General features: G+C 65.8%; 195 protein-coding genes and 2 tRNA genes (1 of these 197 cut by a window edge). 114 read left to right on the top strand and 83 right to left on the bottom strand.

The window, feature by feature from the left end; translation table 11 throughout:
* The 4 genes from IHE46_RS14080 to acnD form a co-directional block, all read right to left on the bottom strand.
* On the bottom strand, positions 1 to 782 hold a 782-nt coding region (locus IHE46_RS14080; protein ID WP_192165261.1), incomplete at its 3' end, for an OmpA family protein.
* A 215-nt stretch (positions 783 to 997) separates the two neighbouring features.
* The gene (locus IHE46_RS14075) at positions 998 to 2449 is read right to left on the bottom strand and encodes a bifunctional 2-methylcitrate dehydratase/aconitate hydratase (RefSeq protein ID WP_192165260.1); all 1452 of its coding nucleotides are present in this window, start codon (positions 2447 to 2449) and stop codon (positions 998 to 1000) included.
* Positions 2450 to 2556: 107 nt separating this feature from the next.
* The gene (gene prpF / locus IHE46_RS14070; protein ID WP_192165259.1) at positions 2557 to 3741 is read right to left on the bottom strand and encodes a 2-methylaconitate cis-trans isomerase PrpF; all 1185 of its coding nucleotides are present in this window, start codon (positions 3739 to 3741) and stop codon (positions 2557 to 2559) included.
* Positions 3742 to 3845: 104 nt separating this feature from the next.
* Entirely contained in the window at positions 3846 to 6440 is a 2595-nt protein-coding gene (acnD, locus tag IHE46_RS14065; RefSeq protein WP_192165258.1) for a Fe/S-dependent 2-methylisocitrate dehydratase AcnD, read from the bottom strand.
* Positions 6441 to 6747: 307 nt separating this feature from the next.
* On the opposite strand from acnD, the gene IHE46_RS14060 reads away from it, so the two are divergent.
* The gene (locus IHE46_RS14060) at positions 6748 to 7416 is read left to right on the top strand and encodes a TerC family protein (RefSeq protein ID WP_192165257.1); all 669 of its coding nucleotides are present in this window, start codon (positions 6748 to 6750) and stop codon (positions 7414 to 7416) included.
* 58 nt (positions 7417 to 7474) lie between these two features.
* Here IHE46_RS14060 and prpC read toward each other — a convergent pair whose 3' ends face one another.
* Both prpC and prpB read right to left on the bottom strand, forming a co-directional pair.
* Positions 7475 to 8620: a 2-methylcitrate synthase gene (prpC, locus tag IHE46_RS14055; RefSeq protein WP_192165256.1), complete on the bottom strand. Its 1146-nt coding sequence runs from the start codon at positions 8618 to 8620 to the stop codon at positions 7475 to 7477.
* A 57-nt stretch (positions 8621 to 8677) separates the two neighbouring features.
* Complete coding sequence (prpB, locus tag IHE46_RS14050; protein ID WP_192165255.1) at positions 8678 to 9562, bottom strand: methylisocitrate lyase; 885 nt, start codon at positions 9560 to 9562, stop codon at positions 8678 to 8680.
* A 190-nt stretch (positions 9563 to 9752) separates the two neighbouring features.
* Between prpB and ahpC the strand changes: the two genes are divergently transcribed.
* Complete coding sequence (gene ahpC / locus IHE46_RS14045; RefSeq protein ID WP_192165254.1) at positions 9753 to 10316, top strand: alkyl hydroperoxide reductase subunit C; 564 nt, start codon at positions 9753 to 9755, stop codon at positions 10314 to 10316.
* 190 nt (positions 10317 to 10506) lie between these two features.
* Positions 10507 to 12087 (top strand): alkyl hydroperoxide reductase subunit F, encoded by a 1581-nt coding sequence (ahpF, locus tag IHE46_RS14040; RefSeq protein ID WP_192165253.1) that lies wholly within the window; start codon positions 10507 to 10509, stop codon positions 12085 to 12087.
* A gap of 77 nt (positions 12088 to 12164) precedes the next feature.
* Here ahpF and IHE46_RS14035 read toward each other — a convergent pair whose 3' ends face one another.
* Positions 12165 to 13148 (bottom strand): malate dehydrogenase, encoded by a 984-nt coding sequence (locus IHE46_RS14035; protein WP_192165252.1) that lies wholly within the window; start codon positions 13146 to 13148, stop codon positions 12165 to 12167.
* Between the two features lie 105 nt (positions 13149 to 13253).
* Positions 13254 to 14453: a pyridoxal phosphate-dependent aminotransferase gene (locus tag IHE46_RS14030; protein ID WP_192165251.1), complete on the bottom strand. Its 1200-nt coding sequence runs from the start codon at positions 14451 to 14453 to the stop codon at positions 13254 to 13256.
* 213 nt (positions 14454 to 14666) lie between these two features.
* Here IHE46_RS14030 and IHE46_RS14025 point away from each other — a divergent pair, with 213 nt between their 5' ends.
* Positions 14667 to 14921 carry a GlsB/YeaQ/YmgE family stress response membrane protein gene (locus tag IHE46_RS14025; protein WP_192165250.1) on the top strand — a complete coding sequence of 85 codons (255 nt, stop codon included), beginning with the start codon at positions 14667 to 14669 and terminating at the stop codon, positions 14919 to 14921.
* Between the two features lie 124 nt (positions 14922 to 15045).
* Here the strand turns inward: IHE46_RS14025 and IHE46_RS14020 are convergent, their stop codons facing one another.
* Positions 15046 to 15486, bottom strand: coding sequence for a YidB family protein (locus IHE46_RS14020; protein WP_192165249.1), 441 nt, complete (start codon positions 15484 to 15486; stop codon positions 15046 to 15048).
* Positions 15487 to 15566: 80 nt separating this feature from the next.
* Positions 15567 to 16076, bottom strand: coding sequence for a peptidylprolyl isomerase (locus IHE46_RS14015; protein ID WP_192165248.1), 510 nt, complete (start codon positions 16074 to 16076; stop codon positions 15567 to 15569).
* 181 nt (positions 16077 to 16257) lie between these two features.
* On the opposite strand from IHE46_RS14015, the gene typA reads away from it, so the two are divergent.
* From typA to IHE46_RS13990, 5 genes are all read left to right on the top strand, one after another.
* A complete protein-coding gene (gene typA / locus IHE46_RS14010; protein ID WP_192165247.1) occupies positions 16258 to 18105 on the top strand; it encodes a translational GTPase TypA in 1848 nt (615 codons plus the stop codon).
* Between the two features lie 168 nt (positions 18106 to 18273).
* The gene (locus IHE46_RS14005) at positions 18274 to 19041 is read left to right on the top strand and encodes a TIGR00266 family protein (protein WP_192165246.1); all 768 of its coding nucleotides are present in this window, start codon (positions 18274 to 18276) and stop codon (positions 19039 to 19041) included.
* Positions 19042 to 19795: 754 nt separating this feature from the next.
* Positions 19796 to 20926 carry an efflux RND transporter periplasmic adaptor subunit gene (locus IHE46_RS14000; protein ID WP_192165245.1) on the top strand — a complete coding sequence of 377 codons (1131 nt, stop codon included), beginning with the start codon at positions 19796 to 19798 and terminating at the stop codon, positions 20924 to 20926.
* A complete protein-coding gene (locus IHE46_RS13995) occupies positions 20919 to 24032 on the top strand; it encodes a CusA/CzcA family heavy metal efflux RND transporter (protein ID WP_192165244.1) in 3114 nt (1037 codons plus the stop codon). The genes IHE46_RS14000 and IHE46_RS13995 overlap by 8 nt, the downstream gene beginning before the upstream one ends.
* A gap of 46 nt (positions 24033 to 24078) precedes the next feature.
* Entirely contained in the window at positions 24079 to 25560 is a 1482-nt protein-coding gene (locus IHE46_RS13990; RefSeq protein WP_192165243.1) for an efflux transporter outer membrane subunit, read from the top strand.
* Between the two features lie 52 nt (positions 25561 to 25612).
* Here IHE46_RS13990 and IHE46_RS13985 read toward each other — a convergent pair whose 3' ends face one another.
* Together IHE46_RS13985 and IHE46_RS13980 are read right to left on the bottom strand one after the other, a co-directional pair.
* A complete protein-coding gene (locus IHE46_RS13985; RefSeq protein ID WP_225563050.1) occupies positions 25613 to 27373 on the bottom strand; it encodes an aspartyl protease family protein in 1761 nt (586 codons plus the stop codon).
* Between the two features lie 53 nt (positions 27374 to 27426).
* A complete protein-coding gene (locus IHE46_RS13980; RefSeq protein WP_192165242.1) occupies positions 27427 to 28035 on the bottom strand; it encodes a class I SAM-dependent methyltransferase in 609 nt (202 codons plus the stop codon).
* Between the two features lie 167 nt (positions 28036 to 28202).
* Here IHE46_RS13980 and IHE46_RS13975 point away from each other — a divergent pair, with 167 nt between their 5' ends.
* Both IHE46_RS13975 and IHE46_RS13970 read left to right on the top strand, forming a co-directional pair.
* Entirely contained in the window at positions 28203 to 29789 is a 1587-nt protein-coding gene (locus IHE46_RS13975; RefSeq protein WP_225563049.1) for a DUF1800 domain-containing protein, read from the top strand.
* A 9-nt stretch (positions 29790 to 29798) separates the two neighbouring features.
* Positions 29799 to 31001 carry a DUF1501 domain-containing protein gene (locus IHE46_RS13970; protein ID WP_192165241.1) on the top strand — a complete coding sequence of 401 codons (1203 nt, stop codon included), beginning with the start codon at positions 29799 to 29801 and terminating at the stop codon, positions 30999 to 31001.
* Between the two features lie 3 nt (positions 31002 to 31004).
* Here IHE46_RS13970 and IHE46_RS13965 read toward each other — a convergent pair whose 3' ends face one another.
* Positions 31005 to 31421: a hypothetical protein gene (locus IHE46_RS13965; RefSeq protein WP_192165240.1), complete on the bottom strand. Its 417-nt coding sequence runs from the start codon at positions 31419 to 31421 to the stop codon at positions 31005 to 31007.
* A gap of 80 nt (positions 31422 to 31501) precedes the next feature.
* Here IHE46_RS13965 and IHE46_RS13960 point away from each other — a divergent pair, with 80 nt between their 5' ends.
* The gene (locus IHE46_RS13960) at positions 31502 to 33070 is read left to right on the top strand and encodes a DUF1800 domain-containing protein (protein ID WP_192165239.1); all 1569 of its coding nucleotides are present in this window, start codon (positions 31502 to 31504) and stop codon (positions 33068 to 33070) included.
* A 786-nt stretch (positions 33071 to 33856) separates the two neighbouring features.
* On the opposite strand, the gene IHE46_RS13955 is transcribed toward IHE46_RS13960, so the two are convergent.
* On the bottom strand, positions 33857 to 34786 hold the full coding sequence (locus tag IHE46_RS13955; protein ID WP_192165238.1) for a sensor domain-containing protein: 930 nt from the start codon (positions 34784 to 34786) through the stop codon (positions 33857 to 33859).
* Entirely contained in the window at positions 34786 to 35148 is a 363-nt protein-coding gene (locus IHE46_RS13950) for a PadR family transcriptional regulator (RefSeq protein WP_192165298.1), read from the bottom strand. Before IHE46_RS13950 ends, IHE46_RS13955 begins: the two co-directional genes overlap by 1 nt.
* Positions 35149 to 35323: 175 nt before the next feature.
* Between IHE46_RS13950 and cycA the strand changes: the two genes are divergently transcribed.
* The 7 genes from cycA (at position 35324) to IHE46_RS13915 (ending at position 43452) form a co-directional block, all read left to right on the top strand.
* Positions 35324 to 36718 carry a D-serine/D-alanine/glycine transporter gene (cycA, locus tag IHE46_RS13945; RefSeq protein ID WP_192165237.1) on the top strand — a complete coding sequence of 465 codons (1395 nt, stop codon included), beginning with the start codon at positions 35324 to 35326 and terminating at the stop codon, positions 36716 to 36718.
* A 123-nt stretch (positions 36719 to 36841) separates the two neighbouring features.
* Complete coding sequence (locus IHE46_RS13940) at positions 36842 to 37783, top strand: peptidylprolyl isomerase (RefSeq protein ID WP_192165236.1); 942 nt, start codon at positions 36842 to 36844, stop codon at positions 37781 to 37783.
* 87 nt (positions 37784 to 37870) lie between these two features.
* Entirely contained in the window at positions 37871 to 38428 is a 558-nt protein-coding gene (locus tag IHE46_RS13935; protein ID WP_225563047.1) for an rRNA adenine N-6-methyltransferase family protein, read from the top strand.
* A 233-nt stretch (positions 38429 to 38661) separates the two neighbouring features.
* Complete coding sequence (locus IHE46_RS13930) at positions 38662 to 39312, top strand: PadR family transcriptional regulator (RefSeq protein WP_192165234.1); 651 nt, start codon at positions 38662 to 38664, stop codon at positions 39310 to 39312.
* Between the two features lie 14 nt (positions 39313 to 39326).
* Entirely contained in the window at positions 39327 to 40103 is a 777-nt protein-coding gene (locus IHE46_RS13925) for a siderophore-interacting protein (RefSeq protein WP_192165297.1), read from the top strand.
* A gap of 189 nt (positions 40104 to 40292) precedes the next feature.
* On the top strand, positions 40293 to 42401 hold the full coding sequence (locus IHE46_RS13920; protein ID WP_192165233.1) for an AsmA family protein: 2109 nt from the start codon (positions 40293 to 40295) through the stop codon (positions 42399 to 42401).
* A 121-nt stretch (positions 42402 to 42522) separates the two neighbouring features.
* Positions 42523 to 43452 carry a DMT family transporter gene (locus IHE46_RS13915; RefSeq protein ID WP_192165232.1) on the top strand — a complete coding sequence of 310 codons (930 nt, stop codon included), beginning with the start codon at positions 42523 to 42525 and terminating at the stop codon, positions 43450 to 43452.
* A 42-nt stretch (positions 43453 to 43494) separates the two neighbouring features.
* Here the strand turns inward: IHE46_RS13915 and IHE46_RS13910 are convergent, their stop codons facing one another.
* Positions 43495 to 44394: a LysR family transcriptional regulator gene (locus tag IHE46_RS13910; protein ID WP_192165231.1), complete on the bottom strand. Its 900-nt coding sequence runs from the start codon at positions 44392 to 44394 to the stop codon at positions 43495 to 43497.
* Positions 44395 to 44507: 113 nt separating this feature from the next.
* Between IHE46_RS13910 and IHE46_RS13905 the strand changes: the two genes are divergently transcribed.
* Positions 44508 to 45149 (top strand): NAD(P)-dependent oxidoreductase, encoded by a 642-nt coding sequence (locus IHE46_RS13905; protein ID WP_192165230.1) that lies wholly within the window; start codon positions 44508 to 44510, stop codon positions 45147 to 45149.
* Here IHE46_RS13905 and IHE46_RS13900 read toward each other — a convergent pair.
* The 4 genes from IHE46_RS13900 to IHE46_RS13885 all read right to left on the bottom strand — a co-directional run bounded on the left by IHE46_RS13900 (position 45143) and on the right by IHE46_RS13885 (position 48926).
* The gene (locus IHE46_RS13900) at positions 45143 to 45751 is read right to left on the bottom strand and encodes a cytochrome c (RefSeq protein WP_192165229.1); all 609 of its coding nucleotides are present in this window, start codon (positions 45749 to 45751) and stop codon (positions 45143 to 45145) included. The genes IHE46_RS13905 and IHE46_RS13900 overlap by 7 nt on opposite strands.
* A gap of 10 nt (positions 45752 to 45761) precedes the next feature.
* Positions 45762 to 46829 carry a copper resistance protein B gene (locus IHE46_RS13895; protein ID WP_192165228.1) on the bottom strand — a complete coding sequence of 356 codons (1068 nt, stop codon included), beginning with the start codon at positions 46827 to 46829 and terminating at the stop codon, positions 45762 to 45764.
* Positions 46826 to 48499 carry a copper resistance system multicopper oxidase gene (locus IHE46_RS13890; protein ID WP_192165227.1) on the bottom strand — a complete coding sequence of 558 codons (1674 nt, stop codon included), beginning with the start codon at positions 48497 to 48499 and terminating at the stop codon, positions 46826 to 46828. The genes IHE46_RS13895 and IHE46_RS13890 overlap by 4 nt, the downstream gene beginning before the upstream one ends.
* Positions 48500 to 48587: 88 nt before the next feature.
* Positions 48588 to 48926, bottom strand: a complete 339-nt coding sequence (locus IHE46_RS13885) for a hypothetical protein (RefSeq protein ID WP_192165226.1) — start codon at positions 48924 to 48926, stop codon at positions 48588 to 48590.
* Positions 48927 to 49025: 99 nt separating this feature from the next.
* Here IHE46_RS13885 and rlmJ point away from each other — a divergent pair, with 99 nt between their 5' ends.
* Together rlmJ and IHE46_RS13875 are read left to right on the top strand one after the other, a co-directional pair.
* Positions 49026 to 49946, top strand: a complete 921-nt coding sequence (rlmJ, locus tag IHE46_RS13880; protein WP_192165225.1) for a 23S rRNA (adenine(2030)-N(6))-methyltransferase RlmJ — start codon at positions 49026 to 49028, stop codon at positions 49944 to 49946.
* A 48-nt stretch (positions 49947 to 49994) separates the two neighbouring features.
* Positions 49995 to 50504 carry a Slp family lipoprotein gene (locus tag IHE46_RS13875; RefSeq protein ID WP_192165224.1) on the top strand — a complete coding sequence of 170 codons (510 nt, stop codon included), beginning with the start codon at positions 49995 to 49997 and terminating at the stop codon, positions 50502 to 50504.
* Positions 50505 to 50518: 14 nt separating this feature from the next.
* Here the strand turns inward: IHE46_RS13875 and IHE46_RS13870 are convergent, their stop codons facing one another.
* A complete protein-coding gene (locus IHE46_RS13870) occupies positions 50519 to 51079 on the bottom strand; it encodes a hypothetical protein (protein ID WP_192165296.1) in 561 nt (186 codons plus the stop codon).
* Between the two features lie 210 nt (positions 51080 to 51289).
* Here IHE46_RS13870 and IHE46_RS13865 point away from each other — a divergent pair, with 210 nt between their 5' ends.
* The 5 genes from IHE46_RS13865 (at position 51290) to IHE46_RS13845 (ending at position 57522) form a co-directional block, all read left to right on the top strand.
* Entirely contained in the window at positions 51290 to 51688 is a 399-nt protein-coding gene (locus tag IHE46_RS13865) for a helix-turn-helix domain-containing protein (protein WP_192165223.1), read from the top strand.
* A 77-nt stretch (positions 51689 to 51765) separates the two neighbouring features.
* Positions 51766 to 52314: a tRNA (N6-threonylcarbamoyladenosine(37)-N6)-methyltransferase TrmO gene (tsaA, locus tag IHE46_RS13860; RefSeq protein ID WP_192165222.1), complete on the top strand. Its 549-nt coding sequence runs from the start codon at positions 51766 to 51768 to the stop codon at positions 52312 to 52314.
* Between the two features lie 100 nt (positions 52315 to 52414).
* Positions 52415 to 53017, top strand: coding sequence for a GNAT family N-acetyltransferase (locus tag IHE46_RS13855; protein ID WP_192165221.1), 603 nt, complete (start codon positions 52415 to 52417; stop codon positions 53015 to 53017).
* A 226-nt stretch (positions 53018 to 53243) separates the two neighbouring features.
* Complete coding sequence (gene mfd, locus IHE46_RS13850; RefSeq protein WP_192165220.1) at positions 53244 to 56708, top strand: transcription-repair coupling factor; 3465 nt, start codon at positions 53244 to 53246, stop codon at positions 56706 to 56708.
* Between the two features lie 100 nt (positions 56709 to 56808).
* The gene (locus tag IHE46_RS13845) at positions 56809 to 57522 is read left to right on the top strand and encodes a class I SAM-dependent methyltransferase (protein WP_192165219.1); all 714 of its coding nucleotides are present in this window, start codon (positions 56809 to 56811) and stop codon (positions 57520 to 57522) included.
* A 17-nt stretch (positions 57523 to 57539) separates the two neighbouring features.
* On the opposite strand, the gene IHE46_RS13840 is transcribed toward IHE46_RS13845, so the two are convergent.
* The 4 genes from IHE46_RS13840 to IHE46_RS13825 form a co-directional block, all read right to left on the bottom strand.
* Positions 57540 to 58313 (bottom strand): class I SAM-dependent methyltransferase, encoded by a 774-nt coding sequence (locus IHE46_RS13840; protein WP_192165218.1) that lies wholly within the window; start codon positions 58311 to 58313, stop codon positions 57540 to 57542.
* Positions 58314 to 58756: 443 nt separating this feature from the next.
* Entirely contained in the window at positions 58757 to 59596 is an 840-nt protein-coding gene (locus IHE46_RS13835; protein WP_192165217.1) for a DUF3014 domain-containing protein, read from the bottom strand.
* 64 nt (positions 59597 to 59660) lie between these two features.
* Positions 59661 to 60422, bottom strand: coding sequence for an ABC transporter permease (locus IHE46_RS13830; RefSeq protein WP_192165216.1), 762 nt, complete (start codon positions 60420 to 60422; stop codon positions 59661 to 59663).
* Positions 60419 to 61369: an ABC transporter ATP-binding protein gene (locus IHE46_RS13825; RefSeq protein ID WP_192165215.1), complete on the bottom strand. Its 951-nt coding sequence runs from the start codon at positions 61367 to 61369 to the stop codon at positions 60419 to 60421. The genes IHE46_RS13830 and IHE46_RS13825 overlap by 4 nt, the downstream gene beginning before the upstream one ends.
* Before the next feature lie 166 nt (positions 61370 to 61535).
* Here IHE46_RS13825 and IHE46_RS13820 point away from each other — a divergent pair, with 166 nt between their 5' ends.
* The 6 genes from IHE46_RS13820 to IHE46_RS13795 all read left to right on the top strand — a co-directional run bounded on the left by IHE46_RS13820 (position 61536) and on the right by IHE46_RS13795 (position 65064).
* Positions 61536 to 61988 (top strand): MarR family transcriptional regulator, encoded by a 453-nt coding sequence (locus IHE46_RS13820; RefSeq protein WP_192165214.1) that lies wholly within the window; start codon positions 61536 to 61538, stop codon positions 61986 to 61988.
* Between the two features lie 38 nt (positions 61989 to 62026).
* Positions 62027 to 62590, top strand: a complete 564-nt coding sequence (locus IHE46_RS13815) for an isochorismatase family protein (RefSeq protein ID WP_192165213.1) — start codon at positions 62027 to 62029, stop codon at positions 62588 to 62590.
* A 14-nt stretch (positions 62591 to 62604) separates the two neighbouring features.
* Positions 62605 to 62934 carry a hypothetical protein gene (locus IHE46_RS13810; protein WP_192165212.1) on the top strand — a complete coding sequence of 110 codons (330 nt, stop codon included), beginning with the start codon at positions 62605 to 62607 and terminating at the stop codon, positions 62932 to 62934.
* Complete coding sequence (locus IHE46_RS13805) at positions 62931 to 64166, top strand: MFS transporter (protein WP_343230036.1); 1236 nt, start codon at positions 62931 to 62933, stop codon at positions 64164 to 64166. Before IHE46_RS13810 ends, IHE46_RS13805 begins: the two co-directional genes overlap by 4 nt.
* A gap of 101 nt (positions 64167 to 64267) precedes the next feature.
* Positions 64268 to 64729, top strand: coding sequence for an SRPBCC family protein (locus tag IHE46_RS13800; RefSeq protein WP_192165211.1), 462 nt, complete (start codon positions 64268 to 64270; stop codon positions 64727 to 64729).
* A gap of 5 nt (positions 64730 to 64734) precedes the next feature.
* Positions 64735 to 65064 carry a metalloregulator ArsR/SmtB family transcription factor gene (locus IHE46_RS13795; protein ID WP_192165210.1) on the top strand — a complete coding sequence of 110 codons (330 nt, stop codon included), beginning with the start codon at positions 64735 to 64737 and terminating at the stop codon, positions 65062 to 65064.
* A 10-nt stretch (positions 65065 to 65074) separates the two neighbouring features.
* Here the strand turns inward: IHE46_RS13795 and IHE46_RS13790 are convergent, their stop codons facing one another.
* Positions 65075 to 65437: a YciI family protein gene (locus IHE46_RS13790; RefSeq protein ID WP_192165209.1), complete on the bottom strand. Its 363-nt coding sequence runs from the start codon at positions 65435 to 65437 to the stop codon at positions 65075 to 65077.
* Between the two features lie 170 nt (positions 65438 to 65607).
* Between IHE46_RS13790 and IHE46_RS13785 the strand changes: the two genes are divergently transcribed.
* The 4 genes from IHE46_RS13785 (at position 65608) to IHE46_RS13770 (ending at position 67484) form a co-directional block, all read left to right on the top strand.
* Complete coding sequence (locus IHE46_RS13785) at positions 65608 to 66249, top strand: dihydrofolate reductase family protein (RefSeq protein ID WP_192165208.1); 642 nt, start codon at positions 65608 to 65610, stop codon at positions 66247 to 66249.
* A gap of 157 nt (positions 66250 to 66406) precedes the next feature.
* Positions 66407 to 66835 (top strand): DUF2178 domain-containing protein, encoded by a 429-nt coding sequence (locus tag IHE46_RS13780; RefSeq protein ID WP_192165207.1) that lies wholly within the window; start codon positions 66407 to 66409, stop codon positions 66833 to 66835.
* Positions 66825 to 67067: a helix-turn-helix transcriptional regulator gene (locus IHE46_RS13775; RefSeq protein ID WP_225563046.1), complete on the top strand. Its 243-nt coding sequence runs from the start codon at positions 66825 to 66827 to the stop codon at positions 67065 to 67067. Before IHE46_RS13780 ends, IHE46_RS13775 begins: the two co-directional genes overlap by 11 nt.
* A 60-nt stretch (positions 67068 to 67127) precedes the next feature.
* Positions 67128 to 67484 (top strand): EF-hand domain-containing protein, encoded by a 357-nt coding sequence (locus IHE46_RS13770; protein WP_192165206.1) that lies wholly within the window; start codon positions 67128 to 67130, stop codon positions 67482 to 67484.
* A 156-nt stretch (positions 67485 to 67640) separates the two neighbouring features.
* Here the strand turns inward: IHE46_RS13770 and IHE46_RS13765 are convergent, their stop codons facing one another.
* Positions 67641 to 69581 (bottom strand): M61 family metallopeptidase, encoded by a 1941-nt coding sequence (locus tag IHE46_RS13765; protein WP_192165205.1) that lies wholly within the window; start codon positions 69579 to 69581, stop codon positions 67641 to 67643.
* A gap of 149 nt (positions 69582 to 69730) precedes the next feature.
* On the opposite strand from IHE46_RS13765, the gene IHE46_RS13760 reads away from it, so the two are divergent.
* Entirely contained in the window at positions 69731 to 70273 is a 543-nt protein-coding gene (locus tag IHE46_RS13760; protein ID WP_192165204.1) for a DUF924 family protein, read from the top strand.
* An 89-nt stretch (positions 70274 to 70362) separates the two neighbouring features.
* On the opposite strand, the gene IHE46_RS13755 is transcribed toward IHE46_RS13760, so the two are convergent.
* From IHE46_RS13755 to IHE46_RS13740, 4 genes are all read right to left on the bottom strand, one after another.
* A complete protein-coding gene (locus IHE46_RS13755) occupies positions 70363 to 72630 on the bottom strand; it encodes a thiamine pyrophosphate-dependent enzyme (protein ID WP_192165203.1) in 2268 nt (755 codons plus the stop codon).
* Between the two features lie 35 nt (positions 72631 to 72665).
* The gene (locus tag IHE46_RS13750) at positions 72666 to 73169 is read right to left on the bottom strand and encodes a hypothetical protein (protein ID WP_192165202.1); all 504 of its coding nucleotides are present in this window, start codon (positions 73167 to 73169) and stop codon (positions 72666 to 72668) included.
* Positions 73166 to 73708 (bottom strand): GNAT family N-acetyltransferase, encoded by a 543-nt coding sequence (locus IHE46_RS13745; protein ID WP_192165201.1) that lies wholly within the window; start codon positions 73706 to 73708, stop codon positions 73166 to 73168. The genes IHE46_RS13750 and IHE46_RS13745 overlap by 4 nt, the downstream gene beginning before the upstream one ends.
* Before the next feature lie 131 nt (positions 73709 to 73839).
* Positions 73840 to 75012 (bottom strand): acyl-CoA dehydrogenase family protein, encoded by a 1173-nt coding sequence (locus IHE46_RS13740; RefSeq protein WP_192165200.1) that lies wholly within the window; start codon positions 75010 to 75012, stop codon positions 73840 to 73842.
* A 132-nt stretch (positions 75013 to 75144) separates the two neighbouring features.
* Between IHE46_RS13740 and IHE46_RS13735 the strand changes: the two genes are divergently transcribed.
* The 5 genes from IHE46_RS13735 (at position 75145) to IHE46_RS13715 (ending at position 85358) form a co-directional block, all read left to right on the top strand.
* Positions 75145 to 76020: a DMT family transporter gene (locus tag IHE46_RS13735; protein ID WP_192165199.1), complete on the top strand. Its 876-nt coding sequence runs from the start codon at positions 75145 to 75147 to the stop codon at positions 76018 to 76020.
* Between the two features lie 214 nt (positions 76021 to 76234).
* Positions 76235 to 77494, top strand: coding sequence for an efflux RND transporter periplasmic adaptor subunit (locus tag IHE46_RS13730; protein WP_192165198.1), 1260 nt, complete (start codon positions 76235 to 76237; stop codon positions 77492 to 77494).
* An 18-nt stretch (positions 77495 to 77512) separates the two neighbouring features.
* Positions 77513 to 80623 carry an efflux RND transporter permease subunit gene (locus tag IHE46_RS13725; protein WP_192165197.1) on the top strand — a complete coding sequence of 1037 codons (3111 nt, stop codon included), beginning with the start codon at positions 77513 to 77515 and terminating at the stop codon, positions 80621 to 80623.
* A complete protein-coding gene (locus IHE46_RS13720) occupies positions 80620 to 83904 on the top strand; it encodes an efflux RND transporter permease subunit (protein WP_192165196.1) in 3285 nt (1094 codons plus the stop codon). The genes IHE46_RS13725 and IHE46_RS13720 overlap by 4 nt, the downstream gene beginning before the upstream one ends.
* The gene (locus IHE46_RS13715) at positions 83901 to 85358 is read left to right on the top strand and encodes an efflux transporter outer membrane subunit (RefSeq protein WP_192165195.1); all 1458 of its coding nucleotides are present in this window, start codon (positions 83901 to 83903) and stop codon (positions 85356 to 85358) included. Before IHE46_RS13720 ends, IHE46_RS13715 begins: the two co-directional genes overlap by 4 nt.
* Positions 85359 to 85432: 74 nt before the next feature.
* On the opposite strand, the gene IHE46_RS13710 is transcribed toward IHE46_RS13715, so the two are convergent.
* Complete coding sequence (locus tag IHE46_RS13710) at positions 85433 to 85819, bottom strand: hypothetical protein (RefSeq protein ID WP_192165194.1); 387 nt, start codon at positions 85817 to 85819, stop codon at positions 85433 to 85435.
* A gap of 126 nt (positions 85820 to 85945) precedes the next feature.
* Between IHE46_RS13710 and IHE46_RS13705 the strand changes: the two genes are divergently transcribed.
* Positions 85946 to 86836 carry an aldo/keto reductase gene (locus IHE46_RS13705; protein ID WP_192165193.1) on the top strand — a complete coding sequence of 297 codons (891 nt, stop codon included), beginning with the start codon at positions 85946 to 85948 and terminating at the stop codon, positions 86834 to 86836.
* 43 nt (positions 86837 to 86879) lie between these two features.
* On the opposite strand, the gene IHE46_RS13700 is transcribed toward IHE46_RS13705, so the two are convergent.
* Together IHE46_RS13700 and IHE46_RS13695 are read right to left on the bottom strand one after the other, a co-directional pair.
* Complete coding sequence (locus IHE46_RS13700; protein ID WP_192165192.1) at positions 86880 to 87422, bottom strand: hypothetical protein; 543 nt, start codon at positions 87420 to 87422, stop codon at positions 86880 to 86882.
* Positions 87423 to 87441: 19 nt separating this feature from the next.
* Positions 87442 to 88368 carry a 5'-nucleotidase gene (locus tag IHE46_RS13695; RefSeq protein WP_192165191.1) on the bottom strand — a complete coding sequence of 309 codons (927 nt, stop codon included), beginning with the start codon at positions 88366 to 88368 and terminating at the stop codon, positions 87442 to 87444.
* A 111-nt stretch (positions 88369 to 88479) separates the two neighbouring features.
* On the opposite strand from IHE46_RS13695, the gene IHE46_RS13690 reads away from it, so the two are divergent.
* The gene (locus IHE46_RS13690) at positions 88480 to 89184 is read left to right on the top strand and encodes a hypothetical protein (RefSeq protein WP_192165190.1); all 705 of its coding nucleotides are present in this window, start codon (positions 88480 to 88482) and stop codon (positions 89182 to 89184) included.
* Between the two features lie 50 nt (positions 89185 to 89234).
* Here the strand turns inward: IHE46_RS13690 and IHE46_RS13685 are convergent, their stop codons facing one another.
* On the bottom strand, positions 89235 to 89996 hold the full coding sequence (locus IHE46_RS13685) for an NAD kinase (RefSeq protein WP_192165189.1): 762 nt from the start codon (positions 89994 to 89996) through the stop codon (positions 89235 to 89237).
* Positions 89997 to 90161: 165 nt separating this feature from the next.
* Entirely contained in the window at positions 90162 to 95093 is a 4932-nt protein-coding gene (locus tag IHE46_RS13680) for an NAD-glutamate dehydrogenase domain-containing protein (RefSeq protein ID WP_192165188.1), read from the bottom strand.
* A 412-nt stretch (positions 95094 to 95505) separates the two neighbouring features.
* Here IHE46_RS13680 and IHE46_RS13675 point away from each other — a divergent pair, with 412 nt between their 5' ends.
* On the top strand, positions 95506 to 96720 hold the full coding sequence (locus tag IHE46_RS13675) for an efflux RND transporter periplasmic adaptor subunit (protein WP_192165187.1): 1215 nt from the start codon (positions 95506 to 95508) through the stop codon (positions 96718 to 96720).
* A gap of 10 nt (positions 96721 to 96730) precedes the next feature.
* The gene (locus tag IHE46_RS13670; protein WP_192165186.1) at positions 96731 to 99940 is read left to right on the top strand and encodes a multidrug efflux RND transporter permease subunit; all 3210 of its coding nucleotides are present in this window, start codon (positions 96731 to 96733) and stop codon (positions 99938 to 99940) included.
* Positions 99941 to 100029: 89 nt separating this feature from the next.
* Here IHE46_RS13670 and IHE46_RS13665 read toward each other — a convergent pair whose 3' ends face one another.
* Positions 100030 to 101190: an acyl-CoA dehydrogenase family protein gene (locus IHE46_RS13665; RefSeq protein WP_192165185.1), complete on the bottom strand. Its 1161-nt coding sequence runs from the start codon at positions 101188 to 101190 to the stop codon at positions 100030 to 100032.
* A 169-nt stretch (positions 101191 to 101359) separates the two neighbouring features.
* Here IHE46_RS13665 and IHE46_RS13660 point away from each other — a divergent pair, with 169 nt between their 5' ends.
* The 3 genes from IHE46_RS13660 to metH are packed head-to-tail and all read left to right on the top strand — an operon-like array spanning position 101360 to position 106057.
* Positions 101360 to 102286 (top strand): metalloregulator ArsR/SmtB family transcription factor, encoded by a 927-nt coding sequence (locus IHE46_RS13660; protein ID WP_192165184.1) that lies wholly within the window; start codon positions 101360 to 101362, stop codon positions 102284 to 102286.
* Positions 102287 to 102296: 10 nt separating this feature from the next.
* Positions 102297 to 103379 (top strand): homocysteine S-methyltransferase family protein, encoded by a 1083-nt coding sequence (locus IHE46_RS13655; protein WP_192165183.1) that lies wholly within the window; start codon positions 102297 to 102299, stop codon positions 103377 to 103379.
* On the top strand, positions 103334 to 106057 hold the full coding sequence (gene metH / locus IHE46_RS13650) for a methionine synthase (protein ID WP_343230038.1): 2724 nt from the start codon (positions 103334 to 103336) through the stop codon (positions 106055 to 106057). Before IHE46_RS13655 ends, metH begins: the two co-directional genes overlap by 46 nt.
* A gap of 6 nt (positions 106058 to 106063) precedes the next feature.
* Here the strand turns inward: metH and IHE46_RS13645 are convergent, their stop codons facing one another.
* Positions 106064 to 106396, bottom strand: coding sequence for a lipid-A-disaccharide synthase N-terminal domain-containing protein (locus tag IHE46_RS13645; protein ID WP_192165181.1), 333 nt, complete (start codon positions 106394 to 106396; stop codon positions 106064 to 106066).
* 99 nt (positions 106397 to 106495) lie between these two features.
* Between IHE46_RS13645 and IHE46_RS13640 the strand changes: the two genes are divergently transcribed.
* The 4 genes from IHE46_RS13640 (at position 106496) to IHE46_RS13625 (ending at position 108016) form a co-directional block, all read left to right on the top strand.
* Positions 106496 to 106570, top strand: a tRNA-Val gene (locus IHE46_RS13640).
* A gap of 111 nt (positions 106571 to 106681) precedes the next feature.
* Positions 106682 to 107113 carry a hypothetical protein gene (locus IHE46_RS13635; protein ID WP_192165180.1) on the top strand — a complete coding sequence of 144 codons (432 nt, stop codon included), beginning with the start codon at positions 106682 to 106684 and terminating at the stop codon, positions 107111 to 107113.
* Between the two features lie 124 nt (positions 107114 to 107237).
* Positions 107238 to 107651, top strand: a complete 414-nt coding sequence (locus IHE46_RS13630; protein ID WP_192165179.1) for a hypothetical protein — start codon at positions 107238 to 107240, stop codon at positions 107649 to 107651.
* Positions 107648 to 108016: a hypothetical protein gene (locus tag IHE46_RS13625; RefSeq protein WP_192165178.1), complete on the top strand. Its 369-nt coding sequence runs from the start codon at positions 107648 to 107650 to the stop codon at positions 108014 to 108016. Before IHE46_RS13630 ends, IHE46_RS13625 begins: the two co-directional genes overlap by 4 nt.
* A gap of 4 nt (positions 108017 to 108020) precedes the next feature.
* Here the strand turns inward: IHE46_RS13625 and IHE46_RS13620 are convergent, their stop codons facing one another.
* Positions 108021 to 108221 (bottom strand): hypothetical protein, encoded by a 201-nt coding sequence (locus IHE46_RS13620; protein ID WP_192165177.1) that lies wholly within the window; start codon positions 108219 to 108221, stop codon positions 108021 to 108023.
* 56 nt (positions 108222 to 108277) lie between these two features.
* On the opposite strand from IHE46_RS13620, the gene IHE46_RS13615 reads away from it, so the two are divergent.
* From IHE46_RS13615 to IHE46_RS13515, 21 genes are all read left to right on the top strand, one after another.
* Positions 108278 to 108553 (top strand): hypothetical protein, encoded by a 276-nt coding sequence (locus tag IHE46_RS13615; protein WP_192165176.1) that lies wholly within the window; start codon positions 108278 to 108280, stop codon positions 108551 to 108553.
* Between the two features lie 719 nt (positions 108554 to 109272).
* Positions 109273 to 109710 carry a hypothetical protein gene (locus IHE46_RS13610; protein ID WP_225563069.1) on the top strand — a complete coding sequence of 146 codons (438 nt, stop codon included), beginning with the start codon at positions 109273 to 109275 and terminating at the stop codon, positions 109708 to 109710.
* A 43-nt stretch (positions 109711 to 109753) separates the two neighbouring features.
* Positions 109754 to 110698, top strand: a complete 945-nt coding sequence (locus IHE46_RS13605; protein ID WP_192165175.1) for a type IV secretion system protein — start codon at positions 109754 to 109756, stop codon at positions 110696 to 110698.
* A 32-nt stretch (positions 110699 to 110730) separates the two neighbouring features.
* Complete coding sequence (locus IHE46_RS13600) at positions 110731 to 111462, top strand: TrbG/VirB9 family P-type conjugative transfer protein (protein ID WP_225563068.1); 732 nt, start codon at positions 110731 to 110733, stop codon at positions 111460 to 111462.
* Positions 111459 to 112643 (top strand): TrbI/VirB10 family protein, encoded by a 1185-nt coding sequence (locus tag IHE46_RS13595; protein WP_343230035.1) that lies wholly within the window; start codon positions 111459 to 111461, stop codon positions 112641 to 112643. Before IHE46_RS13600 ends, IHE46_RS13595 begins: the two co-directional genes overlap by 4 nt.
* Before the next feature lie 21 nt (positions 112644 to 112664).
* Positions 112665 to 113696, top strand: a complete 1032-nt coding sequence (virB11, locus tag IHE46_RS13590; RefSeq protein WP_192165173.1) for a P-type DNA transfer ATPase VirB11 — start codon at positions 112665 to 112667, stop codon at positions 113694 to 113696.
* A gap of 31 nt (positions 113697 to 113727) precedes the next feature.
* On the top strand, positions 113728 to 114705 hold the full coding sequence (locus IHE46_RS17225) for a lytic transglycosylase domain-containing protein (RefSeq protein ID WP_343230034.1): 978 nt from the start codon (positions 113728 to 113730) through the stop codon (positions 114703 to 114705).
* A 203-nt stretch (positions 114706 to 114908) separates the two neighbouring features.
* Positions 114909 to 115343: a TrbC/VirB2 family protein gene (locus tag IHE46_RS13580; protein WP_192165172.1), complete on the top strand. Its 435-nt coding sequence runs from the start codon at positions 114909 to 114911 to the stop codon at positions 115341 to 115343.
* On the top strand, positions 115336 to 115644 hold the full coding sequence (locus IHE46_RS13575; protein WP_192165171.1) for a VirB3 family type IV secretion system protein: 309 nt from the start codon (positions 115336 to 115338) through the stop codon (positions 115642 to 115644). Before IHE46_RS13580 ends, IHE46_RS13575 begins: the two co-directional genes overlap by 8 nt.
* A 48-nt stretch (positions 115645 to 115692) precedes the next feature.
* Complete coding sequence (locus IHE46_RS13570; protein ID WP_192165170.1) at positions 115693 to 118182, top strand: VirB4 family type IV secretion/conjugal transfer ATPase; 2490 nt, start codon at positions 115693 to 115695, stop codon at positions 118180 to 118182.
* A gap of 25 nt (positions 118183 to 118207) precedes the next feature.
* Positions 118208 to 118981, top strand: coding sequence for a hypothetical protein (locus IHE46_RS13565; RefSeq protein WP_192165169.1), 774 nt, complete (start codon positions 118208 to 118210; stop codon positions 118979 to 118981).
* Positions 118982 to 119072: 91 nt separating this feature from the next.
* Positions 119073 to 120185 (top strand): type IV secretion system protein, encoded by a 1113-nt coding sequence (locus tag IHE46_RS13560; RefSeq protein WP_192165168.1) that lies wholly within the window; start codon positions 119073 to 119075, stop codon positions 120183 to 120185.
* Positions 120186 to 120194: 9 nt separating this feature from the next.
* Positions 120195 to 120713 (top strand): DUF4189 domain-containing protein, encoded by a 519-nt coding sequence (locus IHE46_RS13555; RefSeq protein WP_192165167.1) that lies wholly within the window; start codon positions 120195 to 120197, stop codon positions 120711 to 120713.
* 2 nt (positions 120714 to 120715) lie between these two features.
* A complete protein-coding gene (locus IHE46_RS13550; RefSeq protein ID WP_192165166.1) occupies positions 120716 to 121222 on the top strand; it encodes a hypothetical protein in 507 nt (168 codons plus the stop codon).
* 70 nt (positions 121223 to 121292) lie between these two features.
* Entirely contained in the window at positions 121293 to 122537 is a 1245-nt protein-coding gene (locus IHE46_RS13545) for a peptidoglycan-binding protein (RefSeq protein ID WP_192165165.1), read from the top strand.
* Between the two features lie 117 nt (positions 122538 to 122654).
* Positions 122655 to 122975, top strand: coding sequence for a hypothetical protein (locus IHE46_RS13540; protein WP_192165164.1), 321 nt, complete (start codon positions 122655 to 122657; stop codon positions 122973 to 122975).
* 261 nt (positions 122976 to 123236) lie between these two features.
* Entirely contained in the window at positions 123237 to 125060 is a 1824-nt protein-coding gene (locus IHE46_RS13535) for a type IV secretory system conjugative DNA transfer family protein (protein ID WP_192165163.1), read from the top strand.
* A gap of 200 nt (positions 125061 to 125260) precedes the next feature.
* A complete protein-coding gene (locus IHE46_RS17020; RefSeq protein WP_225563045.1) occupies positions 125261 to 125410 on the top strand; it encodes a hypothetical protein in 150 nt (49 codons plus the stop codon).
* Positions 125411 to 125434: 24 nt separating this feature from the next.
* Positions 125435 to 125782, top strand: a complete 348-nt coding sequence (locus tag IHE46_RS13525) for a hypothetical protein (protein WP_192165161.1) — start codon at positions 125435 to 125437, stop codon at positions 125780 to 125782.
* A gap of 144 nt (positions 125783 to 125926) precedes the next feature.
* Positions 125927 to 126460 (top strand): hypothetical protein, encoded by a 534-nt coding sequence (locus IHE46_RS13520; protein ID WP_192165291.1) that lies wholly within the window; start codon positions 125927 to 125929, stop codon positions 126458 to 126460.
* The gene (locus IHE46_RS13515; protein WP_192165160.1) at positions 126457 to 128541 is read left to right on the top strand and encodes a hypothetical protein; all 2085 of its coding nucleotides are present in this window, start codon (positions 126457 to 126459) and stop codon (positions 128539 to 128541) included. Before IHE46_RS13520 ends, IHE46_RS13515 begins: the two co-directional genes overlap by 4 nt.
* Positions 128542 to 129002: 461 nt before the next feature.
* Here the strand turns inward: IHE46_RS13515 and IHE46_RS13510 are convergent, their stop codons facing one another.
* The gene (locus IHE46_RS13510) at positions 129003 to 129944 is read right to left on the bottom strand and encodes a Dyp-type peroxidase (RefSeq protein ID WP_192165159.1); all 942 of its coding nucleotides are present in this window, start codon (positions 129942 to 129944) and stop codon (positions 129003 to 129005) included.
* 338 nt (positions 129945 to 130282) lie between these two features.
* On the opposite strand from IHE46_RS13510, the gene IHE46_RS13505 reads away from it, so the two are divergent.
* Positions 130283 to 131440, top strand: a complete 1158-nt coding sequence (locus IHE46_RS13505) for an isovaleryl-CoA dehydrogenase (RefSeq protein WP_192165158.1) — start codon at positions 130283 to 130285, stop codon at positions 131438 to 131440.
* 53 nt (positions 131441 to 131493) lie between these two features.
* Here IHE46_RS13505 and IHE46_RS13500 read toward each other — a convergent pair whose 3' ends face one another.
* A complete protein-coding gene (locus IHE46_RS13500; RefSeq protein WP_192165157.1) occupies positions 131494 to 133356 on the bottom strand; it encodes a beta-galactosidase in 1863 nt (620 codons plus the stop codon).
* 22 nt (positions 133357 to 133378) lie between these two features.
* On the bottom strand, positions 133379 to 134587 hold the full coding sequence (locus IHE46_RS13495; RefSeq protein WP_192165156.1) for a DUF4861 family protein: 1209 nt from the start codon (positions 134585 to 134587) through the stop codon (positions 133379 to 133381).
* Between the two features lie 114 nt (positions 134588 to 134701).
* On the opposite strand from IHE46_RS13495, the gene IHE46_RS13490 reads away from it, so the two are divergent.
* From IHE46_RS13490 to IHE46_RS13475, 4 genes are read left to right on the top strand one after another with little or no spacing between them, the layout of a single operon-like run.
* Complete coding sequence (locus IHE46_RS13490) at positions 134702 to 135877, top strand: glycoside hydrolase family 88 protein (RefSeq protein WP_192165155.1); 1176 nt, start codon at positions 134702 to 134704, stop codon at positions 135875 to 135877.
* On the top strand, positions 135874 to 136935 hold the full coding sequence (locus tag IHE46_RS13485) for an alginate lyase family protein (protein ID WP_192165154.1): 1062 nt from the start codon (positions 135874 to 135876) through the stop codon (positions 136933 to 136935). Before IHE46_RS13490 ends, IHE46_RS13485 begins: the two co-directional genes overlap by 4 nt.
* 46 nt (positions 136936 to 136981) lie before the next feature.
* A complete protein-coding gene (locus IHE46_RS13480; protein WP_192165153.1) occupies positions 136982 to 138232 on the top strand; it encodes an FtsX-like permease family protein in 1251 nt (416 codons plus the stop codon).
* Positions 138233 to 138246: 14 nt separating this feature from the next.
* The gene (locus IHE46_RS13475; RefSeq protein ID WP_192165152.1) at positions 138247 to 140583 is read left to right on the top strand and encodes a glycoside hydrolase; all 2337 of its coding nucleotides are present in this window, start codon (positions 138247 to 138249) and stop codon (positions 140581 to 140583) included.
* A gap of 15 nt (positions 140584 to 140598) precedes the next feature.
* Here IHE46_RS13475 and IHE46_RS13470 read toward each other — a convergent pair whose 3' ends face one another.
* The 11 genes from IHE46_RS13470 to IHE46_RS13425 all read right to left on the bottom strand — a co-directional run bounded on the left by IHE46_RS13470 (position 140599) and on the right by IHE46_RS13425 (position 159541).
* A complete protein-coding gene (locus IHE46_RS13470; protein ID WP_192165151.1) occupies positions 140599 to 142467 on the bottom strand; it encodes a beta-galactosidase in 1869 nt (622 codons plus the stop codon).
* Positions 142468 to 142477: 10 nt separating this feature from the next.
* The gene (locus tag IHE46_RS13465) at positions 142478 to 144334 is read right to left on the bottom strand and encodes a right-handed parallel beta-helix repeat-containing protein (protein ID WP_192165150.1); all 1857 of its coding nucleotides are present in this window, start codon (positions 144332 to 144334) and stop codon (positions 142478 to 142480) included.
* Between the two features lie 25 nt (positions 144335 to 144359).
* Positions 144360 to 146582 (bottom strand): alpha-N-acetylglucosaminidase, encoded by a 2223-nt coding sequence (locus IHE46_RS13460; protein ID WP_225563044.1) that lies wholly within the window; start codon positions 146580 to 146582, stop codon positions 144360 to 144362.
* 17 nt (positions 146583 to 146599) lie between these two features.
* Positions 146600 to 148063 (bottom strand): GH1 family beta-glucosidase, encoded by a 1464-nt coding sequence (locus IHE46_RS13455; RefSeq protein ID WP_192165149.1) that lies wholly within the window; start codon positions 148061 to 148063, stop codon positions 146600 to 146602.
* A gap of 27 nt (positions 148064 to 148090) precedes the next feature.
* Positions 148091 to 149311, bottom strand: coding sequence for an FN3 domain-containing metallophosphoesterase family protein (locus IHE46_RS13450; protein ID WP_192165148.1), 1221 nt, complete (start codon positions 149309 to 149311; stop codon positions 148091 to 148093).
* Positions 149312 to 149317: 6 nt separating this feature from the next.
* Complete coding sequence (locus IHE46_RS13445; RefSeq protein ID WP_192165147.1) at positions 149318 to 151069, bottom strand: alpha-L-fucosidase; 1752 nt, start codon at positions 151067 to 151069, stop codon at positions 149318 to 149320.
* Positions 151070 to 151095: 26 nt separating this feature from the next.
* Entirely contained in the window at positions 151096 to 152547 is a 1452-nt protein-coding gene (locus tag IHE46_RS13440) for a hypothetical protein (protein WP_192165146.1), read from the bottom strand.
* Between the two features lie 24 nt (positions 152548 to 152571).
* Positions 152572 to 152703: a hypothetical protein gene (locus IHE46_RS17150; RefSeq protein ID WP_255430895.1), complete on the bottom strand. Its 132-nt coding sequence runs from the start codon at positions 152701 to 152703 to the stop codon at positions 152572 to 152574.
* A 253-nt stretch (positions 152704 to 152956) separates the two neighbouring features.
* Positions 152957 to 153829: a hypothetical protein gene (locus IHE46_RS13435; protein ID WP_192165145.1), complete on the bottom strand. Its 873-nt coding sequence runs from the start codon at positions 153827 to 153829 to the stop codon at positions 152957 to 152959.
* A gap of 440 nt (positions 153830 to 154269) precedes the next feature.
* Positions 154270 to 156333, bottom strand: a complete 2064-nt coding sequence (locus IHE46_RS13430) for an enterotoxin (protein ID WP_192165144.1) — start codon at positions 156331 to 156333, stop codon at positions 154270 to 154272.
* A gap of 118 nt (positions 156334 to 156451) precedes the next feature.
* Positions 156452 to 159541 carry a TonB-dependent receptor gene (locus IHE46_RS13425; protein ID WP_192165143.1) on the bottom strand — a complete coding sequence of 1030 codons (3090 nt, stop codon included), beginning with the start codon at positions 159539 to 159541 and terminating at the stop codon, positions 156452 to 156454.
* On the opposite strand from IHE46_RS13425, the gene IHE46_RS13420 reads away from it, so the two are divergent.
* Positions 159528 to 159830 (top strand): hypothetical protein, encoded by a 303-nt coding sequence (locus tag IHE46_RS13420; RefSeq protein WP_192165142.1) that lies wholly within the window; start codon positions 159528 to 159530, stop codon positions 159828 to 159830. The genes IHE46_RS13425 and IHE46_RS13420 overlap by 14 nt on opposite strands.
* Here IHE46_RS13420 and IHE46_RS13415 read toward each other — a convergent pair.
* The 4 genes from IHE46_RS13415 to IHE46_RS13400 all read right to left on the bottom strand — a co-directional run bounded on the left by IHE46_RS13415 (position 159824) and on the right by IHE46_RS13400 (position 166036).
* A complete protein-coding gene (locus tag IHE46_RS13415) occupies positions 159824 to 162856 on the bottom strand; it encodes a TonB-dependent receptor (RefSeq protein ID WP_192165141.1) in 3033 nt (1010 codons plus the stop codon). The two genes, IHE46_RS13420 and IHE46_RS13415, sit on opposite strands and share 7 nt — an antisense overlap.
* 125 nt (positions 162857 to 162981) lie before the next feature.
* Entirely contained in the window at positions 162982 to 163914 is a 933-nt protein-coding gene (locus IHE46_RS13410; RefSeq protein ID WP_192165140.1) for a 1-phosphofructokinase family hexose kinase, read from the bottom strand.
* Positions 163911 to 164837 carry a carbohydrate kinase family protein gene (locus tag IHE46_RS13405; RefSeq protein ID WP_192165139.1) on the bottom strand — a complete coding sequence of 309 codons (927 nt, stop codon included), beginning with the start codon at positions 164835 to 164837 and terminating at the stop codon, positions 163911 to 163913. The genes IHE46_RS13410 and IHE46_RS13405 overlap by 4 nt, the downstream gene beginning before the upstream one ends.
* The gene (locus IHE46_RS13400) at positions 164834 to 166036 is read right to left on the bottom strand and encodes an SIS domain-containing protein (protein WP_225563043.1); all 1203 of its coding nucleotides are present in this window, start codon (positions 166034 to 166036) and stop codon (positions 164834 to 164836) included. The genes IHE46_RS13405 and IHE46_RS13400 overlap by 4 nt, the downstream gene beginning before the upstream one ends.
* A gap of 56 nt (positions 166037 to 166092) precedes the next feature.
* On the opposite strand from IHE46_RS13400, the gene IHE46_RS13395 reads away from it, so the two are divergent.
* From IHE46_RS13395 to IHE46_RS13380, 4 genes are all read left to right on the top strand, one after another.
* Entirely contained in the window at positions 166093 to 167010 is a 918-nt protein-coding gene (locus IHE46_RS13395) for a fructose-bisphosphate aldolase (RefSeq protein WP_192165138.1), read from the top strand.
* Between the two features lie 182 nt (positions 167011 to 167192).
* Positions 167193 to 168410, top strand: a complete 1218-nt coding sequence (locus IHE46_RS13390) for an amidohydrolase family protein (RefSeq protein ID WP_192165137.1) — start codon at positions 167193 to 167195, stop codon at positions 168408 to 168410.
* Complete coding sequence (locus IHE46_RS13385) at positions 168407 to 169222, top strand: DeoR/GlpR family DNA-binding transcription regulator (protein ID WP_192165136.1); 816 nt, start codon at positions 168407 to 168409, stop codon at positions 169220 to 169222. The genes IHE46_RS13390 and IHE46_RS13385 overlap by 4 nt, the downstream gene beginning before the upstream one ends.
* Before the next feature lie 138 nt (positions 169223 to 169360).
* Complete coding sequence (locus IHE46_RS13380) at positions 169361 to 170224, top strand: DoxX family protein (protein WP_192165135.1); 864 nt, start codon at positions 169361 to 169363, stop codon at positions 170222 to 170224.
* 67 nt (positions 170225 to 170291) lie between these two features.
* Here the strand turns inward: IHE46_RS13380 and IHE46_RS13375 are convergent, their stop codons facing one another.
* Positions 170292 to 173123 (bottom strand): autotransporter serine protease, encoded by a 2832-nt coding sequence (locus IHE46_RS13375; protein ID WP_192165134.1) that lies wholly within the window; start codon positions 173121 to 173123, stop codon positions 170292 to 170294.
* A gap of 238 nt (positions 173124 to 173361) precedes the next feature.
* Here IHE46_RS13375 and IHE46_RS13370 point away from each other — a divergent pair, with 238 nt between their 5' ends.
* From IHE46_RS13370 to IHE46_RS13355, 4 genes are all read left to right on the top strand, one after another.
* Positions 173362 to 174546, top strand: coding sequence for an acetyl-CoA C-acyltransferase (locus tag IHE46_RS13370; RefSeq protein WP_192165133.1), 1185 nt, complete (start codon positions 173362 to 173364; stop codon positions 174544 to 174546).
* 132 nt (positions 174547 to 174678) lie between these two features.
* Positions 174679 to 175047 carry a hypothetical protein gene (locus IHE46_RS13365; RefSeq protein ID WP_192165132.1) on the top strand — a complete coding sequence of 123 codons (369 nt, stop codon included), beginning with the start codon at positions 174679 to 174681 and terminating at the stop codon, positions 175045 to 175047.
* A 199-nt stretch (positions 175048 to 175246) separates the two neighbouring features.
* Entirely contained in the window at positions 175247 to 176854 is a 1608-nt protein-coding gene (locus IHE46_RS13360; RefSeq protein ID WP_192165131.1) for a carboxyl transferase domain-containing protein, read from the top strand.
* Positions 176855 to 177311: 457 nt separating this feature from the next.
* Positions 177312 to 178337: a phospholipase D-like domain-containing protein gene (locus IHE46_RS13355; RefSeq protein ID WP_192165130.1), complete on the top strand. Its 1026-nt coding sequence runs from the start codon at positions 177312 to 177314 to the stop codon at positions 178335 to 178337.
* 87 nt (positions 178338 to 178424) lie between these two features.
* On the opposite strand, the gene IHE46_RS13350 is transcribed toward IHE46_RS13355, so the two are convergent.
* From IHE46_RS13350 to IHE46_RS13340, 3 genes are read right to left on the bottom strand one after another with little or no spacing between them, the layout of a single operon-like run.
* Positions 178425 to 178724, bottom strand: coding sequence for a DUF6587 family protein (locus tag IHE46_RS13350; protein WP_192165129.1), 300 nt, complete (start codon positions 178722 to 178724; stop codon positions 178425 to 178427).
* On the bottom strand, positions 178721 to 180556 hold the full coding sequence (locus tag IHE46_RS13345; protein WP_192165128.1) for a ferrous iron transporter B: 1836 nt from the start codon (positions 180554 to 180556) through the stop codon (positions 178721 to 178723). The genes IHE46_RS13350 and IHE46_RS13345 overlap by 4 nt, the downstream gene beginning before the upstream one ends.
* Positions 180553 to 180795, bottom strand: a complete 243-nt coding sequence (locus tag IHE46_RS13340; RefSeq protein WP_192165127.1) for a FeoA family protein — start codon at positions 180793 to 180795, stop codon at positions 180553 to 180555. The genes IHE46_RS13345 and IHE46_RS13340 overlap by 4 nt, the downstream gene beginning before the upstream one ends.
* A gap of 124 nt (positions 180796 to 180919) precedes the next feature.
* On the opposite strand from IHE46_RS13340, the gene IHE46_RS13335 reads away from it, so the two are divergent.
* From IHE46_RS13335 to IHE46_RS13280, 12 genes are all read left to right on the top strand, one after another.
* Entirely contained in the window at positions 180920 to 181711 is a 792-nt protein-coding gene (locus IHE46_RS13335) for an enoyl-CoA hydratase-related protein (RefSeq protein ID WP_192165126.1), read from the top strand.
* 22 nt (positions 181712 to 181733) lie between these two features.
* Positions 181734 to 182117: a VOC family protein gene (locus IHE46_RS13330; protein WP_192165125.1), complete on the top strand. Its 384-nt coding sequence runs from the start codon at positions 181734 to 181736 to the stop codon at positions 182115 to 182117.
* Positions 182118 to 182255: 138 nt separating this feature from the next.
* On the top strand, positions 182256 to 184244 hold the full coding sequence (locus tag IHE46_RS13325; RefSeq protein WP_192165124.1) for an acetyl/propionyl/methylcrotonyl-CoA carboxylase subunit alpha: 1989 nt from the start codon (positions 182256 to 182258) through the stop codon (positions 184242 to 184244).
* 34 nt (positions 184245 to 184278) lie between these two features.
* Positions 184279 to 184581 (top strand): antibiotic biosynthesis monooxygenase, encoded by a 303-nt coding sequence (locus IHE46_RS13320; protein WP_192165123.1) that lies wholly within the window; start codon positions 184279 to 184281, stop codon positions 184579 to 184581.
* Between the two features lie 16 nt (positions 184582 to 184597).
* Complete coding sequence (locus tag IHE46_RS13315) at positions 184598 to 185518, top strand: hydroxymethylglutaryl-CoA lyase (RefSeq protein WP_192165122.1); 921 nt, start codon at positions 184598 to 184600, stop codon at positions 185516 to 185518.
* 180 nt (positions 185519 to 185698) lie between these two features.
* Positions 185699 to 186307 carry a ribonuclease HII gene (rnhB, locus tag IHE46_RS13310; RefSeq protein WP_192165121.1) on the top strand — a complete coding sequence of 203 codons (609 nt, stop codon included), beginning with the start codon at positions 185699 to 185701 and terminating at the stop codon, positions 186305 to 186307.
* A gap of 199 nt (positions 186308 to 186506) precedes the next feature.
* Complete coding sequence (locus tag IHE46_RS13305; RefSeq protein WP_192165120.1) at positions 186507 to 186704, top strand: hypothetical protein; 198 nt, start codon at positions 186507 to 186509, stop codon at positions 186702 to 186704.
* A gap of 105 nt (positions 186705 to 186809) precedes the next feature.
* Positions 186810 to 190355 carry a DNA polymerase III subunit alpha gene (gene dnaE, locus IHE46_RS13300; protein WP_192165119.1) on the top strand — a complete coding sequence of 1182 codons (3546 nt, stop codon included), beginning with the start codon at positions 186810 to 186812 and terminating at the stop codon, positions 190353 to 190355.
* Between the two features lie 504 nt (positions 190356 to 190859).
* On the top strand, positions 190860 to 191696 hold the full coding sequence (locus tag IHE46_RS13295) for an alpha/beta fold hydrolase (protein WP_192165118.1): 837 nt from the start codon (positions 190860 to 190862) through the stop codon (positions 191694 to 191696).
* Between the two features lies 1 nt (position 191697).
* The gene (locus IHE46_RS13290; RefSeq protein WP_192165117.1) at positions 191698 to 192072 is read left to right on the top strand and encodes an EamA family transporter; all 375 of its coding nucleotides are present in this window, start codon (positions 191698 to 191700) and stop codon (positions 192070 to 192072) included.
* The gene (locus tag IHE46_RS13285) at positions 192069 to 192470 is read left to right on the top strand and encodes an EamA family transporter (RefSeq protein WP_192165116.1); all 402 of its coding nucleotides are present in this window, start codon (positions 192069 to 192071) and stop codon (positions 192468 to 192470) included. Before IHE46_RS13290 ends, IHE46_RS13285 begins: the two co-directional genes overlap by 4 nt.
* Positions 192471 to 192483: 13 nt before the next feature.
* On the top strand, positions 192484 to 193692 hold the full coding sequence (locus IHE46_RS13280) for a DegT/DnrJ/EryC1/StrS family aminotransferase (RefSeq protein ID WP_192165115.1): 1209 nt from the start codon (positions 192484 to 192486) through the stop codon (positions 193690 to 193692).
* A 1-nt stretch (position 193693) separates the two neighbouring features.
* On the opposite strand, the gene IHE46_RS13275 is transcribed toward IHE46_RS13280, so the two are convergent.
* Entirely contained in the window at positions 193694 to 194575 is an 882-nt protein-coding gene (locus IHE46_RS13275) for a hypothetical protein (RefSeq protein ID WP_192165114.1), read from the bottom strand.
* Positions 194568 to 195638 (bottom strand): GNAT family N-acetyltransferase, encoded by a 1071-nt coding sequence (locus IHE46_RS13270; protein WP_192165113.1) that lies wholly within the window; start codon positions 195636 to 195638, stop codon positions 194568 to 194570. Before IHE46_RS13270 ends, IHE46_RS13275 begins: the two co-directional genes overlap by 8 nt.
* A gap of 94 nt (positions 195639 to 195732) precedes the next feature.
* On the opposite strand from IHE46_RS13270, the gene IHE46_RS13265 reads away from it, so the two are divergent.
* Together IHE46_RS13265 and IHE46_RS13260 are read left to right on the top strand one after the other, a co-directional pair.
* On the top strand, positions 195733 to 196005 hold the full coding sequence (locus IHE46_RS13265; RefSeq protein ID WP_192165112.1) for a phosphopantetheine-binding protein: 273 nt from the start codon (positions 195733 to 195735) through the stop codon (positions 196003 to 196005).
* The gene (locus IHE46_RS13260) at positions 196005 to 197237 is read left to right on the top strand and encodes a beta-ketoacyl-[acyl-carrier-protein] synthase family protein (protein WP_192165111.1); all 1233 of its coding nucleotides are present in this window, start codon (positions 196005 to 196007) and stop codon (positions 197235 to 197237) included. The genes IHE46_RS13265 and IHE46_RS13260 overlap by 1 nt, the downstream gene beginning before the upstream one ends.
* 84 nt (positions 197238 to 197321) lie before the next feature.
* Here IHE46_RS13260 and IHE46_RS13255 read toward each other — a convergent pair whose 3' ends face one another.
* The 3 genes from IHE46_RS13255 to IHE46_RS13245 all read right to left on the bottom strand — a co-directional run bounded on the left by IHE46_RS13255 (position 197322) and on the right by IHE46_RS13245 (position 201703).
* Positions 197322 to 199373, bottom strand: coding sequence for a hypothetical protein (locus IHE46_RS13255; RefSeq protein ID WP_192165110.1), 2052 nt, complete (start codon positions 199371 to 199373; stop codon positions 197322 to 197324).
* 176 nt (positions 199374 to 199549) lie between these two features.
* Positions 199550 to 200950, bottom strand: a complete 1401-nt coding sequence (locus tag IHE46_RS13250; RefSeq protein WP_192165109.1) for an aminotransferase class III-fold pyridoxal phosphate-dependent enzyme — start codon at positions 200948 to 200950, stop codon at positions 199550 to 199552.
* A gap of 54 nt (positions 200951 to 201004) precedes the next feature.
* Entirely contained in the window at positions 201005 to 201703 is a 699-nt protein-coding gene (locus tag IHE46_RS13245) for an MtnX-like HAD-IB family phosphatase (protein ID WP_192165108.1), read from the bottom strand.
* 134 nt (positions 201704 to 201837) lie between these two features.
* Between IHE46_RS13245 and IHE46_RS13240 the strand changes: the two genes are divergently transcribed.
* Positions 201838 to 202638: a MipA/OmpV family protein gene (locus IHE46_RS13240; protein ID WP_192165107.1), complete on the top strand. Its 801-nt coding sequence runs from the start codon at positions 201838 to 201840 to the stop codon at positions 202636 to 202638.
* A 62-nt stretch (positions 202639 to 202700) separates the two neighbouring features.
* Here IHE46_RS13240 and IHE46_RS13235 read toward each other — a convergent pair whose 3' ends face one another.
* The 8 genes from IHE46_RS13235 to IHE46_RS13200 form a co-directional block, all read right to left on the bottom strand.
* A complete protein-coding gene (locus tag IHE46_RS13235; RefSeq protein WP_192165106.1) occupies positions 202701 to 203027 on the bottom strand; it encodes a non-heme iron oxygenase ferredoxin subunit in 327 nt (108 codons plus the stop codon).
* A complete protein-coding gene (locus tag IHE46_RS13230) occupies positions 203024 to 203560 on the bottom strand; it encodes a GNAT family N-acetyltransferase (RefSeq protein WP_192165105.1) in 537 nt (178 codons plus the stop codon). Before IHE46_RS13230 ends, IHE46_RS13235 begins: the two co-directional genes overlap by 4 nt.
* A 140-nt stretch (positions 203561 to 203700) precedes the next feature.
* Positions 203701 to 203793: transfer RNA gene (locus IHE46_RS13225), tRNA-Ser, on the bottom strand.
* Positions 203794 to 203863: 70 nt separating this feature from the next.
* Positions 203864 to 204067 (bottom strand): carbon storage regulator CsrA, encoded by a 204-nt coding sequence (gene csrA, locus IHE46_RS13220; RefSeq protein WP_192165104.1) that lies wholly within the window; start codon positions 204065 to 204067, stop codon positions 203864 to 203866.
* A gap of 251 nt (positions 204068 to 204318) precedes the next feature.
* Positions 204319 to 206958, bottom strand: coding sequence for an alanine--tRNA ligase (alaS, locus tag IHE46_RS13215; RefSeq protein ID WP_192165103.1), 2640 nt, complete (start codon positions 206956 to 206958; stop codon positions 204319 to 204321).
* 47 nt (positions 206959 to 207005) lie between these two features.
* Entirely contained in the window at positions 207006 to 207500 is a 495-nt protein-coding gene (locus IHE46_RS13210) for a regulatory protein RecX (protein WP_192165102.1), read from the bottom strand.
* A 255-nt stretch (positions 207501 to 207755) separates the two neighbouring features.
* Positions 207756 to 208790 carry a recombinase RecA gene (recA, locus tag IHE46_RS13205; protein ID WP_192165101.1) on the bottom strand — a complete coding sequence of 345 codons (1035 nt, stop codon included), beginning with the start codon at positions 208788 to 208790 and terminating at the stop codon, positions 207756 to 207758.
* Positions 208791 to 208914: 124 nt separating this feature from the next.
* Complete coding sequence (locus tag IHE46_RS13200; protein ID WP_192165100.1) at positions 208915 to 209424, bottom strand: CinA family protein; 510 nt, start codon at positions 209422 to 209424, stop codon at positions 208915 to 208917.
* A 74-nt stretch (positions 209425 to 209498) separates the two neighbouring features.
* On the opposite strand from IHE46_RS13200, the gene mutS reads away from it, so the two are divergent.
* Both mutS and katG read left to right on the top strand, forming a co-directional pair.
* Positions 209499 to 212075, top strand: coding sequence for a DNA mismatch repair protein MutS (mutS, locus tag IHE46_RS13195; protein WP_192165099.1), 2577 nt, complete (start codon positions 209499 to 209501; stop codon positions 212073 to 212075).
* 165 nt (positions 212076 to 212240) lie between these two features.
* Complete coding sequence (gene katG / locus IHE46_RS13190) at positions 212241 to 214400, top strand: catalase/peroxidase HPI (RefSeq protein ID WP_192165098.1); 2160 nt, start codon at positions 212241 to 212243, stop codon at positions 214398 to 214400.
* Between the two features lie 127 nt (positions 214401 to 214527).
* Here the strand turns inward: katG and IHE46_RS13185 are convergent, their stop codons facing one another.
* Positions 214528 to 215109: a response regulator gene (locus IHE46_RS13185; protein ID WP_192165097.1), complete on the bottom strand. Its 582-nt coding sequence runs from the start codon at positions 215107 to 215109 to the stop codon at positions 214528 to 214530.
* A 417-nt stretch (positions 215110 to 215526) separates the two neighbouring features.
* On the opposite strand from IHE46_RS13185, the gene IHE46_RS13180 reads away from it, so the two are divergent.
* Positions 215527 to 218655, top strand: a complete 3129-nt coding sequence (locus tag IHE46_RS13180) for a TonB-dependent receptor (protein ID WP_192165096.1) — start codon at positions 215527 to 215529, stop codon at positions 218653 to 218655.
* 148 nt (positions 218656 to 218803) lie between these two features.
* On the opposite strand, the gene IHE46_RS13175 is transcribed toward IHE46_RS13180, so the two are convergent.
* Complete coding sequence (locus IHE46_RS13175) at positions 218804 to 219388, bottom strand: dihydrofolate reductase family protein (protein WP_192165095.1); 585 nt, start codon at positions 219386 to 219388, stop codon at positions 218804 to 218806.
* A gap of 21 nt (positions 219389 to 219409) precedes the next feature.
* The gene (locus IHE46_RS13170) at positions 219410 to 220036 is read right to left on the bottom strand and encodes a glutathione S-transferase family protein (RefSeq protein WP_192165094.1); all 627 of its coding nucleotides are present in this window, start codon (positions 220034 to 220036) and stop codon (positions 219410 to 219412) included.
* 107 nt (positions 220037 to 220143) lie between these two features.
* Here IHE46_RS13170 and IHE46_RS13165 point away from each other — a divergent pair, with 107 nt between their 5' ends.
* Together IHE46_RS13165 and IHE46_RS13160 are read left to right on the top strand one after the other, a co-directional pair.
* Positions 220144 to 220734: a TetR/AcrR family transcriptional regulator gene (locus IHE46_RS13165; RefSeq protein ID WP_192165093.1), complete on the top strand. Its 591-nt coding sequence runs from the start codon at positions 220144 to 220146 to the stop codon at positions 220732 to 220734.
* A gap of 405 nt (positions 220735 to 221139) precedes the next feature.
* Complete coding sequence (locus IHE46_RS13160) at positions 221140 to 221490, top strand: hypothetical protein (RefSeq protein WP_192165092.1); 351 nt, start codon at positions 221140 to 221142, stop codon at positions 221488 to 221490.
* A 122-nt stretch (positions 221491 to 221612) separates the two neighbouring features.
* Here the strand turns inward: IHE46_RS13160 and IHE46_RS13155 are convergent, their stop codons facing one another.
* Together IHE46_RS13155 and IHE46_RS13150 are read right to left on the bottom strand one after the other, a co-directional pair.
* Complete coding sequence (locus tag IHE46_RS13155; RefSeq protein WP_192165091.1) at positions 221613 to 222161, bottom strand: response regulator; 549 nt, start codon at positions 222159 to 222161, stop codon at positions 221613 to 221615.
* Between the two features lie 118 nt (positions 222162 to 222279).
* Positions 222280 to 222687 (bottom strand): RNA-binding S4 domain-containing protein, encoded by a 408-nt coding sequence (locus IHE46_RS13150; RefSeq protein ID WP_192165090.1) that lies wholly within the window; start codon positions 222685 to 222687, stop codon positions 222280 to 222282.
* A 38-nt stretch (positions 222688 to 222725) separates the two neighbouring features.
* On the opposite strand from IHE46_RS13150, the gene IHE46_RS13145 reads away from it, so the two are divergent.
* On the top strand, positions 222726 to 223358 hold the full coding sequence (locus tag IHE46_RS13145) for a trimeric intracellular cation channel family protein (protein ID WP_225563041.1): 633 nt from the start codon (positions 222726 to 222728) through the stop codon (positions 223356 to 223358).
* Here IHE46_RS13145 and IHE46_RS13140 read toward each other — a convergent pair.
* Positions 223355 to 224260: an AEC family transporter gene (locus IHE46_RS13140; RefSeq protein ID WP_192165089.1), complete on the bottom strand. Its 906-nt coding sequence runs from the start codon at positions 224258 to 224260 to the stop codon at positions 223355 to 223357. The genes IHE46_RS13145 and IHE46_RS13140 overlap by 4 nt on opposite strands.
* 122 nt (positions 224261 to 224382) lie before the next feature.
* Here IHE46_RS13140 and IHE46_RS13135 point away from each other — a divergent pair, with 122 nt between their 5' ends.
* Together IHE46_RS13135 and IHE46_RS13130 are read left to right on the top strand one after the other, a co-directional pair.
* The gene (locus IHE46_RS13135) at positions 224383 to 224712 is read left to right on the top strand and encodes a 2-hydroxyacyl-CoA dehydratase (RefSeq protein WP_192165088.1); all 330 of its coding nucleotides are present in this window, start codon (positions 224383 to 224385) and stop codon (positions 224710 to 224712) included.
* A gap of 106 nt (positions 224713 to 224818) precedes the next feature.
* Positions 224819 to 225418, top strand: a complete 600-nt coding sequence (locus IHE46_RS13130) for a hypothetical protein (protein ID WP_192165087.1) — start codon at positions 224819 to 224821, stop codon at positions 225416 to 225418.
* A 120-nt stretch (positions 225419 to 225538) separates the two neighbouring features.
* On the opposite strand, the gene htpG is transcribed toward IHE46_RS13130, so the two are convergent.
* From htpG to IHE46_RS13115, 3 genes are all read right to left on the bottom strand, one after another.
* Complete coding sequence (htpG, locus tag IHE46_RS13125; RefSeq protein ID WP_192165086.1) at positions 225539 to 227413, bottom strand: molecular chaperone HtpG; 1875 nt, start codon at positions 227411 to 227413, stop codon at positions 225539 to 225541.
* A 71-nt stretch (positions 227414 to 227484) separates the two neighbouring features.
* Complete coding sequence (htpX, locus tag IHE46_RS13120; RefSeq protein ID WP_192165085.1) at positions 227485 to 228375, bottom strand: protease HtpX; 891 nt, start codon at positions 228373 to 228375, stop codon at positions 227485 to 227487.
* A 17-nt stretch (positions 228376 to 228392) separates the two neighbouring features.
* On the bottom strand, positions 228393 to 228569 hold the full coding sequence (locus IHE46_RS13115; protein ID WP_192165084.1) for a hypothetical protein: 177 nt from the start codon (positions 228567 to 228569) through the stop codon (positions 228393 to 228395).
* Between the two features lie 113 nt (positions 228570 to 228682).
* Here IHE46_RS13115 and IHE46_RS13110 point away from each other — a divergent pair, with 113 nt between their 5' ends.
* Both IHE46_RS13110 and gluQRS read left to right on the top strand, forming a co-directional pair.
* Positions 228683 to 229204, top strand: coding sequence for a hemerythrin domain-containing protein (locus IHE46_RS13110; RefSeq protein WP_192165083.1), 522 nt, complete (start codon positions 228683 to 228685; stop codon positions 229202 to 229204).
* 50 nt (positions 229205 to 229254) lie between these two features.
* Positions 229255 to 229312: the start of a tRNA glutamyl-Q(34) synthetase GluQRS gene (gene gluQRS / locus IHE46_RS13105; protein ID WP_192165082.1), read on the top strand. The gene runs 806 nt beyond the window's last position; the window shows 58 of its 864 coding nt (coding positions 1–58); the start codon lies at positions 229255 to 229257; its stop codon lies beyond the right edge, outside the window.

The following is a 229312-nucleotide window of genomic DNA, read 5'->3' as shown; positions in this document are numbered from 1 at the left end:
TCCGACGTCGGCACGGCCAGCGCCTTGCCGATTTCCGAAGCGTGCACGTGGCCCTTCTTCGGGAAGTCGAACTTGAAGTTCACGCCACGCAGGTCGATCACCACCTTCTGCGGAGCCGGGGCTTCAGCCGGCGGCGGCGGGGGCGGCGGCGGCGGCGCCACCGGGGCCGGGGCGACCGGAATCGCACCGATGCGCGACACGATGCTCAGGCCGATGAACCAGTCGCCGTAGCCATTGCGGCTGGCCTGGCTCTGGTCGTCCCAGTCATAGCGATAGCCGGCCTCAAGGCGGATATCGGAGCTGTCGGTCACCGACTTGGCGATACCCACGCCGACTTGAGCCGCCGGATCCCAGCCACTGTCCATGGGATTCTTGTGATGGCTGCCCAGCACGCCGGCCATCACATAGGGGCGCCACGAATCGCTGCCGAAGAAATAGCGGGCAGCCACGCCAACATTGTTGCTGGCCCAAGTACCGGCATGATGGTCGATGTTGCGCGAGGTACGGTCAACGAACACGTCGATCGAAGTGTTGGACGAGATGAACTTGCCTACCCCGAGACCGTAATAAATCTGGTCGCTGTCGGTATGGCGATGCGAGTCGTTGAAGTAGCCGCCGATGGTCGGCGCGATATACCAACGGTCATCGAAACCGTTCGGCCATGCCGGAGCAGCCGTGTTGTCGCTGCTGCCCGCGCTAGCCGCAGTATTGTCTTGCGCATGAGCGGCACCCACGCCACCCAAGGCCAAAGCCACCATGAAATACAGACCCTTGTGCTTCATCAGGTTTCTCCTTCTACATTATTGAAACAACAACAACGCACTGTCATAACGCAGCGACCCCGCACTCGGAAGACAAGAGTCGATCCCTGTCGCTTTACACAAACGTAACACACCGGGTAAATCGCAACAATCTGCGACGCCCATTGCCGTTAAACACCGTACAGCTTGGGCAAACAGGTGCCCACCATCTGCAAGATTTGCCTCTTGGGGCGTATTCAAAGCGTGAACAAGCCCATGAACTGCTGAATCGGCATGGCATCCAGCCCTGCCGAATCACGGGTCGCGGCAAGGATGGCCTCGACCTTGCCGACCGGCAGATGCCCACGCATGGCCGCTTCGAATTTCTTCAATAGCAGCGGAATGCCTTCGGCGCGGCGCTTGCGATGACCGGCCGGATAATCGATGGATACCTTTTCGGTACGGCTGCCGTCCTTGAAAAACACCTGTACCGAATTGCCGATATAGCGCTTGTCCGGGTCGACGTAATCCTTGGTGAACCGCGGGTTCTCGACCACGCTCATCGTGTCGCGCAATGCATCAATGCGCGGGTCGGCGGCCACGTCATCGTTGTAGTCGTCCGCGGTGAGGCGCCCGAAGATCAGCGGCACCGCCACCATGTACTGGATGCAGTGATCGCGATCGGCGTAATTGGCCAGCGGGCCGGTCTTGTCGATGATGCGGCAACCCGCTTCCTGGGTTTCGATCGCCACCTTCTCGATCTCGTCGAGCCTGCCGGCAACCTCGCCGTGCAGCTTCATTGCGCACTCCACGGCGGTCTGGGCGTGAAACTCGGCCGGGAAGCTGATCTTGAACAGCACGTTCTCCATCACGTAGCTGCCGAACGGACGCTCGAATTCGAATGCGTTGCCCTTGAAGGCGACGTCGTAGAAACCCCAGGTCTTGGCGCTGAGTGCCGATGGATAGCCCACCACGCCGCGGTACACCGCATTGATGGCGTGAATGACCGCGCGGCGGCAGGCATCCCCGGCGGCCCAGCTCTTGCGCGGCCCGGTGTTCGGGGCGTGGCGGTAGGTGCGCAACGCACCGTTGTCGATCCAGCTGTGCGAAATGGCGGTGACGATCCGCTCCTTGTCGCCACCCAGCATGTGCGTGATCACCGCCGTGGACGCCAGCCGCACCAGGATCACGTGATCCAGGCCTACGCGGTTGAAGCTGTTCTTCAACGCGTAGCAACCCTGGATCTCGTGCGCCTTGATGGCGTAGGCGAGTACGTCGCGCACGGTCAGCGACTTGCCGCCTTCGCGCTCGGCCTTGCGGCCCAACCAGTCGGCCACGGCAAGAATGCTGCCGAGGTTGTCCGATGGATGCCCCCACTCCGCGGCCAGCCAGGTGTCGTTGAAATCCAGCCAGCGGATCTGGGTGCCGATGGCGAATGCCGCCTGCGCCGGATCCAGCTCGTGGCGGGTGCCCGGTACGCGGGCGCCGCCCGGCAGGTTGGCACCTGGCACCAGCGGGCCGAGGTGCTTGACGCACTCGGGAAACTTCATGGCCATCATCGCGGTGGCCAGCGAGTCCAGCAGCATGTAGCGCGCGGTGTCGTACGCCTCGCCGGAGTCGATCCGGTAGTCGATCACATAGTCGGCGATGTCGACCATGGGCTGGTCGGGATCGGGGCGCTTGGCCGAGCGGATGTCATGCGCACTCATGCGTGCTCGCCTCCTGACAAGAGGGGACCCCGCCATCAGGGAGTGGCCGGGTCGCCCAACCCTATCGCTTGACGCAACCCTTGTCGAAAGGGCCGGCCTTCGCAGGCCTACTCCATGGGCACGCGCACCCAGCCTTCCATCAGCACACGTGCGCTGCGGCTCATGATGGCCTTGGTGACGGTCCACGTACCGTCGACCTGCGCCGCCTCGGCACCGACCCGCAGCGTCCCCGACGGATGGCCGAAGCGCACCGCCTGACGCTCGCCGCCGCCCGCGACGATATTCACCAGCGTGCCCGGAATGGCCGCGGCGGTGCCGATGGCCACTGCTGCCGTGCCCATCATGGCGTGATGCAGCTTGCCCATCGACATGGCGCGCACGAGCAGGTCGACATCGCCCGCCTTGACCGGTTTGCCGCTCGATGCGACGTAGTCGGCCGGCCGTGCCACGAAAGCCACCTTGGGCGTGTGCTGACGCGTGGCGATTTCGTCGAGCGACTTGATCAGGCCCATGCGCAGCGCGCCGTGCGCGCGAATGGCCTCGAACATCGCGAGCGCCTTGGCATCGCTGTTGATGGCGTCCTGCAGCTCCGTGCCGGTATAGCCGATCGCGGCGGCCTCGACGAAGATGGTGGGAATGCCGGCGTTGATCATGGTCGCCTCGAGCGTGCCGACGCCGGGCACCTCCAGATCGTCCACGAGATTCCCGGTAGGGAACATGGCGCCGCCTGCCCCGTCTTCCTCGGCGGCCGGATCCAGGAACTCCAGCTGCACTTCGGCGGCGGGGAACGTCACACCGTCCAGCTCGAAGTCGCCGGTCTCCTGCACCGCGCCGCCGGTCATCGGCACGTGGGCGATGATGGTCTTGCCGATGTTGGCCTGCCAGATGCGTACCGTGGCGATGCCGTCGTGGGGCACGCGTGCAGGGTCGACCAGGCCGCCGGCGATAGCGAACGGGCCCACTGCCGCCGAAAGGTTGCCGCAGTTGCCGCTCCAGTCCACGAAGGCCTTGTCGATCGCCACCTGGCCGAACAGGTAATCGACGTCGTGGTTAGGCCGCGCGCTTCCGGACACGATCACCGTCTTGCTGGTGCTGGAGGTGGCTCCGCCCATGCCGTCGATCTGCTTGCCGTAGGGATCGGGACTGCCGATCACGCGCTGCAGCAGCGCATCGCGCGCGGCGCCCGGCACCTGCGCCGCTTCGGGCAGATCCTGCAACCGGAAAAACACGCCCTTGCTGGTGCCGCCGCGCAGGTAGGTGGCGGGGATGCGGGTCTGAGGAGGGTACGCCATGGATGAGTTGTCCTGTGGTGATTGGACTTCGCTCGCGTCAATTCCTGGCGAAGTCGCCAACCGCAGGCAATGCCGCGTGGCATCGCCTGCGGATCGGAAGGCGGTCAGGCCGCCTGCGAGGCTTCGATGAAATCCTGCGCGAAGCGCTGCAGCACCCCGCCCGCCTCGTAGATCGACACTTCCTCGGCGGTGTCCAGACGACAGGTCACCGGCACCTCGACGCGTTCGCCATTCCTGCGATGGATGACCAGCGTGAGGTCGGCGCGCGGCGTGCGCTCGCCCGCCACGTCGAAGGTCTCGGTACCGTCGATGCCCAGCGTCTTGCGGTTGGTGCCCGGCTTGAACTCCAGCGGCAGCACGCCCATGCCGATCAGGTTGGTGCGGTGGATGCGCTCGAAGCCTTCGGCCGCGATGGCTTCCACGCCCGCCAGACGCACGCCCTTCGCTGCCCAGTCGCGCGACGAACCCTGGCCATAGTCGGCACCGGCGATCACGATCAACGGCTGCTTGCGATCCATGTAGGTCTCGATCGCTTCCCACATGCGCATGACCTTGCCTTCCGGCTCCACGCGCGCCAGCGAACCCTTCTTCACTTCGCCATCGACCACGGCCATCTCGTTGACGAGCGTGGGATTGGCGAAAGTGGCGCGCTGCGCGGTGAGATGGTCGCCGCGATGGGTCGCGTATGAATTGAAGTCTTCTTCCGGCAGACCCATCCTGGCGAGGTATTCGCCCGCGGCGCTGTTGCGCATGATCGCGTTCGACGGCGACAGATGGTCCGTCGTGATGTTGTCGCCGAGCACCGCAAGCGGGCGCATGCCCTTCAGCGTACGCTCGCCCGCAAGCGCGCCTTCCCAGTACGGCGGCCGGCGGATGTAGGTGCTCTGCGCGCGCCAGTCGTACAACGGTGCGGCGCGGGTGCCGGTGTGGCCGGTACGCGCGAACATCGGCTCGTAGACCTTGCGGAACTGCTCCGGCTTCACGCTGGAGGACACGATCGCGTCGATCTCCTCGTCGCTTGGCCAGATGTCCTTGAGCGTCACCGGCTGGCCGTCGGCATCGACGCCAAGCACATCCTTTTCGATGTCGAAGCGGATGGTGCCGGCGATGGCGTAGGCAACCACCAGCGGCGGCGAAGCCAGGAAGGCCTGCTTGGCGTACGGGTGGATGCGACCGTCGAAGTTGCGGTTGCCCGACAACACCGCCGTGGCATACAGGTCGCGGTCAATGATTTCCTGCTGGATCGCCGGATCGAGCGCGCCGGACATGCCGTTGCAGGTGGTGCACGCGAAAGCCACGATGCCGAAGCCGAGCTTCTCCAGCTCCGGCAGCAGGTTCGCTTCCTTCAGGTACAGCTCCACCGCCTTGGACCCGGGTGCGAGCGAGCTCTTTACCCACGGCTTGCGCGTGAGGCCACGCGCGTTCGCATTGCGTGCCAGCAAGGCGGCGGCGATCACGTTGCGCGGGTTGCTGGTGTTGGTGCAGCTGGTGATGGCCGCGATGATCACCGCACCATCGGGCATCTGGCCCGGCTGCTCCGCCCATTCGCCGGCAATGCCGCGCGCAGCAAGGTCCGACGTCGGCAGGCGCTTGTGCGGGTTGGACGGGCCGGCCATGTTGCGCACGACCGAGGACAGGTCGAACGTCAGCGTGCGCTCGTACTGCGCGTGCTCCAGCGTGTCGGCCCACAGGCCCGCAGCCTTGGCGTAGGTCTCCACCAGCTTGACCTGCTCGTCGCTGCGGCCGGTGAGGCGCAGGTAGTCGAGGGTCTGGCCGTCGATGAAGAACATCGCGGCGGTGGCGCCGTACTCGGGCGCCATGTTGGAAATGGTCGCACGGTCGCCCAGCGTCAGGCTCGCGGCCCCTTCGCCGCGGAATTCGAGATACGCACCGACCACCTTCTCCCTGCGCAGGAATTCAGTCAGCGCAAGCACGATGTCGGTAGCGGTGATGCCGGGCTGGCGCTTGCCGGTGAGTTCCACGCCCACGATGTCGGGCAGGCGCATCCACGAGGCGCGGCCGAGCATCACGTTTTCCGCTTCGAGGCCGCCCACGCCCACGGCGATGACGCCGAGCGCATCCACGTGCGGCGTGTGGCTGTCGGTGCCCACGCAGGTGTCCGGATAGGCCACGCCATTCTGTACCTGGATCACCGGCGACATCTTCTCCAGGTTGATCTGGTGCATGATGCCGTTGCCCGGCGGGATCACGTCGACGTTCTCGAACGCCTTCTTGGTCCACTCGATGAAGTGGAAGCGATCCTCGTTGCGGCGGTCCTCGATCGCGCGGTTCTTCGCGAACGCGTTCGGGTCGAAGCCACCGCACTCCACCGCCAGCGAGTGGTCGACGATCAGCTGCACCGGCACCACCGGGTTCACCTTGGCCGGGTCGCCGCCGCGGTCGGCGATCGCATCGCGCAAGCCGGCCAGATCCACCAAGGCGGTCTGGCCAAGGATGTCGTGGCACACCACCCGCGCCGGGAACCACGGGAAATCGCGCTCACGCTTGCGCTCGATGATCTGCTTAAGCGATTCCGTGAGGATCGCCGGATCGCAGCGGCGCACCAGGTTCTCGGCGAGCACGCGCGAGGTGTACGGGAGCGCGTCGTAGGCACCCGGCTGGATCGCCTCCACGGCGGCGCGCGCATTGAAATAGTCCAGCGACGTGCCGGGAAGGGATTGGCGGTAGACGGTATTCATAGATATCAAGAACCCTGGAGATGGACGCCGGCAGACGTGTTAGCGGCCCATTTTAGCGGTTGCGCGCCGCTTCCTTAAGGGTCCGGCTTGACTGGCATGCATCAGGCATCGACCATAGCTAGATACTGACCCCAAAAGGGAGTAGTTCCGGGCGCCGCTTCATCGGGTGCTCACGCAGTGGTCGTCATCACGAGCGGGCACCGCTCCGGTCACTGCGGCGGCTTTGCCGCGAACGAGACTTTTGCAGTCATGGCGGGCAGCGCGTGTCCGCCATCACTGCATTTGTCTCACGCGCAAGGACCAACGCATGGCACCCACCGAACTTCTCTCCAGCCTGGCGGCCATCGTGCTGCTCGATCTGGTGCTGGCCGGCGACAACGCCATCGTGATCGCCCTGGCCGCACGCGATCTGCCGAAGACACTGCAGAAGCGCGCCGTGCTCTGGGGCACGGTTGGTGCCGTGGCGGTACGCATCGCGCTTAGCGCCGTGGTGATCTGGCTGCTGCGGCTGCCGGGATTGATGCTGTTCGGTGGCATCTTGCTGCTGCCCATCGCCTGGAAGCTGCTGAAGCAGGACGATCCGTCGCACGATGTCTCCGCCGCCGACGGCTTCTGGTCGGCGGTGCGCACCATCGTCGTCGCCGACGCGCTGATGGGGGTGGACAACGTCCTGGCGATTGCAGGCGCGTCCCACGGCAACCTGCCGCTGCTCGCATCCGGCCTGCTGATCAGCGTGCCGCTGGTGGTGTGGGGTTCGACCCTGATCCTCAGGCTGATCGAGCGCATCCCTGCCATCGTCTACCTGGGTGCAGCCGCCATCGCCTGGACAGCCGGCCGTATGATCGCGCATGACCACCTGGTGCACGGCTGGTTCTCCTCGCACCCATGGACCAGCCGCCTGCTGGAAATCGCGCTGGTTGTGCTGATCTGCGGGGGCAGCTGGCTGGTCCGGCGGAGGAACGCTTCCGCCGCTTGAGCGCGCAACGAAAAGGGAGCCGGCTGGCTCCCTTTTCGCTTCATCGGCGCGTCGCGTTTCAGCGCTTGTCGATGGCCACGTATGCCAGATCTTCCGGGCCCGTGTAGTTGGCGCTGGGGCGGATGATCTTGCCGTCCTCGCGCTGCTCGATCACGTGCGCGCTCCAGCCGGAGGTGCGCGCGATCACGAACAGCGGTGTGAACATCGCGGTGGGCACGCCCATCATGTGGTAGGCGCTGGCCGAGTACCAGTCGAGGTTGGGGAACATCTTCTTGATGTCCCACATCACCTTCTCGATGCGCTCGGACACGTCGAACAGCGTCGGGTTGCCGCCCTCGGTGCAGAGCTTGCGCGAGATTTCCTTGATGATCACGTTGCGCGGATCGGACACCGTGTACACCGGGTGGCCGAAGCCGATCACGATTTCCTTGCGCTCGACGCGGGCGCGGATATCCGCCTCGGCATCGCCGGCGCTGCGGTAGCGCGCGATGATCTCCATCGCCACTTCGTTCGCGCCGCCGTGCTTGGGCCCGCGCAGCGCGCCGATGGCGCCGGTGATGGCCGAATACATGTCCGAACCGGTGCCGGCGATCACGCGTGCGGTGAAGGTGCTGGCGTTGAATTCGTGCTCGGCGTAGAGCACCAGCGACTTGTCCAGTGCGTTCGCATGCAGTTCGCCGGGCGCCTTGCCGTGCAGCACGTGCAGGAAGTGCGCGGCGATGGAGTCGTCGTCGGTCTCGGTCTCCACGCGCTTGCCGTTGTGGCTGAAGTGGTACCAGTACAGCAGCATCGAGCCGAAGCTGGCCATCAGGCGGTCGGCGATGTCGCGCGCGCCGGTGACGTTGTGGTCGTCCTTCTCCGGCAGCACCGTGCCCAGCACCGAGCAGCCGGTACGCATCACGTCCATCGGATGGGTGGCGGCGGGCAGCAGTTCCAGCGCGGCCTTCACCGGTGCGGGCAGGCCGCGCAGGCGCTTGAGCTTGGCCTTGTAGTTCTGCAGCTCCGTCCAGTTCGGCAGCACGCCGTGCACCAGCAGGTACGCCACTTCCTCGAAGCAGCCCTTGGTGGCCAGGTCGTGGATGTCATAGCCGCGGTAGTGCAGGTCGTTGCCGCTGCGGCCCACCGTGCACAGCGCGGTGTTGCCGGCGGCCACGCCGGACAGCGCCACGGACTTCTTGGCCTTGGGAAGGACTTGCTCGCTCATCGGGTGTCTCCTGTGATGCAGGGATTGCGAAACGGCGGAACGATGCGGAATGCAGCGTCAGGATTGCTTGGCGAACAGCGTGTCGAGCTTGTCCTCGTAGGCGTGGTAGCCCAGGAAGTCGTACAGCTCCTCGCGCGTCTGCAGGGTATCGATAAGGTTCTTCTGGGTACCCTCGCGGCGCACCGTCTCGTAGAAGTTCAGCGCAGCCTTGTTCATGGCGCGATAGGCACCGCAGCAGTACAGCGCGATGTCCACGTTGGCGCCCTTCAGCTCCTCGGTGGTGAAGAACGGCGTGGAGCCGAATTCGGTGAGGTTGGCGAGGATCGGCACCTTCACCGCGGCCTTGAACTTGCGGTAGTCGTCCAGCGTCTTCATCGCCTCGGGGAAGATCATGTCGGCGCCGGCCTCGACGTAGGCGCAGGCGCGGTCGATGGCGGCATCGATGCCTTCCACTGCGGCAGCGTCGGTGCGTGCCATCAGCACGAAATCCGCACTGGTCTTCGCGTCCACCGCAGCCTTCACCCGGTCGACCATTTCGTCCTTCGGCACCACTTCCTTGCCGGGACGATGGCCGCAACGCTTCTGGCCCACCTGGTCCTCCATGTGCACTGCGGCCACGCCGATGCGCTCGAAGTTGCGGATGGTGCGCGCGATGTTGAAGGCGCCGCCCCAGCCGGTGTCGATGTCGACCAGCAGCGGCAGGCCGGTGGCGTCCACAATGCGGCGCGCGTCGGTGAGCACGTCTTCCATGGTGGAGATGCCGAGGTCGGGCATGCCCAGCGAATTGGCGGCCACGCCGCCGCCGGAGAGATACAGAGCCTTGTAGCCCACGCGCTTGGCCATCAGGCCGGCATAGGCCGTGATGGCGCCCATCACCTGCAGCGGGGATTCGGCGGCGAGCGCGGCGCGGAAGCGGGCGCCTGCAGTGGTTGATTGCGTCATGTGGCCTCCGTCAAAACGCTCATTTTAGCCCACGCACCCCATGCAGCTCTTGCTGCAGCACAGCGATGCATGGCGGCATTGATAGCCACGGACAATGATGTCCATGCCAACAATCAATTGGACGAATCAGACTGGCCGCCTAGAATGAGCCCCATCGACTCACCCAACCACCCGCAACGGAGACCACCAGATGTCTTTGATCAATACCGAAGTGAAGCCGTTCAAGGCCCAGGCGTTCAAGGCCGGCAAGTTCCATGAAGTGACCGAGGCCGACCTTAAGGGCAAGTGGTCCGTGGTGTTCTTCTACCCGGCCGACTTCACCTTCGTGTGCCCGACCGAACTGGAAGACCTGGCCGACAACTATGCCGAGTTCCAGAAGCTGGGCGTGGAGATCTACAGCGTCTCGACCGACACGCACTTCTCGCACAAGGCGTGGCACGACACCTCCGACGCGGTGAAGAAGATCGGCTACACCATGGTGGGCGACCCCACCCACGCGATCAGCCGCAACTTCGAAGTGCTGATCGAGGACGCCGGCCTGGCCGACCGCGGCACCTTCGTGGTCGACCCGCAGGGCAAGATCCAGATCGTCGAGATCACCGCCGGCGGCATCGGCCGCGACGCCAAGGAACTGCTGCGCAAGGTGAAGGCCGCGCAGTACGTCGCCAGCCACCCGGGCGAAGTGTGCCCGGCCAAGTGGAAGGAAGGCGAGAAGACCCTGGCTCCCTCGCTGGACCTGGTCGGCAAGATCTGATCGCGACACGCAACACGCCGTACCGGAACCGGGCGCACGCCGCCCGGTTCCACCCTCCCAGGATGCTTGTGCCAGCGGCTTGCGCCCGGCATCGCTCCCCGCCTGCCGCCCCCTCCCCCTCTGGCGCAGGCCGCTTTCACAAGCGTTCCTTTCCGATTCGATTTCCCGCATCCATGCAGGAGTGCTCGCCATGCTCGACGAAGCCATCAAGACCCAGCTGAAGGGCTACCTGGAACGGCTCAGCCAGCCGATCGAACTGGTCGCCGCGCTGGACGACAGCGCGAAATCGCGCGAACTGGACGAGCTGCTGACCGAGATCGCCGCGATGAGCGACAAGATCTCCCTGCGCCGCGACGACAGCGAGCAGCGCAAGCCCTCGTTCGCGATCAACCGCCAGGGCACCGACATCGGCGTGCGCTTCGCCGGCATTCCGCTGGGCCACGAGTTCACCTCGCTGGTGCTGGCGCTGCTGCAGGTGGGCGGCCATCCCTCCAAGGCCGCCGCAGAAACCATCGCGCAGGTGCAGAACCTCGAAGGCGAATTCCACTTCGAGACCTACTTCTCGCTGTCCTGCCAGAACTGCCCGGACGTGGTCCAGGCGCTCAACCTGATGAGCGTGCTGAACCCCAACATCCATCACGTCGCCATCGACGGCGCGTTCTACCAGGACGAAGTGGACCGCCGCCAGATCATGTCGGTGCCCACCGTCTATCTCAACGGCGAAGTCTTCGACCAGGGCCGCATGAGCCTGGAGCAGATCGTGGCCAAGCTCGACACCGGCGCCGCCGCGCGGGCCGCCGAGACGATCAAGACCAAGCAGGCCTTCGACGTGCTGGTGGTCGGCGGCGGACCGGCCGGCGCCGCGGCGGCGATCTACGCCGCGCGCAAGGGCATCCGCACCGGCGTGGCGGCCGAGCGTTTCGGCGGCCAGGTGCTGGACACCATGGCCATCGAGAACTTCATTTCGGTCGAATACACCGAAGGCCCCAAGCTGGGCGCCGCGCTGGAGCAGCACGTCCGCAACTACGACGTGGACATCATGAACCTGCAGCGTGCGACCACGCTCGTATCCGCCAGCGAATCGGCCAGCGGCCTGATCGAGATCGGGCTGGAAAACGGCGCCACCCTGAGGGCGAAGTCGGTGGTGCTTTCCACCGGCGCGCGCTGGCGGCAGATGGGCGTGCCCGGCGAGAACGAATACCGCAACAAGGGCGTGGCCTATTGCCCGCACTGCGACGGCCCGCTGTTCAAGGGCAAGCGCGTGGCGGTGATCGGCGGCGGCAACTCCGGCGTGGAGGCGGCCATCGACCTGGCCGGCATCGTGGCCCACGTCACCCTGATCGAATTCGACGGCAAGTTGCGCGCCGACGAAGTGCTGCAACGCAAGCTGCGCAGCCTGCCGAACGTTGACGTGATCGTCAGCGCGCAAAGCACCGAGGTGCTGGGCGACGGCCAGAAGGTCAGCGGCCTCGTCTACAAGGACCGCAACGACGGCGTCATGCACAGCCTCTCGCTGGAAGGCATCTTCGTGCAGATCGGCCTGCTGCCCAACACCGAGTGGCTGAAAGGCACGCTGGAACTCAGCCCGCGCGGCGAGATCGTCATCGACGCCCGCGGCCAGACCTCGCTGCCCGGCGTGTTCGCGGCCGGCGACGCCACCACGGTGCCGTACAAGCAGATCGTGATCGCGATGGGCGCGGGTTCCACTGCCGCGCTCGGCGCGTTCGACCACCTGATCCGCAGCTCGGCGCCGGCAGCCGCCGCTGCCTGATAGTTCGCACCTTGCTGCAACGAAGAAGGGCGGCCAGTGGCCGCCCTTCTTCGTTTCGCCTGCCGGTATCGCGGCGATTACTTCGCGAACAGGTGCTCTACGCCAGCGCGCTCCTCGCGCAGTTCCTTGTTGGTGGCGTCGATGCGCGACTGCGAGAAGGCGTTGATCGCCAGACCCTGCACGATGGCGTACTTGCCGTCCTTCACGGTCACCGGGTAGCCGAAGATCACGCCCGGCTCGATGCCGTAGGAGCCGTCGGACGGGATGCCCATCGACACCCAGTCGCCCTCGGCGGTGCCCAGCGCCCAGGTGCGCATGTGGTCGATCGCGGCGGAAGCGGCGGAAGCCGCCGACGAGGCGCCGCGGGCCTTGATGATGGCCGCACCGCGCTGCTGCACGGTGGGGATGAAGTCGCTCTCGTACCAGGCCTGGTCGACCAGCGACAGCGCCGCCTTGCCGTCGACGGTGGCGTGGTGCAGGTCCGGGTACTGGGTGGAGCTGTGGTTGCCCCAGATGGTGACCTTCTTGATGTCGGTAGTGTGCTTGCCAGTCTTCTCGGCGAGCTGCGACAGCGCGCGGTTGTGGTCCAGGCGCACCATCGCGGTGAAGCACTTCGGGTCGAGGCTGGGGGCGTTCTGCTGGGCGATCAGCGCATTGGTGTTGGCCGGGTTGCCCACCACCAGCACGCGCACGTCACGCTTGGCGTGGTCGTTCAGCGCCTTGCCCTGCGGGGCGAAGATCGCGCCGTTGGCTTCCAGCAGATCCTTGCGCTCCATGCCCGGGCCGCGCGGACGGGCGCCGACCAGCAGCGCATAGTCCACGTCCTTGAAGGCCACGTTGACGTCGTCGGTGGCGACCACGCCGGCCAGCGTCGGGAACGCGCAGTCGTTGAGTTCCATCACCACGCCCTGCAGGGCGGGCAGCGCCGGGGTGATTTCCAGCAGGTGCAGGATCACCGGCTGGTCGGGACCCAGCATGTCGCCGGCGGCAATGCGGAACAGCAAGGCGTAGCCGATCTGGCCAGCGGCGCCGGTAACGGCAACTCGAACGGGGGCTTTCATGGACGATGACTCCTCAGGTGGGACATTCAATGCATCTTTCGTGGAAGCGCATCCGTGCGCGATGGTTGTGCCGATCGCGCACGAAGCGCTTCCACAAGGGTGGGATCAGGCGAGCTCGGCGAAGAATTCCTGGATGCGCTCGATGCCGGGCTGCAATTGCTCGAACGGACAAGTGTAGGAAATGCGCAGCGCGCGCGGCTCGCCGAAAGCCGAGCCGGGCACGCAGGCCACACCCTTGGCTTCCAGCAGCGCGGCGCAGAACTCCACGTCGCTGGTGATCTTCGTGCCCGCATGGCTCTTGCCGAACGCCACGGAAATATCCGGGAACGCGTAGAACGCGCCCTGCGGCCGCGGGCAGCTGACGCCCGGGATCGCGTTGAGCCCCTCCACCACGATGTCGCGGCGCTTGGCGAACTCGGCGCACTTGGCCTGCGGGATGTCCTGCGGACCAGTGAGCGCGGCCACCGCGGCGGCGGTGATCACTTCCGGCACGCTGGTGATGTGGTTGGAGTTGAGTGTGGTGACCGCCTTGGCCACGCTCTCGGGACCGGCGATGAGGCCCACGCGCCAACCTGGCATGCCGTAGGTCTTGGAGACCGAGTCGACGAAGACCAGGCGGTCCTTCAGCTCCGGCTTCGCGAACACGAAGTTGTGGTAGCCGATGCCGTCGAACACCATCGAGTTGTAGATGTCGTCGGTGATGATCCAGGTGTCGGGATGCTTCGCCAGCACCTCGGCCAGCGCAGCGATTTCCTCGCGCGTGTAGACCATGCCCGTCGGGTTGGACGGGTTGTTGAACAGGAACACCTTGGGCTTGCGCGCCAGCGCGGCGTCGAGCTGCGACGGCGTGAGCTTGTAGTTCTGCGCAGGGCCGCAATGCAGCACGTTGACCTTCGCCCCCACGATGTCGGCGATGTCGTGGTAGGTGGTCCAGTACGGCGCGGCGAAGGCGATCTCGTCGCCCTCGTCCAGCATCGCCTCGGCCAGGTTGTACAGCACCTGCTTGGCGCCGATGCCCACCGACAGGTTGGCGTGGCCGTAGCCGCTGAAACCCAGGGCCTCGATGTGCTTCAGGAAGGCGTCCAGCAGCGCATCCGCGCCGCGGTTGCTGCCGTACTGGCCGCTGTCGTGCTTGAGCGCCTCGCGCGCCGCGGCGTAGACGTGCTCGCCGGGCAGGAAATTCGGCACGCCGATGGAAAAGCTGATGATGTCGCGGCCGGCGGCCTTGAGCTGCTTCGCCTTGGAGGCGATGACCATGATCGCGCTGGGTTTGGCGCGGCCGACACGCTGGGCAAGCTGGGGCATGGCTTCCTCTGGATCGTGGGGAGGGGATCGTCAGATTCGATGCGGCGAACCGGACGATTTTAGCATGCGGCGTCGCATCAATCGCTTGCGGCAGGAATTCGTCCTATCGCCGCCGCCCGGCACTGCTGGCATGATGCGGGCGCCGCCAGACGAACCGGCGGTGGACAGCACTTGGCCTTTCCACCCGAAGATTCAGACAGAGGGGTAATGCGCATGTTCCATATCATCTGGTCCATCATCGTCGGCTTCATCGTTGGCGTGATCGCACGCTGGATCGTGCCCGGTGCCGAGCACTACGGGTTCATCCTGACCACCGTGGTGGGCATCGTGGGTTCGATCATCGGCGGCTTCATCGCCACGCTGTTTAACAAGCCGGAGCCGGGTTCGAAGTTCCATACCGCCGGGTTCCTGATGTCGATCGTCGGCGCGTGCATCCTGGTCTACCTGCTGCGCTTCGTCAGCCTCTGAGCTTTACCGCCAACAAAAAGCGCGGCAGGTTGCCCTGCCGCGCTTTTTGTTTGAAGGAAGTGCGCCACGAATGGCGGCCCGGATGCTCCCTGCGGTCAGGAACGACAGCAGGAACTACAGCTCCTCAGGCCCCGCGTGCCGCGAGCAGCTTCTCGGCCAGGCCGCCAAGCGACGAGAGATCGAAGCCGCCGCCACCGCCCGCCGGAGCCTGGCCGTCGGGCGTGAGGTGATCCACCGCGTGCGGCAGCACCTGCGCCAGTTGGCCCATCAGCTGGCCCGGATCGACGCCCAGCTTGCCGGCCGCTTCCTGCACCACCGAGCCCAGGCCGCCGTTCTGCAGCGCCTGCCCCAGCTGTTCGGCCGACACCGACTGGTTCGCGCCGTTGCCGATCCACGACTGCACCGCACCGCCAAGGCCGTGCTGCTGCAGCGTGCTGGCCAGACCCTGCACGCCGCCGGCCTGCTGGATCAATTGGCCGGCCACGTTGACCAGCGACGATGCCCCGCCGGCATCGCCCTGACCACCACCGCCAAGCAGGCCGCTCAAACTGTCGAGTATGGACATCGCCGATCTCCTTTCATGATGTTTGACGAAACCGGGAATTAGGGAAAAGGCGGGCAGCCCGGCGCCTGCCCGCGGGATTCTCAGCCGCGCGCGTCCAGCGTCTTGTTCCATTCCTGCACGCGGTCGGCCTTGGCGGCGAGCAGCGCATCTGCGTCGCCCTCCACCGTGACCTTCTCAATGGCGTCGTTCTGGCGGATCGCATCGACCACCTGCTGGTCGTTCGCGTCCACCACTTCGCCGAACACGCTGTGCTTGCCGTCCAGCCACGGCGTGGCGCCGTGGGTGATGAAGAACTGGCTGCCGTTGGTGCGCGGGCCGGCGTTCGCCATGGAGAGCACGCCCGGCTTGTCGTGGCGCAGCGCGGGGTGGAATTCGTCCTCGAACTTGTAGCCCGGGCCGCCGCGGCCGCTGCCCTCGGGGCAACCGCCCTGGACCATGAAGTCGGCGATCACGCGGTGGAACGACAGGCCGTCGTAGTAACCGCGCTTGGCCAGGTTCACGAAATTCGCCACGGTCAGCGGCGCCTTGTCGTCGTGCAGTTTGAGGCGGATCGGGCCGCGGTTGGTGTGCAGGGTGACTTGGATGGCCATGGCGTTCCTCGGCTTGGTTTCAGAATCGTTGCACCGCTGCGCGGCGCGTGGATCGCCAAGAATAGCGCAGGCCCCGGGCACGGGCGAAAGCACGAGCGGATTGCCGCCCAAGCGCGTATAATCGGCCGATTCAGCCCTTCAGAAACCTGCGTGACGACCCCGCGTCGCCCGAGCCCAGCCCATGTCCATCGAAAACCTGCGCAACATCGCCATCGTCGCCCACGTCGACCACGGCAAGACCACCCTCGTCGACCAGCTGCTGAAGCAGTCCGGCACGCTCAACGAGCGCACCGTGCTGGCCGAGCGCGTGATGGACAGCAACGACCAGGAAAAGGAGCGTGGCATCACGATCCTGGCCAAGAACACGGCCATCACCTGGGAAGACAAGAAGACCGGCACCAAGAACCGCATCAACATCGTCGACACCCCCGGCCACGCCGACTTCGGTGGCGAGGTGGAGCGCGTGCTGTCGATGGTGGACACCGTGCTGATCCTGGTCGACGCGATGGACGGCCCGATGCCGCAGACGCGTTTCGTGACGCAGAAGGCCTTCGCCATGGGCTTCAAGCCCATCGTCGTGGTCAACAAGGTGGACCGCCCGGGCTCGCGTCCGGAGTGGGTGGTCGAGCAGGTGTGGGATCTTTTCGAGAAGCTCGGCGCCACCGATGAGCAGATGGAATTCCCGATCGTCTACGCCTCGGCGCTGAACGGTTACGCCTCGCTGGACGAAAACGCCCGCGAAGGCGACATGACCCCGCTGTACGAAGCGATCATGAAGCACGCGCCAAAGCCGGACGTCGATCCGGAAGGCGCCTTCCAGATGCGCATCAGCCAGCTGGACCACAACAACTTCGTCGGTGTCATCGGCATCGGCCGCATCCAGCGCGGCACCCTGAAGAAGGGCATGCAGGTCGCCGTGATCGACCGCCACGGCAAGAAGCGCCAGGGCAAGATCGGCCAGGTACTCGGCTTCCTCGGCCTGGAGCGCATCGAGCAGGACAGCGCCGAAGCCGGCGACATCGTCGCCATTTCGGGCATCCCCGAGCTGACCATTTCGGACACCATCGCTTCGCCGGACGTGCCCGAAGCGCTGCCGGCGCTGAGCGTCGACGAGCCGATGATCAGCATGACCTTCCAGGTCAACAACTCGCCGTTCGTCGGCAACAAGGATCTGTCGGGCGGCAAGTTCCTCACCAGCCGCCAGCTGCGCGAGCGCCTCGACCGCGAGAAGGTGCACAACGTGGCGCTGCGCGTGGAAGACGGCTCCGACGCCGACAAGTTCCTGGTCTCGGGCCGTGGCGAGCTGCACCTCTCGGTGCTGATCGAAAACATGCGCCGCGAAGGCTACGAGCTGGCCGTGTCGCGTCCGGAGGTCATCATCAAGGAAATCGACGGCCAGAAGATGGAGCCGATCGAGCAGTTGGTCGTCGACATCGAGGAGCAGCACCAGGGCGGCGTCATGGAGCGCCTGGGCATCCGCAAGGGCGACCTGAAGAACATGGTCTCCGACGGCAAGGGCCGCGTGCGCCTGGAGTACATGATCCCGGCGCGTGGCCTGATCGGCTTCCAGAACCAGTTCAAGACCCTCACCCAGGGTTCGGGCCTGCTGTTCCACGTGTTCGACCACTACGGCCCGTACACGCCCGTCGCGATCGCCAAGCGCCTCAACGGCGTGATGATCGCCAACGCAGGCGGCACCACCCCGGCCTACTCGCTCGGCCCCCTGCAGGATCGCGGCAAGCTGTTCGCCGCCGAAGGCGACTCGGTGTACGAAGGCCAGCTGATCGGCATCCACGCCAAGGACAACGACCTCACCGTCAATGCCATCAAGCCGAAGCCGCTGACCAACATGCGCGCCTCGGGCAAGGACGATGCGATCCAGCTGACCCCGGCGACCAAGTTCACGCTGGAGCAGGCGCTGGACTTCATCGACGACGACGAGTTGGTCGAGGTCACCCCGAAGGAAATCCGCATGCGCAAGAAGCACCTCACCGAGAACGACCGCAAGCGGGCCTCGCGCGGCAGCTGAGCAAGCCGTTCCATCGATGCAACCGAAGGCCGCCGCAAGGCGGCCTTCTGCTTGTGACGGGCAGGACTTACGGCGCGCTGCACGGAAGCGTATCTTCCGCGGGGCGCGCGGCGGCAGCTGCAGCCGCGGACGGATTCTCCCTGCCAACCATCACACGGAAGCCTTGCCATGCAAACCCATATCCAGGGCACCACCATGCCCGTGCTCGAAGTGCAGCTCGATCCCGGCGAAAGCGTCTTTGCCGAAAGCGGCGAGCTGTCCTGGATGAGCGCGTCGATCCAGATGACCACACATACCCAGATGGGCGGCGGCGGCGGCCTGCTCGGCATGTTCAAGCGCGTGGCGGGCGGCGGCAGCTTCTTCATGACGGATTACCGCGCCGTGCAGTCCCCCGGCGTGGTGGCGTTTGCCACCAAGGTGCCGGGCCACATCGTGCCGGTACCGGTGGCGCCGGGCAGCGAATACATGGTGCATCGCCACGGCTTCCTCTGCGCCACGTCGCAGGTCGCCATCGGCGTGGGTTTCCAGCAGTCGCTGGGCGCGGGCATTTTCGGCGGCTCCGGCCTGCTGCTGCAGCGGATCAGCGGATCGGGCACCGCGTGGCTGGAACTGTCCGGCGAACTCATCCAGAAGGATCTGGCTCCGGGCGAAACGCTGCGCGTGCACCCCGGACACGTCGGCGCCTTCCAGGCCTCGGTGAACTTCCAGATCACCACCGTGCCCGGCATCCGCAATGCCATTTTCGGCGGCGACGGCATCTTCCTCGCCGCGCTCACCGGGCCCGGCACGGTGTGGCTGCAGACCCTGCCCATCTCGCGCCTGGCCCACCAGATCGCCGAATACATGCCGGGCGAAGGCAACCGCGCGGCATCGACCGGCATCGGTGCCGGCCTGCTCGGCGGCGTCATCGGTTCGGTATTGGGCAACAACGACTAGGGCATCGGGATCGCGCCACAGGCGATCGCATGAAATCGCGACGCGGCGCCCCGGCCGTTCTATCCGCCAGACCGATACGAAGGCCGCCGCGAGGCGGCCTTCGTATCTCACGGCCAAGGCCTGCCCTGGCGGCCTCAGCAACGATTCAGGCGCCAAATCCTGCTGCCACGCAGCATGGTTCGCCGTCCCCGGAATTCGGCCGTCCAAATGCGTTGACAGCCCCGCAACCCGCGACTACATTGCGCGCGCCGTCGGCCAGGCCGGCGGCTTCTTTGGCCACTCCCAGCGAGAAATGGACAGTTATCCCAGTCGACGCGCCGGCGGACGCAAGCATTTGCGATCGCTGGCGTTCCACAACCCGATGAGTGCCTGCGACCGCGTGCGGTCGGCTTTCGTCTTTCTCGACTGAGGGACGGGCCGCCGTCATGCGCCGTGTGCGCATGCAGAGGCGAGCCCATGTTCCACCGCTTCCCTGTTTCAAGACAGCTGCTGCAGCCGGCGCATCCGCGCCGTACGTATGCGCGCGCCTGTCATCTTTCCGCCATGCACGCACCGCAGGCTCCGTCCTGCTTCGTGATGGATCATGGAGGCCACCATGCCTGACGACAGTAGACCTCCTGCTGCGCCCCCTGCCGGCGCAACTCCAAACGATTCCACACCTCACCGGATCGCTGCGTCCGGCGTGATGCCGATGTAGGGCCGATGGCCTGCAGGCATCCGCCCTCGCCCGTCCGGGCTGCATCGGATGCCAGTCATGTTCAACACCTTTTCCCATCCGCGCGCTGCCCTCTGCACGCTCGCACTCATTCTTGGCTGCCTGCTGGGCGGCTGCTCGCACGACGAGTCGGCGCAGGAAGCCGCACCCGCCTTCGTCGTCCACGGCCAGCAGCTCGAAGTGCCGGCCGATTCGCCGCTGCGCAAGCGCCTGAAGGTAGCGCCGGTCGAGCTGCAGCAGGCGCCGCACGAACTCGAGTTTCCCGCGAACGTCGAAGCCGATCCCGCGCACATGGCCAATGTGCTGCCTGCGCTCACCGGCCGCGTGGTCTCGCTGGACGTGAATCTCGGCGACCACGTGCAGCGTGGTCAATTGCTGGCGGTCATCGATTCCGGCGACCTCGCGCAGGCCTATGCCGACGTGGACAAGGCGCGCGATGCGCTGAACCTCGCGAAGAAAGCGCTGGACCGCGCGCACGGCGTGCAGCAGGCCGGTGGTGCGGCCGTGAAGGATCTGGAGGCCGCGCAGAGCGGCTACGTGCAGGCCGAGGCGGAATACCGGCGTGCCCAGATGCGGCTCGCCGCGCTGGGCGGCAACGCCGACGCCAAAAACGGAGCGCGCCCGATGCAGGTGCGGGCGCCCATGGACGGCACGATCACCGCGCTGTCGATCGCGCCGGGTGCGTTCGTCAACGACGCCACCGCATCGATGATGACCATCGCCAACATCGACAAGCTGTGGGTCACCGCCGAAGTGCCGGAGGACGCGCTGGGCCTGGTCGCGAAGGGCCAGGCCGCCACCGCCATCGTGCCGGCGTATCCGGGCCGCACATTCCGCGGCGCCGTGTATTCCGTGGGTGCCGTGATCGATCCCGCCAGCCGCCGCGACCCGGTGCGCATCGCCATCGACAACGCCGACCACGCGCTGAAGCCCGGCATGTACGCCCGTGCCAGCCTCGCCGCGGCGCAGCCGGCCCAGGTGTTCGTGCCGGAGTCCGCGCTGCTGATGAACAACGACAGCACCACCGTGTTCGTGGAAGTGTCACCGTGGACGTTCGAGCGCCGCACAGTGGAACTGAGCTACGACGATAACGGCGGTGCGCGTGTGCTGAAGGGCCTCCAGGCAGGCGACCGCGTGGTCGTTGCGGGCGGAGTGCTGCTCAATGATTAACCGCATCATCGAGTTCTGCTTCCAGAAGCGCTCGCTGTGCTTCGTGGTCGCCATCCTCGTCGCGCTCTTCGGCTGGTATTCGTGGACGCAGCTTTCCATCGAGGCCTATCCCGAACTCAGCGCCGTCACCGCCCAGGTCACCACGCAGGTGCCTGGCCTCGCCGCCGAGGAAATCGAACAGCAGATCACCACGCCGCTGGAACGCGCGCTGGCCGGCACGCCGGGCTTGGTGCACATGCGCTCCAGCAGCACCTTCGGCCTGTCGCTGATCACCCTGGTGTTCAAGGACGGCAGCGAGGACTACTGGGAGCGCCAGCGCGTGACCGAGCGCATCGGGCAGGCGCAGCTGCCGCCCGGCATCACGCCCAGCCTCGACCCCGTATCCGGTCCCGCCGGCGAGATCTACCGCTACACGCTGGAATCGGACACGCAGAACCTGATGCAGCTGTCCGAGATCAACAACTGGGTGGTGATCCCCGCACTGGAAAGCGTGCCTGGCGTGGCCAACGTCGACAACTTCGGCGGCTACACCAAGGAGTTCCAGCTGGTGCTCGACCCGGCCAGCCTGCTGCGCTACGGCGTGAGCGTGAGCCAGGTGATGCAGGCCATCACCGCCAACACGGCGAACGCCGGCGGCGGCCGCATCACGCGCGGCGAGCAGAGCTACATCGTGCGCGGCATCGGCATGGTGCATTCGCTGAAGGACATGGGCGACATCGTGGTGAGCCAGTCGAACGGCTCGCCGGTGAAGGTGCGCGACCTCGGCCAGCTGCGCTACGGCCACCAGGTGCGCGAAGGCATCCTCGGCAAGGACAGCAACCCGGATACCGTCGAAGGCATCGTCGATCTGCTGAAGTACCAGAACCCGTCCGTGGTGCTGGTGGACCTGCACGCCAAGGTAGCCGAGCTCAACAAGCAGCTCGCGCTGAAGGGCGTGAAGATCGTGCCCTACCTCGACCGCGACGACCTGGTGCACGCCACCACCGACAAGGTGTTCCACACCGTGATGGAAGGCGTGGGCCTGGTCTGCCTCGTGCTGATCCTGTTCCTCGGCAGCCCGCGCGCGGCGCTGGTGACGGCCACGGTGATCCCGCTGTCGCTGGTGACGGTGTTCATCCTGATGCACCTCACCGGCATGAGCGTGAACCTGTTCTCCATCGGCGCGATCGACTTCGGCGTGATCGTGGACGGCGCCATCGTGGTGACGGAGGCGATCCTGCTGCGCCGCGAGGCCAAGCCGAACGAAGAACTGGCCAGCGCCGACGTGATGGCCGCCACCGCGCAGGTGGGCAAGCCGATCTTCTTCGCCACACTGATCATCGTCACCGCCTACCTCCCGCTGTTCGCCTTCGAGCATGCCGAAGGCAAGCTGTTCCGGCCGATGGCGTTCACCGTGGGCTACGCGCTGCTGGCCGCGCTGCTGTGCACGATCACGCTGATTCCGGGGCTGGCCTATCTCGCGCTGCGCAAGCCGCGCAAGCCGTTCCACAACAAACCGCTGGAACGGCTGCATGCCGGTTTCAGGTCCAGCCTCGACCGGCTGCTGAAGCACCTGCGCGTGGCCTATCTGGCCACCGCGTTCGCGGTGCTGGCCGTCATCGTGCTGGGCGCCACGCTGGGTCGCGCCTTCCTGCCCACGCTGGACGAAGGCTCGCTGTGGCTGCAGGTGCAGATGCCCAGTGGCCTGTCGATGGACCAGGCCAGCGCCATGGCCAGCGACCTGCGCCGCGTGGTGCGCAGCTTCCCCGAGGTGTCCTACGTGGTCACCCAGCTGGGCCGCAACGACACCGGCACCGATCCGTGGACGCCCTCGCACGTCGAAGTGGCGGTGGGGCTCAAGCCCTACGACACCTGGCCCAGCGGCGAGAGCAAGGCCGCCTTCGTGCGGCGCTTCCAGAGCAAGCTGGATCGCGAGCTGCCCGGCATGACCATCGGCGTCAGCCAGCCGATCAGCGACGGCGAGGACGACATGGTCAGCGGCGCGCACAGCGCGCTGGTGCTGTACGTCTACGGCGACGACTTCAAGCAGATGCGCCAGCTCAGCGACAGGATCGTGAACACGCTGAAGACGATACCCGGCACCGAGGCGGCGATCTTCCAGGACCCGCCGATCCCGCAGCTGGTGATCGCAGCGGACCGCGACGCCGCCGCACGCTACGGCGTGAACGTGTCCGACATCAGCAACCTGATCCAGACCGCCATCGGCGGCGCGCCGATCACGCAGGTGTACGTGGCCGACCGCATCTACAACGTTACCGCGCGCGTGTCCGACACGGTGGCGAACAACGTGGAAGCGATCGGCAAGCTGCCGCTCACCACCGCCAGCGGCGGCCAGATTCCCTTGTCGCTGGTGGCGCACATCGCCTACCAGACCGGCGAAGGCAGCATCGCGCACGAGGGCGGCAAGCGCGAGCTGTCGATCACGGTGGACAACGACCGGCTCGCGCTGTCGAAACTGGTGGCGCAGGCGCAGTCGCTGATCGCACAGAAGGTGCAGTACGACCCGCAGGCATACCGGCTCGAATGGGCCGGCACCTTCCAGGAAGCCGAACGCGCACAGGCGCGGCTGATCGTGGTGCTCGGCATGGTGATGGCGATGATGGCGGTGCTGCTGTTCGGCGAGTTCGGCAAGCTGCGGCAGGCGCTGCTGGTGCTGGGCGTGGTGCCGCTGGCCACGCTGGGCGGCCTGGTCGCGCTGCATCTGCGCGGCGAGACGCTGAACATCGCCACCGCCGTGGGCTTCATCGCCCTGTTCGGCGTGGCCGTGCAGAACGGCATCATCATGGTCGCCAACATCAACCGGCTGCGCACGCAGGGCGTCGCACTGGCGCAGGCAGTGGTGGAAGGCGCCGCCGAGCGCTTCCGTCCGGTGCTGATGACCGCCACCGTGGCCACCATGGGCATGCTGCCCGCCGCACTCGCCACCGGCATCGGCACCGACGTGCAGCGCGGCCTCGCCACCGTGGTGGTGGGCGGCCTCGCCATCGCCACCCTGCTCACCCTGTACCTGCTGCCCGCGCTGTACTACGCGATGGAAAGCCGCTTCGAACGCCGGCATCCGCCGCGCGTACCCAGCCCGCTCACCGCGCAAGGCATCGTCCACTGATCCAACGCGGCGCGCCCGCACACGGCGCGCCGCCACAGGTGCTCGCATGAAGACATACCTCACCCGCACATTCCGCGTGCTGCCGCTACTGGCCGGCGCCACCCTGCTCGCCGGCTGCATGGTCGGCCCCGACTACCATCGCCCTGACGCGCCGAAGGACGACCGCTACACAGCGCAACCGATGCCGGCTGCCGTGGGCCAGGGCGGCGATGCGCAGCATTTTGCCGTCGGCATGGACGTACCCGCGCAGTGGTGGACGCTGTTCCAGTCGCCGCAGCTCGACGCGCTCATCAAGCAATCGCTCAAGGCCAACCCAGGGCTGGCTGCCGCGCAGGCCGCCCTGCGCCAGGCACAGGAAGCGCAGGCCGCCGGCAAGGGCGCGCTGTTTCCGCAGGTCACGGCCGACTACAACGTCAACCGTCAGCGCGTGGCCAGCACCCTGGCCAGTCCCGCCGCCTCCAACGCCTACTACTACACGCTGCACACCGCGCAGCTCGAAGTGTCGTGGGCACCGGACCTGTTCGGCGGCAATCGCCGCCAGCTCGAGGCCTTGCGTGCGCAGACCGACGTGCAGCGCTTCCAGCTGGAAGCGGCACGGCTCAGCCTGACCTCCAACGTGGTGGTCGCCGCGATCCAGCAGGCCGGATTGCGCGCGCAGGTCGAAGCCACGCAGAAGATCATCGCCGCGCAGCAGGACACGCTGGATTCGTTCCAGCGCCAGCTCAAGCTGGGCCAGCTCGCACCGTCGGGCGTGGCCGCGCAGGTCGCCGCGCTGGCACAGGCGCAGGCGACGCTGCCGCCGTTGCAGAAGCAGCTCAACCAGCAGAACGACGCCATCGCCGCCCTGCTCGGCCAGTCGCCCGCCGAGGCCTCGGTGACCGACTTCGACCTGGCCGACCTGCACTTGCCCGAGACGCTGCCGCTCACCCTGCCGGCACAAGTGGTGGCGCAGCGTCCCGACGTGCGCGCCGCCGAAGCGCAGCTGCACGCGGCCTGCGCGCAAGTGGGCGTGGCCGTCTCCAACCGCCTGCCGAAATTCACGCTCAGCGCGAATGCCGGCAGCTCGCGCATGAACATCGGTGATCTGTTCAAGGATGGCTCGGCGTTCTGGAATCTCGCCGCCGACGTCAGCGAACCGATTTTCGACGCCGGCACGCTGAAGCATCAGCAGCGCGCGGCCGAAGCCGCGCTGGACGAAGCCAAGGCGCAGTACCGCGGCGCGGTGATTGCCGCCCTGCAGAACGTGGCCGACACGCTGTACGCACTGCAGGCCGATGCCGATGCACTGCAAGCCGCGCAGGTCGCCGAGCAGGCCGCCAGGCACAGTCTCGACATCAACCGCCGCCAGTTCGACCTGGGCGACGTGAACCGTCTCGCCGTGCTGCAGGCCGAACAGACCTGGCAGCAGGCCGAAGTCGCGCTCGTGCAGGCGCGTGTTGCGCGCTACAGCGACACGGCTGCGTTGTTCCAAGCCTTGGGTGGCGGCTGGTGGCAGGACCAGCACGATGGGGAGACGGGCAACAAGTGACGCACCTGCGACGAACCTGCGGGAAAGGGAAAACCCACGGCCCGATCCGCCTTCAAATGCCGTACTGCTCGAACTTCGCACCGATCTCGGGATTGATCGCCTTGGCCGCAGCGAGATCGGCATTCCCCGCATCGGGCTGGCCACTGCGTATCCTCGCCAGGCCCAGGCCATAACGCGCCCATGCCCAGCGCGGCTGCTGCGACACCACTTGCTGGAAATTCGTGATCGCATCGGCGTAGTCCTGCAGCCGCAACTGCGCCAGTGCTTCGCTTTCCAGATAGGCGGGACTCGCGCCGTCGAGCTTGATCGCCTTGCGGCAATCGCGCAGCGCTTTGTCGGCCATCACGTTGGCGAAGGCGCGCGCGCGGCAGCGATCGTTGAGCACGGCGCCCATGGCGTGGTCGTTGCCGTGCAGGTTGATCCAGTCATCGAGCAGGGGCAGCGCTTCGGCAGGCTGGCCTGTCGCGATGTAGAACTGCGCGATGACGCGCGACTGCTGCGACCCCGGCTGCGCCAGTTGCCGCGCCGCCGCCACGTCGCTCTGCGCGCCCGCCTTGTCCTTGTGCGCCAGTTTCAGCTTCGCGCGCTGCAGCAGGTTACCGACATCGCTGGGATCGAGCTTGATGGCCTGGTCGAGGTCGCTCATGGCGGTGTCCGGCTGACCCAGCCGCATGTGCACGCGTGCTCGCGTGGCATACCAGTCTGCCTTGCCCGCATCCATGCCGATGGCCTTGTCCAGGTCAGCCAGCGCCGCCGTGGTCTCGCCGCGCGAGAGGTCGGCCTGCCCGCGCAGCGCATAGTCATCCGCCGTCTTGAGCGCATCTCCGGTACCAGTTGCCGCGGCATCCGGCTTGCTGCTGTCGCCGGGCGCCTGCGCCAGCGAAAACACGCGCCCGCCGTTGTAGGTGAAATAGATCTTCCTTTGGCTGTTCGCGATGTAGATGCGATGCGCCAGGAAAAAATCCACGCCCAGCAGCATGTCGGGCGCATCCTCGCCCAGGCCGATGCGGCCATCCATCACCAGCACCTTGCTGTTGCTGATGGTTTCGGTGCCGATCGAATAGCTGGCTATGGGCACCACCCAGGTCTGCAGGGACTTGGCGCCTGCGCCGGCCATCCGCCCGGCGGCTTTCGCTCCGATGGCAGAGAGGTCGATGCCCACCTCCTCGGCCGCACTGCGCGTCAGCAAGGTCGCCTCGGAGCCGCTGTCGAGCATGGCGCGGATCTTTTTGCCGTTGATGACGACCTCGACGAAGCTGCGGCGGTCATGCGCGTTCATGGAAGAAAGCAGGTCCGCCGTCTCGAAGCGGCCGTCCGTGACCCAGTAGGCCATCGGCTGCGCGCCGCAGTCGGAGGGCTTCATCAGGTGCAATTTGCCGTGCGCGAGATCGATGTCGAGATCGAACACGTCGAGGAAGCTGGCGCCCAGGAAGGCCATGCCGCTGTCCGAGCCGCCGACCAGGAACTCGACGTTGTGGAGCGTGGCGCCCAGGATGCCGAAGTCCCTGACGCGCGCCAATTCGACGCCGAAACTGCCTCCGATGCCGGAGCCGCGCAGATCGAAGGGGAGCATCGATTCGCGCAGCTTCAGGTCGGTGGCGTTGGCCCGCGACATGGTATTGAACATGGCACCGGTATCGAGGATGAGGCGCGTGTTCTGGCCGTTGATCGCGACCATCGTGGTGGCCCGATTTCCCTCCATCTCGACCGGCAGGGCGCCGTAATCGGCCAGATGGCACGACGTACCAGCGAAGGCGGCGCCGCTGAGCAGCATGGCGGCGCCAACGAACAGGATCTGCGCTTTCCGAAGCATGTCTTCCCCTTGTGGATTTTTCCGCCTGCCGCCCGCACCGGATGGCAATGCGGCTAGGCAGGCATCTGCGCGCGCTCCAACGCCGCGATGCGCCGCTCCAGCCGCGGACCGAGATAGCAGTGCGAGCCGCACGGCAGCAAGCCGGCGCTGCCGAACTCGCGCAGGTACCAGCGCGGCGGCCGCGACAGGAAACCGTGGCGGTCACCCTCCACGTCGTCCCGGCTGGTGAACAGCTCGAGGAAGGCGACGCCTTCCAGCATCTCGACGATGCCGGCAAGGCCCGCGCGGATTTCCGCGGGCTTGAGGTAGTGCAGCACGTCGGTGCACACGATCAGGTCGAAGCGCGTGTCGAAACGCAGGTGTTCGAGTTGGCCGAAGCGCGCCAGGCCGATGTTGCGGCTGCGGCCGTAGCGCGCCACCACGTAGTCGCTGGCATCCAGCCCGCGGTAGTCGATGCCGGGCCGCAGGGCGCGCAGCGGCGCGCGCCACGTGCCCTCGCCGCAGCCCACGTCCAGCACGTTGCGCAACGGCCGCCCGAGGTAGTACTCCGCCTGCGCCACCACCATCGCCACCTTGCGCCTCAGCTCGGCCGGCGAGCCCACGGCGTGCGCGGGATGGCGGTACCACTTGTCGAAATAGGCGCGGTCGTAGGTCTTGGGCATCGCATCGCTCCGGCAGGTGGCGCATGGTAACCGCTGCGCGGCGTGCGCAAATTGCTGCGAAACATGAATCGCCAGCGAACCCACGCACGAATTTGCCGCGCGAAAGTCATCGGCTCCGGCATGCTCGCCGTTGAATCCCTCCGAGTCTTTCGCCGGGAAACGGATACATGCCTGCCGTACCGATGCTTCGCCGCCGTGCACTGGGCCTGCTGATGGGTTGCCTGCCCGCGCTGGCCTGCGCAGGACCAGCCGCTCCCCAACGCCTGGCCACGGCCACCGTCACGGCAACGGTGGACGGATTGAGTCTTTCCGACATCGCATGGCTGCGCCGCGACGGCTTCGGCCTGGACAGCGCCACGCTGGCGAGCTATCGCCAGCTCGGCCGCGCCCGCTTCCTCGACGCGCAATTGGCCGGCACGGACGACACGCTGCCGCCGCAGGTCGCCACGCAGATCCAGGCCCTGACGGTGGTGAACACGCCACTGCCCGACCTGCTGGCCGATTTCCGCGACAGCCAGCGGCGATTCAAGGACATGCCTGCCGGCCCCGACAAGGACGTCGCGAAGAAGGCGCTGCAGCAGTATCGCCGTGGCCTCGACCAGCAGGCCGCCCAGGCCGAGCTGCTGCATGCGATCTACGGCGGCGACCAGCTCAAGGAACAGCTGGTGTGGTTCTGGCTCAACCATTTCAGCGTGTACGCGAACAAGGGCGCGGTACGCGTGTTCGCCGCGAACTACGAGGAACAGGTGATCCGCCCGCACGCGCTGGGCAAGTTCAAGGACCTGGTGATGGCCACGCTCACCAGTCCGGCCATGCTGGTGTTCCTCGACAACGCGCAGAACGTCAAGGACAAGACCAACGAGAACTATGCGCGCGAGCTGATGGAGCTGCACACGCTGGGCGTGGGTTCGGGCTATACGCAGGCCGACGTGCAGCAGCTGATGCGCGTACTCACCGGTGCCGGCCTTGCGCCGCCGAAAGTGGCGCAGCGCGCCGGCCGATTCGGACGCGAGCGGCTCGGCTACGTGCGCGACGGCCTGTTCGTGTTCAACCCGACCAAGCACGACGACGGCGACAAGACCTTCCTCGGCCAGACCATTCCGGGCAGCGGCTACGCGGAGATCGGGCAGGCTGTGGACCTTATCGTGCGCCAGCCGGCTTGCGCGCAATTCGTCTCGCGCAAACTGGCGGAATACTTCATCGCCGACCAGCCTTCGCCGGCGCTGGTGGATGCGATGGCGCGTACCTTCCAGAACACCGATGGCGACATCGCCTCGGTGATGCGCACGATGATGCTGTCGAAAGATGCCGCCGCGGTCGGCGGCCAGAAATTCAAGGATCCGATGCGCTTCGTGGTTTCCGCGATGCGCATGACCTACGACGGCCAGCCCATCCCCAACGCCGCGCCGCTGCAGAACTGGCTGCAGCAGATGGGCGAGCCGCTGTACGGCCGCATCACGCCGGACGGCTGGCCGCTGGATTCGGCAAGCTGGACCGGCTCCGGCCAGCTCAGCAAGCGCTTCGACTTCGCGCGCGTGATCGGCAGCGGCCGCAATCGCCTGTTCGTTTCCGGCGATGGCTACGCAAAGAGCAACCTGTCGCCCGGCACGCCCGATCTGCAGGGCTCCGCACTGTATCGCGACACCGTCGCCCCTACCCTTTCCGATGCCACCCGCGACGCGCTCGCCAAGGCGAAGTCGCCCGCCGAGTGGAACACCTTCCTGCTGTCCTCGCCCGACTTCAACTACCGCTGAGGTGACGCCATGAACCGCCGCGAATTCCTGCTTGCCGCCGCCGGTGCCGCCGCCGCGTCCACGCTGTCGTTCTCGGGCCGACTGTTCGCCGCGCCCGCGGGCACACCGCGCTTCCTGCTGGTATTCCTGCGCGGCGGCTACGACTGCAACAACCTGCTGGTGCCCTGCGGCAGCGACTTCTACTACGAGTCGCGCCCCACGCTGGCCATCGCCAAGCCCGACGCGGCCAATCCGGACAGCGCACTGCCGCTGGATGCCGACTGGGCGCTGAGCCCGGTAGTGCGCGACTCGCTCTACCCGCTGTGGCAGAAGAAACAGCTCGCCTTCATTCCCTTCGCCGGCACCAACGACCTCTCGCGCAGCCACTTCGAAACGCAGGACCACATCGAGCGCGGGCAGCCGCTGGGCCACGACACGAACTATCGCTCCGGCTTCATGGCGCGGCTCTCCGGCGCGCTCAACAACGCCACGCCGGCCATCGCCTTCACCAACAATCTGCCGCTGAGCTTCCAGGGCGCGGGGCGCGACATCCCCAACATCTCGCTGCAGAGCGACCCCAAGGCGCACTTCGACGCGCGCCAGTCGGCCATCCTTGCCGGCATGTACAAGGGCACCGCGCTGGCGCAGGCCAGCGCCGACGGCCTCGCCCTGCCCAAGACCGTATCCGACGACCTGCGCAACGAGATGGTGGCCGCCAGCCGCGGCGCCCCCAGCGCGCACAATTTCGCCGCCGAGACGAGGCGCATCGCCACCCTGATGCGCGACCAGTACCGGCTCGGCTTCGTGGACGTGGGCGGCTGGGACACCCACGTCAACCAGGGCAGCACCAAGGGCGGCCTCGCCAACAACCTGAAGAACCTCGGCGAAGGCCTCGCCGCCTATGCCGACGCGATGGGCGACGCGTGGAACGACACCACCGTGGTGGTGCTTTCCGAGTTCGGCCGCACCTTCCGCGAAAACGGCGACCACGGCACCGACCACGGCCACGGCACCGTGCACTGGGTGCTGGGCGGCAAGGTGGCCGGCGGCCGCCTTGCGGGCGAACAGCTCGCGGTGACTCCGCCGAACCTGCTGCAGAACCGCGACTACCAGGTGCTCAACGACTATCGCGATGTACTGGGCGGCATGTTCACGCGGCTGTGGGGCCTGAGCTCCAGCCAGTTGCAGACGGTGTTCCCGCAAGCCAAGCCCAAGGATTTGCGCCTGGTATGACGGTCAGCGCCCGGTGAGCCGATGCATCTCGGTACGTACTTCGTCCTCATCCTTCACGTTGACCATCAACTTGCCGTTGGTCGTGGTGCCGAACGGCCCCATGAAGGAATGCGCCACCTTGCCATCGGAGGCATCGGTGAGCTCCAGCAAGGGCTGGCCGTTCCGGCTGACCGCGCGCAGTGTCACCTCGTGCACCGAGCCGTCGGACAGCGTGACCGCATGCGAATAGCGATCCGAGAAGAAATCACCGAACACCAGGTTCTGGCGGATCTCGTCGATGGAAACCGAATAGTGTCCCGTCAACCGCGCGGGCGTGGCCATGGGCGGGGTTGTCGCATGCGAGGTAACCGCCACCGTGGCGACAATACCCGCCGCGAACCCCGTCAACAGCCACAGGGACGAGCGTGCCTGGATAGCCATACAGCCTCCAAATGCTGGCGGGTAGCCAGCCCAGGCCGCACGATACACCGAAGCCCCCGCCCCCACCGCGGATAAACCGCATGCCCAACCCATACCTCGCCGCCAAGCTCCGTTGCGCGCCCATTGTCCTGCTGGCGATCCTGACGCTGCTGCTTTCCGCCTGCGCCAGCCAGCCCATGCAGGCCAGCGCAGCGGCAATGCATGGCGCATTCAACGGTGCCGACCTGGCCTGGTTGCGTCGCGACGGCTTCGGTGTCGACAACGCGGACGTGGCCCGCTACCGGAAACTGGGCCGCGGCGGCCTGCTCGACGCACAACTGGCCGACCGCGTGCCTGGCTCGCTGCCGCCGCAGATTGTCGGGCTGATCCATGGCTTCGAGGCGGCGGACACGCCCATGCCGAAACTGCTGGGCGATCTGTACGACGCCCAGCAGCAGACCAAGGCAATGCCCGCAGGCCCGGAGAAGGACGCCGCCAACAAAGCGTGGCAGCAGCACGGCAACGAGCTGATGCAGCAGGCGCGGCAGATCGAGCTGCTGCAGGCCGTGTACGGACCTGACCAACTCAAGGAGCAACTGGTGTGGTTCTGGCTCAACCACTTCAGCGTGTACGCGCCCAAGGGCCGCATCCGCTGGGAGCTGGCCGACTACGAGCAGCGCGTGATCCGTCCGCACGCGCTGGGCAAGTTCAGGGACCTGGTGATGGCCACGCTGGAAAGCCCGGCGATGCTGGAGTTCCTCGACAACGCACAAAACGCCAAGGGCCACGTCAACGAGAACTACGCGCGGGAACTGATGGAGCTGCACACGCTGGGTGTGGGCTCGGGCTACACCCAGCAGGACGTGCAGCAGCTGGCGCTGATCCTCACCGGCGTGGGCATCGCACCGGTGGACGGTAAGCCGCAGCACTTCAACGCGAAAGCCGCACCGCTCGTGGTGCAGCACGGCCTGTTCCAGTTCAATCCGTACCGGCACGACTTCAGCGACAAGGTCTTGCTCGGCCAGCACATCAGGGGACGCGGTTTCGACGAAGTGAAGCAGGCGGTGGACATCATCGTGCACCAGCCCGCCTGTGCGCAGTTCGTCTCGCGCCGGCTTGCGCAGTACTTCGTGGCCGATCAGCCGCCGCCCGCGCTGGTGGCGCGGATGGCGCAGACCTTCCGGCAGACGGACGGCGACATCGCCGCGGTGCTGCGTACGATGTTCGATGCCCCCGAAATGCTGGCGAGCGGGCGGCAGTTCATGGACCCCACGCGCTTCGTGATCTCTTCGGTGCGCATGGCCTACGACGGCAAACCCATCGCGAACGCCCTGCCGCTGGTGTACTGGCTCGACCAGCTGGGCGAACCGCCGTACGGCCGCATCACGCCGGACGGCTGGCCGCTGGACGGCGCAAGCTGGACGGGCTCGGGACAGCTCTCGACCCGCTTCGACATCGCCGCCGCCATCGGCAACGGCAATACCCAGCTGTTCACCCCACCGGGCAGCAAGACGCGCGAAGCCGGCTTTCCGATGCTGGCTACGCGGCTGTACTACGACGCCATCGAGCCGCACCTCTCAGCCGTTACGCGCGGGGCGCTGGCCAAGGCCAACTCGCAGCAGGAGTGGAATACTTTTCTGCTGGCTTCGCCGGATTTCAATTACAGGTGATTGAGAAATATCGGGCGCGCTGCATTTGTTCGTTCTTTCGCAAGCGACAGAGCGGTTTCGGACGCCTGCCGGCGCCCGAGTTACTTCTCTTTGCTGGCCCAAAGAGAAGTAACCCAGAGAAATGGCCTTATGTAATCCGCCGGGACTACGAGCAGGTGGTGTCGAGGAGATTGGAACTACGTTCGGCGACACGTCCTGCACAGCGGCCACACCTCGCCGTATCTGGGAACTGAGGGCAAGACCCTGGGGCGCTTCGCTCTGCATGTCTTGCTCGTCATTCCAGCGCAGGCCGGAATCCAGTGGCTGTGATGCTCGAACAGGCGTGATCGCTACTGGATCCCGGCCTGCGCCGGGATGACGAACAGAGACGTTGGTACTTCGCCCCGCTTTAGCTTGGCTCTGCTCTCTGCTCTCTGCTTTAGCTTGGCTCTGCTTTGGTTTGATTCTGCTCTGGCCGTGGCTTCTGCGCGCTGGGAGCGCGCTGCTTTTCCGGGGCCCCTATGCGGCGGTGAGGCGGGGACGATCAGGCCGCGCAGCGGGCATCGCCATGGAGGGCGATGCCTTTTCGACCGGACAGGAGTCCGGCCGAAAAGCCCGGCCCCGCCTCACGGACTCGGAGGGCAGGATGCCCGGAGAGCGCCGCATCGGGGTGCTCTTTCTCTTTGGCTACTTTCTCTTTGAGCACGCAAAGAGAAAGTAGCTCGGGCGCCGGCAGGCGCACGAAACAGCTCTGTCACTGGCGAAACCAATGCTGCAGGCGAAACCAAAGAAGCTCGCCCCACGAGCTCACCCCCGCTCCACCCCACGCACCAGCAAATGCTTAGCCAACAAGCCATGCATATGGCCAAGCCCACGCACCACGTGCAGCAGCACAAAGAACAGCAGCACGCCGAGGACGCAGAGCACGCTCGCACCACCCCAACCGTTCAGCCACTCGATGCCACGGCAAGTCGAGTCCGCCAGGCCAACGCAGGTGCCGATGTCCCAATGCTCGGACACGGCGACCAGCTTCAGCACGGGCGCAGCGGCAAAACCCAGCGAGATGCCGAGCCACGTCACGATCAACGTGAAGTAGAAGATGCCCAGCGGGAGCAGCAGCAACGCATACAACATCGAGCTCCAGCTGCGCGGATCGGTGAACATCGCGCCGATGCGCTGGAACAGCGTCATGTCCTTCGGCGGATACGGCGGCCGGCGCGGCATGCGTACGCCCAGCATGGTTTCCACCAGGCGCCCTTCCAGCAGCGCAAGCCCGCGCACGCTGCCGAAGAACAGCACGATGAACGGCAGGCCGATGATGAGCAGGGAGAAGCCCGCCGACATCGAAAGGCCCATAACCACCCAGGTGAAGTACGCGATGCCGGTGACCAACCCGAACAGCAGGTAGAACAGTGCGCCCCAGGCACGCGGATCGGCAATCACGCCGAAGAAGCGGCCGGCGACCGAGCGCCGCTTCGGCGGCGGCGGCGGCCGGATCGCACGCTGGATCTTGATCTCCTGGTCGCGGTAGATCTCGGCCACTTCATCCGGTGCGCCATAGCTCTCCACCACGTGTTCGAGCATGGCGGCCTCGTCGCGGCCGGGGCGCTCGTAGAGTTCGGCGCGCAGGTGTTCCTCGGCGTCGTACAGCGCGTCCTGGATCAGCGCGGGATCGGCGCCGCGCAAAGCGACGCGCAGTTGTTCGAGGTATTCGTTGATGGTGCGTGGCATGGTCATCACACTTCCCCTTGCAGAACCTTGTCGACGGAGTCGCGGCTGGCGTTCCACGCGGCAATCCATTCGCGTAGCACCTCGCGGCCGAATTTCGTGATGCGGTAATAGCGGCGCGGCGGCCCGCTCACCGAGGGCTCCACCTCGCTGTCCAGCAGCCCCGCGCCCTCCAGGTTGCGCAGCACCGGGTACAGCGCACTCTGCTTGCCCGCGAGCACGCCCTCGCCCGCCTGCTCCAGCCGCTTGGCTATCTGGTAGCCGTACAGCGGCTGGCGCGACTGCCCCAGCACGGCCAGCAGCACCAGCGACACCGTGCCGGCGGAAAGCTCCTTCTGGAACTTCTTCAGTTGGCCGTCGATCTCGTCCACGTGCTTGCCCGCCCTGCTGCATAGCTTGGAGTGAAACATAGTGTTTACTTCACACTAGTACATGCGCCGGAAGTCATGGCTGTGTCGCCGCCGGCAGATCGTCATGGCTAGCGCCATTGGCGGGGATACTGCGTTTCTTCTATCGTGGCTGCCCGTCCACGACCTCGGCGCCCGCATGACCGCTTCCACGGAGCAACCGGATCACCTGAGGCGCAGCCTCTCCAACCGCCACCTGCAGTTGATCGCCCTCGGCGGCGCCATCGGCACCGGGCTGTTCATGGGCTCGGGCAAGACGATCAGCCTGGCCGGCCCGTCGATCCTGCTGGTCTACCTGATCATCGGCGTGATGCTGTTCTTCGTGATGCGCGCGATGGGCGAACTGCTGCTGTCGAACCTGGAGTACAAGTCGTTCATCGACTTCTCCACCGACCTGCTCGGACCGTGGGCGGGCTTCTTCTGCGGCTGGACGTACTGGTTCTGCTGGATCGTCACCGCCATCGCCGAGGTGATCGCGATCGCCTCCTACACGCAGTTCTGGCTGCCGCACCTCGCGTCGTGGATACCCGCGCTGCTGTGCGTGCTGCTGTTGCTCGGCCTGAACCTGGCGACGGTGAAGATGTTCGGCGAGCTGGAGTTCTGGTTCGCGCTGATCAAGATCGTCGCCATCATCGCGCTGGTGGTGGTCGGTTTCGCGCTGGTGATGTGGGGCTTCCACTCGCCCGCTGGCAACAAGGCTTCGTTGGCCAATCTGTGGAACGACGGCGGCCTCTTTCCGCACGGGCTGACGGGTTTCTTCGCCGGTTTCCAGATCGCGGTGTTCGCCTTCGTCGGCATCGAGCTGGTCGGCACCACCGCCGCCGAGACCGCGGACCCGCGGCGCAACCTGCCGAAGGCGATCAATTCGATCCCCGTGCGCATCATCATCTTCTACGTGTTGGCACTGGCGGCGATCATGGCGGTGACGCCGTGGCGCCTGGTCGAGCCGGACAAGAGCCCGTTCGTGGAGCTGTTCGTGCTGGCCGGCATACCGGCGGCGGCGAGCCTGATCAACTTCGTGGTGCTGACCTCGGCCACCTCCTCGGCTAACAGCGGCATGTTCTCCACCAGCCGCATGCTGTACGGCCTGGCCGACGAAAGCCATGCGCCGAAGGCGTTCGCGCACCTGTCGAAGGCGGCGGTGCCTTCGCTGGGCCTGCTGTTCTCCTGCTTCTGCCTGCTGCTGGGCGCGGCGCTGATCTACCTCGTCCCCAATCTGGTCACCGCGTTCACCCTCGTCACCACGCTGTCCGCCGTGCTCTTCATGTTCGTGTGGTCGCTGATCCTGTGCGCGTACATGGCCTACCGGCGCAAGCGTCCGCAGCAGCACGAGAGCTCCGACTACAAGATGCCCGGCGGCGTTCTCATGTGCTGGGTGTGCCTGGCGTTCTTCGCGTTCGTGGTGGTGCTGCTCTGCCTGCAGGCCGATACCCGCGCCGCCCTGCTGGCCAGCCCGGTGTGGTTCGTGCTGCTGGGGATCGGCTATGTCTGGAAAGGCCGGCGTGCCGGCAAACCCGCGCTCGAACGGAAATAAACCCACTACGCATTTCGACATGACGCACTCGGCCTGGCGCAGCTTCGTGCGCTTCCGCTGATGGCGCACCTACGAACCGGCACCTGCTAACGTGCCGAATCGCCACGATCCGGGGAGATCACCATGCGCCGCCACCTTGCCGCCGCCATTGCGGCCACGCTCGCCTTCGCCGCTTCATCCGGCTTCGCTGCGCAGGACAAGCCCACGCCCAGCGCGAAGGAACTGCTGGATGCGTCCAAGCCTTCCGAATGGCGCACGCCCGATCCGGACAACCTGATCTACATGCAGCTGCCCACGGGTCGCGTGGTGATCGAGCTCGCGCCGGATTTCACGCCGCTGCACGCGGCCAACATCCGCACGCTGGTGCGCGAGCACTACTTCGACGGCACCTCGGTCAACCGCGTGCAGGACAACTTCGTGGCGCAGTGGGACGACCCGGTCAGCGACGACGACCATCCCGATCCGGCCAAGCTGAAATCGCTGGGCAAGGCGAAGAAAACCCTGCCGCCGGAATACACCCGCGCCATCGATGCCAAGCTGCCGTGGACGGCGCTGCCCGACGGCGACGTGTACGCGCCGCAGGTGGGCTTCAGCGAAGGCTTCCCCGCCGCGCGCGATCCGGCCACCGGCCGCGCATGGCTCACGCACTGCTACGGCGCGGTGGGCGTGGCGCGCGACACTGCGCCCGACAGCGGCAACGGCAGTTCGCTGTACGCGGTGATCGGCCAGTCGCCGCGCACGCTGGACCGCAACTTAGCCATCGCCGGCCGCGTGCTGGAAGGCATGCCCCTGCTTTCCGCCCTGCCGCGCGGCCCCGCGCCGATGGGCTTCTATGCCGACGCCAAGCAGCGCCTGCCCATCCTTTCGGTGCGCCTCGCTGCGGATCTTCCACCCGCGGAACGCGCGAACATCCAGGTGCTGCGCACCGACAGCGCCACCTTCACCGCGCTGGTCGACGCCAAGCGCAACCGCCGCGACAGCTTCTACACGCTGCCCGCCGGCAAGATCGAGCTGTGCAATATCGACGTCCCGGTGCGGGACGGCGGCAAGCCGGTGATGCCATAACCCTATCCGAACATCCGCGTCGCCCATTCCGGTTAAGGTGAGTCCAGGCAACCGATCATCTCATCGCCCATGCCATTGAACGACACCATGCATCTGCTGCGGGCCTGGATGCGCGATCCGCGCAGCGTGGGCGCGTTGGCGCCCTCCGGCCCCGCGCTGGCACGGCTGATGACCGCCCATGTCGACCATGCGCACGGTCCGGTGATCGAGCTCGGCCCCGGCACCGGCGTATTCACGCGGGCGCTGCTGGAGCGCGGGCTGCCCGGCCACCGCCTGGTGCTGGTGGAGACCGATGCCGTGTTGGCCGCCGCGCTGGCCCAGCGCTACCCGCATGCGCGCGTGCTGCGCATGGACGCCGCGCGCCTGGGCCGCTCCTCGTCGCTGTTCGGCGACGAGCGCGCCAGCGCCGTGATCAGCGGGCTGCCGTTGCTGTCCATTCCGGCCGACAAGGTCGCCGCCATCATCGAAGGCGTGTTCGAGCGCCAGTTGCAGTCCGATGGCGCGCTCTACCAGTTCACCTACGGCTTGCGTTGCCCGGTGCCGCGTTCGTTGCGGCATCGCCTGGGGCTGCAGGCCGAGCGCGTGGGCGGCGCCTGGCTCAATCTGCCGCCGGCCTGGGTCTGGCGCATCCGGCGCAAGGGCTGAAGCCGCCCCTTTCTTGCAGGCCTTGATTGGTTTCTGCACGGCGCCCGGGGCCCCGCCCCTGCATTCCGCGAGTCATGCAACGGTTTCGGCCACCGATTGGGTGGCCGAAACCGTTTGAGCCCGGCCATGCCCAAAGACGGTCATCCTCGCCGGCCAGAGTCCACCCGAGGGCTTGCAAAAGACATATCTACGATATATCTTGAATTCACTAATTCGATATATCGGAACCTATCATGCGCATGCACCACTTCTTCCAGCACATCCGCCATCACCACCATCACCGCGACTTCAACTCCTTCGACATGGAAGGCGACGGACGCGGCTTCCACGCCGGCCGCCACGGCCCGTTCGACGACAGCCGCGGCGGCGACGCCTTCGGCGGCTGGGACGGGCTGCGCGGCGGCCGCCGCGGCGGCGGTGGTCGCATGTTCGGCCACGGCGACCTCAAGCTGCTGCTGCTGGCGCTGATCGAACAGCAGCCACGCCACGGCTACGAACTGATCCGCATGATCGAGGAGATGTTCCACGGCCAGTACACCCCCAGCCCCGGTGCGATCTATCCCACCCTCGCCATGCTGGAGGACATGGGTTACGCGTCGGTGGAGAACGAAGCGGGCAACCGCAAGCTGTATGCGATCACCGACGAAGGCCGCGCCTTCCTCGACGAGAACCGCGCTGCCGTGGACGCCGCCAACGCACGCACCGAACACAGCGCCAGGCTAGCGGCGAAGATGGCCGCGCCCATGCGCGTGCGCAAGGCCATGCACGCGCTCAAGCACGCGATGCTGATGCGCGTGAGCTGGGACAAGGCCGAGGCCGAGCGCGTGGCCGCGATTCTCGAACGCGCCGCCAGCGAAATCGCCGCCAAGGAGACCCGCGAATGACGGCCGCCGACGTTATGGAGCGGCACGTCCACCAGCGTCTGCGCCACGATGTCGTGCTGCGCAGGCTCGACGTGCTGCGCGTCGAGCGCATCACGCCGCACATGCAGCGCGTCACGCTCGGCGGTGCCGAGCTGCGCGGCTTCCGCAGCGCTGCGCCCGACGATCACGTGAAGCTGTTCTTCCCCAACCGCGACGGCGAACTCGTGCTGCCCAGGCTTGGTCCGAACGGTCCGGAATTCCCCGCCGGCCGCGAGCCTTCGCCGATGCGCGACTACACGCCGCGCCATCATGACACCGCGCGCGGTGAGCTGGTGGTCGACTTCGTGCTGCACGGCGACGGCCCCGCCTCATGCTGGGCCGAACAGGCTGCGCCGGGGCAATGCATCGGCGCCGGCGGCCCGCGCGGCTCGCACGTGATCGCCAGCGACTTCGACCGCTACGTGCTGATCGGCGACGAGACCGCCCTGCCCGCAATCGGCCGCTGGCTGGACGAAATGCCCGCAGGCATGAACGCCACCGTGCTGGTCGAAATCCCGGGAGCCGCCGATCGCCAGGTGCTGTTCTCGCGCGCGAATGTGGAAACGCACTGGTTCGAACGCGACGGAACGCAAGGCGAAACGCTGGAACACGCGCTGCATGGGTTGCCTGCCATCGAAGGCGACTGCTTCTGGTGGATCGCCACCGAATCCAGCCGCGCCCGCGGCATGCGCCAATGGCTGGAGCAGCGCGGCGTGCCGAAGGACTGGATCAAGGCCACGGGCTACTGGAAGGCGGATCCAAACGAGGATTGATCTTTTCTGTCGCAACGGCCCTGCACACCCGCCGATACCCACAGCGGCCGCATGCAAAGAACATCCCTGCACAAAGCGCACAACTAGCTGAACCGGACGTTCACTACGAAATCTTTTCATTCCATCGGTTAAGCCTAAGCGCATCACCATCGCCATCGGGTACCGCATCGCGGCCACAGGGAGACGATCATGAAGCGCAGTCACAAATTGCTGGCATGGATCATCGGCGTGCCCGTGACGTTGCTCATCGTGCTGGCTGCAGCACTCGTGATAACCCTGTCCCTGTTCGACTGGAACAAGCTCAAGCCGACCATCGACGCGCAAGCCAGCACGGCGATCGGCCGCCCGTTCGCGATCAACGGCAACCTCGGCGTGCAGTGGATGCGCGATCCGCAGTCGCAGGGCTGGCGCGCATGGGTACCGTGGCCGCACATCGTGGCGCGCGACATCTCCATCGCCAATCCGGCATGGACGAAACAGCCGCAGTTCGCGCACCTCGACGCGCTGCGCTTCAGCCTGTCGCCGCTGGACCTGCTGCAGCACCGCGTACGCATCCCCACCCTGCAGCTGGTGAACCCCAGCGTGGATCTTGAGCGCGACGCGCATGGCCAGGCCAACTGGACGTTCGACCTGCCGCAGGGCGGCACGCCTTCCGCATGGACGGTGGATCTCGGCGCCATCGGCTTCGACGCCGGTCAGATCGCGCTGGACGACGCCACCGGCCGCGTGAAGATCGATGCGCACATCGAACCGCTGCAGCAGGCGATCCCCTATGACCAGATCGTGGCGCAGGCGACGGCGGATGCACGCACGCAGGCCGTGAGCAGCGCCGGCCGCGGTGCCGGAACGACGATGGACAAGCAGGACGCGCAGGACCAGGCCAACGGCACGAGCGCGCAGCCGTCCAGCTACCAGTTCGCGTGGAGCGCGAAAGGCAGCTACCAGGGCGCGCCGCTGGAAGGCAGCGGCAGGATCGGTGCCGTGCTGGCGCTGCAGCAGTCCAACCAGCCGTTTCCGCTGCAGGCGAAGCTGCGCATCGGCGACACCCACATCGCCCTGGTCGGCACGCTCACCGATCCCATCCACCTTGGCGCGCTGAACCTGCACCTGTGGCTGGCCGGTTCCAGCATGGCGAAGCTCTATCCCATCCTCGGCGTGACCCTGCCCGACACGCCGGCCTATGCCACCCGCGGCCGGCTTACCGCGACGCTCGGACGCAGCGGCAGCCGTTTCGGTTACCACGACTTCCGCGCACGCGTGGGCGGCAGCGACATCGCCGGCGACATCGACTACGTCACCGGCGGGGCGCGACCGAAGCTCAGCGGCAAATTGCAGGCCACGCAGCTGCGCTTCGCCGACCTCGCGCCGCTGGTCGGCGGCGGCGGCTCCAGCACCACCGCACCGCCGCCCGCCGCCTCGGATCGCGTGCTGCCCACGCAGACTTTCCGCACCGACCGCTGGAAAGCGATGGACGCCGACGTGACCTTCGCCGCCGGGCGCATCGAGCACGGCCCTTCGCTGCCGATCCAGTCGCTGTCCACGCATCTCGTGATGGACGATGGCACGCTCACGCTGGACCCACTGCACTTCGGCGTGGCCGGCGGTCGGGTGGACGGCATGCTGCGCCTCGACGGCAGCGCGGCGCCGATGCGCGGCACGCTGAAACTCGGCGTGCGCGGCCTGCGCATCGAGCAGCTGTCGCAAAGCTTCGCGGCAATGCAGACCAGCCTCGGCGAGATCAACGGCGACGCCGCATTGGACGCGCGCGGCAACTCCGTCGCCACCCTGCTCGGCAGCTCCAGCGGCGAATTGAAGTTGCTGATGAACAACGGTGCGATCAGCCGCAACCTGCTGGAAATGGCCGGCCTCAACGTGGGCAACATCGTGCTCGGCAAGCTGTTCGGCGACAAGACGGTGAAGATCGATTGCGCCGCCAGCGATTTCGTGGCGCAGGACGGCCTGTTCCGCACGCGCCTGTTCGTGTTCGATACGCAGGATGCGCTGATCGACGTGAAGGGCACGGTGAACTTCGCCAACGAAAAACTCGACCTCGACGTGGTCCCGCACACCAAGGGCATCCGCCTGTTCACGTTGCGCTCGCCGCTGTACGTGCGCGGCACCCTGAAGCAACCCGATGTGGGCGTGCACGCGGGCCCGCTGATCGCACGCGGCGCCGGCGCGCTGGCACTGGGCGTGGTCGCCACGCCGGCGGCGGCACTGCTGGCCCTGGTCGCCCCCAGCCACGACACCGACAACGTGAGTACCTGCACCACGGTGCTGCAGCAGCTGCGACACTGAATCTTTGCGATCGTCCCTGATCGCGAGGATCAAACGGGCAGCCATCCCTGGCTGCACTTTTCAATTTCCGGGTCGACGGGCGCAACGTAGAATGCGACGTTCCCCTATCGATGCGCACTCCATGCAAGCCGTCAGCAAGGCCCGCCTGCAGATCCACTTTTGCGTCCTGCTGTGGGGCTTCACCGCCATCCTCGGCAAGCTGATCAGCCTGCCGGCGCTGCCGCTGGTGTGGTGGCGCGTGCTGCTGGTGACGGTGGCGCTGCTGCTGATGCCGCGCGTGTGGCGCGGCCTGCGTGCGATGCCGGCACGCCTGCGCTGGGCCTATGCCGGCATCGGCGTGCTGGTGTCGCTGCACTGGCTCACCTTCTACGCTGCGATCAAGCTCGCCAACGCTTCGGTGGGCGCCACCTGCATGGCGCTGGGGCCGGTGTTCCTCGCCTTCGTGGAGCCATGGATCGCCAAGCGCAAGTTCGACCCGCGCGAAATGCTGATCGGCGTCGCCGTGGTGCCCGGCGTGGCGATGGTGGTGGGCGGCGTGCCCGCGAGCATGCGCGTGGGCATCGCGGTGGGCGTGGTGTGCGCCTTGCTGGTGGCCCTGTTCAGTGCATTCAACAAACGCATGGTGGAACACGGCGACCCGCTCACCATCACCTGCATCGAGCTGGGCGCCGGCACTGTCTTCCTCGGCCTGCTGGCACCCCTGCTGCCGCACAGCGGCGCTGCCTTCGTGCTGCCGAACATGCACGACACGCTGCTGCTTCTCGCGCTTTCCTTCGGCTGCACCCTGCTGCCGTTCGCGCTGGCACTGGTGGCGCTGCGCCACTTGAGCGCCTTCGGCGTGCAGATGGTGACCAACCTGGAACCCGTCTATGCGATCGTACTGGCGATGCTGTTGCTCGGCGAGCAGCGCCAGCTGGACGGCTGGTTCTATGCCGGCGTGGCGGTAATCCTGGCTGCCGTGTTCGCGCATCCGCTGCTCCACCGCAAACACGGCGAAGCGGAGCAGCCGGAACTGCTGGGGGTCGCCGAGAGCCACAACATCGTCGAATAGCGCTTACTCCGGCCAAGGGATCAACCGTCCCGCGGTGGACTTTCACACCGCATTGTCCGCAAGGCTCGCCCGCAGGTGGTCGATGAAAGCCCGCACCTTCGCGGGGGCATGCAGCCCGGCGTAAACCGCGTGGAAACTTCCTTCGGGCAAACGCTGGGCGCGCAACAGGTGTTCGAGGCGGCCCGCCGCCAGGTCGGCCTGCACCATGAAGTCGGGCAGCACCGCCACGCCGGCGCCGGCCAGCGCCATCGCGTGCACCGCGGCGGCGCTGTCGGCCGCGGCGCGACGGGTCAGGCGTACGCGAACCTGGCTGCCGTTGCGCGCGGTAAAGGTCCAGTTCGCCGGCGAGCTGAGCACCGATAGCTGGATCGCATCGTGCTGCGCCAGGTCCTGCGCCTTGCGTGGCCGGCCGCGCACATCGAGATAGACCGGCGCCGCCACCAGCAGTTGGCGGAAGCCTGCGAGGCGGATCGCACGCAGGCTGGAATCCCGCAGCGGACCACCGCGGATCGCCAGGTCGAAGCGGCCGCCGATCAGGTCGCTGATGCCATCGTCCAGCACCAGCTCGGTACTCACCTCGGGGCAAGCCCGCAGGAAGCTGGCCAGCGCGGGCGCCACCACCATCGCGCCGTAGTTCACCGGCGCGGTGAGGCGCAGCGTGCCGCGCGGGGTTTCGCGGTTCTCGCCGACGCGGGCGATCGCCGCATCCGCTTCGCCCAGGATGCGCACGCAGTCGGCATGGAAGGCGGCGCCGGCTTCGGTCAGCGTCATCCGCCGCGTACTGCGCACCAGCAGCGCCACGCCCAGTTCGCGCTCCAGCCGCGCAAGGTGCTGGCTCACCATCGCCTTGGTGAGGCCCAGCTGTTCCGCCGCCGCGGTGAACGAACCGGCGCGCACCAGCGCCACGAACACCGCCAGCCGGTTGAGATTGACCTCGCCCATATGCTCCCTCCACTGTCAATCAAAACTTTACAGTGAATTCCATGATGGGTGGTTTATCGAGCGAATGGGAGGGCGCATGCTGTGCCTCGTTCCCCTTCCACCGGAGACTTTCCATGCACATCGCACTGTTCGGCGCCACCGGCCACATCGGCCACGCCATCCTCGCCGAAGCGCTGGCGCGCGGCCACGACGTGACCGCCGTCGTGCGCGACCCGGCCCGTCTCGACACGCACCACGACAAGCTCCGCGTCGTCACCGGCGACGTGGCGGACCCGCAGACCTGGTTGACGGCCGTGCGCGGCAGCGACGCGGTGGTGGCCAGCCTGTCCGCCCGCCGCGACGGCAACCCCGACAGTCTGCCCGGCAACGCGCGCATCCTGCTCGACCAGTTGCCTGCGGCCGGCGTGCCGCGCCTCGTCTGGGTCGGCGGTGCTGGCAGCCTGGAGACCGCCCCTGGCGTGCGTGTACTCGACGATCCGAATTTCCCGGCGGCATGGAAGCCCGAAGCCGAAGCCCAGGGCCGCGCGCTGGAAGCCTTCCGCGCCAGCGCCTCGCCGCTGGCCTGGACCTATATCAGCCCTGCTGCGCTGATCGAGGACGGCGAGCGCACCGGCCACTACCGCATCGGTGGCGACCAGTTGCTGACCGACGCCAACCGCGTCAGCCGCATCACCGTGGCCGACTATGCCGTCGCCCTGCTCGACCGCGTCGAGAAAGGCGACGCCCCGCGCCGCCGCATTACCGCGGCCTACTGAGCGGGAGGCGTGCCGGCCATCCCGGGCATGTCGCCCATGCCCGGATGGCCGGCTGCAGGATGATCGTCGCCGGCGTCCATGTCGTCGTCCGGCGGCGCCTTGGCCACGATGGCCTTGTACTGGACCGGCGTCATGCCCGGCAGCTTGCGCAGGAAGGCCACCATGCTCCAGATGATGGCGTCGTCGTGGCTGCTGCCCCAGGCGGGCATCGCGCTCATCTTGATGCCGTGCTTGATGACCCAGAACGCGGCCCGGGGATCTACCTGCTGCTGCGAGAGGTCCGGCGGCTGCGGATACAGGCCGGGGCGGATTTCGGAATCGCGCATGCCCGGCGCGAGGTGGCAACCGGTGCACATGGCTGCGTACTGGCCTGCGCCCTTGAGGATCCGCTGCGGATCGTCGAGATCCGGCATGGCGAGATCACCGGCACGTGCATGGATGGAGCGGTCGCGCAGAGTTTCGAGCAAGGCATAGGTCGGCTTCCAGTGCGGCGCATCGGCGCCGATGTCGTACAGCCCCGACCAGGCATAGGCACCCGCGCCGGCGGCGAGCACCGCGAGCGTGACGGCGACAACTAGCGTGCGTTCGACACTCTTCTTCATGGCTTGATCCTCAGAACCAGATGCGCAGGCCAGCGACTAGCTGGCGGTCGAAAACGGGGCGGCCTTCATCGCGTGCGAAAGCCGCCGTGCCGCCGAAACGGCGCGTCCACACCACACCCACGTAAGGGGCGAACTGCCGGCGTATCTCGTAGCGCAAGCGCAGGCCGAAGTCGGCGTCGGACAAGCCGCTGCCAAGTCGCCGCTGCGGATCGTCCTTGCCGTAGAAGTTCGCCTCGAACTCCGGCTGCAGGATCAGGCGCTGGGTGATGAGCAGTTCGTAATCGGCTCGCAGACGCGCCGCCGTGCGGCCGCTCGAACCGGCATAGGCCGTGGCCTCCAGCTCGAACCAGTACGGCGCCAGCCCCTGCACGCCGAACGCCAGCCACTGGCGCGCGGAACCGTCGCCGAAGTCGTTGCGCACACCGAGCTGGGTATTCCAGAACGGCGCCACGGCATGGCTCCACAAGGCCTCGATATCGCTGTCGTCGAACCTGCCGTCTCCATGCTGGCCTTCGCTGCGCAACCACAGCTTGTCAGTGTCGGTGCCATACCAGCCTTCCATCTCCCACGACTGGCCGTTGCCATGCAGGCCGTCGAAGGCTTCGAGCTGGTCAAAGCGCAGCATGCCCAGCGGCTCGGCGTCGCGCATGTCCATGCCGGGCATCGCGTTGTAGCTGTTGTTGTCGGAGTAGTCGGCGCTGCGCGCATCCGGCGGCGGCGCACCGCCTTGCATGCGCATGCCGGGCATGGCGCCCATGTCGTGCGCCTGACCGTGGCTCATGGCAGGCATGGTGTCTCCGGCATGGCTGGCGTGATCCATGCCGGGCATCGAGGACATGTCCATGCCACCCATGTCCGTGGCGGTACTGCTCGCGGACGCAGGTTCGGCCTGCCTGGTCTGCATCGCTGGTTTCGCTGGCTGCGCAGATCCCTGTGGCGTGCCCGGCATCGCCATGCCGCCCATGTCCATGGCCATGCCCGTACTGCTAGCCGGTGCGGGGTCGGTCTGCTGCGCCCATGCCATCGTCGACAGCGCCAACGCCATGCAGGCCAGCGTGTTGCGGATGAATGCGCTCATGACACCAGCACCTCGCGCATCATCCCCGTCTCCATGTGGTAGAGCATGTGGCAGTGGTAGGCCCAGCGGCCCAGCGCATCCGCGGTGACGCCATAAGCGATGCGCTGCGCGGGCTGCACGTTGAGGGTGTGCTTGCGCACCTGGAATCCGCCATCGGGGCTTTCCAGCTCGCTCCACATGCCGTGCAGGTGCACGGGGTGGTTCATCATGGTGTCGTTGACCAGCACCAGCCGCAACCGCTCGCCGGCACGGAAATGCACGGGCTTCGCGTCGGAGAACTTCACGCCGTCGAACGACCACATGTAGCGCTGCATGTTGCCGGTGAGATGCAGCTCGATCTCGCGGCCGGGCTCGCGCGTGTCCAGCGAACCGCCGAGGGTGTGCAGGTCGGCATAGGTGAGTACGCGCCGGCCGTTGTCGCGGAGGCCGGCACCCGGATCGTCGAGGTTGCGTCGGGGCGTGTCCACGCGCATGTCCACACCGGGATTGCGGTATTCCGTGGCGGCATGGCGTGCGATGCCTGCGCCGTCCATCGCCCCCATCATGTCGCCCATCGAAAGCACCGGGCGCGCGTCCATGGCCGGCACGGGCGCACCCATGCCTAGCTGCGGCGTCAGCGTGCCGCGGGCATAGCCGCTGCGGTCGATGGATTGCGCGAACACGGTCCAGGCGCGGTCGGCGGCGGGCTCCACGATCACGTCGCAGGTCTCGGCCACGGCGATGCGGAATTCGTCCACGCTCACGGGCTCCACGTCCTGGCCGTCGGCGGCCACCACAGTCATCTTCAGGCCGGGAATGCGCACGTCGAAGATCGTCATCGCCGAACCGTTGATGAAGCGCAGCCGCACTTTCTCGCCGCGCCCGAACAGGCCTTCCCAATTGGCGGCCGGTGCGTGGCCGTTCATCAGGTAGGTATAGGTGGTGCCGCCCACGTCGGAGAGATCGTTGGGGCTCATGCGCATCCGCTGCCACATGCGCCGCTCCGCCAGCGCCTGGCGCAGCCCCTGCGCGCGCACGTCGCGCAGGAAATCCGGCGCGGTGGGTTCGGCATGGTTGTAGTAGTCGCCCTGCTTCTTGAGGTGGGCGTAGATCGCCAGCGGATCCTCGTCCGTCCAGTCGCCGAGCATCACCACATAGTCGCGGTCGGCTGGAAAATGCTCGCCACCTGCCGGCTCGATCACGATGGGGCCGTACAGGCCGGTCTGCTCCTGGAAGCCGGAATGGCCGTGGTACCAGTAAGTGCCGCTCTGCCTTACCGGAAAACGGTACGTAAACGTCTCGCCCGGCGCGATGCCGCCGAAGCTGATGCCCGGCACACCGTCCATGCCGGACGGCAGCAGGATGCCGTGCCAGTGGATGGAACTGGGCACGCGCAGGCGGTTGGTCACGCGCAGCGTCACCGTGTCGCCCTGGCGCCAGCGCAGCAGCGGCGCAGGCAGCTGGCCATTCACTACGGTGGCCACGCGCTTGCGCCCGGTGAAATCCACCGGCAACTCGCCGATGGACAGATCGAACTGCGTGCCGCGCAGCTCGCGGGACACGGGGCGCATCGCCTGCGCCATGGCCGTACAGGCGCGCATGCCCAGACCTGCGGCCACGCCGCCCAGCATCAGACCCTGCACGAAACGTCGCCGCGACCATTGCACGTCGCGCGAATCCAGCGTGTTCATTCCTCACTCCCGATGCGTGGCCGCACGCGCGACCACGGGCCTGCATGCGCAGGCGATCAGCCGAACGAGTCGGCGCGGACGGAGTGAATCAGGCCAGCGGCGGTCGCAAAGGTGGCGCGCGGGCTCGATCGGGGGCGGTCGCAGGCCGCGGCCGCCAGGCTGCCGCGGCGAAATGCGCAGAGCCGACCGGCAGGGCAAAAACAGGCAGCGTCGCCGTCATGTGGGCGCAGGCACAATCCGCATGCATGCCGTTCGCATGTACCGGCGCAGGGGCGCCGTGGTGGTGCGTCATCGTCGCCATGCCCTGCATGTCCGCGCAGCAGTCGGCTTTCGCGAACACTGCGGTAGCCAGGCCCAACCATGCGCACAGCGCCAGCGCAAACAGCACGCGGCAACGGCGCAGATAGCGGGGGATCGAACGGCTCATGCGGTCAGCATAGCCACGCATACCGCACCCGCTCAACTCTGGAGCAGGCTCCGTGCGGCCTGCGGCCTATACTGGCGCACCCTGTCCACGAACGATGCCATGAACTATCGCCACGCCTACCACGCGGGCAATTTCGCCGACGTACTCAAGCACGCCGTGCTGCTGGCATTGATCGAGGCGCTCAAGCACAAGCCCGCGCCGTTCTGCGTGGTCGATACCCACGCCGGCAGCGGCTGCTATGCGCTGGACGGCAGCGAAGCCGGCAAGACCGGCGAATACAAGGACGGTATCGCCCGCCTGCTGTTTCCCGACCTGGTTGGCACCAGCCACGAACCGCTGCCGCCACTGTTGCGCCGTTGGCTGGACGCCATCCTCGCGCTGCCCGGCAACGAACAGGGGCTCAAGGTCTACCCCGGCTCGCCCCTGCAGGCGGCACAAGCCATGCGCGACACCGATAGTGCGCAGCTGTGCGAACTGCATCCCGAGGAAGCCGTGCGGTTGCGCGAGCTGTTCCACCACGATGCGCGCGTCCACGTGCACGCGCGCAATGGTTATGAAGCGCTGAAGGCATTGCTGCCGCCCAGGGAAAAGCGTGGCCTGGTACTGATCGACCCGCCCTACGAAGCGCAGGAAGCCGAGTACCGGCTGATCGAACAGGCTTTGAAGGAAGCGCTGCAGCGCTGGCCCGGCGGCATCTACGCCATCTGGTACCCGATCAAGCGGCGCAGCCAAGTGCAGCCCTTCCTGCGCTGGCTCACACACTGCGGCGCAAAACGCGTGCTGCGCGCGGAACTGCTGGTGCATGGCGACGATTCGCCGTTGCGCCTCAACGGTTCCGGCATGGCCATCGTCAATGCGCCCTGGCAGCTCGACGAAACCCTGCGCGAGCCGCTGCGCGCGATGGCGCGCCTGCTCACGCAGGAGCGTCCCGCCGAATGGAAGCTGGACTGGCTGGTGACTGAATCCAATGGCGCACCGGCCAAACCAGCTCGCCTACCCCCGACGCCGCGCCGCCGCTAAGCTCACGACGTCGTCCTTGCCATCAGGTCATCGATCCGGGAGCCCGCCATGCGCCATGCCGCCGTTTTCGCCCGCCTCGCCTTGCCCGCCCTGTTTCTCGGCCTCGCCGCGTGCGCACCTGCGCCGATCTACAAGGTCGCATCCGATACCGTCGCCGCCACACCGATGCAGGTGGCACAGGCTCCGGAGCAATACGCGCATGGCCAGGTGATCTGGGGCGGTCGCGTGGTGGGCGTAAGCAACCTGGCTGACCACAGCGAGATCGAGATTCTCGCCTACCCGCTGGATGCTTCGCAGCGCCCGAAATTCGGTGCAGGCGGCAGTGGCCGCTTCATCGCCGTGCTGCCCGGCTACGCCGAACCGATGAACTTCCCCGCTGGCGCCCCCATCACGGTCGCCGGCCAACTGGCCGGCAGCCGTGCCGGCAAGGTGGGCGAGGCCGACTATGTGTTCCCGCTGGTGAGCGCAGCGCAGTCGCACGTGTGGACTCCGGACGAAATGCGCGCCGGGCATCCCAACATCGGCTTCGGTGTAGGCGTGGGCGTCGGCATCCGCTGAGCCGCGGCGGCCTGCTACGCCGTACCGCTGCGGGCGATGAGCCGGCTCTGCATCAAGGCCGCGGTGTGCAGCATCAGGAACAGCGGGACCAGGAACGCCGGGATCACCAGCAACGGCAGTGTCGCCATCGGTGCGGTCGTGATCTCGCCCGCAGCCCCCGTGGACAGGCTGGCACTCAAGGTGCCAAGCGTGATGGCCAGGGCAAGGTCGAACATGCCGAGCACGTTCCAGCGGACGAAGGCCCGGCTGGCGGCAAACTCAGGGCGACGCACGAGGGCGAGGATCATCCATGGGGCGGCGAAACCGACCGCCATGTCGCCAAGGCCCGCCGGCAACGCGAACATCGCCGGCAACACGCCGTGCGCGTACAGCGACAGGAAGCCCAGGCCGGCCCATCGCCAGGCCTGCATGCCTGCGATCAGGCGCAGATCGAGCGTGAGTACGAACACGCGGAACGATGGCGAGAACCGCAGCCACGCAAAGAACAGCAGCAAAGGCGCAGCGACCCCGATGGCGATGGCGATCGGCGGTTGCCCGGGGTGCCCGACGAACGCACCGGATGCGCCGAGCACCATGACTAGCGAGAACCACGCGGCCAGGACCAGGACGACTCCTTGGCGAATGCCGCCGGCGCCTGCGGACCGTGAATCTGCCGGATGCGGAAGAACTGTGGCTGACATGGGTGCTCTCCTCAAGTAACTTGCATTTTGCAAGTTTATGGCAACGCTACCCAAGATGCTTGCATAATGCAAGTGACAAGCCGCATGCCCTGGAGAACCGCCCGAATGAGCAGCGCCAAACCTTTCGCACGCTCCGCCTGTGCGGTCGCGAACTCGCTGGACATCGTGGGCGACAAATGGACCTTGCTGGTGGTGCGCGACCTGCTGCACGGCAAGAACACCTATGGCGAACTCGCGGACTCGCCGGAACACATCCCGACCAACATCCTCGCGGAACGCCTGAAACGGCTGGAGGCCGCCGGTATCGTCGTCGGCACGCCCTACCAGGAACGCCCGGTGCGCTATGCCTACACGCTCACTCCGAAGGGCAAAGCCCTCGGCGACGTGCTGCTCGCGTTCGTACGCTGGGGCAAGCAGCACATACCCGGAACGATGGTGATGGGCCAGGGAACCGCAGCCAAAACCGCTGCAACGCCGCGCACGCGCAAGACACGCGCGAAATAAAGCCATCCAGGGAAAACCGCGACGGCGGACGCGCCCACTACAATGACGCCCCCATACCATGGCTCGCCCGCCCGACCATGCCGACGCCGCAAGCCGCGCCCTTCACCGCCTACCCTATCGCCCATGTGCGCTCGCCCTATGCGCGGCGCATCGACGCACCGCACCAGTCCACCGTGGTGGCGGGCACCGAGACCGGCGCCGAGGCAGAGGCGCGCATCGAGTTCGTGGACGAATTGCCAGCCGAGACGTTTCGCGATCTCGCCGGGTTCGAGCGGATCTGGCTGATCTTCGCGTTCCATCGCAGCGAGGGCTGGAAGGCGCAGGTGCGGCCGCCGCGCGGCGGCGGCAAGCGCGGCGTGCTGGCCACGCGTTCGCCGCATCGGCCCAATGCCATCGGCTTGTCCGCCGTCGAGCTGGTCGCCGTCGAGGAACGGGCGTTGCGCGTGCGCGGCGTGGATCTGCTGGACGGCACGCCTATCCTCGACATCAAGCCCTACGTGCCTTACGCCGATGCGTTCCCCGATTCGCGTGCGGGCTGGATCGATGCGCTCGATGCCGCGCAGGGCCGCCATTCCGCGCCCGGCCCGAAGCGGCCGCGGCGGCCTGCGGGCAAGCCACAAGGCTGAATCGCAGGTCATGTGCAGCTGCGTCAAATAGGCATAAAACCTTGCATCCGGGAAGCAATCGGATCATGCTGCATTGCACACAATACGCAAGAGTATTGAAATGAACGCCGCCAGCTTGCGCTCCATGGCCTCGCACCCCTCGCTGTCCTCGCGCGACCACGTACGCCACGCCCCCACGCTCAGCGTGCACACCGCGCGGGGCGAGCGCGTGCACAGCCGCGATGGCCGCGAGCTGTGGCTGCGCGAGATCGTGCCGGGCGACATGGCGGCGCTGCAGCGCTGCTTCACGCGCCTGTCGCCGGAGGACATCCGCCGCCGCTTCCTGCACGCAATGTCCGAGCTGCCGATGTCGATGGCGCAACGCCTGTGCCATACCGATGCCGCAGTCGAGACGGCGCTGGTGCTGGTGGACGAATCGGTGCGCCCGGCCGAGATCCGCGGCGTGGGCCGCATCTACGTGGACGAAGCGGCCGACAGCGCCGAGTTCTCGGTGATCGTCGAACGCGACTGGAGCCGCATCGGCCTCGGCGCACTGCTGATGCAACGTCTGGTGGACGATTGCCGCCGCCGCGGCCTGGCCGAGATCTGGGGCTACGTCCTGCTGGAGAACCGGCCAATGCTCGAGCTTTGCCGCGAGCTGGGCTTTATCCGCCGCCTGATGCCGGACGAGCCGGGCACGGCACAGATTACGCTGAGGCTGTAACGCACGCGGCCCCCTCTCCCCTCCGAAGGAGAAAGCTGGGGTAAGGGCCACGCTAGCCTCACCGCAAAGCCGAAGCGAGCTCTAGGCGATATTCCCGCGAGCACCCGCCCCTCACCTCGATCCTCTCCCCGGCGGGGAGAGGAAGAAGGGGCGCCCCGCGCACGCGCTACACTTGAACGCTTTCACGGCGCGGCTCCACGTCCGCGTCCCCAGCGCCCGCGTGCCCATGTCCGCTCCGATTCCGCATCCCCCGCTTCCCACCACCCCGAAACAGCGCCGCTACTGGACGCCGCCGCACGGCTCGTCGCGGGCCTTGCTGCTGGCCGAGGCGGCACGCTCGCACGAAGGCCTGCTGGTGGCGGTGACCCGCGATACCCAGCGCGCCTCGGCACTGGAAGACGAGTTGCGCATCTTCGCCGGCGACCTGCCGGTGTTGCATTTCCCCGACTGGGAAACCCTGCCCTACGACGTCTTCAGCCCGCATCCGGAGATCGTCTCGCAGCGCATCGCCACGCTGTACCGCCTGCCCGGCGTGAAGCGCGGCGTGCTGGTGGTGCCGGTGGCCACGCTGATGCAGCGCATCGCGCCGCGCTCGCACATCGCAGGCTCGGGACTGGTGGTGGCGAAGGGGCAGAAGTTCGACCTCGCCACCGAGCAGCGCAGGCTGGAAGCCAGCGGCTACCGCAACGTGCCGCAGGTAGCCGAACCGGGCGACTTCGCCGTGCGCGGCGCGCTGATCGACATCTACCCGATGGGCGCGGGCGAGCCATATCGCGTCGAGCTGTTCGACGACGAGGTGGAATCGATCCGCAGCTTCGACCCGGAAACCCAGCGCTCTGCGCAGCCGGTGGAGAAAGTGGAGCTGCTGCCCGCGCGCGAGTTCCCGGTCACCGAGCAGGCGGCCAAGGATTTCCGCAGTGCCCTGCGCGAGCGTTTTCCCATCGACGTGCGCCGCTGCCCGCTGTACCAGGACATGAAGGAAGGCGTGACGCCGGGCGGCATCGAGTACTACCTGCCGCTGTTCTTCCCGCAGACCTCCACGCTCTTCGACTACCTCGCCGACGACGCGCTACTCGTCCTCGGCGAAGGCGCGGGCGAAGCCAGCGAAGCGTTCTGGACGCAGACCGGTGAACGCTACGACCAGCGCGCCCACGACATCGAACGCCCGGTACTGCCGCCGGCCGAGCTATACCTGTCGCCCGAGCAGTTGCGCGAACAGCTCAACAAGCGCCTGCGCGTGGAGATGGTGGAGAGCGGCCACGCCCACGCGGTCGACGTCGGCACGCAGCCCGCGCCGGAGTTGCCGCTGAACCGCAAGGGCGAGGAACCGGGCACTTCGCTCAGGCACTTCCTCGAAAGCTATCGCGGCCGCGTACTGGTTGCGGCGGACTCGGCGGGGCGGCGCGAGGCCTTGCTGGAAACGATGGCAAGCGCGGGCTTGAAGCCTGCGCAGGTCGAAAACTGGCAGCGCTTCCTTTCACCGCAGCAGGCAACTGCAGAAGAAAAGTTCGCCATCACCATCGCCCAGTTGGAGCAGGGCTTCGCGCTCAAGCAGCCGGCCCTCACCGTGCTCACCGAGCGCGAGCTGTTCGGCGAGCGCGTGCGCAGCGAGCGGCGCCGGCGGCGCGGCGCGGCGCGCGACCCCGACACCATCATCCGCGACCTCACCGAGCTTTCCATTGGCTCGCCCATCGTGCACGTGGACCACGGCGTGGGCCGCTACCAGGGCCTGCTGTCGATGGAGCTGGGCGGCATGGAGGGCGAGTTCCTGGTCATCGAGTACGCCAAGGGCGACAAGCTCTACGTGCCGGTGGCCCAGCTCGGCCTGGTCAGCCGCTACAGCGGCACCGCGCCGGAACTGGCGCCCATGCACTCGCTAGGCGGCGACGCGTGGGAGCGCGCACGCAAGAAAGCCGCCGAGAAAGTACGCGACGTGGCGGCGGAGTTGCTGGCCATCTACGCGCAGCGCGAGGCGCGCGGCGGCGTGTCGCTGCCCATCGACCGCCTGCTGGTCGAGGAATTCGGCGCCAGCTTCCCGTTCGAGGAGACGCCGGACCAGGAGCAGGCCATCGCCGCCGTGCTCGGCGACCTCGCGGCGCCACGTGCCATGGATCGCGTGATCTGCGGCGACGTGGGCTTCGGCAAGACCGAGGTGGCGCTGCGCGCCGCCTTCGCCGCCGCCACCGCCGGCAAACAGGTGGCGGTGCTGGTGCCCACCACCCTGCTCGCCCAGCAGCACTACCGCAACTTTGCCGACCGGTTCGCCGACTGGCCGGTAAAGGTGGACGTGCTGTCGCGCTTCAAGTCCGCCAAGGAAGTGAACGAGGCGCTGAAGCGGCTGGCCGATGGCCAGATCGACGTGATCGTGGGCACGCACAAGCTGCTGCAGCCCGACATCAAGTTCAAGAACCTCGGCCTGGTCATCGTGGACGAGGAGCAACGCTTCGGCGTGCGCCAGAAGGAGCAGCTGAAGAAGCTTCGCGCGGAAGTCGACCTGCTCACCATGACCGCCACGCCGATCCCGCGCACGCTGAACATGGCGATGAGCGGGCTGCGCGATCTCTCGCTGATCACCACGCCGCCCGCGCACCGCATGGCCGTGCGTACCTTCATCTCGGTGTGGGATCCGGCCACCATCCGCGAGGCGTTCCAGCGCGAGCTGCAGCGCGGCGGCCAGGTGTATTTCCTGCACAACGAAGTGGAGAGCATCGAGCGCACTGCGCGCGAGCTGGAGGAACTGATCCCCGACGCGCGCATCGGCGTGGCCCACGGCCAGATGGCCGAGCGCGAGCTCGAAAGAGTGATGGCTGATTTCCACCGCCAGCGCTTCAACGTGCTGGTGTGCACCACCATCATCGAGACCGGCATCGACATACCCACCGCCAACACCATCATCATCGACCGCGCAGACCGCTTCGGCCTCGCACAGTTGCACCAGTTGCGCGGCCGCGTGGGCCGTTCGCACCACCGCGCCTACGCCTATCTGATCGTGCCCGACCGCAAGGCGATCACCGCCGATGCGGAGAAGCGGCTGGAAGCGCTGGCTTCGCTGGAGGAACTCGGCGCCGGCTTCACGCTCGCCACGCACGACCTGGAAATCCGCGGCGCCGGCGAGCTGCTGGGCGACGAGCAGTCCGGCCAGATCCAGGAAATCGGCTTCGGCCTCTACACCGAGCTGCTCGACCGCGCCGTGCGTGCGCTGAAGAGCGGCAAGGTGCCCGACTTCGACCTGTCCAGCGAACACGAGACCGAGGTCGAGCTGCATCTGCCCGCGCTGATCCCCGACGACTACCTGCCCGACGTGCACACGCGCCTGACGCTGTACAAGCGCATCGCCAGCGCGCGCAACGAGGACTCGCTGCGCGACCTGCAGGTGGAGATGATCGACCGCTTCGGCCTGTTGCCCGAACCGACCAAGACGCTGTTCGCGCTGTCCGGCCTCAAGCTGATGGCCACGCCGCTGGGCATCCGCAAGCTCGACTTCGGCCCGAACGGCGGCCGCATCGTGTTCCGCGACAAACCCGAGGTCGATCCAATGGCGATCATCAAGCTGATCCAGAGCCTGCCGCGCGTGTACAAGCTGGACGGCCAGGACAAGCTGCGCGTCACTCTCGACCTGCCCGGCGCCAGCGAACGCATACGCAGCGCGCAGGAAGTGTTGGTGCTGCTGGGCGCGCGGCGCCCGGGGTGAGCGTGGCCGCAGGGCCCATCACGCGATCCGCGTGACAGCTGTCAATGGCGCCACCCTGGCGTCCACCGAACAATGGCCCATCTCGTCGGGAGGATAGGCCATGCAGGGGAAACCGCGGTTCGGCATCGACGCACCCACCTTGGTGCTCGGCTTCGCCATTGGCGGCCCGCTGCTGGTCGTATTGGGTTGCACCGCCAACCGTATCCTGCCGCCTGCACTGACGGGGACGATGATCGCCACCGGCGCCATCATGGCCGCGGAGGCCATACTGATGACGCTGAGCAGCCTGTACGGCAAGCGCATCTTGCTGCGACGCATGGTGGATTCGCTCGCGCTGCGCGGCGACGAACAGGCGCTGGACGTGGGTTGCGGGCGCGGCATGCTGCTGCTCGAAACCGCCGGCCACCTGCCGCGTGGCCGCACCACCGGGCTGGACTTGTGGAGCACACGCGACCAGAGCGGCAACGCCGCCGAGGCCACCGCGCGCAATGCCGAGCTGGCCGGCCTGCGCGAACGCGTGCAGATCGACACGGGCGACATGCGCCAGCTGCCCTATGCCGATGCCAGCTTCGACGTGATCGTCTCCAGCCTCGCCATCCACAACCTGCCCACCGAAACCGACCGCGAACAGGCCGTGCGCGAAATCGCCCGCGTACTCAAGCCAGGCGGCCGGCTGGCCCTGCTCGACTTCCGCCATACCGCGCACTACGCGCAGACGCTGCGCGAGGCCGGGCTCGACGTCCAGCGCTCCTGGCCGCTGTTCCTGATGTTTCCGTGGGTGTGGATCGTGCGCGGAAGCAAGGCCAGGCCCTGACGTCCGCGCGCCGATGCTTACTTCGCCGGCTTGCGGAAGCGGTAGACGAACTGGTCGGTGTGGCCGCGTATCGAGGGATCGAACACCTTCAAGGCGTGCGTATCGGCAGGATTGCGCAGCACGTCGCTTTCGCCGTCGAACACGAAACCGGCGGCTTCCACTTCCTGCTTCACCGTCGCAGGATCGATGCGATGCAGGGTGTTGGTGTCGGCCAAGCCCGAGCCGGCTGGTGCCACGTGGTCGATCACCACGAACACGCCGCCGGGCTTGAGCGCATCGAAGACCGCCTTGTCGAACTTGGCCATGTCCACCGGGCCCATGAACGGGTCGTGGTAATCGTGGTAGTTCTGCGCGGTGAACACCACGTCGACCTTGGCCGGTACGCTGAGCTGGGCGGCGGGTTGCTTGAGCAGGCTGATGTTGGCGTAGTGCGGGTCCGCCACCAGTTTTTCCAGCGCCGCCGTGTCTTCGGTATCCTCTTTCGCGTACTCGTTCGGCCAGACCGCATAGACGTGGCCCTTAGGCCCCACGATCCCGCTGAACACGCGCGTCCAATAGCCGCTGGCGGGTTCCAGCTCGAGTACCTTGCGCCCCGGTTTCACTTCGGCGAACACCATGACCGCGGCCATCTGGCGGCGCGCATCGTCGTCGCGCGCCGCGCCGCGCGCCGGGTCGTTCATCGCCGCGGTGACATAAGCCGGCACGGCCGAACCGGACGTGGCGGCAGGCAGGGCTGACGCTGCAGCCGGAAGGGCGAGCGCGAGCAACGCGGCGAGAACAGTCGGGCGCATGGGGGAACTCCGTTTTCAGCGAAGGGGAGCCGTATTGTGCGCTCTATTTGCCGTCACGCGAGGCGGCACGGTGCGCGACCGGAGCAGCAATGCCGAGCCGTGACCATGGCCGGAAAAATGTGCGCGAAACCTCATCCGGCAATTGTGCATATCGTGTGAATTCAGGTAGAGTACAGGTAACGGCCACACAGGGGTGGCCGAGGGGTGAAGCATGCATATGCCGCTGACCCGCTCCGCAGTGGAACGCGAAGTACGTAGGGTCGCAGGGATGCTCGCTGGAAAGACCTCCGTTGCACCGACGCCCATATGCCCGCCCGCAACGGCGCGCCCTTTGGTGTCGTGGTGCTCGGAAACGCACTCACGCCGTGCCGACGAAGACGCTCGCCGCGCACTGCTCTGCGAAATCGACTGAGCGCAGGCGAAGCCTCGGCTAGAACGCCTCTTCAGCCTTCTCGCGGTCCGGTCAGCGATGGCCGTACCGTGAGCAGGCCGCGGATCACGCGCAGCTTGACCTTCAGTTCGGCCTCGTTGGCCGGACCCAGCCGGAGCATCAGCTTCTGGCCTACCGACAGCGATTCCAGCGCAGGGTCGGCGTAGGTGTAGCGCCCGTTCGCAAGCCGCAATGCGGGGGCTTGGGGCAGCTGCGGCGCGGCCAGCATGTCGTCGATCGCCGCGATCAGGCGGTCGTTGAAATAACCCTTGGGATAGCCCAGTTCGCGGTACGCCTGCTGGAACAGCGGATAGTTGTGCACGTACCACGCCACCAGCGCGGAGGAATCGGCGCGCCGCACCACGGCCATGTAAGGCGCGTAGCGCTCGGTATTGCGCGGATCGGCGACGAGGGTGCCCTGCGTCTCACTGGCCATGAACGCGCCGCGCGGCGTGCGCAGCGGCAGGATGGACGCGCTGCCCAGCTCATGGCGCGGCAGCGCATCCACGGTGGCCACGATGTGGTTCACGATCTGCCGTGGCGACAGCAGATCCTGCAACCTGTCCCCGCCCAGTGCACGCAAGCCGGCGCCCACGCTGGCGTCGCTGCCGTCCAACGCGGGCAACGGCGCCGTGGACGTCGATGCAGGCACCTCGGCCTGGGCGATCGGGTGATGCGTAACGGCACTCGGCATCGCCGGACTCGCGGGCGCCGCTGCGGTGGATGCCGCCGCGGGCTCCGCGCCTGGCTGCATGAAACGGTGCGCCACATAGACGCCCCCCGCGACGACGAGCGCCACGACAATCACCACCGGTATCCAGTCGCTGATGTCCCGCTCGCGCCTGTTCGCCATCAGCCACCTCTGTACGTTGTACCAATAGAGGTTCGACAGGCCGGCGAACGAATCGTTCCGCGCGTCACACCTTCAACTTGTAGCCCGTCCTGAAGATCCACCAAACCGCCACGAGGCATAGCGCAAGGAAACCGAAGGTGGCGGCAAGACTGATGCCGACGCTGACGTCGGCCAGGCTGTAGAAACTCCAGCGGAAGCCCGAGATCAGGTATACCACCGGATTGAGCAGCGTCACCTTCTGCCAGAACGGCGGCAGCATGTGGATGGAGTAGAAACTGCCGCCAAGGAAGGTCAACGGCGTGATCACCATCAGCGGCACCACCTGCAGCTTCTCGAAGTTGTCCGCCCAGATGCCGATGATGAAACCGAGCAGGCTGAAGGTGATCGTGGTGAGCAGCAGGAAGGCCACCATCACCAGTGGATGCGCAATCGAGTAATCCACGAAAAAGCGCGCCGTGGCGAGAATGATGAGGCCCACGATGACCGCCTTGGTGGCCGCCGCCCCCACATAGCCAAGCACGATCTCCAGGAACGACAGCGGCGCGGAATGCACCTCGTAGATGGTGCCCACGAACTTCGGGAAATAGATGCCGAAAGACGCATTGGACACGCTCTGCATCAGCAGCGACAGCATCACCAGGCCAGGGATGATGAAGGCTGCGTAGCTGACGCCTTCCACGCTGGTGATGCGCGAGCCGATCGCCGAACCGAACACCACGAAATACAGCGAGGTGGAAACCACCGGCGAGGCGACGCTCTGCATCAGGGTGCGCCCGGTGCGGGCCATTTCGAAGCGGTAGATCGCGCGGATGCCGTACCAGTTCATGCGCCCTCCTTAACCAGTTGCAGGAAGATCTGCTCCAGCGTGTCCTGCCGCGTGCTGAGATCGCGGAAGCGGATGCCGGCCGCGGCCAGATCGGCCAGCAGCGCGGTGATGCCGGTGCGTTCGCCCTGGGTGTCGTAGTTGTAGACCAGCTCGTTGCCGCCGGCGGCCAGTTCCAGATGGTGCGATGCCAACGCGCCGGGCACCGCATCCAGCGGCTCGTGCAGTTGCAGCCGCAGCTGCTTGCGGCCCAGCTTGTGCATCAGTGCGGCCTTCTCCTCCACCAAGATCAGTTCACCCTTGCTGATCACGCCCACGCGGTCTGCCATCTCTTCGGCCTCCTCGATGTAGTGCGTGGTGAGCAGGATGGTGACGCCGTTCTCGCGCAGCCGGCGCACCATCGCCCACATGTCGCGGCGCAGCTCCACGTCCACGCCGGCGGTGGGCTCGTCGAGGAACAGCAGCTGCGGCTCGTGCGACAGCGCCTTGGCGATCATCACGCGCCGCTTCATGCCGCCGGAGAGCATCAGCATCTTGTTGTCGCGCTTGTCCCACAGCGAGAGCTCCCTCAGCAGTTGCTCGATATAGGCATCGTTCGGCGCCTTGCCGAACAGGCCGCGGCTGAAGCGCACGGTGTTCCACACCGTCTCGAAGGCATCCGTCTTGAGCTCCTGCGGCACCAGGCCGATCAGCGAACGCGTGGAACGCCAGTCGCGCACCACGTCGTGGCCATCCACCGTGATGCTGCCGGCACCCAGGTTGACGATGCCGCAGATGATGCTGATCAGTGTGGTCTTGCCGGCACCGTTGGGACCGAGCAAGGCGAAGATCTCGCCACGGCGGATTTCGAGGTCGATAGGCTTCAGCGCCTGGAAGCCGCCCGGATACACCTTGTCCAGTCCGCGCACGACCAGGATGTCGTCGCGCTCCGTTCGTGCCACCGCATTCATGCACGCCTCCCATGTTTCTTTGGCCGCCGGCAGGCCGCCAAGGACCTGAAATACTAAACCAATAGGTTCTGAAATCAACCGGCTAGTGCCGCACTGCATCGGCCGTCTTCATAAATATGAAGTTTACCTTTGCAGTTTTCCTGTTTATGTCCTACGATGCGCCATCATGAAGATCGTCCGCCACGACCCACGCATCGCCCAGGCCCAGGCCACCGCGCGCGAGCTGCGCGCGCTGGTCGGCAAGCTGAAACGCCAGCTGCGCGAAAAGGTCGGCGTCGAAGGACTCACGCTTTCGCAGATCACCGTGCTGATCCATCTGGAGCGCCAGGGCAGCGCCACGGTCAGCGAACTGGCCCGCGCCGAGAACGTGAAGCCGCAGTCGATGGGCGCCACCGTGGCCGGCCTGCAGGCACTGATGCTGATCGAAGGCGTGCCGGACCCCGGCGACGGACGGCGCACCCTGCTCTCGCTGACCAAGCTGGCGCACGAAAAAATCCGCGCCATCCGGACCGCCCGCGAGGACTGGCTGTTCCACGCCATCCGCGAGCGTTTCAACGCCAACGAACAGGACGCCCTCGCCCGCGGCGTCGAGCTGCTCAAGCGGCTGGCCGAAGGCTGACCGACCCATTCCACTTTCCATCCGACAAGGCCTCCCCCATGGCATTGACCACGCTCGACCCCAAGACCGCCCTCATCGTCATCGACATCCAAAAGGGCATCGTGCAACTGCCTTGTGCCTACCCCATGGCCGGGGTGATCGACCGCGTGGTCGAGATCACGCAAGCCTTCCGCAAACACAACGCACCCGTGGTGCTGGTGAACGTCGCCGGCGCCGCACCTGGCCGCAACGAGCAACCGAAGCGGATGGGCGACCTGCCGGCGGACTGGGCCGAACTGGTACCCCAACTGGACGTACAGGCAAGCGATCACCGCGTCACCAAGCGCACCTGGGGGGCGTTCATGCACACCGATCTGCACGAACACCTGCAGAAACTCGAGGTGACCCAGGTCGTGATCGTGGGCGTGGCCACCAGCATCGGCGTGGAATCTACCGCGCGCCAGGCCTCCGAGCTCGGCTACAACGTCACTGTTGCCACCGATGCGCTGAACGACCTGAACGCCGAGGCGCACACGAACAGCGTGGCGCGCATCTTCCCGCGTCTGGGCGAGACCGGCAGCACGGCCGAGGTCATCGCCTTGCTCGCAAGCAGCCGCGGCTGAGCCGGAGGCGCCCCATGTCCTGGCTCCACTTCGTGTCATGGTTCTTCGGCGGCGCACTGCTCGCCAATGCCGTGCCCCACGCGGTCAGCGGCTTGATGGGGCGCGCGTTCCAGAGCCCCTTCGCGAAGCCGCGCGGCGAGGGGCTCTCGTCTTCGGTGACTAACGTGTGGTGGGGCTTTCTCAATCTCGCGCTTGCCTACGGGCTGCTGGCGCACGTGGGCAGCTTCGACACGCATGACATCGCATGCCTGGCCACGGCATTCGCCGGCGCTTTGCTGCTGAGTCTTTGCATGGCGCGCCACTTCGGCCGCTTCAACGGCGGCAACGCACCGGAACGCACGTGAGCGCGAAGGGCCCCGGCATGTTCGGCTCGCTGCGCATCCGGAACTACCGCGTATGGGCCGGCGGCGCGCTGGTGTCCAACGTCGGCACGTGGATGCAACGCGTGGCGCAGGACTGGCTGGTGCTCACCATCCTCACCCATCGCAATGCCAGTGCGATGGGTGTGGTCATGGCCCTGCAGTTCGGCCCGCAGCTGCTGCTGTTGCCGTGGAGCGGCTATGCCGCCGACCGCTTCGACCGCCGCAAGCTGCTGATCGGCACCCAGGCCGCGCTCGGTCTGCTGGCGCTGGGCCTGGGCCTGGTGACGGTCACGGGCGTGGTCACGCTGTGGCAGGTGTATGTGTTCGCCCTGCTGCTCGGCTGCGTCTCCGCATTCGACGCGCCGGTGCGGCAAGTCTTCGTCAACGAACTGGTGGGCGACGAATACCTGGCCAATGCGGTATCGCTCAACTCCACCTCGTTCAACGCCGCACGCATGATCGGACCGGCCGTGGCCGGCCTGCTGATCGCCGTCGTGGGTTGCGGCTGGGTGTTCCTCATCAACGCCGCTTCGTTCGCCGGCGTGCTGGCTTCGCTGATGCTGCTGCGCGTGGACCAGTTGCACGGCAGCGAGCGAAGGTCGCGCAAGGTCGGCGGCATCGCCGAAGGTTTCCGCTACGTGTGGCAGCGGCCCGACCTGATGGCCGTGCTGGTGATGCTGTTTCTGATCGGCACCTTCGGCCTCAACTTCCCCATCTTCATCTCGACCATGTCACTCGCCGCCTTCCACGGCGGAGCCGGGCAATACGGCCTGCTCACCTCGGCGTTCGCCGTCGGCTCGGTGGCTGGCGCGCTGTATTCCGCGTACCGCAGCCGACCGGGCATGTCCCTGCTCTGCACGGCTGCCGCCGCATTCGGCGTGGGCTGCATGCTGGCGGCAGTGGCACCGAACGAAGGACTGTTCGCCGCTGCCCTGGTGCTGACCGGTCTCGCCGCGCTGACGTTCGCCACCGGCACCAACAGCCTGATGCAGCTCACCACGGAACCGGCCATGCGCGGACGCGTGATGGCCCTGCGCATCGCCGTCGCCATGGGCGGCACGCCGATCGGCGCACCCATCGTCGGCTGGATCGCCGACCACTTCGGCCCGCGCTGGGCACTGGGCGTCGGCGCAGCCTCGGGCATGGCCGCGATGCTGGTGGCGCTGCGCTACATGGCCGGCCTGCGGGTACAGCGCGCGGAAGCGCAAGCCTGACACCGGCCACGCCGCATCAAGCAACCATATAGTTGCATTTCTTCCGACGGGATCGTAATGTGCAACCACAAGGTTGCATTCATCCACTCCGGAGAAACCGCATGAACACGAGCACCGACCGCATCGAGCGACAGATTCTGCTGCAGGCCACGCGCGACAAGGTCTGGCATGCGCTGGTCGACGCCGAAAGCTTCGGCGACTGGTTCGGCATGAAACTGCAAGGCGAACGCTTCGTCGCCGGCAAGACCACCAGCGGCCACCTCACCTACCCCGGCTACGAGCACCTGCTGTGCGAGTTGCAGATCGAGCGCGTCGAGCCCAAGCACCTGTTCTCGTACCGCTGGCATCCCTACGCCATCGATCCGAACAGCAACTATGCGCACGAACCGACCACGCTGGTGGAATTCGTGCTGGAAGACCATGCCGACGGCATCCTGCTGCGCCTTTCCGAATCCGGCTTCGACCACATCCCGCTGGCGCGTCGCGCCGAGGCCTACCGCATGAACAGCGGCGGCTGGGACCAGCAGATGCAGAACATCCAGCGCTACCTGGCCGGGCACTGAGCACCATGACGAAAACCCCCGCCTGGCAGAAAACCGCCCCCGTGTTCGCCGCGTTGGGCGACACCACGCGGCTGCGGCTGCTCGCCGCGTTGTGCGCCGGCGGCGCGCTGTCCATCGCGCAGCTCACCGCCGGCACCGCCATCACCCGGCAGGCCGTCACCAAGCATCTGCTGGTGCTGGCCGACGCCGGGTTGGTGCGCGACAGTTGGCAGGGGCGCGAGCGGCTGTGGGAACTGGAGCCGTCGCGGCTGGACGAAGCGCGCCGCTCGCTGGACGCGATTGCGGCGCAGTGGGATCAGGCGCTGGCACGCCTGAAACGCTTCGTCGAACGCTGAGGCGGCCGCTTCACGCCGCCTCGGCGCAGTGCTCCATCACCTGCCGCACTTCGCACTCGATCTCCCACTCGTCGCCGTGCACCTCCAGGAAGCGGCGGGTGATCTCCAGCGCTTCGTCCATCGAGTCGGCCTGCAGCATGGCATAGCCGGCCACCACTTCCTTCGACTCGGTGAACGGCCCGTCGATCACCGTCTGCCGGCCGCGTGCCAGGCGCACGCGCTTGCCTGCGGTCGAAGGGGTCAAGCCCGCGGTGTCCAGCAGCGAACCCGCTGCAGTCAGCTCCGCCATCAATTTCCCCATGTCCTCCATCAGCCGTGCGCTGGGCTGCTGGCCGGCGCGCTCGTTGATCCTTACCATCGAAAGGAATCGCATCGTGTCTCTCCTGTAGGCGTATCGGTGACGCAAGGCGTGCGGCACTCGCTTGGACGACGAACGGCCCAGCGGCGAATCGACAAACCGCCAGTCGCCCGAAAGACCGCCGCTTTGCTTCCGGCAAGCCGGACGCGATACAAAGCGCACGGAGCATCGATCAAGGGCATCCCATGAGCAGGGTTCGTGTCGCCGCTTTCTCGCTTTCGCTGGACGGTTTCGGCGCAGGCGTCGAACAGAGCCTCGACGACCCGCTGGGCAAGCGCGGCATGGAACTGCACCAGTGGTTCTTCGGTACGCGCACGTTCCACGCGATGATCGGCAAGCCAGGAGGCGCGCAGGACGTGGACGATGCCTACGCAGTGCGTTCCATGCACGGCGTAGGTGCCTTCATCCTCGGCCGCAACATGTTCGGCCCGGTGCGCGGACCGTGGCCGGACGAATCGTGGAAAGGCTGGTGGGGCGACGATCCGCCCTACCACGCGCCGACCTTCGTGCTCACCCATTATCCGCGGCAGCCGATCGTGATGGCCGGAGGCACCACCTTCCACTTCGTCACCGAGGGCATCGAGGCCGCGCTCGAACAGGCGCGCGCGGCGGGCGGCGGCAAGGACGTGAAGATCGGCGGCGGCGTGAGCACGGTGCGTCAGTACCTGCAGGCCGGCCTGGTGGACGAATTGCACTTCGCCATTTCCCCGGTCGTGCTGGGCCGTGGCGAGGCCATGTTCGAGGGGTTGGATCTGCCGGCGCAGGGCTTCCGCGTGACCGAGCACGTGGCCACGCCTTTGGCTACCCATGTGGTGCTTGCTCGATAGGTACAGGCATTCCCCGCGTCCGGTCGATACCCCGAGCCGGGGAGTGCCGGCGCTCGATCCAAAGGAACAGCAAAGTAGGCATCAAGAATTACTTGCTTGACATCATGTCAAAAATATCTAACATTAAGTACACCATAATTAACCCAAGGGGAAATCCATGTCGTCACTCGAGAAACGCGCCTGGCTGGCCCTGTGGAGCCAGTGCCCACCCTATGTCGTCTATTTCCTGATCCAGGCGGAATGCCCGATGTGGCTGACCACGTTTCTGGAACGCATCGCCTGCCTCGCGATCGTCGCCAGCGTGCACGCCATCGCCTACCTGGTCGGACTGATGCTGCTGAAACGGAAGGAGCGCGGCGAGGAACTGCTGCTGGACGAACGCGACCACGCCATCGACGCGCGCGCCACCCGCGTCGCCTACTTCGTGATGCTGATCGGCATGATCGTGGTCGGCGTGGTGATGCCCTTCAGCGATACGGGCTGGAAGATCACCAACACCGCCCTGTTCGCCATCGTACTGGCCGAGACGGTGCGTTACGTGCTGATCGTGATGGGCTACCGCCGGAGGCCGCGCCTTGCCCACTGAATCGCTCACCAACGAGGTGCGCCTGCTGCGCTTCCTCGCCCAGGACATGACGCAGGCCGAGCTGGGCCAACGCGTGGGCCTCACGCGCCAGACCATTGCCGCCATCGAGCAGGGCCGCTATTCGCCCTCGCTGGAAGTGGCCTTCCGCATCGCCGACGTGTTCGGCAAACGGCTGGACGAGGTGTTCCACTGGCATCCCGGCGGCGCCCCGCCCCCCGGTCACGAACAATAGGCCCTTGTTCGCGTCATGCTAGCCTGGCACGGACCGGACACGTGCCAGCCACTTCGCAGCATGACCGGCCTTGCCTCGCAGGAGATCGCCATGCCACGTCTTGCCCTCGTGTTCGGCCTCGTACTCCTCGCCACTGGCCTGCCGGTGTGCCTGCATGCCCAGACCGGGCTGAACGGCATCGTTCGCGGCGTGACGGATCTCGACAAGAGTTTCGACGCAGCCGACAGGAACCACGACGGCAAGCTCAGCAAGGCCGAGGCACAGGCCGGGTCCGTCGCGTTCATCACCACTCATTTCGATGCGATCGATGTCCATCACACCGGCTTCGTGACCAAGGCCGACGTACACGCCTACATCGCACACATGCTGATGCGCTCGCAGCCTGCGCCGGGCTCGTCCGCAGGCAAGCCACGGTAGACACGGGTCACGGCAGGCCGGCAACGACACCTGCGCCTCGCCGCGCTGTCGTTGCCAGGCAGCACTCATGGAGCAGAGGCCGGGGCGACGTCATAGGACTTCCCGGCCTCTGCGCGATGGGACATGCACGGGCTTGTGCGCCGTGCGAATCGAGCGTTACTTCCTCGCCGCGATGATCTGGTCGAGGTAATCCGGCGTGCCGGCGATGCGCTCCAGGTGCGGATACTGCAGGCCGTCGTGATAGTCCACCGGCACGGTCAGCAGGCTGCCCTGGAATTTCAGCAGCAGCTTGATCGGCGCCTTGTCGGTCTTGGCGGCGGCGATGGCCACCTTCAGCACCTCGCGCGAATACGTCTGCCCGTTCACCGCCACCAGCGTGGCGCCGGTGCTCACGCCGGCCTTGAACGCAGGACCGCCCCAGCGCACGTCGTTGACGTCGCCGCTCCGGGTCAGCGTCATGCCGATCGACCATGCGAAGTTGTACATGTGGCGCGAGGATTGCGGACGGCTGTCGTACTGCTTTTCGATTTCGGTGGGCTTGTCGGTATAGACTAGCTTCCAGCCCGCGGCGGCCAGGCCGTCCTGCAGCGGCGGATTCACCACGGTGGCGTGCGCACGCAGGAAACCCGCCCAGTCGTACTTCGCCACGCCGTCGAGCGCGGCCACCACGTCGTCGAAGGTATAGGTCTTCGTCACGAAACTGCCGTCGTCCACGCCGAAGAAGGCCTGCGCGAAATCGTCCAGCGACTTCTTGCCGTGCGTGAGTTCGTGCAGCTTGGCGTCCACCGACAACCACATCATCTGGCCGCCGCTGTAGTAGTCCTCGCTCATCTGCCAGCTGCGGTACGGCAAGGGGGAGCGGTGCGCGGCGGTGGCGTCGTTGGTGGTGTCCTCGAGCGAGCGCCACTGGAAGCCAGGGCGGTTGCGTTCGTAGTTCGCCGCCACCATCGCCAGCGACTCGCGGAACTGCTCGGGCGTCCACAACCCGGAACGCGCGGTGAGCACGAAGCCCCAGTACTGCGTCTGACCCTCGTACACCCACAGCAGCGAATCGCCCATCGGCACGTTGAAATTGGGCGTCCACAAGTCCGCAGGACGGCGGAACTTGCCGTTCCACGAATGTACGTATTCGTGCGCCAGCAGGTCGCGGTTCGGCGCGTCGTCATCCCACGCGGTGAAGTAGTCCGCGCCCATGCCGTCCTCGCTGGACTGGTGGTGCTCCAGGCCGTTGCCGGAAAGCACGTCGGACAGCGAGAACAGGAAGTCGTAGTGGTCGTAATGGTGCGAACCGAACAGCTTCACCGCCTGCGTCACCAGCGCGCGATGCTGCGCGAGCTGCTCGGGCGTGATCTCCATGTACTTCGGCGCATCGGCCACGATGTCGAGATGCACCGGCCCGGCGCTCCCCGGATTCAAGTCCACGCGCTTGAAATAGCGGCCCGCATAGATCGGGGAGTCGACCAGCGTGTTGTAGGTGAGCGGCTTGAACGTGGTTTCGTCGCCCGACTGCGAAGCCGTCTCCAGCGCGCTGCCGAACTGCCAACCCTGCGGCAGGCTCACGCTGGGTTCGACGTGGATGCCGCGCGTGTAATAGCCCGCCGGATACAGGGACATCTTGTCCCACTCCAGCATCAGCATGCGGTCGGTCATCTCGTAACCGCCGTCGTCGCGCGGCGAGAGGTATTGGAAATCCGCATCGAGACTGGTGACGCCCGCGGGCACATCCAGGTGGAAGGCGTAGACGTCGTACTTGTCGCGCGTCCACGTCACCGGCTTGCCGTTGGCACTGAGCTTCAGCCCCGCCAGCATCGCGATCGGGCCGCTGGGCGAATGGTTGCCGGGAATCCATTCCGGATACAGCAGGGTGAGCTTGCCGGCCTGCACCGGGATCGTCTCGTGCACGCGGAAGATGCCCTGCCGCGTGTCGCTGGCATCGACGTGGATGGCGATGGTGCCCGGGTACGGCGTGTCCTGCGGCACCGGCACCTGCGTGCTGGACGACACCTGTGCGGAAACCGCGCCGGCGGCAAGCGCCAGCGACACGGCCAGGGCGAGGCGCGCGGCGGCATGCGGTTTTGCGGGCGTGGCGAAGGACATGGCAGGCACCTGCGGGCAGTGGGAATTCCCCCAACTTATCACCACCGCCGAGCGTTGCGAGGGTGCCAAGCGGCACAGGTTGCGCCTGTGCCACCATGCCACGCATCGCCCCGGAGCCCGTCGAGCGGCTCTCAACGAGGAATCCCGGCATGAGCATCGCCATCCAACCGCAGGACGTCGTCCGTTTCTGGCACGAAGCCGGCCCCGACAAATGGTTCGCCAAGGACGACGACTTCGACCGCGCCTTCATCAAGGGTTACCAGGCGGCGCACATGGCTGCCGCGCGACGCGAACTGGACGGCTGGATGGACCAGGCCGAAGGCGCACTGGCGCTGCTGATCCTGCTCGACCAGTTCCCGCGCAACGCCTTTCGCGGCACGGCGCATATGTTCGCCACCGACCCGCTGGCGCTGGCTTTCGCACGACAGGCGGTGGCGCGCGGCCACGACCGCGCGGTGGATGCCGCGCTGCGCGTGTTCTTCTACCTGCCCTTCGAGCACAGCGAGGCCCCGGCCGATCAGGAGCAGGCGGTGGCGCTGTGCGCCGGGCTGGGCGATTACGGCAGGTACGCCGGCATCCACCGCGACGTGATCGCGCGTTTCGGGCGCTTCCCGCATCGCAACGCGGTACTTGGCCGCGAAACCACGATCGAGGAACGGACGTTCCTCGATGACGGCGGCTTCTCGGGCTGAAGGGATAGCAGCGCACCCTGCACGCGAATGCTCCTGCATCGATCAGCGTGCAAGGCATTCGCGCACCGGGTGCGCTTCCGCGTAGGGCGTCAGGCGAGCTTGCGCGCGGCGGCCACCACGTCAGCATCGCCCGGCAGCACCAGGAAGGCGGCGCCGGCCAGCGGGGTGAAGGTATCCGCGCCCACCACGCGCTCCAGCGGCGTGGCACCCAGGCCAGATTCGACAATCGCGGTGATGACGCCCTCGCCCACGCCCGCGCTCTTGCGACCCTCGTCCAGCACGATGATGCGCTTGGCGCCCTTCGCCTGCGCGGCGATGAAGGCGTCGTTGAGCGGCGCCAGCCAGCGCAGGTCGACCACGCGCACCTTCCAGCCCAGTTCCTGCTCGATGGTGCGCGCGGCGCGCAGCGCCATCGTCACGCCGTTGCCGAAGGTGAAGACCACGAGGTCCTTCGCCTTCTCGTTGTAGACGCGGCCCTCGCCCAGCGTCATTGCCTCGCCCGGTGCGGGATAGGCGAACTGCCACTGCCCGTCGCCGGCCTCGTACAAGTCCTTGGTCATGTACAGCGCAATGGGCTCGAGGAAGGCGCACACGCGGCCGTCCACCTTGGCCAGCGCGGTGAGCGTGCGCAGCATGGTCGCCGCGTCGTCGCCGCGCGAGGCACAGCCGACCACGAGGCCCGGGATGTCGCGCAGCGCGGCGATCGAATTGTCGTTGTGGAAGTGGCCGCCGAAGCCGCGCTGGTAGCCCAGCGAGGCCACGCGCATCACCAGCGGGTTGCGGTACTGGTCGTTGGAGAAGAACTGCAGGCTGGCCGCCTCGCCGCGGATCTGGTCGCCCGCGTTGTGGAAGTACGCGAGGTACTGGATCTCCGGGATCGGCAGCATGCCCATGTTGGCGTAGCCCTGCGCCAGGCCGAGGATCACGGTCTCGTCCAGCAGGGTATTGAACACGCGCGTGTTCTTGAACGCCTTGTGCAGGCCCTTGGTCACCGTGTACACGCCGCCCTTCTGCGCCACGTCCTCGCCGAACAGCAGCGATTCGGGATACTTGGCCATGACGTCGTGCAGCGCCTGGCCGATCTGGATGGCCAGATGACGCGGCGGCTGGTTTTCCGGCAGCTTCGCTTCGCCGCCGAAGGCCTTGAGGCGCGCGTCGGCATAGTCGGTGCGTTCGGCTTCGGCCTTCACCGCGGCCGGCGTGTACGGCGCGAGCGGCTTCATCACGTCGTCGAGGCGGTCCAGCTTCGGACGGCGATCGGCTTCTTCTGCCGCGGCGAAGCAGCGCTTGCGGATGGTTTCGTTGAGTTCGAGCAACGAAGCCTTGGTGTACAGGCCCGACTCCAGTGCGATGGCCGCCGAACGCAGCAGCGGATCGGTGGCTTCCAGCGCCACCAGCTCCTCGATGCTGCGCCACTCGATCTCGAAGTCGGTGCCGGCGTGGCCCATGATGCGGGTGGTCCTGACGTGCAGGAAGGTAGGCCGGCGCGTGCTGCGGCAATGCTCCACCGCGCGCTGTATCTGTCCGTAGCCTTCGGCAAGGTCGAGGCCGTCGGCGAAGAAATAGTCGAGGTCGGCGCGACGCTGGAAATTGTTCGCCACCCAGCCGGTCGGCGTCTTCACCGAGATGCCGATGCCATTGTCTTCGCACACGAACAGCACGGGCGCGGGCAGCTTCTGGTAGGCCGTCCACGCCGCGGCGTTGAACGCGGTCTGCGCGGTGGCGTGGTTGCTGGAGGCATCGCCGAACGAGCAGATGGCGATGGAATCGTCGGGAATCGGCAAGGTGTGGCCGATGCGCTTCGCGTGGTCGATGGCGACGGCGGTGCCCAGCGCCTTGGGCAGGTGCGAGGCGATGGTGGAGGTCTGCGGCAGTACCCAGAGCGGCTTGCTGCCCCACACCTTGTGGCGGCCGCCGGAGGCCGGGTCGTCCTTGCTGGCGGCGAACGACAGCGCCGAATCCATCACCGGGTCCATGCCCGGCAGCTTGCGGAAACGCTCGGCCATGAAGCCGCCGCTGCGGTAGTGCAGGAAGGCCGGGTCGGTGTGGCGGGTCAGCCGCGCCACCATCGCGTTGCCTTCGTGGCCGCTGGAGCCGATGGTGTAGAACACTTTGTTTTGCACGCGCAGCACGCGTGCCATCAGGTCGAGATGGCGCGAGATCAGCTGCGACTCCAGCAGCTCGCGGAAGCCGCGCGCGTCGAGCGCGCTGCCCGGAAGCACCGGCGCGTCGTCGCGCGGCGCGGTGCGCACCTCGCCCCGCCACTCGTTGACGAACTCGGTGAAATTCTGGTCGACGATCTCGGCGCGGTTGAAGCCCTTGTGGCGGGCGGCGATGGGAGCTGGCGTGGTGGTCATGGCGGTGTCGGTTCGATAGGAACGGCGCGTGGCCGTCAGGAAGAGGAAACGATGGAGAGCACGGAAGGCTGGCGCAGCCGGCGCAGCGCTGCGGCACGGTCGCGGTCCTTGTCGCGGCCGAAGGATTCGAAGATGCGGATCTGGTCGTCCAGCGTAGGCACCGGCACGGCCATGCCCTGCAGCCCGGCCAGCACCAGCCGGCCCGGCGACACCGGCTGCCAGCCCTCGCCCTGGTCGAGTTCCAGGCCGCCCATCACCTCCACCGGCATGCCGGGGAAGCGGAAGCGGGCGAAGTGCGAACGGAAGCGGCCGTCGTCGGCCGGCGCATGCGCGGCATCGCGTCGATCGGCCCACAGCGTCGCCAGCGTTTCGGCATCGGCGCGCGAAACCAGCACGTCGACATCGGCCACGCTCACCTCGGCGCCAAGCAAGCGCGCGGCCGCACTGCCGATCAGGCACCACGGCTCGACGCAATGCACGTGCAGGTCGGGCACCAGCTCGGCGAGCGTGACGAACAGCGCGGGCGGTACGTGGCTCATGCGCGGCGGCGCAACCAGGCTTCGCGGCTCTGGCCCCAGATCTCGACCGGCCATTCGTGGAACGGCTCGGGCAGGCGCCCCGGCCTGAGCAGGCTCGAACCCAGCCGCCGTGCGACGTGCTGCGACGCGGTGTTGTCCGGCACGATGGTGTGGATTACCTCGCTCCAGCCCAGGTGCGCGAAGGCCCAGTCGATCGCGGCGGTCGCGCCCTCGGTCGCATAGCCCTTGCCCCAGGTTTCGCGCAGCAGCCCCCAGCCGACTTCGGTGCCGGGCCAGCCCTCGGGACACCATGGCCCCAGCCGGCCGACCCAGCGGCCGCTCGCCTTCTCGATCACCGAGAACATGCCGTAACCCTGCATCGCCCAGGCGCCGGCCATCGAAAGAAAGCCGCGCCAGGCCACCGGGCGCGGCTGCGGGCCGCCGATGTGGCGGGCATTCTCTTCGTCGCCCATCAGCGCAGCCCAGCCTTCGAAATCCTCCGGCTGGGTGGGACGCAGGATCAGGCGTTCGGTTTCGATGCGGATGTCCGGCAGGTGCAAGATCGGGTTCCTGAAAGCCCCTCTCCCGCCGGGAGAGGGGTTGGGGTGAGGGTCCGGCTGGAACGCAGCGCTCCGATCGCACCCTCATCCGCCCTACGGGCACCTTCTCCCAGCGGGAGAAGGGACAAGAATCAGAACGCGTTGATGCCCGTCAGCTCGCGCCCCACCACCAGCTCGTGCACCGTCTCGGTGCCTTCGTAGGTGATGACCGATTCCAGGTTCAGCGCATGGCGGATCGCGCCGTGTTCGGTGGTGATGCCCGCGCCGCCGAGGATGTCGCGGCACTGGCGCGCGATGTCGATGGCCATGCGGCAGTTGTTCCACTTGGCCAGCGAGACCTGGGTGGGCTGCATGGTGCCGGCGTCCTTGAGGCGACCCAGCTGCAGGGAGAGCAGCTGCGCGGTGGTGATGCGGCGGGCCATGTCGGCGAGCTTGAGCTGGATCGCCTGGTTCGAGGCCAGCGGACGACCGAACAGCACGCGCTCCTGCGTGTAGTCGATCACTTCCTTCAGGCAGGCCTGCGCGGCGCCGATCGGGCCCCAGGTGATGCCGTAGCGTGCCTGCGTGAGGCAGCCCAGCGGACCCTTCAGGCCCTTCACGTTGGGCAGGCGGTTGGCGTCCGGCACGCGCACGTTGTCGAGGAACAGCGCGCTGGTGACCGAGGCGCGCAGGCTCATCTTCTTGTGGATCTGCTGGGCGGTGAAACCCTTGCTGTCGGTCGGCACGATGAAGCCCTGGATGCCGTCTTCGGTCTGCGCCCACACCACGGCGATCTGCGCGAGATTGCCGTTGGTGATCCACATCTTGGCGCCGTTGATGACCCAGTCGCCGCCGTCCTTCTTGGCGTTGGTCTTCATGTTGGCCGGATCGGAGCCGCCGTGCGGTTCGGTGAGGCCGAAGCAGCCGATGATCTCGCCCGCCGCCATCTTCGGCAGGTATTCCATCTTCTGCTCTTCGCTGCCGTAGGCGTAGATCGGGTACATCACCAGCGAGCTCTGCACCGAGGCGAAGCTGCGCAGGCCCGAGTCGCCGCGCTCCAGCTCCTGGCAGATCAGGCCGTAGCTCACGCCGTTCATGCCGGCGCAGCCGTACTTTTCCGGAATGGTCGCGCCGAGCAGCCCGAGGCTGGCGATTTCCGGAATCAGCTCGGACGGGAACCGCGCCTGGTCGAAGGCGTCGCCGATGATGGGCAGCACCTTCTCGTCGACGAAACGGCCGACGGTGTCCTGCACCATGCGCTCCTCGTCGGAGAGCAACGAGCGGACGTCGTACAGGTCGAGCGGATTCAGGCGGACAGCGGCCATGGGCGTTCCAGTTCCGGTGATGGGGTGGGAACCCGCGATTCTACCCGGGGCGGCCCCGCCGGTCATCGTTGTGCGGCGCGCCGCGGCGGCATGCGATCATGCCCACCCTCCCCCGCTCTCCACGGAAACCCCATGATCAAGGGTGTGCTGCTGGGCTTTGCCTGCTTCGCGGCCTATGCCATCAGCGACGCCTTCGTGAAGGCCGTGCACGGCGCCGTGCCGCCGTTCGAGTCGGTGTTCTTCGGCGGCGTGCTGGGCATCGCCGCGCTGCCCTTCGTGATGGACAAGGGCGACCGCTGGCACGACGTGTTCGCCGCGCGCCGCCCGGCGCTGTGGTGGGTGCGCGCCCTGGCGGGCGCGGTGGGCAACATCGCCTCGGTGACCGCGTTCACCCTGCTGCCGATGGCCGAAGTGTTCTCGATGATCTTCCTGATGCCGATCTTCGTGACCATCCTCTCCGTACTGCTGCTCAAGGAGCACGTGGGCTGGCGGCGCTGGACGGCGGTGTTCGTGGGCTTTGCCGGCGTACTGGTGGTGTTGCGGCCGGGCTTCCGCGAGCTGGGGCTGGGGCATCTGGCGGCCATCGTCTGCGGCGTCGCCGCCGCCTTGTCGGTGGTGGCGCTGCGCATGGCCGGCAGCGAGGAAAAGCGCATGAGCCTGTACGGCGCCGGCATCGTCGGCCCGCTGGTGGCCGGCGGCCTGCTGATGCTGCCGCACTTCGTCTGGCCCGATCTGCACCAGTCCGTGCTGCTCGCCGGCTACGGCCTGCTGGCGGCGCTGGCCGGCGTGCTGCTGATGCACGCCACCCTGCTCGCCCCCGCCAATCGCGTCGCTCCCACCCAGTACAGCCAGATGGTCTGGGCCATCGCGTTCGGCTACTGGTTCTTCGGCGACCATCTGGACTGGCCGATGCTGGTCGGCATCGTGATGATCCTCGGCGCGGGGCTGTTCACCCTGGTGCGCGAGGAAAAGATGACCGGCTGGTGGAAGCGCACGCGGATGGTCTGACCGCGCCGATCCAGCGCAAATGGCGGCTGAACCGGGTCCGGCCCGGCAATCGTGACTTCCGGCACACGGCGTCAACTTATCGCGCGACAATTCGTTGAGTGTGGAACGACCGCCTTCGTGGTGGCGGCCGCGTCGTCCGGCGAATTCCGAGCACCGGAAGCGGAAGGCGGGCCTCCTCACGCACGCGATGGACTGAAGCGCTGGAGACCGAAAGATGAGCAACGACACGGCCAAGACCACCGGACAGGTTCGCAGTAAACGCTGGCCGCTGATCGTCGGCATCGTGCTGGTGGCGGTAATCGCCCTGATCGTGGTCCACCTGCTGGGCGGCAAGAAGACCCGCGGCGGCTTTGCCGCGCAGGTCGTGGGCACGGCCACCGCCACGCTGGGCGACATGCCGGAGAACCTCAACGAACTGGGCACGGTGACGCCGACGGCCACGGTCACCGTACTGCCACAATTGAGCGGTTACCTCACCGAGGTCGGCTACCAGGAAGGCCAGGACGTGACCAAGGGCCAGTTCCTCGCCCAGATCGACCCGCGCCAGTACCAGATCAACAAGCAGCAGGCCGAAGCGCAGCTCGCCAAGGACCAGGCCAGCCTGGGCCAGGCCCGTGCCGACCTGACCCGCTACACGCAGTTGCACGCGCAGAAGTCGATCGCCGAGCAAACCTTCACCGACCAGCAGTTCACCGTGCAGCAGGACGAGGCCGCGGTGAAGGCCGACCAGGCCGCCATCGCGCAGGACGACCTGGACCTCGCCTACTGCCACATCACCGCGCCCGTGGCCGGCCGCGTCGGCCTGCGCCTGGTCGACCCCGGCAACTACGTCACCGCGTCCAGCACGACGGGCATCGTCACCATCACCACGATGAAGCCGACCACGGTGCAGTTCAGCGTGCCGCAGAACGCGCTGTCGCGCGTGCTGCAGCGCTTCGGCGCCGGCGCCAAGCTGCCGGCGGCGATCTACAACAGCGACAACAGCAAGCAGATCGCCACCGGCACGGTGTATGCGATCGGCAACCAGATGGCCACCGGCACCGGCACGGTGTCGCTGCGCGCCACGGTGCCCAACGACGACGAGGCGCTGTTTCCCAACGAATTCGTCAATGTGCAGTTGTTGGTGGACACGCAGAAGAACGCGGTGCTGGTGCCGACCCCGGCCGTACAGAACGGCGCGCCAGGCGACTTCGTCTATCTGGTGAATGCCGACGACACCGTGTCGGTGCACAAGGTCACGCTGGGCCCCAGCGACGGCAAGAACACCGTGATCCTGTCCGGCCTCAGCGCGGGCCAGGTCGTGGTCACGGACGGCACGGACCGCCTCAGCGACGGCGCGCCGATCAAGCAGGCCAGCGCTGCGCCGGCCGGATCGGGCAGCACGGCGGCGCCGCCGGCGGCCAAGGCCGGCGGCAAGCATTCCGGCTGGAAGAAGAAGCACGCATCCGCTTCTGCCGACAGTTCGGCCTCGTAAGCCGCAGGCGGGCAAGCGATGAACATTTCCCGAGCGTTCGTGCTCCGTCCGGTGGCGACGGCGCTGCTGATGATCGCCATGGTGCTGGTCGGCCTGGTCGCCGTGCGTTTCCTGCCGGTGTCCTCGCTGCCGGACGTGGATTACCCGACGATCCAGGTGCAGACCTTCTACCCGGGCGCCAGCCCCACGGTGATGGCGACCACGGTGACTGCGCCGCTGGAAGTGCAGCTGGGCGAGATCCCCGGCCTGCAGCAGATGACCTCGACCAGTTCCGCTGGCGCGTCGGTCATCACCCTGCAGTTTGACCTCTCGCTCAACCTCGACGTGGCCGAGCAGGACGTGCAGGAGGCGATCAACGCCTCCAACAGCCTGCTGCCCAGCGGCCTGCCCGCACCGCCCACCTACGCCAAGGTGAACCCGGCCGACCAGCCCATCCTCACGCTGGCGGTGACCTCGGATTCGATGTCGCTGACGCAGTTGCAGGACGCCGCCAACAACCGCCTCGCCGCGAAGATCTCCGAAGTGCCCGGCGTGGGCCTGGTCACCGCCGCCGGCGGCAACGTGCCGGCGATCCGCGTGGAGGCGAATCCGCAGAAGCTGGCTGGGTACGGCCTCAACATCGACGACCTGCGTTCGCTGATCTCCAACGTCAACGTGAGCCAGCCCAAGGGCAACTTCGACGGGCCCAAGCTGGATTACACGATCAACGGCAACGACCAGATCCAGAACCCGCAGGGCTACCTCGACACGGTGCTCGCCTACCAGAACGGTGCGCCGGTATTCGTGCGCGACGTGGCCCGCGTGACGCAGGCCGCCCAGAACAACGAACTGGGCGCCTGGTTCAACAAGACGCAGGCCATCGTGCTCAACGTGCAGCGCCAGCCGGGCGCCAACGTGATCGCCACGGTGGACCGCATCACGCAGGAACTGCCCTCGCTGGAAGCCGCCCTGCCTGCCGGCATGAAGATCAGCATCGTCAACGACAGCACCGGGGTGATCCGCTCCTCGGTGTCGGATGCCGCCTTCGAGCTGGTGCTGGCGATCGCACTGGTGGTGCTGGTGATCTTCGTGTTCCTGCGCAACCTGCCCGCCACCCTCATCCCCAGCATCTCGGTGCCGGTGTCGCTGATCGGCACGCTGGCGGTGATGTACAAGCTCGGCTATTCCATCGACAACCTTTCGCTGATGGCGCTGATCATCGCCACCGGCTTCGTGGTGGACGACTCGATCGTGATGATCGAGAACATCGTGCGCTACCTCGAGGAAGGCCGCACGCCGCTGGAGGCGGCGCTGGAAGGCGCCGGCCAGATCGGCTTCACCATCTTGTCGCTGACCGTGTCGCTGATCGCGGTGCTGATCCCGCTGCTGTTCATGGGCGGGGTGATCGGCCGGTTGTTCAGCGAGTTCGCGGTCACGCTCGCGGTCACCATCGTGCTCTCCGCCGTGGTGTCGTTGACCCTGGTGCCGATGATGTGCGCGCGTATCCTCAAGGCACAGCACGACCGCCACCCCAGCCGCTTCGAGCGGATCAGCGAGGGCCTGTTCGACAAGCTGCTGGAGGCCTACCGCCGCGGCCTCGTCGTGGTGATGAAGCACCAGACCGCCACGCTGCTGGTGTTCCTGGCCACGCTGGCGCTGACCATCGTGCTGTACGTGGTGATCCCCAAGGGCCTGTTCCCGGTGCAGGACGTGGGCGTGCTGCAGGGCATCAGCACCGCCGACAACTCCGTCTCCTACGACACCATGGTGGAGCGCCAGCAGGCGCTGGCCGAGGCTGTCCTGAAGGATCCGGACGTCGCCAGCCTCACTTCTTACGTCGGCATCGACGGCACCAACATCACCCTCAACAACGGCCGCTTCCTGATCAACCTGAAGCCGCGCGACGAACGCTCGGACACCGCCCGGCAGATCGCCCGCCGCATCCAGCAGGAAACCGCCGACGTGCCCGGCATCAAGCTGTTCCTGCAGCCGGAGCAGAACCTGACGCTCGACACCACGGTGTCGCCGAACCAATACCAGTTCGTGCTGCGCGGCCCGAACCAGGCCGCCCTGCAGCAATACGTGCCGGCCCTGCTCGCGCGCATGAAGAACATCAAGTCCATCGCCGACGTCACCAGCGACCTCAACAACAACGGCCTCAGCGTGAACGTGGAAGTGAACCGCCAGCTGGCGGCGCGCTACGGCATCACCGCGGCCACCATCGACAACGCACTGTACGACGCGCTGGGCCAGCGCATCGTGTCGACGATCTTCGACCAGTCCAGCCAATACCGCGTGATCCTGGTGGCCAAGCCGGAGAGCCTGCCCACCCTGCAGTCGCTGGGCAACCTGTACCTGCCCAGCCAGACCAGCAGCAGCGGCCAGGTGCCGCTGAGCGCGATCGCGCAGATCCAGGTGAGCAAGTCGCCGCTGGTGATCAGCCACCTCGCGCAGTTCCCGTCCACCACCATCTCGTTCAACCTGGCACAGGGCGCCTCGCTGAGCACGGCGGTGGACGAGATCACGCAGGCCGAACAGGCGGCGAACCTGCCGTCCTCGATCGAGTCCTCGTTCCAGGGCGCGGCCGCGGCCTTCCAGGATTCGCTGTCCAGCGAGGTGTATCTGCTGATCGCTGCGCTGGTGGCCGTGTACATCGTGCTCGGCGTGCTGTACGAGAGCTTCATCCATCCGGTGACCATCCTCTCCACCCTGCCCTCGGCCGGCATCGGCGCGCTGCTGGCGCTGATGGTCGCCGGCGCCGACCTGGACGTGATCGGCATCATCGGCATCGTGCTCTTGATCGGCATCGTGAAGAAGAACGCGATCATGATCGTGGACTTCGCGCTGGAAGCCGAGCGCGTGCACGGCAAGCCGCCGGCCGAGGCGATCTTCGAGGCCTCGCTGCTGCGTTTCCGCCCCATTCTGATGACCACGCTGGCGGCCATGCTGGGCGCGCTGCCGATGCTGCTGGGCACCGGCATCGGTTCGGAACTGCGCCGTCCGCTGGGCTTGTCGATCATCGGCGGTCTCGCGCTCAGCCAGTTGCTGACCCTGTTCACCACGCCGGTGATCTACCTGTTCTTCGACCGGCTGGCGCAGCGCCTGCGCCCCGCCGCGACGCAGGATCCGGCTGAAGAAGGCGCGGCATGAGCATCCCCGGCCTGTTCATCCGGCGACCGGTGGCGACCACCCTGCTGGCGGTGGCCATCCTGCTGTCCGGGCTGCTGGCGTATTTCCACCTGCCGGTGGCGCCGCTGCCGAACGTGACCTATCCGGTGGTGGTGGTGTCGGCCAGCATGGCGGGCGCCAGCCCGGACATCATGGCCTCCACCGTGACCGCGCCGCTGGAGCGCCGCCTCGGCAGCATCGCCGACGTCAACGAACTGACTTCGACCAGCTCGGTCGGCTCGGCCAGCATCGTCATCCAGTTCGGGCTGGACCGCGACATCAACGGCGCCGCGCGCGACGTGCAGGCGGCGATCCAGGCCGCGCGTGCGGACCTGCCTTCCACCCTGCGCGGCAACCCCACGTACCGCGAATACAACCCGGCCGATACGCCGATCATGATCCTGTCGCTGACCTCGGACACGCTGACGCGCGCCCAGCTCTACGACTCGGCCGATTCGGTGATCCAGCAGCAGCTGTCGCAGATCGACGGCGTGGGCCAGATCACCCTGGGCGGCAGCGCGCTGCCATCGGTGCGCGCGGAGCTGCAACCGGACAAGCTCAACAGCTACGGCATCGGCCTGGAGGACGTGCGCGCCGCGATCAGCGCCGCGAACGCGAACAGCGCCAAGGGCCACATCGACCAGAACGGGCTGCGCTACGAAGTCACGTCCAACGACCAGATCAACAAGGCCGCCCCCTATCGCGACCTGGTAGTGGCCTACCGCAACGGCGCGCCCGTGCTGCTGCGCGACGTCGCCGACGTGCAGGATTCGGCGGAAAACATCCGCAACATGGGCCTCTACAACGGCAAGCCGGCCGTGCTGGTGATCGTGTTCCCGCGACCCGGCGGCAACATCGTCAAGACGGTGGGCGAAATCCGCAACGTGTTGCCCTCCATCGAGGCCGCGTTGCCGTCGGGCATCCATGCCGACGTGGCGCTGGACCGTTCGGTATCGGTGCGGGGCGCGGTGAGCGATACCGAGCGCACCCTGTTCATCGCGATCCTGCTGGTGATCGGCGTGGTGTTCGTGTTCCTGCAGTCGCCGCGGGCGATCCTGATACCGGCGGTGGCGTTGCCGCTGTCCATCGTCGGCACGTTCGGGCCGATGTACCTGATGGGCTACAGCATCGACAACCTGTCGCTGATGGCGTTGACCATCGGCACCGGTTTCGTGGTGGACGACGCGGTGGTGGTGCTGGAGAACATCGTGCGCCACGTCGAAGCGGGCATGGACATACGCGAGGCGGCGATACGCGGCAGCGCCGAGGTCAGCTTCACGGTGATCTCGATGAGCGTGTCGCTGATTGCGGTGTTCCTGCCCATCCTGCTGATGCCGGGCGTCATCGGCCTGCTGTTCCACGAGTTCGCGGTGACGCTGTCCACCGCCATCCTGCTCTCGCTGGTGATCTCGCTCACCGTCACGCCCACGCTGGCCGCCTACGTGCTCAACCGCAAGACGCTGCATTCCAAGGCACGCTGGGCGCTGTGGTACGAGCGGCAGTTCGAGCGCTTCAAGCAGGCCTATTCGCGTTCGCTCGATGCCGTGCTCGACCATGCCCTGCTGGTCAGCCTGACCCTGATCGGCCTGCTCGTGCTGAACATCGTGCTGTTCAAGCTGCTGCCCTCGACCTTCTTCCCGGAGCAGGACAACGGCATCCTGATGGGGTCGGTCATCGCCGACCAGAGCATCTCCTTCCAGGCGATGGAGCAGAAACTGGCGCAGCTGCAGTCCATCGTGCAGAAGGATCCCGCCGTGGCCTCGGTGGCCGGCTTCACCGGCGGCCGTGCGCTGAACAGCGCCAACGTGTTCGTGGAACTGAAGCCGCTGGCGGAACGCAAGCTCACCGCCGCGCAGGTGGTCGAGCGCCTGCGTCCCAAGCTCAGCCGGATCTCCGGTGCGCGTCTGTTCCTGCAGGCCGCGCAGGACCTGCGCATCGGCGGCCGGCAATCCGCCGCCGAGTACCAGTACACGTTGACCGGCGACGACGCCGACCAGCTGTACCAGTGGGTACCCAAGCTGGTAGACGAGCTGGGCAAGTATTCGGGGCAGCTCACCAGCGTGAATTCCGACCTGCAGCAGCACGGCCTGCAGATCGACATCAACTTCGACCGCGCCACCATGATGCGCTACGGCTTCACGCCGACCCAGCTCGACAACGTGCTGTACGACGCCTTTGGCCAGCGCACCGTCTCCACCGTGTACAACGAGTTGAACCAGTACTACGTGGTGATGGAAGTGGCGCCGCAGTACTGGCAATACCCGCAGATGCTCGACCGCATGCGTTTCAGCGGCGCGGCCGGCGTCGCCAGCGGCACCGAGCAGACGCAGATGTCGGGCAACCTGGTCAAGGCAGCCACCACCACTTCGGCCAGTTCCACCACCAACGCGAACAACGCCAACGCCGAGGCCAACCTGCTCACCAACGCCATCGCCAACTCCAAGGGCGGCGCGTCCAGCGGCAGCGCGGACAGCACGGCCAGCGAGACGATGGTGCCGTTCCCGGCACTGGCCACCTACAAGAGCGACCACACGCCCACCCAGGTCAACCACCAGAGCGGGCTGGTCGCGACCACCATCTCGTTCAACCTGCCGCCCGGCGGCTCGCTGAGCAAGGCCTTGCTGGCGATCGACCAGGCCGAGCAGGCCATCCACATGCCGGCGTCCATCCGCGGCGCCACCGCGGGCGCGGCACAAGTCTATTCGCAGTCGATGTCCACCATGCCGCTGCTGATCCTCGCCGCGCTGGTGGCGGTGTACATCGTGCTGGGCATGCTCTACGAGAACACCGTGCACCCCGTCACCATCCTCTCCACCCTGCCTTCCGCCGGCATCGGCGCCACGCTGGCGCTGCTGATCTTCGGCACGCCGTTCTCGGTGATCGCGATGATCGGCATCATCCTCTTGATCGGCATCGTCAAGAAGAACGCGATCATGATGATCGACGTGGCCATCCACCTGCAGCGCGACGAAGGCTACGACCCGCGCAAGGCCATCCACGACGCCGCCGTGGTGCGCCTGCGCCCGATCATGATGACCACCGCCGCCGCCGTGCTGGGCGCCATTCCGCTGGCCATCGGCATCGGCCAGGGCGCCTCGCTGCGCCAGCCGCTGGGCATCACCGTGGCCGGCGGCCTGATCCTCAGCCAGGTCTTCACCCTGTACACGACGCCCGTGATCTACCTCTACTTCGACCGCCTGCACGACAGCCTTGCGCGGTGGAACGCAACCTTGCCGTGGAACCGCTCGGAGGCAAACGCATGAACACCACTCTCCAACGCGCTGCCTTGGCCGCCACGCTCACCTCGCTGCTGGCCGGCTGCATGGTCGGCCCCGACTACCACCGCCCGCAGGTGCAGATGCCCGCGCAGTTCAAGCCGCTGCCCGGCTGGTCCGCGGCCGCCCCGGGCGATGCCGACATGCCCAAGGGCGACTGGTGGGCACCCTTCCACGATCCGCTGCTCGACGAGCTGGAACCGCAGGTGGCGGTTTCCAACCAGACCGTGGCCCAGGACTATGCGAACTACCAGGCCGCGCTGGCCGAGGTGAAGGAAGCGCGCAGCGCGCTGTTCCCCACCATCGGCATCAGCGGCTCCGGCACCAGGGAACGCAGCGCCAACTCCAGCTCCGGCAGCTTCACCTCGTCGCGCCCGTCGATCAGCAGCAGCGGTTCGCTCGAAGGCACCGCGAGCTGGGCGCCGGACCTGTGGGGCAAGGTGCGTCGCGGCCTCGAGCAGAGCAAGGCCACCGCGCAGGCCAGCCAGGCCACGCTAGCCAACGCCACCCTGTCCGAGCAGGCCGCGCTGGCCACTGCGGTGATCGAACTGCGCACCACCGACGCCAGCATCGACCTGCAGCAGCAGGCCGTGGCGGCGTACCGGGAATCGCTGCGCGTGGTGCAGAACCAGTCCACCGCCGGCACCATCGCGCCGTCCGACGAAATCAGCGCGCGCACGCAACTGGAGAACGCCCAGTCCAGCCTGCTGTCGCTGGGCATCGCGCGCGCGCAATACGCGCACGCCATCGCCGTGCTGGTAGGCAAGAATCCGGAAGACCTCGACATCCCGCGCGACACCGCGCTGCCGACCCTGCCCGCGGTGCCGTCCGGCGTGCCGTCGACGCTGTTGCAGCGCCGTCCCGACATCGCCGTTGCCGAGCGCCAGATGGCCGCCCAGAATGCGGCCATCGGCGTGGCGGAAGCTGCGTACTACCCGACGCTGTCGCTATCCGGCGCGGACGGTTTCTCGCAATCGCCGCTGGGCGGCCTGCTGCACATCGCCAACCACGTCTGGTCGCTGGGTGCCGACGTCGGCGCCACCTTGTTCGACGGCGGCGAACGCAGCGGCGAAGTCGCCGCCGCCAAGGCCAACTACGAAGCCGCCGTCGCCAACTACCGCGGCACCGTGCTGGGCGCGTTGCAGAACGTGGAGAACGACCTCTCCGGCCTGAGCATCCTCGCGCAGCAATCCAGCGTGCAGGACACTGCCGCCAGCGACGCCACCCGCGGCGCCGAAATCGCGCGCAACGAATACCAGGCCGGCACCGTGGACTTCACCACCGTCGCCACCGCCCAGGCCACCGAGTTCAGCAGCAGGCAAAGCGCGCTCAACGTGCACGAACAGCAGCTGCTGGATACCGTGTCGCTGATCGGCGACCTGGGCGGCGGCTGGTCGGCGGATGCCTTGACCGCGGCTCCGCGGACCGAAGCCAAGCGCTGACGTGCGGAGCACAGGCCGAACATGCTGCCATCCCGACACGGGCCGGGATGGCGCACATCCGGTCTGCGCGGGACTTAGCGCGCCGCGTCCCTGCGGCTGCGCCGCGAGCCGGGCACCAGCATGGTCAGGCCGCCGTAGATCACGAACAGCGGCCACCACTTCCCCCACGACAGGTCGAGGATGAAGATCCCCGCCACCATCACCACGGCAAGCGCGTGCAGCAGCGAATGCCACACCTCGCCATCCGCCGTGCCGATGGCACGGTAGCGGTGCCATGCTTCGGACAGCGGCCACGCCGCGCCGATCAGAATGAACCACGCCCACCAGTTCTCCAGATTGAGGAAGGGAAGCTGCACGCCCTGCGTCATGCACAGGAAGATCACGCCCACCCCGATCACCAGCACGGCCGGAATGATGCGGTTGCCGTGCCTCTCCGTGATACCCGTTTCGTTGTCTGCCATCGTCGTTCCCCTCCAAAGGATGGGACAAAGATAGGCACGTCCCTCCACGCAACCTAGTGACAGGCGTCATCCGAATGGACTGCACCATAATGACGCCCCGAGCCTGATGCCCCCACCGGTTCCCTCATGACGAACTCCAGCATTCCTTCCGCACCATCCCTCTCCCCCATCGTCGCCGGCCTGTGGCGCATCGCCAGCTGGAACCTGTCCGTGCAGGAACGCGTGCGCTGGATCGAGCAGGCCCTGGAACTGGGCATCACCAGCTTCGACCATGCGGACATCTACGGCGACTACACCGCCGAAGCCCTGTTCGGCGAAGCGCTGGAGGCAGTGCCAGCACTGCGCCGGCACATGCAGCTCGTGACCAAGTGCGGCATCCGCCTGCGCTCGGCGCAACGCTCCTATCGGGTGAACTACTACGACACCTCGGCGGCTTACGTGCGTGCGGAAGTGGAGCAGTCGTTGCGCAACCTGCGTACCGAACAGCTCGACCTGGTGCTGATCCACCGGCCCGACTACCTGATGGACGCTTCCGCGCTGGCCGAAACATTCGCGGCGCTCACCCGCGAAGGGAAAGTGGCGCACTGGGGCGTATCCAATCACACGGTCAGCCAGTTCGCCCTGCTGCACCAGCAGCACCCTCTCGCGACCAACCAGCTCGAACTCTCGGCCTTGCAGATGGATGCTCTGGACGACGGCACGCTGGACCAGGCGCAGCAGCTCGGCCTGCGACCGATGATCTGGTCGCCGCTGGCCGGTGGCCGCCTGTTCGCCGGCGAGGACGAACAGGCCGTGCGCGTCCGCGCCGAAATGCAGGCCATCGCCGAGCGTCATGGCATCACCCTCGGCACCCTGGCCTTCGCCTGGGTGCTGCGCCATCCTTCGCGTCCCTATCCGATCACCGGCACCGGCCGCATCGAAGGCTTGCGCGAGGCCGTGGCCGCGCTGGACGTTTCGCTGGATGCCCAGGATTGGTACGCGATCTGGACGGCGAGCAAGGGACACTCCGTACCCTGAACGCGCTTACGGTCCGAACGCGCGCACGCCCTGTTTCCAGCGGCTAGCGGACCGGGCATTCCTCGGCAATGGGCCAGACCCAGTCGGGCACCTTTCCGTCATAGGTGTAAGGCGCCGGTTGGCCAGCGGGCGCGCCCTCCCGCGGATAGCAGTCGAACTCCGCCAGCTGCTTGCCGCTGTCGACGTCCCTCAACACGTAGACGATGGTGCTGATGCCGTGCGGTGCGCGCTGGCGGTACGCCACCGCGTGCCCGTCGCGCACGAAGCGCCAATCCCAGATCGCCATGCCGTCGGCAAAACGGCGCAGCAGCCTGCCGTCGCGGTACAGCACCAGCGACGTAGGCAACGGATAGGAGGTGCAGCAATTGCCTTCCAGCTCAAGCCAGCCGACCGTGTGGCCGCCGGCCGCAACATGCGGCTCGTCGAAGCCTTGCTGATCCGGATCGGTGTGCGGCGCACGCACGTCGCCATGCGAGGTGTGCAGCACCAGCGTGGCGCGATCAGTCGCCAGCGTGACCGAGCGATATTGCTCGGCCATGACAAGCCCGGGCAGCAACGCCAGCACGAGCCATAACAGGATACGCATGTTGCGCCTCTCCCCGTTCTCAGCGACGGTTGCTCACCCCGTGCGGCACATGCCCCGTGGCGACGTGTTTGCGCGCGGATTCCACGTTGGCCGGCGAATCGTCGAAGAAGATATCGGCGCCGAAAGCGTCGAGGAAGGGCCCCTTGTCCCTGCCGCCGAGAAACAGCGCCTCGTCGATGCGCACGCCCCAGCGCCGCAGGGTGAGGATGACGCGCTTGTGCGCAGGCGCGGAGCGCGCGGTGACCAGGGCGGTGCGGATCGGCGAATTCTCCGCGGGGAACGCCGCCTGCAGGCGGTGCAATGCCGTGAGGAAGCCACGGAACGGGCCGACCGACAAGGGCTCCTCCGCATGCTCGCGCTCGCTGCGGTGGAAGGCTTCGAGGCCTTCTTCGCGCGAGACGCGCTCGCCCTCGTCGCCGAAGATCACCGCGTCGCCGTCGAAGGCGATGCGCAGCTGCTCGCTGGCGCGCGGCGGCGCGACGCTGGGCAGGATGGTGGCGGCCGCCACGCCGGCCTTGAGCGCACGGCCCACGTCCTCGGCATTGGCGGAGAGGAAAAGGTCGGCCTTGAACGGCGCGATGTAGTCGGAGGTGGGCGCCCCGCTGGTGAAGGCGGCGCGGCTGATCTCCAGGCCGTGGTGCTGGATCGCGTTGAAGATGCGCAAGCCGGTATCGCCCGAGTTGCGCGAAAGCAGGATCACTTCCACCGGCGGCACGTCGCCCGCCAGCTTGTTGAGATCCAGCAGCTTCTGCACCAGCGGAAAGGCCACGCCGGGCCGCAGGATCTCGTCCTCGTGCTCGATCTGGAACGTGCGATAGGCATCCAGCCCGTCGCGCTCGAACAGCTCGTGGCTGTCACCCAGGTCGAACAGGGCGCGCGAGGAAATGGCGACGACGAGGCGGTTGTCGACGGAAGCCGCGGGATCATGGACTGTAGGCTTAGGCATGGCGTGAATCTAACGCAAAAGCCGGCTATGCGATTGGGGATACGGCCTGGCACGAGTTGGCGTCCCTACTTCGTTATATTAATCATCCTGCCGAGAATCCCGGAGAGCCGTATGTTGGATGTCCATGCGCTTGAGAAGAAGATTCATGGCTTCAAGGATTTCTTGCTGCACATCATCACCATCACCATCGGCCTGCTGATTGCGTTGGCACTGGAGGGAGCCGTGGAATGGAAGCATCACCGCGACCTGGTGTCCGAGGCCGAATCAAGCCTCCGCAGCGAAATCGCACACAACATCAGCACCCTGACAAGCATCAGACAGCAGATCAAGGACGAGAAGAAAGCACTGGACGACGACCTCGCGGCGCTGTCCGTTCTCCGGGATCAGCCCGAGACGGCCGATGCAGCCCACAAGAACATGTCGTTCGAATTCAGGATAGAAAGCTTCGATGACACTGCCTGGAGAACTTCGCAGACAGCGGGTGCCTTCAATTACATGCCGTACGAGAACGTAGCGGAATTTACCAATATCTACGAGGCACAAGACGATGTGTATAAGACCCAGCGCCAGGCACTCAACGATATCCTGAGCGCCGCATCACTGGTCGTCACCAAACACAACGACGAAAAGCTACCCACTGCCGTGATAGACCAAGTCACCGACAGGATAGGCATGGCTCAGATGCGCCTGTATTTCCTGAGCGGTTTGGTGGATTCGCTGGAAAAGACATACCAGGAGTACAAGAGCCACCACCCGGAAGCATTCCGTACCCAGGTACCTGCCGTTCACACGGCGCAACCGCCATCCACTACCTAGAGGCGGGAATGGGACCCGGCACCTCGGAGGGCAGTCGAGATTGGTTGCGATCAATCCGCCGCGAACTGCTCGTCGAGAATGCGCTGCTCGAGATTGTGCTCGGGATCGAACAGCAGGCGCACGCCCTGCCCCTGGGCCTGGCTCACCGACACCTCGCGCACGTCGCGCACTTCGTGGAAATCGGCGGTGGCGCTGACCGGGCGCTTGCCGGGATCGAGCACGCGCAGGCTGACCTCGGTGCGATGCGGCAGGATGGCGCCGCGCCAACGGCGCGGACGGAACGGGCTGATCGGGGTCAACGCCAGCACGTTGGCGTCCAGCGGCAGGATCGGACCGTGGGCGGAGAGGTTGTAGGCCGTGGAGCCGGCCGGCGTGGCGACCATCAAGCCGTCGCAGATCAGGTTGGGCAGCTTCACCGCCTCGTTGAGCTTCACTTCCAGGTGCGCGGCCTGGTTGCTCTGGCGCAACAGCGAGACTTCGTTGAAGGCCAGGGCCGTATGCGCGCGGCCGGCGGTGTCGGTGGCCTGCATTTCCAGCGGGAACAGCTCGGCGGCATGCGCGCGCGCCACGCGCTCGGGCAGCTCGTCGAGGCGATGCTTGTTCATCAGGAAGCCGACGCGGCCGAGCTTCATGCCGTACACCGGCACGCCCAGCGCGAGGTGCGCGTGCAGCGTGCGCAGCATGAAGCCGTCGCCGCCCAGGGCCACGATCAGTTCGGCCGTTTCGGCAGGAACGTCGCCGTAGCGCTCCACGAGCTTGCGTCGGGCCTGCTGGGCAACGCTGGTGTCACTGGCGACGAAGGCGAAGCGCATGGGTGCGAGAGCTCCATGGGGATGTGCCGGAGCTTACCGCATGGGCGCGGCGACACGATGAAAAAGCGAAGCCCCGGACAGGCCGGGGCTTTGCTCATGACAGGCGCGCTTTCGCGAGACCGTCCTTCACCCTAACCGCTCCCCGGTGGGGAGCGGTTAGGCGCTTCACACCGGCACCTGCGCCAGCTGCGCGAGGCGACGCACGGCTACCGAGGCGATCGGGTAGTCGGCGTTCTGGGTGAGGATCTCGGCCAGCATGCCGCGGGTGTGCTGCAGGGTGGCGTCGTCGCGCTGCAGCCAGGCCTGCACCGGCGAGACGTCCTTGCCGCCACCGCCCAGCTTCAGCACCTGTTGCGCCAGCGCGCGATGCTGGTGGTTGAGCTCGTCCAGCAGCGAACCGCGAGCCTGCGCGTGCCAGTGGCCCTCCACCGGCAGCGCCTCGATCTGGCCACGCAGCCATTCGAGATCCAGCGCCTCGCCCAGTTCGTAGAACACCCCGGCCACCTTCTCGATGGGCTGGCCGGTCTGCTGCGCCACTTCGACCATGTCCAGCGCGGCACGCAGTTCGGACAGGCGCGCCAGGCGCACGGCCAGTTCGGCGGGCAGGCCCAGGCCTTCCCACTTTTCCTGGCTGCACGCGAAGTCGCCCTTGCCGGTTAGCGTCAGTGCAGCCGGGAGTGCCTTGCGCAAGGCGCTCACGCCAGCCTGATAGCGTTCGACATTGGCGGCGATTTCCAGCGTGCCGCCGGGTCGGTTGAGCAGCCAGCGCGTCATGTGGCGCAGCAGCGACCAGATCTGCATCACCGCATCGACCTGGGTGCCCTCGGCCACCTTGCTGTCCAGCGCCTCGATCTCGGCCCACAGCTCGCGTGCTTCCAGGATCTCGCGCGCCGCGGTGTAGGCCTTGGCGATCGCCGCCGGGCCTTTGCCGGTGTCCTCCTGCATGCGCATCATGAAGGTGGCGCCCATGCGGTTGATCGTGGAGTTGGTGACCGCGGTGGCGATGATTTCGCGCTTCAGGCGATGACGCTGCATGTGCGCGGCGTACTTCTCGTGCAGCGGCGCGGGGAAGTAGCGCACCAGCTCCTTGGAGAGGTACGGGTCTTCCGGCACGTCGGAGTCGAGCAGCTGCTGGTACAGGCGGATCTTGTCGTAGGAGAGCAGCACCGACAGTTCCGGACGCGTCATGCCCTGGCCGCGCGTCTTGCGCTCGGTCAGTTCGGCCTCGCTCGGCAGGTTTTCCACCTGGCGGTCCAGCGAACCTTCGGCTTCCAGCGTGCGGATGAAGTGCGCCATCGAACCGATGCGCTTGACCGACTGGTGCTCCATCAGGGTGATCGCCTGGTTCTGGCGATAGTTGTCCCACAGCACCAGCTGGCCCACTTCGTCGGTCATCGCCGCGAGCTGGGTGTTGCGCGCGGCCTCGGTGAGCTCGCCGCGCTGCACGGCGTCGTTGAGCAGGATCTTGATGTTCACCTCGTGGTCGGAGGTGTCCACGCCGGCGGAGTTGTCGATGAAGTCGGTGTTGAGCAGCACGCCCTTCTGCGCCGCCTCGATGCGCCCCTTCTGGGTCATGCCGAGGTTGCCGCCCTCGCCCACCACCTTGCAGCGCAGTTCGTTGCCGTCCACGCGCAGGCCGTTGTTGGCGCGGTCGCGGGCGTCGGCATGGGTCTCGCTGCTGGCCTTGACGTAGGTGCCGATGCCGCCGTTCCACAGCAGGTCCACCGGCGCCTTGAGGATGGCGTTGAGCAGGTCGTTCGGCGCCATCTGCGTGACGTCGGCCTTGAGGCCCAGCGCCGCGCGCACTTCCGGCGACACCGGAATGGCCTTGGCCGTGCGCGGCCACACGCCGCCGCCGGCGGAGATCAGCGACTTGTCGTAGTCGTCCCAGCTCGAACGCGGCAGCTTGAACATGCGCTCGCGCTCGACGAAGGAACGCTCCACGTCCGGGTTCGGGTCAAGGAACACATGGCGATGGTCGAAGGCGGCAAGCAGCTTGATGTGGCGGGACAGCAGCATGCCGTTGCCGAACACGTCGCCGGACATGTCGCCGATGCCCACGCAGGTGAAGTCCTCGCTCTGGCTGTCGCGGCCCAGTGCGCGGAAGTGGCGCTTCACCGACTCCCAGGCGCCCTTGGCGGTGATGCCCATGCCCTTGTGGTCGTAGCCGTTCGAACCGCCGGAGGCGAAGGCGTCGCCCAGCCAGTAGCCGTGTTCGATCGAGATCGCGTTGGCGATGTCGGAGAACGTGGCCGTGCCCTTGTCGGCGGCGACCACCAGGTAGGGATCGTCCGCGTCGTGGCGCACCACGTCGTGCGGGTTCGCCACCTTGCCTTCGACCAGGTTGTCGGTGATGTCGAGCAGGCCATTGATGAACAGCTTGTAGCAGGCGATGCCCTCGGCCAGCTGCGCGTCGCGGTCGCCGCTGCCGCCCGTCGGCTGGGGCGGCTTCTTGACGAAGAAGCCGCCCTTCGAGCCCACCGGCACGATCACGGTGTTCTTCACCATCTGCGCCTTCACCAGGCCCAGCACCTCGGTACGGAAGTCCTCGCGGCGGTCCGACCAGCGCAGGCCGCCGCGCGCCACCGGGCCGAAGCGCAGGTGGATGCCTTCCACGCGCGGCGCGCACACCCAGATCTCGCGGTACGGCACCGGCTTGGGCAGCTCGGGCACCGCGTGCGAGTCGAGCTTGAAGCTGATGTAGTCGCGGTAGGCGCCGTTCCACTGCTGGAAGAAGCTGGTACGCAACGTGGCGTGGATCACCGCGACGAAGCTGCGCAGGATGCGGTCTTCGTCGAGGCTGGCCACGTTCTCCAGCAACAGGTTGATCGCGGCCTCGATGGTCTTGGTCTGCTCGGCGCGCGGCTGCGCCAGCGCGGCGGCGAGGCCGTCGACCAGGGTGGGATTCGCGGCCTGCACGTTGGCCGGGATCAGCACGGACATCTCGCCGTGCAGCAGCTTGGCGGCGACCTTGCGCTCGTCGTCCGACAGCGATTCGCGGCGCGGGTCGAACTTGGCGAGGAACAATTCCACCAGCAGGCCGGCAATGGCCGGATAGTTGTTGAGCGTGTCTTCCATGTACGACTGCGAGAACGGCGAACCGGCCTGCAGCAGGTACTTGCAGTAGCCGCGCAGCATCGCGATCTGGCGCCAGCTCAGCTGGGCGCCCAGCACGAGGCGGTTGAAACCGTCGTTCTCGGCGTTGCCGCGCCAGATCTGCTCGAACGCGTGCTCGAACAGCGAACCGACCTGCTCCACGCTGAAGGTGAGCTTGCCCACCGGCTGCACTTCGAAATCCTGGATCGACAGCGGCACGCCGCCGCCCTGGATCTCGTAGACGTGCTCGGTGAGCACGCGCAGACCCAGGTTCTCCAGCTGCGGCAGCACTTCGGACAGCGCGATGTCGCCGCCGGAACGGTAGACCTTGAAGCGCAGCGTCTCCGGCGCCTTGGGCGGGTGGTAGAAGGACATGCGCAGCGCGTTGTCGCCTTGCAGCTGCGACAGCTGGTACACGTCCTCGGCGGCCACCGCCGGGCTCACGTCGTCGATGTAGCCGGGCGGCAGCGCACGTGCGTAGCGATTCGCCAACACCACACCCTCGTGCTCGCCGCGCTGCTTCACCAGCGCATCGCGCACATCGTCGTGCCAGTTTCGCGCGATGGCCGCCACGCCCTGCTCCAGCGCGGCCAGGTCGTATTCGGGCTGGTCGCCGATCTTCGGGCGCAGCACGATGTAGAGGCGCGCCAGCGCGTCCTCGCCCATCAGCACCGAGGAATCGATCTGCTCGGCATGCAGGGCTTCGCCCAGCAGCGCTTCGATGCGCTCGCGCACCGAGGTGTTGAAGCGCTCGCGCGGCACGAACACCTGGCAGGCGAAGAAGCGGCCATAGCGGTCGCGGCGCATGAACAGGCGCGTATGCGCCCGCTGCCGCAGTTCGAGGATGCCGGTGGCGATGGCGAACAGTTCGTCCTCGCTGCTCTGCAGGAGTTCTTCGCGCGGCAACGTTTCCAGCGTGTGGCGCAGCGACTTGCCCGAATACGAATCGCGCTTCAGGCCCGAGCGCGCCAGCACCGCTTCCACCTTGTGCCGCACCAGCGGCACGTCCTGCGGACGCGCCATGCCGGCACTGGAGGTGAAAAGGCCCAGGAAGCGCTGCTCCACCACCGCGCGGCCATCGTCGCCGAAACGCAGCACGCCGATGTAGTCCATGTAGCCGGGGCGGTGCATGCGCGAGCGCGCGTTGGTCTTGGTGAGGATGATCGCGTCCACCGCGCCGGACTGCGGCAACTCGGTCGCCGCCAGCGTCTTCAGCGAGCGCGGCGCCAGCGACTGCTCGCCCTTGCGCAGGATGCCCAGGCCGGAATCGTCGATGGCGCGCAGCACGCGGTCGCCGTCGGCGTCCGTCACTTCGTATTCGCGGTAACCGAAGAAAGTGAAATTGTCGGCGGCGATCCAGCGCAGGAACTCGCCCGCCTCGCGCACCGAGGTGGCGTCCAGCGCGGGCTTGCGCTGCGGCAGCTCGTCGGCGATGGCGAGCGCCTTGTCGCGCATCGCGGCCCAATCGCCCACGGCGGCGCGCACGTCATCCAGCGCGGATTCGATCTGCGCGACCAGTTGCGCCTGCTCGGCGGCATCGGCCACGCGGTCGATCTCGAAATGCATCACCGACTCGGCCACGGCGTGCTCGCCGCCCAGCCCCTGCAGCTTGCCGCCCGCATCGCGACGCACCGGCAGCACCGGGTGGATCACGGCATGGATCGGCGAGCGCGCCGACACCACCATGCTGACGGTGTCGATCAGGAACGGCATGTCGTCGGTGACGATCTGCAGCTGGCCGTGGCCAGCCTCGGGATTCAGCACGCGCACCGCCGCGCGATCCGGTGCGCGCTGCTGCATGAAGTCCAGCAGGCCGCCGACCACCGCGGCCCATTGCGCCGGGGTATGCAGGCCGCGGTCGCCCTCGGTGCTGCGCGCGAAGAAGGTATCGATAAAAAATTGCGCCTCATCAAGGCGCTGTGCGGGAAATCCGGTTTGCTTCAACGCCTCGAACACGGCGGACTGGAACGGAACAGCATGGTCTGCGCGAATGGCATTCATGGCTTCTACTATGTAGTGGAAACGAAAAGTGACACGACAAAGCCCGAAAAGGATACGCTCCGCATCAAGGTGAATCCACCGCGACACCTTGTGCAAAGCGTCATCGCTGGCTCTTCGTTCACCTCTGCAGGTAACTTGTTCGTCATAGACGCGACAACGCGCATCCCGGCCGCCGCGCACCGGGATTGCCCACATAAAAAAACCTTGCGCAAGCCCTTCAATAAATTGTGTACTGTGCGGTATAGTAGCGCCCCATGAGTCCGCGCATGCCTTGCATGGTGCGGAAAACGCCCAGGCCTTACACACGACAATGCAGATGATGACGGCGCCCTGCAGCCTTGCGCCGGACGCAGGTTGGATGCGCCTCATTGCGGCACCCACAAATCACGACCAGCACGCCTTCGGAGCCCCCATGAAATCCCCGTCCCTGCGCGCCCCCGCACTGTGCCTCGGCCTGTTGGCCCTGACCGCCTGCGGCAAGAAGGAGCAAGGTCCGCCGCAAATGCCACCGCCGCAGGTAAGCGTGGTCACCGTGCAGCCGAGCAGCGTACCGCTGACCAAAGACCTGGTCGGACGCCTGTCGGCTTTCCGCAGCGCCGATGTGCTGGCCCGCGTATCGGGCCTGCTGCTCAAGCGCGTCTATACGGAAGGCAGCGACGTCAAACAGGGCCAGCTGATGTTCCAGATCGACCCGGCGCCCTACCAGGCGACGCTGGATTCGGCGCTGGGCAACCTGGCGTCGGCCAAGGCGACCTACACCAACGCGCACGTGGTGGCCGAGCGCGACCGCTCGCTGATCCCGATGGGCTACGTCTCCCGCGCCCAGCTGGACTCCGACGAAGCCGCCGAGCGCAGCGCCTCTGCAGGCGTGCAGCAGGCGCAGGCCAGCGTGCAGAACGCACGGATCAATCTCGGCTACACCAAGGTCACCGCACCGATCGACGGCCGTTCCGGCGAGCAGCAGGTGACCGAGGGCGCCATCGTCGGCAATGGCACCGCGGATGCGGGCGCCAACTCCACCCTGCTCACCACGGTGCAGCAGCTCGACCCGCTGTACGTGAACTTCACCATGAGCTCGGCCGAACTGACCGCCCTGCAGCGCGCCGAGAGCGCGGGCAAAGTGGCGCTGTCGACGCCGGACAAGACCACCATGCAGGTCAGCCTGCCGGACGGCAGCCGCTACAACCAGCCGGGCACGCTGGACTTCTCCGCCGCCGTGGTCAATGCCACCACCGGCGCGGTGAACCTGCGCGGCGTGCTGCCCAATCCGCAGCACCAGCTGCTGCCGGGCACCTACGTCACGCTCAGCATCGACCTGGGCCAGCAGCATGGCGTGTTCCTGGTGCCGCAGCAGGCGCTGCAGCGCGATGTGGCGGGTGCCTACCTGCTGGTGGTGGACAAGGACGGCAAGGCGCAGCGCAAGAGCGTGGTCGCCGACAACAACCAGGGCAACCAGTGGATCGTCACCAGCGGCCTGAGCGCCGGCGACCAGGTGATCGTCTCCGGCCTGCAGGGCGGCAGCCCCATGGGCATCCAGCCGGGCATGCCGGTGCAGCCCACGCCATGGCAGGCGGACAGCGCGCCGCAAGCCGGCCACCAGCCGCAGCCCACCGCCGCCAAGTCGTAAGGAACTCCCCATGCCAAGTTTCTTCATCGACCGCCCGATCTTCGCGTGGGTGGTCGCCATCCTGATCTCCCTGCTCGGCACCATCTCGGTGATGCGCATGGGCATCGCTTCCTACCCGGACATCGCGCCGCCGCAGGTGACGGTGACCGCGACCTTCCCTGGCGCCAATGCCGCCACGATGGAATCCACCGTCACCCAGGTGATCGAGCAGCAGCTCACCGGCATCGACAACCTGCTGTATTTCAGCTCGGTGTCCAACTCCAACGGCACCGCGACGATCACCCTCAGCTTCGCCACCGGCACCGACCCGGACATCGCCCAGGTGCAGGTGCAGAACAAGGTGTCGCTGGCGCAGCCGCAATTGCCCGCCGCCGTGGTCCAGCAGGGCGTGGTGGTAGCCAAGGCCAGCCCGGACATCCTGATGTTCGTCAGCGTGACCTCCACCAACCCGGAGATCGACAACGCCCGCCTCAACGACATCATGGCCTCGGACATCGCGCCGCAGGTCGGCCGCATCTCGGGCGTGGGCAGCACCTTCCAGCTCGGCTCGGAATACGGCGTGCGCGTGTGGCTGAATCCGGACAAGATGCAGGGCTACGGCATCTCCGCCAGCCAGGTGCAGAACGCGATCAGCACGCAGAACATCCAGGCCGCCGCCGGCTCGCTGGGCGCCGACCCGGCAGGCAACGGACAGACCTTCACCGCCACGGTGGCCTCGGACAGCCTGTTCTCCTCGCTCAAGCAGTTCCGCAACATCATCCTGCGCGCCAACCCCGACGGCACCGTGGTCACGCTGGGCGACATTTCGAAGATCAGCTTCGGCCCGCAGACCTACGGCTTCGGCGCCACCTGGAATGGCAAGCCGGCCGGCGGCCTGGGCGTGTTCCTGCTGCCCGGCGCCAATGCGCTGGACGTGGCCGACGCGGTGAAGGCCAAGATGGCCGAACTGTCGAAGGACTTCCCGCAGGGCGTGACCTGGGAAGTGCCCTACGACACCACCCCGTTCATCACCGCCTCGATCCATGACGTGGTGCAGACGCTGGTGGAGGCGATCATCCTCGTCTTCCTGGTGATGCTGATCTTCCTGCAGAACGTCCGCGCCACCATCATCCCCACCCTGGTGATTCCGGTGGCGCTGCTGGGTACCTTCATCGGCCTGCTGGCGCTGGGTTTCTCGCTCAACCAGCTGACCCTGTTCGGCATGGTACTGGCCATCGGCATCGTGGTGGACGACGCCATCGTGGTGATCGAGAACGTCGAACGCATCATGGAGGAGGAGCACCTCGATCCGAAGGAGGCGACCCGCAAGGCGATGGGCCAGATCACCGGCGCGATCATCGCCATCACCGTGGTGCTGGCAGCGGTGTTCATCCCGTCCGCGCTGCAGCCGGGCGCCACCGGCGTGATCTACAAGCAGTTCGCCCTGACCATCGCCGTGTCGATGGGCTTCTCGGCGTTCCTGGCGATGTCGTTCACGCCGGCGCTGTGCGCAACCATGCTCAAGCCCACCCACGGGCAGCCGAAGAACGTCGTCTTCCGCAAGTTCAACGACGTGTTCAACTGGGTCACCCACACCTACCAGGGCCACATCGGCGGCGCAGTGCGGCACGCACCGCGCTGGATGATCGTGTTCGTGCTGATCTCCGCCCTCGCCTTCTTCGCCTTCGCCAAGCTGCCCACCAGCTTCGTGCCCAACGAAGACCAGGGTTTCGCGCTGGCGATCATCAACCTGCCCTCCGGCGCCACGCTTGAGCGCACCGAAAAGGTGATGAAGGAAATCCGCGACAAGCTCGCGCAGAGCCCGTTGAAGGACGACTATGTCGGCATCTTCCAGGTGCGCGGCTTCAGCTTCGTCGGGCGCGCCGAAAGCGCCGGCATGGCCTTCATCAAGCTGGCCGACTGGAGCAAGCGTCCGATGACCGCGGACCAGTTCATCCAGCAGGCCAACGGCGTGCTGCACGGCATCACCGATGCACAGGTGTTCGTGGTCAACCTGCCGACCATCCGCGGCCTCAGCCAGTTCGGCGGCATCGACATGTACCTGCAGGCGCGCTCCGGCCAGTCTCGCGGCGAGTTGAACCAGGCGATGTTCACCCTGCTCGGCAAGGCCAAGAGCAGCCCCGAGCTGTTCGGCGTGCGGCCGAACTCGCTGCCCGACGCACCGCAGCTGCAGCTCACCGTGGATCGCGTGCAGGCACAGGCACTGGGCCTGTCGGTGAGCGACGTCTACAACAGCATCTCGCTGATGCTGGCCCCGGTGTACATCAACAACTTCACCTACGGCGGCCGCGTCAAGCGCGTCTATGTGCAGGCCGACGCGCCGTACCGCATGGACATCGATGCCCTGCAGCACATCTACACGCCGAGCACGCTGACCAGTAGCAGCACCACGACGAGCACGACCAGCTCGCCGAACGGCCCGTACAGCATGATCCCACTGTCCAGCGTGGTGAAGACGGCGTGGAACTCCGGCCCATTGGCGCTGCCTCGCTATAACGGCTACGCCGCGGTGGAAATCGTCGGCGACGCCGCACCGGGCTACGCCACCGGCCAGGCGATGAGCACCCTGCAGAACATCGTGGACCACGATCTGCCGCACGGCTTCGGTTCGGACTGGACCGGCCAGTCCTATCAGGAAATCCTTGCCGGCAACGCGGCCACCTTGCTGCTGGTGCTGTCCATCGTGATCGTGTTCCTCTGCTTGGCCGCGCTGTACGAAAGCTGGTCGATCCCGGTCGCCGTGCTCCTGGTGGTGCCGCTGGGCCTGCTGGGCATGGCGGTGGCGATGTGGGCGCGCGGCATGCCGAACGATCTTTACTTCAAGATCGGCATGGTCACGGTGATCGGCCTGGCGGCGAAGAACGCCATCCTGATCGTCGAGTTCGCGGTGGAGGAACAGGCAGCCGGCAAGTCGCTGTTCGAAGCAGTGCTCACCGCCGCCCGACTGCGCCTGCGCCCCATCCTGATGACCTCGATGGCCTTCATCCTCGGCGTGTTCCCGCTGGCCGTCTCCACCGGTGCCGGCGCCAACTCGCGGCACGCGATCGGCACCGGCGTGATCGGCGGCATGCTGTTCGCCACCTTCCTCGGTTTGTTGCTGATCCCGGTGTTCTACGTGACGGTACGGCGCCTGCTGGGCGACAAGCTGGATGACACCGGCAAGGGACGTCCTGGCACGGGCATGCAGTCGTTCGACTCCAATCCCGGCCACGGACACTGAAAGACCTCGCGCCATGGACGGCGCCCGACAAAAAGCCCCGGCGCGAGCCGGGGCTTTTTCATTCCGGGTCCGTGGGCCTGCCCGGGCGTTTACCGCAGGCCCGTCTCGTTGCGCGCGATCACGATGCGCTGGATCTCGCTGGTCCCTTCGTAGATCTCGGTGATCTTGGCGTCGCGGAAGTAGCGCTCCAGTGGCATCTCGCGCGAGTAGCCCATGCCGCCGTGGATCTGCACCGCCTGGTGGGCGATCCACATCGCCGCTTCCGACGCGGTGAGCTTGGCGATGGACGCCTCGGTGCCGAAGCGGCCGCCGCTCTTCTCCGCCTCGCCCTTCGCCCAGGCCGCGCGCAGCGTCAGCAAGGTGGCGGCGTCGAGCTTGCACTTCATGTCGGCGATCTTCGCCTGGGTCATCTGGAACGTGCCGATCGGATGGCCGAAGGCCTTGCGGTCGCGCGACCACTGCAGCGCCGCCTCGTAGGCCGCGCGTGCGATGCCCACCGCCTGCGAGGCGATGCCGATGCGGCCCGCGTCCAGCAGGCTCATGCCCATGGCGAAGCCCTTGCCCTCCTGGCCCAGCAGGTTCGCCTTCGGGCACACGTAGTCGGTGAACTCGATCTCGCAGGTGGCCGAGGCGCGGATGCCCAGCTTGGGTTCGCTCTTGCCCGCGTGGAAGCCCGGCAGCTGCGTGTCGATGATGAAGGCCGACACGCCCTTGGCGCCGATGCCCGGCGTCGTGATGGCGAACAGGATGATGTAGCGCGCCACCATGCCGGAGGTGATCCAGCTCTTCTTGCCGTTGATGACCCAGTCGCCGTCGGCGTTCTTCGTGGCGCGGGTGTGCATGGCCGAGGCGTCGGAGCCGGACTGCGGCTCGGTCAGCGCATAGGCGCCGATGGCTTCGCCCTGCGCGATGGCGCGCACGTACTTCTGCTTCTGCTCCTCGTTGCCGTGCTTGAGGATGCCGTTGCAGAACAGCGAATTGTTGACCGACATGATGGTGGCGGTGGCCGCGTCGGCCGCGGCGATCTCGATCATCGCCAGCGAATAGGCGATCGGATCCATGCCCGCACCACCGTACTCCGTCGGCACCTCGATGCCCATCAGGCCCAGCTGGCCCATCTCGCGGATGTTGTCCAGCGGGAACTCCCCTTTCTCGTCCAGCTCCGCCGCCACCGGCGCGATGCGTTTCTGCGCGAAATCGCGGGCAATGGCCTGGATCGACAACTGGTCTTCGGTAAAGCTGAAATCCATGGGGGACTCCGATGGGAGAAGAAATCCCACCATTTTAGCGAGACCGCTCGAAGAACCTTGTGCAAGCGCAACAATGCAGCGCCGGATGGACGGAATGCCGGTAACGCTTGACGCGCGGCAAGCCACGGCCCAGACTTCGCATCTCTTTATCGCGATATAGGGATAACGCATGGATCTGGCCACCGCGTCCAGCATCTTGCGCCTGCTGGCGGACCCCACCCGCGTGCGCCTGCTCGCCTTGCTGGAAGGCGAGGAACTCACCGTGGCCGAACTGGCCGCGGTACTGCATCTGGCGCAACCGCGCGTCTCCACCCACCTCGCCAAGCTGAAGGAAGCCGGGCTGGTGCGCGACCGCCGCGCCGGCGTGTCCGCCTACTACCGCGCCAACGGCGAAGGCGACGAACACCAGCACGCCCTGATCGCCTCGCTGCGCGAGAACATCGACGACGCCCTGCTGCGCGAGGACGCCGACCGCCTGCCCGCCGTGCTCGCCAACCGCGCCCGCGCCGAAGGCTGGGCCGACACCGTGGCCGGCGACATGGAACGCCATTACTCGCCCGGCCGCACCTGGGAAACGCTGGCCCGCGCGCTGCTGCAATTGCTGGGTACGGGCGACGTGCTCGACATCGCCTCCGGCGACGGCATCACCGCCGAGCTGCTGGCGCCGCACGCGCACTCCATCGTCTGCGTGGATTCCAGCGAGCGCGTGGTCGAGGCCGCGGCGAAACGCCTGCGAGCCTTTCCCAACGTCGAAGTGCGCGAGGGCGACATGCACGCACTGGAACTCGGCGAGCGCCGCTTCGACCTGGTGCTGATGCTGCACGCCCTCACCTATGCCGAACGCCCCGCACAGACCGTGGCCGAAGCCGCACGCCTGCTGCGCCCCGGCGGCCGCCTGCTCGCGGTGACGTTGGGCAAGCACGATCACCGCACGGCGGTGGAGCCGTTCGACCACCGCAACCTCGGTTTCACCGAGGCGGAACTGCGCGACTACGCCAGCACCGCCGGGCTGCAGGTGCTCAGCTGCGACCGCATCAGCCGCGAGCGCAAGGCCCCGCATTTCGAAGTCATCAGCCTGCTCGCGCAGAAGAAGTGAGAAACCACCGATGAGCGCCCTGCCCTGGCTGCATCCCGAACGCGTCGCCTTGCTCGAACGCGCACTCGCCGAACGCATCCTGATTCTCGACGGCGGCATGGGCACCATGCTGCAAGGCCACCGGCTAGACGAAGCCGGCTTCCGCGGCGAACGTTTCGAACACGGCCACGACGGCGCGCACGCGCATCACCACGACCACCCTGGCTGCGACCTCAAGGGCAACAACGACCTGCTCACGCTGACCCAGCCGGCGATCATCCGCGGCGTGCACGAGGCGTATCTCGAAGCCGGCGCGGACCTGGTGGAAACCAACACCTTCAATTCCACCCGCATCAGCCAGGCCGACTACCACCTGGAACATCTCGCGCACGAGCTCAACCTCGAAGGCGCCAGGCTGGCGCGTGCGGCCTGCGACAAGTTCACCGCACTGACACCGAACAAGCCGCGTTTCGTGATCGGCGTACTCGGCCCGACCAGCCGCACCGCCTCGTTGTCGCCCGACGTCAACGACCCCGGCTTCCGCAACGTCACGTTCGAGGAACTGGCAACCAACTACCGCGAGTCCGCCGCTGGTCTGATCGATGGCGGCGCGGACATCATCATGGTCGAGACCATCTTCGACACACTGAACGCCAAGGCCGCGCTGTACGCGCTCTCCGAACTGTTCCGCGAGCGTGGTGCGCGCGTGCCGCTGATGATCTCCGGCACCATCACTGATCGCTCCGGTCGCACGCTTTCCGGCCAGACCGCCGAGGCGTTCTGGTATTCCGTGCGCCATGCGCGGCCGCTCTCGGTCGGGTTGAACTGCGCGCTCGGTGCCGCCGACCTGCGCCCCCACATCCAGACCCTCGCCGACACCGCCGAGTGCAGCGTCAGCACGCATCCCAATGCCGGCCTGCCCAACGCCTTCGCCGAATACGACGAGACCCCCGAACAGATGGCCAGCGTGATCCGCAGCTTCGCCCGCGACGGCCTGCTCAACCTCGTCGGCGGCTGCTGCGGCACTACGCCGGCGCACATCAAGGCCATTGCCGAAGCCGTGCGCGAATACGCGCCGCGTGCACTCCCGGGCGAACAGCAGGAAGCCGCCTGATGCCCCGTTACACCCGACTCTCCGGCCTCGAGCCGCTGGTCATCACGCCCGACCTGCTGTTCGTCAACGTAGGCGAGCGCACCAACGTCACCGGTTCCGCGCAGTTCCGCAAGCTCATCAAGGAAGACCGCTACGAGGAAGCGGTGGAAGTCGCGCGTCAGCAGGTGGCCAACGGTGCGCAGATCATCGACGTCAACATGGACGAAGGGCTGATCGATTCCGAGGCGGCAATGGTGCGCTTCCTCAACCTGATCGCCGCCGAACCGGACATCGCCCGCGTGCCGGTGATGGTGGACTCCTCCAAGTGGAGCGTGATCGAGGCCGGCCTGCGCTGCCTGCAGGGCAAGGGCATCGTCAACTCGATCTCGATGAAGGAAGGCGAGACGGCCTTCCTCGAACACGCGCGCAAGGTGCAGGAGTACGGTGCCGCCGCGGTGGTGATGGCGTTCGACGAACAAGGCCAGGCCGACACCTGCGCGCGCAAGGTGGAAATCTGCTCGCGCGCCCACGAACTGCTGACGCGCGAACTCGACTTCCTGCCCGAAGACATCATCTTCGACCCCAACATCTTCGCGATCGCCACCGGCATCGAGGAACACGACAACTACGCGGTGGACTTCATCGAAGCCACTCGCGAGCTGAAGCGGCGCTTCCCCGACTCGCACATCTCCGGCGGCGTCTCCAACGTGTCGTTCTCGTTCCGCGGCAACGACACCGTGCGCGAGGCGATCCACTCGGTGTTCCTGTACCACGCCATCAAAGCCGGCATGGACATGGGCATCGTCAACGCCGGCGCGCTGGCGATCTATGACGACCTCGATTCCGAGTTGCGTGAGCGCGTCGAGGACGTGGTGCTCAACCGCCGCAAGGACGCCACCGAACGCCTGCTGGAAATCGCAGACCGCTACAAGAAGAAAAAGGGCGAAGTTGCCGTCGAGACACTGGCCTGGCGTGAGAAGGATGTACGCGCCCGCCTCAGCCACGCGCTGGTACACGGCATCGACCAGTACGTGGTCGAGGACACCGAAGAAGCTCGCCAGCAGGTCACGCGCCCGCTCGACGTGATCGAAGGCCCGCTGATGGACGGCATGAACGTGGTCGGCGACCTGTTCGGCGCCGGCAAGATGTTCCTGCCGCAGGTGGTGAAATCCGCCCGCGTGATGAAGAAGGCGGTGGCCTACCTGCTGCCCTTCATCGAAGAGGAAAAGGCACGCACCGGCGACGTCGGCAAGAGCAACGGCAAGATCGTGATGGCCACGGTCAAGGGCGACGTGCACGACATCGGCAAGAACATCGTCGGCGTGGTGCTCCGGTGCAACAACTTCGACGTGATCGACCTCGGCGTGATGGTGCCCACGCAGAAGATCCTCGACACCGCCATCGCCGAGAACGCCGACATGATCGGCCTGTCCGGCCTCATCACGCCTTCGCTGGAAGAAATGAGCCACGTCGCGCGCGAGATGCAGCGGCAGGACTTCCGCATCCCGCTGCTGATCGGCGGCGCCACCACCTCGCGCGCGCACACCGCGCTGAAGATAGAACCGCACTACAAGTCGCCCACCGTGTGGGTGAAGGACGCCTCGCGCGCCGTGGGCGTGGCACAGTCGCTGGTCAGCAAGGAGCTGGTCGACGACTTCATGGCGAGGGTCCGCGCCGAATACGCCGAAGTGCGCGAACGCCACCGCAACCGCGGCCCTGGCAAGCAGCTGGTTCCCCTGGACAAGGCGCGCGCGCAGCGCTTCACCTGCGACTGGGCGAACTACGCACCGCCGCAACCGAGCAAGCTCGGCCTTACCGTGTTCGAGGACTACGACCTCGCCGAACTGCGTGAGTACATCGACTGGAGCCCCTTCTTCAACGCGTGGGAACTGGCCGGCCACTATCCCGCCATCCTCACCGATGAAATCGTCGGTTCACAGGCCAGCGAACTGTTCCGCGACGCGCAGGCGATGCTGGACAAGGTCATTGCCGAAAAGTGGCTCACGGCCCGCGGCGTGATCGGTTTCTGGCCCGCCGCCAGCGTGGGCGACGACGTCGAGCTGCTCGATGCCGAAGAACCTGTCGCCCTGCACCACCTCCGTCAACAGGCCGACAAGCCCGTGGAGCGGCCCGACTTCTGCCTGTCCGATTTCATCGCACCGAAGGAGTACGGCAAGCGCGACTGGATCGGCGGCTTCGCCGTCACCGCCGGCCTCGGTATCGAACCGCACTTGGCGCGCTTCCACGCCGAGCACGACGACTACTCCGCCATCACCCTCAAGGCACTGGCCGACCGCCTGGCCGAAGCCTTCGCCGAACGCATGCACGAACGCGTGCGCCGCGAGTTCTGGGGCTATGCCCCGGACGAGCATCTCGACAACGATGCGCTGATCGCCGAGCAGTACAAGGGCATACGCCCTGCCCCCGGCTATCCGGCCTGCCCCGACCACACCGAGAAGACCACCCTGTTCAAGCTGCTCGATGCCACCCGCAACGCCGGCATCGAACTCACCGAAGGATTCGCGATGTACCCGGCTGCCGCCGTCTCCGGCTGGTACTTCTCGCACCCTGGCAGCCAGTACTTCGTCGTCGGCCGCCTGACCCGCGAACAGGTGGAGGACTATGCGAAGCGCAAGGGCTGGACGCGCGAGGAAGCCGAGCGCTGGCTGGCTCCCAACCTCGATTACGACCCGGAGTGATCGCCGTCAGGCGATCTCGTCGCCCGTGACGTTGTTCTTGTGGTGGCGCAGGTGCACCACGAGGTTGTAGACCGAGACGAAGGCGGGGAAGAAATTCGAGATGATGCCCACCGAATCGTTCTTGCCGATGGTGAAGTATCCCAACAGCAACGCGCTGCCAACCACCGAGAGCCACCAGAACGACAGCGGCATCACCACCCGTTTCAGCTTGCGCGTGTAGTAGAGCTGCACGAACCAGCGGCTGGTGAACATCACCGAACCCAGCAGGCCGACCGCCTTCCATGGCGTCAACTGGAACTGCTGCAACGCCTGCAGGGCGTGGGAAAGGTCGTGTGGCATGAGGCTGGTCCGGTTATCGGGGAGACCAGGCATTTTACGCGACAGCTTCGCAATGGTTGACCTGACCGCCCTCACCCCGTATATTTGCGCGCTTCCGGCGGGCGGTTAGCTCAGCGGTAGAGCACTGCCTTCACACGGCAGGTGTCACAAGTTCGATCCTTGTACCGCCCACCACTAGATTCAACGACTTAGGCCACCCAACAGGGTGGCCTTTTTCGTTGCGTGAAAAAATACGTGGAAAGGAAATTTCTGGATATGCTCGCCCCACCATGAGGAGGGTCGAGAATGGCAATCGCAGAACTTACCGCTGCTATGAACGGGCTCAAAGCAGCAACCGATCTGGCGAAGGCACTCGCGTCTGCTAACACTGCCTATGCAGTCGCGGAACTCAAGCTCAAAGCTGCCGAAATGATGACCTCCCTTGCCGATGCACGTGCCGCTCTTGCTTCTGCCCAGGAAGCGGCCGTTGAACTACAGGACGAGATCACACGCCTGAATGGTGCATTGGAGATGAAAGCCAGCGTGGTTCGCGCCGATAGCGCCTATTACGACATGGGGGAGAGCGGCAAACCCATTGGCGATCCATATTGCATGCGATGCTGGGAGTCCGACCACAAGCTAAGGCATTTATCGATGTCTAGTTTCGTCACCAATCCGACGATATGCCCAGAATGCAAAACTGAGTACGACCATAACTTGACGTACCGACGAACTTAGCCCCTATTCCACCCGCAACGGCCCCATGATGAACTCGTGCTTGCTGTCTAGCCCGTAGACCGCCAGCATGTCTGATGAGATTTGGCTTATGGTGGATTCGCTAGCTGGGAATTGAGGGGGACTCATGAGTCAGATGGAAGTGCCAGATGACAGTGGCGCGGTGCGCGTTGAGGCGGATACATCCGCAAAGCGAGCCCTTTCCGGAGTTGAGCTTAGGCTCACGTCGGAGGAGTTGCGCCAACCTGGCGTTCAGAAGCTCCTAATCGATCGGCTCTATGGAGCGGAGCAAGAGATCGAAAGCCTCAAGCGGCTTCGATCCGATTTTCACTCCACGCGTGAGTTATTGATCGAAGCCCAGTCGGCTCAAAAGCGATACACATCGCTTGATGCTTTGCAGTCAACCCTGCTGGGAGTCGGCTGCCTCGTTCTTGGCTTTCTGCCAACGGTGTGGGGGCGTTGGCAGGAGTTTGCTCTTGTGCTTGTGGCGGGCCTAGGCCTGCTTGGCGCTAGCGTCCAATCAAAGCGGAGCAATAAATGAAGCTCGAGATCAAGTCATTTGGTGAAGCGGGGAACCTTGAAGAGGAGCGCCTGGTCTTGCACGCCCTTGACGACGTGGATATTGGAAACTATGTCGTCCTTCGTTCAAAAAGGGGGGCCAGCGGGACTTCACCGACCTCTGGGAGCAAAGATGCGTACTGGTTTCCAGACACAACAGTAAAGGCTGGTGACCTAGTCATCATCTATACCCGCAAGGGCAACTCTGCAAAGAAAGAGCTCTCGGGAGGGCGTACTGCCCATTTCTTCTACTGGCACAAAAGTAAGCCATTTTGGAGTTCGGATGCAAAGAACACGGCCGTGTTGATTGAGACAAAGACATGGCGTAGCAAGGTTCCCGAGACGTGAGCAGTCACAGCCTCAACGGCTCCACGACAACGCGCCGCCCGTCATCCAGCCCGTACACCGCTAGCGCCACAGCCAGGATCAAGTCGTCGTGCGCACCCTCGCGTGCGCCGAACGTGGCATTACCGATAGCGGTATAGCCCACCCGAAAATCCTGCATCTCGCGGCGGAGCGTCTTCGCCAGCCCCTGCGGCAGCGTGTCAGGCATGTGCAGACAACCGGTTTGCATCAGCGCATGGAGCCGGCTCGCCCAGCAGCTTGCCGATGCGCTCGGATGCCTTGCCGGCGGAGTCGATGGCCGCATCGCTCGCCGGCGAAGTCGCCGATATCCAGCGCCCTGTCGGCGTTCCGGTACAACCGGCCGCGCTGCCATACCAGGTGACCATGCGCGTGCTCGACGCATCGCGTCTGCCTGGCGCCAGCTGCTCTCCGCATCCCGCTCGAATCGCGCGGCAACAACCGATCAACAGGCACCTCAAAAGAAAAGAGCGCACTAGCGATTCGGACCCACCAAGCTCGCCAACCTACGCGAACAAGTGACGCTTGTAATTCGCCCCCTCGCACGATGGGCTTGCCTGTAACTTGCCGGCAACATCATCTCTCACCCGGCTTACTTTCATGTCGGGCAACGTAGATGTTTCGATGAAAACTCCATGCGCATTTGCAAGATCCAAGCATAGGTTGCGTGACCTCGTTGGCAAAATGGCATTCGAAACTTGGTGTGTCACAACCATGTAGGCAATGGCCTACATACCGTCAGCTCATGCCGGTATACATTGCCGCGAACTTCCTACAGGACTCGGTTCATCCGTGTCCTAACATGCGCATCGCATAGTTTTGGGATGTACCCGAAATACAGGTACGCAGAATGGCATCTGCTGTAGGGGCAGCAGGTTTCATTTGTCATCAGGGGCTTCGTTAGCTGACCCAGATTGGCACGTACTCGAACGACGCACTGAGTGCGTCGGTTTTCTGCATGCCATCGAGTTTGGATTCTTCCAGGCTGGATGTACGAAATGGATACCGCAGTGCCAGGACAAAACCCCTCATCGCGACGACGGCACTACTCCGGCAACGGATGCACGCGTCTCTCCGGACAAACTCCCGTTTCAAACACAGACGCCAGCCATGGCGCCTTGTCATGCCCATGTGACATCGGCAACGCAACATCCCAGCCACGTTCGAAACATCCTCATTCACCTTCAACCAGCGGATCAATCGTGGACAAGGATCTACTGAAACTTCCCCGCAAGGGCGCCATGGTGCTTGCCATTGCAGCACTGGCCGCATGCACTACTCCACCGGCCAAGAACTTCAGCGGACCGTGGAAACCCGTCAATCATTTCCAGAGCACGCCTACCGAGATTCCATTGAATCCGGCCTACGTGTTCTACGCATCGCCGATGGACGAAACGCTCAAGACGATGCTTGCGCGCTGGGCCAAGGACTCGGGCCGGGAGTTGTCGTACCAGCTTCCCTTCGATGTCACGCTTTATCAGCCCGTCGCCAACATCCACACCACGGATGTCGACGATGCCGTGGCCCAGCTCAACACCATCTATGCGACGCAGGGAGTTTCCGTCACGGCCGGTCCACGGAAGATCGAAGTCGGCCCCGTCGTCCACGGCGGCAACGATGCATCGCCCGCGCCCCCCGCTCCTGCGACCGCGTCCACGGCTACAACGGGTACGAAATGACCATGCCTGCCAACACCACTACGAATGGGCGGGAATCTCGCCCATGCTGAAGAAGAACTCCTCCAGCCAGAAAATCGACGAGGCAGTCGGCAAGTCGGTCAACTTCGAGCTGACCATCGCCGATCTCGCCAAGCGCAGCGAACGCCGCGCGTGGATGGTCGCATTCAGCGCAATCGGCATGTCGCTCATCCTTGCCGGCGGTTATTTCTACATGCTGCCGCTCAAGCAGAAAGTGCCCTACCTCGTCATGGCCGATGCCTATACGGGCACCAGCAGCGTCGCGCGTCTCACGGACGATCCGCTCCACGCGAGGATCACCACCAGCGACGCCGTCAATCGCAGCAATGTCGCGCACTTCGTGCTGGCGCGCGAATCGTACGACTTGTCCTTGCTCAACCTGGGCGACTGGACGACCGTGCAGACCATGTCGTCGCCTGGTGTCAGTGCCGCTTATACACGGCTCTACTCGTCGACCAACTCCGACGGCCCCTACAAGAAGTACGGCAAGGACACCGCGATCCGGGTGAAGTTGCTGAGCATCGTGCTTACCGGTGGCGCGCCTGGCATGACACCCAAAGGCGCTACGGTGCGCTTCCAGCGCAGCCTCTACGACAAGCGATCGGGCAGTACGCAGCCGCTGGACAACAAGATCGCCACGATGTCGTTCACCTACAAGACCAATCTCGATATGGACGACCAGAGCCGCATCGAGAACCCACTGGGTTTCTGGGTCACCGAATACCGCGTGGACGACGACTACTCGTCGACCCCGCCTGCCGAGGTTCAGGACACGACCGCCCGCAACCTGCCAAACCAGGGCGAAAATCTGAACGTCGCGCCGGCATACGGCGCATCGACCGCGCCCTCGCCACAACAAGCAACCGTACCGCAAACATCGCTGCCACCCGCTTCCGTTATCGCCAATCAACCCATGCAGGCACCCGGGCAGACCACCCGTAGTCCCGCCACTGGAGTCGGCCGCCCATGAATCGACCCACCCTGCCCGGCCTGACCGTCGCCATGTGCGCGGCCTTCCTTGGCTTACCCACGCTGGCAAGTGCGCAGGTCGTGCAACAGTACGACTATCAGCCTGACCGCATCTATCCGGTGCGCACCGGTCTCGGCATCACCACACAGATCGAGCTCAGTCCGCAGGAGAAGATCCTCGACTACAGCACCGGTTTCAGTTCCGGCTGGGAGCTCACCCGGCGCGACAACGTCTTCTATCTGAAGCCGAAGAACGTCGACGTGGACACCAACATGATGATCCGCACGGCGACGCACTCCTACATCTTCGAACTGAAGGTTGTCGCCACCGACTGGAAGACGCTCGACCAGGCTCGCCGCAACGGCGTGGAATACAAGATCACCTTCAACTATCCGGCCGATGCCAGCTTCGCCAAGGAGATCCACAAGGATGCCAAGGCAGCGCCGCTCGACACCAACCTCGTCCCGAATCGCAGCTACAACTTCAATTACGACTACGCGACTCGCAGCAAGGCGGCTCCGTGGTTGGTGCCGGTCAATGTCTACGATGACGGCCACTTCACCTATATCAAGATGAGTGACCTCAAGCAGTTCCCGACCGGCGACTTCCCCGCGGTCTTCATGCGCGAACAGGAAAAGGGCGAGGACTCGCTGGTGAACACCACCGTCGAGGGCAACACCATCGTCGTTCACGGCACGTATCCCTACCTGGTCATCCGCCACGGCGACGATGTCGTGGGTCTGCGAAGGAACACCCAGAAGTGAACTCCAATACTCCCAATCAACCCGGCGAGGGCGGCATGCCCCACGACACGTCAGGCAATCAGGCCGATCCGCTGGGCAGCAATCCTTATTCCACCCGCTACCAGCAATCCGCTGCACCTGATCTCGATGCAGGCGCTCCCCAGTTGCGGTCGCACGACCTCAGGCGCATGAACCAGCGCGCACTGCTGTTGCTGGGTGCTGTCGTGGTACTGCTGCTGTTTGTCGCCTATTGGATGGTCACAGGTACCGGCAGCCGCAACGAACAGCCAAAGCCAAGCGAGGAAAAGGTCACGGTGGCGGAACCGCCCAAGTCCCTGGTCCTACCGCAGCCAACTGCACCCGCACCCGCGCCGCAGCAGGCCGCCGCCATTCCCTTGGTGCAGCAGCTGCCTATCCCACCAAGCCAACCAGCACCGCAGACAGTAGTCGTGCAGCCGCCTTCGCTCGTGCAGCGCCGGATTGCCGCGTCGGCAGACACGGGTTCCGGTGGTGCAGATCTGTCCGCTGCACCGCCCACCACGCCCGCCGCCACAGTCATCGGTCCACCGGGCAGCTTGCATGACTCGAACGTCACCAGCGCTCAGCCGCTGCGCAATCCCGACACGTTGATGCAGCGCGGGACCTACATCCGCTGCGTGCTCGAGACGCGCATCATCTCGGACATCCCTGGCTACACATCTTGTCTGGTCACCGAACCGGTCTACTCGTTCAACGGGCAGCACCTGCTTCTGCCCAAGGGCTCCAAGGTGCTTGGCACCTACGACAAGGGCCCGGTAGGCGACCGCGTGGCAGTGATCTGGGATCGCATCATCACCCCCAACGGTATCGATGTGAACATGGCCAGCCCGGGCATCGACAACCTGGGCGGCGCAGGCCTCCCCGGCTATTACAACGCTCACTGGGGCCAACGCATCGGTGCTGCATTGCTGATCAGCATGCTCAGCGATGCCTTCAGCTACGAGGCTGCAGAGCACGGCCCGAAGACCACCACCATCACCAACGGCGTGGTAACCGAGGAGCCGTTCCAGAGCAATACCGCGCAGACCATACAGAACCTGGCCAACCAGGCGGTACAGGCTTCCGCGAATCGCCCAGCCACCGTCACCCTCAACCAAGGCACGATCATCTACGTCTACGTCGCCAAGGACGTCGATTTCACTGGCGTCGTCGCCCGTTTCTGACCCACGCGATTCGAAGCAGACATGCAAGAACTGGACGCCCACATCTCGAACGAGTTCCTTGCTTACCAGTACGAGGTACTGGGGGTACGGGAGTTCATGTCCTCGCCGGACGTCACCGAGATCTGCATCAACCGTCCCGGCGAACTGTATCTGGAGAGCCGTGGGGCATGGCGTCGGGTCGAGGTACCGGCCTTGACCTTCGAGCGAGCCCGCCAGTTCTGTACCGCAGTCGTCAACGAGAGCAATACCGGCCAGCGCATCACTGATACCGATCCTGTCGTATCACTGACTTTCCCCACCGGAGAGCGTGCGCAGTTCGTGATACCTCCGGCCTGTGAAGCAGGTAAGGCATCGATCACCATCCGCCTGCCCTCCAAGCAGACGAAAACGCTGGACCAGTACCAGCAGGACGGCTTCTTCGACGAGATCGTGGAAGTCGGCCGCGGCATCAGCGATGCGGATCGCGAACTACTGGAGCTGCGCGCCAGCCGCCATTACGCGGACTTCTTCCGCAAGGCGGTGCTCAACAAGAAGAACATCGTGGTCTCCGGCGCCACCGGCAGCGGCAAAACCACCTTCATGAAATCGCTGGTGCACCATATCCCCGACAACGAACGGCTGGTAACGATCGAGGACGCGCGCGAGCTTTTCATCGCACAGCCCAACGTCGTGCATCTGCTCTATTCGAAGGGCGGGCAAAGCACCAGCAATGTCACCGCCAAGAGCTGCATGGAAGCCTGCCTGCGCATGAAGCCGGACCGCATCATCCTGGCCGAATTGCGCGGCGATGAGTCGTTCTACTTCATTCGCAACTGCGCCTCGGGCCATCCCGGTTCGATCACCAGCTGCCATTCGGGTAGCACCGAACAGACCTGGGACCAGCTCGCCCTGATGGTGAAAGCATCCAACGAAGGAGCCGGACTGGAATTCGCCACCATCAAGCGCCTATTGATGATGACCATCGACATCGTCGTGCACATCAAGGCGCACGCGGGTCGTCGCTGCATCACGGGTATCGATTTCGATCCGGCCCGCAGCTTCGCGCACTCCTGACCCACCCACACACCGATACCGGAAACGCATCATGTTCGCTGCAATCGGATTGATGGCCTGCCCCAACCTCGCTGTGTCGGCCGAGGTGATGAGCCACATCGTCGATGTCGAATCCGGCGCCAATCCCTATGCGATCGGTGTGGTCGGCGGCCAGCTCGAACGCCAGCCAAAGAATCTGGCCGAAGCGCTGGCCACCGTGCACATGCTCGACGCCAGGGGCTACAACTACTCGTTGGGCGTGGCGCAGGTGAATCGTGCCAATCTCGGCAAGTATGGCCTGGACTCTTACGAAAAGGCCTTCGAGGCATGCCCAAACCTGGCCGCAGGCGCACAGATACTCAGCGCGTGCTACGCCAGCTCGGGTGGCGACTGGGGCAAGGCTTTCAGCTGCTACTACTCTGGGAACTTCGTCACCGGCTACCGCGACGGCTACGTACAGAAGGTGTACGACTCCATCAACCGCGGCAACGGTGTGGTTGCCAGCGCAGGGGACTCCCAAGCCATTCCCCTCAAATCCATGGCGGTGACTTCGACCGGGAATGCCAACGACGCCAGCAGGATATCGGCAACGTCGCCAGGCAGCCCCGATTATCGCGTGGCCATTCGCAGTGTGTCGTTCTTCTCGACCAAGGCATATACGCCTTCCGTGGCGACCTCATCCGCAGATCCGGCCAACGCGATGCCAGCTTCGTCGCCGGCAACTGTCGCGGCGCAGGAGACGTCGAAGGTCGCAGCCATGCCACCGACGACTCCAACGACGACCGCCCCGCCGGCCTCCGCACGAACGAACGGTGCACCGATCAACGCCGCATCGAATAACACCGCGGCCGACGCCTCGGTCTTCGTGCCGCAGGTGACGGGACCGAACGATCCAGCGCCTCCGGCGGTTCCGGCCCCTGCCATCCAGTCGGCGGCGTCGCCGCAAGCGGCGTCCGCGGTCGCCAGCACCACACCCAGTGTTACTGCTGCCCATGCAAAGGAGTCCGGCGATGCCGCTTTCGTTTTCTGAAGCCGCGACGCGCACGATCGCTCATGCGGCTCATCCAGGTCTGCGGATCCACCATTCCGCGTCGGTGGCCATGTGGCCGCAAACCCGCCTCGCGACAATCGAGGCGTCCCGCAGTGAACCCGGCTGCATACAACGCAGCCTCCCCTGAAGCGACGCAACCCTGAGCGCCGCATCGTTCCACACCCATCCAAGGAAATCCCGCCATGGCACCGAACCAGATCGTCACCGACAGCCTCATCCGCTCCAGCCGCGCGCGCCTGGGCACCTTCCTGTATCTCGCCGTGCTCATCGCTCTGATCGTGCCGGGCATCGCATTCGGCCAGGATGCCGGTGAAACCATCTCCACCACCTGCACCTTCGCCGCCAATGTCACCAAGATCCTCAATGCCATTTCCATCGTGGTGGTGACCATCGCGGTAATTTTTTCCGGCTATCAGATCGCCTTCGCGCATAAGCGCATCGGTGATGTCGCCCCCGTGTTGATCGGCTCGGTATTGATCGGCGCGGCCAGCCAGATTGCCAACATGTTCCTCAAGACCAGCGCCGGTTCGTCCGCATGTTCTGCGCCTACCTCCATGGTCACGCATGCCGTCGATCACTACGCGATGATTGCGCATTTCGTTGGCTACTATGCATAAGAACGCGCTGTTCCGCGGCTGCACCCGCCCGCCCATGTTCATGGGCGTGCCCTACATACCGTTTTTCTTCGCGGTGGGCGGGGTGTTCCTGCTGTCGGTGTACACCAACTTCTTTTACCTACTGCTGATTCCGCCGGTGATCTTCGTGATGCGCCAGATGGCGCGTCGCGACGAAATGATTTTCCGATTGCTCGGCTTGCGGCTGCAGTTCCGTACCCGGGTCCGCAACCTGCGAGAGCACGACGGGATGTGGGTGTTCACGCCCAACAGTTACCGCGGCCAGTCAAAAGACAAAACGTAAGCCACCAAGGCGCCCCGGATTTCCGGGGCGCCGTTTTGGACCCATGCCATGCCCAAGCCAAGCTTCATCCCCGACACCGCAATCAGCGAATTCGTCCCGCTGTCCACCCATGTATCACCAACCGTGCTCAAGACCACGGGTGGCGATTACCTGATGGTGTGGCGCCTGGGCGGCCTTCCGTTCGTGGGGCGCGAGGAGTGGGACATCGAGCACCGCCACAACACTTTCAACCGCATGCTGCAGACCCTGCGTGCGCCGGATTTCGTGAACGTGGCGTTCTGGGTGCATGACGTGCGCCGCCGCCGTCGCTTCAAGGATCGCAGCCGTTTCGCGCAAACTTTCAACCAGGACATGTCGAACGCTTATTACCACGCGTTGTCCGCTCAGAAGCTGATGCAGAACGAGTTGTACCTGACCCTGATCTATCGGCCCATCGTCGAGGGCAAACGCTTCGCCGAGAAATCCAGCGACGTCACCAGGCTGGAATCCGAACAGCTGCAAGCCGTCAATACCGTGCTTGAGTTGGCAGGCAACGTCGAGGCCGTGCTGAAAGACTACGCGCCCTACCGACTGGGCATGTACGAAGCCAAGAATGGTGTGGTGTTCTCGGAACCGCTGGAACTCTACGGCTACCTGCTCAATCGCATCGATGAGCCGGTGCCTGTGCTTCCCGCACCGGTCTACAGCTACTTGCCAGTGAGCAAACACCGCTTTTCTGCCAAGACCGGCGACTTCGTCATTACGTCGCCGGACGGCACCAACCAATTCGGCGCCATCCTCAACATCAAGGAATATACGGACGGCACGTACCCGGGCATCCTCAACGGCCTGAAGTATCTCGATTTCGAATACGTCATCACCCATTCGTTCAGCCCCATGGGTCGTCATGACGCGCTCAAGGCATTGGACCGCACCAAGGGCATGATGGTCTCCTCCGGCGACAAGGCTTTCAGCCAGATCGCGGAACTGGATCACGCCATGGACCAGCTCGCCTCCGGCAACTTCGTGCTGGGCGAGTACCACTTCACCATTGCCGTCTACGCCCCAAGCCAGGAGACCCTCTCGCAGCAGATCGCCGCCACGCGCGCAGAACTTTCCAACGCCGGCTTTGTTTCGGTGAAAGAAGATCTCGCTGTCACCGCCTCGTTCTACTCGCAGCTGCCGGCCAATTGGAAATACCGCACGCGGCTGGCCAACGTCAGCTCGCTGAACTTCCTCGGCCTCTCGCCGCTGCACAACTTCGCCACGGGCAAGAAAGAGAACAACCCCTGGGGCGATTACGTCACCACGCTGCAGACCACCAACGGCCAGCCCTACTACTTCAACTTCCATGCCACCCATCCTGCGGAGAACTCGCTGGGCGAGAAGGCCATCGCCAATACCATGGTGATCGGCAAGTCCGGTACCGGCAAAACCGCGCTGATCAACTTCCTGCTCAGCCAGGTGCAGAAGTACACGCCGTCGCCCACCATCTTCTTCTTCGACAAGGATCGTGGTGCCGAGATCTTCGTGCGCGCCTGCGGCGGCAACTACCTGGCACTGGAAAATGGCCAACCCACCGGCTTCAACCCGTTCCACTGCGAACGCACCGAAGCCAACGTGCAGTTCCTGGCCGAACTGATCAAGGTGCTGGCCGGCAAGAGCGTCTATAGCTCGCGCGAGGAAGAGGACATTTTCCGCGCCGTCGAAAGCATGCTCGACACGCCCATGCGCCTGCGCAACATGACGAACTTCCAGAAGAGCCTGCCCAACATGGGCGACGACGGCCTCTACGTCCGCATGCGCAAGTGGACGGCAGGCAACTCGCTGGGCTGGGTGTTCGACAACCCCGTCGACACCATCGACCTGCAGAAAGCCAACATCATCGGCTTCGACTACACCGACATCATCGACAATCCCGAAGTGCGCGTGCCGGTGATCAATTACCTGTTGCATCGACTGGAAGCGCTGATCGATGGCCGGCCGCTGATCTACGTGATGGACGAATTCTGGAAGATCCTCGACGGCAAGGGTGGCCTCAAGGAGTTCGCCAAGAACAAGCAGAAGACCATCCGAAAGCAGAACGGCCTGGGCATCTTCGCTACCCAAAGCCCGGAAGACGCGTTGGCCAGCGACATCGCCGCCGCGCTCATCGAGCAGACCGCCACGATGATCCTGCTGCCCAATCCGAATGCCAGCCGCGAGGATTACGTGGAAGGCCTCAAGCTTACCGAAGCCGAATACCAGGTCGTGGTCAGCCTGGACGAGCGCTCGCGCTGCTTCCTCGTCAAGCAAGGCCATGCCAGTGCCGTGTGCCAACTGAATCTGCGCGGCATGGACAACGCACTGTCGGTGATCTCCGCTTCCACCGACAACATCGAAATCATGCACCAGGTGCTACAAGAGCGCGCCGCCGCCGCCAGCGTCAGCGTGGACGACCTGCGCCCCGAACAGTGGCTGAATGCGTTCTACGAAAACCGCAAGGGCAGCGGGAAGGCCAGGCCAACCCAACCGACCCGTCCTACCCAACCCGCGCGCACCACTATCCAATCAACCTGAGCCAAGGCCGAGTGAGGAAAACGCCATGAGCAAGACAATGTCTCGTTCCACCGGGCGCAGCGCCGCCCTTGCCATCGGGTTGTCGGTCGCGGGGACTTTGCTTTCGTTGCCCGTTGCCGCCCAGGTGATTGTGCATGACCCGGGTTCCATGACATCGAGTCATGCCGATTCGGCCCTGTCCTACGCCAAACAAGCCCTGCAATACGCGCAACAGGTGCAGCAGTACGCAACCCAGGTTCAGCAGTACGAGCAGATGCTCACGAAGGTCATGAACTTGGGTACGAATTTCAGCATCCTGCCAAACACCATGCAGCCCATCGATGCCGACTCCCTGATTCAGGCCAACTGCAACAGCAGTGCAGGCAGCATCGTCGGCAACCTTCTGAACAGCGTAACTTCATTGATAAACCAGTCCTCCATCACCCGTAACCAGCAACTTATTTGCGCCGCGATCATCAACACCCAAGTGGACAAATACAACAGGACGGTGGAGATGATGAACCAGCTCGATTCGAATATACCGGCGGTGCAAAAATTCACCAGTTTGGCGAACACCTTTTCCAACTTGGGCGAAAGCAGCTCAGCCACAACCCAGATCAACAGCTACAGCGCGCAATTGGCTGATGCCATGAGCCAGTGGAAAACGCAGATGGATGCGGACGATGCATACATCAGCTCGCTGCAGAGCATGCAATCGACGCTTGGGCAAACTGCTTTGAAAGCCAAACCTGATCTGATCGGCCAGGCGGTTCAGGCGACAGCGCTCACTGCCGCCTTCTCTTACCAGCCATCGCTGTGACTAACTCCAATACCCGCAGCAAGCATCGCGGCACCTTGCTACCGCCCATGCCACGGATAGTCGTTGCACCGGTTATGGACAGGAATACACCATGAACCTCGCCATCTATGTACTGGTTTACAATTACATCAACACGGCCATCAACAACTTCATGACTCATCTCATGAATCAGATGATGGCTGTGGTATCCGCGGCGGCTCTTCTGGTGTTGACTGTTTGGGTCATGAGCGTTGGTTACCGCGTCATCACTGGGACACTGCGTGAACCGCTGATGGCTGTTGTCGTGAACATGGCCCGCATCGTGATTATCGTCACCGTGGCCACGTCCATGTCGATCTTCGGCAGCAGCCTGCACAATCTGGCAACCAACGAGATACCCACCGATCTCAATCAGATGTTCACTGGAAGCAACAGCACCATCCAGCAGAGCATCAACGAAAACCTGGCCCAGACCGTCGCCGCCATGGCCGCCATTGACGCCGTACAGGCTGCACCCGGTGACGTGCAGACCACTTCCGACAAGGCACGCGCGGCAGACTTCGCCATCTTCGGTACCGCCAGCCCGCCCATGGCAGTCGGCGCGCTGCTTTTGCTCTACAACTTCGCCATTGCCTTGTTCGTGGGGCTGGGGCCGTTGTTCATTCTTTGCCTGATCTTCAACAAGACCAAGGCTCTGTTCGAAAAGTGGTTGATGTACGGCCTGGCCACCCTCTTCTCACTGGCCATGCTCAGCTTCGTTTCGGCAATCGTGCTGCAAGTCACCCTGCGCGCTGCTACAGCCTTGTGGAGTTCCAACTTCATCAACGGCCTGATTGGTTCCAGCAGCGAAGGCTTGTCTACTCAAGCGTTGGAACAGGGTGGCATCGGACTGCTGATGACTATGCTGGTCATTTCTGTACCGCCCATGGCTGGCAATTTCTTCCAGACTACTTTGGGTAGCTTTATGGCTTACTCTGCTTTTAATGGAGCCGCCTCCCGACCCGGCCCACAGGGACAGCCGCCCGGATCGTATGGCGCAGGATCGTATGCACCTCCGGTCAATTATCAGCAACATTCGATAGCTCAACAGACGGCCAACAGCAGCGCGTTCAATAACCCGAGCCTCGTCCAGGCTCGGCAAATAGGAACATCCGAGCCGGGCGTCCGCGTCAATCCGCAATACGCCAACGCTCCTGTAGCCAACAAGCCACCGTCCGGTAGTTGAGGAGAAGACATGGCTCCCATGTTCCGCATCTTTGTCTTGGCTGGCGCAATGGCTTGCGGCCTCCTTGTCCTCCCCGCCGCACACGCGCAACAAGCCGGCGTGGATTGTGTTCCCGTACAAGGACAAGGTTGGTCAGGCTGCGATCCCAATTATCGACCCCAACCACAGCAATCCACGCAACCATCCGCCGCTCCTGCGCCCCCGGCGCGGTGGGCCGACCAATGGGGGGCCATCGCAACGGACAATCAGCTTGGAAAACTCGGTGCCTCCATGAACGGCGTGGATCAGGCAAGTGTCGAGTCCCTGGCTATGAACCAGTGCCAGAACGAGGGAGGCACTCAATGCAAGATTTTAATTTCCTTCCACAACCAGTGCGGCGCCGTGATCATCGGCGATGGAAAAATCAACGCAAGCTCGGCTGCCACGATCGCCCAGGCGAGTGAAGATGGACTCAAGGTTTGTAGCGCCGGCACGACCAATTGCCATGTCTATTATTCCGCCTGCAGCCTCCCTGCCCGGATCCAATAATCATGTCCATGACGAAACTATTGCTTGGCTATGCTGGTTTTGCGCTTTTTTCAAGCGCGTTACTGTGCGCGTGCGGGTCTTCCAGCCCGCCGTCAAACACGCAAGCCGCTTCGACATCGAGTGAACCCTCTTCCTCGAGCGCTCCCGCGATTGCGCCCGTCGAGTCGGCGGCACCTCCCTTGGATAGCCTGCTAAAAAAAGACATGGCCTACGCAGATGCGCGCAAGGCACTTCTCGCGCATGGCTGGGAGCCAGAAAAAGATGCCCAGTGCAAGGCAAATGTCGGCGCGAACGAAGCGCTGTGCAAAGGCACACCGGATCTAACGGCCTGCCGGATATGCGACGAACTACCCGAGTTGAGTGCCTACAGCGACGGCGGTGATGCAGTGACTCACTTCGCGCGCGCGCGTCAACACCTGACACTCAGGGCTTCCGGATCCATCAGCGACTGGAAGGTATCCGGCGATGATTCGCGGTTGAGCGTGACGGACTGGCAAGTATCCAAATAGTTGCAAGTAACGAGGCAACCCCAGGTGCCGGCGCCTTCAGGCCGCGCACAACATGCAAAAGGAGAGCGGCATGAGCAACCCTTTGGGCGACCTGATCAGCAAGGGCGAGGGTAATTACAACTCCTTCAACCGCGGCAATGCGGGGGATTCGCGCGGCCAGACCATCGATTTTTCACAGATGACACTGGGTGAAATCCAGGCGGCACAGCATTTGGGGCGACACGATCCTCATCGGCTGTTTGCCGTAGGCAAATACCAGATCATTCCCGATACGATGGATGACGCCACCAAACGGCTGAAGCTCGATCCGGACCAGAAATTCACCCCGGAACTGCAAGAGCGCATCTTTGCCGATTACCTCATTGCCGGGAAGCGACCGCAAATTGAGGCATACATCAAGGGCGAACCGGGCGCGACGCTGCATGCCGCACAGAAAGCCGCCTGCCAAGAATGGGCCAGCGTCGAAGACCCGGACACGCCCGGCAAACCCTACGCACCTTACCTAAAGCACGGCAACAACCACTCGTCGATTACCTCCGGCCAGATCGCCGGCGCACTCAACACGATGCGTAATGAATATCAGGCCGACATCGCCAAGGGCATGACACCCAATGAAGCGTGGGGAGCGGTTACCCACTCGACGGCTTCGCACGAACGAATGGCGTCCACTCACGCCCCCCACCCGCATACCACACAGGGTAGCCACACCCTCGAACAAGGCTCGCACGGCCAGTCCACGCACGACTTGCAAGCCACGCTTGCAGGCTTGGGCTACCTCGATCCCAAAGGTGTGGACGGCCAGTTCGGCATCGGTACACGTCATGCCGTGGAACGCTTCCAGCACGACCATCATCTCACCGTGGATGGCAAGGCCGGACCCCTCACCCAGCAGGCCATGCACTCGGCACTTTCGCAACAAAAAACTGCCCACGACCTGACCGACTCGCGTCATCCCGATCACGCCTTATACGAACAAGCATTGAACCGCGTGCATGCGCTTGATGCAAAGCAGGGCCGCTCAACGACCCAGGAAAGCCTCAACCTGGCAGCGGCGTTGGTCGTTGAGGCCAAGCATGAGCACATGACACGCATCGACCAGGTGACCCTCGGTGACAACGGCAGTCGGGTCTACATCGCCCAGAACCCGACATCGCCAATGGAAATAGCGAAGTACGGATCTGTCGATACGCTTACGGCCGTGCATACGACGATGGCCCAAAGTTCCGCGGCGGCTTTAGCAGATCCATCTCCCCGGATACAGCCTGCTGTCGTACCACCACCCCAGCCAGACCCGTCCCCCACCTTGAATGTCTAGGTCGACCACAGAGCAGATGCCGCTCTCTCGTCCGTGAAACCAGCGTATCCGTGCACGATGCCTTGTCTCTTCGAGTCGCCGCTCTACTCCCAATGAACAAGCACATGGAGTTATGTCATGAAACTGAATAGCCTGCTCGCAGCCATCGCCATCAGTGCCGCTGGATTGACCATCGACACCGTGCATGCCCAGGGCGTGGATCCTTGTTCGGTCTACACATGCATGGCGGGCATCTCGGGCTCTGGCGCCACGGGAGGACCTGCCTGCACTGCCCCCATTGCCTACTTCCACTCCATGCAAGTGTGGTCTCCACACTTCAATAGCGGCGCGACCGCTGCTTGGCGAAGGCGGTATCTGATGTCGTGCCCAGGTGCTCAGGTCGCCTCCAATCTAGCCATCCTCAACGCCATCATTGCGGAATGGGGTTACAGCCCCTGATTCGCACATCGACTTGCATTTCACGGCGCCACGTCGCCCTTTGATCAGGCCGGGCGTTTGCCTTGCATGCAGTTACACGAGCCTGCGGGCTGAGCTTGGTTAACCGGTATCGCCTACAAGCAACCGCCTTTGCGTGCTTCTATTGGAATGTCTCGTCTACGGAATAGACGCAGAACGGATGTATTTCCCGACTGCATTCTCATCGCGCACCACGCTTCGATTCACGCGCCACCATTCAAGCGCTCGACAAGGCATTGAAGGATGAGTCAAGGAAAATTGCTTTTCGCGGTGACGTTGCTCGTGGCCGCCCTGCTCGGCGGCCTCTACCTCGCCGACTGGCTTACCTTGTGGCTGCTCGGCCTGAAGAGCTCGCCGCTGGCATGGAACACCTGGTGGCAGTACTACCAGGCGGCCAGCCTGCCGCAGTACATGCCTTATGCCGGCAAGATCAAATTGGCTGGCGGCCTCGGTTTCGGCCTGCCCTTGCTGGCGTGGTTGCTCCTGCTGATCCCCCTGTCCCGGCGCAAGGGCGAATCGCTGCACGGCGATGCACGCTTCGCCGACCTGCACGACCTCAAGAAAGCCGGGCTGCTTGCGCAGACTCCGCAGGGCATCCTTGTCGGCAAGTACAAGGGGCGCTATCTGTGGTTGAACGGCGCCCAGCACGCCATCGCCATTTCCCCCACGCGCTCCGGCAAGACCACCAGCATCGCGATTCCCGTACTGCTCTCCTATGCCCAGTCGATGGTGGTGCTCGACCTCAAGGGAGAGCTGTTCAAGGCCACCAGCGGTTGGCGGGAAGCGCAAGGCCATGCCATCCGCGTGTGGGCGCCTTACGACGATGCAGGGAATACCCATCGCTTCAATCCGATGTCCCTCATGGCCGGCATGGACCCCGGCAAGCGCCTCGGCGAAATACAGACCATGGCGGCCATCCTGTATCCGGATGAAACCGGCAAGGACCCATTCTGGACCAGCCAGTCACGCGCCACTTTCGCCGCCTTCGCTTCCTTCATGTTCGAGGTTTGGGATGCCCAGGTGCAGGCGCAGCAGCAAGCGGGCGCTCCAGCGTCGATGCGGCCCGATCCGAATACATCGATTTTGTTTCCCAGCCTCGAGCGCATCCTCCGCCTCTCCAGTGGTTCGAGCGGCAAGAGCACCAGGGAAACGTTGCAGCAGATCCTCAACGATCCCGTGTATGCCTGCGTCAGTACGCAGACCCGTACCGTATTCGGCAACCTTCTTGGCCTTGCCGAGCAGACCTTCTCCTCGGTCATCGCCACGGTGCAGGCGCCGCTGCAGCAGTTCCTGAATCCGATCCTCGCCGCCGCCACCAATGCCACGGATTTCGACGTGAACGCGCTGCGCAAGCGCCCCACCACCCTCTACGTCATCATCCCTACCAACAAGCTGGACGAGAGCAGCAAGCTCCTGAACATCTTCTTCAGCACCGTGATCGGCGCCAACCTCGGCAAGCAGTTGGGCGAGGAGCCCGACCTCAAATACCAGCTGTTGATGCTGATGGACGAATTCACCGCCATGGGTCGCGTGGACGTATGGGCCAAACGCATTTCGATCTCGGCCAGCTACGGCGTGCGCGACCTGTGCATCGTTCAGAGCCGGTCGCAATTGCGTTCTGCCTACGGTGACAACGACGCGCAGAACTTCATCACCAACCATGGTGCGCAGATCGTATTCGCGCCGCGCGAGCAGGCCGACGCCAACGAATACAGCGAAATGCTCGGCTACAAGACCATCCGTAGAGAGCAACGCAGCACCAGCCGTGGCCGTGGCCGCGACAGCCACCAGGTATCGGTAAGCTACAACGAGGAGAAGCGCGCCTTGTTCCTGCCCCAGGAGATCAAGGAACTGCCGCAGGACGAAGAAATCATCTTCTACGAGGGTTGCAAGCCCATCCGCGCCCACAAGAACTGGTTCTTCAAGGACAAGGCCCTCAAGGAGAGAGCAGGGATGGCGCCCGCAAAAATCGAGACGATGGCGCGAGGTGTCACCTCCGGGTCAATCCATGAAAAAAATATCGTCCGGCCGCAACGCGAGCAGGCTACGGCATGGCTGTCGCAATAGGAGCGGTTTGCCGCCCCCATGGTGCTAAAGAATTTCGGCAAGATTAGTTAATCCAATTCAATCGATGGAACATCGACACGTGGTGATGGATCACATGCATCATGCCTTTATTCGCTCCAAACTCGAACGACGTCAGCATACCTACCCTGAAGGTCTCCATTGTCTTGCTCTTCGCCCTGGCGTTGATCACAGGATGCTCCATGACACACGGCGACCCCACCAACCCGAAAAAGAACTCGCATCCGATCAAGCGCTACGAGATCACGGCTACGACGGATGCACCGGGGCCTTGGGATTCGGTCAAGGGATACATTGCCTACGAAGTCACCAATCCAGAGTGCGTGCCGTGAGGCTCGTTCACAGGTGGCCAGAACGTGCCGAACATCAGCATTTATTTTGAGATGACTCGTGTCAGCAGCAACGCTTGGGAAGGCCATTTCTATCGGGATGCCTTACAGAATGCAGCCTATTTTGGGTTGGGCGTTTGCCATTGGGATGTGATCCAAGCATCACCCGCCTTCTCCAAGCACGGGGAAAACTTTGTCCCAAGCTCTGGGCTGGGCAGCGACACTCCATACATCGAGTACTTCAAGAAAAGTGATTTCCTAAATAAATCACAAAAAGACGGCGGCTATGGGACTGCTTCCAACGACCCTGAACTCGCCAAGCATCCAGATGCTTTCTTCCTGGTCACCACGACTGTCAAAGAGGTTACGCCGTAACTTGCAAGCATGAAGTCTACGTGCCGGCCGTTCTCTAGCTGACCGTACAAGGCTCTCGCGCTCCAGGACCAAATAACGTTGGCACCCATCATGAAAAAATGCACCATCTTGCTCATCACCCTGGCCTCGATCACAGGATGCTCCATGACACACGGCGACCCCACCAACCCAAAAAAGAACCCAAATCCGGTCAAGCGCTATGAAGTCACGGCCACGGTGGATGCACCCGGCTCTTGGGACTCGGTCAAGGGACACATTGCATACGAAGTCGTTAATCGTGAATGCGTGCCACGCGGCTCATTTACGGGCGGCCAGAACGTGCCAAATGTCGGGCACGATTTCGAAATGACTCGGGTGGACGGCAACACCTGGAAGGGTTACTTCTATAGAGACGCCTTGCGAGACGAGGACTACTTCGGCCTGGGCATTTGCCACTGGGATGCGACTGGGGTGACGCCCATCTTCACCACACATGGCGAGACATTCGGAGCAGCCACATGGCTGCAGGATGCCTTGGCCAAGGGGCCACAAACGGAATATTTCAAGAAAAGCGAATTTCTGGACAAATCGCTGTCAGGCGACGGCGCATTGGATTTTTCCGAGAAAAACCCTGAATACATCAAGGATCCAGGCGCCTTCTTTCCAATTATTGTCACAGTCAAGGAAGTCACGCCGTGAACCCGAAACCCGAGATTTCCGCCGCGGCGGCAAGCGATGCATATACAAATCGCTCACAAGGCGATATTGACAATCAGAATAATCTTGTCGATCTGGATGGCGGCAAATATACGGTATTCGGTTACAAGGACGACCAAATCACTGGATTTCACGCTACGGCATACCGCAGCAGGGATACAGGCGAAATAATCATCGCTTATCGAGGTACCGATCCTGCTATTAAAGACATCACGGGTCACACCCTTACTTCAATTCAAGATATTGCCGTAGACGCCACGATGGTGCGAGATGCAGTCAACCCACAAAAATCGGCGGCTGACAAATTCACTGCCGAAATGATTGATAAGGCAGCCAGACACGGGATATCCAAGGATCAAATCACGGTTGCCGGTCATTCGCTCGGCGGCACGTTGGCGGAAATCGAAGCCGCAAAATTCGGCCTGCGGGGTTCGACCTATAACGCCTATGGCGCAGCAGGCCTGACCGATGGGCCTCCCGCCCCAGGATGTCAGCTCACCGATTATGTGATGGCCGGCGATGTAGTCAGCGCTGCCAATCATCATGTTGGATCGGTAGTAACGCTCGCCAGTCCAGACGATCTCAAGAGCATGCAAGCCGGCCGCTATCTGGATGCACCGGCCGGCGCGCAGCCGCCCAATCCTTTCCTCGCCATGAGCCTGGGCGATCACAGCGTCACCCATTTCGCACCGCCTCCGCACAGCAACCAGACAAGCGTGCTGGATCCGAAGCTCATAACGCAATACGAGAAAAACTACACCGACAACAAGGCCGCCATCGACGCCTATCGCAACGATGTCTATCGCGAGCGCGGCGAGTTGTCCGAAGCGTTGCGCCAAGCCCAAGGCCATGACGCCCGTGCGCAACTTCCACCGGACATCCGCAAGCAGCTGGACGAATACCTGACGGTGAACGTGGATCCACTCATCCAGAAGAAGGTCGAGCAGAACGGTGTCGTACTGGGTGCGGAACATGGGCTGCAAACAGGCACCAACGTCGCGCACGCGGGTGGCCAATATGTGCAGTCGCAGTTCGAGCATATGGCGACGACAGCGCATAAGGCTGGCGACGCGATGGCGCCCGTCAATCCTATCGCACCGCTGGCAGGCGCCATCGCCGGTGAGGCCGCGCATTTGCAGGGACAAGTGGCACATGCCGTAGGCGACCTCGCCGCGAACAGCCTGCACACGGCCCAGCAGGCGATCGAACGCGGAACACACGGTGCCGCACGAACCATCGACGCAGCCATCCACAGCCCCGAGGTCCAGGCAGGTGTCATCCATCTCGTCAACGGCGCCGTCGGTACGTATCGGGCAGTCGAAAACGCCGGCCATGCTGCCGAACAGACCTACGACCATGCCAAACAGGCCGTGTCGCACGGCATCGATGTAGCCAAACACACGGCCACCACGGCCTATGACGACACCCGACAAGCCGTGACCCATGGCGTGCAGGCTGCCGAGCACACCGCCGCGAAGGCTTACGACCATACCCGGCAAGCCGTCTCGCAAGGCATCGTCACCGCCGAGCACGCGGCCTCGCAGGCCTACAACAACACCAAACAAGCGGTGTCACACGGCGCCGATGTTGCCGAGCACGCGGTCGGCCACGCTTACGACAAGCTGACACATCCGGGGCAGTGGTTCGGGCACGACGCGGCGCCTGCGACCGTCTCGCAACCGCAGCACCCGCCTTCCCGCCCTGCGACGGGATCGCCCTATACGCATGACGATCCGCGCCATGCGGCAAGTCCCAATCACGCGCTTTACCGGGAACTGCACGAGCGCATCCCGGACGCCAGCGAACAACGCCTGCTGCAATTCACCGCAGCCTGCCACACCGGCGGCATCACCCACGCCAACATCGGCCCCATTGCCTACGACGAGCAGCGCGGCATCATGCACTTCATGACCACAACCGAGCCCCGGCCTCCGGTCGCCGTGGACGTGAAGACGCCCTCGCCCGACCCGCAGCATTCCATCCATCAGATCCAGCAAGCCAATCAACTGCCGTCTTACATCCATGCCCAGGCCCCTGCCCAGGGCATGCCATTGGGGCAGTAGGCATTAGGGTTATCGGGCGCTGCCAGGGCCGCGTTATCCCATTGCACACCGGGCAGGCCTTCTGCCCGCACCTGTATACACATCGCATCGTATGCATGAAGTTGAATGACCGACACAGCGAGGCTATGCGGCAAGAACTGCAGTATCGGAGCGGTGTGAACTCCGTCTTGGAAGCGCGATTGGAAAATCACCGGTGGGAAACCGCAATGACGGCTTCCCGATCCAGATCAATCGACGAAATATCATTTACCACCCTGTCTGCTATCAGGGTGGCAATCAGTGCGAGGAGGGCCTCCCCTCGTCAAATCGCCGCGCGTCACGCTGATCGTAAAGGCGCTTAACCGCCCGAGAGAGAACCCAGAGCACTCGACATATCGTGGTGTGCCTCGCGCACTGCGACTGCGCCTCAAACCAACGCCCTTCCCGACACAGGTAACTTTAGTGCCGGCAATCCGCGCGAGTTACGTCGCAGCGCCTTCCGCCACGTCATCCAGGAAATCCGCGGAAGGAACGAAAAACAGGTTGCCGGTGACCGGTGTGCTCACGTCGAGCAGGCGGTCGTAGTTTCCGGGCGGCAAGCCCACGAACATGTTGTCGAGCATCTGTTCGATACGGCGCGGCGAACGGGCATAGCCGATGAAATACGTGCCGAACTCGCCCTTGCCGAATTCGCCGAACGGCATGTTGGCCCGCACGATCTGCAGCTGCTTCCCGTTTTCCTCGATGTTGGTCAGCACGTTGTGGGCGTAGGCAGGCTTGGCCGCGTCGGCGAACTCGATGTCGGAAAGCTTCTTGCGGCCGATCACGCCTTCCTGGTATTCCACCGGCATCGCGTTCCATTTGCGCAGGTCGTGCAGGTACTTCTGCGTGATCACGTAGCTGCCGCCCACGAAGGCGGGATCTTCGTCGCCGATGACGGCCGCATCGACGGCAGCCTGGTCAACCGGGTTTTCCGTGCCGTCGACGAAACCCAGCAGGTCGCGCTCGTCGAAATACTTGAAGCCCTGCACCTCGTCGACCACGGTCACGATGTCGCCGATCCGGTCCATGAGGGCGCCGGCCATCTCGAAGCACAGGTCCATCCGCATGGCGCGGATGTGGAACAACAGGTCGCCCGGCGTGGATACGGCATGGTGCACGCCGCGGATTTCGCGGAACGGATGCAGTTCCGCCGGCCTGGGCTGACCGAACAGGCGGTCCCAGGCATCCGACCCGAATCCCATGATGCAGGACAGGCGGCCTTCCGGACTGCGGAACCCCACCCCGCGCAGCAGCGATGACAAGTCGGCGCACAGATCACGCACCGTTGCATCGTTCTCGGCCCCTGGCTTGATGGTCACCGTCAGGAAGATGGCGGATTGGGTCAGCTTGGCGGTCACGGGCTGGGCATTGGCAGAAGACACGATCGACCATCCTTTTGAATGTTGGCGGAGTGGACCGAGCAGCCGATCCAGCGGATTCCAATTGTTCCAATAATGCTGCTGCCGAAGGCCTTCGTGCCAGGGCTCTTGGCCAAGGTACGCGGCCATTTTCGTCATTTTGCAGAACCGGAGGCGCATCGCGCTCGGACGGCGGCTCCTTTTCCCGCGGCTTGCATATCGATGGCCCTCAATGCGATGCCCAGGCCTCGCCATGCCTGGGCGGCAGCCGGCCGGGCGCGCCGCTGGTGCGTCGCGTCAGGGTAAATCCGCCGCGCTGCGCTACCATCTTGCGGTTTGAATCCTTTGATCAGGAGCCTGCGATGCGCCCCTTCCCGCTCGGCGAGGAAATCGACCTTCTGCGCGACACCGTGCATGCCTTCGCCGAGAAGGAGATCGCACCGCGCGCCACCCAGATCGACCACGACAACCTGTTCCCCGCCGACCTGTGGCGCAAGTTCGGCGATCTGGGTCTGCTCGGCATGACCATTCCGACCGAGTACGGCGGTACCGGCATGGGCTACCTCGCGCACATGGTGGCGATGGAGGAGATCTCGCGCGCGTCGGGTTCGGTGGGCCTGTCCTACGGCGCGCACTCCAACCTGTGCGTCAACAACATCTTCCACAACGGCAACGAGGCGCAGCGGCAGAAGTACATTCCCAAGCTGTGCTCGGGCGAATACGTGGGCGCGCTGGCGATGAGCGAGCCGGGCGCCGGCTCCGACGTGGTGGGTTCGATGAGCTGCAAGGCCGAGCTGAAGGGCGACGTGTGGGTCGCCAACGGCTCGAAGATGTGGATCACCAACGGCCCCGACGCCGACGTGCTGCTGGTCTACATGCGCACCGCGCCGCGTCCCGCCGGCAGCCGCTGCATGACCGCCTTCATCGTCGAGAAGGGCATGAAGGGTTTCTCCACCGCGCAGAAGCTGGACAAGCTCGGCATGCGCGGCTCCAACACCTGCGAGCTGGTGTTCGAGGATTGCGAAATCCCCGCCGAGAACATCGTGGGCGAGGTGAACGAAGGCGTGCGCGTGCTGATGAGCGGCCTGGACACCGAACGCCTGGTGCTCTCCGGCGGCCCGATCGGCCTGATGCAGGCAGCGATGGACCTCACCCTGCCCTACGTGCGCGAGCGCAAGCAGTTCAATGCGCCGATCGGCACCTTCGAGATCATGCAGGCCAAGGTGGCCGACATGTACACCGCACTGCAGTCCTCGCGCGGCTTCGCCTACATGGTGGCGCAGCAGTTCGACGGCGGCGTGAAGTCGCGCATCGATCCTGCCGCCTGCCTGCTCAACGCCTCCACCAATGCGGTGAAGGTGGCGCTGGAGGCGATCCAGTCGCTGGGCGGCAACGGCTACATCAACGAGTTCCCCGCGGGTCGCCTGCTGCGCGACGCCAAGCTGTACGAGATCGGCGCAGGCACCAACGAGATCCGCCGCATGCTGATCGGACGCGAGCTGTTCCACGGCAAGGCCTGAGGCACACTCTTCGCGGGAGCGCACTCGTGCGCTCCCGCGAACGCGGATGAAGGTCAACCGCTCAACGAAGCCGCGCTGCGGATCGCGGCAGCCTCGGTGCGGTGCATGTCGAACACCAGCACTTCGTTGTCGCCTGCGCGCAGCCACGGCGCAGGGCAATACAGCCGCTGCTGCGGACCGATGCTCCAGTAGCGGCCCAGCAGGTGGCCGTTGATCCACAGGTAGCCCTTGGCCCAGTCCGCCATGTCGATGTAGCAATCTCCAGTTTGCGCGAGCGACAGCACGCCCTTGAAGAACACGCCGGGGCGCGCGGGTTTGCTGCCCAGCGGCCTCAGGGAGGCCAGCCACGTATCGTCCAGCGGCAGGCTCACCGCTTCCCAATCTTCCAGCGGCTTGCCGTCGAGCTGCGCGCCACCGACCAGCCCCTTGCGGTCCGCCATGGCTTGGCCGAAGTTCACGTGGCCGAAACTGTCGATGAGGATTTCCAGCGATGCGTCGCCCTGGCTCGCCGGCAGCCGCAGCTTGTTGTCCGTGTGCAGTCCGGCGTGTTTCACGCGCGAGACGTAATCCACATAGCGGCCGCCATGGGACACCGTGGCGTAATCGCGCACGCCGTCCAGCGCCAGTTCGCCGCCGCCCTTCACGGCGCGGCGATACAGCACCATGCCGTGGTCCTGCGCGAACAGCAGCTCGTTGGGCTGCGGCCGCTGCACTTGCCGTGCAGCCGGCAGGTTGTCCCACAGCGAAGCGTGCGGCTGCGGCGTCACGGTGGCGAAGCTCGCCATCGGCGGCACCGCCGGCAGTTCGGGCAGCGGCTGTGCCGAATGCGCGGCGATCAGTTTGCGGAAGGTGTGATAGTCCGCCGTGGGCGCGCCGTGTTCGTCGATGGGCGAGCCGTAGTCGTAGCTGGTGATGACCGGCTGGAAGTTCGAATAGTCGTTGTCCGCATTGGCGCCCGCGCCGAAACCGAAGTTGGTGCCGCCGTGCACCACGTACATGTTGAACGAGCGGCCTTCGGCCAGCAGCTTGGCCAGCGTGCCGGCGAAATCGCCGCGCGCGAAATCCTTGTCGCCCCAGTGGGTGATCCAGCCGGGATAACCCTCGCCCATCCACACCGGAAGTTCACCTGCGATGGCCTGCGCGCCCGCGAAGTCGGTGTCGCCATCGATGCCCAGCGCGGCGCCAGGCAGATAGGTCTTCGCCTCACGCACCTGGCTGAGTCCGTCGGAGATCGAGAACGGCCCGTGCACGCCGTTCGCCTGCCACAGCGTGCGGATCGTTTCGAGATAGGCGAGGTCGTGGCCGAACGACGCGTATTCGTTCTCCACCTGCACCATCAGTATCGGGCCGCCGTTCTCCGCCAGCAGCGGCTTCACCACTGGCGCGACAGTGGCGATGTAGCGGCGCACCGCTGCCATGTAGTCGGCATCGTCCTTGTCGCGCACGCGAATGTGCGGATGGCGCAGCAGGTACGCCGGCAGCCCGCCGAAGTCCCATTCGCCGCAGACGTAGGGGCCGGGACGCAGGTAGACCCACATGCCCTCTTCCTGGCAGAGGCGGATGAATTTCGCGAAGTCGCGATTGCCGCCGTGCAGGTCGAACACGCCAGGCTCGGATTCCATGGCGTTCCACATCAGGTAGACCGCGATGGTGTTGAGCCCCATCGCCTTCGCCATCCGGATGCGCTGGCGCCAGTACTCGGCCGGGATGCGGACCGGGTGCATCTCGCCGCTCATGATCTGGAACGGTTTGCCGTCGAGCAGGAAGCGTTGCGCGGAAAGCTCGAAGCGATGCGGCTTGCCATCCGGCCTGATGCCGATCGCGGCCGCGGCGGCGTCCGCACTGTCGATGCGCCACCCCGCGCCCAGCGCCAATGGGGTCAGCACGCTCAGGCGCAGGAAGGTTCGACGTTGCATGGCGTACTCCTCGTGGATGTCGTCAAGGACGGCTGTGCGGCCAGTGCACCTGCAAGGGGTTCGACCAGCGCATCGAATAATCATACAAATATGACTGCCATGCGTGGAAGTCCGGCATGTCACCCTGTGACCAGCCGGAGCCGGAGGCGAAGCGGATGACGCTGCCGTCGGTCACGTCGAACAATGCCCACGATGCATCATGCGTGCTTGCGTAGCGCGCGGTTTCATCCGGCGCCAGCAGCAGCGCGGTGGCGATATGGCCCGCGCTGGCCTTCTGCGGCGTGTCCCACACGGCAATCCGTGCAGCGCCATCGTGTACGAGATCGGCGCCGGCATGCACCGCCACACCCGCGGCCACGGTGGCGCGCGGCGCGCCTTCGATGCGCCAGGTCACTACCTGGCGGTTGAGGTGCGAGCCGGCATCCAGCGTGATGACCTTGTGCTGATGCAGCAGTGCCTTGCCGACGCGCCACGGCGGATAGTCCACCTCGAAGCGCAGCCGCACCGGCCCTTGTGCGGTGATGCGCACCTGCGAGGCGTTGCGCGTAGCCACCGGCGCGCCGTCCAGCCATCCCGCCGTGCCGCCGTCGCCGGGCGTGTGGCCCACGTCGTAGCTGTCCAGGCCGTCGCCGTGATCGATGTGGTACGACAGCGAGGGATCGTTGAGTCGCTGGCCTTCGGCGTCGCGCTTGTACCAGGCATCCACCACGTGCCGCGGCGGCCGCTTCGACCACACGTCGATGCCCGGAAACACCTGGCCGGTCTTTTCCAGCGCGGTACCGTAGATGCGGTACGCCACCTGTTCGTTTTCCCACGCGAAGTCGTCGTCGCGTTCGGGCACGAGGCGCGCATACAGCGGGTTCGCGAGTGCCGGCATCGACGCGGGCGCGGGAAGGATTTCCAGTGGCTCGGTCGCCTTCGGCGCGATGTCCAGTTGCACCAGCAACTGATCCGGCGTCTTGCCGCCATCGCTGGCATACGCCTGCGTGGGCAACCAGCTGGAACTCCCCGCCACGCGCACAGCCAGCGTGCGCGTGCGCCACTGCGGCCGGCGTTGCAGCACCTCGGCCAGGGGCAGCGCCAACACCTCGCCATATCTGGCCAGCGGCAGCGGATTGTTCACCGTCAGCTCCAGCGGCGCCGAAGCCGCCGGCACGGCGTTGGCCGCCACCATCCACAGCGCGGCCAGCATCACGATGCCCCAACCGATGCCACGTGCCGCTGCCGCCATGCCCGCCTCGCTGGACAGAAAGAATTCGAAAGTTTCAAAAGTTATTGAAACTTTTTGAAACTCTAGCCTAAGCTCGGTTCCGGTCACAACACGCCAGTCCGCGCCGGAACCGACATGTCCCCTGCACGCCCTGCCCTGCTCCCGTTTTCGTCGCGCCTGCTGGCGTGCGCGCTGTGCCTGCTGGCCGCCACACTGCTTGCGCTGCCGCGTCCGGCGCATGCAGACGACTCCAGGTCGGGCGATGCGCCGGCCAACCCGGGCCCGCATGCGCAACTCTCCGGTGCGATGCGCCCAGCCGACATCCGCCGCGCCGCGGCCAAGGTCGCCGCATGGCAATACGCACGGGTAGAGGGCTACGACAGCCTGGACTGGACCTTCGCTCCGCTCTACCTCGGTTTCCTCAGCGCCAGCGACCAGTTGCACGATCCGCGCTACGCGGGCTACGTGCGCAGCGTGGGCGAACACACGCACTGGGGGCTCGGCCCGCGCGTGCATCACGCCGACGACCAGGCGGTGGCGCAGGCCTGGCTGGCGCTGTACGCGCGCACGCCTGACCCTGCGATGCTCGCGCCGCTGCGCGAACGCTACGACATGCAGATGCGCATACCCGACGATGCGCAACATCCGCTGTGGTGGTGGTGCGACGCGCTGTTCATGGCGCCCGCCACCTGGGCTGGCCTCGCCAGCGCCACGCACGACAAGGCCTACCTCGACTACATGGATCGCCAGTGGTGGATCACCAGCACACTGCTGTACGACCCGGTGGAACACCTCTACAGCCGTGACGCTTCCTATCTGCACAAGCGCGAGCGCAACGGCAGCAAGCTGTTCTGGAGCCGCGGCAACGGCTGGGTGATGGCCGGCCTCGCCCGCGTGCTGACGCTGATGCCGGCCGACTATCCGCAGCGCCCGCGCTACGTGCAGCAGTTCCGCGAGATGGCAGCACGCCTGGCGCAGCTGCAGAGCCATGACGGCCTGTGGCGTGCGGGCCTGCTCGATGCGGTCGATTACCCGCGCCCCGAGACCTCCGGCTCCGCCTTCATCGTCTACGCACTGGCCTGGGGCGTGCACCACGGCGTGCTCGACGACGCCGGCTACCGCCCGGTGATAGCGCGCGGTTGGCGCGGCCTGGTCGGCGAGATCTACGCCGATGGCCGCCTCGGCGACATCCAGCCCATCGGCGCCGCGCCTGGCGACTATCCGCCCGGCGCCAGCTACGTGTACGGCGTGGGCGCCTTCCTGCTCGCCGCCGGCGAAGTCGAAGCGCTGGACAAGGAGACAACGCGATGAACACGCGCCACTTCATGACTGCCGCCCTGCTCGCCCTCGCGTGCGTGGCGGCCCATGCCGACGACACGCCCCGCTGGTGGTGCCCGCTGGCCACACCATCGCCCGCGCATGCGAACGACGCCGTAGTGACCGAGGCACTTGCGCACCTGGATGCGCAGCCGCACCCCATGGCCCATGTGCACACCCAGGGCCTCTTACCGCACCAGGGCATCCACGACGCCAGCGACGAGGCCGAGCACGACTGGCCGCTGGCGCTGCGCGCCGCCGTGGCATGGCGGTTGAGCGGCAAGCCCGAACTGTTGCAGCAGACGGCGCGCTACCTCGACGCCTGGGCCAACACCTACCAGCCCGACTTCAATCCCATCGACGAAACCAACCTCGCCAACCTGTTCCAGGCCTACGCACTCGCCCGCGACGCGCTGCCTGCCGCCACCCGCAACGCGATGGCCACGCTGATCCGCCGCATCGCCGAGGGCTACCTCGCCCGCCTGCAGGCCAAGGCTGGCTCCACCTACATCAACGACATCAACAACTGGCAGAGCCATCGCATCAAGCTGCTAGCCACCAGCGCCGCCGCGCTGGGCGATCCGCACCTGGTCGCCGCCGCGCGCGAGCGGCTGATGATCCAGGTCGCCGCCAACATCCGCCCCGACGGCAGCACGGTGGACTTCGCGCAGCGCGACGCCCTGCACTACGTCACCTACGACCTCGAACCGCTGGTGCAGGCCGCGCTGGCGCTCTCGCCCTACGGCAAGGACAACCTGCTCGAAGCGCGCTCGGCCACCGGGAGTTCGATCGCCGCCGCGCTGGACTGGCTGGAACCCTATGCCGAAGGCCGGCGCACGCACCAGGAGTTCGTGCATACCAGCGAGCCTTTCGACATCGAGCGGCAAAAGGCCGGGCTGAAGGGTTACGGCGGCACGTGGGATCCGTACAACAGCGCCGCACTGTACGCGCAGGCGGCGGTATCGATGCCGAAATACCGCGCGCTGGCCGAGCGGCTGGGTCACGTGCCGCCGGTACTGCAGGCCTGCGCGCCGAGTGTGCCCACCAAGTGATCACATCGGGGAAAATGCGTCCTGACCAGGTCCGGATTTTGTCCCCATGCATTTTCCTCCCATGATCTCGGCGTTGCGCAAGCACAAGGCGGGCGTGGTGCTGATCGCGCTGCAGATCGCGCTGACCCTAGCCATCGTCTGCAACGCCATGTTCATCATCGGCCAGCGCATCCAGCGTGTGACCCGCCCCACCGGCCTCGACGGGCGCGACCTGTACCTCGTCACCCAGCAATGGGTGACTTCCGCGGGCGACGACGCGGCCAGCATCCAGCGGCTCGATGCCATGCAGCGCGAAGACCTTGCGGCGCTGCGTGCACTGCCCGACGTGGCCTCGGTGTCGCCCGTCAACTCGCTGCCCTTGTCCGCCTCGACCTGGGTGGGCTCGATATCGCTCAAACCCGGCAGCAACGTGATGGACAGCAATGCCCGCGGCATCTTCTATTTCGGCGACGAAAAGTTCGTACCCACGCTTGGCCTGCACCTGATCGCCGGGCGCAATTTCGATGCGGGCGACGTCGGCAACAAGGGTTCCAGCAGCCACATCCAGGCCAGCACGGCCATGGTGAACAAAGCACTGGCCGACTTGCTGTTCCCCAGGGGCGATGCCATCGGGAAAATCGTGTACCTCAACGGCCGCAGCACGCCCAGCACCATCGTCGGCGTGGTCGAAAACCTGCAGACCGCCTCCAGCGATGCCTGGGTCGGCTCCTTCAAGCAGTATTCGGCGATCGAACCCATGCGCATCGACGCCAATCTCTCCCACTACGCGGTGCGCGCCAAGCCAGGACGCCTGCTCGCAGCGATGAAGGCCACCGCGCCTGCGCTGTACAAGGTCGATCCCCTGCGCGTGCTCGACGACGACAGCGTCAAGTCGTTCGCCGACATTCGCGGCGAGGCCTATCGCGCCGACCTGGGCATGGCGGCGTTGATGGGCGCGATCTGCCTGATCCTGCTTTGCGTCACCGCCGCGGGCATCGTGGGCCTCACCAGCTTCTGGGTGGGCCAGCGCCACCGGCAGATCGGCGTGCGCCGCGCGCTGGGCGCACGCAAGGTGGACATCCTGCGCTACTTCCAGTTGGAGAACCTGCTGATCGCCGGCATCGGCACCACCGCGGGCGTGGTGCTCGCCATCGGCCTCAACCTGCTGTTGATGAAGCACTACGAAATGGGCCGCACGCCGGTGGCCTACGTGGCGGCCGGTGCCGTGCTCGTTCTCCTGTTGAGCCAATGCGCCGTATTCATTCCTGCCCGTCGCGCCTCGAACGTGCCGCCTGTGGTGGCAACGCGCGCGGCCTGAAACCGGAACCCGTGATGACCCGCATCGCACTCGCCGCACTTGCTCTCGCCGCCAGCCTCGGCTCCGTATGCCAGGCCGCCGACACCACGACCGCGTGGCATGACCAGCGCTTCAACGCGGATGTCGGCGGAGTGGTGAGCCGCTCCGACATCGTGCTCAAACACGCGAACCTGCGCGCCGATGAGTCGATGCCGCTGGGCAATGGTCGCCTGGGCCTCGCCGCGTGGTCGGAGGATGGCCTGACCCTGCAGCTCAACCGCGCGGACACGTTGCCGGGACGCCTGTCGCCGGGTCAGTTGGTCGTGCCCGGTCTCAAGCGCCTGGTCGAAGCTCCCGACTACGCAGGGCGGTTCGACCTCCACGATGGCGAATTCCACGAAAGCGGCGCAGGCATGCAGGCCACGGTCTACGTGCAACCCGATACGGATGTCGCGGTGATCGAGGTGCGCGGCGCCGATCCGGATGTACGGCAGTCTGTGCTGTTACACCTGTGGCAACCGCGCAAGCCGCAGGCCATCGCGCAGCAGAACGTAGCCGCGCTTGCCGAAACGTGGCGGGACGAAGGCGAAGCCGGCGCTTCAGGCCAGACCTTCGGCTCGCTGGCCGCCATCACGGCACAGGCCCGTGACGTGCACGTACAGGTGCAAGGACCGCAAGCAGTGACGCTGTCGTTCAAACCCGCGGCGGATGGTTCGTTCCGCATACTTGTGGGGGCACCGGAGTGGAAAGGCGGCGACGCCATGCAGCGCGCGCAACGACTCCTCGCCTCCGCCGAGAAGATCCCCGACGCCGTGCATCGCGACTGGTGGCATGCGTTCTGGCAACGCGCCGGCCTGATGAAGCTGGGCTCTCCCGACGGCAGCGCCGAGTACATGGAAAACCTGCGCGCCATCGACCTCTATGCCACCGCGGCCGAAAGCCGCGGCCCGCTGCCCGGATCGCAGGCCGGCATCGCCGACCTGTTCGCCTCCTCGCGCGACCAGCACCGCTGGGCGCCTTCCGCCTATTGGCACTGGAACCTGCGCATGCAGGTCGCGGCCAACCTCGGCGCCGGGCTGTACGAGTTGAACGCGCCCTACTTCAACCTCTATCGCAGCAACCTCGCCAACATCGAAGCGTGGACGCGCGCGCAGATGGACGGGCGTCCCGGCGCCTGCGTGCCGGAGACCATGCGCTTCAACGGCCGCGGCTACGAGAACGCGAACTGGCTGAAGCAGCCCGGCGTGAACTGCAGCGCCAAGTCGCCGCCGTACTACAACGCGCGCACGCTGAGCACCGGCGCCGAAGTGTCGCTGTGGATTTGGCGGCAGTACCTCGCCACGCAGGACCGCACCTTCCTCGCCGCCAACTATCCGGTGATGGCCGCCTCGGCGCGCTTCCTGCTCGCCTATGCCAAACCGGGCGCGGACGGCCTGCTGCATACCTTCCCCTCCAACGCGCACGAGACCCAGTGGGACGTGCACGACCCCACCACGGACATCGCGGCAATGAAGGCGGTGTTCCCCGTCATCATCGAGGCGGCAAACCTCCTGCATACCGATGCCGCACTGGTCGCCGAGCTGCAGAAAGCGCTGCCAAAGATCCCTGCATTGCCGCTGCAGAAATCCGGCGGCAGCGACGTGATCGCTCCCTCCTACGACGCCGGCGCGGAAATCCAGAACACCGAGAACATCGGCCTCGAACCCGTCTGGCCCTACGCGCTGATCGGCGACAGCGGGCCGCAGCACGCGCTCGGCGTGCGGACGTATATGCAGCGTCCGAACAAGTTCGAGAACGACTGGAGCTACGACCCGCTGCAGGCCGCGCACCTCGGCTTGGCCGACGAGATGAAAAACGCCTTGCTCACGCTCACCGGCAAATACCAGCAATACCCCTCCGGATTCGCCAAATTCACCGGAGACGAGTTCTACGTCGAACAGATCGGCGTGGTCGCCGCCACGCTGCAGGATGCACTGGTGCAGGAGCATCACGGCCTGCTCAGCATCGCGCCCGCGTGGCCGAAGGGCTGGAATGCGGACGCCACGGTCCACATCCAGCATCGCGGCAAGGTCGATGTACAGATCCGTGATGGCGTGCCAGACACCGTGGTGATCGAGGCCGGCGCCGACGGCAACATCGCGGTGCGCAATCCGTGGCCCGGACAAGCCGTGGAGGCTGTCGCCTCAGGCAGCGGCAACCGCATTGCCCTTGCCGATGGCCACGATGTGCTCCGCTTCGACATGCAGGCTGGCAAGGCCTATCTGGTCCAGCGCGTCGCCCAACCCAGTGCGAAACTGCGCTATGCAGTCATCGACGGAACGGCCGCCAGCCAGCCGAAAACCTTGGACACGCGGCATATCGGCCTGCCCTGAGGTCCTATGTGCGCTTCAAGCATGCAGACTGGTGGCGCCGGCGATCGGCGCACCGTGCGTGCGATGGAAATCCAGTACCAGGATCTCGTTGACGCCCTTGCGCCACCATGGCGCCGGGCAATACAGCCGCTGCTGCGGACCGAGGTTCCAGTAGCGCCCGAGCAGGTGGCCGTTGACCCACAGGTAGCCCTTGCACCACGCGCTCATATCTACATATGCATCGGCTTCGACGTCGCGCACGACTTCGGCGCGGAAGAACAGGCCGGGCCGATCGGGCGCCGAGGGGGCCGGTGCATTGCGCGCGCGCTGCAGCAACGCGTCGTCCACCGGCAGGCTGTATACGTCCCAGTCCAGCAATGCATGGCCGTCCAACTGTGCGCTGCCGACCAGTCCTTTGCGGTCGCCGCGCTGCTGCGCGAAGCCGATGTGGCCGAAGCTGTCGATCAGCACGTCGAGCGTGCGCTCGTTGCCATCGTCCAGCGCGAATCTGCCCGAGGTGTGCAGGCTAGGCTTATCGATCCGCGAGACATAGTCCACGTAGTGTCCGTCGGCGAACACCGTGGCGTAGTCGTGCACGCCGGCGAGTTGCAGCTCACGACCGCGCACGCGTTTGCGATAGAGCACCATGCCCTGGTTCTGGCCGAACAGCTCTTCGTTGGAACGCGGCTCGCGCACTTTCCGTGGCGACGGCAGCAGATCCCACAACGAGGCCACCGGCTCCGCCACCGCAGTATCGAAGCCCGCGATGGGTGGCGTTGCGGGTACTTCGGGCAGGCTGCGGTGCAGGTGTTGCGCGATCAGTCCACGAAAGCGGTGATAGGCCGGCGTGGGTGCACCGTGCTCGTTGATCGGCGCCGCGTAGTCGTAGCTCGTCGTCACCGACGAGAAATCGCTGCCGTCCATGCGCGAGCCGCCGCTGGAGGTGAGGCCGAAGTTGGTGCCGCCATGCACCACGTAGAGGTTGAACGATCGTCCCGTGGCCAGCAGTTGCTTCAACGTCGGCTCGAAGGTGTCCTTCTGGAAATCCGCATCGCCCCAGTCGGAAAGCCAACCGGGATAGCCCTCGCCCATCCACACCGGATGATCGCCGGCGATCGCCTGCGCCGCGTCGAAATCGGTGTCGCCGTCCAGACCCAAGGCCGCGCCCGGCAGATAGGTGTGCGTGGACTGGATCTGGCTGAGTCCATCGGAAATCGAGAACGGTCCTTCGATGCCGCGCTCCAGCCACAGCTGGCGCAGCGCTTCGAGATAGCCCAGGTCGCGTCCGTACGAGGCGTACTCGTTCTCGATCTGCAGCATCAGGATCGGGCCGCCGTTCGCCACCATCAACGGCGCGATGCGCGGCGCGACGTGGTCGAAATAGCGGCGCACCGCCGCCATGTAGCGCGCGTCGTCCTTGGTGCGCACAACGATGCTCGGATCGCGCAGCAGATACGGCGGCAATCCGCCGAAATCCCATTCGGCGGCGACGAAGGGGCCGGGGCGCAGGTATACCCACATGCCCTCCTCCGCGCACAGGCGGATGAAGCGCACGAAGTCGCGCGCGCCGCTCGTCATGTCGAACACGCCGGGCTCGGATTCGTAGGCGTTCCACATCAGGTACAGGCTGACGGTGTTGAGGCCCATCGCCTTCGCCATGCGGATGCGCTGCCGCCAGTACTCCGGCGGGATGCGGATCGGGTGCATCTCGCCGCTCATGATCTGGAAGGGTTTTCCGTCGAGCAGGAACTGCCGCCTGCCGAAACTGAAACGGTGCGCCTTGCCGTCGGGTCGCGGCACGGGCTCGCCTTGCAACGGCAGGCCGTCGGCATGCAGGCGGAAATCCGCGGCCAAGGAGCCGGCCACACCCAGCGCGCCGAGTTTCAGGAACTGCCTGCGTTGCATCGATCTTCTCCTACTGCTTCGGACAGGCTGTCGGCACGCGGATGGGCAACCCCGGTTCGGGCTGGCCATCCCGCACGCCGGCAGCCCGCTGCACGGCCAGGGCGGCGGCAGGCAAGGTTTTCAGACCCGTGAAATTGGGCGCCCACACCTTGGTCGGCCCCGCGTTGTGCGGCTTGCCCGTATCGTCGGTCCAGTTGTCCACGATGCGCAGGTGGCCGCTCCACGATGCCCACGCGCTCACCCAGGAGCCCAGCACCACGTTGTGCTCCACGTCGAAATACGTGCTGTGTTCGTCGAGGTAGACGCCATTGCCTTCGCCGCTGCGGCGCATGTCGATGGCGTTGCGCAGCACGCATGAAGTGTCGGGGGTCGACTGCGCCTGCGTGTAGATCGCGCCGCCGTCGGCCAGCTGCAGCATCACCCGCTCGATGCGGTTCGCCACGATGTGGATGGCCGATTCCACCGGCGCATCGCCTTCGTAATCCCAGCCCCAGCCCACCGAGATGCCGCTGTACGGCAGGTCGCCGATGGTGTTGTGCGCGATCTCCAGGCCGTTCACGAAGCCGGCCATGATCGCCACGTTGTCGCGGTAGGCCAGCGCCACGTGGTCGATGCGGTTGTCGTCGATCACCATGTCCGACGACTTGCTGGCCGGATCGGCGGGATGCCCTTCCGTATCCCCGGCGAACACCGCGCCGCCGCCGATGTCGGTGAAGCGCGAGTTCGTCACCGCCGTACCGTGCGTACCGCCCGCCAGGGCGATGCCCGCTGCCGCGAGCTGCCGGAAGCTGTCGCGGTCGAACACGATGTCGCGTCCCGCCTCCACGTCGACGGCGCTGCCTATGCGCGTCATGCCCTCGCCATTGTCGGGCAGCGCAATACGGCTGTGGCCGTCCACCAGGTAGCCGGCCTGCAGGGGCACGTAGCCATCGCCGGACTCCGGCTTGCGCCATTCGGTGCCGGCGAAGGCGATGCCGCTGAACACCAGGTCGTGCACCGGCGCCTTGAGGGTGCCTTTCAATACCAGGAGCTGTTCGAGCACGGGCAGTTCGATGGACGGTGCGCGCGCAGCCTCTTCGGGCGATGGCCGATAGCGCAGTAGGCGTTGCGCCGTGTCCACCGTATAGCTGCCAGGCGTGGAAGGATCGCCGGCAAGGTTCTCGAACCAGTCCACGCCGGCGTAGTACTTGCCCACCGGGCTGGCCACCGACCAACCGTTCTTGGCGGAGTCCAGCGTGACGTTGTGCCAGCACGGCTGCGCAAGGTCGACGCGATCCCGACCCAATGCGACCACGCTGCAGCGGAAGTCGCGCCAGCGTTCGTGCATCACCGCCAGCGAGCCCACCTGCAATGCGTGCAGGATCGGAGGCGGCACGTTCGACAGGCCCTTGGCATCCACCACGCAGTGCGGGCAAGCGGCGGTGCGTGTCGGCCAGCGGCGCTGGCCGTCGACATAGGCGCTAGACGGAGCATCTCCCGCCGGTAAGGCGAAACGCCACAAGGCGCCCTCGCGCGTGCCCTGCACGAGTTGGGCACCGGACAGCACCGGATGCGCTCCAGGCGCAGCCTGCCAGCGCACGGGGTGGCCTTTCGTGCCGCTGTCCGCTGCGTCGAACTGCAGCGGTTGCTGCAGACGGTAGGTGCCGTCCTGCAATTGCACGGTGATGTCGTCGTGGCCCCGCTGGGTACGCAATGTACGAACCTTCGCCTGTGCGGACTGCAACGTGCAGGGCGACGACGCGTCGCATGCGCCACTGGCCGAACCCGTGGGCGCGACATGCAGGGTTTGCGCAGAGGATGCGAAGGGCAACAGCAGCAACGCCGCGAGCGTCCAGAGCAAGCGGGTGGATGACACAAACGCATTCATGACATGTCCTCTTTCGACATCCGCTTCACGGCTTGCAGACTCCGAGTCGTTGCGCCACGTCGGAGGCCAGTTGCCACGGATCACCCTGCGGCGCGGTCGGCTGCTTCGTGCGCGAGACCGTCCACGCGTGTTCCATCGCGTACCAGTCGATCTTCGCTGGCGGCTTACGTGTCGCCAGCGACTGTTCCAGCGATGCGAAGAAACGCCGCCAGCGCGGCGCGTACAGGCCGCTCACCAGACCGGACAGCTCGCGGTTGGCGTAGTCGTGCAAGCCGCCTTCGTCGGCGCCCTGGCGTCCGCCCCAGGTGGTGATGAGCGTGCGCTGGTCGTATTCGAATTGCGCCGCTTCGGCATCGTCGGTCGCTGCCGCCTGTGCCGGCGCGAGCCAGTTGCCGAGCAGGAAATCCGGATCGCTGGCGAGCAGGCGGTCGAGCAGCGCCATGTCGTCCAACCATGCGGTATCGAGGGCATGCAGGCGCGCGGTATCTTTCGCATCGTAGGCCGCCTTGATCTGCGGCATCAGCAGGCGGGCGCGGTTGGCCAGCGTCTGCCGCGCTACGTCCACGACGTCGTGGCGATAGGCGCTGGTGCCGCGCAAGGCCGGCGCCACCTGCAACAGTTCGCAGATGGCCTGCTCGAAATGCCCAGCGTCGTAACGCATCACCCTCGGCGACCAGCTCGCCGCCGTGGACACGTCCTGCTCAGGGCGCGCCCCGAACAGGCTGTCCTGTGGCTCCGAATCACCATTGGACGGCATGGCATAGGCGGTCTCGCCGAGAATGCGCCATGCGGCCTCGGCATGCGCGTCGATGCCGCCGTAGCGGCTGTCGGCATAGGCCTTGAACCAGGCGGCCTCGTCGTGTGGCACGGGCTCCCACGCCAGTGCGGTGAATAGGGCGAACGCCGCCGGGTCGATGCCGCTGGCCTCGGGCATCCAGGCGATGCCGCGCAGCTTGCTGCCGGGTTTGTCGCGCCATGCAGTGAAACGCTTCAGCCACACGCCCGCATTCGCGCCCAGCGTGCTGTGGCCGCCGAAGTTGGGGATGCTGCCGAAGGTATACGGCACGCCGTGCCAGTCCTTCTCGCGGTCCAGCCCGTCGTAGCGGTCCGACAGGCCGTCGACGATCAGCAGATGCTCGTGATCCACCGCATCGAGCACCGCCGGCAACGGATTGTGCTGCCAGCCGAGCATCACCCAGCGCGCATCCGGATGCGCAGCCTGCAGCGCATCCATCACGCCGCGCGCGGCGTCGGCCACCGGCACCTTGCCGGCGTGGCCGCCTTCGTGCAGCAGGTCCATCTTGTACATCGTGCCGTCGCCGAACAGCGCCTGCTGCTGGCGGTAGAAATCCGCGGCGACCTTGGCGTAGAGCGGGTCGCGCGGGTCCAGCCAGTCCGGCCGTTTGAAGCCCACCCACATGCCCTGCGGCACCACGTCCGCACCGGGATGCTTCGCTGCGAAACCATCGGGTACCGTGCCGAAGTAGCCGGGGAACACCGGCGCCATGCCCAGCGCGTGCAGGCGCGCCACGATCTTCTGCGCCAGCGCCACGCGCCGCGCGTACTGCTGCGGCGACACCGGCGCGCCGAAACCCGACATGTTCTGCAGCAGCCACCAGGGCTGATGCGCGGTGGCGGGGATCCACGCGCGGATCTGCGCATCGCTGTAGCCGAAGTCCCGGAAAGTGCGGCGATACACCTCTTCCGTGCCGACCGGCATGAACACTTCGTCGATGCCGTGCAGCGCGAGCAGGTCGATCTTGTGCTCCCATGCCGGCCAGTCGAGGTAGGCATTCGAGTAGCCGTCGTCGGTATCGTTCAGCGCGTAGCGGTCCGGCACCACGGCGCGGCTGGCGATCGGTGCCGCCGGGGCCGGCAACGCGGCCGGCAAACGGGAGAGGCTGTCGCCGGGCCAGCCGATGCCGACATGCGCCACCCGCTCCAGGTACGTCTCCACGCCGGTCAGGATGACCGCGGGCGAGGTGCCCGCCACCACGATGTGCCCCGGCGTGCCATGGACCTCGAAACGGTCCGCGCCCTGCCCCCGCTCCAGGGCGACGAGTTCGAACTGCGTCTGCGCCCGCGGCAGCAGGCGCTGCAGGGCCGCACGCGCGGGCGACGTGTCGAAGGCCGGCGGCGGTGCGGCGGCGAACGCACCGCAGGACCACGCGCCCAGCCATCCGCACACCAGCATCGCCGCTATGCGGCGACGCGACCGCACGCCCTTTGTCGCTGCGTTTTCAAACATGCCTGCACTCCATATCTTCATAGGGCGTTGCGCGCGATCACCTCGCGGTAGAACTGCGAGCTGAGCTTGGGCGTGCGCTTCTGCGTAGCGAAATCGACCCAGGTGATGCCGAAGCGCTCGGAATAGCCGCGGCTCCATTCGAAGTTGTCGAGCAGGCTCCACAGGAAGTACCCGCGCACCGGCGCGCCATCGGCGATCCCGCACTGCAGCTCGCCGAGGTATTGCCGCAGGAACATCACGCGGTCGACGTCCAGCACGCGCCCTTCGGCATCCGGCGCCGCCGTGCTGGAGGTGCCGTTCTCGGTGATGTAGATGTCGCCGATGCCCAGCGCTTCGGCCATCAGCTTGGGCCCCCAGTACAGCGCATCCGGCGCGAACTGGATCCAGCTGCTCTGCATGCGCGGGTACGACCCGGGATATGGCACGGCTTCGTAGCCGCGCTCGTTGTCGGCGGCGATGTAGTAGTTGCCGGTGTAGATGTTGAGGCCCTGGAAGTCGGTCTTGCTGCCGATGATGCGCATGTCCTCGGGCGTGAACTTCGGCGCGTCCGCGCCCAGCGTCTTGAGGTACAGGTCGGTGTAGCGGCCGGTGTGCATGGCGGTGAGGTAGCCGGCGTTCTCCTCCACCGCGGCCTTGCGCGCGGCAGCCACGTGCTCGGGCGCGTCGAAGGCCGGCATCGGCGCGTCGATGCCTTCGGCCGAACCCACCCGCGTCTTCGCACTGGTCGTCGCGCGTATCGCCTGCACGGCCAGTCCGTGGCCCAGCAAGGCGTGGTGCCGCGCCTGCTGCAAGGGCTGCCCTTTCAGTCCCAGTCCCGGCGCCATCGCCGTGCTGCCGTAGCCGTTGCCGATGAAGGTGCTGATTTCGTTCATCGTCATGAAGTGCCGCACGCGACCGTCCAGCTGGCCGGCCATGTAGCCGGCGTAGTCGGCGAAAGCCTTGGCGGTGTCGCGGTACTGCCAGCCGCCCTTGCGCTGCAGCGCCTCGGGGAGATCCCAGTGGTACAGCGTGCAATACGGCTCGATGTTCGCTGCATGCAGGGCATCGACCAGCCGCTTGTAGAAATCCACGCCCTTGGCGTTCGGCTTGCCCGTGCCGTCGGGAAAAATGCGCGGCCACGCCACCGAGAAGCGGTACGCACCCACGCCCAGACCGCGCATCAGCGCGATGTCTTCGGGATAGCGGTGGTAGTCGTCGTCGGCCACGTCGGCGTTGCTGCCATCGGCGATCCGTCCTGGCGCATGCACATACGCGTCCCAGATCGACTCGCCGCGTCCGTCGGCCCTGACCGCGCCTTCCACCTGGTAGGCCGCGGTGGCGGTACCCCATACGAAACCCTTGGAAAAAGCGCGCCGTGCCGTCGCGGCGCCCGGCGAACCTACGGCCGCAGCTGCCGTTTTCGGCGCCAGCGGAACGGCGCATGCCGCCACGAGTCCGCCGACAGCCTTGGTGAATTGCCGGCGCGACAGGAAAAGATTCATGCGAAAGCCTCCAGGGAGCCGCTGCGTTTATTTGGCCTTGCGCGTCAGCGTGAACGCGTCGACCAGCTTGCCGTTGCTGTCGGTCACCTTGACCTTCAGCGTGGTGTCGGTGGCTTCGACCCAGGCCACCTGGTCCTGCCCTACCACCAGGATCGGGAAGTCGTTGCCGCGCTCGCCGGGCCTGATGTGCATGAAGCGGTGCTCGTGGCCGGCGATGAACAGGTCGACGTGCGCCTGGTTGGCCAGCTCGGTCCACTTCGCGTTGTCGCCGCCGGTCCAGCCCCAGTCCGGCTGGTGGCCGAGCACCACGGTGAACGGCGCGCTGCGGGTACGCGGCGCGGCCAACGCCTGGCCGAAGCGCGCCAGTCCTTCGCGGCGGTAGTCGCGCAGGTCGTTGAGGCCGGCGTAGACATTGGTGTCGTCGGGCTTGTCTTCGCCGGTGTCGACCGCGACCAGGTGCAGCGGGCCGTCGTCGCGCGCGTAGTCGTAACGGCCGTCCTGTGTATGCAGGTACGAGCCCAGCTCGCGCGCGAACGGGCCGCGGTATTCGTGATTGCCGTGCACGTAGAGCAGCGGCACGGTGCCGCCCAGGTCTTCGGCGGTCGGCGCCAGAAACACGTCCTTGAGCTGCTGTTCGCTCGCCGCCCAGTTCACCGTGTCGCCCAGGTGCGCCACGAAGTCCTCGGGCGTCTTGCGGATCTCGTCCAGCAGGGTGTGGATGCGCGAGACCTTTTCGTGGGTATCGGTGATCACGGCGAAGTGCGCGGCTGGCCGCGCGGCATCCAGCGTGGTGAAGCGCAAGGTTTCGCCCTGCACCGTGTTGCCGCGTTCCGGCCAGTATGGCCTGAGCGCCACCACGCGGCGGGAGGCTACCTGGTACTGATAGGTGTGGCCCGGCTCGAGACCGTCGATCACCACGCGGTGGAAAGTGCCGACGTCGAGCAGCCCGTCGTGCGCGGCCACCGCCGTGTGATCGAGCGCGTGCTCGCCATAGCGCACGCTGCCATCGGCGTCGCCATCGGTCATCCACTCCACCATCACCGAGGTGCCGGACACGTCGAGCAGCAACGGCGGCATGGTGATCGCCGGCGTGGTGTTCCACACTTTGTACGGCGCATCCGCATCGTCGTCGTGGAAAGGCTGCGCCTGCTTGGTGTCGGCCAGTGCGGGCCATGCCAGCAGCAAGCCGACCAGGGCGAAGCCGAGGTACGGCCAGCGGGAAGAACTCGGCAGACGGGTGTCACGCATCGATCTTCATCCTCCCTGGGATGGAACGGACGGGTTCGCAAGCGGTGCAAGCTGTACCGATTCGACGGTGGCCGGCAGGCGGTCGCCTTTGTGGAACGGCGCGACGGGCGTCAGCTCCACCTGCATCGCATACGGGAAGGCACGCAGGTCGCGGCTCACGCGCAGGCTGGCCGTGCCCTTGCCCGCCGGCAGCACCAGCGTGTGCGGATGGCCATCCACCCAGACATCCAGCTTCGCCGACGCTTGCGCATCGTGGTACTGCACGGTCAGCGCGTAGTCGCCTGCGCCGGCCTGCGCATGCCAGCGCAGTTTGTAGAGGGTGGACGGATCGTCGTAACCGTAGCCGTTGTAGTTGAGGAAGTGCTCGGCCTGGGCGACCGCAAGGTTCACGCGACCGTTCGCATCCGGCGCCACGGCATCCGGGCGGACGTGCAAGGCGCCATCGAGCGGAATCGCCACCACCGGCATGTAGCCCGCGTGCGCCAGGCCATCCACTTTCACGCTCGCACCCGACGCGTCGATCATGACGCTGCCGACACTCGCCTGCGCATCGCCCAGCACATGCCCGCGACCGAAGCGGGTCTCGACCACCCCGGGCAGATGCAGCACTCCATCCGCCGGCGGTTTCTCGACGAACAGATACAGCGTGCTAGCGCCCAGCGTGGCGTAGCCGAAATCGAGCTTCTCGAACGGCGAGGCATGCGTGCCGTAGATCGCCTCGCCACGCGGCTTGAGCCACGCACCGATGCCGCGCAGCACATCGGCCTCGTAAGGCACCACCGAGCCGTCGCCTTCCGGGCCGATGTTGAGGATGTAGTTGCCCCCCGCGCTCACCACGCGCACCAGCCGCGCGATGTTCTCGCGCACCTTGCCGGGCAGGTCGTCGCGCACCTGCCAGGAGCGGTAGCCCCAGGTCTCGGGGAACATCGACGCGGGCGACTGCCAGGGCTTCTCCATGCCCTCGCCCGGCTCGCTGTTGTCGCCCATCACGCTGAAATCGCCCTGGTGGTTCCACACCCGGCCCGACACCATGGTCTGCGGCTGCAGCTCGTGCACGGTGCGGGCGAAGCGCGCGCTCTGCGCCGGCGTGGGCTTGCCCATGTCGAACCACACCTCGCTGATCGGGCCGTAATGGCTCATCAGCTCGCGGATCTGCGCCACGTTGAAATCGGCCTGCGCGGGCGTGATCGGGTTGTCGTTGTCGGGAAGGTACTGGCCGTGCATCCAGTGCCAGTCGATGGTGGAGTAGTACACGCCGAACGGCATGTGCGCCCGCGCGCAGGCATCAGCCAGTTCTTTCACCACGTCGCGCTTGTACGGCGTGGCGTCCACGATGTCGTACTTGTCCTGTGCGGTGTGGAACATCGCGAAGCCGTCGTGGTGCTTGGCGGTGATCACGATGAACTTCATGCCCGCGGCCTTGGCCAGCGCCACGATGGCATCCGGGTCGAATTTCTCCGGATCGAAGCGCTTGGCCAGCGCCTCGTACTGGTCGATGGGCACCGGCGCGAAGGACTGGATCTGCTCGCTGTAGCCCTGCGTGATGCGCTTGCCGTCCCACACGCCGCCTAGCTCCGAGTACAGCCCGAAGTGGATGAACAAGCCGAACTTGCGCGCCTGCCAGGCCTGCACGGTGGCGGTGCTGGGACGCGGCCCCGCCAGGGCCAACGGCCGATCGGTGACGGCATCCGGGGCAGCCAGCAGGGTGGCCGGAAGCAGGCAGGCCAAGGCCAAGGCGGTTCGCGCGATGATGTTCATTCGTCCTCCCCTTTCCATAGTCACGCTCACGCCCATCGCAGCCAGACGGCACTGCCCTTCGAAACCGTGATGCGGCAAGCGCCGCCGGTGTCGGCGGACACATGGCCATCCGCCGCGAAGCTCACGTCGCGCCGGCTGTCCAGCGCCGGCGCACGCAGGCGCATCAGTTCGCCCTTGGCACCGTGCGGCAGGCCGCTCAGCGCGACCGCGGCATCGCGCTGCGCATCCTTGTTGATCAGCGCCACCAACACGGCATGACCCTGATTCGCCGCATAGGCCGTAAGGTTGACGCCGCCTGCATCGAGCCGACCCGGCAGCATCTGCGCCCCGGCGAAGCGCTGCGCCAGCGCGATGCCGTGGAACAGCGGACGCGGCTGGTAGCCCAGTTCGCGGCTGCCGGCGATGGCGGAATAGCGCGAGGCCATCGCGTCCCGCTGCGCCACGATGTCGCCGCCCGCGGGCGCCTTCGCCACGCGCCCCAGCGAAGTCTCCACCGAAGTCAACGTGCCGCCGTGGAAATGCATGCCGGCCACGCCGCGCTGCGCCAGCGCCAGCATGAAATCGGCGCCCCACAGCGCGGAGGCGAACACGTTGCTAGTGCCGTCGCGGCCGCCGTTGTAATAGGAATTGCCTTCGGAGATGCGGAACGGCAGCGCGTACTGATCCGCTACCTGCATGATCTGTTCGACCTCGCCGAAGAAGCCGGGATCGCCGGCGAGCATGTCCGGGATCGAACCGTTCTCCGCCGCCTCGCGGTAATAGTGCCGGCTGAGGAAGACGTTCTCCTTGGCGTGGCGCTTGGCGTACTCGATCACCCAGTCGGTGTTCGCACCGGTGTCCGGCCCGGCGATGGGCAGGCCGGCGGCGTGCAGCACCTTGGCATAAGGTACCCATGCCGCATCGAACTCGGCGTAGTCGTGCTCGTAGTTGTTCGCCTCGTTGCCGATCTGGATCGCCAGCAGCTGGTCGCCCACGAGGCGTTGCACGGTCTGCGCCAGATCCAATGCCATCTCCGGCGAACCGATGCGCAGGTTCACGCCGAACACCAGCTTCCAGCCCGTGGCGCGCACGAAACCGGCCAGTGCCTGCAGACCCTCCAGCTGCAGCACGTGCGGCTGCAGCAGCTTGCCGTGTCTGCGCGGGACGTAGGTCGGCATGCTGCCCTTGTAGCCGCCCCACACGGTGTCGTCGCTGGTGTTGCCGCCGATGCGCAGCACGCCGTGCGGATTCATTTCGCGGAACAGGCGTACCAGGCCGTGGTTGTCCGCGGCGAAGAAGGTGGGATCGGAAAGCTCCAGCGTCTCGTAGCTGAGGCTGGCGAGGCTGGTGTCGACGCGCCGCCCCGGGCTGGTCATATCCAGCGCGAAGCTCGCCTGCGTCGCGGATGCGTCAGCCCCCCAGGCCAGGCCATCGCAGGCAGCGGCCAGCGGCAGCAGCGCGGCGGCCTTGAGCAGGTTGCGGCGTGACTTGTTCACCATGATCTGCACACTCCTTCTTCACGTTCATTGAAAGCGGTTGTACTCATGGCCTGCCGTCTCGGCATCGGTGCCGTCACGCAAGGAGAAATCACGCGACGCATGGCCTAACTCGACCGTATAGCGGCCGGCGACGATGCGCCAGCGGTTCGTGCCCATGCCCGGTGGTCGCCGCAACGGCTGCGACTGGAAATTCCGGCCTCGGCAACGGTGTCGGCGTCGGTGCGAATGCACTGATGCCGCAGGGAAGCCGCGATTCCCATGGCGACGCATCGTCATATCGGATGCGTCGCCATCAATCTGGCATCAGATTCAGCGTCAGGACTTCGAACGGCACCAGCTTGAAGGAAGTCGCATGCCGGGCCATCGCCAATGGTGACCCGGCATGCCGTCGATCAACGAAATGCAACCATTACCAGCCCGTTTCCGCACGCACCCACAAATTGTGGGTACTCTGGGATCCGGAGTAATTCACCGAACCCAGGCACCCACCGTACGAAGATTCGCCATTGACGGTCGAGGTCAGTCCGTCAGGGGTGGAAGGCGCCCCAAATTCAACGTCAGCGTACGGAAGGCCACTGCATCCCGTGGGTACCGAAGACGGGAAGTATTCAACGAACCCAACACCATTGCTGGCCAGGGCTGTTGTATAGCCAATATTCCACGCGCCGATTTCCGTGGGCGTGCAGACCGTGGAGGCGTCCCGTTCGCCCCGAGCGGTAGTCACTTGGCATGCCGTGTTATCGACAATTTCTCCGTGCCACACGGAGGTTTTCTTGGCATCCCGATAAACCGTCAAGTTGTATTGGTGCCCCACCGCAAACTGCACGGTCAACTGGCATGTCGTTCCGTTGCCGCCGTCGGCTCCCGTGGAGCAGTTGGCCATGTTGACGGAACTGGAACCCGTCCCAAAGAAGCTGAAGTGCGCATTGTTCGTGCCGTTGCCTGCAGGCTGGATTCCGATGTAGGCCCCTTGACCCGATTCATTATTCGTGTTGATGAAATAGAACTGCTGCGCAAAGAAATAACCGTTCGCCGCGGGAATGCTGAACACCGTGAACGGAAAAGTGATGGAGGTAAGTCCTTGCGGCGGCGCATTGGAGACAGCGTAGTTCACGCTCACAATTCCACCGATCGCGCAATTCGTAGACGAAGACGAACTGCACCAGGTTTCAGCACGAACACGAGTCCCGGGAAAATAGAAGACGCAGAGCGCCAGCAAAAGAAGACCGATGTGAAAACTCATTTTGCGCTCGACCCTGGTATTTCTTGCAAAGCATTTCATAGCCACTCTCCTCTCTGCTTGAAGAAAATGAAAACAGCCGAACCACCACTCCCCATCAATAAGCAAGCGGAAGAGCCACTTCCGAATGATGGAAAATTAAAATATACGCAAGAACGTTTGCCTTCGACTCGCCATTTCGTGGCAGTCAGCAGTTACGGACGACCACGAACCGGACATCACTCAGCACAGCTGCTGAAGGATTGCATTAGCTTGCTCAACATCTGCCCACAATCATTTCCCCTTCTGCAAATGTCGTTCATTCGATCCAAATTTCGCTACATCCCGGCGCGTGCATAGGGCGATTGCGTGCAAAACCGAGCGCACTGATTCGGTGCGCGCCATGCCCGAACGCATCGAGTACGACAAAGGGATTCACCAAATGCCCCGCGCGCACGCCGCCGGGTCATGCGACGTGTACCCGCACGTTGTTTCGGTCATGTTTAGCCTCCACTCGCCGGCGTCAGCTCCAGCGTCAGCACCTCGAAGGGCGCCAGCGTGATCGTGCTTGTGTGGTCGGCATCCAGCGCCTTCGGCACATCGGCGCCGCCGTTCTTCCACACGTCGTGCACGCTGAAACGACGCGCAACACCCGGCGGGAGCTGCAGCTGGCGCTGCAGGTCGACCACCGCAAGCTGCGGCTTGTCGTCCGGATTGCGGAAGGTGACGATGGCCTTCTTCGGCGACCAGGCAGCCCAGCCGTAGACGTCCAGGCGGCCGGGATCACCGCCGATCCAGTGCGAGTCGCGCAGCACGTCGGCGTTGGCGCGCGACCACTTCGCGCCCTCGGCCAGCGTGTCCCAGTCTTGCGGCGTGAGCAGCGACGGCGTGATGTACATCTCCTGCAGCTCGGTGCCGGTGGCGAAGTAGGAGCGCACTTCGTTGGCGAAGTCGTGGCCCGGGTCGGTGTTGAGGCGCGGGTTCTTCTGCGCGTAGATGATGCCGTGGAGCATCAGCGAGTCGATCGGGAACAGCGGCCCCTTCAGCACGATGTTCTGGTAGGTCTGCTGGTCGCGGTAGGTGATCCACTGCTCGCGCATCGTGCCCACGCCGGTGTACCAGTCGTCTTCGCCGTCGCGCCAGATCGTGTCGGCGTAGCGCAGCCAGAACGGCGAGGCCCAGGTGCCGGTGGTGAGGTTGATGAAGGTGTTGGGCTTGTCCTTGCGGATGTCGCTGATCAGCTGGATCGCCGCGGCGAAGTCGCTGTCGAAGCGGCTGCCGGGGAACACGCTGCTGACGTTGCCGGTGCCGTCGAACTTGAACTGGTTGATGCCCTGCTTGTCGATCATGTCCATCACGACCTGATGGAAGCGCGGGTAGTACTTCGGACCGGACAGCGCGAGGCCGTCGTCGATGATCTCGTAGCCGGCCGCCTTGCCGTTCTTGATGCGCTCGTCGTGCGGCTTGCCGTAGCCGCCCCATGGCGACAGCCAGATGCCCGGCGCGGCGCCGTACTTCGCGGCCGCATCGCGCAGGGGCACGAAGCCGCGCGGGAAATCCTTGCTGAAGTTCCATGCGCCGCTGCGGTCATCCCAGCCGTCGTCGAACAGGAACGAATCCAAGGTCACGCCACGCTTGACGTGCAGCTCCTCGCCGAAGGTGTTGATGCGGTCCAGCGCCTCCGCCTCGGTGTACGGCGTGAAGTAGCCGATGTCGTACCAGGAGTTGTAGTGCAGGAAGGTGCGGTACGGATGCGCGCGCTCGCGCTCGACGTAGTTGTTGAAATCGCGGCGCAGCTGGCCGTCGCGCACCACGCCCACCACCGCCGAATAATCCACCGTCTTGCCCTGCTCCAGCGGCAGCGTGCGCGACAGCGTGAGCTTCGCCAGGTTGTGGTACGCCGTGCTGTCGGACAGCGGATTCTCGAAGCCGAGGTAGACGTCGCCGTCGACGATGGGCGAGCCGTTCACCGTGCCTACTACCTCAGGGGCATCCACCTTCGATTGCAGCAGCGACACCTTGGCGATCTTCTCGTCCTGCTTCAGCGCGGTGATGCTCACCTCCTCGCGCAGGTAGGGCGAGCCGTCGCGCTGCACGAGCCGCCAGTCCACGCGGAAGCGGCCGTCCGCGTCGGCGAAACTGGCCTCCACCGCCTTGCCGGGGATACGCGAGGAGTAGCGCGAAGCCTGCGCATCCACCGGCAACGCCACCACGTGCGGCGCCGTCTGCAGGTTCATGTCGGAAGCCTTGATCGTGCTGCCGTCGGCCATCGCCAGCGCGAACGGTGCGGACACCGCGAACGTACGGCTGTGCACGCGGTCGGTCACCGTCATGTCGACGAGATGCTTGCCGTCCAGCTTCCAGCTCGCCTCGATCGCGGCATTGCCGAAACTCTCCGCACCCTGCTGGTCGGCGAACACCGCGCTGCCAGGCTCAAGCACCAGCTTGCCGGTGGTCACGCTGTCCTCGGCATGAGCAGTGCCGAAACCCGCCAGCACGGCGAGCAGGCAAGAAGCCAACACGCTCATGCGCGACGAACAAAGGGTATGCGGGTGCGATGCTGCCATGGTTGCCTCTCGTATCGATCGGTTGGCTTCGCTCGGCTGGCGCGTGGACAGGCTCGTCGATGCCACTTGAAGTGAAACGCCGCCCGGCATGACCGGGCGACGGGTGGGTGAAGATGCTTCAATAGTCGTAGGTGACGCTCATGCGCACGTAGCGCGGCTGCTGGAAGACCATCGGCGTACCGTAGAGCGGATTCAGCGTGCCGTCGTGGCCCTGGTACATCTGCGCCCACACGTTGAGCGGCGCCTGACCATTGAACACGTTGAACACGTCCAGGTGGAAGCCCAGCTTGTGGTCCGCGAACGCCGGCCGGTATTGCACGCCCAAATCCACCTGCTTCATCCACGGCAGACGCCCGTTCGCGCCCGGCGGCGACGGCTGGCCGTTGCACCAGTGGTAGTTGGAGCCGTAACCGGCCGGATCGTTGTAGGCCGCACCAGTGGCCGGGTTGATGGCCGTGTTGTACGGATCGGTGCCGTACATGCCGAGGCAGTACTTCGGGCCACCCGAAATGAGGCTCAGGTTGCCCGAGACCAGCCATTCCGGCGTGAGCTGGTAGTAGCCGAACGCCTTGATCTGATGGGTATGGTCGTTACCCTGCGGACCGCCGGCGTAGACCATCAGCGACGGGTAATCCCAGTCCTCGTTCTGGATGCCGCCGATGGCGCGGATGTCGGACTGCCCTTGCCCTTCGCTGTTGCCGTAGCTGCGCGAGAAGGTGTAGCTGATCTTGGCGTACCACTTGCCGTCGAACGGATGCTCCAGAAAATTTTCCAGTGCGTAGTAGCGGCGTACCGCGTGCGGGAACTGCATGTCGGCGTTGGAGAGCGTCACGTCGTGGAACACGCCGTTCGGATCTTCCACGGCAAACGTGTTGGCCTGCCCCGGATTGATGTAATAGCAGGCGGTGCTGTTGACGTCGGTGATGCCCTCCGCGGCCGCATAAGCCGCTACGGTCGTACCGTCACAGTAATCGTCCAGGACATGGCGGATCAGGCGACGGGTGAACTTGGAGCCGTAGACCCATTTGTCGCCGGCCGTCTTGGTGAAGCCGAGGATGAACTCGTCCTGGTCCTGCGCCTTGATGTTCTGCGCCGTGAGCGTGCGCGGATCGGGCGTTTGTCCGAAGAAGCTGTTCGCCGAAGTCAGCGGCGAAATCTGCGTCAGCCCGGTGGGCGTGCCGTTGGCCGCGATGCCGGTGTAGGTGAAGTACTGAGTGGTGCTCAGGATGCCGTTGGCGACGCCGCCGGGCGCGAGCGGCTGACCCAGGTAGTAGCGGCCCGCGTTGCCGTATACCTTGAACGTACCGTCGCCGTACACATCCCAGCTGAAGCCGAGGCGCGGCGCCCATTGTGGCGAAGTCTGCCGCATGTAGGGCTGGCCCGAGCCGTTGTAGTTGGTGAAGGCGTCGTTGCGCAGGCCCAGCGACAGCAGCCAGCGGTCGCTCACCTGCCAGTTGTCCTCGATGTATTCGGCACGCTGCGTGGTGAGCAGGTTGGCGCCCGAGATGCTGACGTTCTTGGTGACGTAGTAGCTCGTGCCATTGACCGGGGCACCGCCCGGGTAGTTGGCCACGGGGCCCACGGTCACCGGCCCCGTCGCCGAAATGGCTGTGATGGGCGATGTCGGCTGGTTGGTGTAGCCGTAGTCCCACCAATAGCCCGGGCCGGTGGTGATGCTGGCCTGGTTGTTGGCCGCGGAACGCAGGTTGTCGATACCGGCCGTAATGGTGTGGCTACCCAGCGTGTAGGTCAGGCTCAGACGCAGGTTGCTGGTCTTGTAGTTCTTGCCGGGGTTGGCGATGGTGGAATTGGTCTGCGAATTGGCGATCGGCGTGCCGCCGTTGAGCGTCGGGTTCTGGTTCGTGTAGTCGGCGATGTAGGTGTATTCCGGGCTGTAACCCGGCTGCTCGCTGTAGTTCACCGTGGTCATCTTGCCGTACGTGGCATTGAACGTGAGGCTGTCGGTGATGTAGCTGGTGTACTTGGCCGACCACATGTCGCCGCCCAGCTTGGTGGTGTTGGCGAAGCTCTTGAAATTCTTGTCGCTCAGGGCGTTGTAGTCGTAGTAGTAGTACGCGCCGGTGGTTTCGGTCTTCTCGGACGCGCCCGTCAGCTCAAGCAAGTTGCTGTCGTTGATGTTCCAGTTGATCTTGGCGTACCACTTCGGGTTGTTGGTTTTGTAGTGCAGCGAAGTACCCGAGGTCACGGGATTGACCGTGTAGCCGCCGGTGTCGTTGGCCTCCATCGATGCAAAGACGAACAGCTTGTCCCTGACGAGCGGGCCGCCTATGTATACGTCGTAGGTGGAATTCCAGTAGTTGTCCTGGTTGTTGGGGTTGTACAGCCGCCCTGCCACGGGCTTCGGCGGCAAGCCATTCATGTAGTAGGCATCGTCCTGGCTGGAGCGCCAGTCCTCGGGCGCGTACACCACTTGGGCACCGAAATGCCAATCGTTGGTGCCGCTCTTGCCGATCATGTTGATCACACCGCCATCGCTGCGGCCGTACTGCGCGCTGTAGCCGCCGGTATAGGCTTCCTCTTGGTCGATGGAGCCGTACGGCAGGGAAATACCGCCCTTGGCGCCATACGGATCGGTGGTATTGAAGCCGTTGATGTAATACGCGTTCTCCGTCGACGAGGAACCGCCGAAGCTGACCAGCGGCTCGCCGGTCTGGCTGCTTGCGCCGCCGGCGGCCGTGACTGCGCCCGGCGCCAGCAGGGCCGCGGCCTCCGCAGTGCGCCCCAGCGGCAGCCTGGCCAGCTCCTGCGACGTGATGACCGTGCGCGAGTCCACCGAGCTCACGTCGATGGGCGGCACGGCATTGGCCGACACGTTCACGCCTGACAACTGCTTCGCATTCGCCGAGCTCGCAGCAGCAGCCTCGGCGAAAGAGATCTCGACACCCACGCCTACTTTGAGCATTACGTTGTCGCGGCGCTGAATGACCTGGCCGTCGCGCATCAGCGCTACCGAATACGTGCCGACCGGCAACTGCGCGGCGTTGTAACGACCTTGGTTATCGACGTTGACGGTACGCGTCAGGCCTGCACCATTGTTCAGTACAACGGTTTCGCCAGCCTGCGCCGGCACATGGCCATAGATGCTGCTGGTGGTGGATTGGCCGTACGCCGCCGTGGACGCAAGCAGCAAGCCGAGCGCCGTGGCCAGGCCGGTCTTCCGCAACAAGATGTTCGTGTCGATCGTCATCAAGCATCCCTCCCAGGAAATGAATCTCAACGGATATGCACAGGCGTTTGCGCTGGCATTCCACGAATCGTCCGAGCACCGATCGACAGTGCATGCCGTCGGCCAGTTGGCCATCCCGCCGTTGTCAGGTGATTCCGTTCGGATTCCGAAATCGATTCGTCGCGTAACGGCCCGATTCGGAAATTCGCAACTTCTTTCAGATCGATTGCATACCCGCGCCGTCCGGATGTCCGGACGGCGCGAATACGCCGTTTCCCTCATCAGGGTCGCAAGTTGCCGCGATCAGTAGTCGTAAGTCACACCGAATCGCACGTAGCGCGGCTGCTGCAGCACCATCGGCGTGCCGTAGAGCGGGTTCGGCGTGCCGCCGCTGTTGCCGTTGTAATCGGCATCGAGATTGAGCGGAGCCTGGCCGTTGAACACGTTGAACACGTCCACGTTCAGGGACAGCTTGTGGTCGGCGAATGCCGGGCGATAGTGGAGGCCCAGATCAAGCTCCTTCATCCACGGCAGGCGTCCGGTTGCCCCCGGCGGCGACGGCTGGCCGTTGCACCAGTGGTAGTTGGAACCGTAGCCGTCCGGGTCGCTCTGCTGCGGCCCGTAATAGCCCAGGCAGTACTTCGGGCCACCCGAGGTCAGGTTGAGGTTGGCCGACACCATCCACTCGGGCGTGATCGCGTAGTAGCCGTAGGCCTTGAGCACGTGAGTGTGATCGTTGCCCTGCGGACCGTTGGCGTAGACCATCAGCTCCGGGAAATCCCAGTCCTCGTTCTGCGTGCCGCCGATGGCGCGGATGTCGGATTGGCCCTCGCCCTCGCTGTTGCCGTAGCTGCGCGAGAAGGTGTAGCTGACCCTGCCATACCACTTGCCGTCGAACGGATGCTCCAGGAAGGTCTCCAGTCCGTAGTAGCGACGCACGGCATGCGGGAAGTTGAAGTCGGCCTGGGACATCGTCACGCTGTGGAAGGCGCCGCTCGGGTCCTGCACCGCGAAGGTGTTGGCCTCGCCCGGGTTGACGTAGTAGCAGGTGTCGGTGTTGACGTCGGTGATGCCTTCCGAAGCCGCCTTGTTCACCAGCGCCCCGACATCGCACCAGTCGTCGATCACGTGCCGCAGGATGCGCCGAGTGATCTTGGCGCCATAGACCCAGTTCGGACCGGCCGTCTTCTGGAAGCCGAGCATGAACTCGTCCTGGTCCTCGGCCTTCAGGCTGGTCGCCGTCATGGTGCGCGGATCGGGCGTCTGCCCATAGGCGCCGTTGGGCGACACCGGCTGCGACATCTGCGTCAGGCCGGTAGGCGTGCCGTCGGCCGCGATGCCGCTGTACGTGTAGTACTGCGAGGTGGCCACATACCCGTTGGCCGGATCGCCCGGGGCGATCGGCGAACCGAGGAAGTAGCGGCCGGCATTGCCGTACACCTTGAACGAGCTGTCGCCGAACACGTCCCAGCTGAAGCCCAGGCGCGGCGCCCATTGCGGCTTGGTCTGCCGCATGTAGGCAAGCGCGCTGGCATTGGTGTTGGTGAAGTCGTCGTCGCGCAGACCCATGGACAGCAGGAAGCGGTCGTTGACCTGCCAGTTGTCCTCGATGTACTCGGCGTTCTCCGTGGAGAACAGGTTGCCGCCCTGGTTGAAGATGTACTTGAACGCGTAGTAGCCGGTCGCGCCGTTCGGGTAATCGGCCGTGGGGCCCACGCCAAGCGAGGGATACAGCGGCTGGGTCGGGGTCTTCGTATAACCGTAGATCCACTGGTAACCGCCCGGCCCCGAGGTCAGCTCGTCCTGTTCCCTGGCCGCCGTGCGCAGATTGTCGATACCCGCCGTGATCGTGTGGTCACCCAAGGTGTAGGTCAGCGCCACACGCAGGTTGGTGGTCACGAAGTTCTGGCCCGGGTTGTTGATCTCGGTGACCGTCTGGTTGTTGGTGATCGGCGTGCCGCCGTTCAACGCCGGGTTCTGCTGCGTGTAGGTGCCAACGTAGGTCACATCCGGATCGTAGGCCGGATTCTCGCTGTAGCTGCGCGTTTTCATGCTGCCGTACATGGCAGTCAGGGTCAGCTTGTCCGTGATGTAGCTGGTGAACTTCGCCAGCCACAGGTCACCACCATGTTTGGTGTCGTTGGCGTAGGCCTTGAAGCCATTGTCGCTCAAGCTGTTGTAGTCGTAGTTGTAGACCGTGCCGCTGGTCAGGCTCTTTTCCGACGCGCCCGTCAGTTCGAGCAGATTGTTGTCGGTGATGTTCCAGTTCACCTTGGCGTACCACTTGGGCAGCGTGTCCTTGTAGTGCGAATCGGTGCCGGACTCGACGCTGTTGACCGAGTTTCCTTCGGTGTGGGTCATTTCCGCCGAAGCGAAGAAGAACAGCTTGTCCTGGATGATCGGGCCGCCCACGTACAGATCGTAGACGGACGACCAGGTGCTGTTCTGGTTCCTCGGGTCGTACAGGCGACCGGCCACGGGCGACGGCGGCAGGCCGTTGGCGTAGTAGGTACTGTCCTGGCTCGCCACCATCGACGACGGCTCGTAGAGGAACTGGCCGCCGAAGTGCCAGTCGTTGGTGCCGCTCTTGCCGATCATGTTGAGTACACCGCCGTCGCTGCGGCCGTACTGTGCGCTGTAGCCGCCGGTGTAGACCTCTTCCTGGTCGATCGAACCGTACGGCAGAGTGATGCCGCCTTCGGCGATGTTGGGATCAGTGGTATTGAAACCGTTGAGGTAATACGCGTTCTCGGTGGACGACGAGCCGCCGAAGCTGATCAGCGGCTCGCCCGTGGTGCTGGCCGCGCCGCCCGCACCAAGGTTGGTCGCCGGCGCCAGCAACGCTACCGCTTCCGCCGTGTGCGCCAACGGCAGCTTGGCCAACTGGTCTGCGGTGAGCACCGTGCGCGAATCCACCGAGCTTACGTCGATGGGCGGTATCGCATTAGCCGATACGCTCACGCCGGAAAGCTGCTTCGCGTTCGTCTCGCTGGCCGCGGAGGCGCCCTGTTCGGTGAATGAAACGTCCGAACCGATGCCCACCTGCAGCAAGACGTTGTTGCGCTGCTGGATGACCTGGCCGTTGAGCATCAGGCTGACGGTGTAGGTACCGATGGGCAGTTGGTTGGCCGCGTAACGGCCCTGGCTGTCGATGCCGACCGTGCGGGTCAGGCCCGAGCCGTTACTTACCGTGATGCTTTCGCCCGCCTGCACCGGCACGTGGCCAAAGATGCTGCTGGTGGTGGACTGGCCATAGGCCGCCGTAGATGCGAGCAGCAGGCCCAGCGTTGCGGCCAAACCTGTTCTTCGCAATGGAATGTTGGTGCCCGATTTCATGATCTCCCCTCTCAAGGAATGAACCGCTTCTGGATATCCGCGGGCACCTGCGCCCTCGCAGCCTGCGGATGTTCTTGACGCCGATGGCTCATCCTCATCGGCCTATTGGCGTACTCCGCCGATGTTCAGTGCTTCCATTCGCGCACCCGCACCCGGCCGAGCAACGACTCGACCTGGTCCGGGCGCACATAACCTGTTTCCACATCCATCGCGTTGGCGGCCCCGCAGGCCACCGCCAGCCGCAACGCCTCGCGCAGCATCTCCCCACGCGCGACCGCCACGGCCATGCCGGCCAGGAAGCAATCGCCCGAGCCGACGGTGTTGCGCACTTGTTCCAGCTCCACCGCGGCATGCCATGCACCGCTGTCGTCCATGCCCACGGCACCCAGCGCACCGAGGCTGAGCACCGGCATCGCCACACCGCGCGCATGGAGTTCGCGCAGCGCGACTACGGCGACGTCGATGCTGTCGATGCTGCGGCCGAGCAAGGCTTCCGCTTCGTCGCGATTCGGCTTCAGCAGGAAAGGCTGCGCCGTCACCGCCTGTTTCAGCACTTCCCCGCTGGCGTCGACCAGGCAACGCTTGCCGGCAGCGCGCACCTGCTCCGCCAGTTCGGCGTAGGTATTGGCAGCGAGGCCGCGCGGAAGGCTGCCGGAGAGCACCACCAGATCGCTTTCCGCCAGCGCAAGACGGAAGGCGCGTTGCATGGCCGCGCGATCGCGTTCGCCCAGCTCCGGCCCCTGCCCCAGCACTTCGGTGATCTGCCCCTGCGCATCCTGCAGCGCAATGCAATGGCGCAGCGGCGCATCGATTTCCACGCCGTGGAACAGCACGCCGCGCTCGCTCATGCGCCGCGCCGTGAGGTTGCGGTGCGCCGCATCGATCAGGCCGATCAACTGCACCGGCTCGCCGAGCGCAGCGACGGTCTGCGCCACGTGCAAGCCCTTGCCGCCCGGCAACACCTGTTCGTGCACCGTGCGATTGACCTCGCCCAGGTGCAATTCGCCCACCTGCATCAGGTGGTCGATGGCGGTGTTGATGCCGAGCACGGTGATCACGGCGCGGACTCCACCAAGGCCTTCGCCTCGCCAAGGTCGGCCTGCCGCGCCGTGCCGCCCACGCCACGCGTGGAAAGCGCACCGCAGGCGTTGCCCCAGCGCATGGCTTCCGTCAGTGGTAAGTCGCGCAGCCACGCATGCAGGAAACCGGCGTCGAAGGAATCGCCGGCGCCGGTACTGTCCACCGCATCCAGCGCAAAGGCCGGCGATTCGAACAGCTTGCCGTCGCGGTCCAGCGCGGCGCAGCCGTCACGACCGCGCTTCACCACGATGCGGGTGTGACCGTTGTCCAGTGCGCGCAGACCGTCGACCGCGGACTCGCAGCCGCTGATGCCGGCCAGTTCCACGTCGTTGGGCAGGAACAGATCGACTTCCGCAAGCAGTTCGCGCCATTCGTCGCCCCAGCGTCGCTCAGGGTCGAAACCGGGATCGAGCGAAGTACTCAGGCCTTGCGCTCGCGCACGCGCGAACAGTGATTTGAGCTGAGGCCGCAACGCGGTTTGCAGATAGTAGGACGACACGTGCAGGTGATCGGCGGCGCCCAGCAGTTCGTCGCCTATGTCGTCCGCGCGCAGCGCGCCGATCGCTCCGGCGAAGGTGACCAGCGCACGGTCGCTGCGCGTGGAGAACGACGCGGTGATGCCCGTGCGCAACGCCGCATCGCGCCGCACCGCACCGACGTCGATGCCGGCGCCCTGCAGCGCCGATACGCAGAAATCGCCCCAGCCGTCCGCACCCGCCTTGCCGGCGAAGCTCACCGGGTTGCCGAGGCGTGCCAGCCCCATCGCACAGATCATCGAGGAGCTGCCCGGCACCACCAGGGCGTCCTCGGCCAGCACCTCGTGGCCCGGCGTGGGAAACGACTGGCAATCCCGGAACACCAGGTCGACGTTCAACTCGCCGGCGACGAGGATGCGCTTCACGCGGCGCTCCCCGAATGCAGTGCAAAGGCTTCCACCACGCGAGTGAGCACGCCCTGTGCAGGCGCGTCCGGCTTGCCACCCAGTGCCAGGCAACGGAAGAACGCCAGCAACTGGCCCACGGCCACGTCGGCCAGCAACGGCAGCGCATCGTCGCTGGCCTGCAGGCCCTGCAGATCCACTGCCACGTCCTGCGGGCCGATCACATCTTCGGCGATACCCTCGCCCACCAGCACGCGCACCATGCCCAACTGCTTGCGGGTGAGTTCGCGCAGCAGATCGTATTCGTAGGCACGCACGGCCGGATCGGGCGAGAGATAGGCCACCACCAAGGTGTCCTCGTCGAGACTGGACATTGGACCGTGGCGCAGGCCGAGGAAGGTTTCGGCCATCGTGGTCACGCGGCCGGCGGTCATCTCCAGCATCTTCAGCGCGGCCTCGTGCGCGGCGCCCAGTGCGCCGCCACTGCCGAGGTAGACGACCTGGTCGATATCGCGATAGGCAATGGCCGCCAGCGCATCGGCCTGGTGATCGAACACGTGCTGCACGCAACCGGCGAGGCGCTGCACGCCTTGCTGCCATTCGACTTCGGCGGCACGGCCGCCCAGCCCGCTGCCGGCCAGCACCAGGTTGGTGAAGCTGCTGGTCATCACCAGGCTGCGGTCGTTGGTGCGCTCGTCCAGCACCAGTGCGGCATAGCGCGGCGCACTCTTGTACTGCGTGGCGAGCTTGCCGTTGGCGTTGCAGGTGATGGCGAGGTGGCTCCAGCCAGGCTCGTGCGCCAGCAGCTGATCCACCACGCCTGCGCTTTCGGGACTGTCGCCCGAACGCGCGATCGAAATCAGCAAACCGCCGCCCGGCGGCAGCGCCTTGCGATGCGTGAGCAAGGTGCCCGCAGGAATCGCCAGTACCGGTACGCCCAACGTCTGCTGCAGATCCGGCGCAATGCACTCGCCCACATAGATCGAGCTGCCCGAACCGGTCAGCACGACGTGCGCAGGCCGCGGAGTCAGCACGGCTTGCAGTTGCGCACGCACCGAAGGCTCGCGCAGCAGTTCCGCGGTGGCTTGCCAGGTCGCCGGCTGCTGCAGGATTTCCCGCAAGGTGTCGACGTAGCCGCGTTCGCGCTGCATCGCCGGTGCAGCCGCTTTCAGCGCGGCAAGACTGTCGTTTTCTTTCGTTTTATTTTCGAGTATTGACATTTGGCTCGTTTCGTCCGAATGTGAAGCCATTCGTCCACCAGCCCAGCGTATTCGAAATGAATCAGAACTTACAAGTACCTTCGCAAGCTTCCGAAAAGTTTTCGAAGCTGCCGCTCTCGCACGGCAAGCGCACGCGCCTGTGGCGCCTTCTGTACGGCTACGGCCCGAAGAACGGCAGCCTGCTGGTACTGCCGCTGGACCAGGGCCTCGAGCATGGCCCCACCGATTTCTTTCCCCACCCGCCTGCCGTGGATCCCAGCTACCAATTCGAGATGGCCGCGGCGGGCGGTTTTTCTGCTATCGCGCTGGGCATCGGCCTGGCCGAGAAGTACATGACCGAGTACTGCGGCCGCGTGCCGCTGATCCTCAAGCTCAACGGCAAGACCAACATCCCCAGCGATGCCGAGGCCACTTCGCCGCTGTTCGCTTCGGTGGAGGACGCCGTGCGCCTGGGCGCCGATGCCGTGGGTTACACCATGTACGTGGGCTCGCCGCGCCAGGGCGACGAGTTCCGCCAGTTCGAGAAGGTACGCCAGGACTGCGAACGCTACGGCATGCCGCTGGTGGTGTGGTCGTACCCGCGCGGCAGCGCGGTCAACGCCAAGGGCGGCACCAATACGCTGTATGCGCAGGACTATGCCGCGCGCGTCGCGCTGGAAATGGGCGCCGACCTGGTGAAGCTGCACGAGCCGAATGACAGCGTGGCCAACGTGCCGGCGCCGTACGACAAGCTGCAGGAAGACTCCGCCGCCCGCTGCGCCCGCGTGGTGCGTTCGGCCGGCCGCACCATGGTGCTGTTCTCTGGCGGCGAGAAGAACGATGACGACGCGGCGGTGCTGCGCAAGGTGGAGCACTACATGCAGAGCGGCGCCACCGGCGTGATGTTCGGCCGCAACATGTGGCTGCGCCCGTTCGACCAGGCGGTGAGCCTGGTGCGCCAGGTGCACGACATCATGGCGAAGTATCCGCGTTGAGGCTTGTCTCCCTCTCCCCTCCGGGGAGAGGGCTGGGGTGAGGGGCCAATCTTGCGGTGCGCTCCCTATGAAGCGGCTTGCACTAGCATCCCTCCTGCAAGCACCCGCCCCTCACCTCAATGCTCTCCCCGGCGGGGAGAGGAGGCGAGCGCAAGAAGCGCGTTATCGGATTGAAGCGGACCATGACCCACCAGAAATCCTGCCTCTGCTGCGCACCGCCCACCGGCGCCGGCACCGTGCGCATCGAAGGCAACGGCAAGAACCCGCTGCAGACCGCGCGCGACGACAGCAAGGGCGAATTGCGCCTCAAGGATTTCAAGCCGCGCAGCATGCTGCGCGTGCCGCAGACGCATATCGAGCGCCCGCGCTTCCCGGTGATCGACGTGCACGCGCACCTGACCTGGTCGAAGAACGTGCGCAACGGCGTGTCGGTAGGCGACGAAATCACCGTCTTCACCACGCCGGAAGAACTGCTGCCGGTGATGGACCGCAAAGGCGTGCGCACCCTGGTGAACCTCACCGGCGGCGTCGGCAAGGGGCTGGAGGAAAGTATCCGGCTGTTCGATCAGGCCGCGCCGGGGCGCTTCCTCACCCTCACGGAACCCTCGTTCGCGCTGTTCCCCGAAGCGGATTACCCGCAGCGCCAGGCCGACGCGATCGCGCATGCGCACCGCGCCGGCGCGCGCGGCCTGAAGCTGCTGAAGACGCTGGGCCTGTACCTGCGCGAACGCATCGACGAAGGCCCGCTGGTGGGCGTGGATGACCACCGCTTCGACCCGATGTGGGAGGCCTGCGCCGCGCACGACATGCCGGTGTTCCTGCATGTTTCCGATCCGGAAGCGTTCTTCCTGCCCACCGACGGCGAGAACGAACGCTACGAGGAGCTGGCCAACCACCCGGACTGGTCGTTCTACGGTCCCGAGTTCCCCAGCCATGCGGAGCTGATCGCCGCGCGCGACCGCATGATCGCGCGCCACCCGAACACCACCTTCGTGCTGCTGCACGTGGGCAACAACGCCGAGAACCTGGCCGCCGTCGAATCCTGCCTGGCGCGTTTCCCCAACACCCTGGTGGACATCAGCGCGCGCATCGGCGAACTGGGCCGCCAACCGCGTATCGCGCAGCGCTTCTTCGACCGCTACCAGGACCGCATCCTGTTCGGCACCGACGCGGTCCCCTCGCCCTGGGGCGACGACGTGCCGCAGCAATTGTTCGGCGACGCCCTTTACGAGATCTACTACCGCTTCCTCGAAACCGAGGACGAGTACTTCGACTACGCCCCTTCGGACGTACCGCCCCAGGGCCGCTGGTCGATCTACGGTTTGAAGCTGCCGGACACGGTGCTGCGCAAGGTCTATCATGACAACGCCGCCCGACTCCTGCATATTCCTACCGCATGAGCAAAGCCCAGACCGCCAAGACCGCCGCCAAACCCCGCCATCGCCTGCTGCTCGGCGAGCGCCGCCGCCTGATCGTGGAGTACGTGGAGGAGCACGGCCGCGCCACGGTGGAGGAACTGGCGAAGAAATTCGACACCTCCGCCGTCACCATCCGTGCCGACCTCGAGGCGCTGGCGAATGCCTCGGCCATCGTGCGCTCGCACGGCGGCGCACTGCCGGTGGTGCCGGTGAGCAGCGACATCCCGCTCAACATCAAGGAAACCCGCCACCACGCGCAGAAACTGCGCATCGGCCAGGCGGCAGCGGCGATGATCCGCGACGGCGAAACCATCATCCTCGACTCCGGCTCCACCACGGTGGAGATCGCGCGGCAGATCCGCCAGCGCCGGTTCGAGTCGCTGACCGTGATCACCAATGCGCTGAACATCGCGCTGGAGCTGTCGGGCCTGCCGCACATCCGCGTGATGATGCTGGGCGGCCTGCTGCGCCAGACCTCCTACTCCCTGGTCGGCCCCGATGCGGAGCAGGCGCTGGCCAAGCTGTCGGCCGACCGCCTGTTCCTCGGCGTGGACGGCCTCGACCCCGAGGTAGGCGTGACCACGCCCGACCCGCTGGAATCCGCGCTCAATGCGCTGATGATCCGGGTGTCGCGGCAGACCGTGGCCGTGCTGGACGCCAGCAAGCTCGGCCAGCGCAGCCTGTCGGTGATCGCCCCCGTGCGCCAGCTGCACAAGGTGATCAGCGACAACAGCGCGCCGGCCGAACTCGTGGAGACGCTGCGCGCCGCCGGGGTGCAGGTCGAACTGGTTTGACCGTCGGCGGCAATGTCTAGCGGGCAACCGCAGCATCCCGCCCGAAAACTGTTCCCGCACTACGGCCTATTGTCCGTACGAACCCGCCTGATTACGCTCGGCGCCTTGTGTTCACGCAGCTTCGCTGGAGGGTGGGTGATGGACGCAGCATCCGGTGTGGATGGCAAACGTGCAGGTGCGGCCGCGTGGCTGGCGGGCTGCCTGGCCGCAGGTGCCGGCCATCGGGTCGCCCGCGGTCCGGGCCATGCGCTGCTGGCGCTGGTCATGATGGCGCTGGGCGTGCGCGGGCTGGCGTTCGGCGATTTCGCCGGCACCTGGCAACGCATTCCGATCGCACACCTCCCGGCACACGATGTCTTTGTCTACCTCACCGCGCTGGTCGAACTGGCGACCGGCATCGGCATCCTGATCCCGCGCGTCGCGAAGGTTGCGGCCGGCGCGATGTCGGTGTTCGCGCTGCTGTGGATGGTGCTGCTTAAATTCCCGGCCATCCTGTATGCACCCGCCATGGAGGCGACCTGGCTGGGGGCGGCCGAGATCGCGGTGATCCTCACCGGCGCGTGGGCCGTCTTCGCCTCGCTGGCGAAACCGGACGGACGGTTTCTTGCAGGCCGCAACGGCATTCGCAATGCGCGGCTGCTGTTGGTGCTGGCGCTGCCGACCATCGGCCTGTCGCACTACTTCTATGCGGACATCACGGCCGGCTTCGTGCCGGCATGGTTGCCGTGGCGGCACGGCTGGGCCTACCTGACCGGCGCAGGCAGCCTGGCCACGGCGCTGGGCATCCTGTTCGCACTGTGGCCGCGCCTGGCCACGACGCTGGAGGCGGCGATGCTGGGCGTTATCACATTGCTGGTCTGGCTGCCGCCGCTGCTCGCGCATGCGCACGACAGCGATGCGTGGTCGGCCTTCCTGATGTCCAGCGCGATCACCGCCGGGGCGGCGGCCGTCGCAGATTCCTATCGCGGCATCGGATGGACTGCCCGAGGCCCGGTGGCCTGAGCCGGTCAGGAGTGGCCCAAGCGGGCATGGATGGCGACGCCTTGCGGCGCCGCCATCTGAGGCCCGATCAGAACGACCAACGATAGTTCAGCATCGCCATCGTGGCCTCTTGGCCCTGGCCGAAGTACGACTCGTAGTCGAGCGCCAGGCTGCTACGCGGATTCATGGTCCAGTTCAACGTGGCGCCGGCCAGGCCGCCGTAGCGCGCCAGGCCGATGCCGCCCAGCGGCGCCCATTGGTTCACGCCGGTGAAGCTGGCGTCGAACACCTCGCCGCGCAGACCGAAGGACTGTTGCCACGCTAGCTGCCCCTGCAGGCTCAGGCTGCCGGCACGACCGAGTTGCCAGTTGCGGGTGGCGCGCACGCCCAGGCCGGCCTGCCAGCGCGCGGTGGTGAGCGCATCCGCTTTCAGGCCGAAACCGTCACCGCCCACCTCGTCGAAGCCGTCGCGCTGGATCTGCGCGTATTCCAGGCTCGCATACGGCATGACGCGGGTGTCGCCCAGCATCATGCGGTAGCCGCTCTCGCCATAGGCCACGCCATACCGGCCGCTGCTGTCGCTGCCCGCACCGGTGGCCTGGCCGCCCAGTTGCACCTGGCGCTGCATGGTTTCCTGGTAGTCGCCGAAGCCGAAGCGCCCCAGCGCATACCAGTTGCCGCGCATCGTGCCGCCGTAGAGCATGCCTTCCACGGCACGGCTGTAGCCCTGGTCTGCGCTTTCGGTAAGGCGTCCCAGACCCTGCGTGCCGCTCAATGCGAAACCGGCCACGCCGCTGCCATCCACGCGGAAGTCCTGCCCCACCATCCAGCCGTTGAGATCGTAGGCCACGTTGTTGTAACCGCTGCGCGACATGGAGCCCTGGTAACCCAGGTTCTGCACCCACGCACCGAGTTGCTGCGTCGGCGGCGCGGACAGCAGCTGATCGAAGTGGTTGGCCAAGGCGCGCGTACCGGCATCGATGGCTTCGAACGTCATCGCCGCACTGGCCGCATGCAACTGGCCGGAAAGGCTTTCCAGCGACTGCTGCAGATTGCCCAGGGTCGCCGTCTGCTGCAGGGTGGCCGCACCGGAGATGAGGCCGCTGGCTGCCGGCGAACCTGATGCCGTGGCGCTGGCCAGTTGCATGTTGATCTGGTTGAAGGCCGCATCCACACGCTGCGCTGCGCTGTACGACGCGGTGGTGTAGCTAGTGCCCTGCACCGCGCTCACCTGCACCTGCTGTACGTTGAGCCACGCCGTGGTCGTGTTGTAGTTGAGCGAGGCGGTGAGCAGCACGTTCGATGCCGTCGCCAGCTGGGCGAAGGTGCCGGTGAGCCCGCCCTTGGCCACGAGCACGTTGGTCTGCGAGTTCGCAACGTAGCCCGAATTGGTGCCCGTCACCAGCAGGTTGCCGGCGATGCTGGCCGTGCCGGCCACGTTGAGGGTGGAACCGAGCGATACCGCCAACTGGCCGCCGCTCTGCTGCGTATAGTTGCCGCCCACGTTGACGTTGGTATTCGCAATGGCCAGCGTGCCGGCATTGCTTACGTTGCCGCCGACGGCCGACATGCCGCTCAATGTGGCGCCGCTGCTGATGGCTGCCGTACCGGCCAGCGACACCGCGGTCAGCACGCCGCCCTGCACCTGCGTCTCGCCGGTGTAGCTGGACGGCTGGGTGAGGTTGAGCGTGCCGCTGCCCTGCTTGATTAGGCCGCCAGCACCGGAGATCGGATTGTTCCAGTTGGAGTTGCCGCTGAAGCTGACGGTGACATCGCCCCAGTTGAACTGCATCGGGCCATTGACCGCACGGCCCACGTCCAGCTCACCGTAGCCATACGTCGGGTTGGGCTGCGAGCCACCCAGCGGATCGGCGGTGCCCAGCAGGGTCTGCCGCACCAAGTCGTTGGTGAAATACGGATACGCCTGCCACACCAGCGCCGCCGCACCAGATACCTCCGGGGCCGCAAACGAAGTGCCTTCCACGATGTAGTAGTTGGGATTGGTGGTGCTGGCCGTGGTGCCCTTGTCCAGCACGATCACATCGCCGGGCGCGGCCAGGCAGTAGTTCATCGCTGCGCCGCACTGGTTGGAATAGCTCTCCAGCTGGGTGGGATTGTTGCTGTTGACCGCCACGGCGACCAGCCAGCCTTTGGCCAGATCCGGCGCCACGTTGGGCAACATCGCGATGGTGCTCGGGTTGGCTTGCGAGTCGTTGCCGGCGGCGAACACCACAAGGCCGCCCTGCTGGTTCACGAATGGGCTGTAGGCCTGATCGAACGCCTGATTGATGCTGGCGCTGGTGGTGTCCCAGGTGATGCCGCCCCAGGAATTGTTCATCACCTTGACGCCGGCGCTCATCAGGTTCGCATTGACCTGACCGAAGAACTGCGCATCGCTGGTGGTGACCTGCGAAGGCGCGGTGGAGCCGTTGTCGTCCGGCGCGTTGTCCGCAATGATGCGCGCCGACACCAGATCGGCGCCCGGCGCGATGCCGCCGGGAAACTGGGCGAACGGCGTACCTGCCGCAATCTCCGAAACCCAGGTGCCATGCCCCACTACGTCGTCCACGCTGGTGTTGTTGGTGCTGGAATCGACGTAGATCTGCTCTTGCAGCACACGCCCGGACACCGTGGGGTTGCTCCGCATGATGCCGCTGTCTACGACGCCGATGGTCACGCCAGTACCGGTGTAACCCTGGTTATGGGCAGCATAGGTGTCGGTGATCGACAGCTGGGCGTCCACCGGCGGCTGCGGCAATGTCGGAGACGAGGAGGACGAGCCGCCTGAAGTGGTCGATGGTTTGACGTTGCCGCCGCCACCGCCGCCGCCGCAGGCCGCAAGGCTCAACGCCATGCCGATCAGACACGCGAGTTCGCGGCAACGCAAGTTGCGCGCATCCGTATTCGCAGACGCATTCATGGCCTTCCCCACCCATGTCAGTTGCCGTGCGGAGCTGCCCCGAACCCCGGAATCGGTAGCACCCTCCACCCTCTCGCTTGAGTTTGGCACAACGCTGGCGCAACAAGTCGGCGCAACATGCTGCGCCCGCGGCTGCTGTCCGGAAGACGGATGGTGGTCTGACGCACCGCCGACTGCGATAATCGTGCGGTTGTTTCCCCCGGTGCCATGCGCCATTCGAGATTCTGCGGAGATCCCCATGTCCGACGTCAGTGTTGTCATCGTCGGTGCCAAGCGCACCGCCATCGGCTCCTTCCTTGGCCAGTTCACCGGCGTGCCCACCCAGAAGCTGGGCGCCACGGCGATCCGTGCCGCGCTGGAGCAGTCCGGCGTAGCGCCTGCCGATGTCGGCGAGGTCATCATGGGTTGTGTGCTGCCGGCCGGCCTCGGCCAGGCGCCGGCGCGCCAGGCTTCGCTGGAAGCCGACCTGCCGAAGTCCGCCGGCTGCACCACCATCAACAAGGTCTGCGGCTCGGGCATGAAGGCGATCATGCTGGGCCACGACCTGATCAAGGCCGGTTCGGCCGGCGTGGTGGTGGCCGGCGGCATGGAGTCGATGACCAACGCGCCGCACCTGGTCAACGCCCGCACGGGCATCCGCTACGGCGACGGCAAGCTGGTCGACCACATGGCCTGGGACGGCCTCACCAATCCCTACGACGGCAAGGCGATGGGCGTGTTTGGCGAACTGTGCGCCGACAAGTACCACTTCAGCCGCGAAGACCAGGATGCGTTCGCGATCGAATCGGTGAAGCGCTCGCAGGCCGCGCAGCAGTCCGGCGCCTTCGCCGGCGAGATCGCCCCGGTGACCGTGGCCGGCCGCAAGGGCGACGTGGTGGTGGACACCGACGAGCAGCCCGGCCGCTCCGACATCGCCAAGATCCCCTCGCTGAAGCCGGCCTTCCGCAAGGAAAACGGCAGCATCACCGCGGCCAGCTCCTCCAGCATTTCCGACGGCGCCGCCGCCGTGGTGCTGCTGTCGGCCGACGACGCGCACAAGCGCGGTCTGCAGCCGCTGGCGCGCATCGTCGCCCACGCCACCCATTCGCAGGAGCCGGAATGGTTCACCACGGCCCCGGTCAGCGCCATCCAGAAGGTGCTGGACAAGGCCGGCTGGAAGGTGGCCGACGTCGACCTGTTTGAGATCAACGAGGCTTTCGCCGTGGTGGCCATGGCACCGATCAAGGAACTCGGCATCCCGCACGAGAAGGTCAACGTCAACGGCGGCGCCTGCGCGCTGGGCCACCCGATCGGCGCCAGCGGCGCCCGCCTGGTGGTGACCCTGCTCAATGCGCTGAAAACCCGGGGTCTCAAGCGCGGCGTTGCCAGCCTGTGCATCGGCGGCGGCGAGGCCACCGCGATCGCGGTGGAGCGCATCGACTGAAATCCCCCCGGAAACGCGCCATACCGGCCTTCAACGGAGTCTGAAGCGGCTCTGCGAAAGTTATGGCGCCGGGCGCTGGAAAGCGCTATTAATAATCCGCCATTCGGCATTCCACGGCTAAGGAGATTCACCATGAAGTTTACGCGTACCCTTCTCGCCTCCGCGCTCGTCGCGCTGCTGGCGGCTTGCAGCAACGGCGCGCAGGACTCCGCGCAGAACGCCCAGCAGTCTGCTGACCAGGCTCAGCAGTCCGCCGACCAGGCCCAAAAGGCCGCCTCGGCTGCCACCGCTGCCGCTCCGGCTGCTGCTCCTGCCGCCGCCCCGGCTGCTGCTCCGGCCTCCACCGCTGCCGCCCCGGCTGCTACCACGCCTGCCGCTGCTGCCAGCGCCGCCGGCAACGCCGCTGCTGCTGCCGGCAAGGCTGCCGACGCTGCGAAGGACGCCGCCGGCGCCGCGAAGGACGCTGCCGCCAAGGCGAAGGACGCGATGCAGGGTCACTGATCCGCGTTTCGCAGTTCGGAAAAACGGCCGCCCTGTGCGGCCGTTTTTTTGGGCTGATTTGGGCGTTGCTCCATGAACGCATAATCAAAAGAGCCACCCGGACGCACCTCCGCAATTTCTGCGGCCGCCCTCGTGAACATCATTCGCGACCATCGCGCAGCCGGTATGATCCGTATGTTTACCCCGACGGTTGCCGCGCATGAGTGTCATCGTTTCGCAGATCGATCCGCGTAGTCCCGAATTCCAGGCCAGCAGCGAACGGCTGCGCGCGCTCACCCACGAATTGCACGGTGAACTGGCGCGCAATGCCGAAGGCGGCGGGGCCAAGGCCCGCGAAAAGCACACCGCGCGCGGCAAGCTGCTGCCACGCGAACGCATCCGTGCCCTGCTCGATCCCGGTTCGCCCTTCCTGGAACTCTCGCCGCTGGCCGCGCACGGCATGTACGACGACGCGGCGCCGGGCGCCGGCCTCATCACCGGCATCGGCCGCATCCATGGCAACGAAGTGCTGGTGGTCGCCAACGACGCCACGGTGAAGGGCGGCACCTACTTCCCGATGACGGTGAAAAAGCATCTGCGCGCGCAGGAAGTGGCGCTGGAAAACCGCCTGCCCTGCGTGTACCTGGTCGATTCCGGCGGCGCCTTCCTGCCACTGCAGGACGAGGTGTTTCCGGACAAGGAACACTTCGGCCGCATCTTCTACAACCAGGCACGCATGTCGGGCCTGGGCATTCCGCAGATCGCGGTGGTGATGGGCAGCTGCACCGCCGGCGGCGCCTACGTGCCGGCGATGAGCGACGAGACCGTCATCGTGCGCGAACAGGGCACGATCTTCCTCGGCGGTCCGCCGCTGGTGAAAGCCGCCACCGGCGAGGTAGTCGATGCGGAAACGCTGGGAGGCGCGGACGTCCACACCGCCGTCTCCGGCGTGGCCGACCACTATGCCGAAAACGACGCGCACGCCCTCTCCATCGCCCGCGACATCGTGGCCAGCCTCAACCGTAAGAAGGCCATGCCGCTGGCGCTGCGCGAACCCGCGGAGCCGAAATATCCGGCCAACGAGCTGTACGGCGTGATCCCCGAGGACACCCGCCGCCCGTTCGACATCCGCGAGGTGATCGCGCGCATCGTGGACGGCTCGGAATTCCATGAATTCAAGGCACGCTACGGCAAGACCCTAGTGTGCGGCTTCGCACACATCCACGGCTACCCGGTGGGCATCGTCGCCAACAACGGCATCCTGTTCGCCGAGAGCGCGCTCAAGGGCGCGCACTTCATCGAACTGTGCAACCAGCGCAATGTGCCGCTAGTGTTCCTGCAGAACATCACCGGCTTCATGGTGGGCAAGAAATACGAACAGGCCGGCATCGCGAAGGATGGTGCCAAGATGGTGACGGCGGTGGCCTGCTCGCATGTACCGAAGTTCACCGTGGTGATCGGCGGCAGCTTCGGCGCCGGCAACTACGCCATGTGCGGCCGCGCTTATGGCGCCCGCTTCCTGTGGATGTGGCCGAATTCGCGCATCAGCGTGATGGGCGGCGAACAGGCCGCCTCGGTGCTCGCCACGGTGAAGCGCGATGGCCTCGAAGCCAGCGGCAAGTCGTGGAGCGCGGAAGAAGAGGAAACCTTCAAGGCGCCGATCCGCGAGCAGTACGAGCGCCAGGGTCATCCCTACTACGCGAGTGCCCGCCTGTGGGACGACGGCATCATCGACCCGGCCGACACGCGCCGCGTGCTGGGCCTGGCGATCTCCGCGTCGATGAACGCGCCGATCGAGCCGCAGCGTTACGGCGTGTTCCGCATGTAGCCTTTGGGTGAACGAAGTCGGGGGCATTCCGACTTCGCGCCGCACGAAGCACCTCTCGCTGGCCGATTATTGTCGGGCTGCATAGGTTGCTGCTTTCCCGCAGCACACCAGGTGCACCAACGCGCACCCTTCGTGGCCATATCGGCGAAGAGCATTCGCTGGCGGGCGAGAGCGCCGTCCACTGATTGGCGTAGAACTCCCCGCTCGGGTCACGCCCTTTGCCTACGTTCATTCGAACGTGACAGGCCTCGCACTTCGCTGTGCTAGAGGGATGCCTGCAATCCAGCAGAAAAATTCATGTCACGCATGGCAGTTGTCATTGCCGCTTCGGCTGCGGCACGCACAGTGCCGACATTGGGGGATGACCGGAGTCCGGTCGGCCGAAGCCGCGCAGGGAGAGCGGCAGTCGATCACGCAAGGAAATGCGTCCACTCAACTCGACGACAAGGATCCAGACATGAAAAGCCGTTGCAAGCGTTCCGTTTTCGCAAAGACCGCCCTGTCCGCGATGCTGGCCATGGCCGGCACACTCGGCGCGGCCCTGCCTGCCGCAGCGCAGACCGCCTCGCAGACGCTGGTGGTCTTCCCCGACCAGGGCTACACCTCGATCTACAACCTGATCAATTCGGCGAAGTCGACCATCGACATGACGATGTACGAATTGCAGGACACCACCGCGCAGACCGACCTGTGCAATGCCGTTTCCCGCGGCGTGACCGTTCGCGTGATCCTCGACGTGAACCTGGAGAAGAGCAACAACACCGCCGCCTACAATCAGCTCAACAGCTGCGGCGTGAAGGTGAAGTGGGCCTACACCAAGTACCAGGCGACCCACCAGAAGACGATCACCATCGACGCCGCAACGTCCAGCGCACAGACCGCGATCATGACGGCCAACCTCACCAGCCGTTACTACAGCACCACCCGCGACTTCGCGGTGATCGAGAACGACGCCAACGACATCGCCGCCATCGAGGCCACCTTCGCCAAGGACTATGCGCACTCCACGGTGACGCCGCCCGATGGCGACGACCTCGTGTGGAGCCCGACCAATTCCGAGTCTTCGCTGCTCAGCATCATCAACAACGCGACCACCAGCCTGCTGGTCGAGAACGAAGAAATGAGCGACAGCGCCATCGTCAGCGCCTTGGAAAATGCCGCCGCGAGCGGCGTGAGCGTCACCATCGTGATGACCAACGACGACAACGACTACGCCAGCGAATTCGACGAGCTGACCAGTGCCGGCGCGAACATCAGCACCTATCCAGACAACAGCACTTCGCTGTACATCCACGCCAAGGCGATCGTGGCGGACTACGGCACGGCCAGCCAGCTGGCGTTCGTGGGCTCGGAGAATTTCTCCAACGCCTCGCTGACCGAAAACCGCGAGCTGGGCCTGACCACCACCAACTCCAGCATCATTTCGAAGCTGGAAAGCACCATGAGCAGCGACTATTCGGGCGGTACGCCCTGGTCGAACTGAGGGCAGTTCCGGGCAACGCTTCCTCCTGCCATGCAGGAGGAGGCTGGAACGGTACGAATGCAGGTTGGGGGCACACCCCAACCTGCCTCAGCGATCGCGTGGCCGGAAATGCAGCGGCATCGCGTCGCCCTTCGCAGCCGCAGGGGGCTTCGGTCCGCAGGCGCCGCAGGTACTGCAGCCATCGCTGCAATCGCCCGTGCCCTGACTGGGCTGCAGGCGGCGCCCCAGCTCTTTCATCAGGCGCGAATCGCTGCGCGACAGGCGTATCGCAGCGGCAGCCAACCAACGGCTGGTCAGCTGCGGTGCCAGCTTGCGGAACGCCACCAGCGCACTGGCCGCCACCACCAGGCCGATGACGATGTACTGGATCAGCAGGCCGTTGCTCATGCCAGCACGCTCGCGACCTGGTACACCAGGAAAGACGCCGCATAAGCCATCACGAACTGATAGCCGAACGAGATGGCCACGTTGCGCCACTCGCCGGTCTCGCGCCTGATGACGGCCAGCGTCGACATGCACTGCGGCGCATAGGCGAACCACACCAGCAGCGACAGTGCGGAGGCCAGCGACACGTGCGACGCCAGCGCCGGCGCGAGCTGGCCCGCATCGCCGCCCACCGCGTACACCGTGGCCAGCGCGGCCACCGCCGTTTCGCGCGCGGCGAAGGCTGGAATCAATGCCAGGCTCATCTGCCAGTTGAAGCCGATCGGCGCGAACGGATACGCCAGCCAATGGCCCAGGTGGCCCGCGAAGCTGTAGTCGATGGCCGGCCCGGTGGCTCCCGCCGGCGGCGCGGGGAACGTGGACAGCGCCCACATCAGCACGGTGAGCGCGAGGATCACGCCGGTCAGCCGCTTCAGGAAGACCATGCCGCGCTCGTACAGACCGATCGTCACATCGCGCACCTTGGGCAGGCGATACGAGGGCAGCTCCATCAGCAGCGCATGGTCACCCTGGTCGCGACGGATGCGCTTCATCACCCAGCCCACCAGCATCGCGCCGAGGATGCCCGCGAGATACAGCGCGAACAACACCAGCCCTTGCAGGTTGAACAGGCCGAACACGCGATGCGCCGGGATGAAGGCGCCGATCAGCAGCGCATACACCGGCAGGCGCGCCGAACAGGTCATCAACGGCGCCACCAGGATGGTAGCGATGCGGTCGCGCGGATCGGTGATCGAGCGCGTGCCCATGATGCCGGGAATGGCGCAGGCGAAACTGGAGAGCAGCGGAATGAACGAACGCCCGGTCAGCCCCACCGACAGCATCAGCCGGTCCAGCAGGAAGGCCGCGCGCGGCAGGTAGCCTGACTCCTCCAGTACGAGGATGAAGAAGAACAGCACCAGGATCTCGGGCATGAAGCCCAGTACCGTGCCCAGGCCGGTGAAGATGCCGTCGGTGATCAGCCCCTGCAGCGGCCCTGCCGGCAACCATGCGGCAACATGCGCGCCGAGCCAGGCGAAACCGTCGCCGATCAGGTCGGTCATCGGCTTGCCGGCGGCATACACCGCCTGGAACACCAGGAACATCACCACCGCGAGGATGGCGAGACCGAACACCGGATGCAGCGCCCAATGGTCCAGCGCGTCGTCCAGCTCCGCGGTCTGGCGCGGCATGCGGACGGTGGCAGCGAGCAGCTCGCGCACCTGCGCATGCAGGCCGCTGCGGCTGGCCGCGTCGTCGGCCTGCGCCGGTGCGGCCTGCGGCAGTTCGCCGTCCACGCGCTCCACCAGCGCCTGCGCGCCGCCGCGCTTCACCGCGATGGTCTCCACCACCGGCAGGCCCAGGCGGCGCGACAGCTCCGGCACGTCGATCTCGATGCCGCGCCGGCGCGCCGCATCCATCATGTTCAGGGCCAGCACCACCGGGCGGCCCAGCCGCCGCACTTCCAGCACGAAGCGCAGGTGCAGGCGCAGGTTGGTGGCGTCGGCCACGCAGACGATCAGATCCGGCGGCGCCTCGCCGGGATAGTTGCCTTCCAGCACGTCGCGGGTGATCTGCTCGTCGGGGCTGACCGCATCGAAGCTGTACGCACCCGGCAGGTCGAGTATCTGCAGCATGCGCCCGGACGGCGCCGCGAAACGCCCTTCCTTGCGCTCGATGGTGACGCCCGCGTAATTGGCCACCTTCTGCCGGCCGCCGGTGAGCAGGTTGAACAGCGCGGTCTTGCCGCAGTTGGGATTGCCCACCAGGGCAATGCGCAGGGCGTCGGCGCTCATGCCGCCTCCGGGCGCACGTTCACGCGCGCGGCCTCGACGCGGCGCAGCGCGAAGCGGGTGAAGCCGATCTGGATCAGCAGCGGATCGGCACCCAGCGGCGCCCGCGCCACCACGCGCACCGGCTCGCCATCGACGAAGCCGAGGTCGCGCAGGCGCTGCGCCACCGTGTCGTTGGCGTGCGCGTCATCCACGCGGTCCACCACGGCGGCGACACCCTTCGGCAAGTCGGACAAGCGCACGGTCAATCCGAGTACAAATAAGAATGGTTCGCATTGTAGCCATATTACGCGCGTATTGCAGGACCGCCAGGGCACGGGTCGCGCAACGATTTAAAATGGCGCTTTATCTCCGCAGGATCCTCCGATGGCTTCCTCCGTACAGATCACCGACCACGCCGGCGTACGCACGCTGGCCATGCACCGCCCCGAAGTGCACAACGCGTTCGACGACGCGCTGATCGCCGAGCTCACCGCCGCCATCGAGGATGCTGGCCGCGACCCGGCGGTGCGCGCCGTGGTCCTCACCGGCAGCGGCGCCAGTTTCTCGGCCGGCGCGGACCTCAACTGGATGCGCGGCATGGCGAAATCCAGCGAAGCGGAAAACCGCGACGACTCGCTGCGTCTTGCACGCCTGATGCGCAGCCTGCAGTTCTGCCCCAAACCCACCGTCGCCCGCGTCAATGGCGCGGCCTATGGCGGCGGTGTGGGCCTGGTCGCCTGCTGCGACATCGCCATCGGCGCGGAGGATGCCAAGTTCGGGCTCACCGAAGTGAAGCTGGGCCTGGTGCCGGCGGTGATCTCGCCTTACGTCCTTGCCGCCATCGGGCTGCGTCACACCCGCAAGCTGTTCCTCACCGGCGAGGTGTTCGACGCCGCCGAGGCGCAACGCATCGGCCTGCTGCACCAGGTCGTCGCGCCCGCGGCGCTGGACGAAGCCGTGGCCTTCGCGCTGAAGCTGCTGGCCAAGGCCGGGCCGGAAGCCCAGCGCGAGGCCAAGCGGCTCGTCTACCGCATGGGGGAGCTCGACGAAACCGCCGCCGAACGCATCGACCGCGACAACGCCGCGCTGATCGCCCGCCTGCGCGTATCGCCGGAAGGCCAGGAGGGTCTCACCGCCTTCCTCGACAAACGCGCCCCGGCATGGGCCGCACGCTGACGCCTCGCCCAAGGAGGCCTTCATGATCGATCACCTCGGCCTGCCCGTTTCCGACTACGCACGCAGCAAGGCGTTCTACCTGCAGGCATTGGCCCCGCTCGGCGCGGGCCTGGCATTGGAGGTCGGTGCGGAGCAGACCGGCGACCGCGCCCATGCCGGCTTCGGCCGCGACGGCAAACCCTCGGTGTGGATCAGCCAGGCGCCGGTGGGCGCGAAAATGCATGTCGCCCTCGTCGCGGACGACCGCGCCATGGTGGACGCCTTCCATCGCGCCGCGCTGGCGGCCGGCGGCACCGACAACGGCACTCCCGGACTGCGCCCGCACTACCACCCCGACTACTACGCCGCCTTCGTGCTCGATCCGGACGGCCACAACATCGAGGCCGTCTGCCATCGTCCCGGCTGACGCAGTCCGCAGGCGGCATTCGCCTTCGCGCCCGGAAATGCCGTGGCGCAGGCCATGCTGCGCCGCGCCTCAGTTTGCAGGGCGCCGTCTGCTATTTTTGCGTGCTTGGCAACCCACGCACGACCGCAAGGAACCCGCATGTTCGAACGCGTACTGATCGCCAACCGCGGCGAGATCGCCTGCCGCGTGATCCGCACCTGCCGGCGGCTCGGCATCCGCAGCATCGCGGTGTATTCGGAAGCGGACCGCGACGCGCAGCACGTGCGCCTCGCCGACGAGGCGTGGCCCATCGGCGGCCCGCGTCCGGCGGAATCCTACCTGCGCATCGACACGATCCTCGACGCTGCGAAGAAGAGCGGCGCACAGGCCATCCATCCCGGCTACGGCTTTCTGTCCGAGAACACCGCGTTCTCGCGGGCCTGCGCCGATGCGGGCATCGTGTTCATCGGCCCCGACCCCGAAAGCATCGAGGCGATGGGCTCCAAGTCCGCCGCCAAGGTGCTGATGGCGAAGCACGCCGTGCCGCTGGTGCCCGGCTACAACGGCGACAACCAGGACAACGCCTTCCTCGCCGAGCAGGCGCACGCCATCGGCTATCCGCTGATCATCAAGCCCTCGGCGGGCGGCGGCGGCAAGGGCATGCAGATCGTGCGCAGCGATGCGGCATTCCCCGAAGCGCTGGCCACGGCGCAGCGCGTGGCGCAGGCGGCGTTCGGCGACGCCAGCATGCTGCTGGAGCGCTATGTCGAGCATCCGCGCCACATCGAATTCCAGGTTTTCGGCGACCGCCATGGCCACGTGATCCACCTCGACGAGCGCGAGTGCTCGGCGCAGCGCCGCTACCAGAAGGTGCTGGAAGAAACGCCGTCGCCCTTCCTCACCCCCGAGACGCGTGCGGCGATGGGCGCCGCCGCGGTAGCCGCGGCCAAGGCGGTGAACTACGTGGGCGCGGGCACGGTGGAATTCATCGTGGGTCCGCAGGGCGATTTCCATTTCATGGAAATGAACACGCGCCTGCAGGTGGAGCACCCGGTCACCGAGCTCACCCACGGCATCGACCTCGTCGAATGGCAGCTGCGCATCGCGCACGGCGAGGCGCTGCCGCTCACCCAGGAGCAGGTCGCCTCGCACGGCCATGCCATCGAGGTACGCCTGTACGCGGAAGACCCCGAGCAGAATTTCCTGCCCGGCTCCGGCAAGCTGCATACGCTGCGCCTGCCCGAACCTTCGCATCATGTGCGCATCGACGGCGGCGTGGCGCAGGGCGACACGGTGACGATCTTCTACGACCCGATGATCGCCAAGCTGATCGTGTGGGACGTGGACCGCCCGCAGGCCCTACAGCGCCTGCGCGAGGCGCTGGCCGAATGCGAGATCGAAGGTCCGAAATCCAACATCGCCTTCCTCGAGCGGCTGGCGCGCCACCCGGCGATCACTGAGGCGAGCATCGACACTGGCTACCTCGACCGTCACCTCGACGAATTCGTGACCGGCCATGGCGAGCCCGACGCGCGCACGCTGTTCGCGGCCGCTACCGCTGCGCTGCTGCATGACGAAGCGCACGTCGCGGCCGATCGCGCCGACCCGCATTCCCCCTGGGCCAGCGCCGATGCCTGGCGTGTGGGCCATGCCGGCAAGCGCGTCGTCGCGCTGGCGCGCGGCGAGGCGCGCTACGAAATCGAAGCGCACGGTCACGCCGGCGACTACCGGCTGCGCCACGGCGACGATGCCTGCGAAGTGCACGGCGCGCGCTTCGACGGCGACGCGCTCGGCGCCCGCTTCGGCAACGAGGCCGAACGCCATGCCCTGCGCAGCAATGCGCATCGCGTGCTGCTGCACGATGCCGACGGCCGTCGCTGGCGCCTAGACCGCGCCGCCGCCTACGCCTGGGCATCGAAGGACAGCGCCGGCGGCAACCAGGTCGTCGCGCCCATGCCTGGCCGCATCGTGCTGGTGAAAGCCAAGCCGGGCGACAGTGTCGAGGAAGGCCAGGAGCTGCTGGTGATGGAAGCCATGAAGATGGAACTGGCCTTGAAGGCACCGCGCGCCGGCACCATCGAGAGTATGAACGCGACTCAGGGCGACTTCGTCGAGGCCGACAGCGTACTTGTACGGTTCGTCTCCTGACGAATACCGCTTCCCTCTTGATCCCGGGGGCTCCATGTTCACTATCATCTGGCGCTTCCGTGTTGTTGCCGGGCAAGAAGCCGAGTTCGAGAAGCACTATGCCGACGAGGGCAGTTGGGCTGCGCTGTTCCGAAAGGATCCGGCGTGGCTTGCCACCCAACTGTTGCACGACGCCGATCAGGCGGACGTTTATCTCACCATAGACCAATGGGCGACGCAGGAAGCCTATGCGGGGTTCCGCCAGTACCATGCCTCGGCCTATGCCGAACTGGATCGACGCTGCGATGTATTGACCAGCGAAGAAACCCTGGTTGGCCATTTTGTCCACGCCTCCTAAAGCTAAAGGCCAATCGATGTCTAACGTCGCCACCACACGCAATGCCGCAAATACGGTCCGCATCGTCGAAGTCGGCGCCCGCGACGGCTTGCAGAACGAGAAGACCCTGCTGCCGGCCGAGGTGAAGATCGCGCTGATCGACCGGCTTTCGTCCACCGGCCTGAAAACCATCGAGGCCACCAGCTTCGTCAGCCCGAAGTGGGTGCCGCAGCTGGCCGACGCGGCGGAAGTATTCTGCGGCATCCGCAAGGCGCCTGGCGTGAGCTATCCCGTGCTGGTGCCGAACCTGCAGGGCTACGAGCGTGCGCGCGAAGTCGGCGCCAACGAGGTCGCCGTGTTCACCGCCGCCAGCGAGGCATTCAACCGCAAGAACGTCAACGCCTCCATCGACGAATCGATCGAGCGTTTCGTGCCGGTGCTGGAGCGCGCGAAAGCCGATGGCGTGGCCGTGCGCGGGTACGTCTCCACCGTGCTCGGCTGCCCCTACCAGGGCGAGGTGCCGGTACGCGATGTGGTGCGCGTAGCGCAGCGGCTGCACGAACTCGGCTGCCATGAAATCTCGCTGGGCGACACCATCGGCGTCGGCACGCCGGCCAAGGCGCGCGCGATGCTGCATGCCGTGGCGCAAGCCGTGCCCATGGAGGCGCTGGCCGTGCATTTCCACGACACCTACGGACAGGCGCTGGCGAACATCCTCGCCTGCCTCGAAGAGGGCGTACGCGTGGTGGACAGCGCCGTCTCCGGCACCGGCGGCTGCCCCTACGCCAAGGGGGCGACGGGCAACGTGGCCAGCGAGGACGTGGTTTACATGCTGCATGGCATGGGCATGGAAACCGGCGTCGATCTCGACCTGCTGATCGCCACCGGCGCCTGGCTGTCCGCGCAGCTGCACAAGGACACCGCCAGCCGCGTGACGCGGGCGCGTACGGCGGCTTGACTCCCTCTCCCCTGTGGGGAGAAGGCTGGGGTGAGAGGTCACGCTTGCGCAGACTCCGCATCAAAGCGCATTTCGATCAACACCGTCGCGAGCACCCGCCCCTCACCTCAATCCTCTCCCCGCAGGGGAGAGGAGGCCAACGTGCCGTGCGATTTCGAACTCAGGAACACATCTGTATCCATGAACGTCGAAGCTCCATCAAACCAACGTTTTTTAAAAGCGGGCGTGGACGAGGCCGGGCGTGGCCCGTTGGCCGGTCCGGTGGTGGTGGCCGCGGTGATCCTCGATCCCGACCGCCCCATCGCCGGCCTCGACGATTCAAAGAAGCTCAGCGAAAAGAAGCGCGAGGCGCTGTACCCGCAGATCGTCGAACGCGCGCTGGCGCATTGCATCGTGCTGGTGGAAGCGGAAGAGATCGATCGCCTCAACATCTTCCAGGCCACCATGGCCGGCATGAGCCGCGCGGTGGCCGGCCTCGTACCGGCCGCGCATGAAGCCCTGGTGGACGGTAATAAGCTGCCGAAGGATCTGCCCTGCCCTGGCCGCGCCATCGTGGGCGGCGACGCGCTGGAACCGGCGATCAGCGCCGCCTCCATTCTCGCCAAGGTCACCCGCGACCGGCTGATGGTGGCGCTGGAAGCGGTCCACCCCGGCTACGGTTTCGCCGTGCACAAGGGCTACCCCACACCTGCCCACCTCGCCGCGCTGCAGCAGCTCGGGCCCTGCGCGGAGCACCGGCGCAGCTTCGCGCCGGTACGTGTGTTGCTCGACCAGGGCGTGCTGTTCTGACGAGCCGCCGGCAGCCCTGTCGCGCAGGCGCAACGTCGCGCGGAAAAGTGGAACGGTGCGCAAAAATCGCATGCAACCCTTCACCGGCCGGGCGCATCATAGTCACCGGGACCATCGCCCGCACGGACGCACCGGCCATGCGGAAGAACCTGTCGCTGCTGCATGGCCGTCCACCGCAACGAACCGCAGGAGCCGTGCCATGATGCTTCCATCGAACCGCCGACCTTCCATCGATCAGCCGCCCGTCGATGCCCCGTTGCCCGCCAGCCCGGCTGCAGCCGCGGCGAGAGCCGCGCCGAATCCGCCGCACGTCGACTACGATCTCCAACCGCTGCTGGTAGACGGCCTTGCGCATTACGTGGCGGCCGAACCGGACGAATGCTTCCACGTGCGCTGAACCGCCGACCTTGGCTGCCGGCAACGTGCCCTGATCGCCGTTCTGTCAAGCTTGTGAGCCGGCTTCGCCACGGTTAGCCTTCCCGGACTCACCCGGTGAGTCCGCATGCCTGCACGTTTCGTCCATACCCACCTGCACAGCGAATACTCGCTGGTCGATTCGACCATTCGCATCAAGGCGATGGTTGCTGCGTGCGCGCAGGCCGGCATGCCGGCCGTGGCACTCACCGACGAAAGCAACATGTTCGCGCTGGTGAAGTTCTACAAAGCATGCAACGCGGCGGGCATCAAGCCGATCTGCGGCAGCGACCTGTGGATCAGCGCGCCGGACGACCCGCGTCCCTGGCGCCTCAGCCTGCTGTGCCAGCATCGCGAGGGTTACCTCAACCTGTCGCGCCTGGTCTCCCGGGCATGGCAGGAAGGGCAGCACGGTGGCCGCGCGCTGGTGGATGCAGGCTGGCTTACCGCCGCCGCGACGGACGGCCTGATCGCCCTGCTCGGCCGGGAAAGCGAAACGGCGCGCGTGGCGCTCTCGCAGGGCCACGACGCCGCGCTGGCGAAGCTGCGGCCCCTGGCAAAACTTTTTCCTGACCGCCTGTACCTCGAACTCACCCGCTGCGGCCGCGAAGGCGAGGAGGCCTGGAATTCGGCCGCGCTGGCGCTGGCCGCCGAACTGGAACTGCCGGTCGTCGCCAGCAACGACGTGCGTTTCCTCAAGCGCGACGACTTCGAGGCGCACGAGGCGCGCGTGTGCATCCACCAGGGCCGCGTGCTGGCCGATCCCAAACGGCCGCGCGACTACAGCGACCAGCAGTACCTGAAATCCCCCGAGGAAATGGCCGAGCTGTTCGCGGACCTTCCCGAGGCGCTGGAAAACACCGTCGAGCTGGCCAGGCGCTGCAACCTCGAGTTGAAGTTCGGCACCTACTACCTGCCCGATTTCCCGGTGCCCGAAGGCTACGACCTCGACAGCCACATCCGCGAACTGTCGCGGCAGGGCTTGAAGGAACGGCTCGCCGCCGCGCCGCTGGCCGAGGGCTACAGCCTCGCCGACTACGAGGCGCGGCTGGAGCGCGAGCTGGACGTCATCATCAAGATGGGCTTCCCCGGCTACTTCCTGATCGTGGCGGACTTCATCAACTGGGGCAAACAGAACGGCATTCCGGTGGGCCCGGGTCGCGGCTCGGGCGCAGGCTCGCTGGTGGCCTGGGTGCTGAAGATCACCGACCTCGACCCGCTGCAGTTCAACCTGCTGTTCGAGCGCTTCCTCAACCCCGAACGCGTGTCGATGCCCGACTTCGACATCGACTTCTGCATGGATCGCCGCGACGAGGTGATCGACTACGTGGCGCGCAAGTACGGCCGCGACCACGTCAGCCAGATCATCACCTACGGCTCGATGGCGGCGAAGGCGGTGCTGCGCGATTCCGGCCGCGTGCTGGGCATGGGCTACGGCGCGGTGGACAAGATCGCCAAGCTGATCCCGCCGCGGCCGCTCGACCTCACGCTGTCCGACGCGCTGGGCCGCACGGAAAAGTCGAAGAAGGAACCCGAGCGCGTCGTCAAGGAATTCTGCGAGCTGTACGAGCAGGACGAGGACGAGGCGCGCCCGCTGATCGATCTCGCGCTGAAACTGGAAAGCCTCACCCGCAACGTCGGCAAGCACGCCGGCGGCGTGGTGATCGGCCCCAAGCCGCTCACCGAATTCGCGCCGATGTACTGCGAAGCCGGCGGCGGCGGCGTGGTCACCCAGTACGACAAGGACGACGTGGAAACCGTCGGCCTGGTGAAGTTCGACTTCCTCGGCCTGCGCACGCTGACCATCATCGACTGGGCCGTGAAGGCGATCAACGTGCGCCGCGCGCAGAGCGGCGAGGAACCGCTGGACATCGCCAAGTTGCCGCTGGACGACGCGGCCACCTATGCCGAGATCTTCGCGAAGGCGAAGACGGTCGCGATCTTCCAGTTCGAATCGTCGGGCATGCAGCGCATGCTGAAGGACGCCAAGCCCGACCGCTTCGACGACCTCATCGCGCTGGGCGCGCTGTACCGCCCGGGCCCGATGGACCTGATTCCCAACTTCGTGGCGCGCAAGCACGGCCGCGAAGAAGTGGTCTACCCCGATCCGCGCGTCGAGCCCATCCTGAAAGAGACCTACGGCATCATGGTCTACCAGGAGCAGGTGATGCAGATGGCGCAGATCGTGGGCGGTTACACGCTCGGCGGCGCCGATCTGCTGCGCCGCGCGATGGGCAAGAAGAAAGTCGAGGAGATGGCGAAGGAGCGCGCCAAGTTCCGCGAGGGCACGGCCAAGGACGGGCTGAGCAGCAACAAGTCCGACGAAATCTTCGATCTCATGGAGAAGTTCGCCGGCTACGGCTTCAACAAGTCGCACGCCGCCGCCTATGCGCTGGTCTCCTACCAGACTGCGTGGCTGAAGGCGCACTACCCCGCCGAGTTCATGGCCGCGACGATCTCGTCGGACATGGACAACACCGACAAGGCGGTGACCTTCATCGACGAGTCCAAGGCGATCGGTCTCACCGTGCTGCCGCCGGACGCGAACGCCTCGGACTTCATGTTCGTTGCGGTGGAGCCGAAGGTGATCCGCTACGGGCTGGGCGCGATCAAGGGCGTGGGCCAGGGCGCGTGCGAGTCCATCGTTGCGGAACGCCAGCGTGGTGGCGCCTACAAAGATCTCGCCGACTTCTGCCGCCGCGTCGATCCCACCAAACTCAACCGGCGCGTGCTCGAAGCGCTGATCCTCTCCGGTTCGCTCGATGCGCTGGCGCCCAACCGCGCCAGCCTGATGCTGCAGCTGCCGGACGCCATCAAGGCCGCCGAGCAGCACCTGCGCGACCGCCAGTCCGGCCAGAACGACATGTTCGGCGCGGCGATGGGAGCACCCACGCCGGTTGTGCAGATCGACCTGCCCACCGCACCCGACTGGCCGCTGGAGCAGAAGCTGCAGGGCGAGCGCGACACGCTGGGCCACTACCTCTCCGGCCATCCCGTCGATCCCTGGCGCGAGGAACTAGCCCAGCTCGCCACCTGCCCGCTGGGCGAGATCGTCGACCGCTACCAGCCGCCCAGACCGCGCAAGAACGACGGCGACGACGGCAACCGCTTCCGCCGCGGTCCCGACACGCCGTGGACGGCCGCCGGCATGGTGGTGGCCGTGCGCAAGCGCGGCGACAGCGATGCCTTTGTGCGGCTGGAAGACGGCACCGGCGCGATCGAGCTGAGTTTCTTCGGCGAGCTGTACCAGCAGGTCGCGCCGCTGCTGGTGCGCGACGAAATGCTGATCGTCGAGGGCGGCCTGCGCATCGACGAATTCTCCGGCGGCGGTTTCCAGATCCGTGCCCGCAGCGCCATGACCCTGGCCGATGCCTGCCGCCGGCACGCGCGCCTGCTGCAGCTGAAGTTGAACGGCATCGACGCCGGCTTCGCCGCACAGCTGCGCCAGACGCTGGCCGGCTTCCGCGGCGGCCGCGCCAGCGTCACCTTGCATGGCTATCACAACGCCAACGCCCAGGCCGATCTTGAGCTAGGCGAGGAATGGCGCGTGGAGGCGATTCCCGACCTGCTGCGTGCGGTGCGTGCGCTGCCGGGGGTGGCAGCGGCACGGTTGCGGATGGTCAAGGGCGAGTAGCCGGGTATCGGCTACCGGGTGGCGGCTTGCTGCTTCGCTGCGTGTGCCTAATGCCAGTCACTCTACGGATCAGCGATAAGGGCTTGAGTGTTTTCTCCGGCGGGCTCCAGAACGGCGTCGGCCACCCGCCAGCCGACGAAACCGCTCTGTCACTCACGATGCCGGAGCAAAAACCCTTCTCGCCCTCATTTTGCGTCAGCTGCAAGCCCCCCCCCCCCCCGAAAGACTGAAGAAACCGCTGCCTGTCACGCTAAACGCGTGAACTGCNCGGATCAGCGATAAGGGCTTGAGTGTTTTCTCCGGCGGGCTCCAGAACGGCGTCGGCCACCCGCCAGCCGACGAAACCGCTCTGTCACTCACGATGCCGGAGCAAAAACCCTTCTCGCCCTCATTTTGCGTCAGCTGCAAGCCCCCCCCCCCCCGAAAGACTGAAGAAACCGCTGCCTGTCACGCTAAACGCGTGAACTGCCGCCACTGCGGCCTGATGCTTTCTGGGTAACCCACGTGATCCAACAGACCGATTTCTTCTTCGAAGGCGGCCGCAGCGGTGTGCTGCTGATCCACGGCCTCACCGGCACGCCGATGGAGATGAAGCTGCTGGGCAAGGGGCTGAACCGCGCCGGTTACACCGTGCACGGCATGCAACTGGCCGGCCACTGCGGCAATGCCGACGACCTGCTCGCCACCGGCTGGCGCGATTGGTACGCCAGCGTGGAGCAGGCCGCCGACGCCCTGCGCGACAAAGTGGATCACCTGTTCGTGGGCGGCCTCTCGATGGGCGCTCTGCTCTCGCTCAAGCTCGCCGCCGACCGCCCGGACCAGGTCGCCGGCGTGGGCGTCTACGGCGCCACCTTCCGCTACGACGGCTGGAGCATTCCGCGCATGGCGCGCATGTCCTTCATGCTGCCGCTGCTGAAGAAGCTCGGCATCGGCCGCGATCGCAGCTTCATGGAGCAGCCGCCCTACGGCATCCGCGACGAGCGCCTGCGTGCGCAGGTCAGCGCCGCGATGCTTGGCGGCGACAGCGCCGCCGCCGGCCTGCCCGGCAACCCGTGGTATTCGCTGGCCGAGATGTACGAGCTGTCGACCATGGTGCGCCGCCAGCTTTCGCAGGTCACCGCGCCCTGCCTGGTGGCGCATGCCAGCGAAGACGACGTGGCCAGCATCAAGAACGCCGAACTGGTGGTGCGCGAGGTCAGCGCCCCGGTCGAGCTGCTGCTGCTGGACGACAGCTACCACATGATCACCATCGACAAGGAACGGCGCACCCTGATCGAGCGTTCCGCCGCGTTCTTCGAGCGCGTCGCCGCGGCCGACATTCCCCAGCGCGTCGCGGCCTGACATGCCCACCGGTACGATCTCGCCCCTGGTGGCGTTGCTCTGGGTGCTCAACGTGGTGCTCGACACCGGCGGGCAGCTCGCGTTCAAGGCCGCGGCGGGCGATCCCGCCGCCGGCGACGGGCTCGCCCGCTGGCTGTACATGGCGAGACGGCCGTGGATCTGGCTGGGCATAGCCAGCTACGTGATCGAATTCCTGATCTGGATCGCCTTCCTCTCGCTGCTGCCCCTCTCCGAGGCGATCCTGCTCGGCTCGATCAACATCGTGGCGATCATGGTGGCCGGGCGTTTCCTGTTCGGCGAAAAGCTCACCCGCATGCGCGTGGCGGGCATCCTGCTGGTGACGCTGGGCGTGGCGATCGTGGGAGTCGGCGGATGAAGCGCGGCTGGTTCTACCTGATCGGCTTCCTCGTGCTCGTGCTGTTCGATTCGGTGGGCGCCATCAGCTTCAAGTACGCCGGCATGCACGCGCTACCGGTGGAGGCCAACACGGCGTGGCTGCTGCGCCTGTTCGGCAAGCCCTGGATCTACGGCGCCGTGATCGGCTACATCGGCGCCTTCTTCACCTGGATGACCCTGCTCAAGCACGCGCCCATCGGCCCTGCCTTCGCCGCCTCGCACCTGGAAGTGGTGTCGGTGATGCTGCTGTCGATATGGCTGTTCAACGAGCCGCTCAGGCTGCCGCACGTGCTGGGTGCCATCGCCATCGTCGCCGGCATCGTCTGCCTCGGTTTAGCCGAGAGCCGCGAACACGTGCCGGAAGAAGACGAAGCCTGACTTCGACGCGCGCATGCCGCCCCGTCGCCGCCACGAACTGCCGCCCACTGCCGGCCTGCCGCTGAAGCTGGCTGACCTGCGCCCCGGCAGGGCCACGCTGGCCGACGACGTCGCCGCGCAACTCGACACGCCGCCACTGGCGCTGACCTGTTCCGGCACCGCCGCACTGCTGATCGCGCTGGCGGCGCTGCGCGAACTCAAGCCCGTCTGCCGCCGGGTGGTGATGCCCGCCTATACCTGCCCGCTGGTGCCGCTGGCCGTGCATCAGGCCGGGCTGGAATCCGTACTCTGCGACCTGCGCCCCGGCCACTACGACCTGGATCCGCACGCGCTGCGCGCGGCCTGCGACGAGCGCACGCTGGCAATCCTGCCCACCCACCTCGCCGGCCGCGTGGCCGATGTGGACGACGCGCTGGCGGTGGCCAACAACGTGGGCGCCTATGTGATCGAAGACGCCGCGCAAGCACTGGGCGCGCGGCGTGACGGCAGCAGCGTGGGCGTCGCCGGCGACCTCGGCTTCTTCAGTCTTGCCGCAGGCAAGGGGCTGTCGATCTACGAAGGCGGCCTGCTCGCCGCGCGCGATCCCGAACTGCGCGAACGGCTGGAGCACACCGCCAAGCGCATCGCACCGTTCAAGCCCGGCTGGGAGCTTCGCCGCAGCGCAGAGTTGCTGGGCTACGCCGCGCTGTATCGCCCGCATGGCCTGCGCATCGCCTACGGCAATCCGCTGCGCAACGCGCTGCGTCGCGGCGATCCGGTGGCCGCGGTGGGCGACGATTTTTCGCTGCCGCTGCCGCTGCATGCCGTGGGCCGTTGGCGGCAGGCCGTCGGTGCGCACGCCGCCGTGCGGCTGCGTGGCTTCATCGAGCAATGCACCGCGCGTGCGCAACACTGGCTGCCGCGCCTGCGCGCCATCCCCGGCGTCAGCGTGCTGGACGACCCGGCCGGCGCACAAGGCACGTGGCCGTTCTTCATGCTGCTATTGCCCGACCAGCGCCGCCGCGATGCCGCGCTGGAACAACTCTGGCAGGCCGGCCTGGGCGTGAGCCGCCTGTTCATCAACGCCCTGCCCGACTACGGCTACCTGCACGGCATCGTGCCCGCGGCCGATGTGCCTAACGCACGCGACTTCGCCGCGCGCAGCCTCACCATCGGCAACAGCCCGTGGCTTGCCGAGGCAGACATGGATGCAATCTGCGGCGTGCTGGAAACCGTTGCCTGAATCAGCCGCCGCGCTCGGCGATGGCGGCGAGCAGTTGCAGGTTCAAGGCATGCTGCTGCGCCTGCCAGCCGGCGACCTGCGCTGGATCGATCTCGGGTTGCTCGTCCATCGCGGAGAGCCTGCGCTTCCACCACGTGCTGTAGCGGTAGTGCGAGACCTCGCCGTTGATGTCGCTGCCGGCCAGCCCGTTGCGCAGGCTGGCGATCAGGGCCAATGCGTGGTCGAGCTGCAGGCGCCCCTGGTCCCAGTTGGTGCGCGCCACCTCGGGCGCGAACGCGTCCTTGTCGATGGTGAGATAACTCGGCAGAGTCTGCGTACGCTGGTGTTCGACGAAACCGTCGACCAGCGCATCCGGTGTGTCGAAACCACGGAACGCGCGCGAGATGCCCAGCCGGCGCGACCAGTCGGTGTCCACGCCCATGCTCCAGTACGTGAGCTTGCCGCGCAGCAGCGGCGCGAGGTAGTTCTCCCACGCATGGCCGGCGCCGATGTCGTGCGAGGTGATGCCCAGCACGTGCACGTGATCGACGAAGGGCAGCGCGGCCACGCGGCGCACCCACGAACCGCAGTGCACGCCGAACGGGAAGCGCATGTTGTCGGGATGATTGTCCAACACCACCACCTGGATCGGTGTGGCCGACGCAAGCCGCGCGATCAACGGCCAGCTGAGGTGGTGGAAATCGCCCGAACCGGTGAACACCGTGCCGTAGCGCGCAGGCAGTTGCGCATCCAGCAGCGCGCGGAAGCGGCGCATAGTGGCAAGCGAGCAGCCGAAGCGGATCGCCTCCTGCCATTCGGCCAGCGGCAGCACGAGGCCATCGGGCAGCGGTCCCACCGAGCTGTCGATGTCGAGCACGACCGGGCGGTGCGCAGCGTCACTCATCGTCTTTCTCCGAAGCATCCTGCCAGCTGCGGTCGCTCTCGAAATGCCCGCCCAGCTTGCGCAGCAGCGCGCGCAGCACGGGGTTGCGCGCGTACACCGCGTGGCGGGTGAAGGTCATGCTGGCGCCGAGGAAGGATTTCACTTCCGGGTCGGTCCAACCGGCCACGTAATGCGTCAGGCCGCGCTCGCGCGCGTAGCCGAGGTTGTGCATCCAGCTCACGAAGTACAGGTTGTGCTCGCGCGCCTCGGGATAGGCGAAGCCGATGTACTTGTCGATCAGCTTGCCGCCGTGCTCGTAGCAGAGGTTCCAGCCGATCAGCTTGCCTGCATGGCGATAGACGAACACCACGCCGCCGCTGGCGCCGTCCTGCAGCAGCAGGCGGAAGTAGTCCAGGCTCAGGCGGTCGAAGTGGATCTCGCTCTGCGCGTACACGTTGTCGAACAGCGAGTAGTACGCGGCCAGCGTGGCCTCGTCGCGGAAGCGGACGTCGCCGGCCCGCACGGCCTCGATCTCGAGGTCGGCGCGCGAGCGCAGCTTGCGGCGGATGTTCTTCCGGCGGCTGTAGCTGAGTTTCGCCAGGTACTCGTCGTCCGAAGCGAAATCGATGGGTACCCAGGCCAGCGCCTGCCCCTCCAGCAGCACGAAGCCCTCGGCTTCGCAGGCATCGGCGAAGGCGCGCGTGTAGGCGTTCTCCGCATCGGTCAGCAGCGGCGAGTCCTGTGCGATGTCCTTCACGATGAGCAGCTTGCACTCGCGACCCCACGCGGCCTTCACGCCTTTCGCCAGTTCGACCGGCGACACGCTTGGCGGCAGCGGCGCGTACTCGGTCACCGTACTGCCGGCGAAGCGGGTACGCCAGCGCAGCAGGCGGCTCCAGCGGCGGTACAACGGCAACCCGGCCACGCGTCTGCGCAGTTCGTCGTCCGCCGTGGTCAGCAGGTCGAACGGCGCCACGAAGCCTGGCATGCCTTGCGGTGAGCACCCGGCCGCGAAGCCGATCGGCGGCTGCGCCATGAACGCCGCGAGCAGGGCTTCCGGTTCGAGTTGCGAAATGAAAGGCATGAGTAAGCGAGTTTGCCTAGACTGTACGGGTCAAAGCTTGACCGGCACACCTTGCGCCGGCCTTCCATTGTCGCCCGCCACCAAGGATCCCGTCATGACCGGAACGACCCAGCAGCAAGTGTTCGAGATCATCGCCAAGCAGGCCAAGGTCGACGTCGCGAACGTCACGCCCGAGTCCACGCTGAAGGATCTGGGCGTCGCGTCGCTGGAGGCCATCGAGCTGATCTTCGACATCGAGGAACACTTCGACATCCACTTCCCCGAACAACAGGGCGCCAACTTCGACAGCGACACCGCGCAAAGCCTGGTCGATGCCGTGCAGAAGGCGCTGGACGAAAAGGCCGCCGAAGGCCAAGGCGGCCAGTAATGCCCACCATCGAGACACGCCGCGTCGTCATCACCGGCATGGGCGCGATCAGCCCGCAGGGTGTGGGCGCCAGGGCGCTCTGGCAGGGCCTGCGCGATGGACGCTGCGCGATCGGCCCGCTGCGCCACAAGGACGGCGAAGTGCTGCGCGTGAAGATCGCGGCGCAGGTGCCGGAGAGCTTCGATCCGGCCACCGGCATCGACGAGCGTACCCTGCCCCTGCTCGACCGCACCTCGGAATTCGCGCTGCACGCGGCGCGCGAGGCCATCGCGCATTCGGGCATCGATTTCACCCGCGACGGCCTGGGCCTGCGCACCGCGGTGATCGTGGGCACCGGCGTGGGCGGCGAAACCACCCAGGACGAACAGAGCCGCCGCCTCTACGCGGAAAAGGCCAGCCGCACCCATCCGCTCACCATCGTGCGGCTAATGACCAATGCCTCGGCCAGCCAGATCAGCATCGCCTACGGCCTGCGCGGCGCCACCTATGCGGTAGCCAGCGCCTGCGCCTCGGCCAACCACGCGATCATCCAGGCGGCGCAGATGATCCGCTTCGGCATGACCGACGCGGCCATCACCGGCGGCACCGAGGCCTGCCTGAGCTACGGCGCGCTGCGCGCCTGGGAAGCCATGCGCGTGCTGTCCGACGACACCTGCCGCCCCTTCAGCGCCAACCGGCGCGGTCTGGTGCTGGGCGAAGGCGCCGCCGTCTTCGTACTGGAATCGCTGGAACACGCGCGTGCACGCGGCGCCACCATCCTCGCCGAACTCGCCGGCACCGGCATGAGCGCGGACGCCAGCGACATCGTGATGCCCAGCGCCGACGGCGCCGCTTCCGCGATGAGCCAGGCGCTCGCCGAGGCCGGGCTGAATCCCGAAGACGTGGATTACATCAACGCCCATGGCACCGGCACCCAGGCCAACGACAGCACCGAGACGCGGGCCATTCGCCTTGCCTTCGGCACGCATGCCGACAAGCTCGCGGTGTCGTCGACCAAATCGATGCACGGCCACGCGCTGGGCGCATCCGGCGCACTGGAGCTGGTGGCCGCGATCGGCGCGCTGCGCGAGAACGTGGTGCCGCCCACCGCGAATCTGGACAAGCCCGATCCGGCCTGCGATCTCGACTACGTGCCGAACACGGCGCGCGAGATGAAGGTGCGGGCGGTGCTCAGCAACTCGTTCGCGTTCGGCGGGCTCAATGCCGTGCTGGCCTTGAAACGGGCTCCCTGACACAGACGCGTCAGCCCGCGGCAGGAAAGCAAAGCGTAAAAAAAGCCCGGCGGAAAACGCCGGGCTTTCCATTTGTACCGTGCGTCAATGGTCCGTGGTGTCTGCCCCGGGCGACGGTATCGCCAGATACACCGTGCTCCACAGCTGCACGGCATTGGATTCGTCGGCGTCGCTCTTGCCCTGGCCGAAAGGCCTCGCCACGTAGCGGCCATCGACATAATTCCACGACCACAGCTCGGACGTGCTCATGTCGCCGCTCGCATGGATCACCTGCCAGAGCTGCTGCTGCGCTTTCCGCAGGGCGGCCATCGTGGGTGCCGGCAGATCGGTACGCTGGAGTTGGCGCGCCAGACCCGCGGCCATCAAGGCCTGCTGCCACGACCAGACAACGGCGCCGTGATAGGCGTTGCGCCCGAGAAGCTGCTGGATGTCGCCGCTGGCATAGGCGCTGTCGGCAACCACCATGCCGACGCCGGTCATCAGACCTGCGGGAAACGGGCGGAATATCGCGGCAAGCGCCATATCCAGTTGCGCTGCGTCGGGATGGCCGAACATCAGGGCGAAGCCGTCGTCTGAATTCAGCACGGGAATCGGCTTGCCTTGCGCATCGAGCGAGAGCGCATTGAACGTCAGTTCGCCGCCCGCGGGCAGGCTGGCCAGGGCCGCTGCATCGTCCACGCCCTGCGCCTTGGCGTATTTCGCCACGTCCGCACGCGCCGCGGCGGCAGGCAGCTCCACCTTGAACAAAGGCGGCGCGCTGCGCGACCAGATGGATGCCAGTTGTGCCGGCGACATGGCGTCCTTGGCATCCGTACTCGCCGCCACCAATCCCGCCTTCTGCAGGCGCGCGATGGCATCCAGCGCGGCCGGCATCAGGGTCGCATTGACGTCGTAAGGGATGCGCCCGCCCGCAAGGCCGGTTTCGCTGTCCCGCCATTCGCCGACTTTCTCGTTGGGCTTGAGCGCGAGGAGGTTCCTCGCCACCGGATCGCGCGCGAACGGCTGCGCATAACGAAGCACGAGGGCGAAATTGCGCTGCAGCGCGGCACCCGCGGATTCGCCGGAGTCGAGCTTGCGCGCGAGAAACGCCCTGGCGCGGGCCGGGCCATCCGCGCTGTCGAGCAGGTACGCCGCGGCGACCGGCGCAAGCATGACGTCGCTGTCGATCATCTTGTAGTCGTAGAACGGTGCGTCGCCGCTGGTGTGCTCTTTGCGGTGGCGGAGCACGGCAAACTCACCGATATCTTCTTCGTGCGCGACCTGTCCATCCGGCGAAAGGCGATCGAGCACGGAGGCAAGCCCGTCCTCCACCGCCTGCGGCTGTAGCGCCGGCAGCAGCAGGCGCAACGACATCAACGTGTCGCGGCCGAAATAAGTGTCGAAGCGCCAGGAGCCGGCGATGAACTTCTCGCGATAGCTGAGGAAACGCAGTGCGTTGCGGTCACGTTGGTCGAGGCCGGCCTTGGGAGTGAACAACGCGTCGGCCGCGAACGGTGTCAGCGGTTTCTCTCCCGTCAACGCGCGCAGGCGCAGGTGCAGCGGCTTGCCCGTGCCGTCCTGCCGCAGCGTCCACGGCCGCCCCTGGCCGCCGTCGAGTTGGCCCTGCTCTACCGTCACCGCGATCTCGTAGCCCGGCGCGCCGTCAAGGCGCGCACGCGCCCACGTCAACGTATTGCCCTCGCGTACGGGCTTTGCGGCGGTTTCGTCCGGATATGTGTGCAGCAGCTGATAGTCGCGCAGCACCCGTACACTGCCGAGCACAGCGTCCTTGATGCTCAACGGCGAAGGCGCGACCAGCGTGGCCTCGGCCTCGATGCCATGCAGCGGTCGGCTCTGCGCATCTTTTGTATTGAGCGCGTGCACGCTGTCCAGGTGCCATTGCACGGCCGTAGTCGGCGCGTCGAACCAGATGCCGACGCCGCTGTTGCCGGCGGGAAAGGCCACCAGCGCGCGCGGCTGCACACCGGAGGTCAGCAGCAGGTGCGCGGCGACGGGTCCGTCCTGGTAGAACGCGTTCACGACGTCGCCTTCGGTGATGCGGAATTGCAGCGGCTCGGCCAGCGCCGCCTGCGGCAGCAATGCAGTGGCGATCAGCAGACCAGGCAGCACGGCAGACAGAAACCGGCGAACGAACATGGCATCTCCAGAAGAAAGCGCAGCAGCCACGATGCGCGAAGTCCAGGCAACTTAACATGGCGGACCGCGCCGCACGCAGCCTCTTCGCGACTGGAGGCACGTAGCGAAAGTCCCGCACATGAAAAAGGCCCAGCGGTTTCCCGCCGGGCCTTTCGTCTGCAGCTAGCGACCGACTATCAGCCCTTCTTGGCCTTCGTCAGCAACTGATCCAGCAGCGAGATCGCCAGATCGATCTCCTCATGCGTGATGTCCAGCGACGGCGCGAACGTGATCACGTTCTTGTACCAGCCACCCACGTCGAGCACGAGGCCGATCTTCTTGCCGTTGTGCTCCAGGTCGCCGGCGAGGCCGATGTCGACCATCTTGTCGAGCAGCGCCTTGTTCGGCGTGAAGCCGTCGTCGGTGCAGATCTCGGCGCGCAGCGCGAGACCGAGGCCGTCGACGTCGCCGATTTCCTTGTGCTTCTTCTGCAGCTCGCGCAGGCCTTCGAGGAAGTGCGCGCCCTTCTTCGGCACGGTGGTCTCGTAGTCCAGCTCGTAGCCCATCTTGATCACTTCCAGACCCAGCGCGGTGCCCAGCGGGTTGGAATTGAACGTGCTGTGGGTGGAGCCCGGCGGGAACAGGGTCGGGTTGATCAGCTCTTCGCGCGCCCACAGGCCGGACAGCGGATTCAGGCCGTTGGTCAGCGCCTTGCCGAACACCACGATGTCCGGCGTCACGCCGAAGTTCTCGATCGACCACAGCTTGCCAGTGCGCCAGAAGCCCATCTGGATTTCGTCGGACACCATCAGGATGCCGTACTTGTCCAGCACCTTCTTCAGGCCCTTGAAGAAACCCATCGGCGGAAGCACGTAGCCGCCGGTGCCCTGGATCGGCTCGACGTAGAACGCGGCGTATTCGCACTGGTTGGTCTTGGGGTCCCACACGCCGTTGTATTCGGTCTCGAACAGGCGCTCGAACTGACGCACGCAGCTGTCGGAATACTCTTCCGGCGTCATGCCCTTGGGGCGGCGGAACGGATACGGGAACGGCAGGAACATCGCACGCTCGCCGAAGTGGCCGAAGCGGCGGCGGTAGCGGTAGCTGGAGGTGATCGACGAGGCGCCCAGGGTGCGGCCGTGATAGCCGCCCTCGAAGGCGAACATCAGGCTCTTGCCGTTGCTGGCGTTGCGCACCAGCTTCAGCGAATCCTCGATCGCCTGCGCGCCGCCCACGTTGAAGTGCACGCGGCCGTCGAGGCCGAACTTCTTCTTCGCGTCCAGCGCGATGGTCTTGGCGAGCTCGATGCGGGTCTGGTGCAGGTACTGGCTGGCCACCTGCGGCAGCACGTCGATCTGCTTCTTCAGCGTGTCGTTGAGGCGCTTGTTGCCGTAGCCGAAGTTGACCGCCGAGTACCACATCTGCAGATCGAGGAAGCGCGTGCCGGCGGTGTCGATCATCCAGCTGCCTTCGCCGTGGCGGAAGATCTTCGGCGGATCCACGTAGTGCACGGTGTCGCCGAAGGAGCTGTACTTGGCCTCGTCGGCGAGCAGTTGCGCGTCGTCGATGAAACCGACGGCGTTCTTGTCGATGGTCATGGTCGGGTTCCGGGGAACGGTATTGAGGGATGCAACAAACAGCGAAGCGGCCGGTCAGGCCGCCGCTGCTTCGTGATAGCGCGCGTGGTGCACCAGGGTGCCGTCGAGCAGGCGCGGCAGGTATTCCAGCGCATCCTCGAAGCCGGTGATCGGCATGTAAGGGATGCCGGCGGCGCGGCAGTGCTCGATCAGGCGGTGCTTGGCGAACACGAAGTCCACACGGTCGGCCGCGCAGAAGTCCGAAGCGCCGTCGCCGATCAGCAGAGTCTTGGCGCCCGTGGTGCGGGCCTGCGCCACGCAGGCGCACTTGCAGGTGCCGCTGCGGCAGCCCTCGGCCTGGAACGGCGAGGTGAGCTGCCACTGCTTCGGTGGCGTGGCCGGCGCAAGGTGGTTGGCGGCCAGCGGCAGGTTGTCCAGGCCGTAGCGGCCGAGGATCTGGTGGATCGCATAGTCGAGGCCATCGCTGACGATGCGGATCGGCACGTTGAGCTCGCGCGCCTTGGCCACGAAGCCCGGGAAGGCATGGTCGATCCACAGCTCGCGCAGGTGCTCGTCCAGCTCGGCGCGCGTCATCTGCAGCAGCCCGACCTGGCCCGACATGCACTCGCGCGAGCCGATGCGACCGGCGCGCCAATCCTGCTCCAGCACTTCCCAGCCGGGACGGCCGAAGCGATCGAGCAGCGAGTCGATCACGTCTTCGACGGAAATGGTGCCGTCGAAATCACACAGAATGGTCCAGCCAGACGAGGGCATCGGAAATCCACACCTATCAACAATGGGATGCAGGTTAGAAACCCTGCCTTTCGGCCCCCTTTCCCCAACGGGGGCTGAGCCGGCGGGCGCCAGGCCGGCAAATCGCCCGCTCCGGCTTTTATGATGCGGCCCCCATGACCCGCCTATTTCCGACTACGGGCCCCCTCCGTCGCCTTGCCCTGTGCGCCTGCCTGTTCATCGCGCTGCCATGGACGACGCGCTGCCTCGCCGACGACGGCGACCAGCCCACCTATGCCATCGGTGCCGGCATGGAGCGCATGGCGGCATGGCCCGGCGCCAGCACGGCACGCAACCAGCCGATCCCCTTCATCGACATCGAGATCCCCGACCATCTCAGTCTTTCGACCCTGGACGGCCTGCAGCTCGACCTGATCGGCGGCCCGGTATTGCACGGCGGTTTCTACGGCGATTACCAATGGGGCCGCGACAGCGACGACCTCGGCGTGCTGCGCGGCAAGATCGCACCGTTGTCGCCACGCCTCACTGCGGGGGGGTACCTGGAGTGGCAGCTCGCCAAACAGGTCGATGCGGGCATCGACCTCAGCCACGATATCGACGGTGCGGGGGCCTACCTCGAGGCCTACGGCGAATGGGACCTGCCGCCCGTCTGGCTGCTGCAGCATTCGTTCGAAATGCGCTGGCAGGCGATGAACGGCGCGGCCATGGACCGCTTCTTCGGCATCAGCCCCGCCCAGGCGGACACGCTGGCCGTACCCGCCTGGCACCCCGGCGCCGGCAGCCAGTCGGCATCGCTGGAATACGACCTGTTCGTGCCCACCAGCCAGCACACCGGCCTCGCCTTGGCGCTGAGCTGGGAACGCCTGCTCGGCAACGCCGGCGGCAGCCCGCTGGTGACGCGCTTCGGTTCGCGCAACCAGCCGTCCGAATCGCTGGCGTTCGTGTACCACTTCTGAGCCTGCGGATTCAGCCCCGCCAAAAGCAGAGGGCAACCCGGCAGCAGGCTACCTGCGCGCCTTCAGCGATCGTCGCGCGTCCAGATCGCATCGTCCTGCTCGCGCACGGGAAAGCTCGCTATCGGCTCATAGGCGGGCGGACAGGTGACCGCGCCGGTGCGCAGGTCGAAGCGCGCGCCGTGGCGCGGGCATTCCACCTCGAAGCCGATCACCTCGCCGCCGGCGAGATCGCCGCCGTCGTGCGTGCAGACATCCTCGACCGCATACAGGGCGCCGTCGATGTTGTACACGGCGATCGGCGTGTCGCCGTCGAACACCACTCTGAACTCGCCCGGCAACAGTTCGCTGCGCGCGCCGACGCGCACCCAGCCCTCGCCCGCAAGGCTCATGCGAGCTCCTTGCGCAGCACTTCGAAACGCAGGTCGTCGCGGCGCGGGATGCCGAAACGCTCGTCCCCGTACGGGAAGGGCTGGAATTCGCCGGTGCGGCGGTATCCGCGGCGCTCGTAGAAGGCGATCAGCTCCGCGCGCTGCACGATCACCGTCATGTGCATGGCGCGGCACTGCCAGGTTTCGCGCGCGATGCGCTCGGCTTCCGCCAGCACGGCCTTGCCGAGGCCGCCGCCCTGCTGCAGCGGGTCGACCGCGAACATGCCGAAGTAGCCGGAATCGCCCTGCCGCTCGATATGGCAGCTGGCCAGCAGCACGCCATTGCCCTCGGCCAGCAGCAGCAAGCCGTGCGGCTGATCCAGCAATGCCGCCACGCCGGCGGCGTCGGTGCGCTGGCCATCCAGTAGATCGGATTCGGTGGTCCAGCCGCGCCGGCCGGAATCGCCGCGATAGGCGGATTCGACCAGGGCCACGATGGCGGGGACGTCGGCCATGGCGGCCGCGCGGAAACGGGGAATGGCAGGTTCAGACATGCGCGCATGGTAAAGCCTGCGCCTGTTTCCGGCGACCGTGGACTGCATGCTGTCGCCAGTGTCTCGGAGGCTGCGATATCGCCGCGCGAACCAGACTCGCCAGATACGCAAAACGCCCCGTTCGGGGCGTTTTGCGTATCTGGCGGAGAGAGAGGGATTCGAACCCTCGATAAGGCTTTTGACCCTATACTCCCTTAGCAGGGGAGCCCCTTCGGCCACTCGGGCATCTCTCCGGGTTCTGGTGTCGCTGCGAGCCGGCAAGGATACCTGCCGACCGGCTCGACGTAAAGACTGAGACTGCGATCAGTGCTGGTCGTCGCCGCCGGGAGCTGCGCCTGGTTCGTGGCCGTTCTTGATGCGCTGGTAGATCTCTTCGCGGTGCACGGCAACGTTCTTGGGGGCATTGATGCCAATGCGCACCTGATTGCCCTTCACTCCCAGAACGGTGACGGTTACCTCGTCGCCGATCATCAGGGTTTCGCCAACCCTGCGGGTTAGAATCAACATGGTTGCAGCTCCATTGGTTCCTGGTTCCAGACCTGCTGCAGCGGCATTTTCCCCCTGCCGCTGCCTCAGTTCAAACGATCGAATCACTACGGCGTTGCCGCCTTTACGATTCTCAACACGGCCACCTGCTGCTGCGACTCATTTGTCGTACGCAACCGGCAAACCCTGATGCTCAAGCGATACTAACTAGCATCCCTATCGGGTGCAATGCGCTCGGGTATGCCCTGCGCATATTGCACCCGATGTCATGCTCAAGCCGATAACTGGCTCGAAATCCACAACGGCAGACCCGCAAGAATCGTTGACAGGCCAGGGGCGTCCGTGCCACCGCCCTGGGCCATGTCGGGACGGCCGCCGCCCTTGCCGTCGATCTGCTTCGCCACGTGCGAAACCACGTCGCCGGCCTTGATGCGACCCAGCGCCTGGCCGTGCACGCCGGCGATCAGCGAGACGCGACCATCTGCCGCACCCGCCAGCAGGACCACGCAATTGCCCAACTGCTGTTTGAGCTGGTCCACGCTGTCGCGCAGGGCCTTGGCGTCCAGCCCTTCCAGCCTGGCGGCCACCACCTTGATGCCGTCGACTTCATGTGCGCCGCCCGCCAATTCGGCGGTGGCGGAACCGGCCGCCTTGGCGCGCAGCGATTCCAGTTCGCGCTCCAGTTTCTTCTGCTTGTCGAACAGCTGGCGCAGCTTCTCGATGGCATCGTCGCCGCTGCTGGAAAGCAGCTGCGACAGCTCGCCGAGACGGCGCTCCTCGCCGGCCACGAAGGCCAGCGCGCCGGCACCGGTGACCGCCTCGATGCGGCGCACGCCGGAAGCCACGCCGGATTCGGCCACGACCTTGAACAGGCCGATGTCGCCGGTGCGCCCCACGTGGGTACCGCCGCATAGCTCGGTGGAGAACTCGCCCATCTTCAGCACGCGCACTTCGTCGCCGTATTTCTCGCCGAACAGCGCCATCGCGCCGAAGGCGATGGCGTCGTCGTAGGCCATGTGGCGCACTTCGGCGGCGGCGTTGCGGCGCACCTCGGCGTTGACCAGCGCCTCGACCTCGGCGAGTTCCTCGCGACTCAAGGGCTTGTGGTGGGCGAAGTCGAAGCGCAGGCGCTCGGGGGCCACCAGCGATCCCTTCTGCGTGACGTGGGTGCCCAGCACCTTGCGCAGCGCGGCGTGCAGCAGGTGGGTGGCGGAATGGTTGAGCACGATGGACTGGCGGCGTGCGGCATCCACCTGCGCGTCCACCACATCGCCGGTCTTCAGCGGCTGCGCGCCGTGCCAGGTGCCGGCGTGGCCGAAGAACACGCCGCCCATCTTCAACGTATCGACCACCTCGAAGCGGCCACCGCCGCTAGATAGCGTACCGGTATCGCCCACCTGTCCACCGGACTCGGCATAGAACGGCGTGCGGTCGAGTATCACGAAGCCCTGCTCGCCTTCGCCGAGCTGCCCGACCTGGCGGCCATCGCGCACGATGCCCAGCACCTTGCCGCCCGTCGCAGCCAAGGCTTCGTAGCCCAGGAAAACCGTGGGCGCGAGCTGGCTGGCGAGTTCCGCCGGCATCTGGCCCTTGGCCTCGAACTTGCCCGCGGCGCGGGCGCGCTCGCGCTGTTCGTTCATTGCCTTCTCGAAGCCGGCCATGTCCACGTCGAGACCGCGCTCGCGCGCGATGTCGGCGGTGAGGTCGACCGGGAAGCCGTAGGTGTCGTACAGGCGGAACGCGTCGACGCCCGCGATGGTCTTGCCGGAAAGCTTGCTAGCGACTTCGTCGAACACGCGCATGCCGTGTTCCAGCGTTTCGCCGAAGCGCATCTCCTCGGTACGCAGTGCGTCTTCCACGAAGGCCTGCTTGGCTCTCAATTCCGGATAGGCCTCGCCCATCTCCTCGACCAGCGGCTGCACCATCTTCCAGAAGAAGTCGCCGCGGACGCCCAGCATCCAGCCGTGGCGCAGCGCGCGACGGATGATGCGGCGGAGCACGTAGCCGCGGCCCTCGTTCGACGGCAGCACGCCGTCCACGATCAGGAACGAGCAGGCGCGCACGTGATCGGCGATCACGCGCAGCGACTGGTTGGCCAGGTCCTTGGTCGCGGTGAGCTCGGCCGCCACCTTGATCAGGTGCTGGAACAGGTCGATCTCGTAGTTGGAGTGCACGTGCTGCAGCACGGCGGCGAGACGCTCCAGGCCCATGCCGGTGTCTACGCAGGGCGCAGGCAGTTTCGACAGCGTGCCGTCGGGCGCACGGTCGAACTGCATGAACACCAGGTTCCAGATCTCGATGTAGCGGTCGCCGTCCTCGTCGGGCGAGCCGGGCGGGCCGCCGGCCACGTCCGCGCCGTGGTCGTAGAAGATCTCGGTACAGGGGCCGCAGGGGCCGGTGTCGGCCATCTGCCAGAAGTTGTCGGAAGCGAACGGCGCGCCCTTGTTGTCGCCGATGCGCACGATGCGCTCGGCCGGCACGCCGACTTCCTTATGCCAGATGCCGTAGGCCTCGTCGTCGGTGTGGTAAACGGTGACCCACAGCTTTTCGGCCGGCAGCTTGAGCACCTGGGTGAGCAGCTCCCACGCCCAGGTGATCGCTTCGCGCTTGAAGTAGTCGCCGAACGACCAGTTGCCCAGCATCTCGAAGAAGGTGTGGTGGCGCGCGGTGTAGCCCACGGCATCCAGGTCGTTGTGCTTGCCGCCGGCGCGCAGGCAGCGCTGCACGTCGGCCGCGCGCACGTAGGGCAGCTTCTCGCTGCCCAGAAACACGTTCTTGAACGGCACCATGCCCGAGTTGGTGAACAGCAGGGTCGGGTCGCTGGCCGGCACCAGCGAAGCGGAAGGCACGATGGTGTGGCCTTTCGCGCGGAAGAAGTCGAGGAAGGTCGAACGGATGTCGGCGGTTTTCATGCGTGGCGGCGATGGCTGCGAGGAGACACGCCGCTACTCCGCCGCGATCAATCTTCCTCGTCGGCTTCGTCCACGTCGGCGTGGGTCGCATATCTTACCGTGGCGGCGGAAAAACCGCGCCGCAGGAGGAATTGCGCCCTTTTCCCCTGCTCCTCGCGATCCGCGGCAGGCTTACCGCCATAACGGCGGCGCAGCTGGTTGGCGGCGCTGGCCTGCCAGTCCACTTCGGCCTCATCCAGCAGGCGGCGGATCGTTGCGTCGGCGAGGCCGTGGGTTTTCAGCTCCATGCGGATGCGCGCGGGACCATAGCCTTGTCCGGCCCGGTTGCGCAGGAGCATGGCGGCGAAGCGTTCGTCGTCCTGATAGCGCTGTTCGCCCAGCCTGGCGAGCGCCTTGTCGGATTCGTCCTTGGCGTAACCGCCCAGGTCGAGCTTGCGATGCAATTCGCGGCGCGATTGTTCGCGGCGCGCCAGCAGGCCCAGCGCCTTGTCGTAGGCGCTGGGGCGTGGTTTGTCGGTGTTGTCACTCTGCTTGCGCTTCATGGGGAAGCCGCCCTGGCGCCAAGATCTGGCCGATGTCGCACGCTGGCACGTCTGTGGTGATCTTTCGGACGTCGGTTCAGCACCTGAGCCGCCTTCCCTTTTGCTGGCCCGAAGCAATGGCCGTTCGGTCCGACGGAACTATCAAGCAGCGCCAAAGATTCGGGAACAACTCCAGTCTGGACGCTAGATGGCACGGCTGCATCGTGCCATCCGGGACAAACGGTTTGCGTCTCCGTGCACGGAGACGCAACACGATCACGCCTCTTCGAGCGCTTCCTCGGAAGCCGAAGCCTTGCCGGCATTGGCCACCAGCAGGCGTGCGCGCAGTTCGGTGTCGATCTCGTTGGCGACGGCAGGATTGTCCCTGAGGAACTGGCGGACGTTTTCCTTGCCCTGGCCGATGCGGTCGCCCTTGTAGCTGTACCAGGCGCCGGACTTGTCGATCAGGTTCTGCGCCACACCCAGCTCGATAATCTCGCCTTCGCGCGAGGAACCCTCGCCGTACAGGATCTCGAACTCGGCCTGGCGGAACGGCGGCGCCACCTTGTTCTTGACCACCTTGACGCGAGTTTCCGAACCGATGACCTCCTCGCCCTTCTTCACCGCGCCGATGCGGCGGATGTCCAGGCGCACCGAGGCGTAGAACTTCAGTGCGTTGCCGCCGGTGGTGGTCTCGGGGCTGCCGAACATCACGCCGATCTTCATGCGGATCTGGTTGATGAAGATCACCAGGCAGTTGGACTTCTTGATGTTGGCGGTGAGCTTGCGCAGCGCCTGGCTCATCAGGCGCGCGTGCAGGCCGACGTGGGAGTCACCCATCTCGCCTTCGATTTCCGCCTTCGGAGTCAGCGCGGCGACCGAGTCGACCACCACCACGTCCACTGCGCCTGAGCGCACCAGCATGTCGGCGATTTCCAGTGCCTGTTCGCCGGTGTCGGGCTGCGAGACCAGCAGGTCGTCCACGTTCACGCCCAGCTTGGCGGCATAGGTCGGGTCCAGCGCATGCTCGGCGTCCACGAAGGCCGCGGTGCCGCCGTTCTTCTGGCAATTGGCGATCACCTGCAGGGTGAGCGTGGTCTTGCCCGAGGATTCCGGGCCGTAGATTTCGACCACGCGGCCGCGCGGCAGACCGCCCACGCCCAGCGCGATGTCCAGCCCCAGCGAACCGGTGGACACGGTTTCGATCGCCTCGTTGGTGCGATCGCCCATGCGCATCACGGCGCCCTTGCCGAACTGCTTTTCGATCTGGCCGAGGGCGGAGGCGAGCGCCTTGCGCTTGTTGTCATCCATCGTCTTGGTTCCGGTTGGCTGCGAATGTGGGGCCATGATGCCCGGGGTGTATCTCACGGGCTGCGATCACGGCGAACACGCAGTATCCCACACCGGTCAAGCCTTGCTGCCGGCAGGAATCGCCTTATTCGGTCAGGGTTTTCTGCAAGCCTGCCAGCGCCGCGGCCACGGTCTGTCGGCGCACCGCCTCGCGGTCGCCGGCGAAATGGAAGGGTTGCGCGTGGGCATAACCGCCGCGCCGTTTCCATGCGATCCAGACGGTGCCCACCGGCTTGTCCGCCGTGCCGCCGCTGGGGCCGGCGATGCCGGTGACCGCCACCGCCACGCCCGCGCCGAAACGGGCCAGTGCACCGGACACCATCTCCAGGGCAATTTCCTCGCTCACCGCGCCAACGCGCTCCAGTGTGCGCGGGTCGACGCCCAGCAAGGCCTGCTTGGCCTCGTAGCTGTAGGTCACCACGCCGGCATCGAACCAAGCCGAGCTGCCTGGCAGGTCGGTGAGCGTCTTGGCGATCCAGCCGCCGGTGCACGACTCGGCGGTCACCAGCATCAGCCGCTGGCGCAGGGTCTCGTCCGCTACCGCCTGCGCCAGCCCACGCAGCGCGGCATCGGTAGGAACAGACGACAACTCCATGCGAGACTCCCGATCTTCAAGACCGGCACGTTAACGCGGATCGGCCACCCTGTTCCACCCATACGCAGTCACGCATGAGCCACGACGATCTCTCCCTGCACACTCCCTTGATGCGTCAGTACCTCACCGCGAAAGCGGCGCATCCCGACGTGCTGCTGTTCTTCCGCATGGGCGATTTCTACGAGCTGTTCTACGACGATGCGCGCAAGGCGGCGCGGTTGCTGGACATCACGCTGACCCAGCGCGGGCAGTCGGCGGGCGCGCCGATCCCGATGGCGGGCGTGCCGTACCATGCGGTGGAGAACTACCTGGCGAAGCTGGTACGCCTCGGCGAGTCGGTGGCGATCTGTGAACAGATCGGCGACCCGGCACTGGCCAAGGGCATCGTGGAGCGCAAGGTGGTGCGCGTGGTCACGCCGGGCACGGTGACCGACGCCGCGCTGCTGGAGGAGCGTCGCGACAACCTGCTGCTGGCGATCAGCGCCGGCGCCAAGGACGGTTACGGCCTCGCCTGGGTGGATCTCTCCAGCGGCCGCTTTCTGCTCAGCGAGGTGCCGGGCGCCGAAGCGCTGGCCGCGGAACTCGCGCGCCTGCAACCGGCCGAGACGCTGGTGGACGAAAGCGTGGCGTGGCCGAAGTTGGTCGCCACCCTGCCCGGCCTGCGCAAGCGGCCGCCATGGCATTTCGAGAGCGACGCCGCACGGCGTGAGCTCAACCGTTTCTTCGGCACGCGCGACCTCGGCGGTTTCGGTGTGGACAAGCTGCCGCTGGCCATCGGCGCCGCCGGCTGCCTGCTCGGCTACGTCGAGGAAACCCAGAAGAGCGCGCTGCCGCACCTCAGCGGCATGGCGGTGGAATCGGCCGGCGAGACCATCGCGCTGGACGCCGCCACGCGCCGCAACCTCGAACTCGACACGCATCCCAGCGGTCGCACCGAACACACCTTGCTCGGCGTGCTCGACGAGACCGTGACGCCGATGGGCGCACGCCTGCTGCGCCGCTGGCTCAACCGGCCGCTGCGTTCGCGCGAGGTGCTGCGCGCGCGCCATCAGGCCATCGGCGCGCTGATCGACAGCCGCGGGCACGAGGCACTGCGCGAGAAGCTGCGTGGCATCGGCGACCTGGAGCGCATCCTTGCCCGCGTGGCCTTGCGCTCGGCGCGGCCGCGCGATCTTTCCACGCTGCGCGATGGTCTTTTGGCGGCGCCCGAGTTGCGCGCGCGCATCGCAGCGCTCGACAGCCCGCTGCTGCACGCCCTGGTCGACCGCATCGGCGACCACGCCGAAACCGCCGACCTGCTCCAGCGCGCCATCGTCGAACACCCGCCTGTGCTGCAACGCGACGGCGGCGTCGTCAACGACGGCTACGACGCCGAACTGGACGAGTTGCGCCGGCTCTCCACGCATGCCGACCAGTACCTGGTCGAGCTGGAAGAACGCGAGAAGACCGCCAGCGGCATCCCCACGCTCAAGGTGGGCTACAACCGCGTGCACGGCTACTACATCGAGGTCAGCAAGGCGCAGTCCGACAAGGCGCCCACGCACTACACGCGCCGCCAGACCACCAAGAACGCCGAGCGCTACATCACCGAGGAACTCAAGCAGTTCGAGGACAAGGTGCTCAGCGCGAAGGAACGCTCGCTGATGCGCGAACGCGCGCTGTACGAAGCGCTGCTCGACACGCTCACCGGACGGCTGGAGCCGCTGAAGCAGGCTGCCGCCGCCATCGCCGAACTCGACGTGCTGGCCACGCTGGCCGAGCGCGCCGAGACGCTGGACTGGGCGGCGCCAGAGCTCACCGACGAACCCGGCATCGCCATCGAGCGCGGCCGCCACCCGGTGGTGGAAAAGGTGCGCGAGGAGCCGTTCGAGCCGAACGACCTGATGCTCGACGACGATCGCCGCATGCTGGTCATCACCGGCCCGAACATGGGCGGCAAGAGCACCTACATGCGGCAGAACGCGCTGATCGTGCTGCTCGCCCACATCGGCAGCTACGTGCCGGCCAGCCGCGCCGCGATCGGCCCCGTCGACCGCATCTTCACCCGCATCGGCGCGGGCGACGACCTTTCGCGCGGCCAGTCCACCTTCATGGTGGAGATGAGCGAAACCGCCAACATCCTGCACAACGCCACCGCGCACAGCCTGGTGCTGATGGACGAAGTGGGCCGCGGCACCAGCACCTACGACGGCCTCGCGCTGGCGCGCGCTGCGGCGGTGCATCTGGCCGCGAGCAGCCGTGCCTTCACGCTGTTCGCCACGCACTATTTCGAGCTGACCGAACTCGCCAACGACTATGCCGGCATCGCCAACGTGCACCTCGACGCCGTCGAATACGGCGAGCAACTGGTGTTCATGCACGCGGTGAAGGAAGGCCCGGCCAATCGCAGCTTCGGCCTGCAGGTGGCGGCACTGGCCGGCTTGCCGAAAGCGGTGATCGCCGATGCGCGACGCACGCTGGCGGAGCTGGAGCGCGGCATGCACGCGCACGTCGGCGCGCCGGCACCCGCCGCCGACGCCTCGCCGCAGCTCGGCCTGTTCGCGCCGCCCGCGCCGTCGGCGGTGGAGCATGCACTGGACGCCATCGACCCCGACGCGCTGACGCCACGCGACGCCCTGGAAGCGCTCTACCGGCTCAAGCAGCTGCGCTGAGCAGCGGCACCGACACCTCTCCGTCACGGGCCTCCCGGCATACTTTTCCGGCTTCACGCCGGACGATAGTCCTGCACTATCGCCGGCATTGGAATATTCGAATTCCACGAATGGCCGGAGCTGCGTAGATTGGTCCGGGCCACCCCACGCCCGAGGAGAGAGTCCATGTCCGCCGAAGCGAAGTGCCCCTTCCACCAGACCATCACCGGAACCACCAACCGCGACTGGTGGCCGAACCAGTTGCGGCTCGATCTGCTGAGCCAGCATTCCGAAAAATCCAGCCCCCTGGGCAAGACGTTCGAATACCGCGACGCATTCAAGAAGCTCGACTACACTGCGCTGAAGAAGGACCTGCTGGCGCTGATGACCGATTCGCAGGACTGGTGGCCCGCCGACGGCGGCAGCTATGCCGGCCTGATGATACGCATGGCCTGGCACAGCGCCGGCACCTACCGCGTCGGCGACGGGCGCGGCGGTGCGGGGCGCGGGCAGCAGCGCTTCGCGCCGCTCAATTCGTGGCCGGACAACGTCGGCCTCGACAAGGCGCGCCGCCTGCTGTGGCCGATCAAGCAGAAATACGGCCAGCGAATTTCCTGGGCCGACCTGATCGTGCTGGCCGGCAACGTCGCGCTGGAATCCAGCGGCTTCCGTACCTTCGGCTTCGCCGCGGGCCGCGAGGACGTGTGGGAGCCCGACCTCGACGTGTCCTGGGGCAACGAAACCGAATGGCTGGCGGCGAGCAGCACGCCGGGCAGCCGCTACTCGCACGGCAAGCCCGGCGAACGCACGCTCGACAATCCGCTGGGCGCCGTACAGATGGGCTTGATCTACGTGAACCCGGAAGGCCCGGACGGCAACCCCGACCCGCTCGCCGCCGCGCACGATATCCGCGAGACCTTCGCGCGCATGGCCATGGACGACGAGGAAACCGTGGCGCTGATCGCCGGCGGCCACACCCTCGGCAAGACCCACGGCGCAGCCGCGGCCAGCCATGTCGGCGACGTACCGGAGGCCGCGTCGCTGGAACAACAGGGCCTGGGCTGGGCCAGCACATTCGCCAGCGGCAAGGGCAAGGACGCGATCGGCTCCGGCCTGGAAGTCACCTGGACGCGCACGCCGTCGCAATGGAGCAACGACTTCTTCAAGTTCCTGTTCGACTTCGAGTGGGAACTGGAAAAGAGTCCGGCAGGCGCACATCAGTGGGTGGCCAAGGGTAGCGACGCGATCATTCCCGGCCCCTCGGCCGACTCGCCCAAGCGCCGGCCGACCATGCTCACCACCGACCTGTCGCTGCGCTTCGACCCGGCTTACGGAAAAATCTCGCGCCGCTTCCGCGACGACCCGCAGGCTTTCGCCAACGCCTATGCGCGTGCATGGTTCAAGCTGACCCATCGCGACCTCGGTCCGAAGGCACGCTACCTCGGCCCTGAAGTGCCGCAGGAGGACCTGCTCTGGCAGGATCCGCTGCCCAAGGCCACGCATCATCCCAGCGCCGCCGACATCGCCGACCTCAAGGCCAAGATCGCCGCCTCGGGATTGAGCGTGTCGCAACTGGTTTCGCTCGCCTGGGCTTCGGCGTCCACCTTCCGCGGCGGCGACAAGCGTGGCGGCGCCAACGGTGCGCGCATCCGGCTTGCCCCGCAGAAGGACTGGGCGGTCAACGCGCTGGCCCTCAAGGCGCTGCCGAAGCTGGAGGAAATCCAGAAGGCCTCGGGCAAGGCCTCGCTCGCCGACCTGATCGTGCTGGCCGGTGGCGTGGGCATCGAGATGGCGGCCAAGGCCGCTGGCATCGCTGTCGAGGTACCGTTCTCGCCGGGCCGCGTGGATGCCGGCGCCGAGCAGACCGACGTCGAGTCCTTCGCTTATCTGGAGCCCTACGCCGACGGCTTCCGCAACTATCTGAAGACAAAGTCGGACGTCCCTGCCGAGCACCTGCTGATCGACAAGGCGCAACGGCTCACCCTCACCGCGCCGGAGATGACCGCCCTGGTCGGCGGCCTGCGCGTGCTGGGCGCCAACTACGACGGCGGCGCGCACGGCGTGTTCACCGACCAACCCGGCGTGCTCGGCAACGACTTCTTCGTCAACTTGCTGGACATGGCCACCGAATGGAAACCTGCCGGCGACCTTTTCGAAGGCCGTGACCGCAAGAGCGGCAAGCCGACATACACCGGCACCCGCGTCGACTTGGTGTTCGGCTCGAATTCGGTGCTGCGCGCGCTGGCCGAGGTCTACGCCAGCACCGACGGCAAGGAGAAGTTCGTGCACGACTTCGTGGCGGCATGGACCAAGGTGATGAATCTCGACCGCTTCGACCTGAGGTGATCTTTGCGATCATCCCTGATCGCGAGAATCAAACAGGCGGCCATTCATGGCCGCACTTCCCAACGAAAAACCCTCCCCATGATGGGGAGGGTTTGACTGGGAATAGCGTGGATGCAGCGACTGGCCCTTACTGATCGTCCGGTTTTGGCGGCGTCATATGCGCCTCGTCCGGCATCGCGATGTCGGGAATCGCATCCCACTCGGCCTGGCTCACGTCCTGCGGCAACTCGGGTTCGGCGGTCGACGTGCGCCCGGGCAGGCGCCCGGCCAACACCAGCTGCCGGATGCGCTCGAACACCTCCTCGCGGCCGAACGGCTTCTTCATGAAATCGTCGGCGCCGTAGCGTTGCACGTAGAACTGCTCGGTGGCCTGCACGTTGCCGCTGATCATCACGATGGGAACGTGCTGCGTCGCGGCTTCGCGGCGCAAGGTGCGCAGCACCTCGAAGCCGGACATGCCGGGCAACACGATGTCGAGGAAAACCAGGGCCGGCTGCTCGCTTCGAGCCATCGCCAAGGCGGCTTCGCCATCGGCGGCCTTGAGCACTTCGTAGCCATCCTGCGCGAGCATCTTGCCCAGCACCGCACGGATCGTCGCCGAGTCGTCCACTACCAACACACGAGTGGCCACCGGTGCACGCACGCGGGGCCCGCTATGGCGACGGTCGTTGCCGCCCACCAGGCGCTTGAACAAAGCAAAACCGGCCATTCCCCTGCCCCCCTCGCGGACACCTACGGCCGCGTCGGGCCAGTTTCCGTGCCGGCATGGGGGAGCGCAAGTTGTTGCCTTGGGCGCGGGCATCGCGGCGCAGTGCGCGCCCAAGGCCAGGAGTGCTAGCACCAAGCCCGCCACCCTCAACGAAAGGCAAAGTTCAAGAATCGGAACCTATACATACTTTCACAATTTTTTGTTATTTGATTTTTTCTTTCGATACTCGTAGGTTCGATTTGCCCGAAGTGAGTCAAGGGGCGCCTCGCAACGAGGCGGATGCTTCCGGGCAATTCCAGGTCAGGAGCGGGTTCCGTTGGCCTGACTTCTCCGGCGCGTAGAGAAACGCGCCGGGTCAGATGGCGATCCGACCATCGCAACCGAACCAAACAGCAGTTTGGCCACGAGGGGTATTCGATGAATAGCAAGCACCAAGCATCGTCGCGCCGCATCACACGCCGCACCGCGCTGACCGCGGCCATCGCGATGGGGGCAGGCCTGTCCGGGCAGGCATTCGCCCAGGCGACCACCGGCACCATCTTCGGCAGTGCTCCCGCGTCCGGCACCACCGTGCAGGTCATCGGCGGCGCGGGCTTCAACCGCACCGTGCCGGTCGACAGCACCGGTCACTATTCGGTGACCGTGCCGGTCGGCGACTACACGGTCAATCTCATCCAGAACGGTGCCGTGGTGCAGACCCACAATCACGTCAATCCGAGCGCAGGCGGTGCCTCCGAGGCCGACTTCACACAACCCGGCGGCAAGGACACCAGCACGCTGAGCTCGGTAACCGTGACGGCGAATGCGTTGCCCGCGATCGACGTGACCTCGACTACCCAGAACCTGACCATCACCTCGCAGCAGCTGACCCAGTTGCCGCTGGCGCGCAATTCGGCGGCCATCGCCCTGCTGGCGCCGGGCACCATCTCGGGCGCGTCCATGCTCGGCGCCGGCCCCACCGGCGAGCCGCTGGTTTCGTTCGGCGGCTCGTCCATCGTCGAGAACGCTTATTACATCAACGGCTTCAACACCACCGACCCGCTCAGCAACACCGGTGGCATCACGCTGCCCTACGGCTCGATCGACCAGCAGCAGACCCTTACCAGCGGCTATGGCGCGCAGTACGGCCGCTCGGCCGGCGGCGTGATCAGCCAGGTGGGCAAGAGCGGCACCAACGACTGGCACTTCGGTGGCCAAGTGCTGTGGCAGCCGGCCTTCGCGCAGAGCAGCGCCAACAACATCTACTGGAACAACCCGCTGAGCACCACAGCGGGCGAGGAGTACGGCAATCTCGAGCAATACCGCCAGGCCAACAGCAGCTGGAACACAGTGTACGACGCCTACCTCGGCGGTCCGCTGATCAAGGACACGCTGTTCCTGTTCCTGTCGGCCGAAGTCGACAAGTCGCAGGGGCACACGGTGGGCACCGTCAACGCCGGCAACGTCGGCTACTGGAAGGACAGCGACCCCAAGTTCTACGGCAAGCTGGACTGGAACATCAATTCCAACAACATCCTGTCGCTGACCAGCATCTACAACTCGGCGCAGAACGCCCCCGAGCAGTACTACAACTACGACAACGCCACTCGCACGGCCAATTCATTCGAGGCCGAAGGCGATCGCTCGAAAACCGCCTTCAAGATCTGGATCGCCAAGTACACCTCGTACATCACCGACAACCTCACGCTGAACTTCCTGTACGGCAAGATGAACGGCACGTACTACACCGGTTACCCGGGCTACGACCCCAGCCTGACCTACGTCGGAAGCACTGCGAACGAAAACCCGGCCTACCTGTCGTGCGCCTCCTGCTACATCCACAACTCAAGCCTCTACCTCAACTTGAACGACCCGGCCCACCGTTCCGAGGTGCGCAACCTGCGCCTGGATCTGGACTGGAAGCTGGGCAATCACGACATCCAGTTCGGCATCGACAACGACACCAGCCTCGACAAGGACGACGGCGTGTCGATGAGCGGTCCGGGGTATTCCTGGAGCTACGGGCAGACCGGCGCGCCGGGCGCCGACATCATCCAACTCGCCGGCGTCGGGACAGCTGGGCCGGGTACGCCCTGCGTGGGCGGCACCAAGGGCTGCTACGTGGAAAAGTACGTGTTCACCAGCAGCGCCTCGGTGGAGGTGATGCAGCGTGCGCAGTACATCCAGGACAACTGGCAGATCACGCCGAACTTCCTGCTCAACCTCGGCCTGCGCAACGACCAGTTCACCAACTTCAACCCGGCAGGCGAGCCCTACCTGCGCCTGACCAAGCCGCAGTGGGCGCCGCGCATCGGCTTCAGCTGGGACGTGTTCGGCGACTCCAGCATGAAGGTGTTCGGCAACGCCGGCCGCTACTACCTGGCGATGCCCACTTCCGTGGCGCTGCGCGAGGCCAGCGATCCGTTGTACACGGAACAGTTCTACACGTACTCGGGCATCAATGCCGACGGCACGCCGGTCAATCCGGTGCTGGTGCCGAACACCTTTCCGAACAACACCTACTACGTCAACAGCGAAAACGGCACTTCGATCCCGGCCAAGGAGACCACGTCCGCGAACCTCAAGGCGGAGTACCAGGATCAGTTCGTGCTGGGCATGCAGCAGCAGTTCAAGATGTTCGGCCAGAGCTGGGTTTACGGCGCCACCGGCACCGTCAACAAGCTGGGTCGCGCCATCGACGACTGGTACGGCTCCGAAGGAGCCAACGCCGCCATCATCGAAAACGCGGCCGCGGCGCAGGGGGTCACCATCGATCCCAGCGCCATCCTTGGCAGCCTCCTGATCAATCCGGGCGTCGCCAACACCTTGCGGATCGCGAACGGCAGCGGCGGCTATAGCGAAGTGAAGCTGACCAACGCGGATTTCGGCTTCCCGCAGCTCAAGCGCAACTACTACTCGCTGGACCTGTACCTGGAGCACCCGTTCGACGGCAAGTGGTACGGCAAGATCGACTACACCTTCTCGCGCAGCTACGGCGACACCGAGGGGCCGGTGGAATCGAACATCGGCCAGGGCGGCAGCTCGCAGTCGATCACCGAGCAGTGGGACTTCGCCCAGATCATGTCGTATGCCAACGGCCTCCAGGCGAACGACCAGAAGCACCAGCTGCGCCTGTACGGTTCGTACCAGATCACGCCGGAGTGGAGCGTCGGCGGCACCTACCGCATCGCCTCGGGCACGCCGGTGTCCTGCCTCGGCTTCTACGGCCCGAACCAAAGCGATCCCGGCGGCTACAGCTCGTCCTATCACTGGTGCAACGGCGTACCGACGCCGGGCGGCACCACCGGCTTCACGCCGTGGACGCATCAGTTGAACCTGCAGGTTGACTACCGGCCGGCCTTCGCCAACCACAAGCTGGACTTCCAGCTGCAGGTCCACAACGTGTTCAACGAGCAAAACGTCACGCAGTACTACGGCCAGTACAATCAGGGCTTCCCCACCGTCGAGAACGGCACGGTGGTCACCTCGATCAATCCCCAGCATCTGTTGCCGTACAGCCTGGAAAGCCCGCGCTACGTGCAGTTCGGCATCACCTACGACTATTGATTCTCCGTTCTGACCAGGCAGACAAACGGGCCGCCAGGAAATTCCTGGCGGCCCGTTTCGCATGCAGGCTCGGCATCGGCAATCGCCACGCGCAGCTTCTTCGCCAGCGCTTGTGCCATCGCGACGGCGCGGACGCAAGCATGCGGCCTCAATGTTCCGCGGCGCGCACCTGCGGTTCGTAGCAGAGCAGCATGTTGCCGTTGCCGAAGCGCCGCGACTGGACGAGGCGCAGATCCATGCCGCCATCGAAGCCGCCGAACAGCGATCTGCCGCGCTTGCCCAGCACGATCGGAATGATCACCAGCTGGTATTCGTCGATCACTCCGGCCTGCCCCAGCGACGCCACCAGGCCGCCGCTGCCGAGGATCACCAGATCCGCGCCGGGCTCGCGCTTCAGCGCCTGCAGCCGCGCGACCGCATCGCCCTCCAGCACGGTGGTGTTGTTCCATGCGGCAGTGTGCAGCGTGTGCGAGCAGACGAACTTCGGCATCGCGTTCATGCGCTCGGCCACCAGCGGCTCGTTCTGCGCCGCCGCCGGCGAGGGCCACCAGGCCGCCATCATCTGGTAGGTGACGCGCCCGAACACCAGTTCGCCGCCGCTGCCCGCATTGCCCTGCACGAAGGCATCCCATTCCGCATCGCGTTCCCGCCGATGGGTCCAGCCGAAGTCGCCGTCCGTGCTGGCATAGCAACCGTCCAGCGTCACCATTTCGAAAGCAATGAGTCTGCGCATGACAGGTACCTCGGATGAAGGTCAGGCCGCGGCGGCCATCTGCGGAAACGGTTCGCGCCATGCCGGCAGGGCCTGTAGCTGCCCATGCCAGCGCGCGAGATGTTCGAAACCTTCCAGCGGCAAGCGGGCTTCCTTCGCCCAGCCCAGCGGCGTGGAAACGGCGAAATCCGCCACGCCGAGCCGGTCGCCCACCAGCCATTCGTGCGCAGCCAGATGCGCGTCGAGGACCGCCGCGAAATGCCGGAAGAACTTCTCGGCCTCCGCCACCGCGACCGCATCCGCCTCGCCCATGCCCAGCCAGGGCTTGATCAGATGCTCGAAGTACAGCGCGCCACCGTGCCGCAAGAAATGCGCCTGGTTCCAGGACAGCCAGCGCACTGCCTCGACCTGCTGCGCCGGAACGGATGGCCACAGGTCCGAGCCGGCCTGCGCCGCGAGATGCACCATGATCGCGTCCGCCTCCCACAGGCGCAGGTCGCCGTCGACCAGCAGCGGCACCTTGCCGTTCGGGTTCAGCGCGAGGTACGGCGGCTGCCGATGCTCGCCGCGCGCGAGGTCGACGCGCACATAGTCGACCGGCGCTTCGAGATACCGCGCCACCGCACAGGCCCTGCGAGGATTGAAGGTCTCGGCGTAGTACAGCTTCATGGGGTGCTCCTCGGTGATGGAGGAGCACAGTCTGCGTCGCATCTATATATGTTCAAGAACATATTCAGCGTCGGCGCTACGCTGTGCCGGCACGGGAGGAAACCGCCATGCCGTACAGCACCGAACACAAGCAGCAGACCCGCGCGCGCATCGTCGAGTGCGCCCGCGTGCTGTTCAACCGCAAGGGTTTCACCGAGGTCTCGATCGACGAGATCATGGCCAGCGCCAAGCTCACCCGCGGCGGCTTCTACAACCACTTCCGCACGAAGGAGGAATTGTTCGTGGAAGCGGTGGCGGCCTATCAGGACTTCAACCCAATCGATCGCTGGCCGCAGCTGGACTTCGATCCGGAGCGCTGCGGGGTGGCGTTTGCCCGCCAGATGGTCGACGTCTACCTATCCCGCGAACACCTGGACGACATCGAAGGCCACTGCCCGATGATCGCTCTGCCCTCCGACGTGGCCCGCGCCAGCCCCGGCGTGAAACACGCCTATCGCGAACTGCTGGAGCGCATGGCCGGCATGCTCGCGCAAAGCGCCGACGTATCCGCGGGAACACAGGAAGCGCGGCGGCATGGGCTCGCGCTCGCCGCGCTGTGCGTGGGCGGCATGGTGCTGGCGCGCACCATCGAGGACGATGCTTTCCGCGAGGAAATACGTGCAGCGGCGCGCATCACGGCACACGAGCTGATCGACTGAACCTGGCAATCACCGAGCGCGATCCCTGAAAGCCCATGACGGACACCGCGCCGATCGCCGCCTTCGTCGCGGCGCCGATCCGCATGGCCGCAGCCCGTCGATCGTGCGACTGGTGCAAACCATTCTTCCGCCGCGCCCCCAATCGCGGACAGCCCGGATACATGAAGTTGTGCGCCAACTGAACCGAACGAAATCTTTACCGGAAAGACTGTCAACACCGTTCCTGGCGGCTCGTTTCCTGAAACTGCGTGAGCCAAGGGCACCGATGGGGCAGGACGCGGGAGGAGATCCATCGGCAAGGCAGTGAAGGCGCTGGCCCACTCGACGCATGCATGCTGCTTTTCCGGCAACGGCGAAGCGGCGCATCCCAATCATGCAATCCGCTTACTCGAAGGAAACATTGCCATGAATGCAAAGTCGAAGATTGTCCTGTTCGGTCTGCTCATCGGAAGCGCCATGGTCGGTGGCCAGGTCATGGCGCAGACCGCTGCGCAAACCGATGTGCCCGGCCATCCGCGCGTCAACGAGGTCAACAACCGCCTGGACAACCAGCAGAACCGCATCGACAACGGCCTGAAGAACGGCACGATGACGCAGGCGCAGGCCACCCGCGACGAAACCCACGACGCGAACATCGGCCGCCGCGAAAGCGTGGACGAGGCCAAGCACAACGGCCACCTGACCAAGCAGGAAAAGAAGAACCTCAACCGCTCCGAAAACCGCAACAGCCGCCATATCTACAAGCAGAAACACTGAGCGTCCGTTTCGGCGTTGCCCAGCTCGTCGATGCTTGTTGTGGCAACGACTTAAGCGGGGATCAAAAGAAAGCCCGGAGGCTCGCACCTCCGGGCTTTTTCGTCGCGGGGAAACTCGTTTCGTCAGGTTGCGAGGGACGCCATGCCCGCATGGCCGACTTCGTCCTTCAGGCCCTGCACGAGCATCCGCTCGAAGGCGAGATCGCGCGCAGGCAGCCGCCCCGAGCGAACCAGCTGGCCGATGCTGCTGGTGACATCGTGCCGGTTGAACGGCTTCTTGATGAAGTCGTCGGCGCCGTAGCGCTGCACGTAGAACTGCTCGGTGGCCTGCGGGTTGCCGCTGATCATCACGATCGGGATGCGCGCGGTCAGCGGGTCGTGACGCAGTGCGCGCAGCACGGCGAAACCGTTGATGCCCGGCAAGACGATGTCGAGGAAGATCAGTTCGGGCAGCTCGGCCTTGGCCAGTTCCAGCGCGCGCTCGCCGTCGGCGGCCTTCTGCACCGCGTAACCGTCCTGCTCCAGCATGCGGCCCAGCACCGCGCAGATCGTGGGCGAGTCGTCCACCACCAGCATGCGCGTACCGGTCGGCGCCTGCTTCCGATCCTCCGGCCGCTGCGCCGAAGCCTCCGCGCCGCCCAGCCAACGCTTGAAAAAACCCATACCATCCATTGCGGTGCTCCTGGCCACGTCCCATCGGACGGGAATCGCCGACCGGCGTGGCCGCCGTTGCGAGGCATGGTGAGGCAGAAACACCACTGCAATCTGCGATGCAATGCGCAAAGCCTGCTCAAAAACCGCCCGCATCGTCCTTCAGGCGACGCAATTCACGGCGTGCATGCTTGTCCGGGCGCTGGCGTGGCGCCTGTACGCCGACCAGGCGGCGCTGCTCGCGCCATGCTTCGCGCGCCTGCCGGCTGGCCTCGCTCTCGCGGTAAAGCGCCTGCGCCACGCTGGCCGGGCCGCGCTTGTCGGCCAGCGCCAGCACCTCGACTTCCAGCCGCTCCTCGCCGCGGCCGATCTTCAGCACGTCGCCCACGCGCAGGGCTTTCGCCGGTTTGCAGCCCACGCCGTTGACGTCGATCCTGCCGCCGTCGATGGCCTGCTTGGCGAGGCTGCGCGTCTTGAAGAAGCGCGCGGCCCATAGCCACACGTCGGCACGCACTTCGGCCGGTTTGTCGGTATGCGGGGCGTTCATCGATGGCATTATCGCCCGGATTCCCACTGGGCCCAGCCATGACCGACAGCCGGACGCCACGCTTGCTGCTCTATCTGTTCGACCTGATCGGCGTCGCCGTGTTCGCGATCAGCGGCGCCCTGACGGCCGCGCACGCCGGCATGGATCTGCTGGGTGGACTGGCCCTCGCGGCGATCACCGCGATCGGCGGCGGCACGCTGCGCGACCTGCTGCTGAACCGGCATCCGATTTTCTGGATACGCGACGCGCGCTATCTCGTGGTGATTCTGGCGGCGGCCCTGCTCTCCATGCTCTGGAACGCCTGGCTGCCGCCCTTGAACCATGCCCTGCTGGTGGCCGACGCGCTGGGCCTGGCGCTGTTCGCCATCAGCGGTGCGCAGGTGGCCGAGGCCGACGGGCACTCGCCCATCGTCGTGGTGCTGATGGGCACCATGACCGGCGCCGCCGGCGGCATGCTGCGCGACATGATGAGCGCGCAGGTTCCCTTGATCTTCCGCCGGGACATCTACGCCAGCGCGGCCATCGCCGGCATCGTGGTCTATCTTCTGCTGAAAGCCGTCGGCCTGCGGTCATCCTGGGCCATCACCGCCGGCGTGCTGGTCATCCTCGGCCTGCGCCTGGGCGCGGTGCTCTGGGGCTGGCATCTGCCGCGGCTGCCTTCCGCCGGCTAACCCGCCGGCAACCACAAATTCAGCAGCGGCACCGTCAGCAGCGACAGCACGATACCGACGCCCAGCAGGGTATTCGCCAACTCCGGATCCAGCGCGTGCTCGTCCGCGATGATGGCCGCGGAAACCATGGGCGCCATCGCGGCCTGCAATACGCCCACGGTCAATACCAGGCCACCCGTGCCGGTCGCTACGCCCAGCAGCCAGCACAGCGCCGGCGCCAGCAGCAGTTTCCAGCCGAGCCCGAAGGCCACCGGGCCGGACTGGTGGCGGATGCCCTGCAGGCGAAACTGCAGGCCCACGGAGAACAGCGCCAGCGGCGTCAGCGTGCCGCCAAGCGAATGGAGCACACCCGCGAGCGCCGCTGGCCAGCCCCCGAGCATGCCGACCGCCACACCCGCCAGCAGGGCAAGGAAGGCGGGAAAGGTGAGGATCCGGCGCGCGATCTGCCACGGATCGGCAGTACGCCCCGCGTATACGCCGGCCACCAGCACGCCGGCCGAAGCCAGCAGCGGAAAACAGCCGAGCTGGTCGGCCACCACGGCCAGCGCCAGGCCCGCCTGCCCGTGCAGCGCCTGCAGCATCGGGTAGCCCATGAACGAGGTATTGGCGAACCCGCATACCAGCACCAGCGCGCCGATGCGCCCGCGCGACCAGCCCAGCCGGCGCCCCAGCCAGGCAAACAGCAGCCAAGCCCCGAAGAAGGTGAGCCAGATCGCCGCCACCGGAAACCACAGCCGCGGATCGGGCTTCACCTCCGGGATCAGCTCCAGCACCAGCGCCGGCAGCGCGATGTTGAGCACCCACCAGTTCAAGCCATGCACGATGCCCGCCGGCGGTTGCGCAAAGCGGCGCACCGCCGCGCCCAGGGCCAAACAGACGAACAGCAGCAGCAAGGCACTCATCGATCAGCCGCTTCGCGGGAACCAGCGCCGCATTAGACGCGATCCCGCCAGCCGTCGAAAGACCGTCGCGCAACCCGCCGGCATGCGAAAATGGCCCATCCCCGCTCCACTATGCCTGCACCATGAATTCCAAGCCTTACGACTTCCGCCAGTTTCAGGCCGAACTTGCCGCCCTCGACCAAGGCAGGCCCGAGCCGGAGCCTGCGCCGAAGCCCGAACCGGAACCCGAGGCCAGGCCCGAACCGAAGGCCAAACCCCTAGGCAAAAAGGCTGCCGAAGCGGCGCGCGTCGCCCGCGCCCGCGAGGAATTCCTCGTACTGCGTGAGCGCTACCAGCTCAGCGTGGCCGACGTGGTGGCCTTTTTCCCGGAGGAAGAAGGCATCGCCTACCTGCAGCAATTGCTGGTAGCTTCGGAGAAGAAGCCGCGGCGCAGGAAAACCCCCGCGGAATGAAAGAAAGTGCCCGGCCGATGGCCGCGGCGCCCATCACATTCCGCCGATTGACCCGGTCGATGGAGCGGCGTAAATAGGCCTTATCCACTGTCACAAGGAGACTGACATGAGGATGCAGCTGTTTTCCGCCGTAGCCGTCGCCCTGCTGGTCAATACGGGCGCCATCGCCAACGACCTGATGACGCTCAACCCGTTTCCGCATCGGGTGGAGCCGGTACTGGTGCAGGTGAATGCCGATGGCAAGGTCACCGAAGTCTCGCCGGCCTATTCGCTTCCGCCGAAGATGAGCCGCCTGTTGAACACCAACCTGGACGAGATGATCCACGCGCCTGCCACCGACAAGAACGGCAAGCCGATACCGAGCCAGTTCGTGATGAACGTGGCCCTCCAGGCCGAGCCGAACGGCGCGGGCAATTACAATGCCCACTTCGCCTACGTCTCGACCAACCCCGTGCCGCCGGGCAACTGGTACTGGGTGCACCTCGACGGCGATCGCCTCGCGCTGGCCAGTCGCGACTTCTTCCCGAGCGGCAGGCGCTTCATGCACATGGACCATTATCGCGGCGACTTCCCGCCGAACTACCGGAGCACCAACCGGTCTTCGCCAGCCACGACTGCCAAGCCGCCGGTCCAGAACACTACCTTCAACAGCCCGAATACTTCGAATACCTCGCCTTCTTCGTCGCAGCCCAGCCATACACGGTGAATCCGCGCAGACAGGCAGGAAACGCACGCAGCGACTTCTGACTCCTGCCAAGACGGCGATGATCGCAACAAAAAGCCCGTCGCTCGCGACGGGCTTTTTGTTGCGCGGAAGTCCACGCGCTCAGGCGTCCAGCAGCACCCGGTTCATGCGCTGCACGAAAGCCGCCGGATCGGCCAGCTGCGCGCCCGCGGCGATCTCGGCCTGCTCCAGCAGCAGGGTGGCCAGGTCCTTCGCCTTCGTCGCGTCCGACTCGGCTTCGACGCGCTTGAGCAACGTGTGCTGCGGATTGATCTCCAGCGTAGGCTTGCTCTCCGGCAACTCCTGGCCGGCTTCGCGCAGCAGACGCGCGAGGTGCGGCGCCATTTCGTAGTCGCTGAGCGCAAGGCAGGACGGCGAATCGGTGAGGCGCGCGGAAACCTTCACGTCGCCCACGCGATCGCCCAGCAGTTCCTTGAGCTTCTTGAGCAGCGGCTCGGCCTGCTTGGTGGCCTCTTCCTGCTTCTGCTTGTCGGCCTCGTCCAGCGGCAGCTCGCCCTTGGCCACGTTGCGCAGCTTCTTGCCTTCGTATTCGCCGAGGTAGCCGACCATCCATTCGTCGATGCGGTCGAACATCAACAGCACTTCGATGCCCTTGGCGCGAAAGGCCTCGAGCTGCGGACTGCCCGCGGCGGCGGCATAGCTGTCGGCGGTGATGTACCAGATCGCGTCCTGGCCCACCGCCATGCGGCCGACGTAGTCGTCCAGCGATACCGTCTGCTTTGCGCCGTCGCCCTTGGTAGAGGCGAAGCGCAGGAGCTTGGCGATGCGCTCGCGATTGCTGGCATCCTCGCTGATGCCTTCCTTCAGCGTGTTGCCGAAGGCCTTGCAGAAGGTGGCGAACTTCTCCGGCTCGTCCTTGGCCAGCTTCTCGATCAGGTCCAGCACGCGCTTCACACAGGCAGCCTTGATGCGCTCCAGCTGGCGGTTGTGCTGCAGGATTTCGCGGCTGACGTTGAGCGGCAGGTCGTCGGCGTCCACCACGCCGCGCACGAAGCGCAGATAGTTCGGCAGCAGCTCCTCGGCCGCATCCATGATGAAGACGCGCTTGATGTAGAGCTTGAGTCCCTTGCGCTCGTCGCGCCCGCCCATCATCAGGTCGAACGGCGGCTGCTCGGGGATGTACAGCAGCGTGGTGAAGCTCTGGCTACCCTCGACGCGGTTGTGCGTCCAGGCCAGCGGATCGTTGAAGTCGTGGCCCAACGACTTGTAGAAGCCGATGTAATCCGCGTCGCTGATCTCCGATTTCGGCTTGGCCCACAGCGCGGAAGCGTCGTTGACGGTTTCCCACTCGCCCGTGGGCTTGCCGTCTTCTTCCTTCGGCATGCGGATCGGGAAAGCCACGTGGTCGGAGTACTTGCGGATCAGCGACTTCAGCTGCCAAGCCTTGAGGAACTCGTCCTCGTCGGCCTTGAGGTGCAGGATCACCGCCGTGCCGCGTTCGGTCTGCTCGACCTGCTCCAGCACGTACTCGCCCTTGCCGTCGCTCTCCCATTTCACGCCCTCGCCCGCGGGCGCATCGGCGCGGCGGGTGAGCACGGTGACCTTGTCGGCCACCACGAAGGCGGAATAGAAGCCCACGCCGAACTGGCCGATCAGCCGCGCGTCGGCCTTCTGCTCGCCGCTCATCGCCTCGAGGAAACGGCGCGTACCCGAGCTGGCAATGGTGCCGATGTTCGCCACCACTTCGTCGCGCGTCATGCCGATGCCGTTGTCGCGCACGGTGATGGTGCGCGCGGCCTCGTCCCAGCTCACGTCGATGTGCAGCTCGCCGTCGCCGCCCAGCAGCTCGGGCTTGCCCAGCGACTCGAAGCGCAGCTTGTCGCAGGCGTCCGAAGCGTTGGAGATCAGCTCGCGCAGGAAAATCTCCTTGTGCGAGTACAGCGAATGGGTGACCAGGTGCAGCACCTGGGCGACTTCGGCTTCGAATTTGCGGGTTTCGGTGGCGGGTGCATTCATGTGATTTGGCTTCTCGAAAAGTCCGGCATGGATGCCGGTTTGTTCTTTGCGCTCAGGGAGGAGCGCACTAGTTAAGCAGCGTTCTGCAGCGCCGCGATGCGCTCGTCCAGCGGCGGATGGCTCATGAACAGGCGCTGGAAACCCTGCGCCAGCGGGCCGGAGATGCCGAACGCGGCCAGCGTCTTGGGCAGGGTGTTCTCGCCGTGATCGCCCTTGAGGCGCTGCAGCGCGGAGATCATCGAGCCACGCCCGGCCAGCTTCGCACCGGCCGCATCGGCGTGGAATTCGCGCCAGCGCGAGAAGGCCATCACGATCATCGAGGCGAACAGGCCGAACACCAGCTGCAGCACCATCACGGTGACGAAATAGCCGATGCCGCCGCCGCGGTTGTCGTCGCGACCGCCGGACAGCCAGCTGTCCACCAGCCGGCCCACCACGCGCGCGGCGAGGATCACCAAGGTGTTCAGCACGCCCTGGATCAGGGTCATGGTTACCATGTCGCCGTTGGCGACGTGACCGACTTCGTGGCCGAGCACCGCGGCAACCTGCTCGCGATCCATCTGCTGCAGCAGGCCGGTGCTCACCGCCACCATGGCGCTGTTCTTCGTCATGCCGGTGGCGAAGGCGTTCATTTCCGGCGCGTCGTAGACCGCCACCTCGGGCATGCCGATGCCGGCGTTCTGCGCGTGATGGCGCACGGTGTCCACCAGCCAGCGTTCGGTCTCGTTGGCCGGCTGTTCGATCACCCTTGCGCCGGTGCTCATCTTGGCCATCCATTTGGACATGGCCAGCGAGATGAAGGCGCCGCCCATGCCGAACACGGCGGCATAGATCAGCAAGCCGGTGCTGCCGCCGAAACCCTGGGCGGCCTGCATCCGATCCACACCGAGCAGGTGGCAGACGATGCTCAGCAGAAAGAGGACCGCGATATTGGTAGCAAGAAATAGTGCGATACGGCGCATGGCTGTCTCTTTGGCAGTCACGTGAAAAAGTGGGCAGTCGCGATGGTGGTGGGGGCGCCGGCAGCGGGTTTCAAGCGTTGGACCAGGCTTCGCACCACCGTTCCGGCACCGTCGGAACCCATCAAATGCTTGCGATCCGGGCCGGAAATTTGCGTGGCCGCACGGGTGCCGCATCGAAAGTTTTCGTGGCGCATGCGCCATCTTCCGCAATTGCCGAAAACGCGCACTGACTGCGCAACGCCAGCCCGCGGCTTTCCCGTAGAGTAGCCCAGCATGTGGCTGGTTCGGTCACACTCAGGGGGACAACATGGGCATATTTGGCAAGCTGTTCAAGCAAAAGAGCAGCGCGGCGGACGATAGCGTCCGCGCCGCACCGCACGCCGATGAACCGGCTCACCGCACCATCCATTACGACCCGAATCTGGTCGACTCGCTCAAGCGCGACCACGGCGAACTGGTGACGCTGTACCAGCGTATCGGCAACCTGCTGCAGGATGGGCACCACGACGAGATCCGCGGCGAGCTGGTCAACTTCAAGACCCGGCTCGAGGCGCACATCCTCACCGAGAACGTGCGCTTCTACACCTACCTCGAACAGAGCCTTCGCGAAGACGCGCACAATGCGGAGCTGATGCGCGACTTCCGCCGCGAGATGAACACCATCGCCCGCGGCGCGGTGAACTTCGTCAAGAAGTACCAGGGACCCGGCACCCTCGACGCGTCATCGCACGAGGAATTCGCCAAAGATTACGCAGCGGTCGGCGAGCTGCTGGCGCAGCGCATCGGGCGCGAGGAGTCCAGCCTCTACCCGCTCTACCAGCACGACTGACCGACGGCCGGCTCTCGCCAGCCGGCTTCCGGGCAGGCAGACTGCCGCGGATGGATTACCGCGGACGCTATGCCCCCTCGCCCACCGGCCTGCTGCACTTCGGCTCGC

This window comes from Rhodanobacter sp. DHG33 (genome assembly GCF_014843005.1).
Lineage (GTDB): Bacteria > Pseudomonadota > Gammaproteobacteria > Xanthomonadales > Rhodanobacteraceae > Rhodanobacter_A.
Note: the sequence above shows the minus strand (reverse complement) of the source record. Positions and strands in the feature narration are given on the sequence as shown.

Bases quoted from the DNA above. Each gene is read 5' to 3' on its own strand.
- IHE46_RS13790 (WP_192165209.1), bottom strand. From the start codon at position 65,437: ATGCGATTCCTTTCGATGGTAAGGATCAACGAGCGCGCCGGCCAGCAG.
- IHE46_RS13325 (WP_192165124.1), top strand. From the start codon at position 182,256: ATGTTCGAACGCGTACTGATCGCCAACCGCGGCGAGATCGCCTGCCGC.
- IHE46_RS13275 (WP_192165114.1), bottom strand. From the start codon at position 194,575: ATGAGTGACGCTGCGCACCGCCCGGTCGTGCTCGACATCGACAGCTCG.
- csrA (WP_192165104.1), bottom strand. From the start codon at position 204,067: ATGTTGATTCTAACCCGCAGGGTTGGCGAAACCCTGATGATCGGCGAC.
- IHE46_RS13930 (WP_192165234.1), top strand. From the start codon at position 38,662: ATGCGCATGCACCACTTCTTCCAGCACATCCGCCATCACCACCATCAC.
- IHE46_RS13280 (WP_192165115.1), top strand. From the start codon at position 192,484: ATGCCGCCCCGTCGCCGCCACGAACTGCCGCCCACTGCCGGCCTGCCG.
- IHE46_RS14025 (WP_192165250.1), top strand. From the start codon at position 14,667: ATGTTCCATATCATCTGGTCCATCATCGTCGGCTTCATCGTTGGCGTG.
- IHE46_RS13890 (WP_192165227.1), bottom strand. From the start codon at position 48,499: ATGAACACGCTGGATTCGCGCGACGTGCAATGGTCGCGGCGACGTTTC.
- IHE46_RS13925 (WP_192165297.1), top strand. From the start codon at position 39,327: ATGGAGCGGCACGTCCACCAGCGTCTGCGCCACGATGTCGTGCTGCGC.
- IHE46_RS13140 (WP_192165089.1), bottom strand. From the start codon at position 224,260: ATGAGTGCCTTGCTGCTGCTGTTCGTCTGTTTGGCCCTGGGCGCGGCG.
- IHE46_RS13265 (WP_192165112.1), top strand. From the start codon at position 195,733: ATGACCGGAACGACCCAGCAGCAAGTGTTCGAGATCATCGCCAAGCAG.
- IHE46_RS13675 (WP_192165187.1), top strand. From the start codon at position 95,506: ATGAAATCCCCGTCCCTGCGCGCCCCCGCACTGTGCCTCGGCCTGTTG.
- IHE46_RS13995 (WP_192165244.1), top strand. From the start codon at position 20,919: ATGATTAACCGCATCATCGAGTTCTGCTTCCAGAAGCGCTCGCTGTGC.
- IHE46_RS13795 (WP_192165210.1), top strand. From the start codon at position 64,735: ATGACGAAAACCCCCGCCTGGCAGAAAACCGCCCCCGTGTTCGCCGCG.
- IHE46_RS13965 (WP_192165240.1), bottom strand. From the start codon at position 31,421: ATGGCTATCCAGGCACGCTCGTCCCTGTGGCTGTTGACGGGGTTCGCG.
- IHE46_RS13455 (WP_192165149.1), bottom strand. From the start codon at position 148,063: ATGAATCTTTTCCTGTCGCGCCGGCAATTCACCAAGGCTGTCGGCGGA.
- IHE46_RS13560 (WP_192165168.1), top strand. From the start codon at position 119,073: ATGAACCTCGCCATCTATGTACTGGTTTACAATTACATCAACACGGCC.
- htpX (WP_192165085.1), bottom strand. From the start codon at position 228,375: ATGCGCCGTATCGCACTATTTCTTGCTACCAATATCGCGGTCCTCTTT.
- IHE46_RS13130 (WP_192165087.1), top strand. From the start codon at position 224,819: ATGAGGATGCAGCTGTTTTCCGCCGTAGCCGTCGCCCTGCTGGTCAAT.
- IHE46_RS13910 (WP_192165231.1), bottom strand. From the start codon at position 44,394: ATGGGCGAGGTCAATCTCAACCGGCTGGCGGTGTTCGTGGCGCTGGTG.
- IHE46_RS13165 (WP_192165093.1), top strand. From the start codon at position 220,144: ATGCCGTACAGCACCGAACACAAGCAGCAGACCCGCGCGCGCATCGTC.
- IHE46_RS13655 (WP_192165183.1), top strand. From the start codon at position 102,297: ATGAGCGCCCTGCCCTGGCTGCATCCCGAACGCGTCGCCTTGCTCGAA.
- IHE46_RS13465 (WP_192165150.1), bottom strand. From the start codon at position 144,334: ATGAATGCGTTTGTGTCATCCACCCGCTTGCTCTGGACGCTCGCGGCG.
- IHE46_RS13425 (WP_192165143.1), bottom strand. From the start codon at position 159,541: ATGACGATCGACACGAACATCTTGTTGCGGAAGACCGGCCTGGCCACG.
- IHE46_RS13480 (WP_192165153.1), top strand. From the start codon at position 136,982: ATGCATTTTCCTCCCATGATCTCGGCGTTGCGCAAGCACAAGGCGGGC.
- IHE46_RS13920 (WP_192165233.1), top strand. From the start codon at position 40,293: ATGAAGCGCAGTCACAAATTGCTGGCATGGATCATCGGCGTGCCCGTG.
- IHE46_RS13170 (WP_192165094.1), bottom strand. From the start codon at position 220,036: ATGAAGCTGTACTACGCCGAGACCTTCAATCCTCGCAGGGCCTGTGCG.
- IHE46_RS13760 (WP_192165204.1), top strand. From the start codon at position 69,731: ATGAGCATCGCCATCCAACCGCAGGACGTCGTCCGTTTCTGGCACGAA.
- IHE46_RS13245 (WP_192165108.1), bottom strand. From the start codon at position 201,703: ATGCCCTCGTCTGGCTGGACCATTCTGTGTGATTTCGACGGCACCATT.
- IHE46_RS13320 (WP_192165123.1), top strand. From the start codon at position 184,279: ATGTTCACTATCATCTGGCGCTTCCGTGTTGTTGCCGGGCAAGAAGCC.
- IHE46_RS13660 (WP_192165184.1), top strand. From the start codon at position 101,360: ATGGATCTGGCCACCGCGTCCAGCATCTTGCGCCTGCTGGCGGACCCC.
- prpF (WP_192165259.1), bottom strand. From the start codon at position 3,741: ATGGCGTACCCTCCTCAGACCCGCATCCCCGCCACCTACCTGCGCGGC.
- IHE46_RS13710 (WP_192165194.1), bottom strand. From the start codon at position 85,819: ATGGCAGACAACGAAACGGGTATCACGGAGAGGCACGGCAACCGCATC.
- virB11 (WP_192165173.1), top strand. From the start codon at position 112,665: ATGCAAGAACTGGACGCCCACATCTCGAACGAGTTCCTTGCTTACCAG.
- IHE46_RS13565 (WP_192165169.1), top strand. From the start codon at position 118,208: ATGAGCAAGACAATGTCTCGTTCCACCGGGCGCAGCGCCGCCCTTGCC.
- IHE46_RS13250 (WP_192165109.1), bottom strand. From the start codon at position 200,950: ATGACCATCGACAAGAACGCCGTCGGTTTCATCGACGACGCGCAACTG.
- typA (WP_192165247.1), top strand. From the start codon at position 16,258: ATGTCCATCGAAAACCTGCGCAACATCGCCATCGTCGCCCACGTCGAC.
- IHE46_RS13380 (WP_192165135.1), top strand. From the start codon at position 169,361: ATGGACGCAGCATCCGGTGTGGATGGCAAACGTGCAGGTGCGGCCGCG.
- IHE46_RS13240 (WP_192165107.1), top strand. From the start codon at position 201,838: ATGACCCGCCTATTTCCGACTACGGGCCCCCTCCGTCGCCTTGCCCTG.
- IHE46_RS13475 (WP_192165152.1), top strand. From the start codon at position 138,247: ATGACCCGCATCGCACTCGCCGCACTTGCTCTCGCCGCCAGCCTCGGC.
- IHE46_RS14035 (WP_192165252.1), bottom strand. From the start codon at position 13,148: ATGAAAGCCCCCGTTCGAGTTGCCGTTACCGGCGCCGCTGGCCAGATC.
- rnhB (WP_192165121.1), top strand. From the start codon at position 185,699: ATGAACGTCGAAGCTCCATCAAACCAACGTTTTTTAAAAGCGGGCGTG.
- IHE46_RS13630 (WP_192165179.1), top strand. From the start codon at position 107,238: ATGAGTCAGATGGAAGTGCCAGATGACAGTGGCGCGGTGCGCGTTGAG.
- IHE46_RS13260 (WP_192165111.1), top strand. From the start codon at position 196,005: ATGCCCACCATCGAGACACGCCGCGTCGTCATCACCGGCATGGGCGCG.
- IHE46_RS13935 (WP_225563047.1), top strand. From the start codon at position 37,871: ATGCATCTGCTGCGGGCCTGGATGCGCGATCCGCGCAGCGTGGGCGCG.
- IHE46_RS13885 (WP_192165226.1), bottom strand. From the start codon at position 48,926: ATGAGCCGTTCGATCCCCCGCTATCTGCGCCGTTGCCGCGTGCTGTTT.
- IHE46_RS13375 (WP_192165134.1), bottom strand. From the start codon at position 173,123: ATGAATGCGTCTGCGAATACGGATGCGCGCAACTTGCGTTGCCGCGAA.
- prpC (WP_192165256.1), bottom strand. From the start codon at position 8,620: ATGAGCGAGCAAGTCCTTCCCAAGGCCAAGAAGTCCGTGGCGCTGTCC.
- acnD (WP_192165258.1), bottom strand. From the start codon at position 6,440: ATGAATACCGTCTACCGCCAATCCCTTCCCGGCACGTCGCTGGACTAT.
- IHE46_RS13390 (WP_192165137.1), top strand. From the start codon at position 167,193: ATGACCCACCAGAAATCCTGCCTCTGCTGCGCACCGCCCACCGGCGCC.
- IHE46_RS13900 (WP_192165229.1), bottom strand. From the start codon at position 45,751: ATGAAGAAGAGTGTCGAACGCACGCTAGTTGTCGCCGTCACGCTCGCG.
- IHE46_RS13825 (WP_192165215.1), bottom strand. From the start codon at position 61,369: ATGAATGCGGTGGCACGAACGGAGCGCGACGACATCCTGGTCGTGCGC.
- cycA (WP_192165237.1), top strand. From the start codon at position 35,324: ATGACCGCTTCCACGGAGCAACCGGATCACCTGAGGCGCAGCCTCTCC.
- IHE46_RS13345 (WP_192165128.1), bottom strand. From the start codon at position 180,556: ATGAGCGCCGACGCCCTGCGCATTGCCCTGGTGGGCAATCCCAACTGC.
- IHE46_RS13835 (WP_192165217.1), bottom strand. From the start codon at position 59,596: ATGGCGAACAGGCGCGAGCGGGACATCAGCGACTGGATACCGGTGGTG.
- IHE46_RS13770 (WP_192165206.1), top strand. From the start codon at position 67,128: ATGACCGGCCTTGCCTCGCAGGAGATCGCCATGCCACGTCTTGCCCTC.
- IHE46_RS13470 (WP_192165151.1), bottom strand. From the start codon at position 142,467: ATGCAACGCAGGCAGTTCCTGAAACTCGGCGCGCTGGGTGTGGCCGGC.
- IHE46_RS13575 (WP_192165171.1), top strand. From the start codon at position 115,336: ATGCATAAGAACGCGCTGTTCCGCGGCTGCACCCGCCCGCCCATGTTC.
- IHE46_RS13680 (WP_192165188.1), bottom strand. From the start codon at position 95,093: ATGAATGCCATTCGCGCAGACCATGCTGTTCCGTTCCAGTCCGCCGTG.
- IHE46_RS13735 (WP_192165199.1), top strand. From the start codon at position 75,145: ATGATCAAGGGTGTGCTGCTGGGCTTTGCCTGCTTCGCGGCCTATGCC.
- IHE46_RS14000 (WP_192165245.1), top strand. From the start codon at position 19,796: ATGTTCAACACCTTTTCCCATCCGCGCGCTGCCCTCTGCACGCTCGCA.
- IHE46_RS13815 (WP_192165213.1), top strand. From the start codon at position 62,027: ATGGCATTGACCACGCTCGACCCCAAGACCGCCCTCATCGTCATCGAC.
- IHE46_RS13355 (WP_192165130.1), top strand. From the start codon at position 177,312: ATGAAAAGCCGTTGCAAGCGTTCCGTTTTCGCAAAGACCGCCCTGTCC.
- IHE46_RS13705 (WP_192165193.1), top strand. From the start codon at position 85,946: ATGACGAACTCCAGCATTCCTTCCGCACCATCCCTCTCCCCCATCGTC.
- IHE46_RS13330 (WP_192165125.1), top strand. From the start codon at position 181,734: ATGATCGATCACCTCGGCCTGCCCGTTTCCGACTACGCACGCAGCAAG.
- IHE46_RS13180 (WP_192165096.1), top strand. From the start codon at position 215,527: ATGAATAGCAAGCACCAAGCATCGTCGCGCCGCATCACACGCCGCACC.
- IHE46_RS13110 (WP_192165083.1), top strand. From the start codon at position 228,683: ATGGGCATATTTGGCAAGCTGTTCAAGCAAAAGAGCAGCGCGGCGGAC.
- mfd (WP_192165220.1), top strand. From the start codon at position 53,244: ATGTCCGCTCCGATTCCGCATCCCCCGCTTCCCACCACCCCGAAACAG.
- IHE46_RS13780 (WP_192165207.1), top strand. From the start codon at position 66,407: ATGTCGTCACTCGAGAAACGCGCCTGGCTGGCCCTGTGGAGCCAGTGC.
- rlmJ (WP_192165225.1), top strand. From the start codon at position 49,026: ATGAACTATCGCCACGCCTACCACGCGGGCAATTTCGCCGACGTACTC.
- tsaA (WP_192165222.1), top strand. From the start codon at position 51,766: ATGCCGACGCCGCAAGCCGCGCCCTTCACCGCCTACCCTATCGCCCAT.
- IHE46_RS13635 (WP_192165180.1), top strand. From the start codon at position 106,682: ATGGCAATCGCAGAACTTACCGCTGCTATGAACGGGCTCAAAGCAGCA.
- IHE46_RS13990 (WP_192165243.1), top strand. From the start codon at position 24,079: ATGAAGACATACCTCACCCGCACATTCCGCGTGCTGCCGCTACTGGCC.
- IHE46_RS13495 (WP_192165156.1), bottom strand. From the start codon at position 134,587: ATGGCGGCAGCGGCACGTGGCATCGGTTGGGGCATCGTGATGCTGGCC.
- IHE46_RS13305 (WP_192165120.1), top strand. From the start codon at position 186,507: ATGATGCTTCCATCGAACCGCCGACCTTCCATCGATCAGCCGCCCGTC.
- IHE46_RS13235 (WP_192165106.1), bottom strand. From the start codon at position 203,027: ATGAGCCTTGCGGGCGAGGGCTGGGTGCGCGTCGGCGCGCGCAGCGAA.
- IHE46_RS13700 (WP_192165192.1), bottom strand. From the start codon at position 87,422: ATGCGTATCCTGTTATGGCTCGTGCTGGCGTTGCTGCCCGGGCTTGTC.
- IHE46_RS14005 (WP_192165246.1), top strand. From the start codon at position 18,274: ATGCAAACCCATATCCAGGGCACCACCATGCCCGTGCTCGAAGTGCAG.
- IHE46_RS13435 (WP_192165145.1), bottom strand. From the start codon at position 153,829: ATGAAATGCTTTGCAAGAAATACCAGGGTCGAGCGCAAAATGAGTTTT.
- IHE46_RS13450 (WP_192165148.1), bottom strand. From the start codon at position 149,311: ATGCGTGACACCCGTCTGCCGAGTTCTTCCCGCTGGCCGTACCTCGGC.
- IHE46_RS13875 (WP_192165224.1), top strand. From the start codon at position 49,995: ATGCGCCATGCCGCCGTTTTCGCCCGCCTCGCCTTGCCCGCCCTGTTT.
- prpB (WP_192165255.1), bottom strand. From the start codon at position 9,562: ATGACGCAATCAACCACTGCAGGCGCCCGCTTCCGCGCCGCGCTCGCC.
- IHE46_RS13415 (WP_192165141.1), bottom strand. From the start codon at position 162,856: ATGAAATCGGGCACCAACATTCCATTGCGAAGAACAGGTTTGGCCGCA.
- IHE46_RS13500 (WP_192165157.1), bottom strand. From the start codon at position 133,356: ATGCAACGTCGAACCTTCCTGCGCCTGAGCGTGCTGACCCCATTGGCG.
- IHE46_RS13580 (WP_192165172.1), top strand. From the start codon at position 114,909: ATGGCACCGAACCAGATCGTCACCGACAGCCTCATCCGCTCCAGCCGC.
- IHE46_RS13395 (WP_192165138.1), top strand. From the start codon at position 166,093: ATGAATCAGAACTTACAAGTACCTTCGCAAGCTTCCGAAAAGTTTTCG.
- mutS (WP_192165099.1), top strand. From the start codon at position 209,499: ATGAGCCACGACGATCTCTCCCTGCACACTCCCTTGATGCGTCAGTAC.
- ahpF (WP_192165253.1), top strand. From the start codon at position 10,507: ATGCTCGACGAAGCCATCAAGACCCAGCTGAAGGGCTACCTGGAACGG.
- IHE46_RS13670 (WP_192165186.1), top strand. From the start codon at position 96,731: ATGCCAAGTTTCTTCATCGACCGCCCGATCTTCGCGTGGGTGGTCGCC.
- IHE46_RS13895 (WP_192165228.1), bottom strand. From the start codon at position 46,829: ATGAGCGCATTCATCCGCAACACGCTGGCCTGCATGGCGTTGGCGCTG.
- IHE46_RS13940 (WP_192165236.1), top strand. From the start codon at position 36,842: ATGCGCCGCCACCTTGCCGCCGCCATTGCGGCCACGCTCGCCTTCGCC.
- IHE46_RS13810 (WP_192165212.1), top strand. From the start codon at position 62,605: ATGTCCTGGCTCCACTTCGTGTCATGGTTCTTCGGCGGCGCACTGCTC.
- IHE46_RS13905 (WP_192165230.1), top strand. From the start codon at position 44,508: ATGCACATCGCACTGTTCGGCGCCACCGGCCACATCGGCCACGCCATC.
- IHE46_RS13540 (WP_192165164.1), top strand. From the start codon at position 122,655: ATGAAACTGAATAGCCTGCTCGCAGCCATCGCCATCAGTGCCGCTGGA.
- IHE46_RS13535 (WP_192165163.1), top strand. From the start codon at position 123,237: ATGAGTCAAGGAAAATTGCTTTTCGCGGTGACGTTGCTCGTGGCCGCC.
- IHE46_RS13255 (WP_192165110.1), bottom strand. From the start codon at position 199,373: ATGTTCGTTCGCCGGTTTCTGTCTGCCGTGCTGCCTGGTCTGCTGATC.
- recA (WP_192165101.1), bottom strand. From the start codon at position 208,790: ATGGATGACAACAAGCGCAAGGCGCTCGCCTCCGCCCTCGGCCAGATC.
- IHE46_RS13430 (WP_192165144.1), bottom strand. From the start codon at position 156,333: ATGGCAGCATCGCACCCGCATACCCTTTGTTCGTCGCGCATGAGCGTG.
- IHE46_RS13870 (WP_192165296.1), bottom strand. From the start codon at position 51,079: ATGGTGCTCGGCGCATCCGGTGCGTTCGTCGGGCACCCCGGGCAACCG.
- IHE46_RS13505 (WP_192165158.1), top strand. From the start codon at position 130,283: ATGCGCCCCTTCCCGCTCGGCGAGGAAATCGACCTTCTGCGCGACACC.
- IHE46_RS14030 (WP_192165251.1), bottom strand. From the start codon at position 14,453: ATGCCCCAGCTTGCCCAGCGTGTCGGCCGCGCCAAACCCAGCGCGATC.
- IHE46_RS13185 (WP_192165097.1), bottom strand. From the start codon at position 215,109: ATGGCCGGTTTTGCTTTGTTCAAGCGCCTGGTGGGCGGCAACGACCGT.
- IHE46_RS13520 (WP_192165291.1), top strand. From the start codon at position 125,927: ATGACACACGGCGACCCCACCAACCCAAAAAAGAACCCAAATCCGGTC.
- IHE46_RS13800 (WP_192165211.1), top strand. From the start codon at position 64,268: ATGAACACGAGCACCGACCGCATCGAGCGACAGATTCTGCTGCAGGCC.
- IHE46_RS13365 (WP_192165132.1), top strand. From the start codon at position 174,679: ATGAAGTTTACGCGTACCCTTCTCGCCTCCGCGCTCGTCGCGCTGCTG.
- IHE46_RS13620 (WP_192165177.1), bottom strand. From the start codon at position 108,221: ATGCCTGACACGCTGCCGCAGGGGCTGGCGAAGACGCTCCGCCGCGAG.
- IHE46_RS13460 (WP_225563044.1), bottom strand. From the start codon at position 146,582: ATGTTTGAAAACGCAGCGACAAAGGGCGTGCGGTCGCGTCGCCGCATA.
- IHE46_RS13115 (WP_192165084.1), bottom strand. From the start codon at position 228,569: ATGCGCCACGAAAACTTTCGATGCGGCACCCGTGCGGCCACGCAAATT.
- IHE46_RS13715 (WP_192165195.1), top strand. From the start codon at position 83,901: ATGAACACCACTCTCCAACGCGCTGCCTTGGCCGCCACGCTCACCTCG.
- IHE46_RS14015 (WP_192165248.1), bottom strand. From the start codon at position 16,076: ATGGCCATCCAAGTCACCCTGCACACCAACCGCGGCCCGATCCGCCTC.
- IHE46_RS13960 (WP_192165239.1), top strand. From the start codon at position 31,502: ATGCCCAACCCATACCTCGCCGCCAAGCTCCGTTGCGCGCCCATTGTC.
- IHE46_RS13600 (WP_225563068.1), top strand. From the start codon at position 110,731: ATGTGCGCGGCCTTCCTTGGCTTACCCACGCTGGCAAGTGCGCAGGTC.
- IHE46_RS14020 (WP_192165249.1), bottom strand. From the start codon at position 15,486: ATGTCCATACTCGACAGTTTGAGCGGCCTGCTTGGCGGTGGTGGTCAG.
- IHE46_RS13695 (WP_192165191.1), bottom strand. From the start codon at position 88,368: ATGCCTAAGCCTACAGTCCATGATCCCGCGGCTTCCGTCGACAACCGC.
- IHE46_RS13840 (WP_192165218.1), bottom strand. From the start codon at position 58,313: ATGCGCCCGACTGTTCTCGCCGCGTTGCTCGCGCTCGCCCTTCCGGCT.
- IHE46_RS13335 (WP_192165126.1), top strand. From the start codon at position 180,920: ATGGCTTCCTCCGTACAGATCACCGACCACGCCGGCGTACGCACGCTG.
- IHE46_RS13615 (WP_192165176.1), top strand. From the start codon at position 108,278: ATGCGCTCGGATGCCTTGCCGGCGGAGTCGATGGCCGCATCGCTCGCC.
- IHE46_RS13400 (WP_225563043.1), bottom strand. From the start codon at position 166,036: ATGTCAATACTCGAAAATAAAACGAAAGAAAACGACAGTCTTGCCGCG.
- IHE46_RS13845 (WP_192165219.1), top strand. From the start codon at position 56,809: ATGCAGGGGAAACCGCGGTTCGGCATCGACGCACCCACCTTGGTGCTC.
- IHE46_RS13725 (WP_192165197.1), top strand. From the start codon at position 77,513: ATGAACATTTCCCGAGCGTTCGTGCTCCGTCCGGTGGCGACGGCGCTG.
- IHE46_RS13175 (WP_192165095.1), bottom strand. From the start codon at position 219,388: ATGCGCAGACTCATTGCTTTCGAAATGGTGACGCTGGACGGTTGCTAT.
- IHE46_RS13625 (WP_192165178.1), top strand. From the start codon at position 107,648: ATGAAGCTCGAGATCAAGTCATTTGGTGAAGCGGGGAACCTTGAAGAG.
- IHE46_RS13440 (WP_192165146.1), bottom strand. From the start codon at position 152,547: ATGGTGAACAAGTCACGCCGCAACCTGCTCAAGGCCGCCGCGCTGCTG.
- IHE46_RS13765 (WP_192165205.1), bottom strand. From the start codon at position 69,581: ATGTCCTTCGCCACGCCCGCAAAACCGCATGCCGCCGCGCGCCTCGCC.
- ahpC (WP_192165254.1), top strand. From the start codon at position 9,753: ATGTCTTTGATCAATACCGAAGTGAAGCCGTTCAAGGCCCAGGCGTTC.
- IHE46_RS13865 (WP_192165223.1), top strand. From the start codon at position 51,290: ATGAGCAGCGCCAAACCTTTCGCACGCTCCGCCTGTGCGGTCGCGAAC.
- IHE46_RS13980 (WP_192165242.1), bottom strand. From the start codon at position 28,035: ATGCCCAAGACCTACGACCGCGCCTATTTCGACAAGTGGTACCGCCAT.
- IHE46_RS13730 (WP_192165198.1), top strand. From the start codon at position 76,235: ATGAGCAACGACACGGCCAAGACCACCGGACAGGTTCGCAGTAAACGC.
- IHE46_RS13915 (WP_192165232.1), top strand. From the start codon at position 42,523: ATGCAAGCCGTCAGCAAGGCCCGCCTGCAGATCCACTTTTGCGTCCTG.
- IHE46_RS13645 (WP_192165181.1), bottom strand. From the start codon at position 106,396: ATGCCACACGACCTTTCCCACGCCCTGCAGGCGTTGCAGCAGTTCCAG.
- IHE46_RS13135 (WP_192165088.1), top strand. From the start codon at position 224,383: ATGAATTCCAAGCCTTACGACTTCCGCCAGTTTCAGGCCGAACTTGCC.
- IHE46_RS13985 (WP_225563050.1), bottom strand. From the start codon at position 27,373: ATGCTTCGGAAAGCGCAGATCCTGTTCGTTGGCGCCGCCATGCTGCTC.
- IHE46_RS13160 (WP_192165092.1), top strand. From the start codon at position 221,140: ATGAATGCAAAGTCGAAGATTGTCCTGTTCGGTCTGCTCATCGGAAGC.
- IHE46_RS13360 (WP_192165131.1), top strand. From the start codon at position 175,247: ATGAGTGTCATCGTTTCGCAGATCGATCCGCGTAGTCCCGAATTCCAG.
- IHE46_RS13830 (WP_192165216.1), bottom strand. From the start codon at position 60,422: ATGAACTGGTACGGCATCCGCGCGATCTACCGCTTCGAAATGGCCCGC.
- IHE46_RS17150 (WP_255430895.1), bottom strand. From the start codon at position 152,703: ATGGGCACGAACCGCTGGCGCATCGTCGCCGGCCGCTATACGGTCGAG.
- katG (WP_192165098.1), top strand. From the start codon at position 212,241: ATGTCCGCCGAAGCGAAGTGCCCCTTCCACCAGACCATCACCGGAACC.
- IHE46_RS13720 (WP_192165196.1), top strand. From the start codon at position 80,620: ATGAGCATCCCCGGCCTGTTCATCCGGCGACCGGTGGCGACCACCCTG.
- IHE46_RS13200 (WP_192165100.1), bottom strand. From the start codon at position 209,424: ATGGAGTTGTCGTCTGTTCCTACCGATGCCGCGCTGCGTGGGCTGGCG.
- IHE46_RS13230 (WP_192165105.1), bottom strand. From the start codon at position 203,560: ATGTCTGAACCTGCCATTCCCCGTTTCCGCGCGGCCGCCATGGCCGAC.
- IHE46_RS13485 (WP_192165154.1), top strand. From the start codon at position 135,874: ATGAACACGCGCCACTTCATGACTGCCGCCCTGCTCGCCCTCGCGTGC.
- IHE46_RS13145 (WP_225563041.1), top strand. From the start codon at position 222,726: ATGACCGACAGCCGGACGCCACGCTTGCTGCTCTATCTGTTCGACCTG.
- htpG (WP_192165086.1), bottom strand. From the start codon at position 227,413: ATGAATGCACCCGCCACCGAAACCCGCAAATTCGAAGCCGAAGTCGCC.
- IHE46_RS13610 (WP_225563069.1), top strand. From the start codon at position 109,273: ATGGTGCTTGCCATTGCAGCACTGGCCGCATGCACTACTCCACCGGCC.
- IHE46_RS13150 (WP_192165090.1), bottom strand. From the start codon at position 222,687: ATGAACGCCCCGCATACCGACAAACCGGCCGAAGTGCGTGCCGACGTG.
- IHE46_RS13750 (WP_192165202.1), bottom strand. From the start codon at position 73,169: ATGAGCCACGTACCGCCCGCGCTGTTCGTCACGCTCGCCGAGCTGGTG.
- IHE46_RS13665 (WP_192165185.1), bottom strand. From the start codon at position 101,190: ATGGATTTCAGCTTTACCGAAGACCAGTTGTCGATCCAGGCCATTGCC.
- IHE46_RS13690 (WP_192165190.1), top strand. From the start codon at position 88,480: ATGTTGGATGTCCATGCGCTTGAGAAGAAGATTCATGGCTTCAAGGAT.
- IHE46_RS13570 (WP_192165170.1), top strand. From the start codon at position 115,693: ATGCCCAAGCCAAGCTTCATCCCCGACACCGCAATCAGCGAATTCGTC.
- IHE46_RS13820 (WP_192165214.1), top strand. From the start codon at position 61,536: ATGAAGATCGTCCGCCACGACCCACGCATCGCCCAGGCCCAGGCCACC.
- IHE46_RS17225 (WP_343230034.1), top strand. From the start codon at position 113,728: ATGTTCGCTGCAATCGGATTGATGGCCTGCCCCAACCTCGCTGTGTCG.
- IHE46_RS13785 (WP_192165208.1), top strand. From the start codon at position 65,608: ATGAGCAGGGTTCGTGTCGCCGCTTTCTCGCTTTCGCTGGACGGTTTC.
- IHE46_RS13315 (WP_192165122.1), top strand. From the start codon at position 184,598: ATGTCTAACGTCGCCACCACACGCAATGCCGCAAATACGGTCCGCATC.
- IHE46_RS13685 (WP_192165189.1), bottom strand. From the start codon at position 89,996: ATGCGCTTCGCCTTCGTCGCCAGTGACACCAGCGTTGCCCAGCAGGCC.
- IHE46_RS13210 (WP_192165102.1), bottom strand. From the start codon at position 207,500: ATGAAGCGCAAGCAGAGTGACAACACCGACAAACCACGCCCCAGCGCC.
- IHE46_RS13445 (WP_192165147.1), bottom strand. From the start codon at position 151,069: ATGAACATCATCGCGCGAACCGCCTTGGCCTTGGCCTGCCTGCTTCCG.
- IHE46_RS13605 (WP_192165175.1), top strand. From the start codon at position 109,754: ATGCTGAAGAAGAACTCCTCCAGCCAGAAAATCGACGAGGCAGTCGGC.
- IHE46_RS13155 (WP_192165091.1), bottom strand. From the start codon at position 222,161: ATGGATGGTATGGGTTTTTTCAAGCGTTGGCTGGGCGGCGCGGAGGCT.
- IHE46_RS14075 (WP_192165260.1), bottom strand. From the start codon at position 2,449: ATGAGTGCGCATGACATCCGCTCGGCCAAGCGCCCCGATCCCGACCAG.
- IHE46_RS14060 (WP_192165257.1), top strand. From the start codon at position 6,748: ATGGCACCCACCGAACTTCTCTCCAGCCTGGCGGCCATCGTGCTGCTC.
- IHE46_RS13855 (WP_192165221.1), top strand. From the start codon at position 52,415: ATGAACGCCGCCAGCTTGCGCTCCATGGCCTCGCACCCCTCGCTGTCC.
- IHE46_RS13970 (WP_192165241.1), top strand. From the start codon at position 29,799: ATGAACCGCCGCGAATTCCTGCTTGCCGCCGCCGGTGCCGCCGCCGCG.
- IHE46_RS13350 (WP_192165129.1), bottom strand. From the start codon at position 178,724: ATGAGCAACGGCCTGCTGATCCAGTACATCGTCATCGGCCTGGTGGTG.
- IHE46_RS13755 (WP_192165203.1), bottom strand. From the start codon at position 72,630: ATGACCACCACGCCAGCTCCCATCGCCGCCCGCCACAAGGGCTTCAAC.
- IHE46_RS17020 (WP_225563045.1), top strand. From the start codon at position 125,261: ATGACACACGGCGACCCCACCAACCCGAAAAAGAACTCGCATCCGATC.
- dnaE (WP_192165119.1), top strand. From the start codon at position 186,810: ATGCCTGCACGTTTCGTCCATACCCACCTGCACAGCGAATACTCGCTG.
- IHE46_RS13555 (WP_192165167.1), top strand. From the start codon at position 120,195: ATGGCTCCCATGTTCCGCATCTTTGTCTTGGCTGGCGCAATGGCTTGC.
- IHE46_RS13545 (WP_192165165.1), top strand. From the start codon at position 121,293: ATGAGCAACCCTTTGGGCGACCTGATCAGCAAGGGCGAGGGTAATTAC.
- IHE46_RS13385 (WP_192165136.1), top strand. From the start codon at position 168,407: ATGAGCAAAGCCCAGACCGCCAAGACCGCCGCCAAACCCCGCCATCGC.
- IHE46_RS13490 (WP_192165155.1), top strand. From the start codon at position 134,702: ATGTCCCCTGCACGCCCTGCCCTGCTCCCGTTTTCGTCGCGCCTGCTG.
- IHE46_RS13290 (WP_192165117.1), top strand. From the start codon at position 191,698: ATGCCCACCGGTACGATCTCGCCCCTGGTGGCGTTGCTCTGGGTGCTC.
- IHE46_RS13740 (WP_192165200.1), bottom strand. From the start codon at position 75,012: ATGGCCGCTGTCCGCCTGAATCCGCTCGACCTGTACGACGTCCGCTCG.
- IHE46_RS13550 (WP_192165166.1), top strand. From the start codon at position 120,716: ATGTCCATGACGAAACTATTGCTTGGCTATGCTGGTTTTGCGCTTTTT.
- IHE46_RS13285 (WP_192165116.1), top strand. From the start codon at position 192,069: ATGAAGCGCGGCTGGTTCTACCTGATCGGCTTCCTCGTGCTCGTGCTG.
- alaS (WP_192165103.1), bottom strand. From the start codon at position 206,958: ATGAAAACCGCCGACATCCGTTCGACCTTCCTCGACTTCTTCCGCGCG.
- IHE46_RS13370 (WP_192165133.1), top strand. From the start codon at position 173,362: ATGTCCGACGTCAGTGTTGTCATCGTCGGTGCCAAGCGCACCGCCATC.
- IHE46_RS13270 (WP_192165113.1), bottom strand. From the start codon at position 195,638: ATGCCTTTCATTTCGCAACTCGAACCGGAAGCCCTGCTCGCGGCGTTC.
- IHE46_RS13975 (WP_225563049.1), top strand. From the start codon at position 28,203: ATGCCTGCCGTACCGATGCTTCGCCGCCGTGCACTGGGCCTGCTGATG.
- IHE46_RS13955 (WP_192165238.1), bottom strand. From the start codon at position 34,786: ATGACCATGCCACGCACCATCAACGAATACCTCGAACAACTGCGCGTC.